This is a genomic window from Xanthomonas sp. WCS2018Noco2-27, from assembly GCF_031843525.1.
Classification (GTDB): Bacteria; Pseudomonadota; Gammaproteobacteria; order Xanthomonadales; family Xanthomonadaceae; genus Xanthomonas.
This window is the reverse complement of sequence record NZ_JAVTIK010000005.1, coordinates 114136-297300: the sequence shown is the minus strand read 5'-3', so window position 1 is coordinate 297300 and position 183165 is coordinate 114136. Positions and strand designations below refer to the sequence as shown.

Here is a 183165-nt window from a genome sequence, read left to right as displayed (position 1 = left end):
GGTCCCGCAAGCGGCGAGGACACCGCACCAGGAAGTTGGTCGGCGGTTTCTTTGAACGCCTGCCTGTTGCTCGGCTTGCGTTAGGAAGCTGATCGGACCCAGCGTCATCCAAACAACGCACATCATGTCCTGCTCGCAACCATGCACACCGACCATCTCGACCGGTCCTTGCCCGCCCACCGTCGCGGACCTTACGCGGCATGGATGCCGCGTAAGAGCCTCCAGGGACGGATTCACGGCGTGTCCCGTGATGTGGGCGGGCAAGGGCCCTGCACCCAAGCCGCAAATCTGCCGCTCTACAACCAATGCATCCGCACCGTTCCATTACCTCTCAAGGTGACCGAGAGCTTGTGCTTCAGCGCCGTTTGGATGGGCACAAGCCGCATTGGTCAAGCGCGCAACGCCTCACCACAACACCCCATCCACCGGCTGCATCGGCTCCGGTGCGGGTTCGCCAATCGCCTGCAGGGCATCGATCTCCACCGTGCGGCACATGGTGTCCAGCGGCAGATCGTGGATGGTGTTGGCGAACGGGTCGACCAGCTCATCGCCGATCTTCAGCACCGCCAAAAACATCAAGCCAGCGACCGTCGATCCTACCGGCGTGGCGTATTGCAACGTTTCCACCAGACCGATCGGCAACAGTACGCAAAACAGACGTGTAAACAGGTTCGGATAGAAGCGGTACTGATACGGCAGCGGCGTATTTTTCAGCCGCTCCATGCCACCTTGCGCGTTGGCGATATCCACCAGAATGCGCTCGACGCTGGCCTGCTGGATGCTGTCGATCCAGCCATCGCGGCGTGCCTGTTCCACGGCGCGGCCGGTCGTGTCGAGCAAGCCATTGGCCACGTTCGTACGCGTGATCACCGCTGCCACTTCGTCGGCATCCAACCGCGACTCCAAGGCCATCGCCACCGGCAACCGCCGCAGCTGGCAGCGCAATGCATTGACATAGGCAATCTGCCGTAGCGCAATCGTGCGCCCCAGCGCTGCGGCTTCCGGCGCAGACAGGATGCTGACGCTCAAGCGCACCAGATTGCGCGATGCATTGATCATCTGGCCCCACAGCACGCGGCCTTCCCACCAGCGCTGATAGGTGGAATTGGCGCGAAAGCCCAGAAATAACGCCAGTGCCGAACCGAAAATGGTCAACGGCAATGCCGGCGCGCGGAACGGCAGCACGTAATAGATGATCGTGATCAACACGTCCCAGACAAACAACACCGCCAGGGTCCGCCAGACCTGACTGAACACATCCGCCACACGCGGTTTCACATCGATGATCAAGGCACACTCCCTCACTAAAAACGCGTATCGCCCTTGCGCGCATCCAGTGCATGGATGCCATCGCTAGCGCACTCAAGCGTGAGAAGTCTGCCGCCACGGCGGTGCAAGTGCGGTGATGGGGCGATAGAAGCAGTGCCTCGCGAGCGCAAAACACTTCTGCGCGATCATTGACTAGCTGCGGCCGATGCCCGGAATACGCATGCAGTGCCTATCCACGTTCGCTTCCTTCGCACCCGATGCATGGCGGCGCCTGCTGATTGGCCGCACTACGTGATTGCCCGCGCTCAGGGCATCCAGGCCAGCAACTGCTCCAGGCGCTGATGCGGGTCGTCCTGCTGCAACAACGACAAGCGTTGCTGCTCGGTCAATGGCAACAACTCGGCCAGCCGCCACCCCACCCACGCGGACTGATCCAGCAACCCCGGACCGACCGAGGCAAATTCGCCACCCACCTGTTCGAGCATGCGCTCGAGCACGGTTGCCAACAGGCTGTGCTCGGGGCGCAATTCGTCGTCGAGGTCCGGCTCGCACCAGCTCACCTCGCCCACCAACAGCCCGTTGTCGCGAATGCGCGAGCGCTGCACATGAAAGCGACGCGTGCCACGCAGGCGCAGCACCAGCACGCCATCGGCGCCGACATCGAAATCCTCGATCCGCACTTCGGTGCCGAACGCCGCCGGCGTTGCCGGTACGCCTACATCATTGCCATCCAGGATCAGACATACGCCGAAGCTGGTGCCATTGCGCCCGCATTCGCGCACCAGATCCAGATAGCGGCGCTCGAATACGCGCAGCCCCATCGCCGCGCCCGGCAACAACACGCTGTGCAGCGGAAACAGCGGCAAAGCGCTGGTGTCGTCAGTGTCTGCGATCGATGCCATCACGACAGCTGCGCCAAAAAGCGACGCGGCGCGCCGTCGAACCCACCATTGGACATGAACACCACATGGTCGCCCGGCTGCGCGATATCGCCCAGCGTCTGCAGCAACGCCTCCACGTCATGCGCCACGTGTGCCTGCCCGCGCACCTGCGCGATGATCGGTGCCGCATCCCATGGCAACTCGGGACGATGCAGGAACACCACCGCGTCGGCATCGTGCAGCGACGGCGCCAGCGCCTGCGCATGCGCGCCCAACCGCATCGAATTGCTGCGCGGCTCCATCGCCACCAGCACACGCGCCGCGCCCACCTTCGCACGCAACCCCTGCAAGGTGGTCGCAATGGCGGTGGGGTGATGCGCGAAGTCGTCGTAGACGGTGATGCCGCGCGCCTGCCCCAATACTTCCAGTCGGCGTTTGACGCTCTGAAAGTGCGCCAGCGCCGGCATCACCGTTGCCGGATCCACGCCCACCGCATGCACAGCCGCCAGTGCAGCCAATCCGTTGAGCACGTTGTGCCGGCCCACCAGCGGCCACTCCACCTGGCCGATCTCCACGCCGCGATGCGCGACCGCAAACACGCTGCCATCGGCGGCAATCAAGCGCGCGCTCCACTCCAGCGCCGCATCGAAACCGAAGCGCTCCACCGGCGTCCAGCAGCCCATCGCCAACACCTCGGCGAGCCGCGCGTCTTCGCCATTGACGATCAGCCGCCCGCGCGCCGGTACGGTGCGGACCAAATGATGAAACTGCCGTTGGATGGCGGCCACGTCAGGGAAAATATCGGCGTGGTCGTATTCGAGGTTATTGAGGATCGCCACCAGCGGCCGGTAGTGCACGAACTTGCTGCGCTTGTCGAAGAAGGCGGTGTCGTATTCGTCGGCTTCCACCACGAACGCACGCCCCTGCCCCAGCCGCGCCGACACGCCGAAATCCTCGGCCACGCCGCCGATCAAAAAGCCCGGCGCGCGCCCGGCCGCCTCCAGCAGATAGCTCAGGATGGTGGTGGTGGTGGTCTTGCCATGGGTGCCGGCGACCGCCAGCGTGTCGCGGCCCGGCAGCACCTGCTCGGCAAGCCATTGGGCGCCGGAGCTATAGCGGCGGCCTGCATCGAGCACCGCTTCCACAGCCGGATTGCCGCGCGACAAGGCATTGCCGATGACCACCTCGGTGGCGTCGGCGGAAATATTGGACGGCGCGTAGCCCTGGGCCAGCGAAATCCCGAGCGTTTCCAGCTGGGTGGACATCGGTGGATAGATGGCCTGGTCGCTGCCTTCTACCTGCCAGCCCAGCTCGCGTGCCAGGGCGGCCACACCGCCCATGAAAGTCCCGGCGATGCCGAGGATGTGGAGTTTGCTCATGGAGCACATTGTCGCCGATCACCGGAGTTGCAGGACATTCCGATCCGCACCCGGCGCCGCTGTCAGGAAACTCCTACCGTACTGTCGGGAATTTCCCGATATGCGAACTGCGTCACATCCCTCACTATGCTGAACGCCAGTCGCAGCACCCTTTGGTTCTACTCCCCAAGAGACCAAATCCCCAGGGAGCTCATGCTGTTGGGGCTCTGAGCAAGCTCATTACTGGCGTTATTCTGCCCCGGTCATCTTGTATGGCCGGGGTTTTTCTTTTCCGGGGTCTTGATCTGCAGACGGCGCGGCCAACAGGCACGCGGTAAACACAGACCGGGCGTTGCGCCCGGTCCGGGTGACTCAGCGGCCGAGCGCCTTGCTGATGCGTTCCAGCACTTCGTCCAGCGACCCCACGCCATCCACACGCGCCAACTTGCCGCGCTGCTCGTAGAAGCCGATCACCGGCGCCGTTGAGTCGGTATAGACCTGCAGACGCTTGCGCACCGATTCCGGGTTGTCGTCCTCACGGCCTTCGGCCTTGGCACGTCCGGCGATGCGCTCGACCAGCAACTCGCTGGCGACGTCCAGCTGCACCACCGCATCCAGTGGCTGACCGATCTTGCTGAGCAGGTTGTCCAGCGCATTGGCCTGCGCCACATTGCGCGGATAACCATCGAGGATGAACCCCTTGGCGACATCGGCCTGACCAAGCCGCGACTCCAGCATGCCGAGCAGGATGTCGTCGGACACCAGATCGCCGCGTGCCATGACTTCCTTAGCCTTCAGGCCGAGCGGCGAGCCGGCGGCAACTTCGGCACGCAGCAGGTCGCCGGTGGAAATGTGCGGGATCTCAAACGAATCTTTGAGACGTGTCGCCTGGGTGCCCTTGCCCGAACCGGGCGGTCCCAACAGAACCAATCGCATCAGTGGACTCCACTTTCGAATAAAAACGCGTTGCGGTTGGCGGCGTTAGACTCAAGCCTTCGCCGGCACTGACCGTATGGTCGTGCAGCTTACCCCATCCGGGGAATGTCCCGGCACTGTCCCCTGCGCCATGTTTCCATGTGAGGAGTCCGTCCCCCTATGTCCACTGGCAACTTGTTGTATGCCCAATCCGGCGGCGTCACCGCCGTCATCAACGCCACCGCTGCCGGCGTTATCACCGAAGCGCGTGCGCGCAAGATCAAGGTATTGGCCGCCCGTAACGGCATCCTGGGCGCGCTGCGCGAGGAGTTGATCGATACCTCCAAGGAATCGGCCTCCGCGATCGCCGCACTGGCGCAGACACCCGGCGGCGCGTTCGGCTCGTGCCGCTACAAGCTCAAGTCGCTCGAACAGGACAGCGCCAAGTACGAACGCCTGCTCGACGTGCTGCGCGCACACGACGTGCGCTGGTTCCTCTACAACGGCGGCAACGATTCGGCCGACACCGCATGGAAGGTCTCGCAGCTGGCCAAGGCCTACGACTACCCGCTGCACTGCATCGGCGTGCCCAAGACCATCGACAACGATCTTGCGGTGACCGATACCTGCCCCGGCTTCGGCTCGGCGGCCAAATACACCGCGGTGTCGGTGCGCGAAGCCGCACTGGATGTCGCCGCGATGGCCGACACCTCCACCAAGGTCTTCATCTACGAAGCGATGGGCCGCCACGCCGGCTGGCTTGCGGCCGCAGCGGGGCTCGCAGGTCAGGGCCCGGACGATGCACCGCAGATCATCCTGCTGCCCGAGCGCGCCTACGATCAGGCCGCGTTCGTGGCCAAGGTGAAACAGGTCGTCGAAAAGGTTGGCTGGTGCGTAGTGGTCGCCAGCGAAGGCATCCAGGACGCACACGGCAACTTCGTCGCCGATGCCGGTGGCGCAGCCGACTCATTCGGCCACGCGCAACTGGGCGGTGTCGCCGCATTCCTGGCCGCACAGGTCAAACAGGAACTGGGCTACAAGGTGCACTGGACCCTGCCGGATTACCTGCAGCGTTCCGCGCGCCACCTCGCCTCCAAGACCGACTGGGAACAGGCCCAGGCCGTCGGCAAGGCCGCCGTGCAATACGCACTCAAGGGCATGAACGCGGTGATTCCGGTGATCGAACGCGTCAGCGACGCCCCCTATCGCTGGAAGATCGTGCCCGCCCCGCTGCACAAGGTGGCCAATCACGAAAAGAAGATGCCGCCCAGCTTCCTGCGCAAGGATGGCTTCGGCATCACCGACCGCGCCCGTCGCTATTTCGCCCCACTGATCAAGGGCGAGGCCCCGCTGGCCTATGGCAACGACGGCCTGCCGAAGTATGTGACGTTGAAGAACGTGGCGGTGGCGAAGAAATTGCCGGTGTGGGAGGGGTAAGGCCGCCAAGGCGACGGCTAGCAGTGTGAGACGTCGCCTTGTCCTGGATCGAGCCCGAGCTATGAACGAGACACATATGTTGTGCGCGCTGTCACAGTTGCGATAGGCTTGAGACGCACGCTGACCGCAACGGCCAGCGCTGCATCCAGGGGAAACAACAGTGCAGGGAACGCCGTCTCATCCATTAATCGTGGGCGTCATTTTTTTGCTCGCATTGCGACTGTTGGGCGATGGCGCGTATGCAGAACAGGCGTCTGAACCTAGACGTGCTTCATGGCATTTGTCAGCGCCACCATCTCCCGTATCTTTCGGCATCCAAACGCCGGTGTCTGACCAAGCAAAATCTTCCGCTTCCGTCATTCCGGAAGGAACATCGGTGATCGTTGAACTCACCGAAGTCCTGTCGTCATCGACGCATCGGCGCGGCGATCGCTTTCGACTGCAGTTGGCCGAACCACTGGTCATTGATGGACAGCAGGTACTCGCTGCGGGAATCGCTGGCGTGGGGGAAGTGGTGCATGCCGCAGTGGCTCGCAGCGGCGGTGCAGCGGGAGAACTGCTACTTGCCGCACGCAGCCTTCAATGCAACGAGCAGACCATCGTATTACGCGGCTTCAAATTGGGCGCCACCGGAAAAGACCGTAGCGCGCCCGCGATTGGCGTTGCCACGCTGGGCGGGCCGCTGGGAATGTTTATCCGTGGCGGAGAGATCGAAATCCCGTCAGGCACGCGTGGCACTGCAAAACTGGCAGTCGCAGTACCGCGCGCAATATGCGCACCTCAAACCTTTCCCTCTACCACTTCTTAGGAGCAACCATGCGTCAACTGTTGAGCATCACCTCACTGGCCCTCTTGCTGACGGCGGCGCAAGCCTCAGCGCTCCCCGTCAACGCAGTGAGTACTGCTACCACCGAGGCCGCCGCTTCGGCCAACGCCGGTTTGATTGGATCCGCTCCAGCAGACAAGGCGCAGATTGTGTTTTTCAGACCATCCAAGTTTGCCGGCGGAGCCGTCGGATTCAAGGTGCGCGAGGGCGAAACCGAATTGGGTAAACTGCGTAGCGGAAAGTATTTCGTGGCGCTGGTGCAACCGGGGACGCATCAATACGCCGTGCATTCCGAAAAGAAAGACATCCTGAACATCGAAGTCGAGGCGGGTGAGACCTACTACGTCCAGGGTGGCATCACCATGGGCATCCTAGCCGGCCGTCCGAATCTCTCACCCTCTGATCAAGCGACATTCGAAGGCATGGCTGCCAAGCTCGAACGCGCGGAATAACGCCAAGGTTCGCAACGGGCTTGCATAGCGCGTTGCGAACACGACTTCACTACTGACAAGCCTTGCCTTCGACCGCCATCTGCGCAGCAAACATCGGCACCTGCGGGATCTTGCCGGCGGCCGCTTGTTGCTTGGCATCTTCCAGGTAGATGCGTGACTGGCCTTGGCCGTCGAGCTGCGGTTTGGCATCGACTGGTTTGCGCCACACGCGCACAACCGCCTGTTGACTCGGGCAGGCAGCACTTGGGATGCGGATCACGTCGTTGAAGATCCAGCCCGACGCAACGCTCGGTGTTGCTTTGGCGTAGTCCACAAAGCGCGCACGTGGCTGACAGGTGGGGCTGCTGCGCACGACCGAGAACGTGTAGGGCTGTGCAGCATTGCCGGTGAACACGCCTTCCAAGCGCGCACAGGCTTCTGGAATCTGTCGCAAGGTGTGTACTGCACCGACGGCTTGCGCAGTGCCAGGCGGGCGTGGCTTCAACTCCGGCGTTGGATCTGCAGCGATTGCGCTACCGGTAAACAGCATGGCGGCCAGCACAGCGGCGTACCTGGACGCGGCATCGTTCGACATAGTTACTCCTGGATCGGCTCGGTCACGTTGGCCGCAGGCTGTCATGTCGCGACTGAACGACGCGCCAAAGCCGCGGTGGTGGCACCCCTGCAAGCTGCGGCGCATACTCGATCGCGATCCGGCCACCTGAACATCGCGACGCGCATTACGGCCCTTGTGGCCGTCGAGTCCGTATTCGTTGTCACTCGTTGCGTGCGTCGCCCTTGGTTCGTCCCGACCGGATGACATCCATTCTCTTGGGAGGGGTCATGCTGGAACACTACGGGTTAGGGCTTGCGCTGGGCTGTGCGGTATTGGCAATTTTGTACGGGATTGTGTCGGCGCGCTGGGTGGTCGCGCAGCCAAGCGGTAACGCGCGCATGCAGGAGATCGCGGCGGCGATCCAGGAAGGTGCACGCGCCTATCTCAATCGGCAGTACCTCACGATTTCGATCGCCGGCGGCGTGCTGTTCGTATTGGTCGGGCTGTTTCTGAGCTGGTACACGGCGATCGGGTTTGCGCTCGGCGCGGTGCTGTCGGGGTTGGCCGGCTATATCGGCATGAACGTCTCGGTACGCGCCAACGTGCGCACTGCCGAAGCCGCACGGCATGGCATCGGCCGTGCGATGGATGTGGCATTCCGGGGCGGCGCCATCACCGGCATGTTGGTGGTGGGACTGGGCTTGCTGGGCGTGGCCGGTTATTACGCCGTGCTGCAGGCCATGGGGTTGCCGCTGGAGCAGAACCTGCATGCCTTGGTCGGCCTGGCGTTTGGCTCATCGTTGATTTCGATCTTCGCGCGTCTGGGTGGCGGTATTTTCACCAAGGGGGCGGACGTGGGGGCGGATCTGGTTGGCAAGGTCGAGGCCGGCATACCCGAAGACGACCCGCGTAATCCTGCGGTGATTGCCGACAACGTCGGCGATAACGTGGGCGACTGCGCGGGCATGGCAGCGGATCTGTTCGAGACCTACGCCGTCACCGTGATCGCCACCATGCTGCTCGGCAGCCTGACCCTGGCTGAAACCGGGCCGCATGCGGTGCTGTATCCGCTAGTGTTGGGCGGTGTCTCGATCATCGCCTCGATCGTGGGCGCGGCCTTCGTCAAGGTCAAAGCAGGCGGCTCGATCATGGGGGCGCTCTACAAAGGCGTGATCGTCTCCGGCGTGCTGGCTGCGCTGGCCTATTGGCCGATCACCCAGACACTGATGCGCGACAACAGCCATGGCGCGACGTCGCTCTATGCCTGCGCATTGATCGGCCTGGTGCTCACCGGCCTGATCGTGTGGATCACCGAGTACTACACCGGCACCCAGTACGCACCGGTACAGCATGTCGCCTCTGCCAGCACCACCGGACACGGCACCAATATCATCGCCGGCCTCGGTATCTCGATGAAGTCCACCGCGCTGCCGGTGATCGCGGTGTGCGCAGCGATCTGGGGTGCGTTTCACTTTGGCGGCCTGTATGGCATTGCGATCGCTGCCACGGCGATGCTGTCGATGGCCGGCATGATCGTGGCGCTGGATGCGTATGGCCCCATCACCGACAACGCCGGTGGCATCGCAGAGATGGCCGAACTGCCACCGGAAGTGCGCGCGATCACCGATCCCTTGGATGCCGTCGGCAACACCACCAAGGCGGTTACCAAAGGCTACGCGATCGGCTCGGCCGCTCTAGCGGCGCTGGTGCTGTTTGCCGACTACACCCACAACCTGCAGGCGGCCAATCCCACGGAGGTCTTCGCCTTCGATCTGTCTGACCATACCGTGATCATCGGTCTATTGATCGGCGGATTGATCCCCTATCTATTCGGCGCAATGGCAATGGAAGCGGTGGGCCGCGCGGCGGGCGCAGTGGTCGAAGAAGTGCGACGTCAGTTCCGCGAGATCCCCGGCATCATGGCCGGCACCGCCAAGCCGCAATACGACCGCGCGGTGGACATGCTGACCCGCTCGGCGATCCGCGAAATGATCGTGCCCTCGCTGTTGCCGGTGGTGGTCCCGATCGTGGTCGGGCTGTTGCTGGGGCCACGGGCACTGGGTGGATTGTTGATCGGCACCATCGTGACCGGGCTGTTCCTGGCCATTTCGATGACCACCGGCGGCGGAGCCTGGGACAACGCCAAGAAGTACATCGAAGACGGCCATTTCGGCGGCAAGGGCAGCGAAGCGCACAAGGCGGCGATCACCGGCGACACCGTCGGCGACCCGTACAAGGACACCGCAGGGCCGGCAATCAATCCGTTGATCAAGATCATCAACATCGTGGCGCTGCTGCTGGTGCCGCTGTTGTAGCACGGCATGCCCGCAGGGATCTCGGACCTGCGGCCATAGGGCCGCAGGTCATTGCGCGGGAAAGCTGGCTATCGCGTCGGACAATACTGACGTCACTGTCTTCGCAGCGAACGTATTGGCGGTCGTTTGGCGTCCCTGCGGCACTGCGAACGTGCGCCGTCATAACGTGGCAGCAACGACACCCGCCTTTGCCATCTCTCAAAGACAGCCAATCTCAAAGACAACCAATCAGGCCATCGTAGATCGGCGGTGCGCCGCCCGGCAGCGGCTCGAACAAGGGGTTGGTCACCGCAAGCACACGGTACATCTCGTCCAGGCGCGTGCCAGCCTTCAGGGGCGCCGTGCAGCGCCAGACCCGGCTGTCGGAGCGGAGATAGCCGCTACGCGGATCGACGCTGATCTCGCTCGCACCGAAGGTCCAGATGCAGCTGCGCACCACGCCGGTGACGCGGTGGACCGAGCAACGAAAGCGCAGCGGCTGGTAGTCGCTGAATTCGCCTCCGCAGAAGGTGTCGCCGCAAATATTGTCGAAATCACGGTCCAAGCGCTGCTCCAGATCGACGAAGGCCTCCCAGCCCTCTCCATTGGCCGGCCAGTCCACCGCGTCCACGTAGGTGGGTAGTGGCGTTGCCGCAGCGGCCAGCTGGGCCGCGAGGGACAGCAGCAGTACGACGAGCAAGCGTGCGAGCCTGAACATGGCGTTTCCCCGAGCAGTGGATGAGCCTGCAGCGTGCCCGGTGCCCAGAGAAGCAGCGATCAGCGAGCCACCCGTGATGAATGCAGGCTATGCCGCATCGAACCCTCAGAAGATTGCCCATTCAGTGTCGCTGCAGCGCAACAGCCGAACGCGTAGAATCGCGCTCCACACACTGCTGACGCTTCGGAGCTACCCGCATGGGCCTTGAACTGGTCACCTCTGGCAAGAATCTGCCGGAAGAAATCAACGTCGTCATCGAAATCCCCAAGGATTCGGAGCCGGTCAAGTACGAAGTGGACAAGGCCAGCGGCGCGATCTTTGTCGACCGCATCCTGTCGACCCCGATGCGTTACCCCTGCAACTACGGCTACGTGCCCAACACCCTGTGCGGCGACGGCGATCCGGCCGACGTGCTGGTGGTCCTGCCGCTGCCGCTGGTCCCGGGGTCGGTGGTGCGCTGCCGTCCGGTCGGCGTGCTGCGCATGAGCGACGAGGCCGGCAGCGACGAAAAGATCCTGGCGGTGCCGATCGAGAAGATCTTCTCCGGCTACGCGCATATCGAAGATATCAACCAGGTGTCCAGCCACTGGATGGAGCGCATCGGTCACTTCTTCGAGCATTACAAGGATCTGGAGAAGGGCAAGTGGGTCAAGCTCGACGGTTGGGGCGGCGCGGCCGAGGCCAAGCGCATCCTGGTCGAATCGGTGGAACGCTATAATTCCGACGCGCCCTGAGCCGTTGGCCGTAACACTGCTCCGCACTTGCGGAGCGACCGGGATCACGCTTTTGCCGTGATCCCGGTGACCGCCGCCGGTAGATTGGGTACATTGCCGAGTTGCGTTTGGCCGGCGTCTACCGTCGGTGACTTCTGGGGAAGTGTCTTGCGTATTCTGTTTGTTGGGGACGAAGCCAGTCTTCCGTCCGACCTGGTCGACTACGTCGCCGATCTCGGCGACCAGTGGCAGGCGCAGCAGGTGGCCGATGGAAATTCGGCGATCGAAGCTGCCGCCTTGTCGCCATTCGATGCCGTCATCGTTGCCCCGGTGTTACCGGACCTGACTGCTGCCACGTTGCTGGGGCAGATCCGCACGCTGCGCCCGGACACCATCCGCATCGCGCTGATCGATGCCCAGGACGGCCAGCGGACGCCGCCGGCCCGCATCATCGGCGTGGCCCATCGTTTCCTTCCGATGCCGCTGGCGCCGGAAGTGCTGCTCGAGGCCGTCACCAGCCTGGAAGAACTGCGCGACCTGCTCAGCAATCCACGTCTGCGCGCGGCGATCGGGCGCATCGAAAAGCTGCCCTCGCCGCCGCATCTGTATCTGAGCCTGATGCATGCGCTGGAAGAAGACGATGGCGCCGATGCGGCCGACATCGCCAAGCTCATCGCCGGCGACCCGGCGATTGCGGCCAAGGTGCTGCAGCTGTGCAATTCGGCGTTCTTTTCCGGCGGACGCAGCATCACCGACCTGCGCACGGCGGTCACCCGCCTGGGCGTGGCGACGCTGCGCGACCTGGTGCTGGCCAGCGAAGTGTTCTCGGTGCAGACGTTGACCCCGGCCGAGCGTAGCGCGATGCAGCGCCGCGCCCTGCTCTCTTCGCGACTGGCGGCGAAAGTGTTGCCACCCACCAGCGCCGAACTCGGCTCCACCGCCGCCTTGCTGGCCGACATCGGCTTGCTGTTGCCGGGCGTGCGCGACGAGCGCGAACCACCACTGGAAGGCGGCGACGAGCGCCTGGGCCATACCGAAGCCGGCGCGTATCTGCTTGGCCTGTGGGGCCTGCCGATGCCGATCATCGAAGCGGTGGCGTTCCATCGCCATCCGCAGCGCTCCAGCCTGCGCAGCTTCTGGGTGACCGGTGCGGTGCACGTCGCCACGGCACTGGCCAGCGGCGAGACGGTGGACGAAGAGTATCTGTCCAAGGTCGGCGTCATTTCCCGACTGCCGACCTGGCGCGAGCAGGCCGAGACGTTGCTGGGGCTTGCCGAGGCGTGAGTGACCGCACCACTTAGTGCGAATAGTGAAACGATGGAGGCGCGAGAGATTCGCGCCTTTTTCTTTGGCGTTGCAGATAGCGCAGAGGGGTGCAGCAGCCCTTTGCAGCGTACAGCTTTCGCATGGTTGCCCTGAACAACGGGATGCGTGTTCCAGATGGCTATGCAGGTTTCTACGCAGCGCTGGCGCACGACACAACGCATGAGCGCTGCGTTCGTCGCATCCCGGCACCAGCAATGACGGACATAAAAAAAGCGGGCCTTTCGGCCCGCTTTTCATTACGACGCTTCGATGATCAGAAGCGCTGGTTGTACTGCACGAACAGGAAGCGGTCGTAATCGAGCATCGGATCGATCGCCGCAGTGCTGCTGTTGGTGATCGAGTAGGTCACCGGCGGCTGCTTGTTCCAGATGTTGCGGGCACCAACGGTCACGCTGCCATCCCACGGAGCCTGCCAAGTGACAGAGACGTCCTGATAGGAGATCGAGCCCTTCTTGTTGGAACCGGTACCACCGCCCCAGCCCGGATTCGGGGTCTGGTAGTTCGGGTTGTTGCACTCGATGCCTGCCGCTGCATCCCAGCAGTAATCGCGGAAGCCGCCGTAGTAACGCAGGTTCCAGTTGGCCGACAACGCGCCCAGCGACCAGTCCAGACCCAAGGTGGCACGCACGCGCGGGAAGTTCCAGTAGCCGGCGGAGTTTGCCCACTCGGCACCGGCTTCTGCCTGCGACTTGTAGGTCGCCAGGTAGTTGGTGTCCAGGTTGACAGCGAACTTGCCGTACGCGGTTTCCGGCATGCGGTAACGCACACCGAAGTTGTAGCCTTCGGTTTCCAGACGGCCCAGGTTGACGTTGCCGCGGCTCAGCGTGGTGACCTGGCCGGTGACCGCGTCGCGACCGTAGTCGGCGCAGTAGCTGGCCAGATTGTTGAGGTAGCAGTTGTTCAACACATCATTGGCCGACAGGGCGGTGATGATGTTGGAGATCGAAATGCGGTACCAGTCCAGCGAGAAGTCCAGGCCCTGCACCCAATGCGGGCTGTAGACCATGCCCACGGTGCGGGTGATGCTGTACTCGGGTTCGAGTTCGGCATTGCCCACGCCCGAGTTGAACGGTGCGTTGCCCTGCACGTCGCGACGCGTGACCGCGTTGCCCGCGGTATCGGTCTGACGGAAGCCAGCCGGCAAGCCTTCGCCAGCGCAACGTGCTGCCACGCCCGCGTTGCCCAGCGAGCCGAAGGTGGCGTCGCACGGATCGGTGAAGGTATCGAACGTCTGCGAGCCGCCACCGAAGGTGTCCGACAGGGTCGGCGCACGGAAACCGGTGCCGTAGGTACCGCGCACCAGCAGGTCGTCGATCGGCTTCCAGGTGAAGCTGAACTTGCTGTTGGTGGTATCGCCGAAGCGGCTGTAGTTGCTGTAACGGGCGGCCACGTCGAACGACAGTTCCTTGGCGCCCGGCAGATCCTTCAGCACCGGAATCAACAACTCCAGGTAGGCTTCGTTGGTCTGGTAGCGACCTTCGGTGGCCTGTGCCGCCAGGTCGGTGGTGTAACCGGCGCTGGACAGCTGATCCGGATAGTCGTAACCGCTGATTTCGCGGTGCTCGACGCCTGCGGCGAAGCCCAGCTCACCGGCCGGCAGATCGAACAGACCACCGGTGACGTTGGCGGTCCACTGCTTGCTCAGGCTCTGCTGCGTGGCCTGACCCAGCGCATTGATGTACTGCAGCGCGTTCGGCGTGGAGGCCGACGGGCCACCCAGGATGTTGAACGGGGTGCACTGGCCCAGCGCATTGCTGGTACCCAGCGCGATCGGAGCCGCTGCGGTACCGCACTGCACCTGACCCTGTGCATTGAGGAACGACGGGCCCAGTGCCTTCTGCAGCGCCAGCAAGTTGATGTTGCCGCGCGAAACCTGCGTCACATCGTACTTGTTGTAGTTGAAGCCAACGTCCCAGTTCCAGCCGTGGCTGCCGACGTCGAACACGCCTTCCAGCGCTGCATCGAAATGCAGGGTCTTGACGTTGCTTTCGGTGGTGCGCGGCAATTCAACCGTACGACGGAACCAGCTGTTGATGTCCTGGCCAACCGGGTTGTAGTAGCTGCTGCCACTGATCGCCACCGGGAACTGCGGCTGCGAAGAAGCCTGCAGCGGGTAGCCGGCGATCTGACGGTTCGAGTCGCGCTCGGAGTACATCGCGGTCGACTTGAAGGTCACGCTGTCGGTCAGGTTGTAGCTGCCGGTCGTGAAGATCGACTTGTTGCGGCTGGACTGCTGCAACATCATCTGGTCGACGGAATTGAAGTAGTCGTCGGTGGTGATGTCGTTGTGGTAGTTGGCGATGTTGCGCGAATCCGCACCCACGCCACGGCCGTCGAACGAACCGGTGTGATTGAGGATGTAGGTCTGGTCGTTGGAGGTGAAGCGACCCCACGGGCCGGTTGCACTCAGACCATCTTCGATGTGGTTCGGGCCGGCCGAGTAACGGGTCAGCGCGCGGTCCTTGGCCCACACCGGGTCTTCGTTGGTGTAGTTGACGCCGAACACCAGCGAGGCGCGGTCGGTGGTGGTGCCGGCGGTGAAGGAGTACTGCTCCTTGGAACCGTCGCCACGGCCGTTCTGGCCGAAGTACGCCGAGGCTTCTGCACCGTCGTAGTTCTGACGCAGGATGATGTTGACCACACCGGCCACAGCGTCGGAGCCGTAGATCGCCGAGGCGCCATCCTTCAGGACTTCGATGCGCTCGATCAGCGAGCTCGGGATGGTGGACATGTCGGTCAGGCCGTTCAGGCTGCTGGTCCAACGCTTGCCGTTCACCAACACCAGGGTACGGTTCTCACCCAGGTTGTAGAGGTTGACGTACTGGCCGCCCTGTTCCGGATCGGAGGTCAGCACAGCAGCCTTGCTGTAAGTCTGCGTACCGGCAATCGACAGGTTCTGGAGGATGTCACCAACGCTCACCAGGCCGGACTTCTGAATGTCCTGCTGGGAGACGGTGAAGACCGGCTGTGCGGTTTCGACGTCGACCGAGCGGATGCGCGAGCCGGTGATTTCGATGCGGTCCAGCGTCGTGGTCGACGGGGCGGACTGCTCTTGTGCGTTGGCGGCAAAAGCCGGCGTCAACGCGATCGCAATACCGGCGGGCAACAGGCCCAGCCGCACTGCGGAGGTGCGAAGGTTCATCAATCTCTCCAGGGTTCGTTAGTGGCGCGTTAAGCGCCCCCGTGCAAATTACGTTTGCGTGAACGCCGTCGCTTTGCGCGTCACGTTCCGTGGCTTTGCCGAATCTGGCGGATTGGTCGTCTGCTCGCGATAACGCGATGCAGAGACGCCAAAACGCGCACGAAATGCGCGTGCGAAGCTGCAGCAATTGTCGAACCCGCTAGCGGCCGCAACCTCACCGATCATCATCGAGGTATCGCGCAGCAAGTCGGAGGCTCGCTCCAACCGCAAACGTGCCGACAGCGCCTGCGGGCTTTCTTCATACAGGCTCTGGAATGTCTTGGACACATACCAACTGGAGAAGTTGGTCAGCTGCGCCAGTTCGCTGATGCGCACGACGCGGTCACTGTTGCCTTCCAGATAGAGCCGGGCCCGCTGCATGCGGCCGAACACTTGACGGCGGCGGCTACGCGAGCGGCCCGGGCAACGCTGCTCCTGCTCAACGAAGTCGCGCTGCATCGCCGCCAGATGCAGCAACAACGGGCGCGCCGATGCGCTGCCGCTCTGCAATGCCGCGTTACGCCACAGCCGCAGCGCAATGCGCAGGTCGCTGCGCGACAACTGACTACGGCCCGGGTACAGCGTGGCGTCGGTCAACTCGGCCAACGACTGCAAGCTGGTGCCATCCAGGCTGACGCCAACGCACAGCGCGCTGCGATCTGCCTGCACGGTGGGATGCGAATCCTTGTCGAAGGCGATCCAGTCGCCGGCGCGCAGCCGGAAACGGCCTTCCTTGGACTCCACCCAGGCGCGACCCCGCAACTGCACCCACAAGGTGAATGTCGAAGCGGCAGTGCGGATGCTGCCAAGACGCGAGACGGCCAGACAGGTGGTCGATGTCGAGTCGCTGGCACCGTCCAGGCAGAGTGCGAGCCCGCGATCGGCAGTGATGACCTGTTGCATGTTGGCAGCCCCTTGTACAAAAGAGGGCGTAGTGTTTTGCCGAATCTGGCGTGAGTCAGGACGTTTCGACGAATCTCTGCCGAAATTGCCACGAAGCCTTTCCGAAGGAGTTACGAGGCTATTTTTCTCAACATCATCAACAGGTTGGAGATGAAGCCGACGGACACCGATGGCTGCTCCGGCAATGCCATGTAGGCGATCGCACTGCCGTCTTCTTCTGCCAGCGCCACATACATCGCACCGCTGCGCTGATCCAGGCTGAAACCGTTGATGGTGGTGAACTTCGCCGCGTCCAGGCACTGCGCGCGACCGCCGCCGAGCGCACTGTCGTGCGTGGCGCAACTGTCATTGGACGACAGGTAATGCACCTGACCCTGAGTTCCCGTTGCCCAGCTGCGATAGCGCCAACGCGATGGTTGCTGCGCGTCCACCGGCTGCACGGTATCGGCAGCCAGGGTTGGCGCAACCTGCCATAGCCCTGCCCCGCTCAGATGCGTCAACAGCACCTGCCCGCTGATGCGATCCAGGCGCAGTTGCGAGACATCCTGCAGCGTGGCCAGCGCGCGCCAGGGGCTGCTGCTGCGGTCATATAGCGTGGCAAAGGTATGACCATCGTCGGCCGCAGCCACGACCAGCAACCGGTTGGGATCGGGAAGATGGATCGCCTGCAATGGCCGCGGTTGCGGTACCGGCAGGCGTACCGTCTTGCCGGTGCTCGGAGTCACTTCAAAGAGCGCAGCGTGTCCATCCGCGTCGCTGCCGCTGACCAGCACTTGCTGCGAATCAGCCGACCAATCGGCAGCCTGTCGCGCATCCGGGCGGATCCCTTCGATCAACCGCACCGAGCCAGGATTGGTGACATCGCCCCACCACAACCCATACGCACCGGAGCGATTGGACGCGAAGATGAGCTGACGCCCGTCGGGCGCAATCATTGGTTGATCGTCGCGCCCATTGGAGGGAAACAGGCGACGCCGGATGTAGCCACCATTCATGGGGTCGTGGATGACCTGATACACCCCGAACTGCGGCTTGCGCTGCACGAAGACCAGATGCCCGTGTGCCACGTCCGGCGCCTGCGCATCGTCCACGCCCAGATCGTGCAGGCTACGAGCGACCAGATCGAGCCGATACAAACGCGCTTCGCTATCTACGCGACGCCCGAAGATCAGCCCACTGCCGTCCGGCAACCAGCTCCAACCACGGATATCGGCATTGTCGTGCGTCAATCGCTCCGCGCTGCCGCCTTGCGCGGGTATCCGCCACAAATCGCCCAGCTGCGGATTGCGCAGAAACACAATCCATTGCCCGTCCGGGGAATAGCGCGGTGCGTAGTCGAAGTCGGTCGGTTGCGCGCTGTACGTCAATCCCTGCCATTGCCCGGTCTCAAGATCCAGACGCCGGATTCGGGGCGCACCTTGCGGGCCGGTCATGCTGCCGAACAACAACGCGCGGCCGTCGGGCGACCAGCTGAAACTGAGCATGTCCGCGCCATCGCAGCGCACCACCTCGCGGGCTGCAGACTCACCTGCCGCAGCAGCGATCATGATCCTGCAACTTCCATCCGGCGCCTGCCGGGAGAACGCGATTTCGCGCCCATCCGGCGACCAGGCAGGCAGTCGATCCGAGATGCCGGGCGCAGGCGCTTCCAGCACGCGCGGATAGGCGTTGTCGGTCGTCTTGACCAGGATCGAGGTCCCCTGCCGATCGCTGGTCAGCGAGGCGTAAGCCACCCTGCTGCCGTCGGGCGAGAGGCTGGGCGTGAGGTCGAATCCGCCGCCTGCGGTGATGACCTGGTACGGCCGCTTGGGGCTGCCCGGAACAGCTGCCGACGTTGCGCCCTCGGTTGCCGGCGCACGCAGCCACAGCGTGCGTGCCGCAAGGCCTAGCACCACCACCAGCGCCAGGCTGGCCACAGCCAGCGTCATCCAGCGGCGTCGGCGCGGCGTCATTGCTGCTGCAGGCAACGGCGCTGCAGCCTGTTTCGGCGTGCGATGACTGGCCTCAGCCGCAGTGCTCACCGCTTCTGTAGCGGACGGCGCGTTCTGCACGGGCTGCTGCACGCCAGGCGACGCCGGCGTGGATGCGGTCTGCGCCTGCATCGCCGACACATCCGCGTACGCCTCCCACGCCACCGGCGCCATCAGGCGGTACCCGGTCTTGGCAATCGTCTCGATGTACTCGGAACGCTGACTGCCGCTGCTGGCAAACGCTTTTCGCAGCTGCGTCACCGCCTGGGTCACGACATCGTTGGTCGGCAGGGTATCCGGCCACACCTCGGCGAGCAGCTGCTCGCGCGTGACCACCTGCCCTGGCTGTCGTGCCAGGGTCAGCAGCACAGCCAACGATTTGGGAGGCAACCGCAACGCCCGCCGCGCGCCCGGTGCGTGCACTTCGCGCGAGGCAACGTCGACCACACACGGCCCGACGCGCAGCCGGCCAGATGACATTGCAGTAGCAGGAGGAACACTCATCGGCAAAGACACGCATCGGCATGCAAGGACTACAAAGACGCATCGCACTGAGTGCGAAACGCCAAATTCAGCAAAGGACCACGACCAACTGTGTCATGCATCCAATTGGTGCAAATTTTACTCTATGCCTCGTTGCTTCCTATGACAGGCGGCGACGTCAGGCTCTCTCTCTCTCGCCGACGAATTCAAATAATTACGATGTTCCCTTCGCGCCTTCTGGCGCGATTTTTTTATCTGCGATTCAGCTAAAACGCCGCAAAGCCTTATCTGTTGTAACCGCTTGCAGCGCGATCGCATCGCGGCACTTGCGCGCAGCGATGCGATCTGGTCAACCAAAGCTGAATTTTTGATAAGCGGGCCGTGCGCTACGGGCAACCCAATGCAGGTCTGCGGACTAGGAGGCGCGATAGACCTGCGCGCCCTGCGCCAGAAACTGCGAGGCCTTCTCTTCCATGCCAGCCGACAAGGCGTGCTCTTCGCCCATGCCATGTTCGGCCGCGTAGTCGCGCACATCTTGGGTGATCTTCATCGAACAGAAGTGCGGCCCGCACATCGAACAGAAATGCGCCAGCTTGTGCGCGTCCTTGGGCAGGGTTTCGTCGTGAAATTCCTTGGCCTTTTCCGGATCCAGCCCGAGATGGAACTGGTCGTCCCAACGGAACTCGAAGCGCGCCTTGCTCAGCGCGTTGTCGCGCACCTGTGCGCCTGGATGTCCCTTGGCCAGATCGGCCGCATGCGCGGCAATCTTGTAAGCCATGATGCCGTCGCGCACGTCCTGCCGGTTGGGCAGGCCCAGATGCTCCTTGGGCGTGACATAGCAGAGCATCGCGGTACCGAACCAGCCGATCATCGCCGCGCCGATCGCGCTGGTGATGTGGTCGTAGCCGGGCGCGATGTCCGTGGTGAGCGGCCCCAAGGTGTAGAACGGCGCCTCGCCGCATTCGCGCAGCTGCTTGTCCATGTTTTCCTTGATCAACTGCATCGGCACATGGCCCGGCCCTTCGATCATGGTCTGCACGTCGTGCTTCCACGCCAGTTTGGTCAACTCGCCCAGCGTTTCCAGCTCACCGAACTGCGCGGCGTCGTTGGCATCGGCGATGCAACCCGGACGTAACCCATCGCCCAGCGAAAACGCCACGTCGTAGGCCTTCATGATCTGGCAGATATCTTCGAAGTGCGTGTAGAGAAAGTTCTCCTTGTGGTGCGCCAGACACCACTTGGCCATGATCGATCCACCACGCGACACGATGCCCGTCACCCGCTTCGCAGTGAGCGGCACATAGCGCAACAGCACACCGGCGTGGATGGTGAAGTAGTCCACGCCCTGCTCGGCCTGCTCGATCAAGGTGTCGCGAAAGATCTCCCAGGTCAGTTCTTCCGCACGACCATCGACTTTTTCCAGCGCCTGATAGATCGGCACCGTGCCGATCGGCACCGGCGAGTTGCGGATGATCCACTCGCGCGTTTCATGAATGTGCTTGCCGGTGGACAGATCCATCACCGTGTCGCCGCCCCAGCGGATCGACCACACCAGTTTCTCCACTTCCTCGGCAATGCCAGACGACACCGCGCTGTTGCCGATATTGGCGTTGATCTTGGTCAGGAAATTGCGACCGATGATCATCGGTTCGCTTTCCGGGTGGTTGATGTTGTTGGGCAGGATCGCGCGGCCGCGGGCGATTTCGTCGCGCACGAATTCCGGCGTGATGCGTTGCTGGATCGACGCACCGAACGCTTCGCCCGGATGTTGCTTGCGCAGCATCGCATCGGTCACCGCCTCCAGGCGCTGGTTCTCGCGGATCGCCACGAACTCCATCTCCGGAGTGACGATGCCACGCCGTGCGTAATGCATCTGGGTGACATTGGCGCCAGCAAGCGCCACCCGCGGCAAGCGCCGTGTGGGGAAGCGCACCGCATCCAGCCGCGCATCGTGTTCGCGGCCGCGCCCGAAGTGCGAACTCAAGGTGTCCAGCGCCACCGTATCGCCACGTTCGGCAATCCAGTCGGCACGCAACGGCGCGAGGCCGGCAGCAAGATCGATCGCCGCCTGCGGATCGGTGTACGGCCCGGAGGTGTCGTAGACGCTGAGCGGCGCATTGTCTTCGCCACCGAACAGCGTCGGCGTGCGCGTCAATGCGATCTCGCGCATCGGCACCTGCAGGTCGGCACGCGAGCCGGAAACGAAGATCTTGCGAGAGCCGGGGATCGGCTGGGTCACAGCCTCGGATAACGATTGGGCTTGTTGTTGCAAAACGGTGGGCGCGGCATTCATGGCGTTCGTCCTGTGTGCTGGAAAACCAGCACCAAGGGCGCTGGCTCTGCGAAGAAGTCGCAGTGCGGACGAAGCGGCGGCGCTCAACACTCAGGTGCCCGTGCAGTCACGGACCCTCGCATCTAACGAAGCTTCCCTACGCCGGTATGAGCCGGATCAGGTTCGAAGGGACTATCTCAACCGCAGCGCACTGCGGTACCCCCACTTCGGCGGCGATTAAACCACATCGCCGATACCGGCAGCATGCGCGGTTGCGTGGATACCGCACTGACGCGCCGCGTAGAAGCTGCCCGATGAACGCAGGAGTGCAGCTGACATGCCCAGACATGTTCACGGCACATCGGCTGGCTAGCGTGGCCGCACAACAACCAGAAAACTGCTCTCTCTCCCTTGCCGCCGCACTCCGGCGGCATTTTTTATCGGCCACTTGCAGCCGCCGGCTACGTTTCGTTATCGTCGTGTGAAACACAGGGATTGGAGACGCGAATGCAATAGATGCAACGGTGTGCGTGGATCGCAGTAATGCTGATCGGGACGGTAGGACCTGGCGCGGCGGCCGAGCCGCTACCGGCGGAAGCATTCGTCGAATCCGGCCCTATCTCCTCGCCCGCGATGTCGCCGGACGGCAAGCATCTGGCGGTCAGCGCCGATCTTGGGGATGGCAGCTACGCGCTGGTGGTGTATCGCATCGCCGACATGCAATCCACCACCATGCTGCGCCTGCCGCGCTGCGAGTTGCCGGTGCGCATTGCCTGGGTCAGCGAGCGGCGGCTGGTGATCGGCAAGGGCCGCAAGCTTGGCTCGCTGGAAGAACCTGTGCCGATGGGCGAGATCATCGCCACCGACCTGGATGGCGGCAATCAGCGCTACGTCTACGGCTACCAGCAAAGCACGCGCAATGCGGGGCTGGAGCGCGGCTTCGGCTACATCGAAGGGCTGCCGAGCCGGCGTAATGGGCACTTCTACATGCGGCGGCTGTCGCTGGATTCGCGCCATTCGATGCTGTACGACGTGGACGCGAGCACCACCACCCACCGGCTGATGGCCGACATCGACGTGCCGCGCCTGAGGTTCGTGCTCGACAACGATGATGTGGCGCAGTACGCCTACGGCACCGATGACGACGACAATTCGCTGCTGTTCCGCCGCAACGGCAACGGCTGGACACCGCTGACGCAGGTCCAGGCCAATTGGCGCCCGATTGCGTTTGCCGAACAGCCCGGTCGTGTCTATGGCTGGTACAGCGTCTCCGGCGGCCCGGCGGCATTGGTGTCCAGCGATCCGGACGGCCAACAGCGCAGCGTACTGGCGTCCGACCCGTTCTACGACGTGGATGATCTGCAATGGAGCCCGGCACCCTATGCACCGTTCGCGGCCCGACTGGGACCGGGCCGGCCCGCGCTGCGCTATGTCGCGCCCGACAGCGCACCGGCGCAGTTGCATCGCAGCCTCAGCGAGACCTTGGCGGGTCAGTACGTGGATTTCGTCAACTTCACCGAAGATGGCAGCGCCGTGCTGCTGAAGGCCTATAGCGACCGCGATGCCGGCGCCTGGTACATCTTCAATCGCCCGACCAATACGCTCAAGCTCGTCATCAAAGCCCGTAGCGCCCTGCCCGCGGCACTGATGAGCGAGCGGCGCATGGTGCGCTTCCAGGCTCGCGACGGGCTGACGCTGGACGGCGTACTGACCGTTCCGGCGACGGCCGGCCAGGGCGCGCCCCTGCCGATGATCCTGCTGCCACATGGCGGCCCGCATGCCGACGGCGACGGTTGGGCGTTCGATACCGATGCGCAATTTCTCGCCAACCGTGGCTACCTGGTGCTGCAGGTCAACTACCGCGGCGGCACCGGCCGCGGCAATGCCTTCGAACGGGCGGGCTACCGCCAGTGGGGAGAAAAGATCCAGGACGATCTGGTGGATGGCGTGCGTTGGGCGATCGACCAGGGCCTGGCCGATCGCTCGCGGATCTGCAGCTACGGGGCCAGTTTTGGCGCGTACGCGGCGATGATGGTGCAGGTGAAGGCACCGGACCTGTTCCGCTGCGCGGTGGGGGTGGCCGGCATCTACGACCTGCAGATGATGTACACCAAAGGCGATATCAATCAGAGCGCGTCCGGCACCAATTACCTGCAACGTGTGATCGGCCGCGACGCAGCCGAGCTTGCCGCGCACTCGCCGGTTTCGCTGGCCGAACGCATCAAGGCACCCGTGCTGTTGGTCCACGGCGAAGAGGACGAGCGTGCACCCTTTGCCCAGGCCAAGAGCCTGAGTGCTGCGCTCACGCGTAGCGGCAACGCGCCCGAATGGATGGCGGTGCCCAAGGAAGGCCACGGGTTTTACAAGGACGCCAACCAGATCGCCTTTTACCGCACCCTAGAAGGCTTCCTGGCCAAACAGTTGGGGAATCCGACAACCGCAGCGGCGGGGGCGGGCGGCACCACGCCGACCACGCCGCAGTAAGGCCAGCTCACGTCACTCCAGCGTATAGCCCACCCGCAGGCCACCCCAATGCTTGCGGCCGACGAAGATCGGGGCAGACAGATCGAACATGATCTGGCCGGTATCGCGGCGGTAGACCTGCAAGCGGTATGGGTCGGTATGCGCGCCGACGCTGCGGCCAACGCGGTCGGAGAACTTGCGCTTGGTGCGGTTGCCGACCAGATCGCGCTTGGGGTCGCCGGTCAGTGGCTGGGTGAAACGGAGATTGTGGGTAGGTACGTAGCCGTCGGGATTGGCGCAGATCGCAAACACGATCCACGGATGCGCATCCAGCAAGGGCTCCTGCAACGGAGGCAGCACGTGATCGCACACCGCGTCGAAGTCGGTGCTGAACTTGGGCGGCTCCACACCGGCAATCGGGGTGTAGGTGCGCGCGAACAACGCCGCTTCGTCAATCTGCCCACGCGCGATGGCCTGCGCCAATGCAGTACCGATCTTGCCCGCCGTGGCGACGGCGAGCTCCTTGACGCGCGCGTGCCTGGGCACCTGCAGCGGATCGGCCGGCAGGCGGAACAGGCCCACGCAGTCGCGCAGAGTTTCGGTGCCGCGTTCCAGCGCTTCGCTGCGTTCGGCCACGTGCGCGGCGTGCTGCAGATTGCTGCGGCCCAGCGCCACCACTCCATCCACGGCACGCTCGATGCCGCGAATTTCGCCGTCCTGCGCCTGGATGCGCCCGGCCACCGTGGTCATCGCGCTACTGGCCTGCCCAAGCACACGGGTGATGCCATCGAGCACCGCCTCGGTGCCGCGCGCGGAGGCCGCGCCCTCGCCCACTGCAGCGCTGGTTTCGGCCAGGATCGCGCGCACATCGCGCGCCGCCGCAGCGGCACGTTCGGCCAGACGGCGAATCTCGGTGGCGACCACCGCAAAGCCGCGCCCGGCAGCGCCGGCATGCGCCGCTTCGATACTGGCGTTGATCGACAGAATATTGGTCTGAAACGCCACCGAGTCGATGACCTCGATGACCTCGCCGGCACGTGCCGCGCGGCGTTCCACTTCGTGCATGGCCTGGCCCAGCGCATGTGCCGCGGCCACGCCTTGCCGCGCGCTTTCATCGGCGCTGGCAGCCAGCGCGATGACCTGGGCCAGTTCGGCGTTGACGTCCTGCAGGCTCGACGACAGCCGCTCCACCGCAGTGCGTGCGCCGTCCAGCGCCTCGGTTTGCGCCTGCGACTGGCGCACCATCTCGTCGTTTTCGGCCACCAACGGCGGCACTTCGGCGGCGATCTGCACCGACAGCGCCACTGCCTGGCGGATCGCTTCGGCCAGATTGCCGAAGCCGGCCTGCAGCCGGCGCCCCATGTCGGTGTCTGCCAGACCGGGCGGGAGCAGCAGTTCCAGTTCGCAGCCAGCCAACGCCTGCGCGGTGCGCTCCAGCACGGTGCGGTCTTCGTGTTCGGCCTGCAGGCGTGCCACCAAGGGCTGCAGCAGCGGGGAGATCGGCACCGGGCGGCTGCCGTCGGCCAGCCGCGTGGCTTCGCGCAACAAAATGGCGGTCTCGACATGCGGCAACGACAGCATCCAGCCGCCGTGCTCGCGGTCGCGGACGTAACGCACGCGCCGGGCCGGGTCGTCGCCCGGCGCAGCCCACACGCCTTCGTCGCCAACCAGATCAGTGGCGCTCAATCCCCACAGCACGGATGCCGGCAGACCATCCAATTCAGTGGCGGTCTTGCCCAGCACGTCGAGGCCGGCGCGGTTGCAGGCCACCACACACGCCTCCGCCGACAGCCGCAGCAAGGCGACCGGCGCGTCGGGAAGCAGGGCCGCACGCGTGTGCGACGGCAGGTCAGGCGATTGCATCGAGCTCATGGGGATTCCTAAACCATCAGTGTCATTAGCGGCGCGCGGCGGGCAGAATTGAGCGGCGTACTCATCCGTGGCGGCTTGCTCAGTAGCCGGCGGCCTGCCCATCCTTGCGGCTTTCCGAGGCGCCGTAATACACGCCGTTGGCCGGGTCGCGCGCGATCGCCTGATAGCCGCCATACGGGCCGTCGGCAAAGATCACCCGGTGGCCTTTGCGCATCAACGCGCGAATGGTGTCGTAGGAGAATCCGGTTTCCAGATTGAGCTCGCCGCCATCGCTCATCGCGGTGGCCTGCCCGGTCGGCTCGGTGGAACCCTCGTGCTGGATGCGCGGCGCATCGCCGGCTTCCTGCAGATTCATATGAAAGTCCACCAGGTTCATCACGATCTGCACGTGCCCCTGCGGCTGCATCGCCCCGCCCATCACGCCAAAGCTCAACCACGGCTTGCCGTCCTTGGTGACGAACGCCGGGATGATGGTCTGGAACGGCCGCTTGCCCGGCGCGTAGCCGTTGGGGTGGTCCTTCTTCAACACGAACATTTCGCCGCGGTCCTGCAGGATGAAGCCCAGCCCCGGTGGCGCCATGCCGCTGCCCATGCCGCGATAGTTGGACTGGATCAACGACACCATCATGCCGTCGGCATCGGCCACGGTCATGTAGATGGTGTCGCCCTCTTCCAGTTGTTTGGGCGTGCCGGGCTGCACTTCCTTCAAGGCCTTGTCCATGGAAATGAGCGACCGGCGCTGGGCGGCGTACTCCTTGGACACCAGCCTGGCCAGTGGTGCCGGCTGGAAGGCAGGGTCGGCATAGAAGCGCGCACGGTCGGCAAAGGCCAGCTTCTTGGCCTCGGTGAACAGGTGCACATGCTCGGCCGAGCCGAACGGGATCTTGGAAAAATCGTAGCCTTCCAGGATGTTGAGCATCTGCAACGCCGCGATGCCCTGACTATTGGGTGGCAGCTCCCACACATCAACGCCGCGGTAGTTGGTGCTGACCGGCTCCACCCATTCGCCCTGATGGCTGGCCATGTCCTCGTAGCTCAGGTAGCCGCCATTGGCCTTGAAGTAGGTGCCGATGGTGTGTGCGATCGGCCCCTTGTAGAACGCATCGCGGCCGCCGTCGGCGATCTGCTGCAAGGTGTTGGCCAGGTTCGGGTTCTTCCACAGCTCGCCCTTGCGCGGGGCGTGCCCGTCGATGGTGAACTGCTCCTTGAAGCCTGGGTATTGCGACAGCCGCGGCACCGAGCGGTCCCAGTAATAGGCAATGGTTTCCGCCACCGGGTGGCCTTCGCGCGCGTAGCGGATCGCCGGCGCCAGGTTCTGCGCCATCGGCTTGCGCCCGAAGCGCTCGTGCAATGCGAACCAGCCATCCACCGCGCCCGGCACCGACACCGGCAGCGGCCCGGTCGGCGGAATGTCTTTCAGCCCGCGCCGCTGGAACTCGGCCAGGGTCAGCGACTTGGGCGAGCGGCCCGAGCCGTTGTAGCCGTAAAGCTTGCTGGTCTTGGGATCCCACACGATGGCGAACAGATCCCCACCCACCCCATTGCCGGTCGGCTCCATCAAGCCCAACGCCGCATTGGCGGCGATCGCCGCGTCCACCGCCGAACCGCCGTTTTTCATCACATCCAACGCGATCTGGGTGGCCAGCGGTTGCGAGGTCGCCGCCATCGCATGCGGGGCGATCACTTCGGAGCGGGTGGCGAAGGCTTGTCCGGTGACACGGTCGGCGGCGCCAAGAGGCGGCGCAAGCAGCGCCAGAGCAGACACCAATAAGACGGGTACGCGACGCATGATCAAGAGCTCCCCCATGACACAACGAATGAAACACCAACCATAACAGCGGCCTCCGTCGCAGCGTTCGATCCCGGTCGCACTGAGGCGATAAAACCGCGCAGTTGGTGATGCAGGTTGGCGTTATTGACACGCCGCCGATCCGGTTTCAGCAGAAACCATGCTGCTGCCATGCGGCTTCGCGCTGAGCGCATGCTGCCAATACAGATGTTTCACCCGCAAGGGTTGACACCTCACCGGCGGCGATGGTTATCTCAGTCCATGCCGCACCGCCCCACCACCTCGAACGCTTTGATGTCCGCGCCTTTCGGCGCGTTGGCAGCGTCGCTTCTCGTGCTCGTACTTATTAGCTCGCCAACCGATGCGGGACGAGACTTCGTGTAGGCAACAGACACACAAGGCTTCGATCAGACCCCGCACCGGCAACGGCGCGGGGTTTCGCGTTTCAGGGACCCCCAAAAGTTTCGAATGACATGAACGACATCACTGACATCGCCGCACTGTCTTCCATCAGCGCCAGTCATTGCGCTGCTGCAAGCGTATGCATGTGTAGCGTTTTCGCTCATCCCCGCTTTGCTCGGCCGACCAGCGTCCGCGCTGCCAGCTGATCTCTTTTCCACTGCCAACCCCGCAAGGATTACTTCATGAGCAACGACACCCAACCGAAAATCGCGATCATCGGCTACGGCAGCCAGGGCCGCGCGCATGCGCTGAACCTGCGCGATTCCGGTTTCGACGTCACCGTCGGCCTGCGTCCCGGTGGCCCGACCGAATCCAAGGCGCAGGCTGATGGCTTCACCGTGGTGGCGCCGTCCGACGCGGTGAAGACCGCCGACCTGGTCGCGATCCTGACCCCGGACATGGTGCAGAAGAAGCTCTACGAAGAGGTCATCGCGCCGAACATGAAACAAGGCGCCTGCCTGCTGTTCGCGCATGGTTTGAACGTGCATTTCGACATGATCAAGCCGCGTGCCGATCTGGACGTGGTGCTGGTCGCGCCCAAGGGCCCGGGCGCGCTGGTGCGTCGCGAGTATGAAATTGGCCGCGGCGTGCCGTGCATCTATGCGGTGTACCAGGACACCAGCGGCAAGGCCGAGCAGTTTGCGCTGACCTATGCCGGCGGCCTGGGCGGCGCACGTGCCAACATCATCAAGACCACTTTCAAGGAAGAGACCGAGACCGATCTGTTCGGCGAGCAGGCCGTGCTGTGCGGCGGTGCCTCGTCGCTGGTACAGGCCGGTTTCGAAGTGCTGGTGGAAGCCGGCTACCAGCCGGAAATCGCGTATTACGAAGTACTGCACGAACTGAAGTTGATCGTGGACCTGTTCTACGAAGGCGGCATCACCCGCATGCTGGAATTCGTGTCCGAAACCGCACAATACGGCGACTATGTCAGCGGCCCGCGCGTGATCGACGCCAGCACCAAGGCGCGCATGAAGGACGTGCTGACCGACATCCAGAACGGCACCTTCACCAAGAACTGGGTGGCCGAATACGAAGCCGGTCTGCCGAACTACACCAAGTTCAAGCAGGCCGATCTGGAGCACCCGATCGAGGAAGTGGGCAAGAAACTGCGCGCAAAGATGGTCTGGCTCAACGGCGAACAGCAAGCCGCTGCCGCACCGGCGAATCAACAAGCGGCATAACGCCGCCGCATCCCCCACCGCTTAACACCGAAGGTTCGCAACGCATGAATACCTCCGCACACAGCACGCCCCGCAATGGCGCGCGCTGGCTGACGCAGGCCCTGGAAGCCGAGGGCGTGGAAACGCTGTTCGGTTATCCGGGCGGCACCATCATGCCGTTCTACGACGCCCTGGTGGATTCCAGGCTCAAGCACATCCTGGTCCGTCACGAACAGGGCGCCGCCCTCGCCGCCAACGGCTACGCTCGTGCCAGCGGCAAGGTGGGCGTGTGCGTGGCGACCTCCGGCCCGGGCGCGTCCAATCTGGTCACCGGCATCGCAGACGCGATGCTCGATTCGGTGCCGATGGTGTGCCTGACCGGCCAGGTCGCGACGCCCTTGCTGGGCACCGATGCGTTCCAGGAACTGGACGTGTTCGGCATGACCATGCCGATCGTCAAGCACAGTTTTCTGGCGCGCAGCGTGGACCAGTTGCCGGAGATCGTGCGCGATGCGTTTCGCATCGCGCGGGAAGGTCGCCCGGGCCCGGTGTTGATCGACTTGCCGAAGGACGTGCAGATCGCCGATGCCTCGCATCTGCCCGAGCATGTGCCCGCCGCAGTGCTGCCGCCACCGGCACCGTCGGACGCGAAACTGGCCGACGCACTGGCAGCCATCGCCATCGCCGAGCGCCCGGTGGTGTACGGCGGTGGCGGGATAGCACTGGCCGATGCGGTGGAAGCATTCCGGCGCTTTGTCGAAGCCACCGGCATCCCGACCGCGCTGACCTTGCGCGGGCTGGGTGCGTTGCCGCACGCGCATCCGGATTACCTGGGGATGCTGGGCATGCATGGCACGCGGGCCGCCAATATGGCGATCCAGGAATGCGATCTGTTGGTGGTGGTCGGTGCCCGTTTCGACGACCGCGCCACCGGCAAGTTGAGTGAGTTCGCACCGTTCGCACGTGTCATCCATCTGGATGCCGATGCGTATGAAATTTCCAAGCTGCGCACTGCCGATATCGCCGTACCTGGCGACGTGGCAACCAGTCTCAAGGCGTTGAGCGCAGCACGCGGCAACTGCCAGGCATGGCGGACGCGCTGCTTTGCCAATCGCGAAAAATTCGGTGCGCGTTACGACGCGCCCGGTACCGATATCTACGCACCGGCGCTGCTGAAGCGCCTGAGCGAAGTGGCCCCGCCCGATACCATCATCGCCTGCGATGTGGGGCAGCATCAGATGTGGGTGGCCCAGCATTGCCGCTTCAACGATCCGCGTAATCACCTCACCAGCGGCGCGCTCGGCACCATGGGCTTCGGCCTGCCAGCGGCGATGGGGGCGCAGTTCGCCTGCCCCGATCGCACCGTGGTGCTGGTCTCCGGCGACGGCAGTTTCATGATGAATGTGCAGGAGCTGGTGACCATTGCGCGCTGCAAGCTGCCGGTGAAGATCGTGCTGCTCGATAACAGCTCGCTGGGCATGGTGCGGCAGTGGCAGGAGTTGTTCTTCGCCGAGCGCTACAGCGAGATCGATCTGTCCGACAACCCGGATTTCGCCGCGCTGGCGCAAGTGTTCGGTATTCCGGCCAAGCGCATCATCGCGCGCGGCGATGTCGATGCAGCGCTGGCGGAGTTGCTGGCGCAGCCGGGCCCCGGCCTGCTGCATGTGGCCATCGACGCACGCGCCAACGTGTGGCCGCTGGTGCCGCCCAATAACGCCAACAGCACCATGCTGGACAGCAATCCCGCACACGCGGTCAAGGAGACGACACATGCGTTACCGGCTTGACCTGGTGCTGAAGCCGGCCGAAGGCGCATTGGTGCGCGTGATCGGCATGACCGAGCGCCGCGGGTTTCGCCCGTGCGCCATCCAGGGCGCCGCCGCGCCCGACGATGCCGGGCGCTGGCATTTGCAGCTGGACGTGGACAGCAGCCGGCCGCCGGAAACACTGCGCCTGCAGCTGGAAAAGGTCTACGACTGCGAGTCGGTGGTGATCACGGCACTGGAAACGGTCGAGGCGGCCGCATGACCACCCAGACCTCGGGCATGCAGACTTCGCGCGACCATCAGACTGCCATCCGGAGGTGTCTTCTTCCGGATGGGCCGCGCGCGTGCCGCAATGCCTGATTCCGGCCGCCCCTCTTCGCAGGAACCAGACGTAAGCGACGTGGCCGTCAGCGTGGCCGACGTGCTGGCCGCACAGGCGCGTTTGCGCAAGTACTTGTCGCCGACGCCGCTGCACTACGCCGAGCGTTTCGGCGTGTGGCTGAAGCTGGAAAACCTGCAGCGCACCGGCTCCTACAAGGTGCGCGGTGCATTGAATGCATTGCTGGCGGGACTGGAGCGCGGCGACGAGCGCCCGGTGATCTGCGCCTCGGCCGGCAACCATGCGCAAGGTGTGGCGTGGTCGGCGTATCGGCTCGGCGTGCAGGCCATCACGGTGATGCCGTACGGCGCACCGCAAACCAAGATCGCCGGTGTCGCGCACTGGGGCGCCACCGTGCGGCAACACGGCAACAGCTATGACGAAGCGTTTGCGTTTGCGCGCGAGCTGGCCGACCAGAACGGCTATCGCTTCCTGTCGGCCTTCGACGACCCGGACGTGATTGCCGGGCAAGGCACGGTCGGCATCGAACTGGCCGCGCACGCACCGGATGTGGTGATCGTGCCGATCGGCGGCGGTGGCCTGGCCTCCGGTGTGGCGCTGGCGTTGAAATCGCAAGGCGTGCGCATTGTCGGCGCGCAGGTCGAGGGCGTCGATTCGATGGCGCGTGCGGTGCGCGGCGACTTCCGTGAAATCACCCCCGTCGCCACGCTGGCCGACGGCGTCAAGGTCAAGATTCCCGGCTTTCTGACTCGCCGCCTGTGCGCGAGCCTGCTCGACGACGTAGTGATCGTGCGTGAGGCCGAACTCCGCGAAACCCTGGTGCGTCTGGCACTGGAAGAACACGTCATCGCCGAAGGCGCTGGCGCCCTGGCATTGGCCGCCGGTCGCCGTGTTGCAGGCAAACGCAAATGTGCGGTGGTCTCTGGCGGTAATATCGACGCAACCGTTTTGGCCGCACTCTTGTCCGAGGTGCGGCCGCGTCCGCCACGCAAACCGCGGCGTCGCAATACCGAGCGACTTCGCAACGAACGCAGCGTCAAGCCTCCACCCCAAACACACGCTCTTTCCCGCCCATCCGCAGTCGCTTCAACGCCTGTCACCGCCATCGCCGTAGAGGAGTCTTCCTGGTGAACACGACCGTATCCAACCAGACCCCGCGTATCCGAATTTTCGACACCACCCTGCGCGACGGCGAGCAATCCCCCGGCTGCAGCATGACGCCCCAGCAAAAGCTGGTCATGGCGCGCGCGCTGGACGAACTCGGCGTCGACATCATCGAAACCGGATTCCCGGCCAGCTCGCACTCCGACCGCGAAGCTATCGCGATGATCGGCCGCGAGCTGCGCCGCCCCACCCTGGCGGTGTTGTCGCGCTGCCTGCAGGCCGATATCGAAACCTCGGCAAAGGCGCTGGAAGCTGCGGCCAACCCGCGCCTGCATGTGTTCCTGTCCACCAGCCCGCTGCACCGCGAGCACAAGCTGCGCATGAGCCGCGAGCAGGTGCTGGAGTCGGTGCACAAGCACGTGACGCTGGCGCGCGGCTACATCGATGACGTGGAGTTTTCTGCCGAAGACGCCACCCGTACCGAAGAAGATTTCCTGGCCGAAGTCACCCGTGTGGCGATTGCGGCCGGGGCCACCACGATCAACTTGCCCGACACAGTGGGCTTCACCACGCCGGAAGAAATCCGCGGCATGTTCGCGCGGCTGATCGCCAGCGTGGAAGGTGCCGACAAGGTGATCTTCAGCGCGCACTGCCACAACGATCTGGGCCTGGCGGTAGCCAATTCGCTGGCGGCCATCGAAGGCGGCGCGCGTCAGGTGGAGTGCACCGTCAACGGCATCGGCGAGCGCGCCGGCAACTGTGCGCTGGAAGAAATCACCATGGCGCTGAAGGTGCGTGGTGCGTTCTACAACATCGATTCGGCGATCAACACACCGCGCATCGTGTCGACCTCGCAGTTATTGCAGCGCCTGGTTGGCATGCCGGTGCAGCGCAACAAGGCCGTGGTCGGCGGCAACGCCTTTGCACATGAATCGGGTATCCACCAGCACGGCATGCTGCGTCACCGCGGCACCTACGAAATCATGCGCCCGGAAGATGTGGGCTGGGAATCGTCGCAGATGGTGCTGGGCCGCCACAGCGGCCGCGCAGCGGTCGAGCAGCGCCTGCGTGCGCTGGGGTATCTGCTGGAAGAGGAAGAGGTCAAGCTGGTCTTCGAACAGTTCAAGGCCTTGTGCGAGAAGCAGCGCGTGGTCACCGATGCCGATCTGCAGGCATTGATGCAGGACGCCACCGTGCAGGAAGGCTACCGTCTGGCCTCGATGACCATCAGCGACGTCGGCAGCCGCGCCAACGCGTTGGTGGAGCTATCGGATCCGGATGGCAATCGGGTGGCGGAAACCGCGCAGGGCAATGGCCCGGTTGATGCCTTGTTCGGTGCATTGGCGTCCGCCACCGGCGTGAAGCTGGAGCTGGACAGCTACCAGGTGCACAGCGTGGGCATCGGCGCGGATGCACGCGGCGAAGCCAGCCTGAGCGTGCGCCACGATGGTGTGGAGTACGAAGGCACCGGCACCAGCAAGGACATCATCGAGGCCAGCGCACTCGCTTGGCTGGATGTAGCCAACCGACTGTTGCGCCAACGCGAGCGCGGCGTGGTTGCTGGCAAGACGGCTGCGGTGGCGTAACGACGCACCGACTGACAGTTTGCAACAGACCTGACGGCCAGCGGAGCGATCTGCTGGCCGTTTTGGTTCTTGGGCTTTGGGTTTTGACTTTTGGCTTTTGGCTTTTGGCTTTTGGCTTTTGGCTTTTGGCTTTTGGTTTCGTATCCAGCCTTGCCCCACTCGCTGTTAACGCTTGATGCGTGGTTGTTCAATCTTGTGCTGGCACCGACAGTCAAGGTGTTTTTGCTCTTCGATCCGCAGCATTGAAATGAAAGCGCGGTGTCGTCTCTGGGGTCGGGACCATGTGGCGGCATGGATGCCGCCACTGAGCCTCCAGGGACGGATTTACGGCGTGTCCCGACACCGGAGACGGCACCGTGCCACCGGCATATCGACACACGAAGTCTGTCAGTTCTGGGCGGAAGCAAAGATTTACTGAGGGACGCTTGCACGCGCGCCGCCGTGAGACACGGCCGCAAGTACGTCCGTGTAGCAACTGTGTTGGTCAGGACCTCAATCCGCGACCTTTGATCGGTTTCCTTCGGGCGTGTCCCGACACCGGATGCGGCGGCGCGCACCGATGGACTCCGCAAAAACGAAAGCGGCCATCGCCCAAACAGGACGATGACCGCCAGTACGTTCGACAAAACGATACATCCAACCAACGCTTTACAGCGCAGCCACCACCGCATCACCCATCGCGACCGTACCGACCTTGGTGGTGCCTTCTGACCAGATGTCGGCGGTGCGCAGGCCCTGGTCGAGCACCTTGCCGACGGCCTTCTCGATTGCATCCGCGGCGGCAGCCTGCGCGAAGGTGTAGCGCAGCATCATTGCCACCGACAGGATGGTCGCGAGCGGATTGGCGATGCCCTGCCCCGCGATATCCGGCGCCGAGCCGTGACACGGCTCGTACATGCCTTTGCTGTTGGCATCCAGCGAGGCCGAAGGCAGCATGCCGATCGAGCCGGTGAGCATCGACGCCTGGTCGGACAGAATGTCGCCGAACATGTTGTCGGTCACGATCACATCGAACTGCTTGGGCGCGCGCACCAATTGCATGGCCGCGTTGTCCACGTACATATGCGATAGCGCGATGTCCGGATAGTCTTTGGCGACTTCTTCCACCACCGCGCGCCACAACTGGCTGGAGGCCAACACGTTGGCCTTGTCGACCGAGCACAGTTTCTTGCCGCGCAAACGCGCCATCTCGAAACCGGCCTTGGCGATGCGACGAATCTCGCTTTCGCTGTAGGGCAAGGTGTCGTAGGCCTGACGCTCGCCATTTTCCAGCGTGCGATTGCCGCGCGGCTGGCCAAAGTAGATGCCGCCGGTGAGCTCGCGCAGGATCAGCAGATCCAGTCCCGCAACGACCTCCGGCTTGAGCGTGGAGGCATCGGCCAACTGCGGATACAACAACGCTGGACGCAGGTTGGCGAACAAACCCAGCTGCGAGCGGATCTTGAGCAAACCACGCTCCGGGCGCAGCGACGGATCGATGCTGTCCCATTGCGGCCCACCCACGGCGCCCAGCAGCACCGCGTCGGCAGCGCGCGCGCGCTCCAGCGTTTCGTCGGCTAGCGGGCTGCCGTACTTGTCGTAGGCCGCACCACCCAGTTCGTCGTACACCAGGCTGAAACCCAGGCCATGTTGTGCGTCGACCCGCGTCAACACCTTGACCGCTTCGGCCATGATCTCCGGGCCGATGCCGTCGCCAGGAAGAATCAAAATCTGCTTGCTCATGCAATCCTCGTGAGTTGGTGCCGTAGCAACCTGAAAATCAACGTGCTGCCCATACCACCAGCACGTCACTGCTGAAGGAGCCATCGGCTGCAATCTGAAAGTAATCGCGTACTTCGTCTACCGCCGCGTCCTGCAACCCGCGAATGGCTGCGCGCAACACCTCGGGCGTGCGCATGCGGTCGACCCAGCTCAGATAGTCCAGCTGTAGCCGTTGGCAATGATGACGCTGCACCTGCAAGCCGGCATCGCCCAGCATCTGCAACCACTGCGCAACACTGTAGTCGCGCACATGACTGGTATCGCGCAACACCTCGATCGCCTGCAGGTGCGTGTCCAGCAATGGCAACCCCGGCGCGACCACATCGATAAAGGCGGCAACGCCGCCGGGACGCAAGACGCGCCGCACTTCGCGCAGTGCCTGCCCCACGTCGCTCCAGTGATGCGCCGAGTAGCGGCTGACCACTGCATCCAGGCTGCCGGTCTCGAACGGCAAGCGCTCGGCAACGCCTTGCACAGTGCGCACTTGCGTCAGCCCACGCTCGGCGGCGGTGGCCGCCACGACGGTGAGCATATCGGTAGACAAATCGTAGGCCACCACCTCGGCCATCAACGGCGCCAGCTGGAAACTCACATGCCCGGCACCGCAGCCAAGGTCGAGCAATCGCCCGTTGCGATGACCCGCCAGGCCAGCGCGGAGCTCGGCGAACTCGGCGCCTTGCGCATGCACGTCGCTCTGCAGATACGCGTGCGCCTGCGGCCCGAACTGCGCAGCGACATGTTCGCCCAGCGCCCCCGTATCGGCGGTGTTGGCAATCGCGTTCACTGCAGTGCGCCGAACAACCACGGTTGGCGCGCGCGATGGCCTTGTTCGAAGCGGCCGATTGCATCGGCGTCCTGCAAGGTCAGGCCGATGTCGTCCAGCCCGTTGAGCAGACAGTGTTTGCGGAATGCATCGACCTCGAAGCTGTACTCCACGCCGTCGGGGCGGCGCACGCGTTGTGCGGCCAGATCCACGGTGAGTTGATAGCCCTCGGTGGAAAAACATTGCTCGAACAAGGCGTCGACTTCTGCTTCGGTCAGCACGATCGGCAGCAGGCCGTTCTTGAAACTGTTGTTGAAGAAGATGTCGGCAAAGCTCGGTGCAATCACCACGCGAAACCCATATTCGTCCAACGCCCAAGGCGCATGCTCGCGCGAGGAACCGCAGCCGAAATTCTTGCGTGTCAGCAACACGCTGGCGCCTTGATAGCGCGGGAAATTGAGCACGAACTCCGGGTTGATCGGCCGCTGGCTGTTATCGCGCCCAGGCTCGCCGATATCCAGATAACGCCACTCGTCGAACAGGTTCGGACCGAAGCCGGTGCGCTTGATCGACTTGAGGAATTGCTTGGGAATGATCTGGTCGGTATCGACATTGGCGCGATCCAGCGGCGCCACCAGTCCGGTGTGTTGCGTGAAAGGAGTCATAGAAAGGCCGGGAATTGGGAGTGGGAAATAGGGAATAGGCAGAGCGGAACGGGGCGTGGCGATTCCCTATTCCCGATTCTCGATTCCCTGCAGCTCACGCACATCGACAAAGTGGCCGCTCACCGCCGCCGCTGCAGCCATTGCCGGGCTGACCAGGTGGGTGCGTCCGCCGGCGCCCTGGCGGCCTTCGAAATTGCGATTGGAGGTGGAGGCGCAATGCTCGCCGCTGCCGAGCTTGTCCGGGTTCATTGCCAGGCACATCGAGCAACCCGGCTCGCGCCATTCGAAACCGGCCTCCAGAAAGATCTTGTCCAGGCCTTCGGACTCGGCTTGGGCCTTGACCAGACCCGAGCCCGGCACCACCAGCGCCTGCTTGATCGTGGACGCCACCTTGCGGCCCTTGGCCACTGCGGCGGCGGCGCGCAGGTCTTCGATGCGCGAGTTGGTGCACGAGCCAATGAACACCCGATCCAGGCGGATGTCGGTGATCGACTGATTGGCCTTCAGGCCCATGTATTTGAGCGCGCGCTCGATCGAGTCGCGCTTGGTCGGGTCCTGTTCGGCTGCCGGGTCAGGTATCTGCTGATCTACCGCCAGCACCATTTCCGGCGAGGTGCCCCAGCTCACTTGCGGCTTGATGTCTTCGGCACGCATCTCCACCACGGTGTCGAAGTGCGCCCCCGGGTCGGAGACCAGCGTCTTCCACAGTGCAACGGCGGCATCCCAGTTCGCATCCTTGGGCGCGAACGGGCGGCCTTTGACGTAGGAGATCGTCTTGTCATCCACCGCCACCATGCCCACGCGCGCACCGGCTTCGATGGACATATTGCAGATGGTCATGCGCCCTTCCATCGACAGCGCTTCAATGGCGCTCCCGGCAAATTCCAGGGCGTGCCCGTTGCCACCGGCCGTGCCGATCTTGCCGATCACCGCCAGCACAATGTCTTTGGCAGTCACGCCGAACGGCAGCGTGCCGTCGACACGCACCTGCATGTTCTTCATCTTCTGGGCGATCAGGCACTGCGTGGCGAGCACGTGCTCGACCTCGGAGGTACCGATGCCGTGCGCCAGCGCGCCGAACGCGCCATGCGTGGAAGTGTGCGAATCGCCGCAGACCACGGTCATGCCCGGCAAGGTGGCGCCCTGCTCGGGGCCGACCACATGCACGATGCCCTGGCGCGCATCGTTCATCTTGAACTCGAGGATGCCGAAGTCGTCGCAGTTCTCGTCCAGGGTCTGTACCTGCAGGCGCGAGACTTCATCGCTGATCGACTCCAGGCCACCCTGCCGCTCGGCGCGCGTGGTCGGCACGTTGTGGTCGGGTGTGGCGATGTTGGCGTCGATGCGCCACGGCTTGCGGCCGGCCAGACGCAGTCCTTCGAAGGCTTGCGGCGAGGTCACTTCATGCAGGATGTGGCGGTCGATATAGATCAGCGACGAACCGTCGTCGCGGCGCGTGACCTCATGCAGGTCCCACAATTTGTCGTACAGGGTCTTGGCAGTCATCGCGGCGATCCGGTGAAGTGGCGGTTGGTGGGTGCACCATTTGGCTGCATTCGATGCTAGGAGCTTGCCTTCGATAACGCAAATTCATATTGTTTATTCAACAAATGAAATTCAGGAATGGTATGGATCTGGCGAGTCTCAGCGCTTTCGTCGCAATTGCTGACAGCGGCAGCTTTTCGGCGGCCGGTGAAGCGCTGCATCTCACCCAGCCTGCGGTAAGTAAACGTATCGCCTTGCTGGAGGGGCAATTGTCGGCTCGGCTGTTCGACCGCCTGGGCCGCCAGGTGGTGCTGACCGAGGCCGGCCAAGCCTTGTTGCCGCGCGCCCAACGCATCCTTGCCGAACTGGAAGACACGCGTCGTGTGCTGGAGCACCTGGGCGCCTCGGTTGGCGGGCGCTTGAGTCTAGCCACCAGCCACCACGTCGGCCTGCATCGGCTTCCTGCATTGCTACGCAACTTCGCCGCGCAACACCCGCAGGCCGCACTGGACATCCAGTTTCTGGATTCTGAACTGGCCTATGCGGCGGTGCTGCGCGGGGAGGTGGAACTGGCGGTGACCACGTTGGCGCCGGACACGCGTGCACCGCTGCGTGCGCAACCGATCTGGCACGACCGCCTGCAATGCGTGGTGGCGCCCGACCACCCGTTGGCCGCATTGCGCAAGGTGACGCTGGACGATGTGGTGGCGCATCCGGCGGTGCTACCCGACCCCGGCACGTTTACCCATCGCATCGTCGCCGGCCTGTTTGCCGAGCGCGGCCTGGTGCCGCACCTGCGCATGACCACCAACTATCTGGAGACGATCAAGATGTTGGTCTCGGTAGGACTGGCGTGGAGCGTCTTGCCCGAACGCATGATCGATCACCAGATCGTGGCGCTACCGCTGGCCGATGTGGCGCTATCGCGCGAGTTGGGATGCGTCACGCACGGCGGACGCACCTTGTCGCGTGCGGCACAGGCGTTTGTTGCGTTGTTGCAGTTGCAGGCGGAGCGGCCTTAGGGCGCCCGAAACAACCTTGAATGGGTTGTTGAACGCTCAATCATTGCGCGGCAATAGCCCGGCCTTTTGGTACCACCGAATGCAAGCACCTTCCAACACAGCTCCGACAATCAAGCCAGGAAGAAACAGTGCGCCATGCCAAAAAATCGTGCCGACGCAGAGCGGAATCACACCGAACCAGCAACACCACTTGTCAGGCAGTGGCAACACTTTGTAACGCTCGCCCTTTTCCGGACTCCGGCGAAAATCCGCCTTGTTGAGCACAGCGAGCAGCCCCAAGATTGCGAAATAAGTAAGCACCATCCATAGCAGCAACATAAGTTCTCTAGCCTTCACGATTCGATACACCACCACGCGCGTGAGACTTACGCACCGGGGTCACAGCGCCTTCTTCAACGCACCACCGTGCCATCGCACTACCGAACGACCAATCGATCGCGCCCCTGCCGCTTGGCCTGATACAGCCGACGGTCTGCCAACGCGAGCAGTTCGCGTCGAGTCGGCGCTTCATCGCTCATCGCCATACCCATGCTGGCGGTGCACCGCACCGTGATGCCTTGCGCATCGACGTCGATTGCCGCAAGACGTTGCCGCATGCGTTCGAACAGCGCGCGCGCCTGCACGGCATCCAGCCCGGTGGCCGCCAGCAGAAACTCTTCGCCGCCATGGCGCGCAGCGAAGCACTGCGCCTGATCCTGATCGCTCAATGCCTCGCCCAGCGCGCTCAATACCGCATCGCCGACGTCATGGCCATACTCGTCGTTGATGTGCTTGAAGTGGTCGATATCCATCAAGGCCAGCGCCAGCGCGGCACCACCGCTACGCGCATCGTCGAACCATTGCTGCAGCACACGCTCGGCTTCGCGCCGGTTGGGCAATGCGGTCAGCACATCGTGGCTGGCGCGGTATTCCAGCTGGCGCATCAAGGCTTCGCGCTCCTGACTGGCCTGTTGCAGCGCGAGATTCTTGTCGCTCAGTTCGCGGGTGCGCTTATCGATCACGGTATTGAGTTGGCGCTGGCTGCGCCGATAGCTGGCCGTGCGCCACAGATAAAATCCGTAGATCAGGCTCGCCAGCGCAAGGATGCCCAATGCGATCACTTCGCCACGGCGCCACCAGGGCGGCGCTAACGCGATGACCAGACTGGATTCCCCCAGCAGCGCGGTCTGACGCCAATCCACCGGCAGCGACATCGCCTGCACGCGGAAGCGAAAACGGCCCGGCGGCAGGTTGGTGTACACCGCCTCGGTTGCGTTGTCGGCATCCACCCAATCCGGGTCGAAGCCGTCCAGGCGATAGCGGTAACGCACCTTGTCCGGGCCACGGAAATTCAGGCCGGCATAAGTGATTGCAATGCGGCGGGTCTCTGCGCCGAGCTGGTGGGGGCCGCTCAACGGTTGCACCATGCCGTCGACCAGCAAGCGCTCGAACACGATCGGCACGCGATGGCCTTGCAAGGTGCCGACGCGCGCCGGATCGATCACGCCCAGCCCGGCCGAGGTGGGAAACAACAACCGCCCGGCCTGTGTCAGCCAGCCAGCGGGGGCGCTGCTGCCGTTGCCTTGATTGCTGGGCATGCCATCGCTGCGGTCCACCACCTCCACACTCAATTGTTCGCGGGTACCGGCATCGATCTGGTCGAAGTCGTTGCGCGCGATGCGGAAGACGCCGTGGTTGCTGGATAACCACAGATAGCCGTGGCCATCGTCGATCACGCGGAACACCTTGTCGCGTGGCAATCCGACGCGATGGTCGTAGACGCGGAAGTGGTCGCCCTGCAGGCGCAGCAAGCCGCGATCGCTGGCGATCCAGAGATCGCCACCGGCATCGCGCAAAAAGTCGAAGGCGTTCTGCCCGGGGAAATCCTGTTCGCCCAGCCACGCTCGCGTGCTGCCGCCCGGCGACAGCCCGGTCATACCGCGATCGGTGCCGATCCAGATGATGCCCTGCGTGTCGCGATACAGCGCCTGCACCGAGCCGTCGGGCACGCCATCGGCGGCGGTGTAGCGGCGCGCCTTGCCATGCCGCCAGCGCACCAACCCGCCGGTGGTGCCGATCCACAGATCGTCGCCATCGGGCAACACCGCGCGCACCGACAACGACGGCAGGCCATCGCCGGCGCCGATGCGCACCAGCACCTTCCCTTGCGCATCCAGCCGCAGCACGCCCTGACTGTAGGTACCCGCCCAAACCCCGCCGTCGCCGGCATCGGCCAGCGACAACACCGACTGCTCCAGCACACGGCCGCCTTCGGCCGGCGACAGCGATATGCGGCTGATCTGATCGTCGCGCCAACGGTCCAGACCCACCGCGCTGCCCACCCACACGGTGCCGTTGCTGGTCTGCAACACGGTGCGCACGTAATCGGAGGCCAGGCCGTCCTCATGGGTCACGCCGTGCGCGGCGCCCTCGGCAATCCGGAACAGGCCATGCGTGCTGCCGACCCAGATCAGGCCTTCGGCATCTTCCAGCAATGCCGGGCTGGCGACGCCGGTGATCGAAATCTGCTCGTCCGGCACAGCCACCCCGCTGTGCACCACCAACGTACCGGTGGGCATGCTCATCCATAGATGCCCACGCCGATCCAGTAGCAGCGCATCGACCCGCTGCCCCTGGCGAAACCGCTGCAGCCCGCCGCCGCGACTCCACCACCACACACCGTCATCGCCGGCGACCAGCAATCCGCCCTGGCGATCGCTGGCAAGCCGGCGCACCGGCACCGCCTGCATGCCATGCATTGTTCCCCAGGCCTCGGCGGCGCCGCCATTGCGGGGCAGACGGTACAGCCCGACCTCCGTGCCCACCCACAGATCGCCAGTGTCGTCGGCCGACAACGCGGTGATGCGTGCGCGTGGCAGGTCGGTCTGACGCCCAACGTCAACCAGGCGCCCATCGGCTTCGAGCCGATACAGCGTCTGCGGCGTGCCCACCCACAGGGCGCCGTCGGCACGACGCAATAGCGCGCTGACCGCCAGATGGCGTGCCGTAGCGTCCCCCAATTGCTGCCAGTGGCCGTCCTGATAGTGATAGACCCCGTCGAACGCGGTGCCGAACAACATGCCGCCGGTGCTGTCGCGCACCACCACGAACACGCCGCCCAATTCGGCGCCCGGCGTGTTCTGGCGGTCGTACACGGTGAAGTCGCGGCCGTTGAAGCGCGCCACGCCTTCCCAGGTGCCCACCCAGATCAGCCCGTCTTCGCCCTGGGCCACGGCGTGCACCAGGTTGTGCGGCAGGCCGTCGTCCATGTTCCAGCGCGTGACGGTGTGATAGGCGGTGTGATCGAGCGCCTGTGCGCCAGCCTGGGACAGTCCCAGAACCCCGCAACACAGCCCAAACCACAGCCACACAAGGGCCGCCCGCAGCACGCGTGTGCTGCGAACGCAGCTTGCATGCGTCTGCGCCCCGACCCCGTCCACGTTCCCCATACCCCTCATCCGTGCCCGCTGACCATGCGTGCCGGTATGTACCGACAGGCCTGAGGCAATCTATCACCGGGGTTTTCGGGCCGCCCTAGGTGGATTCCCCACAGCTGCCGGGCCAACCATGACACCGGGAGGCATTCAACTGAAACAATGAATGCCCATCATCATCTGCATGGCGGTTGGGCATTGCGCCCACAGTGTCGTCGCTTCGCTGCGGCTCGTCCGTTGCCTCGATCGCTCCCAGGCTCGACCAGTTGAAGCACCCGCGCGCTGATGCATTCAGGCCGTCGAGTATAAATATAGAACCCGATGGTCTAGTATTGACCGTATGTCCAGCTCGCCCCCCCTCAAGTCCAAGGCCAAGAGCAACGGCCCTGGGCGTCCCAAGGATCTTGGGAAACGTGCCGCCATCCTGGGTGCTGCCCGCGCCCTGTTCATGGAGCTAGGCTATGCCGGGGTCAGCATGGATGGCATCGCTGCCCAGGCTGGCGTCTCCAAGCTCACCGTCTATAGCCACTTTGGCGACAAGGAGAGCCTGTTTTCCGAGGCGATCCGTGCGCAATGCCAGCAGATGATGCCGGACGACCTGTTCGACCACGCGCCCGAGGGTGCGCTGCGCGACCAGTTGGTCGAAATCGCGCATGCGTTCTTTGCCATGGTCAGCACCGAGTCGGCCATTTCCACCCACCGCATGATGATGGCGCCCGGCACCGGCGATGTGCATGTGCGCGAAATGTTCTGGGAAGCCGGCCCCAAGCGAACCCAACAGGCATTGGCGGATTTCCTGTCGGCGCGTGTGGCCGACGGCCAGCTCGACATCGCCGATCTGGCGCGCGCGGCCTCGCAATTCTTCTGCCTGCTCAAGGGCGAGCTGTATGCCTTGATGATGTGCGGCCTGCACGGCCAGCCCACCCGCGCGCAGGTGGATGAGCACATTCAGTCCAGCGTGGACTTCTTTTTGAGGGCGTATGCGCCCCGTTGATCGCCCCGGGCCTTTGGTGGCGATGACTTCCGGCACTGCGCCAGCGGCCGGCGCGCAGCGATGCTAGATGCGCCAGTTGCCCCGTGCACCGGTAAAATGTTCGCCCCACCGCGTTGGATAACCGCACCATGACGATCGATTTCACCCAGGCCCGCGAAAAGATGGTCGAACAGCAGATCCGGCCGTGGGACGTGCTGGACCTGCGCGTGCTCGACGTGCTGGCGCGCCTGCCGCGCGAAGCCTTCGTGCCGGAGGCCTACAAGACCTTGGCCTATGTCGACGTGGAAATTCCGCTATCGGCCGGTCACAAGATGATGAAGCCGGTAGTCGAAGGCCGGATGTTGCAGGCGCTGGATCTGCAGCCGGGCGAAGACGTGCTGGAAATCGGCACCGGCAGCGGTTTTTCCACCGCCTGCCTGGCCGCACTCGCGCGCGAAGTGGTCAGCCTGGAGATCGATCCGGCACTGGCAGCGGCAGCACGCGCCAATCTGGACAGCACCGGTGTGGGCAGCAATGTGCGCATCGAAACTGCCGACGTGTTCGGGTGGCAGAGCGAGCGTCGTTTCGATGCCATCTGCGTGACCGGCGCGGTCGATACGCTGCCGACGCAGTGGCTGCAGTGGTTGCGCCCGAACGGCCGGTTGTTTGTGGTGCGCGGTCACGCACCGGTGATGGAAGCGGTCCTGGTGCGTGGCGACGTCAACGCCCCGCGCATCGAATCGTTATTCGAAACCGATCTCGCTTATCTCCAGGGCGCCGCACCGACGCCCCGATTCCAATTCTGATTCCCAAGGAAGCTTCCCCGATGATCCGCCGATCCCTCGCCCTGGCCCTGGCCCTGGCCGCCGCCCTGTCACCGATGGCAGCGCATGCCACCGATCTGCTGCAGGTCTATGAAATGGCACGCAACGGCGACCCGCAGCTGGCCGTGGCCGAGTCCACGCGTCTGGTGAATCGGGAGGGGCAGGTGCAGGCGCGTGCGGCGCTGTTGCCGCAGTTGGACGGTAGCGCCGGCTACACCCAGGCACATCGCGAGCTGGAAGGCGTGGATGGTCGCTCCACCACCAAGCAGCGGCAGTACACGGTTCAGGGCAGCCAGACCATCTTCAACTGGGCGCAGTTCGCCAACCTGCGTGCGCAGCGCGAAGTGGCCAAGGCCGCAGACTTCACGTTGGCATCGGCCAACAACGACCTGATCACCCGCACCTCGGCGGCGTATTTTCAGGTGCTGGTCGGTATCGAGTCGCTGGCGGCGGCAGAAACCAACGAAGCGGCGGCCAAGAAGCAGTTCGACTACGCCGACAAGCGCCTGGAAGTAGGCCTGGCGCCAATCACCGACGTGCACGAAGCGCGTGCGCAGTACGACCAGGCGCGTGCCGACAGCATCAACGCACGCAATACGCTGAAGGATTACTACCAGGCGTTGACCGAACTGACCGGCCAACCGGTAGTCGGCCTGCGTGCGCTGCCGGAAGACTTCCGCCCGGAAGTGCCGGCTGCTTACAGCAACGTCGATCAGCTGGTATCGGCCGCCATCGCCGACAACCCGGCGCTGAAGGCGCAGCAGCTGCAGGTCAGTGCAGCCGAGGCGCAGGTCAATGCGGCGCGTGCCGGCCATTACCCCACCTTGAGCCTGGGCGCCAATATCGGTCGCAGCAATAGTTGGGGCGGCCAGGGCACGGTCGATCAGGCCGCAGGTAACTTCACCACCGCGGGCCGCGATATCGATACCGATTCGGTCGGCATCACGCTGTCGATCCCGATCTTCGCCGGCGGTGCGACGCAGTCGGCCGTGCGTCAGGCGCTGTCGCGTCGCGATATCCAGCAGGACACCTACGAGCAGCAGAAGCGCGCGTTGGACCGCAATACGCGCAATGCCTATCAGACCGTGGTCGCCGGCATCAGCGAAGTGGAAGCGCGCCGTTTGGCAGTGGTCTCCGCGCAAGCCGCCTACGATGCCTCGCAGGTGGGTCTGGAAGTCGGCACGCGGACCGTGCTGGACGTGGTGCAGAACCAGCGCACCCTGTTCCAGGCGCAGTTGAACTACGCGCAGTCGCGCTACACCTTCCTGCAGAATCGCCTGCTGCTCGGCCAGGCCATCGGCAAGCTCGACATCACCGACCTGCAGGATGTGAATCGCCTGCTGTCGCAGGATGCCGAAGCCAGGCTGCAGGGCAGCGGCTCGCTGCAGTAAAGCGAGCGGATAGGTCACTAAAAAGGCGGGCGAAGGCCCGCCTTTTTTATGTCCGATGCAAGCGCGTACCTGGCTGCGTGCGATACCTGCGATGACTGCCGCATCAGCGGGTGATCTGCCGCTTGGCTGGAGTGCCCTTGCCGCCCGCCATCGCGGGACACGCCGCAAGTAGGTCCTTGTAGCGGCATTCATGCCGCGTAAGAGCCCGCGACGGTGGGCGGGCAAGGACCAATCAAGATGGTCGATGTGCGTAGCTCTTCTCAAAGCAAACCACACCCTGTCTGGTGCGGTGTCCTCGCCACTTGCGGGACCGTGTGGCGGCATGGATGCCGCCACCGGGCCTCCACGGACGGAGTCACGGCGTGTCCCGCGAGCTGTGAGGACACCGCGCCCTCGACCAATGCGGCTTGAGACTCTCCAGATGACGCCAAAAAGTGGCTAACGAAACGACCGCGCGATCGCCACGTTTGATTGGTCGCGCCAATACCGCTTGATGACGTGACTTGGCATGACTGCAATAGGTTCTCTGCAACGATGCAGCACGCACGCAGTTAGATCTTTCAAGACTCCACACCATCACCAACCACCTGCGGCAAATCAGGCGCGATCTGCACCAGCGTGCGTGCCACTGCGCCCTTGCCATTGGCGACCAATGCCAGGCCAGCGGCGGCCATCACGTCGCGCTGCGCGGAGTCGGACAGCAGACGCGCAAGATCACGATAAACACAGTCGGCGTCCTCGCAGATTGCGACCGCATCAGCTTCGCGCATGCGTCGCGAAATTTCCGAGAAGTTATGCAGATGCGGGCCGGTCACTGCCGGCGTGCCAACCGCTGCCGGTTCGAGCAAGTTGTGCCCGCCGATCGGCTGCAGGCTGCCACCAACGAAAGCGACCTGCGCGCATGCATAAAAACTCATCAGCTCGCCCAAGGTATCGATGACGAAGACCGTATCGTGCGCTTGCGGCCACTGCTGCGCTTTGCGTGTCGCCACGCGCCAGCCGCGCTCGCGCGCCAACGCCTCGACCTTCGGAAACCGCTCGGGATGGCGTGGCGCCCACAGCAGCAGCAGGTCCGGAAACTGCACCAGCAACTGCGCATGAATATCGGCCACCGCCGCCTCTTCGCCCTCATGCGTGCTGGCGGCAATCCACACCGGTCGCGTTGCCGGCACATGGGTACGGAACTGCGCGACCAGCGCCTGTAATTGTTCGGGGGCGGCGATATCGAATTTGAGATTGCCCAGCGCCACCACTTGGTCCGGACGCGCGCCAAGGGTGATGAAGCGCTCCGCATCGTCCTGCGACTGCGCCGCCACGCAGGTCACCGTGCGCAGCGCGCGGCTGATCAAGGGCGCCAGCACGCGGTAACCGCGCAACGAGCGCGCTGACAAGCGGGCGTTGAGGATGTACAGCGGAATCTGGCGGTCGCGGCAACCGAACAACATGTTCGGCCATAGCTCGGTTTCCAGAATCAGCGCCAGCCGCGGGCGAAAATGTTCCAGAAACCGCCCCACGCTGCCGGGCACGTCGTACGGCAGATACACATGGTCGACCGCATCGCCCCACACCGCGCGCACGCGCTCGGAACCGGTGGGCGTGATGGTGGTGATCACCCAGCGAATATCCGGGCGCTGCGCGCGCAAGGCGTTGACCAGCGGCGCGGCTGCATTGACCTCGCCCACCGACACCGCGTGCACCCACACCCGCGGGCGGCCGCAGGCATGCGTGTACGACGCATAGCGCTCGTTCCAGCGGTTGAAGTATTCGCGCACGCGAAAACCGCGCCACACCAGGTGGTACACCGTGACCGGCAACAACAGGTAGAGCAGCGCCGAGTACAGCCCGCGCAACAGCCATTCGATCGGGTCTTTCCGCATGCGTGCAGGATACGGGAGCGCCTGCACGTGCGCATGTGCACGCTGCCCGATGCGCCCGATCCCTTAGAATCGCACCATGTCCGAGTCCGCCAACGTCGCCGTCCGCCCCTCCCTGCGCAACCCCAAGCATTGGCCCATGTACCTGGGCCTTGCGGTGATGGTGCTGGCCGGGCGCCTGCCCTGGACGCTGCAACGCGCGGTGGGCCGTGGCGTGGGCTGGATCGCGATGCGCGTGGCGGGCACGCGTCGACGCGCTGCAGAGGTCAACCTCAAACTGTGCTTTCCCGAGCAGGACGATGCGTGGCGAGCGCGACTACTGCGCGACAGTTTCGATGCGCTGGGCGTGGGCCTGTTCGAATTTGCGCGTGCGTGGTGGGGCAGCATCGACGCCATTCGCCCAGGCGTGCAGATCGAAGGACTGGAGCATCTGCGGCAGCTGCAGGAACAAAAGCGCGGCGTGTTGTTGGTGTCCGGCCACTTCATGACGCTGGAAATGTGCGGGCGGCTACTGTGCGACCACATACCGCTGGCCGGCATGTACCGCAAGCACCGAAACCCGGTGTTCGAATGGGCGGTCAAGCGCGGCCGCTTGCGCTATGCCACGCACATGTTCGCCAACGAGGATCTGCGCGCCACCATCAAGCACCTCAAGCGCGGCGGTTTTCTGTGGTACGCGCCGGACCAGGACATGCGCGGCAAGGACACCGTGTTCGTGCCGTTTTTCGGGCACCCGGCCTCCACCATCACGGCCACCCATCAGCTGGCACGGCTGACCGGTTGCGCGGTGGTGCCGTATTTCCATCGCCGCGAAGGCGGCCGCTACATCCTCAAGATTGCGCCGCCGCTGGCAGGCATTCCGTCGGAGGATGTGATCGCCGATACCACGCAGGTCAATGCGGCGATCGAGGACATGGTGCGCGAGGCGCCGGATCAATACCTGTGGATCCACCGCCGCTTCAAGCGTCAGCCGGGTGGGCGCAGCGCGTTCTATCAGTGAGCTGTCGCCGCAGGTGGCGCGCCGATGATGGCGCGTTGCGCGCAGGTCTCCCCTGCCCGGCACCCGCGATCACGATGCCAGCGGCTCAGCCCAGCGGCGGCTGATCCGCGTCGTCGTTGAGCAACGCGCCGGCATACAACCCGGCCAGCATCAGACTCAAGCCGCCCCAGAAGCTGGAATAGAACGCCAGATGGGTATTGAGCGGGAAGACGGTGGCCACCAACGCGATCATCGCCGGCCGCGCCTGCTCGCGCGCAGCCACGCTGGAATAGCGCCACGCACGCCACGCCTGCGCCGCACCGGCCAGCCATAGCAGCAAGCCGATCACACCGGTTTCGGCCAGAATTTCCAGCACGATCTGATGCGCGTGGAAGGCCGGGCCATCGCCCCAGGCCGGCGCCTGTGCAGGGGCCGGATTGCAGGCTGGATATGCCTGTCGGAACCCGCGCGCGCCCACCCCATTGAGCGGATGCGCGCGGATCATGCACAGCGCTGCGCCCCAGATCTGGCCGCGCCCGGACAAGGCCTGATCCACGCCCTGCTCGCCATTGCCAAATGCCAGGGTGGTGCGCTGGATGCGCTCGCGTGCCTGTGGTGCCACCACCACCACGCCACCAGCCAGCAGCACGCCAGCCACCGCAACTGCCAGCAGGCGCCGGCCACCCAGCAGTTGCCAGCCGGACAGCAGCACGATCACGCCGTAGGTGATCCACGAGGCGCGCGACCCCGCCAACACCAGCACCACGCCGACCGCCGCCGCCGCGCCCGCCCAGGCCCAGACATTGCGCCGCCCCAGTGCCAGCAGCAGGAACGGCGACAGGCTGGCCAGGGTCTGCCCGAACTTGAGATTGCACGGCCCCAGCACGCCGCTGAGGCGGTCGGCCAGCGCCAGCTCCTGCGGCGTGCACAGCCCGTGGCCGCTGATCAGCTGCTTGAGTTGATCCAGCGCGAAGAACAAGGGACTGCTGCCGATGGCGGCCTGCAACAGCGCGTCCAGCGTCCACACCCCGCCGATCACCGCCAGGCCGATGAAGGTGCGGCGTCGCCGCTGCGCATTGGCCACCGCAATCGCGCACAGCCACATGAAAGGCAGATAGCGCAGATCGGTGGCTGATTTGCGCAGCGCGCGACCGACATCCATCGCATCGAACGCGGACAGCATCTGCGGCAGCCAGTACGCAAAGAACAACACACTGGTCAGCGCCCAGGCCGCACCGCTGAGCAGGCGTGTGCCACCGCGAAAACGTGCGTGCAGCAAGCGATACGCCGCGAACAACGCGCCCAGCGACAGCACGGTTTCGGCCAAGCCGGGCGTGGGCCACAGCGCGACAAACAGGAGCACCCATAGCGGCGCCCAGCGCCCGGCATCAGGCGTCAATGCGGGCGCGCTTATTGGAGCGTCAGCGGCGGAGTTCGTCATAGACCTTCAAGGTGGCCGATTGCATGGCCTGCAACGTATAGGGGAGGACCGCCGGCGGTGTGGGCGGGTGCTGCAGAAGCTGCAGTGCCTGAGCGCGCAGCGCATCGGCATTGAAGGCCGGCACCGCGCCGCCGGGCTGCAGCTCGGCAAGCAATTCGCCAACGCCGCCATGCTGCCAGCCCAGGACCGGCCGGCCCACCGACAAAGCCTCGACCACGGTACGGCCGAAGGCTTCGGGCTTGCGCGACAGCTGCAGCACCAGATCGCTGGCGGCATAGGCATCGGCAATGCGCGTGGTGGGCTCGGTGAAGGCGACCGCTTCGGCCACCCCCAACCGCGCTGCTTCGGCTTCCAGCTCGCGCACATACGCCTCGCGCCCGGGTTCGCGCGCACCCGGCAGCCACAGCCAGGCCGGCACGCCGGCAGCGCGCACATCGGCCAGCAGCTGCAGACCATCGGCATGGCCCTTCAAGCGCGTGCCGCGACCCGGCAGCAGCAGCAGCGGTGCGTCGGACGGCAGCCCAGGCAACAGGGTCTGGACCCAGCTGCGCGCGCGCCGATCCGGTCGCAAGCGGCGCGGAAACTGGGCGATGTCGACGCCACGCGGAATCGTGCGCAGATGCGCCGGATCGGTCTGCGGATAGTGCGTGCAGACATAGTCGCGCACGGTTTGCGAGACGCAGATGACGCGTTCGCCATAGGTCATGACCGCGCTGTAGCGGCTGGGCGAATTGAGCCCGTGCACGGTGGTGACGAAGCGCGGGCGCGTGGCTGCGGGCATCCCGCGCAGCGCGTACCAGCCCAACCAGGCCGGCAGCCGCGAACGCGCGTGCACGATGTCGGCACCGAGTTCGGCAAACAGACGACGCAGGCCGACCACGTGGCGCAGGGTCAGCAGCGACTTGCGGCCGATGTCCAGGGTGAGGTGCTCACCGCCGGCTTCCAGCAACTGCGGGACCAGTCGCCCGCCAGCCGATACGACCACGGCGCGATGGCCGGCGCGCACCAGCGCAGCAGTCACTTCCAGGGTGGAGCGTTCCACGCCGCCGGACTGCAGCGCCGGCAGCAATTGCACCACGGTCAGGCGGTGCATGCAGCCAGGATCAGTCGGCGAGTACGAACAGCGAGCCGCAATACGGGCACTTGGCTTCGCCGTTGGGTTCGTCTTCGATCGGCAGATACACGCGCGGATGCGAGTTCCACAGCGCCATCTGCGGCGTCGGGCAGCTCAGCGGCAGGTCTGCCCGCTGCACGGTGTAACGCTTTTCGGCATTGGCGGGCGCGGTGGCGGTCTGGCTCATGGCGGTGCGATCGGTAAACGAAGACAGAGCGCGGATTCTAGCAGCCTGCCTGCATGCGCAGGGCCGCGCAGTTGCGGGCGTTTTGCTTGCGCACGCGATTGGCAGCCGGGAAGACGGGCGTGGCCCACATGAATGAGCGTGAGTTGCCGAGCCAGGGGGGCATCGGGATCGTGGGGTTGGGAGCGCTAACAAATCGCACCGGAGGGCGCCGCCAGGGAACGGATGACCGAATCGTGATGCCCAAACGGTGCCGCGTACCAATGCACCTCGCTGCCGGACGTGCAGCGCGATTGATGGTCGCTCGCGTTGATGCAAGGCAGACCTGCTTGCCAACCACAGAGTCGTTACGCAGGTCTCGCCGTTGTCGGTAGCAACCGGAGCGGTCGAGATGTGCGGTGCCTTGCATGGTGAACGGGTATCGGTGAGCGCTCATCGAGGTGACTGCGCAAACGTCGATATGGAAGAGCGGCATTTGGATGACTCTCTCACCTCCCGCACGCCCAGCGGCGCAGCATCCAGCGCACAGCTCGCTTGCGTGCGCTCGGTGTTTTGTCCACGATCGGCCGGCACCCGAATCTGTGCGGATCGAACAGCACGCATCCCTCTCGCCCGCTGCCGGCATTGCAGCGCAGCGTCCATGCGACGCAACCGGGGCGGCGATGAACGCGCTGCTGCTGGTCCGCCCTCAAGGAGACACCACCACGTGAGTCTGTCGGTCGTTGTGCGGCGTTTGCCGTTGGTTGTTGCGTTGGCACTCGCATCTGCGCACGCAGGTGCGGCAAGCGGGTTTGCCAGTTCCTTCGATCAAGGGCAGCCCATGCCGGTCCAAGCGATGCCTGGCGATGTGCGGATCGCGGTCGGCAGCGGCCCTGCCGCGCCCTACGCGGCCAAGCCCAGCACCGGCTACAGCGGCGCGCATGCGCTGCGTTACGACAGCAGCGGCACGGGAAGGCGCACCTTGTTTGCCACCGACATCGTGATCGATGCGCAGACCACCTTGTCGTGGATGGTGCTGCCGGAGAGCGTCGGCACCGATCATGTCGCCTCGACCTATGTGTCGCTGGATCTGGTTCTCGACGATGGCACGCGGCTGTCCGGCACGTCGGCGCAGGACCAGCATGGCGTGGCGATAGGCGCGCGTGCGCAAGGGCAGTCGAAGACCTTGTACCCGCAGCAGTGGGCACGCAAGGAAGTGCGACTGGGTGAGGTGGCCGGCCTGCGTGGGCGACGCGTGCGGGCGATCGAATTGGAAGTTGCGCCACCTGCAGGCGCGGCCAGTTCCGGCTGGATCGACGACATCGCGCTGGGCGATGTGCCGCTGCCGACGCCAGCACGCCCGTCGGACTGGGTATTGACCACGCGGGGTACGCAGTCCAACGGCACGTTTTCGCGCGGCAACAATTTCCCCGCCACGGCGGTGCCGCATGGATTCAACTTCTGGACGCCGGTGACCGATGCGGGAACGCTGACCTGGCTGTACCGCTGGAACGAGCAGAACGATGCCGACAACCGGCCACGCCTGCAGGCGCTGGCGCTGAGTCATCAACCCAGTCCGTGGATGGGCGACCGGCAGACCTTTCAAGTCATGCCCTCAGTCGGCGCGGGTGTGCCCGAAGCCGATCGCAGCAAGCGTGCGCTGGCGTTTTCGCATGCCAATGAAATAGCGCGCCCGTACCGCTACGCGGTGCAGTTCGACAATGGCCTGCACGCCGAGATCGCACCGACCGACCATGCGGCACTGTTCCGCTTTCGCTTCCCGGATCACGGCGATGCCAATCTGCTGTTCGACAATGTAGATGCGCGCGGCGGACTGCGTCTGGATGCCGCGACGCAGACCCTGTCCGGTTACACCGATGTGCGCAGCGGGCTGTCGACCGGTGCGACACGCATGTATGTGGTTGCGAGCTTCGATCGGCCGTGGACATCTAGCGGCCGCATCGATACCGGGCGACCCACCGGCTGGATCAAGTTCGATGCTGGTAAAGCGCGTCAGGTGCAGATGCGCATCGCCACCTCGTTGATCTCGCTGGAACAGGCCAGACACAACCTGGCGTTGGAAATCGCACCGCAAGCATCCTTCGAGCAGATCGCCGCGCAAGCGCAGGACGCGTGGGACGCATTACTGGGGCGGTTCGATGTGCCCGATGCGACTGCCGACCAGAAAACCACGCTGTATTCCAATCTCTATCGGCTGCATCTGTACCCGAACTCCGCGCATGAAAACGCAGGGAATGCAGACGCACCCGACTGGCGTTACGCAAGCCAGAACAGCTGGTTGGACGACAACATCGACGGCAGCGCGGTGCGCAGTTTTGCACCGATCCGCGATGGCCGGGTCTACGTCAACAATGGGTTGTGGGACACCTTTCGCACCGCGTGGCCGGCCTATGCGCTGTTTGCGCCCGACGCTGCCGGAACCTTTGTGCAAGGCTTTATCGAGCAAGCACGTGCGGGGGGATGGATTGCGCGTTGGTCTTCGCCCGGCTACGCCGACCTGATGGTCGGCACCAGTTCCGATGTGGCGTTTGCCGATGCCTGGCTCAAGGGCGTACAAGGCTTCGACCCGGCCGAGGCGTACACCGCTGCGCTCAAGAACGCCACCGTGGTGGCGCCGGATCGTCACGTAGGCCGCAAAGGCATGGCGCGTTCGACCTTCCGCGGCTACGCCGATACCGATACGCACGAAGGCATGTCGTGGTCGATGGAAGGCGCGCTCAACGACTTCGGCATCGCCAACATGGCCGATGGATTAGCCAGGCAGGCGACCAACGCGAACGTGCGCGAGCGCTATGCGACCGAGGCGATGTATTTCCGCCAGCGTGCGGCCGGGTATTCGGCACTATTCGATCCGGCAATCGGTTTTTTTCAGGGGCGAAACGCGGATGGACGCTGGCGGGTGGATGCGGCGCACTACGACCCGCGCGTCTGGGGCAACGACTACACCGAATCCAGCGGCTGGACGTTCGCGTTCACGGCGCCGCACGATGGCGAAGGGTTGGCCTCGCTCTACGGTGGGCGCGCCGCGTTGGCGGCAAAACTGGATACTTTCTTTGCCACCCCGGAAACCGCCGAGGCAAAATTTGCCGGCTCGTACGGCGACACCATCCACGAAATGACCGAGGCGCGCGACGTGCGCCTGGGCATGTATGCGCACAGCAACCAGACCGCGCACCATATTCCGTGGATGTATCTGTTCGCCGGGCAGCCTTGGAAAACCCAGCAGCTGACGCGCGAGATGCTGTCGCGCCTGTATCTGGGGAGCGAGATCGGCCAGGGCTATGCCGGCGATGAAGACAACGGCGAGATGTCCGCGTGGTATCTGTTCGCAGCGCTGGGGCTGTACCCGTTGCGCATGGGCGCACCGGAGTACGTGATCGGCTCGCCGCTGTTCAAGCATGCAAAGGTGCGCTTGCCCGATGGCGGCACGCTTGTGGTCAATGCGCCGCAGAACTCGCCGCAGAATGTTTACGTGCAATCGCTCACGCTCAACGGCAAGCCGTGGCACAAGACCTGGTTGGCGCATGCGGACATTGCCAAGGGCGCAACGCTGGAGTTCGTGATGGGCCCCACGCCATCACGCTGGGGGAGCGAACCGAAGGATGTGCCGCCATCGTTGACGCCGGCCGGGCAGCGCCCTGCCCCGCTGCACGATCTGCTGGGTGCTACCGCGCGCATTGTGATGAACGATGGCCGCGATATCGCGGCGCTGCATGATGACGATGCAGGCACGGTCAGTGCGCTATCGGCCGTGTCGACGTTGACGCTGAGTGGGCTCGAACCTGGCAAGGCGACGCTATATACCTTGACCAATGGCAGTGCGGCGATTGCTGCAGCTGGCTGGACGTTGGAAGCGCGCAATGCAGATGGTGCGTGGCGGGTGGTCGATCAACGCAGCGACGAGCGTTTTCAGTGGGCGTTACAGACGCGCCCGTTTCGGATTGCGACGCCTGGCGCGTATGCGGAGTATCGGCTGCGGCTGACGATGCCTGCGCGCGCGCAGTTGGCCGAAATCGAGCTATTGGGTGCTGTTCCGGATGCGCGTTGAGAGGGGATGCTTGCTGGCGTGATCGTTTTTGAGTGATGCGGGATTGCTAGCGTTGTTGCTTGCGTCGTTGATCAGCGTTTCAGTGGGTGGCAACGCTGATTCGCTGCTGAGGGTGGATCGTACCCTCACCCCAACCCCTCTCCCGAGGGGAGAGGGGCTTTCAGGCAGTGACTGCACGCTTGGTGTTGCGCTGCTCGATGTCTTGTAGCAACAAGGTTCTCGACAGGTTTCCGTCGTTGCCCTGTCGACCGAGCGCTTGCCACTTCAGATCAACTGTTGCTTGTCAGCTGACTGCTGCCACTTCGGTTCAACTGTTGCTTGTCGGCTGACTGCTGGCACTTCGGATCAACTGCTACTTGTCGGCTGACTGCTGGCACTTCGCTCAGCCATTGCCTCGTCGGCTGATTGCTGGCACGTCGATAGCCGTCGCCTTACGGCCGACTACCAACACTCGATCAACCATTGCCCCGTTGATCGAATGCTTACCAGCACAACCCAGCCGTTACCGCATCAACTCAAGCGTTGCCCTTTTCAGCCGCCGCTTTTTCCGCATCGCGTTGCCTGCGGATTTGCGCATCTACCGCGGCGATCGCGGTCATGTTCATCACCCGGCGCGAGGTGGCGCTGGTGGTGAGGATGTGCACCGGCTTGGAGATGCCCATCAGGATCGGGCCGATCGCCACGCCGTCGGTGAACACGCGCACCAGGTTGTAGGCGATGTTGGCCGCTTCCAGGTTAGGCAGCACGAACAGGTTGGCGCGGCCCTTCAAGGTGCTGTTGGGCATGATCTGCTTGCGCAGCGCTTCGTCCCAGGCGGTGTCGCCCTGCATTTCGCCGTCGATGTTGAGCTCGGGTTTGCGCTTGAGCAGCGCTTCGCGCACCTGGCGCATCTTCAACGCGTCGCGCGAGTCGTGGCTGCCGAAGTTGGAGTGCGACAGCAGCGCGATGTTGGGTTCGATACCGAACAACTTGAGGCGATAGGCGGCCTGCAGGGTGGCTTCGACCACCTGTTCGACAGTGGGGTCTTCCTGCACGTGCGTGTCCAGGAAGAAGAACACGCCCAGCTGGTTGATCACCCCGGTCATCGCCGAGGTGGAACTCACGCGCGGCTCCAGCGGGATCACGCTGCGGGCGTAGCCCAGCTTCTTGTGGAAGCGCCCCACCACGCCGGACAACATCGCATCGGCTTCGCCGCGCGCCACCATCACCGCGGCGATCAGGGTCGGGCGTGAGCGCATCAGCTCCTTGGCAGCAGTGACGGTGACGCCGCGACGCTCGGTGAGCGCGTGGTAGTACTGCCAGTATTCGTTGAAGCGGGGGTCGTCGAGAATATTGGTGATCTCGAAGTCCACGCCGGCGGTCAGGCGCAGGCCCATCCGCTCGATACGCGCTTCGATCACGTCCGGGCGGCCGATCAGGATCGGGAAGGCCAGGCCTTCGTCGACCACGTTCTGCACCGCGCGCAACACCACTTCTTCTTCGCCTTCGGCATACACCACACGCTGCTTGTCGGCACGCGCGCGGTCGTAGACCGGCTTCATCATCAGGCTGGTGCGGTAGACGAACTGGCTGAGCTTGTCGCGATAGGCCTCCATGTCGGCGATCGGGCGCGTGGCCACGCCCGAGTCCATCGCCGCCTGCGCAACCGCCGACGACAGCTCCACCAGCAGACGCGGGTCCAGCGGCCGCGGAATCAGATACTCCGGGCCAAAGCTCGGGGTCTCGCCGCCATAGGCCGCGCCCAGGTCGGAGGCCTCGCGCCGCGCCATCGCCGCAATCGCCTTGACGCAGGCGATCTTCATCTCTTCGTTGATGCCGGTGGCACCCACGTCCAGCGCGCCGCGGAACAGATACGGGAAGCACAGCACGTTGTTGATCTGGTTCGGATAGTCCGAACGGCCGGTGCCGATGATGCAATCCGGACGCACCGCCTTGGCCGCTTCCGGGGTGATCTCCGGGTTGGGATTGGCCAGCGCAAAGATCACCGGCTGGCGTGCCATCGTGGCGACCATTTCCGGCTTGAGGATGCCGGCCGCCGACAGGCCCAGGAAAATATCCGCACCCTCGACGATCTCGGCCAGCGTGCGCTTGTCGGTGTCGCGTGCGTAGCGCTGCTTGTCCGGATCCAGATCGGTGCGGCCGGTGTGGATCACGCCATCGCGGTCCAGCGCCAGGATGTTCTCCGGCTTCAGGCCCAGCGAGACCAGCATGTTGACGCAGGAAATACCGGCCGCGCCCATCCCGGTGGTGGCCAGCTTGACCTCTTCGATCTTCTTGCCGGTGACCACCAGCGCGTTGAGCACCGCGGCGCCGACGATGATCGCAGTGCCGTGCTGATCGTCATGGAACACCGGGATGTTCATGCGCTCGCGCAGCTTGCGCTCGACGATGAAGCACTCCGGCGCCTTGATGTCTTCCAGATTGATGCCGCCGAAGGTCGGCTCCAGGCTGGCGATGATGTCCACCAGCTTGTCCGGGTCGTTCTCGTTGATTTCGATGTCGAACACATCGATGCCGGCGAACTTCTGGAACAGCACGCCCTTGCCTTCCATCACCGGCTTGGACGCCAGCGGGCCGATGTTGCCCAGGCCCAGCACGGCGGTGCCGTTGGTGATGACCGCCACCAGATTGCCGCGCGCGGTGAGCTCGCTGGCCTGGGTGGGTTCTTCGACGATTGCCTCGCAGGCGAAGGCCACGCCCGGCGAATACGCCAGCGACAGATCGCGCTGGGTCAGCATCGGCTTGGTCGCGGTGACCTTGATCTTGCCGGCCGGCTGCTGGCGGTGATAGTCGAGGGCGGCCTGTTTGAAGTCGTCGTTGGACATCGGCTGTGTGAGTCTCGAAGGCGCAGGAGGGCTGAATTCTACCCTCCTGCCTGAACAAGGGCCTGTCGCGCAGCTGTCAGCGCGGCAGGGAGATTGCATGCTGCAGCGCGTCGTACGCTGCGGCCGGTGTTGGCTGGAACCGAAAACGGCCCTGCACCCCGCCGGATACACCGACGGAGAACAGGGCCGTAGGAAGCATCAGCGCGCGCTGATCGGGGCGACGACGCCGGCCGAGGCCACCGGCGCCTGCAACGGCGGCTCGCCGCCATCCAGCACCAGCTTGAGCTGGTCGCGGTCCAGCGCGTTTTCCCAGCGCGACACCACCACCGTGGCCACCGCGTTACCGATGAAGTTGGTCAGCGAGCGGCACTCGCTCATGAAGCGGTCCACGCCCAGGATCAGCGCCATGCCGGCCACCGGCACGTCCGGCACCACCGACAGCGTGGCCGCCAGGGTGATGAAGCCGGCACCGGTCACGCCGGCCGCGCCCTTGGAGCTGAGCATCGCCACCGCCAGCAAGGTGATCTGCTGGCCCAGGGTCAGGTCCACGTTGGTGGCCTGGGCGATGAACAGCGCCGCCAGGGTCATGTAGATATTGGTGCCGTCCAGATTGAACGAATAGCCGGTCGGCACGACCAGGCCCACCACCGACTTCTCGCAGCCGGCCTTTTCCATCTTCTCCATCAGCGACGGCAGCGCCGACTCCGACGAGGAGGTGCCCAGCACCAGCAGCAACTCGGCCTTGAGGTAGCGGATCAGCTTGAGCACGGAGAAGCCGCACAGACGGCAGACGATCCCCAGGATCACCAGCACGAAGAACAGCGAGGTCAGGTAAAACGAGCCCACCAGCCAGGCCAGATTGACCAGCGATTCCACACCGTACTTGCCGATGGTGAAGGCGATCGCACCAAACGCACCGATCGGCGCGGCCTTCATCAGCATGTGCACCAGGCGGAACACCGGGGCGGTCAACGCTTCCAGGAAGCTCAGCACCGGGCGGCCACGTTCGCCCACCAGCGCCAGCGCGATACCGAACAGCACCGCCACGAACAGCACCTGCAGGATGTTGCCATCGACGAACGCGCTGATCAGCGTGGCCGGGATGATGTCCATCAGGAAGCCGACCAGGCTCAGCTCGTGCGATTTCTGCACGTAGGTGTTGACCGCACTCTGGTCCAGCTCGGCCGGGTTGATGTTCATGCCGGCGCCGGGCTGCACCACGTGCGCCACGATCATGCCGACGATCAGCGCCAGCGTGGAGAAGAACAGGAAGTAGGTCATCGACTTGGCGAAGACCCGGCCCACCGTCTTGAGGTGGGTCATGCCGGCGATGCCGGTGACGATGGTCAGAAAGATCACCGGGGCGATGATCATCTTCACCAGCTTGATGAAGGCGTCGCCCAGCGGCTTGAGGCTTTCGGCGAAGGCCGGCTCGAAGTGGCCCAACAGGGCGCCGAGGACGATGGCCACCACCACCTGGAAATACAGCTGGCGGTAGAAGGGCACGGACGCCGGCACCGGGCCGGCAGGCTTGCTGATGTGCATGACACCACTCCGAAGGAACTGGAGGGTGCCTGAGCAGGCACCCGGTGCAGGCATTCTGGGCGCACGTCACAGGCAGGGCCGATAACCCATTGGTACTACGCACTGTCGGCGGGCTGAACGTCGCCTTACACTTCAGCCGCGCCGCCGCCGGCCGTTAATTCCATTTAACGCAGACACCGACGTTTCTGTGCAGTCGCCGCCCGGACCTGCGCGCTTGCTGAAGCTGTTCACCGCGATCGCCATGGCAGGACGCCCGACCCCTTTCATTGCCGAAGACCATTCCCTATGCGCCTCAATCTGCTTGTTCTGGCGTTGGCTATCGCCATCGTCCCCGCCGCTGCCAATGCAGCCACCTCGATCGAAAACTGGCCGACCAAGTACACCTTCGGTGATGGCACCGAGCTGGGTCTGACCGGCAACTACGCCTACGACGACAACAACTTCTCCGGCGACGACCGCCTGGAAGACCGCAACGATTTCCGCCGCAAGGAATTCGGCGCCACCATCAAGAAGAAGGGCGTCTACGACGCCATGGTGTATTTCGACTTCGAAGCCAAGCTGTGGCTGGACGTGTTCTTCCGCGTCGAGACCAAGGCGCTGCTGGGCCAGGATTACGGCCGCGTGCGCCTGGGCTACATGAAGGTGCCGGTGGGTCTGGAAGCGGTGCAGAGCTCGCGCGCGGGCAGCTTCATGGAACTGGGCCTGCCGGTGCAGGCAGTGTTCCAGGGCCGCCGGACCGGCGTGGAATGGACCCTGGAGCGTCCGCAGTACCTGTTGCAGGCCGGCGCGTACGGCGGCAAGGATCTGCAGGGCGACAACCCGGGCACCACCCAGGCCGTGCATGCGGCATGGACCCCGTTCAAGGCCGAAGGCGACGTGCTGCACCTGGGCATCGCCGGCTCGGTCGAAAACCCGCGCGGTTTCAGCGATGGCCGCGGCGTGTCCTTCAGCCCGCGTGTGCGCCTGCGTGCCCGCCCGGAAGCCGGCCTGACCGATGTGCGCCTGATCGACACCGGCACCATTCTCGATGTGGACCACGTGATCCGCACCGGCGTGGAAGCGGTCTGGATCCACGGCCCGTTCTCGCTGCAGAGCGAAGCGCTGCGTGCCGAAGTGGCGCGTAATGCCGGCCAGCCGCACTTCATCGCCCAGGGCCAGTACGTGTACGGCACCTGGTCGCTGACCGGCGAGTCGCGCAGCTATGCCGGCGGCGTGCCGGGCAACATCAAGCCTGCACACGACTACGGCGCGGTCGAACTGACTGCCCGCTACAGCCGCCTGAATCTGGAAGACAACAACGTCCACGGCGGCCGTCAGCACGACACCACCATCGGCGCCAACTGGTACCTCACCAGCCACTTCAAGTTCCAGGCCAACTACAGCTGGGTGGATTCCTCGCGCAATGGCGTGCATGAAACCCCGCACGTGATGGAGCTGCGCGCACAGGTGCAGTTCTAAGCATCGCTGACGCAACCCAGCGCGCGGGCAATCTACTGCCGCGCACTGGTGTGATTCACGCGCTGCTGTCGTCTTAGACGGCAGCCGATGTTCCGATACGGCCGCATCCTGTCACGGGTGCGGCCGTTGTCGTTTTGGCCCGCATGTCTGTCGCGCGATCAGGCGATGGCTGCGCGTGCGGGAGCGGAACGCCATACTTGCCGCATGTATGTCTCGCATCGCCGCCGTCTGCTGCTCACCCTGGTCATCGTGCTGGGCGGAATGGTCGTGGCCATGCTGGCGGCCAGGCACTTTGTCGAACAGAACGCGCTGCGCGAGGAAAGCGCCACCGTGCGCAGGCAGCTGCGCCTGTATGCGCAAGCGCTGCAACAACGCATCGACCGCTATCGCACGCTGCCGCAGATTCTGGCGCTGGACCCGGAGCTGCGCGCGGCGGTCTCCGGCCCGCTGTCGCCCGCACAAGTGCAGCAGCTCAATCGCAAACTCGAACGTGCCAACAATGTCACCCAGTCGTCCACGCTGACGCTGATCGACCGCAGCGGCATTGCGCTGGCGGCCAGCAACTGGCGCGCGGTGCGCAGCAATGTCGGTGTGGATTACGCCTTCCGCCCGTATTACCAGCAGGCGCTGGCCACCGGCAGCGGCAGTTTTTACGGCATCGGCATGACCACCAGCGAGCCAGGCTATTTCCTGTCGCAGGCCATCGTCGATGCTGCCGGCCAGGTGCAGGGCGTGGTGGTGATCAAGATTGCGCTGGCTGCACTGGAGCGCGAATGGCTGCAGACGCCGGACATCGTGCTGGCCTCCGATGCGCATGGCGTGGTGTTTCTGGCCAGCCGCGCCAGCTGGCGCTACCGCATGCTGGCGCCGCTCACCCCGCGCGACCGCACCGAACTGCAGACCACCCGCCAATACGCCAATCAAGGGCTGCTGCCGCTGCGTCGGCGTTTGATCGAGCAGACCGGCAACGGTGGCGTCCTGGCCGAGGTGCGTGACCCGCCACTCGGCGCGCCAGTGCTGTGGCAGACGCTGGAAGTCCCGGACAGCGGCTGGCGCCTGCATCTGCTGCACGACACCCGCGCCAGCGCCGCCGCCGGGCGCGCCGCAGCCATCGCCGCTGCGGGTGCCTGGCTGGCATTGGCCTTGCTGTGGTTGTTCGTGCAACAACGCCGGCGGCTGTCGGCACTGCGTCAGCGCAGCCGGCATGAGCTGGAAACCCTGCTGCAACAACATGCCGAAGAACTGCGCACCGCCCAGGACGGCGTGGTCACCGCCGCGCAGCAGTCCAACGCCGGTCTGAGCCGCAGCCTGGAACATCTGCCGCAAGGCGTGGTGGTGATCGACGAGGCGCTCAATCTGGTGGCGTGGAATTCGCGCTATGTGGAGCTGTTCCGCTTCCCGCCGGAGTTGCTCAAGATCGGCCGCCCGATCGAAGACCTGTTCCGCTTCAATGCCCGCCGTGGGCTGCTGGGGCCGGGGCCGATCGAGGCGGCCATCGAGCGGCGGCTCAATCACCTGCGCAGCGGCAAGCCGCACATGCGCGAAAGCGAGAAAGAAGACGGCACGGTGCTGGAAATCCGCGGCAACCCGCTGCCCGATGGCGGGTTCGTCACCAGCTACGCCGACATCACCAGCTACAAGAACGCCGCCCGCGAATTGCGCTCGCTGGCCGATGCACTGGAACATCGCGTGGCCGAGCGCACCCGCGATCTGGCCGCCGCAAAACGCGAGGCCGAAAGCGCCAACCGCTACAAGACCCGCTTTGTCGCCTCGGCGGTGCATGACCTGCTGCAGCCGCTCAATGCCGCGCGCATGTTCGTGTCGGTGTTGCGCGGGCAGGTGCGCGAGCCCGGCAGTGCGCGCGTGGTCGACAACATCGACGGCGCACTCGCTGCGCAGGACGCCATCCTCAACAGCCTGCTCGACATCTCGCGCCTGGAAGCCGGCAGCCTGAAGACGCAGGTGCGCGACTTCGCACTGGCTCCCTTGCTGGAAACGCTGGCGCGCGAGTTCGGCATCCTGGCCGAAGACCGCGGCCTGGTGCTGGAGTGGGTGCCGACATCGGCGGTGGTGTTGAGCGATGCAACCCTGCTGCGCCGCATCTTGCAGAACTTTCTGTCCAACGCGATCCGCTACACGCCGCGCGGGCGCGTGCTGATCGGCTGCCGTCGGCGCGGTGGCTGGCTGCGCATCGAAGTGCATGACCAGGGACCCGGCATTCCGGATGCCTTGCAGCACGAAATCTTCGAAGAATTCCGCCGTCTGGACGATGGCGTGGCCAACGACCGCGGCGCCGGGCTGGGGCTGGCGATTGTCGAACGTATCGGCCGCCTGCTGGGCCACCGCATCGGCCTGCATTCAACGCTTGGCAGCGGCAGCGTGTTTTCGGTCACCCTGCCGATCGGCGAACGCGCCGCCATCGCCACGCAGTTGCCGCCGCCCACCGCCGAGCACGGCAACGACCCCATCCTGCACGGGTGCCGGGTGTGGTGCGTGGACGACGACCCGCGTGTCTGCGAGGCCACGCGCGCCCTGCTGGAACGCTGGGAATGCCGCGTGGATTTTTCCGGCGGCCCGGACGAAGCGCTGGCCCATGCCAGCGCCGACGAAGCACCGGAATTGCTGCTGCTGGATGTGCGCATGGGCACGCACTACGGCCCGATGCTGCTGCCGCAATTGGTGAGCCGCTGGCAGCGCGAGCCGCGCATCATCCTGGTCACCGCCGAGCCCGACCCGGCCCTGCGCGAACACGCACAGGAATTGGGCTGGGGCTTTCTATCCAAGCCGGTCCGCCCGCCTGCACTGCGCGCGCTGATGACGCAGATGCTGCTGCGGCGTGGGTGATTCGGTGGCGGCTTCGTGCGTCGGTAAAGGCGCCAGCAGCTGACCCATCGCGTTGTAGAAGCCTGCGTGTTGGCACGGAAAGCGCTGCGCGCGCGATCGTGCGGATTCCATAGCGCGCCGGTTCAACCCATGTTCGGTACATCGCCCTCTGATGCAGGCAGCCGCATGCGTGGACATGCGAGAGGCCTGGACATGCGCGATGCCTGCACTGCCCTCGCCTCGCTCCGGCACCGCTGCACTGCTGCCGACGCACGCGCATGCGCGCAGCGCTTGGGACTGACGCGCCGAACGCCGCGGCTCACGCCTGCTAGACTATCGATAATGATTCCCATTTGACTATCGTCTTTTTTTGCGTTGCCCTGCCTCTGCTGCATCGATGCCGAGCGCGTTTTGGAGTGCTTTGCCCCATGAAATCTCCCCTCTCCGGATCGGCCGGTGTGCCGCTCCTTGCGACCCTCTGCCTGCTCGCGTCTGCCAGCGCATCCGCGCAATCGGATGTCACCGATACGCTGGATACGGTGATGGTCGCCGCCTCGCGCTCCAACATGACCGTGGCCGAGTCGCCGCAAACGGTGTTGATCATCGACAAGGCGCAGATCCAGCAGCAGCTGACCATCTCCAGCAACTCGTCCGACGTGCTCGCCAACCTGATTCCGTCGTACACGCCCAGCCGCGGCAAGATGAACGGTAGCGGCGAAACCCTGCGCGGGCGCACACCGTTGATCCTGATCGACGGCGTGCCGCAGTCCAATCCGATCCGTCCCACCGGGCGCGAGGCGCACACCATCGACTACGCGATGGTCGAGCGCATCGAAGTGATCCAGGGCGCCAACGCCATCAACGGGCTGGGCGCCACTGGCGGCACCATCAACATCATCACCCGGCGTCCGCAAGACGGTGAGCTCAATCAGCACGTCGACGTGCAGGCCACCGCACCCACCTCGGAAACGCGTGCAGAAACCGCCAGCGTCGAGACCCGCTACCGCGTGGACGGCCGCACCGACAAGCTCGATTACCTGTTCTCGGCCAGCTACAGCGATCAAGGCCTGTATGTGGATGGACAAGGCCGGCCGATCGGTGCCGACAATACACAGGGCGACCTGATGACCTCCAAGAGCTACGACGTGCTGGCAAAGCTCGGTTACGCGCTCACCGATGCGCAGCGCCTGAGCGTCAGCGTCAACCGCTACCGCATCAAGAACGACAACGACTACATCGGCATCGCCGGCAACCGTGCGCAAGGCCTTCCCACCACCTCGGTGCGCGGTACGCCGCAGGGCACCGAGCCATGGAACGACGTGCTGACCTCCAGCCTGTCCTACACCGATGACGACCTGGCCGGCATGCAGCTGAGCGCGATGGTGTTCAACCAGGAATTCGAAGGGCTGTTCGGCGCGGACAACTCCTCCACGTTTCAGGACCCGCGTATCGCACCGGTCGGTACGCTGTACGACCAATCGCGGTCGGTCGCCTCCAAGTGGGGCAGCAAGGTCAGCCTGACCAAGGACGATCTGTTCGACAGCCGGCTCAAGCTCACCGGCGGCATCGACTTGCTCGCCGACACCGGCAAGCAGGATCTCTACGGCACCGGACGCACCTACGTGCCCGAGTCGGACTACCGCAACCTGTCGCTGTTCGTGCAGGGCGAATACAAGCTGCTGCCCACGCTCACCTTGCACGCCGGCGTGCGCCGCGAAGAAGCCGAGTTGAAGATCGACAGCTACCAGAGCTTGTGGCGCTACAACCGTGTCGATGTCGAAGGCGGCACGCTCGACTTCAACCAAACCCTCTACAACACGGGGCTGGTCTACACACCAGTCGAAGGCGTGAGTTTCTTCACCAGCTATTCCGAAGGCTTCGGCATGCCGGATGTGGGCCGGGTGCTGCGTGCGATCAATACGCCGGGCACGCGTGTAGCCAACCTGAGCACGCTGGAGCCGATCCTGACCAAGAGCGTGGAAGCCGGCACCCGCCTCACGCGTGGCGCGTTCGATGCGGATCTGAGCTACTTCCAGTCCAATTCGGATCTGGGCACGCGCGTAGTGCCGATCAACGGCGCCTTCATGATGAGCCGCGAGAAGACCCGCGTGCAGGGCGTGGACGCCAGCCTGGGCTATCGCCTGGATGCCGCACATCGCCTGCGCCTGTCCTACGCGTACACGCGCGGCCGCTACGACAGCGACAACGATGGCCAACTGGATGCGCGCCTGGACGGGCTCAACGTGGCGCCTAATCGCGTGATCGCTTCATGGTCGGCGCAATGGACGCCGAAGCTGTCGTCGTTCGTGCAGGCCCAGCATGCCTTCAGTCAATCCTTCGACGAAGCGGACAAGCGCTTCAGCGGCTACACGCTGGTGGATGCGACGTTCAACTACGCGCTGCCGCGTGGTGCGCTACGCATGGGTGTGTCCAACCTGTTCGACAAGCAGTACATCACCTACTACTCGCAATCGGCGCTGGTCGAGCCGCTGCGCTATTTCGCCGGCCGCGGCCGCACGCTGACGCTGGGGTATTCGCTGGATTTCTGATGGCATCGCGTAATTGTCAGCAGCTTGCGCACGGTACGCCTGCGCAAGCGTGCTGCTGCGCATGGATGCCGCTATAGAGCCTACACACGTATTCGCAGCGTGTCCTGTGGAGGTGGTCGGGCAAAGCGCTATCGCTGAGAAACCGACGCGTCCAGATCGTTCAATCCGCTCACGGCGATAGCGATAGCGATAGCGATGTTGAGTCGTAGCGTCGTTTAGATGCCGCCAAGTCGGTCGAATGCGCGGTGCCCTCGCCGCTCACGGGACACGCCGCAAGTACGTCCTTGTAGGCTCGGTGGCGGCATCCATGCCATCACACGGTCCCGCAAGCGGCGAGGACACCGCACCAGAGAGTGAGTCGGTTGCTTTGCTTGAAACCAGACGCACCGACCATCTCGACTGGTCCTTGCCCGCCGACCGTCGCGGGACCTTACGCGGCATGGATGCCGCGTAAGAGCCTACAGGGACGTACTTGCGGCGTGTCCCGCGACGGTGGGCGGGCAAGGGCTCTGCAGCAAACTCACAGCGTCGAGAGTGCGGTAATGACACCGCATCAGACAGTTTGCTAACTGTTTTATCGAAAGCTATGCACACCGATCAACTCAACTAGCCATTGCCCGGCTACCGTCGCGGGACCTTACGCGACATGGATCCCGCGTAAGAGCGTACACGGACGTACTTGCGGCGTGTCCCACGACGGTGGGCGGGCAAGGGCCCTGCAGCAAACTCACAGCGTCGAGAGTGCGGCAATGACACCGCACCAGACAGTTTGCTAACTGTTTTATCGAAAGCTATGCACACCGATCAACTCGACTAGCCCCTGCCCGCCCATAGTCGCGGGACCTTACGCAGCATGGATGCCGCAGAAGAGCTCACGTGGACGTACTTGCAGCATGTACCGCGAGGGTGGGCGGGCAAGGGCCCTGCGCAGCGAAGTGGCAGATCTTGGCGTCTTGGTCGCTCACTCTCCAACCCAACAAGGCGCACCGCCTTGTCTCTGATACGCGCACCCACTGCAGGGGCTGTGCGACCGCTGCGTGCGTGATTGTTGGCGCCTTGCACTCGACGTGGCAACGCCTCGCGCACATTGAACCGAGCACTGCAGTGCATGCAAGCGGCTGCGGTTGCGGTTGCGGTTGCGGTTGCGTGACGATGCTGCGTTGACGATTCGGACGATCAGGCAAGGATGCCGGATCACCAGGCTCACGCTGACTCACCGGCCGGCGGCACAGTACATCGCATGACGCACGACACCACTACCGGGAGATACAACGCATGAGTCAGACACTTTCTCTGGACCACTATCGCCTGCTCGGCCGCTCCGGGCTGCGCGTCTCGCCGCTGTCGCTGGGCACCATGACCTTCGGCGAGGAATGGGGCTGGGGCGCGGATGCGGGCGAAGCCAAGCGCATCTTCGATGCCTATGCAGACCGCGGCGGCAACTTCATCGACACCGCGGTCAATTACACCAACGGCGGCTCCGAACGCATCGTCGGCAGCCTGATCAAGCCGCATCGCGAGCGCTTTGTGGTGGCGACCAAATTCACCATGGCGCGCGATGCAGACAACATCAATTCCGGCGGCAATCACCGTCTCAACCTGATCCGCTCGGTGGAGACCAGCCTGCGTCAACTCGACACCGATCGCATCGACCTGTTGTATCTGCACGCATGGGACTTCACCACCTCGCCGGACGAAGTGATGCGCGGGCTGGAGCATCTGGTGCAGTCGGGCAAGGTGCTCTACATCGGCATCTGCAACACGCCGGCCTGGCGCGTGGCGCAATTGCAGACGCTGGCCGATCTGCGTGGCTGGTCGCCCTTGGTCGCGCTGCAGATCGAATACAGCCTGGTCGAACGCACAGTCGAACATGAGTTGCTACCGATGGCGCGCGAGCTGGGCCTGGGTGTATTGCCGTGGTCGCCACTGGGCGGCGGCATCCTGACCGGCAAGTACAGCCGCGCCGATCTGTCCGACGACAACGCGGCGGATGTATCCACTAGCCGCAAAGGCGTGATCGCCTCGACCGGGCATCTCACTGCGCGCTCGCTGGAGATCGCCGATGTGGTTGGGACGGTGGCCGACGAGTTGGGCGCCTCGCGCTCGCAGGTAGCGCTTGCCTGGACCTTGCGCAATCCGGCGGTCGTTTCGCCGGTGATGGGCGCACGCACGTTGCAACAGGCCGAAGACAACTTCGGTGCGCTGGAGATCGTGTTCAGCGACGACCAACTGGCGCAGCTGGATCGGGTCAGCGGCCTGGCGCCGATCTTCCCGGAGCGTTTCATCGGCCGGCCGATGGCGCAGCAGCTGATCTACGGCACGCACGCGCTGCAACTGCGCAGCTGACGCGAAGGAGCACCACATGACCAGACCATCCGCCATCGCGGCAGCACTGTTCATCGCCGCCAGCGCGTTCACTGCCGCCGGGGCAATCGCTCCGGTGCCCACAGCCGCCGCCGAAAGCTGCGCCGGCACATCGCAGCAGATATGCAATACGCAACGCGTCGATGCCGCATTCGCACGCTGGCAGGCAGGCGGCACCGGATTCTTCGAAGAACTGCTGTCGCCGGACGTGGTGTGGACCATCCACGGCTCCGGCCCGAGCGCCGGCACCTTGCGGGGCCGCGACACATTGATCGACACGGCCGTGCGCCCATTGACCCAGCGCCTGGCGTCGCCGCTGCGCCCACTGCAGCGGCAGCTCTGGGCCGATGGCGAACACGTCATCGTGCAATGGCAAGGCGCCGCCGACCTGCCCAACGGCGGTCGCTATCGCAATCATTACGTATGGATCCTGCGCATGCGCGACGGCAAGGCCGTGCAGGTCGATGCGTACCTGGATCTGGCCGCCTACGACGCGGTGCTGCAGCGTGCACCCGCCCAACTGCAACGCAGGACAGACACATGACCAATACACGTATGAGCGCCGCTATTGCCGTTGCACTCGGCGCAGGTGCCGCCGTGCTCTGCAACGCCACACCGCTTGCTGCCACTGCACGCCATGCGGCGGCGACGCCTTCCCCACTCCACACGGAGACGCCCATGCAACAGCATTCCTACGTCGGCATGTGGGTCACCCGCGATGGGCAGATCCGCCAAGCCTTGTTGGCCAACGGCCGGTACGACGAAGCACGCCATGCACGGCAAAGCGCCTACCAGGGCCGTTATGAAGTGACCGGTAACACCATCCACTACTGGGACGACAGCGGATTCACTGCCGACGGCCGCTTTGTCAGCGCAGACGAGCTGCACCACGGCGGCATGGTGTTCTATCGCCAGCGAGTGGACTGACATGCATCATGGACGGCACCTCGCATTTCGAGATCGAGGTGCGCCCGGCCGCGTCGATCTTCAGCCCGCGGCCTGCCCCGCTCAACCAAGAGCGGCCAGCACATTGACTGCGCGGCCAGTGCTCTCTGCGGCAGGCACCACTCGCACACTTCGATGATGAGGACGCCGTCCACACCCAACCGACGACTGTTCGCGACGTTTTTTGCCGCTCCAAGCCCGTCAGCGATGCCACGCCCTCAGCCCTCGCCTTCCGGCTCCAGCGCCTTGACCAGTACCGCGGCCTGCGTACGGCTGTAGCAGTCCAGCTTTTTCAGGATGGCGGTGACGTGCACCTTGACGGTGTTTTCGGCCAGGCCGAGTTCATGGGCGATCTGCTTGTTGAGCAAGCCATCGGCCAGGCTTAGCAGCACGCGGAACTGCTGCGGGGTGAGCTGGGCGAGTTTGGAGGCCAGCTGCGCGTCGGCCTCCGAACGTTCGGCAGTCATGGGCGGAAACCAGGTGCCGCCATCCAGCACGCTGGCCACGGCGGTGCCGATGGATTCGGCCGGCGTGGATTTGGGAATGAAGCCGGCCGCGCCAAACTGCTGCGCACGTCGGATCACCCGCGGGTGATCGTTGGAGGAGATGACCACCACCGGGATATCCGGATGCTCGCCGCGCACATGCAACAGCGCCGAGAAGCCGCGCGCGCCCGGCATGGCCAGATCCAGCAGTACCAACTCGGCCTGCGGGTGCGAGCGCAGCATCGCGCTTAGCGTGGCGGCGCTGGAGGCTTCCACGACCTGCGCCTGCGGCAGGGTCTGCTGCAGCACGTGGATCACGGCGGCACGGAACAGCGGGTGGTCGTCGGCGACGAGAATGGTGAGATCGGCCATCTGCCAAGTCTGGCACATGGGCGCGTCGGTGTGCCGCACCTGCGCCTGGCTGGCTGCCCACGGCTGGTGGCTGGGGCCCACTGACACTACGCGGAGCAGGCGACCAGTGCATCGGCATTGCGCGACCGCCGATGATGCTGGCCGGCAACGACCACACCAGCATGACGCTCTGCATCACCGCGAATGCCATGCCCTACCGCGGCGGCTGCGTACTCGCACGCCACGCTTCCAGGAACTGGCGGCGCTTGAGTTTGTCCAGATACACCAGCAGGCCGGGGCCGAGCGGAATCGGCCGAAACGGCGGTTGCGCCGAGCCGCCACGACCACCGGCGGCCGGCAGGATCGGCATCAGCCGCGCTTCGCGCGAGAGCACCTGCTGCCCGCGTGGCGACAGCAAATAATCGAGAAACCTGCGCGCTTCCGGTGCGTGCGGTGCGGTCTTGGGAATCACCGCAGTGCGCAGCGCCACCAGCGTGTAGTCCTGCGGCTGCACGATGCCCAGCGGCGCGCCGGCATCGATGCGCGCCTGCGCGTAGGAGCCGAGCACGTTGTAGGCCAGCAGCAACTCGCCACGACTGACGCGGTCGAGCAAGGTGCCGGTACGCTCTTCCAGCTTGACCTGATTTGCGCCCAACGCGGCCAGCAGCGCGCCGGCAATGCTGCCCACCTGCCCGTCCTGGGTGGCGAACAGATAGCCCACCCCGCTGCGCGCCACATCGTAGGTGCCCACCTTGCCGCGCAACGGCGCATCCGGCGCACGCAACAAGGCCAACAGCTGGCGTCGCGTGCGCGGGACGCGTGATGGGTCGAGTTTGCGCGTGTTGTAGACAATGGCCACCGGCTCGTAGCTGATGCCGAAGACCTCGTGCCGCCATTGCGCCCAAGCCGGCAGCGCTTCGGTCTGCGCGGAGCGGTGAGCCAGCGCGTGCCCATCGTTCACCAGCTTGGTCTGCAGATCCATGCTGGCGCTGATCAGCATATCCGCCATCGGCGCACCGGCACCCGGATGCAGGTAGCGCGCATAGATGTCCCAGGCAATCACATCTTCGTAGATCACCTCGGTGCCCGGATGCAGGCGCTGGTAGTCCTGAATGACCGCGCCGAACACTTCCAGATCGGTGGACCCCTGAACGCGCAGCTGCGCATGCACCGGCCCCTGCGCGGGAAAGCGCCGCACATCGCCCGGCGCTGCCCACGCCATGCCGTGCACCAGCAGCAATACCATCACCCACAGCCTGCGCATCACGCGGTTCCTCCCGCGAAGTGCAACGAGGCGATCAACCCGCCACCGATGCGATTGGCCAGATCGATGCGCCCGCCATGCGCTTCGACCACGCGCTTGACAATGGCAAGCCCCAGGCCTGCGCCGCCCGCGGGTGCATCCGGACCGCGCACGAAACGCTCGAACACACGCTCGGCTTCGGCGGCCGGAATGCCCGGCCCGTGGTCGGCAATGGTCAGCACATGCTGATTGCCATCGCTGGTCAGCGCCACCTGCAGCGGCGCGCCCGCGCCGTATTTGCAGGCGTTGTCGATCAGATTCTTGAGCGCTTCGCGCAGCAGCAAGGCGTCGCCGCGCAGCAGCGCCGGTTGCGGGTCGATGGCCAATTGCACCCGTGGCGCGCCTTCGCTGCGCGGCAGCGCTTCATGCAATGCCTGGTGCAGCACCTCGGCCAAGTCCACCGTGGCAAAGCGCTGCAGGTTGGAGCGATGGATCACGCTGGCATCGCTGAGCAATTGATTGAGCAGGCGGCTCATGTGGCTGGCGTTGCGCTCGATCGCCGCCAGGCTGCGTTGCATGTCGCGCGGGTCGTCGTCGTCCATGGCCAGCTGCGCCTGCGCACGCAACGCGGCCAAGGGCGTGCGCATCTGGTGCGCGGCCTCGGCCATGAACGCACGCAAGGTCTCGTTGCTGGACGACAGCCGCGCCATGAAGCGATTGAGCGCGGTCACCATCAACTGCATTTCCTGCGGCGCCGGCACGTTGAGCGGCTTCAGATCCGATGGCTCGCGACGCGACAGGTCGCGCTCGATGCGCTGCAACGGCCGCAAGGCGCGGTACACGCCCAGCCACACCAATCCCAACGCCAGCAGCGACAACACGCCGATTGCGACCAAGGCATTGAGCACCACATCGCGCGCCACCGCATCGCGCGCGCGCCGGGTCTGGCCCACCTGCACGCGCACCTCGCCCTGCCCCGAGGCCGAGGCAACGCGATGCATCACCACCGCAAAGCGCACCGGCTCGCCGCTGTACTGCGCATCGAACAACAACGGGCGCTCATCGCTGGGCGCGCGCGCCGGCAACGGCAACGTGTCTTCGCCGGTGATGGTGTGGCCCTGCGCATCGAATACGCGGTAGAACACGCGATCTTCCGGCGCCATGCCCAGCAGATCCAGCGAGGCGTAAGGCAGATCCACCTGCCAGTCGCCACCGACCAGCGCCACGCTATCGATGATGGACAGCGCCGAGGACACCAGCAGGTGATCGTAAGACCGGTTGGCCGCACGCTCGCCGTAATCGCGTGCCGCAAAAAACAGCACCACCGCCCCCAGCAGCGACAGGCTGCCCAGATACAGCAGCAAGGTGCGCCGGATCGACGGCGCCACCGTCAGCGGATCAGCCATCGCTACCCGGCTCCACCGGCGCATGCGGGTCGGCTTCTTCGAGTTTGTAACCGGCACCGCGCACAGTGACGATGTGTAACGGCGCACTAGCCAGTTTGCGGCGCAGACGGCCCACATACAGTTCGATCGCATTGGGCCCGGCATCGTCGTCGAAGCCGAATAGCCCGTTGCCGATTTCGTCCTTGCCGACCACCTGACCCAGCCGCCCGATCAGGATTTCCAGTAGGCGGTATTCGCGGTTGGGCAATTCGATCGGTGCACCGTCGAGCATCACCGTGTGCGCAGCGTTGTCGAATACGAATCCGCCGATCTGCACCACCTCGCTGGCCTGCCCGCGATTGCGGCGCAGCAACACACGGCAGCGCGCTTCGAATTCACGAAAATCGAACGGCTTGCCAAGGTAATCGTCCGCGCCCACGTCCAGCGCCTGCACGCGGTCTTCGATGCCATCGCGCGCGGTGAGCATCAGCACCGGCGTGGTATCGCCACGCTCGCGCATCCCGGCCAGCACGCGCAGCCCATCGAGCTTGGGCAGCCCGATATCCAGCACCACCAGATCGAAGCTCTGATAGCGCAGCACGCTGGCCGCCGCCAACCCGTCGGCCTGCCAATCCACCGCATGCCCGCTACGGCGCATGCGCCGCACGATGGCATCGGCGAGATCGGCATTGTCTTCGACTAGCAGCAGGCGCATTGGGCGGGGAATCGTGAATAGGGAATGGGGAATCGGAACAGCATGTCGTTGCGGCCGGAAGGTAACAGGCTAGGCAGACAAAAGCTCTTCCGCTTTGGCGATTGCGCTGTTGCGATTCCCCATTCCCGATTCCCCATTCCCACGCCCTGACAGGTCCATGACAGCTTTGCGGGACTAGGCTGCAGCCAACGCGCCACGGCAGTCGTCGTGGTGCATCGCTGAACGTGATTCACACATGTACCTGGGAGGGTCTGTGATCAACGACACTTTGCGTCTGCGCGCCTTCACCGCTTGCGCGGCGATCTGCCTGGCACCGGCGGCGCACGCGGCCGATGACGCGGGCCCGGTCACTGCCGAGGTAGGTGGGCGCGTGCACTGGGATTTCACCGTGTTCGACAACGACGAACGCGGCACGCCCGAGCGCAACGACACCCAGTTCCGCCGCGTGTGGCTGGATGTGGCAGGCAAGTTCTATGGCTTCAATTACAAGGCCGAGGCGGAATTTGCTGGCCTGCAGTACGAATCCGGCAGCCGCGGCATCCTGGCCCGCGATGTCTATATCGCCAAGAAGTTTTCTGCCGGCACGCTGACCGTGGGCCAGTTCAAGCAGTACTTTTCGCTGGACGACCGCACCGGCTCCAACTATGGCCCGTTTCTGGAACGCGGCTATGCCTCCACCACGCTGGCGCCGATCTATCGCAAGGCCATTTCCTGGCAGGCCAATCGCCCCGATGCCACTTGGTCCACGGCGCTCTACAGCCTGGAAAGTATCGACAACTCGTCCACCAAGGGCGGTGCGCTGGGGACACGTCTGACCTTTGCGCCGGAGATGGGCGAAGCGCGCCTGCGTCACCTCGGCATTTCACTGGCGCATGAGCGCTATTCGCATCCGGGCAGCGATGGTGCGGCATCCCTGTTGATCCGCCCGCGCCCTGAAAACGATCTCGCCAACAATAGCCGCATCACCTTGGCGCGGTTTGCCGATGGCCGCGATACCGACTTCGACAAGTGGTCGCTGGAATATGCCGAAGTGCTGGGCCCTTGGTCGTGGCAGAGCGAATTCAGCGGCGGCCTGCTCGACGATGGCAGCCAGCATGCCAAGGTGTTGGCAAGCTATGGCCTGGTCAGCTGGTTCGTTACCGGCGAATCGCGCGGATACGATCGCAAGACCGGCCGCTTCAGCCGCATCAAGACGCCCAATCGCCCCAGCGGCGCGTTCGAGCTGGCATTGCGCTACGACTACATGCGCGGCGACCAAAATCTGGATGGCCAGCCCAACTTCATCGATGCCAGCACGCAGTCTTGGACGCTCGGCGGCAACTGGTATTTCAAGCCCAACCTGCGCGTGATGCTCAACGTGATCGACAGCCGCAACCGCGACCGCACGATGAATGCGGTGGTCGATCACACGCTGGCAGTGACCGGCCGGTTTCAGTACGACTTCTGATGCGCTGCTGCGACACGCCAGGTTTTCAAGGTGTTTTGGCGTGCGTCGCAGCGATGCAGCGCGAGCGCCTTACACGCGCAACGGCGTTCACCTTTGCTGTTCTGGCAGTCGCGCAATGACTCGCGCTTCTAGGTTTTCGCATCACCACCGCAGCGCGCCCTGCGCAGCGGTGCGCTCCACCCTCTCCCTGCTGCACGCCCCAAAGGATTTGCCCGCATGCTGACCGCGCTCGGTTTCGGAATGGTGATCACCTTCATGTACCTGATCATGAGCAAGCGGCTGTCGCCGCTGGTGGCTCTGATCACGGTGCCGATCGTGTTCGCACTGCTGGGCGGCTTCGGCACCGGCATCAACGACATGATGCTCGAGGGCATCAAGAAGATCGCGCCCACCGGCGTGATGCTGATGTTCGCCATCCTCTACTTCGGGGTGATGATAGATGCCGGGCTGTTCGATCCACTGGTCGGGCGCATCCTGCGGCTGGTCAAGGGCGACCCGCTGAAGATCGTGATGGGCACCGCGATCCTGGCGATGCTGATCTCGCTCGATGGCGACGGCTCCACCACCTACATGATCACCGTGTCGGCGATGCTGCCGCTGTACCAGCGCCTGGGCATGAATGCGCTCAATCTCACTTGCGTCACCATCTTGGCTAGCGGCGTGATGAATCTCACTCCGTGGGGCGGCCCGACCGCACGCGCCGCTACGGCCCTGCACGTGGATGCGGCCGATGTGTTCGTGCCGCTGGTGCCGGCGATGTTGCTGGCGATTGCCGGCATCATCGCGCTGGCCTGGTATCTGGGCATGCGCGAGCGCCGCCGCCTGGGCGTGGTGCGCTTGCCGGCCGATGGCAGTTGGCTGGACACCAGCATTCCCGAAGACAACGACGCCTTGCCGCGCGTGGAAGACACCGAGGACATGAAGCGTCCCAAGCTGCTGTGGGTCAATCTGATCCTGACCCTGGCGCTGATGGCCGCACTGGTGGTGGGCATCCTGCCGATGCCGGTGCTGTTCATGATCGGCTTCGCGCTGGCACTGATGATCAACTACCCCAATCTGGCCGAGCAACGCCGCCGGCTGGTCAATCACGCCGGCAATGTGTTGTCGGTGGTGTCGCTGATTTTTGCCGCCGGCATCTTCACCGGCATCCTGTCCAACACCGGCATGGTGGAGGCGATGTCGCGCAGTTTTCTGGCAGTGATCCCGGATAGCTGGGGCCCGTATCTGGCGGTGATCACGGCGATCGTCAGCATGCCGTTTACGTTCTTCATGTCCAACGACGCGTTCTACTTCGGCGTGTTGCCGATCCTGTCCGAAGCGGCCGGCCACTACGGCATCACTCCGGTGGAAATGGCCCGCGCCTCGCTCGCCGGCCAACCGGTGCATCTGCTCAGCCCGTTGGTGCCATCGACCTATCTGCTGGTCGGCCTGGCCAAGGTCGACTTTGCCGACCATCAACGCTTCACGCTCAAGTGGGCGGTGCTGATTTCGATGCTGATGCTTGGCGGCGGGTTGTTGTTTGGTCTGTTTCCGTTGGCGCGCTGATCGCGCGCCGGGAATGGGGAGTCGGGAATCGGGAATCGTAAGAGCGGCGCTGTGCCGTCGTGACGGTTCCTGACTTCCACATGGAGAACGCAGGCCGCAACGGCGGCTCCTGCTCTACCGATTCCCCACTCCCGATTCCCCATTCCCCATTCCCAACTCCAAAGGAGTTACACCAATGACGCTTCGTATTGCATACGTCACCAGCGGCATGGGCAGTGTCGGCACCGCGATCTGCCAGAAGCTGGCGCGCAGCGGGCATACCGTGGTTGCCGGTTGCGGGCCCAATTCGCCGCGTAAATCGGCCTGGTTGCGCGAGCAGCGCGAGCAGGGCTTCGACTTTGTCGCCTCCGAAGGTAATGCTGCCGATTGGGATTCCACGGTTGCCGCGTTCGCCAAGGTCAAGGCCGAAGTCGGCGAAATCGATGTACTGGTCAACAACGCCGGCGGTAGCCGCGACACCTTGTTCCGGCAGATGACGCGCGACGACTGGAATGCGGTGATCGCCAGCAACCTGCATTCGCTGTTCAACATCTCCAAGCAGGTGGTGGATGGCATGACGTCGCGTGGTTGGGGACGCATCGTCAACATCGGATCGGTCAGTGCGCACAAGGGTCAGATCGGCCAAATCAACTTCGCCACCGCCAAGGCTGCGATGCATGGCTTCAGCCGTGCGCTGGCGCAGGAAGTCGCCTCGCGCGGGGTCACCGTCAACACCATTTCGCCCGGCTATATCGCCAGTGCATCGATCAGCAGTTTTCCGCCGGACGTGCTCGACCGCCTGGCCACCTCGGTGCCGATGCGTCGGCTGGGCAAGCCGGCTGAAGTCGCCGGCCTGTGCGCGTGGCTGGCTTCCGACGATGCCGCTTATGTGACCGGTGCCGACTACGCGGTCAACGGCGGCCTCTACATGGGCTGACACAAACCGTGGGCCGCAAGCGCTTGTCGGAGTGCACGCCGGCACGCCAGCCGCGATCACGCAACGCGACCAACAAAACGACTCCGCGACCGGCAAACAGGAGCGGTCGATGTTCGGCATCGGCAGGTCTGAGGCGTCACACTCCAGTTGCTGTGCGCCCCACACCTGCTTGGCAGCCGCTCGCTACGGGTTATTGGCGGTTCTTGGCCCCGCACGTGCGGATGCACAATGACGCGCTGCCCAGCCGCAGCACCCTGCCGGCACGCCACACCCAGCCGCGATCACAAAGCTAGGACCCGTGTGCGCGATAGCGTTGCGCCGTTGCGCACAAGCGGCCGCCACTACGCGAACAACCCGCCTCTAGTGCGAACTGATTACACTCTGGCTTTTCCGCAGTGCGCTGCCATGGCCAAACCCTCAGAACGCACCTCGCAGAATGCACGCCCGCAGATGGCCGACATCGCTCGCATGGCGGGCGTGTCCGAGTCCACTGTGTCACGCGCCCTTGCCGGCAGTCCGGTGGTGGCAGAGCGCACCCGCGCCTACATCAAGCAGATTGCCGCCGATGCTGGTTATCAGGTCGACCCGGTCGCACGCAGCTTGCGCGCCAAACGCTCCAACACGGTGAGCGTTGCGGTACCGATGATGCACGCACTGGATCAACCGCTATCCGATCCGTTTCTGATGACCATGCTGGCGTTGCTGGCCGAAGAACTCACCGGGCGCGGGTACAGCATGCTGCTGTCCAAGCTGGACCGGCACCAGGATGGTTGGGTGGAACAGCTTGCGCGCGGCAGCCGCTCCGATGGCGTGATCGTGCTCGGGCAGAGTTCCGAACATGCCGCGCTGGACGAAGCCGCGCGCGATGGCCTGCCGATGGCCGTGTGGGGCAGCCGCATCGATGGGCAGGCCTACATCAGCGTGGGCAGCGACAATTTTCAGGGCGGCGCGCTCGCCACCGAACACCTGATCGCCAGCGGCCGCAAGCGCATCGCGTTTTTGGGCGACGACCAGTTACCCGAAGTGGCGCCGCGTTTTGCCGGTTACCGTCACGCATTGGAGCAGCACGGGCTGGAATTCGACACCCGCCTGCATGCGCGCAGCCATTTCGTCAGCGAGGATGCCTACCGCCTCACCCGCGCCATGCTCAAGAAGACCGACCCGCCGGATGGGCTATTTGCGGCCTCCGATGTGATCGCCGTGGGCGCCATCCGCGCCCTGGTCGAAGCCGGCCATCGCGTGCCGCAGGACATCTCGCTGGTGGGCTTCGACGATATTCCGCTGGCCGCCTACAGCCAGCCACCACTGACCACCGTGCGGCAGGATCTCGGTCTGGCCGCGCGCCTGCTGGTGGACCGGCTGTTGGCGCTGATCGCGGGCGAATCCGTGGAATCGGTGGAAATGGCGGTGAAGCTGGTGGTGCGCGAGTCGGCGTGAGGCTGGGAATCGGGAATCGGGAATCGTAAGAGCGTGCGCGCTGTGCGGCGGCGGCCGCACGCTCATACTCGCTACTGTGCCGGCATAACAACGCAAACGTAGCGGTTACGCCGCTACAGCCTTGGGCTTACGAATGCGCACGCATAGCATTGCTACCGCTGCGGCAAGCATCAACGCACCGGCCAGACGGATCACGTTGCGTGGGTCGCCGTGCAGCAACCGCTCGTAATACAGCGGCAGGGTGACGATCTGGATCAGCATCGGCAGCACGATAAACAGGTTGAACAAGCCCATGTACACGCCGGTGCGCTCGGGCGGAATGCTGTCGGCGAGCATCAGATACGGATTCCCCATCATGCTGGCCCAGGCCAGCCCGATGCCGATCATCGGCAACAACAACAACCAGCGATTTTCGATGCCAGGCAACAGCCACATACCGACGCCGGCCGCCAACAGACAGGCTGCGTGCGTGTATTTGGGGCCGAAGCGGCGCACCACTGGCACCATCGCAAAGGCCGCCAGAAACGCGATGAAATTGTAGAACCCACCGATCTGCCCATTGACCAGACCAGCCTCGCGAAACCCGTGCGAGGTGGCGTCGGTGGTGCCGAACAAGGTGGTCGACAGCGACAGCACGATGTACTGCCAGTAGCAGAAAATCCCGTACCACTGGAACAACATCACCGGCGCCAGCTGGCGCATGGTCGGCGGCATCGCGCGCAGGGCGCTGACGATTTCGCGCACGGTCGCGCCCAGGCCGGCACCGGTCTGACGCATGCGCGCAATCTCGGCCGGCGCAATCACAGGCTCGCGCACGCTGCGCGCGGTGATCAGGATGGACGCGGCGGAAAACCCCGCACCGATCACGAACGCAGCAATGGTGATGTACGGAATATGGTGCGCGTTGGCGGCATCCTGATTCATGCCGAACCACACCAGCAACGGCGGAGTGAGATAGGCCAGCGTCTGTGCCAGGCCGGTGAACGCGCTCTGCGTGAGATACCCAAGTGGCCGCTGCGGTGGCGCGAGCACGTCGCTGACCAACGCACGGTAGGGCTCCATCGCCACGTTGTTGGCAGCATCCAGCACCCACAGCAGGCACACCGCCATCCACAACGCGGTACTGAACGGCATCGCCAGCAGGCACAGGCTGCACACCAGCGCGCCCAGCACCATGTATGGCATGCGGCGGCCCCAGCGCGTCACCGAGCGATCGCTCCAGGCGCCGACGAACGGCTGCAGCACCAACCCGGTGATCGGCCCGGCCAGCCACAGGTACGGCAGGCTGGCGTGGTCGGCGCCCAGGTAGTTGTAGATCGGGCTCATGTTGCTCTGCTGCAACCCGAAGCTGTACTGCACACCGAAGAAACCGGCGTTGAGCGCCAGGATGCGCGCGAAAGAAAGCGGAGGAGCGGTCGACGACATGCAAGGCCCTGGGCATCGGTGCGGCTCCCAGTGGCCGCAGCGCACTGTACCCTGCGGCTTATGCAATCGATTGTAACGCTGCGCCGCAACACGCAGTCTTTAAGGAAATTGAGACTAGCGAATCCAGATCAAATGCTGCAACGCAAGATTGCAATCGATTGTATTCGAGCGTATTACTGCGCTCGCGCTGCAGGCCGCACGGCCATTCCCTGGGAGGGGACGATGCAGGCGTCGGCATACCACCACCTGTGAGAGAGAGAATCGCGATGTCCACCTTGCACACCCTGCGCCTGCATGCCCTGGCCTGCGCGGTCGTTTCCTACCTGTGCGCGCCCGCCGCGCCGGCTCAGGACGCCGCTGCCGCGCCCGCCACTCCGCCGGCTGCCGACAGCGCCGCGGTCAATCTGGATTCGGTGTTCGTCACCGGCACCTCCACCGCCACCACCAAGTTGAAGTCCAGCGTGTCGGTCAGCACCGTCGGCGCCGAGGCGATCGAACAATCGGCGCCGCGCAGCACCGCTGAAATCTTCCGCAACATTCCCGGCATCCGCTCCGAGTCCAGCGGTGGCGAAGGCAACGCCAACATCGCCGTGCGCGGCCTGCCGGTCGCCTCCGGTGGCGCCAAGTTCCTGCAGCTGCAGGAAGACGGTTTACCGATAATGGAGTTCGGCGATATCGCCTTCGGCAACGCCGATATCTTCCTGCGCTCGGATTTCACGATGGATCGCATCGAAGCCATCCGCGGCGGCTCGGCGTCGACGTTCACCAGCAATGCGCCCGGCGGCATCATCAACTTCATCAGCAAGACCGGCGACACCGAAGGCGGCAGCGTCGGCGTCAGTCGCGGTCTGGACTACGACAACACCCGCATCGACTTCAATTACGGCGCGCCGTTCGCCGAGCATTGGCAGTTCAACATCGGTGGTTTCTTCCGCCAGGGCGACGGCGTGCGCGATGCCGGCTACACCACCGACAAGGGCGGCCAACTCAAGGCCAACCTCACCCGTCTGTTCGAGAACGGCTACGTGCGTGTGTACGGCAAATACCTCAACGACCGCGCCGCTGGCTACCTGCCGGTGCCCACCTCGGTGCGTGGCCGCGACGGCTCGCCGGACCTGGGCGGCTTCCCCGGTTTCGATCCTGGCAACGACACCTTGTACAGCCGCAATTTCCGCACCGATGTCGGCCTGGATGGCAATAATCAGCCGCGCCGCACCGACCTGGGCGACGGCATGCACCCGATCTCGCGCACCATCGGCGCCGAAGCCTGGTTCGACCTGGGCAATGGCTGGAACCTGAGCGATAAATTCCGCATCGCCGACAACAGTGGCCGCTTCGTCAGCCCGTTCCCGGCCGAAGTCACCGACGCCGCCTCGCTGGCATCGTCCATCGGTGGCGCCGGCGCGCAGCTGGTGGAGGCCGGTGGCCCGAATGCCGGCCAGGCCTACACCGGCAATGCCATCCGCACGCATCTGTTCAACGTCGCCATCAACGATCTGGGCAACGTCACCAACGACCTCAGCCTCTCGCGCGAGTTCGATGGCGACGGCCGCACGCTGAATCTGCGCATGGGCTATTACAGCTCGCGCCAGACCATCGATATGGATTGGACCTGGAACTCCTACGTGCAGAGCCTGGGTCGCGACTCGCGCCTGCTCAACGTAGTCGACGCGGCAGGCGTGTCGCGCTCGCAGAACGGCCTGTATGCCTACGGCACACCGTTCTGGGGCGATTGCTGCATCACCCGCAGCTACGACGTGCGTTACGACGTCAACGCGCCGTATGTCGCGCTCACCTTCGACAGCGGCAAGTTCAGTATCGACGGCAGCCTGCGTTACGACATGGGCGATGCGCGCGGCAGCTACAGCGGCACTGCGATTGCGCAAAACCTGGACGTCAACGGCGACCGCGTGATCCAGCCGGTGGAACAACGCGTGGCCACGGTGGACACCGCCAACGCACGCCCGGTGGACTACGACTGGAACTACCTGTCGTATTCGTTGGGCAGCAATTACCTGATCAGCGACGATCTAGGTGCATTCGCCCGCATCAGCCGCGGCGCACGCGCTAACGCCGATCGCCTGTTGTTCGGCGTGGTGCGCGACGACGGCTCAGTGTCGTCCGATGAAGGCGTCAACGTGGTGCGCCAAGCCGAAGCCGGCCTGAAGTGGCGTCGCGACGGGCTGAGCCTGTTCGCCACCGCCTTCTCTGCGCGCACCCAGGAACAGAACTTCGAAGTCACCAGCCAGCGCTTCTTCAACCGCAGCTACCAAGCGCACGGCGTGGAGCTGGAAGCCAGCTACCGCTACGAGGGCTTCACCGTCAACGGCGGCCTGACCTGGACCGATGCAGAAATTTCCCGCGACCAGATCACCCCGGAAAATACCGGCAATGTGCCGCGTCGCCAGGCTGATTTCGTTTGGCAGCTCACCCCGAGCTATCGCGGCGACGGCTACCAGTTCGGCGTGAATCTGATCGGCACCACCGACGCCTATACGCAGGATTCCAACCAGCTGAAGATGCCCGGCTATACGCAGGTCAACCTGTTCGGCGACTACCGCGTGACCGATTCGCTCACTGTCGCGCTCAACGTCAACAACCTGTTCAACACCTTTGGTCTGACCGAAGCCGAAGAAGCCACGATTCCGGCCAACGGCATCATCCGCGCGCGCTCGATTGCCGGCCGCACCACCAGCATCAGCCTGCGTTACGACTTCTAAGGACCCCGCGCCGGGCCCAGGCCCGGCGGCTTCCAATGAGCACCTCCCCCATCGATTCCACCGCATCACGCGCGGCCTTTGCCGCGCCGCTGGATGCACGGCGCGCCGAGCCGTTGTTGGCGCGTTTTGACGAACATGCACCGCGTCTGCTGGATGCACTGCAGTCGCTGTATGGGCAACGCCCCGATTACGCAGCGTGGTTGACGCAGTGGTTGGGCGCGCTCGGCAGCAGCGCGCAACACCGCCCGCAGGCATTGCAACAGCTCGACGCCACCCGCAAGCCGGGCTGGTTCGGCGCACAGCACATGCTGGGCTACAGTGCCTACGTGGACCGCTTCGCCGGAACCTTGCAGGGCGTGGCCGAGCGCGTGCCCTACCTGCAGGAACTGGGCGTGCGCTATCTGCATCTGCTGCCGTTTCTGCGCGCACGCGCCGGCGACAACGACGGCGGCTTTGCGGTCAGCGACTACGGCCAGGTGGAGCCGAGCCTGGGCAGCAATGACGACCTGGTTGCGCTCACCACGCGGCTGCGCGCGTCGGGCATCAGCCTGTGTGCGGATTTCGTGCTCAACCACACCGCCGACGATCACGCCTGGGCACAAGCCGCACGCGCGGGCGATGCACGCTATCTCGATTACTACCATCACTTCGCCGACCGCAGTCTGCCCGATCAATACGAAACAACGCTGGCGCAGGTGTTTCCGCATACCGCACCGGGCAACTTCACCTGGGTGGACGACACCGCACAATGGATGTGGTCCACGTTCTATCCCTATCAATGGGATTTGAACTGGAGCAACCCGGCCGTGTTCGGCGACATGGCGCTGGCGATGCTGCAGCTGGCCAACCTCGGGGTAGAGGCTTTCCGTCTGGATTCCACCGCCTATCTGTGGAAGCGCACCGGCACCGACTGCATGAACCAGCCCGAGGCGCATACCTTGCTGGTGGCGCTGCGTGCGGTCGCCGACATCGTTGCGCCGTCGGTGGCGATGAAGGCCGAAGCCATCGTGCCGATGAGTCAACTGCCGCCCTACTTCGGCAGCGGCGCCGATCAAGGCCACGAATGCCACCTGGCCTACCACAGCACGCTGATGGCAGCTGGGTGGTCGGCCCTGGCGCTGCAACGCGGCGACATTCTGCATCAGGTCATTGCACACAGCCCGCCGCTGCCGTCCAACTGCGCATGGCTAAGCTACGTGCGTTGCCACGACGACATCGGCTGGAATGTGTTGCAGCACGAAGCCGCGGGCAATGCCACGCAACCGGCGTTTTCACTGCGCGATGTCGCGCGCTTCTACGCCAATGCGCTACCGGGCAGCTACGCGCGTGGCGAAAGCTTCCAGAGCAGCGGCGATGGCGTACACGGCACCAACGGCATGGCGGCCGCACTCGCCGGCATCCAGGCGGCGCACGATGCGGGTGATGCGGCAGCTTTGGCCATGGCAGTGGACCGGCTGGTGCTGCTCTACGCGGTTGCCCTGGCAATGCCGGGCGTGCCACTGATCTACATGGGCGACGAACTCGCATTGCCCAACGACATCAGCTACCGCATGGATACGCAGCGCAAGCACGAAGGCCGCTGGTTGCATCGCCCGGCAATGGACTGGCAGCGCGCCGCGCAGCGCCACGACAACAGCAGCTTGAGCGGGCAGGTCTATCAGCGGTTGCACGCATTAATCCAGCAACGCACAGCACTACCGGCACTTGCTGCAGATCAACCGTTGGGCAGTGTGGAGCTAGAGAACGCGCAGTTGTTTGCGCTGACACGTGGCGACAGCTTTGTCGCCGTCCACAACTTCAGCGATCAACCGCTCGACGTGGCGCTTGCAGGTAGGTTGAGTGGCCGTTGGCAGGTGTTGGCGGACAAGCACGATGCAGTTGCAGAACCGCTAGGCGATGATCTGCGTCTTGCGCTGCCTGGGTATGCGGTGCGCTGGTTGCAACGTATCGACTAAGCGATGCGGGTGCGGGGTGCTGGTCGATGACCTGCGCTCTGCACTGTCTGCAGTAAGGGCGCTGGTTGGAACATGTTGCTTGAGTGTTGCACTTGCGGTTCTTGGTCGATGACCTGCACCTCGCGCTGCCCGCAGTGCGGGCGCTGGTTGGTACGTTCTTCTTGAGCAACGCACTCGCCGGTCTTGATCCATGACCTGCGCCTCGCGCTGCCTGCAGTACGGGCGCTGGTTGGTACGTTTTGCTTGAGCAAGGCACTTGCTGGTCTTGGTCGATGACCTCCGCCGTGCACTGCCTGCAGTACGGGAGCTGGTTGGTGCGTTTTGTTTGAACGATGCGGACGCGGGGTCCTGGCGATGCGTCAACCGTACCCTCACCCCAACCCCTCTCCCGACGGGAGAGGGGCTAGCGTTACTGCATTGGTACCACGTGTGCTTACGTCATCGCGTGGGCGCGTCTTACGGCCACTGCGCTGGAATGTCTTGAGCCACTGCGCTGGAGTGTCTTGCGCGGGAATGGCTAGGCCTCCCAGTACTCGGCAGCACCCATGCAGATGTGCCGATTCGCTATCACGCATGCAATAGCGTTACTTGCTCAGCCGAGGTTGAGTTTGCGGCAGCGACACGCGTCCGCGAACGCTGCTGCACAAACCACACACACCACTAATACAGCGCCTCGACAACGCTTCGACAGCAAATAGTAGCCAACAAAGCTAGCGCATAGTCGCCAGGCAAACGCGGACGGTACCCGGAATCAACATGCACCACTCATACACGTCGGGTCCTACGCGCGCCGTCCACGCTTGACGACGACTAGTCGCTACGCTTCTTCGCCGCTCTCACTCAACCCTTCAACAGCGTCAGCAAGGTCTCTGCGGTCTTTTCCGACGACGCCGGGTTCTGGCCGGTCACCAGGGTGCCGTCGGCAATCACATGTACTGCCCAATCGGCCTTCTTTTCGTACTTTCCACCGAGTTCGGTCAGCGCGTCTTCCACCAGGAATGGCACGATCTTGGTCAGACCGACGGCCTCTTCTTCACCATTGGTGAAACCGGTGACGCGGCGACCGTTGACCAGCGGCTTGCCATCGCTGCCCTTGACGTGACGCAGTGCGCCCGGCGCGTGGCAGACCAGGCCGTGCGGCTTGTCGGCGGCGGCGAAGGCTTCGATCAGCGCGATCGACTGCTTGTCTTCGGCCAGATCCCACAGCGGGCCGTGGCCGCCCGGATAGAACAGCGCATCGAAATCGTCGGCTTTGACGTCAGCAAGACGATGCGTGGTGGCCAGCACCTTCTGCGCATCACTATCCTGCTTGAAGCGCTTGGTGGCCTCGGTCTGCGCATCGGGCTCGTCGCTCTTCGGGTCCAGCGGCGGCTGGCCGCCCTTTGGCGAGACCACGGTGATGTCGGCACCAGCGTCCTTGAAGACGTAGTACGGCGCGGCGAATTCTTCCAGCCAGAAGCCGGTCTTCTTGCCGGTATCGCCCAGCTGGTCGTGGGACGTGAGCACCATCAAGATTTTCATCGCATTGCCTCGTGTTATGGCCCAGAACGGGCGAGGCGTGCAGTGTGCAGTCCGGTTCGTTGCAACATCGTGTAGAACGCGCGGCATTGCATGCGCAGGTTCACCGACGCGATCAAGATGTGATCGCGCACGCGCATTTCATCGAACGCTGTGTGCCATCTCAGACATTCATTGCCGGCGGTTGCAACTGATCCATGCGGATGCGATTGGCGAACAGCGAAAACGCCAGCATGCCTGCGAGCCCGCTGATCCGGCTCACCCACGGCGGCAGCCAGCGCGGCGCGACCAGCACCCCGCTATCGAACAAGGGTGCAAACCGCGCCACATCGCCCAACGCCATCTTGCCGGCGAACAGATAACGGCATAGCTGCAGTTGGTCGCGCTGCAAGGCGTGCCGGAAGAAGGTGTGCACCGCGACCAGACCGCGCAGGTAGACGGTGTCCTTGGTAAACGCACCACCGCCTTCCGTCGGTACACCGCGGAATACGCGCTGCGCCGAGGAAAAACTTTCGGTTGCGCTCTGCCCGCTCTCGGTGAAGTAGCGGAACACCTCGATGAAGTCGGCGCCCGAGCGCGCCATCGCAATCGCTTCGATGCGCAGGCTGATGCGTTTCATGCGTTCGATATCGATGCTGCCGGTGATCTGCTCCGCAAACGTCGCCAGGCCCTCCTGGGTTGCGGTGGTGCGTGGCGATGAAATGCCCAGGCTGGGCAGATGCACCTGCGCGCGGCCATTGAGCGCGGTGAGCGAATGCACAAGCGCCTCGTGATGAAACAGCTGCGCACGGTCGTAATCACTGAAGGTAGCGCCGGTGCGCAAACGGATCCGGTGCGCGCCGGCCGCGGCCTTGGCGAGCAGATCCGGATCGAGCGTGACGGTGATGACGCGTCCTTCGAAGAAGGCATCCAGATCGTTCTGCAGCTGCATGCGCAAGGCGGTGGCAGACACCGGCACCTGCTCTTCCGGCGCCAGCAACTCGCGATCGAGTTCCTGCGCGATCTGGATGAAATGCCGCGCCGCTTCGCGCGTGGTCGGGCCGTTGCCCGGCATCGGATCGTCGGGCACGCCGAACAACTGCGCCGAATAGTCGCTGACCGCGCTGGTGCCCAGCGATTCCAGCAGACCGGCCGCCAGGCTCCAGCTATGCGTCGAATCGATCAGATACGCGCCGATCGGGTGATGCGGATCGGCGGCTTTCGCAATCGCGGCCAGCTCGCGTCGGGTGTCGCCAAAATCCAGCGCCGGGTAGTCCACCTGCGGCAGCTCCGGCTGCCCGCGCGCCACACTTTGCAGAAACGGCTCCTGCAGCGAGCGCGGCCAGCTCGCCAGGGCGAGCAGGCGCACCCCGCGCACGGCCTTGACCAGGCGCGCATCCAGCGCCGCGTGATGGACGATGTCCGGCGGCCCCTTGCGCGATGGCATCAGCGCCGTCCGGGACGATCGACGCTGGCCGGGCGCCTGCCCGAGCCCTTGCCGCGATTGTTCTGCGCAACACGGGTGGCGAGCTTTTCGGCTGCGCTGGCCACTTCCTCGCGCAGCTTCATGTAGTTGGCCACACGCTCCGGATCCAACGTATCGGCATCGATCGCCGCGCGCACCGCGCAACCGGGCTCGGCAATATGCGCGCAATCGTTGAAGCGGCACTGCGCCGCCAACGCTTCCACATCAGAGAAACCGCCTTCGGCCAGGTCTTCCTCACCGGTTGGCTTGAGCTCGCGCATGCCGGGCGTATCGATCAGGCAGGCGCCGGTTGGCAACGGGATCAACGCACGGTACGTGGTGGTATGCCGGCCACGCGAATCGTTTTCGCGCACCGTATTGGTCTTCATCTTCTGCGTGCCGAGCAAAGTATTGGTCAGCGTCGACTTGCCCGCACCGGACGAGCCCACCAGCACCGCCGTGCGTCCATCGCCCAACCACGGCCGCAGCGCTGCCACGCTCTCTGGATCCTTGGCATTGACCGCACGCAGCGGGATGTTCTGCGCCTCCAGCTCTTCCAGCACCGCCAACGCATCCTCGGCGTACTCGGTCTGATCGGCCTTGGTCAGCACCACCACCGGCTGCGCTCCGCCGCCGCCCACCAGCAGCAGATAGCGTTCGATGCGGCGCGGATTGAAGTCCGCATCCAGCCCGCACACGATGAACACCGTATCGATATTGGCTGCGATCACCTGCTGGTGGTAATGCTCACCAGCCGCCCCGCGCTTGATCGAGGTGCGCCGCGGCAGCAGCGCCACGATGCGTTTGCCCTCCATCAGCACCCAATCGCCCACCGCCGCCCGCTCATGGCTCGGAAAGCGCGGCCGCTGCCACTCCGGCAACGACTCGGCCTTGAGGCTGGCCTCCGGCGTATCGGCCACCACATAGCCGGTACGGTGCTGCTCCACCACCCGCGCCGGCAGTGCCTGCGGATGCGCGGCAAACACCGCCTGCCAGGCAGCCTCCTCAGGAGGACCGGGCCAGGGCCAGCCAATGGATTGGAGGGTGGGGTAGTTGGGGGTTGTGTCGCTCATCGGGGGATTCTAGCTGGCTGGACGCAGGGGCTTGTGCAATCGACCTGCAGCCGGGCTTGAAGCCCCACTTGACATCGTTGCCGATGCAAGCATGTCCGCTTGTCATATTTCCGCTACCATGCCAAGCCTCACGCCTACAACCGGCCCGTCGCATGTCCACTACCCCGCAAAAGCCGCTCGCCATCCGCGAGCGTCTGTCCGAAGTCCGCTACGAGATCCGGGGCGAGCTGGCGCGACGAGCGCGGGAGTTGGAGGCGCAGGGCCGCAAGCTGATCAAGCTCAACATCGGCAACCCGGGTGCATTCGGGTTCCGCGCGCCGGAGCATCTGCAGCGCGCGATTGCCGACGACATGGGTCGCACCGATCCCTATACCCATCAGCAGGGCCTGCCGGAAGCGCGCGAGGCGATCGCCAAGGCGTATTCGCGTCGTCAGCACCCCGATACCCACCCTGACCGTATTTTTGTCGGTAACGGGGTCAGCGAGCTGATCGACCTCTCGCTGCGCGCCCTGCTCAACCCCGGCGACGAAGTGCTGGTGCCCTCGCCCGACTACCCGCTGTGGTCGGCGGCCACCATCCTCAACGATGGCCGTCCGGTGTATTACCGCTGCGCGCCGGAGAACGGCTTCCAGCCGGACCCGGTGGAGATCGAGACGCTGGTGTCCTCACGCACCCGCGCCATCGTGCTGATCAACCCCAACAATCCCAGCGGCGCGAGTTATTCGCGCGAGTTGCTAGAGCGCATCGTGGCGATTGCGACCAAGCACAACCTGCTGCTGATGGTCGACGAAATCTACGATCAGGTGCTGTACGACGGCGCGGCTTTCGTGCCGGTGGCGCCGCTGGCCGGTGCGCACCCGTGCATCACCTTCGGCGGACTGAGCAAGGTGCACCGCGCCTGCGGCTGGCGGGTGGGCTGGGCGCTGCTGTCGGGCGAGCAATCGCGCATCAACGATCTGCGTAATGCGATGGACCTGCTCGGCGCCTTGCGCCTGTGCGCCAACGTGCCGGGGCAGTACGCCATTGATGCCGCGGTCAATGGGCCGGACACCATTTCCGCGTTGTGCGCACCCGGTGGCCGTCTGTACGAAACTCGTCGTGCGGTAATCGAGGCCTGCGCGGCCAGCGAGCATCTGCAGCTGGTGGCACCGGCCGGGGCGCTGTATGCATTTCCGGCGGTGGTCGGTGCGGCCGCACGCAATTTCGACGATCACGAATTCGCGCTGGATCTGATGAACGAAGAAGGCGTGCTGGTCGTACCCGGCTCCAGCTTCAACGTGCCGTACCGCCATCACTTCCGCGTGACCTTGATGCCGGAAGCCAGCGTCATGCGCGATGTGTTCGCGCGCATCGACCGCGCACTGGCACGCCGTGCCGAGGCCGTGACCAAAGTGGTGCCACTCAAGTCGCGCAGCGTCGCTTGATGGCGGCGCTTGGTACGCCGCTGCGCTATCTGGCGCTGGGCGATTCGTACACCATCGGCGAAGGCGTCGAGCCTTCGCAGCGCTGGCCGATGCAGTTGGTCGATGGTCTACGTGCCCACGGTTGGAACGTGGCGCCACCGCAGATCATCGCCACCACTGGCTGGACCACCGACGAATTGCAAGCCGGTATCGACGCGGCCGCACCGCAGGGCACGTTCGATCTGGTCAGCTTGCTGATCGGCGTCAACAACCAGTACCGCGGGCGCTCGCTGGACGAGTACCGCAGCCAGTTCGATACGTTGTTGCAGCGTGCGATCGGGTTTGCCGGCGGTCATGCTGCGCGCTTGGTGGTGCTGTCGATTCCGGATTGGGGGCTGACACCATTCGCGCATGCGCAAGGCGGCGATGCGGGGCTGATCGCGGCGCAGATCGACGCTTTCAACAGCGTGGCAGCAGAGCGTTGCGCAGCGCGCTCAGTGCGGTTTGTCGACATCACTGCCATCAGTCGCGACGGCGGCGATGCTGTCGACATGCTGGTCGACGATGGCCTGCATCCCTCTGGTGCGATGTATGCGCGTTGGGCAGCGATGGCGCTACCTGCAGCGCGCGATGCGCTGGGCGCTGTCGGATCTGTGGACACGCCTGCCTAAAGCGCCACGACGCGCAGCCGCGCATCGCGAAACCGCCAACCGGGCCTACCGCAATCGGGGCGACTGGCTCTAAGCTAGCCGCGCAGCACGCCTGATTGCCAAGGAACGACATTGCACAGCACCGCCACCCAACCGATGAGCCGCGCCCAAGCGCTGGCGATCGCACGCGCTTTTCTGCCCAAGCATCCGCTCGGCAACCGCTACGATTACTACTACACGCAAGCCAAGCTGCGCACCGACCCGTTGTATCCCGGTGTGCTGGCCGAGCTGCGCAGCACCACTGCGCCGGTGCTGGATCTGGGCTGCGGGCTGGGCTTGCTGGCGCACGCATTGCGTGCCGATGGCCAGGCGCTGGCGTATCACGGTGTGGATGTGGATGCCTCCAAGATCCGCCGCGCGCAGCACATTGCGCAACGCTCGCATCTGGGCACTACCAAGTTCGAAGTGGTCGATCTGAGCATCGCGTGGCCGCAGCATCAGGGCAGCGTCACCATTCTGGACGTGCTGCAGTATCTGCAGTCGGACATGCAGGCCAGCCTGTTGCGCAGCGTGGCGCAGATGCTCACACCCGGCGCCAAGCTGGTGATTCGTAGCGCATTGGGCGATGCCAGCGGCCGCGGACGCACCAGCCGCGTGACCGACGTGCTGGCGCATCTGAGCGGCTGGATGCAGCGCATGCCGCGCAGCTACCCCACCCGCGACAGCCTGCAGGCCCACCTGGATGCGGCCGGCCTGCGCGCGACCTTTGCGCCGCTGTACGGCAACACGCCGTTCAACAACTGGTTGATCGTGGCCGAGCCGCGCTGAGCACTGCCGTCTTGGCGACAGCGGTGCAAGCAGATGCGCCGTCTGCATACACCGTCTCCATCGCTGACGTGCGCACGCGACGGACGCAACGTAGTGCCTGGAACTCCCTTGGCTCCGACTTCGTAGCGATTGCCTTCCAGCAGGGCGAGATAGCAGCCACCACGGTCGCGGTTGTTCCGTGGTTTGAAGATGCCGGTGTAGCTGACCTACAACGAATAGCGATCGTGCAGATCGAACATCAGACCAGCGTACGGCGTGGTGCGGCCGCAGCGCTCGGACGAATTTGCCGACACAAGCTGATGGGTGTTTTTCCAGTCGGTGTCGCTGTCAATACGCAGGCGCATCGCCTGCCTGTCTTCACCCGCAGCCGCCCCGTCGAAAACGGCCGCGCAGGCCGTGCCTGGTAAGCCGCACGCGATGCCGCGCATTCGCCCGGGAAGCCGTCGCGTGCAGCCGGTGGAAACGGCCTTGGAGGACGATCGTCGCATGGTGTCGACTGCAGGATGTCGACTGCATGGTCAGCGATGCTGACGTAGCGCCTCCGCTGTGCGGTTGACGCGCGACTGCCGTCTGTCCGCCATCGCTACGCCTGCGCGAACAGCCGTGGCATGATCGCGCCCTCACACGCCGGCCGTCCTACGGCACGGGATGCGGGGACAACAAGGGGATGTCTCGTATCGGTGTGGATCGGACTTTTTGCCCACCATGGGGCGCTCGCGGAAGGGGCCGCAGGCGTAGGTGTGCCGAATGGACATTGGCTGCATTCGAGCGAGGATGGCGAGGATGTTCAGGATCTGGTTGTTCGGTTCGGTTTCCGTTGCCCAGGACGAAGGACGCGCAGTTGCGGTCTCCGGACGTTGCGGCAGTCTGCTGGCCTATCTGGCCATCGGCCAGCATCGGTATTTCAGTCGTAGCGAGCTCATTGCCAGCCTGTGGCCCGAACGCGATGCCGGCGCGACGGCGGGATCGTTCAACACCGCTCTGTGGCGCCTGCGCCGCATCGTCGAATCCCCGCCACTGGATCACGGCGATCTGATCGTGTGCGACCGGCGCGGTGCCATTGGCCTGGATGGCCCGATGGACGTCTGGCTCGATGTCGCCGAATTCAGCAAGGACATCGCGCCAGGCCTGAGCAAGCCACCCGAGCAGATGACCGAGGCGGAAATCGCCGGACTGCAACGCGGCGTCGCGCTGTACCGCTCCGACATCCTGATGGATGTCTCCGACGATTGGGCGCTGCGCGAACGCGAAAAACATCGCCGCAGTTATCTCAACGCGCTCTGGCGCCTGGTTCAGATCGCCACGATCCGGCGCGACTACGGCGAAGGAATCCGGCATGCACAAGCGATTCTGGACAGCGACGCGCTGCGCGAAGATGTGCACCGCGCACTGATGCAATTGTTCGTACTCAACGGACAACGCGCACATGCCTTATGCCAGTTCGAGCGCTGCCGCGAGCTGTTGCGGCGCGAGCTTGCGATCCAACCGATGCGCGAAACGATGACGCTCTATCACCGCATTGCCGACGGTGCCATCGGGACCAGCGTAGAAGAAACGGTGCCTGCACCTGCTGCACGCCCCTTCGCGTTTGCCGACAGCGCCGGCCAGCACGCACAGATGCTGATCGAAAACGCACGTCGTGGCCTGGCCGCGGCAGATGCGCAACTGCAATTGAGCCTGCAGTTCCTGGAACCCTGAGTTCTCCAACACTGGCGCACGCCGCGCTGCCCGATGCCGAGCGCGTGGGTATCTGCGTGTTCGTTGCGGCGCTGCGCTGCTGCAACCAGCCTGGTCCATCGCGCGCAGCTGCCTTGCTGCACCATCGGCGAGCCCGGTGCATGGCGTACGAAGTGCGGCCTGCCGCATAAGGCGAATGCCGCCGTCCCGGCGTGCGACCCGGCCGAGGCGCCGCTGCTGCGCGATGCGCACGGCCGACCCTCTCTGCAACCTGCGCTGCCCGACTGGGATACCGACTGGGGTACCGGCTGGAGCCACAGTGGCGACTAGCTGGTGACGCGCCATCGCTTGCCCATGCTGTCCCTTTTCCAACCCGTACGCGCCCCGGCAACCAGGCGTGTGGACCGACGCTGCCTGCGCGGCACGTCGCGATGCATCACTGCTGCATCACACGGGAAGACGGCGCGGTGATTCACCGGTGATCTGGCGGTGATGCATCGGTGATGCAGGCGGCCTAGCGTGAATCCACCTCACCCGGAGCGCGGGCATGGCACTGCTGGAGGACCGAACCGCCGCCTTCATCGTCCGGGTTTGGGGAGAGCGTGGCGACGGCGACGACACGGTACGGGAGTGGCGCGGCTCGATCGAGCACGTGCAATCCGGCGAACGCACGTTCTTCCGTCATCTCGAGCAGGCCATGAGTTTCATGCAACCCCATCTGGAGAGTATCGGCATCGACACCCAGCAACGCTTCTGGGAACACATCGCGACCGACATCGACAGCGCACCGAATCCCGCTGCAGCTCCGCCCGCTTCTCCCGTCTCCACGCCACCGCCGCACGCCGCTCTTCCACCCCGCAAGCGCCGCTAGGAGTTCCGTATGGCCCGCATCCGCGCCACCCGCGACAGCGTCAACGACCGCTTCAATGTGCTGAGCTTCAGCGTGCGCAGCGACACCCCGCTGTTCGAGATCGGGCTGGCCACCGACCCGGAGTTGCTCAAGCCGGAAAACCGCGACCGCCGCACCTCGCGCACGTTCTTTTCCAGTCTTGTGCAGCCCGGCACCAAGGGGCGCGATGCGATGTATCTGGTACCGCCGAGTGTGGTTGCGCGCTTTGTCGGGCAGCCGCGGCTGTACTTCGGCTTGGCGACCTACAGCGAACGCGACCGCGCGCGGCCAATCGAGGTGCAGATGCCCGATCGCGGCAATATGTACGTCTCGCTGTCCGGGCTGACCGAACGCAGCCTGCGACGTACCGCGCGTAGCGATGGCAACAACGGCTACGGCGGCGACAGCGCGTCGCTGGCATGGGGCGCCGATGCGGTGGCCGGCGCGGCGCCCGCGGCGGCGGTTGCGCCGGCCAGCGATCCGGGCCGCGGCGGCTACAGCGATGGATACTCGGATGAGCTGTGGCAAACCCCTGCCTCCGCAACGCCGCCCGCGCAAACCACGCCGGCCGCCACCGTGTCACCAGAGGCATCACCGCCGGTCGCGTCCCCATCGCCCGATACCGCAGCAGCAACCGCAGCCGCGCAGAGCTGGCGCCCCGCATCGCAGGCGGTGCCGACGATGCGCTCGGCACCAGTTGTGCGCGCGCCGTCTTCGACGCAGACGCCACGTCATGGCTCGGCCCCAGTCAACGCACTGCGCGTGATCGATCAATACGACAGCCCCACAACGTTGGGCGAAGCGCTCCTGGCACAGCTGGCGTTCTTTGCCAGCAGTGCGCGCTGGGTGTTTGGCGTCGTCAATACCACCGTTGCGCCCTACAGCGCAATCTGCCAGGTGCGACGTCTTAATGACAGCGATGAAGGAGAACCGGCGGGTACCGCATTCTTCATCGCGCCGCGTCTGCTATTGACCGCCGCCCATGTAGTAGATGGCAAGCGTGCGCTGATCATCGTGCCCGGCAAACACGATGCAGGAACAACCAGCGAAAGCGAGCCGTTCGGGCGCTTTCAGGTCACTTCGGATGCATGGGTCATCCATCCCGGATACAACGCATCCCAACGCGATTTCGATATGGCGCTGATTCGCGTGCCGGAGGCCAACGCGGTTGCCTACCCGCAGTACTTCGACATTCTGGAAGAACTGACCCAATCGCGCGAAGAACAGATCGTCGTGAGCGGCTATGCAGCGCGTTCGCTCGATAGCAGCACTGCAGGCACCGTGGTCAATGCCGTTATCGACCCGGATCGCCAGCATATGCACGGTGGGCGCATCCGCCAGCTCCCGACAGACGACACGTTTGCCTACGATGTGCAGTCGTTGGGCGGTACCAGCGGCTCGCCGGTGTACTACATCGACACCACCGAGGCACCGCGTGCCCACGTGGTCGGCGTGCATGTGGCCCAACATGACGCGACGACCAATCTGGGTTGCCGCATGACTGACGCAAAGCTGGCCTGGATCCGCCAGCAAGCACTGGACTGGAGCCAGGCGGTCAGCTTCTCGCTGGGCGTACAGGACTCGCAGAACAGCGCCACGCCGCGTCGGTCTGCCTCCGCCATGCAGACCGGGCAGGCAATGTCCCCACCGCATGCGCGACCCGCACCACCACGCAGCACAACCAACGCACGCGCACTGATCATCGGGCCGGACGATGTGGAGCGCGCGCAGCGCTATGCACCGCAGTGGGCCGACCTGTTCAACTGGCGCGCACCGGCCGCGGTGGAACAGGCCGTCAGCGCACGCGGGATGTCGGTTCAACGCATCGCAGATGCACAAGGCGAACTCAGCCTGGACCGTTATGAAGTGCGTTGCGCGCGTCTGCCCGATGGTTGGACCGGTCCTGAGGTTCTTGAACACCTGCGACTGCATCTCAACGATTTTGTCGATACCGCCTACAGCGAATTCATCCCGTACGACAGCGGTGTGGACGACGTTCAATGGGAGTCGTCCACTCCCGTCGGTACCGTCTTCAAAGTCAATATCGGTGGTCCCGACAATGCGTCGGTTGTCGTAAGCCTGGTAGAGCCGACGCGTTGGCGTTTCACCACCGTGCATACCGAATGGTCCGGTGATCATCCAGTAAGCGGTCACCGCGAATTTGGAATCCGCGATGACAACGGCACCACCGTGTTCTACACCCGTGGTGCCGACCGCTGGACCGGTGGACCGGGCGCGTTTATCGGCTTTTTTGCTGCCGACCGGCTCTGGAAGAGCTTCCAGGACAAGCTCGTTAGCTGGCTGATGGCCGGCGATGGCGGCGGCAGCGCCAGCGCGCCTGCTCCCTTCAGCGAACGCTTCCATCCTGAGGTGGTGCGCATCCTCTACCCGACCACTGCGCAGTCGTTGTCCACGCGTTCGCTGAGCGATACGCCCGTCCACGAATACGACGTGCCGTTGATCGCGCAACCGGACAAGCGCGCCTGCTGGGCCGCGGCGATGGCGATGCTGTTGTCGTATCGGCGCCACGCGTCGATCGACCCGGAAACGCTGGCCAACGAGGTCGGTACCACCCTGTCGACGTCCTATAGCTTCGAATTGCTGGACGCTGTCAGACAGCGCTACGGCTTTAACGCCATCGAACAACCTTCCAACACCAGCCTGTACCACACGCCGCAACAGTGGGCGGACTGGTTGAACCGGCATGGCCCGCTATGGGTGGTCATCGTGGGTGCGCCGCATGCGGTGGTGCTCAGCGGTATCTCTGGCGATCTGGCCGATCCGTCGAGCGCAATCGTCAATATTCTCAATCCCTGGGATACGCGGCAGACCTTCGACAACGATCCGGTCGTCTTCAACCCACCCAATCAAGGCTATGCCGACTGGTTGCCGTTCCAGGAATTTGCAAGCGCATTCGGTGAAATGGCTGCCGACGACTATGGCGACTGGCGTGTGCTGTACCTACCGGCAGCGAGCACGCATGCCGCATCGCTTGGCGGTGCGCAGTTGCGCCTGGCCAGGCCGCCAGCGGCGGTGCGTGCGCAGGCATTGGAGACAGCGTCTGCCACCGGCGAACAGCGCGAGCCAGTGACGCCCAGCCGGGTGGCCGGCACCCGCATGAGTGTGGTGCGCGGCAGTGCGGGCGCTTGTCGCTGGACCCTCGACCAGCTGGAAGGCCGCAAGCCTGCCGTGTCCACGCCGATCGATTCCGGCAACGCCGCCATCGATGTCCGTCTTGTGCTCGACGACTGGCCGGCGTTGGAGGGTACAGCGACTCCGCTGCCGATCACGCTGGAGTTTGTCGCCGATCACGGCAGCGTCGGTGAGGTTCGCATCACTGCCGGCACACCGCCCCTGCTAAGCCATGGCGTCGAGGTAACGGCGCGTATCGAGGATGCGGATGCGGTGAGCAGTGTTGCGGCGCTGGCCGTCATCGTGGACTACCGCTTCAGCGGGCTCGCACAGGGCAACCCGCAGGCACGGATCGCCTTGCGTCTGCTCGGCGATGGGCGGCATGAGCGCAGCAACACCTGGGTCGCGCAACCGGCCGACGCCGTGGTCGGGGGCTGAGCGGGTCATGAGCGCTCCAGGCCACCGCAACCTGATCTTTCCGCAGCGCCCCACTGCGGCGGCAGCGCGTGCGCTGGCCGGCCCGACCGCGGCAACGCCGCCGGCTGGCGAAGCAACGGCCACGGTCAAGCCTCAGGCGACCGAGACCATCGCGCGGCGTACCGGTGCGATGGTCAATGAGGTGGATTTTCCGGGCTTTGTCGCGCAACTGGTGCATGGCACGTTCGACGCCATCGTGGATGCCTCGATCCGCCAGATGGAAAGTTATTCCAGCATGGTGGCAGCGGTGTCCAAGACGGTGGATCAGTTCACCGAGGACAACGTCTCGCTCAATCAGGCGCGCGATTGGCTGGCCACGCACTATCCCGGCGATATCGTCTTGCTGCTCCCCGATGGCGGCGCGCGCACCGTGCCGGAGCTGGTGCCACGCACGACTGGCAGCCAACCATTATGGCTGGCCGACTATGGGCTGGCCGACGAGGAACTCACCGCCGAATTGCTCGAACAACGCGTGCTGCCGCAAGTGCGCTTGAAGGTCGGCAGCGAACGTCAGCAACTGCTGGCAACGATGGTGCTGCTGGGCATGAACCGGGTGGTGGTGCGCGATGGCAGCATCAGCAGCAAGGTGATGTTTCGCGCTGCCGCACAAGATGTGGCCAAGGTCGGCTATGCCACCGGCAGCGATCCCGCGCAGGCAGACAATTGGGGCGAGCGCGGCTCCTCCAGTTATGCCGGGCAGACCTCGACCATGGTGTCGACATTGCAGGTCAATGCGCAGAACGAATCGAACGTGCGCGCCGATCTGTTCGGCGAGGTCAAGCTCAATTTCGTCAGCGAGACATTGCCGCTGGAGCGCCTGGCAGATGCCGCCAAGGTGGCGCTGGTGCAACGCAACGCACCCGCCATGCGTGCCGCCGCCGGTAACCTCGCGCCCGCCGCGGCGGCGCCGGCTGCACCATCGCCCGCTGAAGGAGCGGTGTGATGTTGCGCGAACTGTCCGGATTGCTGGAAGAACTGCACGCTGGCCTGGTGGCGATCGAAGACCGCGCCGGCATGCAGTTGACGCATGTGGAAATGCGGCTGCCGCTGGAGCTGCGCCCGATCCTGCGCGACGGTGGTTGCCGCCTGCTGGCCGATGTGCCGCGCAGCTTCGCCATCAATCACTGGAACGCCGCGCCGTCGCTGTTGCATGTGGTCTGGCAGCTGGGAGAACAGTCATGAGCGCGCAACTGCCCCCGTTGCTGCAAACCCTCGGCGTTCCACTGGACCTGTTCATCCAGGCATTGACCGAGCAATTGGACAAGGCGCAGGCCGCGATGACGATCAAGGCACGTGTTGGCAAATTGCCGCTGACCTTTGCGGTGAAAGACGTGACGCTGGATTTGCGCGTGTTCGTGCAGATGCTCGATGACGATGTCTATCTGCGCCCGGCGGGTCCCGGCGAAAGCGAAGCCAGTACCGTGCGGCTGGCGTTGACCACGATTACCAAACCGATGATCGAAGAGAACGCGGCAGATTTCCGCGCCGACGAATCCGAATTCAGTCTCAAGACCGCGCTTGGCGACCAGTTCTCCGATGAGGAACAACGCCAGCTCGAACGGATCGGCGTACGCACCGTTACCCAGCTCAACGAGCTCAAGGAAACCGCGGGCGCCGATGTTATCGCACGGCTGTCGCGGATGCCGGTCAATCGCCTGCAACAGGCGCTGCTACGTGCTGCCGCACCACGTGTGACGCGTGTGCAGGCGAGCGATGGCGATGGCAACAGCGGCACGCGTGTGCACCTGAGCGCACCGGGACTGCGCAGCGGCAGGCTGCCGCTGGTGCGTGCGGCGGGAATCGACATTCCCATCGTCTCGGCCGATGACGGACAGCTGGTGCTGGCACCGTTGGCCAGCCAACTCGGCTGCGATGCGCAGCTGGACTTCGAGGATGGGCGCAGCGCCTGCGTGCCATTGCGCGCAGGCAGTCTTGGTCAATGGAGTGCGCAGACATGACCGCCTCACATCACGCCGCCTTGTTGCCACGCCGCCTGCTGCTGACACTGCGACTAGGCGAAGTGCCCGAGCATCTGCCGGGGCTGCGTGCGGTGCAGGGTTACGGCACACCGATGAGCGACGCGGTGGACCACGGGCCGATCGACAGGCTGTTGCGTCACCACGGCGATGCCTTCCGCGCGGTGCGTCTGCATAGCGCGCGCCTGGGCCGCCAGCAAAGCCGCCGCAGTGGCGCACAACGCTTCGATGCCATCGAACAACTGAGTGGTGTCGCGCGGGTCTTGCGGGTGGAATTACGCGATGGCACCCGGCTGCCCGCGCTGTTGCGGGCGTTGGCCGAGATCCCGGTGGTGGAGCGGGTCGGTGCCGATTATCTGAGCAGCACCCCGCGCACGCTTGCGGGCCCGACAGCGCACGTAGCCGCACACGAGAGCTGGGCGCAACAGGCCATTCGTCTGCCGCAGGCCTTGCAACTGGAACCGGGCGATCCGGCGGTACTGATCGGCCTTGCCGACACCGGCGTGGCGCTGCAGCACCCCGAACTGGCCGGACACTTGCGCGCAGGATTCGACAGCGTGGATCTGGACCCGGCAACGGTCGGCGGGTTGTCGCTGGTCGGCGACTATCGCCGTGCCGGCGAACGTCCGCAGGACGAAGTAGGCCATGGCACCGGCTGTGCCGGCATCCTGGTGGCCAGCGGCCGCCAGATCGCACCCGGTGGCGCAGGCGCATGCGGACTCACCCCGGCACGCGTGCTGGGTGCCGCGCTGGAGGCTGGCGATCGCCGCGTCGGCGTCGGTGCGCTGGACAACATCGATGCCGGCATGAAGCGTCTGATCGATCTGGGCGTGAAAGTCATCAACATGAGCTTCGGCACGCCGGAATCGGCATTGCTGCCGGATGCGCCCGCACCGCACGAAGAGACCGTGCGCTACGCGCTGGCACGTGGCGTGGTGCTGGTGGCCGCCAGCGGCAACTCCGGGCTGCATGAGCGGTTTTATCCTGCTGCACACGACGGCGTGATCGCCGTGGGCGGTATCGATGCGCACCTGGTGCCCGCCAGCTTCAGCACGCGCGGTGCGCACGTTGCCGTGTGCGCGCCGGGACGCGACATCCGCACCTGTGCCCTGGACGGCTACCAGAGCGCGTCGGGTACCAGCTTTGCCGCCCCCTTCGTGGCGGCGGCGTGCGGCTTGCTCGCAGCGCGCGCGCAACGCCGCGCCTGGCCACTGGATGGCGCAACCGCCCGTCAATTGCTGTGCGATAGCGCGCGCCCGTTTGGCGGTGCCGGCGTCGCCGACTGCGGTGCCGGCGTGCTCGATGCGCATGCCGCGCTACGCGCGCTCGATGCCTATCTGGACCTGCAACTGCGCGACGAAGACAGCGCAGCCGATTCCCCCACCGTCCCGGCGTCGTCCACGCCGGTGGCGGCCTGACCTCCCACCCGCTGCCGAGGAACGTTCGATGGCGACCCAGCGCACTACCAAGAAGTCCACCCCTAAGACGGTCGCCCCGGCAGCCAAACCACGCTCCAACGGTCGCAGCAAGGCGGCCGCGGCCAGCAGCACCGCCTCCAGCAAACCTCCTTCACCCAAACCGTCCGATCCCGGAGTGAACACCATGAATCGCATCCTGCTGGTCGATCTCGGCGAGCGCGAAACCAAGAAGCGCCAGGAACTGCGTGCACGCCGCCAGGTGCTGCAGACCATCGACAAGACTGCCGACACCAGCGGCGGGCTCAGTCCGCGGCAACTCGACGAACTGGCGCAGATCAAGGCCAAGCTGTCCAGCGACGTGGTGGTCGATCCGTTCTACCAGCTGGTGACTGCGACCCAGCAACAGAAGGACTGGAGCAAACTTGCCTGTGCGACGGAAAACGTCCACAAATACGGCCTGATCGGCTCGCAACGCACGCCCAAGGAATTACGCGGCCCGCTTGGCTGCGACGAGCGCGAAATCATCGGCATCTGCGGGCTGCTGCAGCTCGATGGTTACACCGACGCCAGCCTGCGCGGATTCGTGCAACGCGTCAGCGCCGCACAGGGCGAGTACCGCGAAAACCGCGCCTTGTTCGACGCCGCCTTCGAGCTGCTGGTGCCGCGTTACCAGGTCACCATCCAGTCGCAGATCGCCTCGGGGCTGATCGATGCGGATATCGTCGGTTGCGAGTGGCCCGACGACAATCCCGAAGACCGACGCGACCGCTACAGCACCGACACCGATTTCCGACCTTCCGCAAAAGACACCGTCTGCGCCTTGAGTTCGCGCAATCTCGCCGCCACCGTGCGTCGGCTTGCCAGCAACGGCATCGGTGCCGACAACGCCTGGCTGGCCAGTCACCTGCAGAACGGGTACGAAATGCAGACCGGCGTGGTGGCCGGCGCGCCCCCGTCGGCGATGGAAATCATCCTGCCCGATCTGGAAGATTCCACCGACGTGGAAATCGTGCGCGAGAATCTCAACGCGGTGCAGGCGATCTACTTCGCCTACATGCTGGAAGAGACGCGGATGCCGCAGGTGGTGGAACGCATCGTCGAATTGTTCCGCAGCGGCATGTTGCCGCTGGGACGCGGCAAAGCCGGCGATTATCTGTTCCGTTACTACAAGACGGCCGCCGAGCGCATCACCGAAGGCGAGCGCCGCGACCTGTACATGCGCTGCTTCGGCGCACCTGGTGGCGACCCGAACGGAAACGAACCCAATCGCGAATTCAACGAGCTGTGGTTGCGCTTCCTGTCGGCGGTGTCTTCGTTCGGACGTCAACTGAGTGTGGACCGCATGCTGCGCACCAACGTACCGGTGGCGGTCTCGCAGGAGCAGGTACGCAAGGCCGCACGCGATCTGGGCGCCAGCCTGTCGCGCAGCGGCTACGGCATCGCCTACTTCGCTGCCACCGAGTTGCAGCAGATGATCCTGGAATACCGCGACCTGCTGAGCGACCCGGAAGTGCGTGGCGCGTTCGGCGCACGCGACATGTGGCAGGTGATCGACCAGGTCAACGCCAATTACCTGGGTGGCCCGCGCAATACCAGCCGCTTCCGTACCCAGGCCCGCGCCGGTGCGGTGATCATTCGCTGGATCGCCAATACGCGACAACGCCTGGAAGGCCGCTATGGCGAAGTCATTTCGATCAGCGCACTCACCAACCCGCAACTGCGCGGCAGCGACCAACCCACCGTCGATCCCACCGATTGGGATCTGCTGCAGGCGTGCGAACAATGGCTTGCGGTGGGCGGCGTACAGGACAACAGCGTCGAGCAGTACGCACAACCAGCCGAATCGCCGGTGATTACCAGCCGTCCGATCGAGATGCCGCAGGCCGCGCGCGATCTGCTCAACCAGGCGGGCATCAGCCTGCCCGGTCTGTAAGGAGCACGCGCATGCGCACTCATGACGATCGCCCGCAGGCGGTCAAACATCTGGTCCGTCAATCGCTGCGTTCGGCGGCCAAGGCGCTGGGCACCCGCGACCCGTTGCCCTACGTCGATGGCTTGATCGACCGCACCTTCTACCTGCCCGACGACGATGTGTCGTACGCACGCAACTCGCTCACACCCGGTGCGGTGCCCTACGAACCCTCGTTTTCAGAATCCGAACCCAACCTGCTGCGCTTCACCATCGAACCGTTGGGCCCGGAGGCCTCGCCGGTGGCACGGCGCGATGAAGCCACCCGCGAAGCACGCAGGTTGATCGCGCCGATCTTCGGCCAGGATGCCTTGCGCTGGTTCGACAGGCGCAGCGAAGCATGGCGCGGCTTCGGCGGCTTGAGCTGGATGAACTACGGCGCCTGGTTCGGTAGCGCGTTCGATCAGGATGGGCTCTACGCCACCAAGATCTACTACGAGCTGCTGCCCAATCAGATCGATGCCTTGGCGCCCGCGTTGTCGCGCTTGACCAAGCTGGCCTGCGACGAGCTGCCCGGACTGGTGCCGATCTTCACCTCGATCGGCTGCAAGCGCGATACCGGTAGTCAGCGGGTGACGTTCTTGCATCGCGGGGCATTGGCGGTGAATGGACTGGGCCCGTTGATGAACCGGCTTGGCATCGGACATCAATTGCCGGGGTTGATGCGCGTGGTTGGTGTCGCCCTGGGTGGGCGGTTCGAACTGCCGGCCGGTGGCGTGCTGATCGGCCTGCGCGATGCGCCCGATGGTGCGGAGTTGAAACTGGAAGTCCTGCTCGCTGCCATTCCGGACCTCCCGGCGCGCTTTCTGGATCTGCTCAAACTCGGCCTGGCCGAGCGCCCCCGGCAACTGGCTGCGCTGGCGCGCTGGCTGGATGCCTTCGGCATGGACGATGCCGAGCAACAAGGGCATTTCTCTGTGCTCAGTATCCGGGTGACGCCGAATTCGCCGGCACGCATCAGCTTGTACGTACGACCGATCGAGTTCGAAATGCGCGAAGCCATCGAAGACGCGCGCGCCCTGCAGTGAGTCGCATCACCTATCGCCTTTCCATCGCCCCCCTGTCGTGCAGGAGTTGCCATGAGTGCCATTTTTCCCGCAGCCGGATCCAGCGCGCGCACGGCCACACCGCCTGGCAACCGCGAAACACACGACGCCGCACGCCTGGCCGTACGTCAGTTGCTGGAACGCAGCGACGCGTTTCATGAGCTGCCTGCCGACAAGCGCGCAGTGTTGGCGAAGGGGCTGGTGCAGATCGGCGCCTATCTCGCCGAACCTGATGGCGTACGCCTGAAACAGCAGAGCGCGCCCGTGCGTGCGATGGCTGGCGAAGATTCCACGCCTCTGAAACAGGAAGACCAACCAGAGTTCGGACAGGCCCTGAAGACCGGCGTACAGCAGGCCGGCGCACTGATGGCAGCGGTCAATTTCCCCACCTTCGTCTCGGGGCTGATCAATGGCGTGTTCCACTCCATCGTCACCTCGTCGATCGAGCAGATGGAGGCGTATGCCAAGTTGGTCGCCGACGTATCCAAAAGCCTGAATCAATTTCGCGACGACAACACCACCCAGAATCAGGGCCGCGATCATCTGGTGGAACAGTTTCCGGACATCTTTCAGCTGCAGATGGGAGACGATGCATTCGGCGATTTCGGTGGCAGCGGCGACACCGGTGCGCCACCGCAACCGCGCGTGGTGATGCGCCAGGATGTCGACGAACGCGCCGCCATCGCACGCGTCAATCAATCGCTGCCGCTGGACAAACCGGTCACCACGCTCAATGACGATCTGGTCGAAGCGGTATTGGTGCCCGCTGCACGTACCCAGATCGCCACCGGCCGCCAGCAGTTGCTGGCCACGCTGGTGATGCTGGGCATCAACCGCATCGTGGTCACCGATGGGCGCATCTCGGCCAAGGTGCTGTACGACTTCCAGGCACGCGACGACAGCCGCTATCGCTACAGTGCCAGCAAGATGGACCACCAGAAGGATATATTCGGCAACGTGCAGAAAACGCGCGGTTACGAGGGCGATTACGACTACAAGAGCGATGGCGGCACCTCTAGCCAGAGTGCTGACGGCTCCAGCGACAAGCGCGATGGCAGCTACTACGCCAAGGGCAGCTACAAGTACAACGAACAGCCCATCATCAAGATGATGAGCACCTCGCAATTGCAAAGCGATTCTTCGCTGCAAGCCAAGGCAAGCCTGGCAGGACAAGTCGAGGTGAACTTCAAGAGCGATTATCTGCCGCTGGAAAAACTGGCCAATCCCGAGTCGATTGCGGCGATCCAGATGAATGCGCAACCGGGCATGGTGAAATCGTTGGCCACCAACCGCCCTGGCAGTAACACCGCTGCTGCGCCCTCCGCTCCACCTGCGGCATGACCTGGGATCACCACTGCCATGCATGCACTTGCCACAGACAGTTTCAGTGCGACCTCCGGTCATCCCGCCTGGCTCGACGACGACACCCTGGCGGCCGTGCGGCCGCAGGTGCGACGCCTGCTGGAATCCTCGCCTGGCTTCCGCCAGTTGCCAGTGGCCGAGCAGCAGGAAATGGCACGCAATATGGTGCGCGTTGCGTCCTACATGTCCAACCCCGACGGACTGGCAAAACAGGAGCTCTCCACCGATGGCGGCATCCTTGCGCGCGACACGCCGCCAAGCGCGCGCGCACTCGCCGACCCCGTTGGCCAGGCCAAAAACAAGGCATCCGACAAGATCGGTACGTTTGCCGGTAGCGACTTCACTGCCGCCTCGGTGGAACAAGGCGGCGACAACTTCAAGAAGTACATCGGCTCGGTCGATTTTCCTGCCTTCGTCGGCGGGTTGATCCAGAACGTGTTCCAGGCCATCGTCGATGCCTCCATCCAGCAGATGAATGCCTACGGCGAATTGCTCAAGTCGGTGGCGCAAACGGTGGATCAATTCGCTACCGACAACATCAGCATGAACAATGCGCGCGACTGGCTGGTGGAACGCTTTCCGGAGGCGCTGACCATCGAGACCGATGGCGATGCCGGCCCGCGCGTGGGCGTGCGCGACGAAGATCAGGCAGGCGCGGTACTGACGCAGATGAAGGACGACATGCAGCTGGCCCAGCCCATCACCGACCTGTCCGACCCGGAGCAGGAAACACGCCTGGTGCAAGGCGCGCGGTTGCAGATGGCACGCAGCCGCCAACAGCTGCTCTCGTCGATGGTGATCCTGGGCATCAACCGCATCGTGGTGACCGATGGCGCGATCAATGCCAAGGTCGTGTTCGACTTCCGTGCCTCCGACTCTGCGCAGCGCACCGCGGGCGCTTCGTTGTACGACACGCAATCCAGCTACAACCGCCGCAAATCCGGCGCCGGCATCAACCTGGGCTGGGGGGCTGCCGGCACCGTCAACACCAATGTGCAGCGGCACATGACCACGGTGCAATCCTCGGTCAACGAAGAGTCGTCCTCGGATCAGGAGATGAAAGCAAAACTGACCGGCGAGGTGCGGGTGAACTTCAAATCCGATTACTTCCCGATGGAAAAACTGGCCTCGCCCGGCATGATCGCCAGCATCCAGGGCAATGCCACACCGTTCAACCCGAATCCGCCGCCGGCCGCTGCTCGTCCTGCCGCCGCACCGGCCGTCTGAGGAATCGCCGCATGCGCCCGCCCTCTGCACCCCGCATCGCTGCAGCCTGGCCGCATCCCTACGCGACCTTGCTGCAGGCGCTGGCCTTGGCACAGGCAAACGTGGCGGTGCACGACGCGGCGCTGGCCCGCACATTGGCCGAACTGGGCGAGATCGACCTGCCGCCCGGCGCACCGAATGCGCAGGATCGCCCGCGCCTGCTGGCAGTTGCACCACTGTATTTTGCCGCTGCGCTGGAACAGGCTGGCGTTTTGCCCGCCGCCGAACAAATCGCCGCGCTGTTTGCCAGCGGCGCGATCACCCAACCGCTCGGGCCTGGCACCCAATCGCTGGCCACGTTCTGGCGCAGCCGCCGCGAACGACTCAGCGCGACCGAGCGCAATGCGATCTTCCAGCGCGTTTTCGAACAACCGCATTTCGATCGTCTGATGCAGGCGTTATGTACTGCGATCGTCGCCGAAGCAGATGGCCGCGACATGCGCGAAGACGTCGCCCTGGCCGCCACCGCGCAGACGATGGGCGAGTTTCTGTCGCAGCGTGCCGATGCGATGGCGGCGATGGCCGCGCGCGAGATCGTGGACAATCTCAACGCTGCGTTGGGCATGCTGCGCGACCGCCAACTGCAACTGGCCTTCGGCGTGCAGTCGCTGTGGATGTTGATCGGCGTGGCCAATCCCGGCACTGCGCACTCACAGGCCTTCGCCGAGCAGGGGCGCAACGGCCAGCAAGTGCTGGCATGGCTGGCCGCACAGGACCTGGCCATGCCGCTCGGTCTGGAGGCCGCACGCGCCGAAGATGGCGCAGTGATGGCCGCTGCGCAGCGCTGGTTGCTGTCGCTTCCGCAGCCGGCGGCCTAGGCCTGGGGGCCCCGTCATGCCTGCCGCCCGCATCCTGCCGCCGACCTCGCTCACCGCATCGCGCATGCCGCCAGGGCATGCGCCGCAGCCCTGGGTTCGCGCCGCCGTGCGCGAGGTGCTCGAACGCGCGCCTCACTACCAGGCACTGACACCGCACGACCGTCAGGCGCTGGCACGCTCCATGGTGACCGTGTCGGCGTTGGCAGCCGATCTGCTTGCCGAAGAACACGCCGCAGATCAACAGATCGCTCGGACCGCGCCTACGGTATTGGCGCGCGCGCAAGAGCAGCAACCCGCATTCGGCGACGCTGCGCAGCGGATTGCCGACACCACGCGCGGCGTGCTCAACGCGGTGTCGTTTCCACGCTTTGTCACCGATCTGATCAACGGCGTGTTTCGCGCGATGCTCGACTCCAACGCCCAGCAAATGCAGCAATACGTCGAACTGCTGGGCGCCGTTTCGGCCTCGGCCAGCGGTTTTGAGCGCACCCAATTCGGTCTTGCGCAGGTTCGCCAGTGGGTGGCAGAGCATTTTCCCGAAGCGATCGAATACGACGCACCGGATCCAGCCGACATGCCCGACCCGGACGAACAGGACCAACAGCGGCTCCGCCTGCGTTCCGGCGCCAGCATGCCGGTGGCCGACGACATCCGCGCAACGTTGGGTCTGGCCGACGACGAATCGGTGGACGCCTCCAACCCGGAGCAGCTGGTTCCACTGGCACGCCGTTACCTGGCCCGCCAGCGCCAGCAGATGCTGGCCACGATGGTGGCGATGGGCATGCAGCGCATCGTGGTAGACAGCGGCCGCATCAATGCCGCGATGCGCTTTCATATCGATACGCGCAGTGCCGCCAATGAAGACCGCGGCAGCCAGTTCAGCATGCAGAACCGCGTCAAGGCCTCGGGGAAATTCGGGATGGGGGCGTGGGGCGCGAGTGCGGAGATCGAGAACAACATCGGCTATGTCTCCACCCAGCGCTCGCAGCGCACCGAAGAAATGAATACCGATCTGGATCTGAGTTCTTCGGTGGAACTGAACTTCCACAGCGATTATCTGCCGCTCAACCAGATGGCCGCGCAAGCCCAGGCGGATCGCATTCGCAGCGCCACCTTGAATCCCTCTGCGGACATCCCCGACCCCAGTGCGGCGCGTACTGCGCGCCTGCAGGCGCAGCTCACCGGCGAGCGCGAACGGCGCAGCGGCATGGATGCCGCGATCGCCGGCAGCACCGCGCCACGCCCGGCAAGCCCCTCGCCGCCCAATGCCACACCCGCGCCTGCGGCGGCACGCCCGCCACCTACCGCACCGACAGCACCGTCTGCGGCCGCCCCACGCAGCCCTGCCGCGGCTGCGCCGAGCGCTGCAGCAGCCAGGGCAGGCGGCAGTCGTGCACCAACTGGAGCAAGCGCAGCTAGCGGCATGCCGGCCGGTCGCCAGTCGCCCACACCAGCGTCCAGCACAACCACGCCTCCCGCAGCGGCGACGCGCCCGGCTCCAGCAGCAGCCGCACCCAGGGCCTGATCCAGCGCCATGCCGATGAAGCTACGCCACGCTTGATCCGGTTCAACGCCATCGCATCAACAGCAGCGCCCCGCAAAAGCGCCGCACCACCGCACCCTTGCGCGAAGGCAGGCCATCGTCACCGCCATCGCTGAATCTGAGGATGTCGCTCAGCTAGGAACTGTGAGAGTCGTTGCAACTGCTCGACGCCCTGGCCATCGGCACGATTCCCACCAGCCCACGCACCCGCATCGCCTCCAGCACGCCACGCAGGATGGTCAGGTTATGGCCGTGCGCGGCGCCTTCGTGCAGCAGCACGATCGCGCCGGGGCGCAGGTCGCGCACGATCCGCGCAACAGTGGCGTCCGGTTCGCAGCGCACGCCGTCGAAGCCGCGCGCGCTCCAGGCCACGCGGGTCAGCCCGTGCGCACGCAGCGGCGAGGCGACGAAGGGGTTGGTCATGCCGACCACCGAGCGGTACAGCCGCGGCGCCTGCCCGGTGATACTGGCCAGGGTGCGCTGCGCCAGGCCGATTTCCTGCGCCATACGGCGCGGCCCCAACGCCCAGAACCAGGCCTGCGGATGGGTATGGCTGTGGTTGCCGATGCCGTGCCCGCGGCGCACGATCTCGCGCACCAGCTCCGGCCGCTGCTCGGCACGCGCACCGACCACAAAGAAGGTGGCCTTGGCATCGTAGGCATCGAGCAATTCGAGAATGGCCGGGGTGTCGTCGGACGGGCCATCGTCGATGGTCAGCCAGACCTGCGGCGCGTGACCGGGCAGCCGCGCCACCACCGGCGCGTACAAGCGTGCGCGCGGCAGGAAGACCGGCACCACGAATACCGCATGCGACAGCAGCAGCGCAGGCAGGCCCCAGGCCCAGCCCAGATGCCACCACAGCACCGCCACCGCCACCTGCGAGAGGGCAAACAAGCCCACCCAGCGGTAGGGGTGGGAGGGGATGCGATACAGCGTTTCCGGCGTGGTCATGCCGCATGATGCCACGCGGCGTAGAATGCCCAGTCTCCACGCTCTCACCGAAGTGCTGCCATGTCCCTCGACCCCGCCCTGCGTTCCCGTATCGATACGCTGCTGCAATCCAGCCGCGTGGTGCTCTTCATGAAAGGCCAGCCCAGCATGCCGCAGTGCGGTTTTTCGGCCAAGGCAATCGGCGTGCTGGACGGACTGGGCATCGACTACGCCCACGTCAACGTGCTGGCCGACCAGGAGATCCGCGAGGGCATCAAGGCGTACGGCGACTGGCCCACCATTCCGCAGTTGTACGTGGATGGCGAGTTGATCGGCGGCAGCGACATCATTTTGCAGATGGCCGACAGCGGCGAGCTGAGCACGATGCTCGGCCTGCAGGCGCCGGATCGCAGCCCGCCGAAGATCACCATCACCCCGGCCGCGGTGGACATGCTCAAGGGCGCGCTGGCCGATGCCCCGGATGCGTCGCTGACGCTGGCCATCGATGCGAATTTCCAGCCGAACTTCCAGCTGGCGCCGACCAACCCGAACGCCATCGCGGCCGAATCCAACGGCCTGCGCGTGCAGTTCGACCTGGCCAGCGCGCGCCGCGCCGACGGCATCACCATCGACTGGGTGGACGACATCCGTGGCCGTGGCCTGGCCATCGACAATCCCAACGCGCCCAAGCCGGTGCAGGAGCTGTCGGTGCGCGATGCCGACGACCGCCTCAAGGCCGGCAGCCTGACCCTGGTGGATGTCCGTCCGGCCGACGAACGTGCCCTGGCGACGGTCAATGCACCGTTCCGCACCCTGGATGCGCACGAGCGCCTGGCGATCGAGCAACTGCCCAAGGACACCCCGCTGGCGTTCCTGTGCCATCGCGGCGGGCGCAGCCTGCAGGCGGCCGAGCATTTCCGCGGGCTGGGCTTCAGCAACGTCTACAACGTCACCGGCGGCATCGACGCCTGGTCGGACGAGGTGGACAACGGCGTGGCGAAATACTGAGCGCGGCCAGGCACGCCACGCACCACTGCATACCGAAACGGGCGCTCCTTGGGGCGTCCGTTTTTTCATGGATCGACACCCACAAGGACCCCGCCGCAATGCAAACCTCTTTGATAACGCTCGCCCTGGCCGCCCTGTTGCCGCTGGCCGCACAGGCCGCCGAACCCACCCGCGCTGTGCTGCTGGTGCAGACCTACGACAGCCAGCCGTCCGAGGATCCGCTGGAATACATTCCGGTGTGGCTGGGCAAGACCGTGGCCAAAGACTCCACCATGCCCAAGTCGCTGCTGAGTCAGCCGCTGCAGGCCTTCGATAACGGTGTCTCCACCGCCAACGTGCGGCTTGCTGCACTGACCGTTGACGACAACAGCATGTGCGGCGGCACCTCGAAACTGCGCTTGAAGGGCAACCCCGCGCTGTCGCACTCGCCGCTGTTGTCGACGGTGGATCTGAATCCGGGCAAGCGTTTCGCCGGCCGCGCCGCCACCGCTGCCGAACAGACCGAGTTGCTGCGCCAGGCCGGCGACACCGCGCAGTTGCGCAAGACCGTCAAGCCGGCGGAATTGTCCAAAGCGCTGGCGGCCTTCACTGCGGACCGTGCGCAGGACACGGCGTCACTGCAGATCGTGACCGATGCACAGCAGCCGCAGCGGCGCGTGGCGGTGCTCACCTCCAACCACCCGACCAAGACCGGCAACCCGGACAACCCGACCGGCGTGCTCGTCGTGCTGGCGATCTTCGAACACGACGGCAACCGCTGGCAGTTCCGCCGCGGCAGCGCGGCCAGCGGCTGCGACGATTGTGAAGATCTGCCGCTGCGCACGCACCTGCTGCAGTTCGGCGATATCGACGGCAATGGCACGCTCGACTTCGTACTGTCGGAGAGCGGCTACGAAAGCTACGGCTTCTATCTGCTGCTCGGCGAAGGCACCGGCTGGCGCTCGGAAGGATTGCCGGGCGGCTGCTGATCGGGTTGCTGCCCCCTGCGCGATGCCGGTTGTGGCATCGCGCATCGGTGCGGACCCAGCATCAACATGCGTGGCGTGGACAGGCCACGCCGGTGCTCAACCGGCAAATCCACCGTCATCGAGAAACTGCTGCTCTTCGGCGGTGGTCTCGCGTCCCAGCACCGTATTGCGATGCGGAAAGCGGCCAAAGCGCTGGATGATCTGCTGATGCTCCGCCGCCCAGCGCGTGGCTTCCGCATCGTCCAGTGCAGCGGTCAGTTGCAGGGCGCGCGCCTGCTCCTGCAGATCCTCTGCGTGCCCGAACGGCAGATAGAAAAACAGCCGCAATTGCGCCGAGACCTGTTGATCGAACCCCTGTTCGAGCGCCTGCTTGGCATAACGCAATGCCAGCCCGTCGGTAGCGTAGGCGTGCGCACTGCCCCGGAACGCATTGCGCGGGAATTGATCCAACAGAATCAACAGCGCCAGTGCGTCTTCGGCACGCACCATCCAGTCCGCGTAGTCGCCGCGGGCGGCGGCAAAATGCTGCTCGCTGAAGTGCTGGCGAAAGTTGGCATCGAACGCATCGTTATGCGTGAACCAGCGCGCGGAGCCGGCCAGTTCCCAGAAGGCCAGCACCACATCGGCCTGTTTGTTGCGCTCTGTTTTGGCAATCATCGACGTTCCCCCTGACGAATACGGCACAGCATGCACGTGCGCATGTGATGAGGCCACCGCTCCCCGACCTCCAGCACTTGGCAAGTACGGCGCTGGCGGCTAGGTTTGCGGCCTACGCTTTCGTTTCACCGGGGAAATCCATGCGTTCCATTCTGTTCGCCGCCCTTGGCGCGGCGCTGCTGTGCGGGCCTGCGTCTGCGGCATCGCGGTTTGTGCAAGACCCCTACCCCAGCACCTACCACGCGCTCGCGTCCGGTCCGGTGCTGATCCAGCACGCCACGGTGCTGACCGGCACCGGGCAGCGGCTGGACGATGCCGACGTGCTGCTGCGCGACGGCAAGGTGGCCGCGGTCGGCCGCGCACTCGAAGCGCCCGCCGACGCGCGCCGCATCGATGGCACCGGCAAGTGGGTCACCCCCGGCATCATCGACGTGCACTCGCATCTGGGCGTGTATCCCAGCCCCGGCGTCAGCGCGCATAGCGATGGCAACGAGATGACCGCACCGGTCACCCCCAACGTGTGGGCCGAGCATTCGATCTGGCCGCAGGACCCGGGCTTCGGCACCGCGCTGGCCGGCGGCATCACCTCGCTGCAGATCCTGCCGGGCTCGGCCAATCTGATCGGCGGGCGCGGCGTCACGCTCAAGAACGTGGCCTCCACCACCTACCAGGGCATGAAGTTTCCCGGTGCGCCGTGGGGCCTGAAGATGGCCTGCGGCGAAAACCCCAAGCGCGTCTACGGCGAAAAGGGCGGCCCCGCCACGCGCATGGGCAATGTGGCCGGCTACCGCGCCGCGTTCATCGATGCGGCCGAGTATCTGCAGAAGAACGCGCCGAAAAAGACTGCCAAGAAGCGTCACTGGTGGAGCAGCGGCGGCGACAACGACAGCAGCGGCGATGCCGGCGGCAAGCGCGACCTCAAACTCGACACGCTGGCCGGCGCCATCAACGGCGACATCCGCGTGCACATCCATTGCTACCGCGCCGATGAAATGGCGACCATGCTCGACCTGTCCAAGGAATTCGGCTTCCACATCGCCGCCTTCCACCACGGCGTGGAGGCCTACAAGCTGGCCGACCGGCTGGCGCAGGAAAACGTCTGCGGCGCGCTGTGGGCCGATTGGTGGGGCTTCAAGATGGAAGCCTTCGACGGCATCCAGGAAAACATCGCCATGGTCGACCGCCCGGCCAATAGCTGCGCCATCGTGCATTCGGATTCGGAAGAAGGCATCCAGCGCTTGAACCAGGAGGCCGCCAAGGTGATCGCCAACGCACGCCGCAGCGGCACCGAGATTGCGCCCGAGCGCGCCATCCGCTGGCTCACCAGCAACGCCGCCAAGGCGCTCGGCATCGAGCAACAGACCGGCGCGCTGGAGCCGGGCAAGATGGGCGATGTGGTGGTGTGGAACGGCAATCCCTTCAGCTCCTATGCGTTGGCCGAACAGGTGTATATCGACGGCGCGCAGGTCTACGACCGGCATAACCGCGCCCTGCAGCCGGTGTCGGACTTCATGCTGGGCCAGGAGGTGGCACGATGAGCCGCGCCTGGTTCGCACGCCCGCGTCTGCGCGCGTTGAGCGCGCTGGTCATGGCCGCGCTGGCACTGCCTGCCGTCGCACAGCAGGTGCTGATCCGCGATGCCACCGTGCACACCGCCACCGCGCAGGGCACGCTGCAACACACCGACGTGCTGGTGCAAAACGGGGTGATCCGCGCGATCGGCAGCAACCTCGCCGCGCCTGCCGATGGCCGCGTGGTGGATGCCAAGGGACGTCCGCTGACGCCGGCCTTGTTCGGCGGCATCACCGAGATCGGTATCGAAGAAGTGTCCGGCGAAGACAGCACCGTGGACAGCGGCCTCAAGCTGGCCGAGCAACCGATGCGCCCCGAGTTCGACGTCACCCTGGCCTACAACCCCGACTCGGTACTGGTGCCGGTGGCGCGCGTGGAAGGCATCGGCTTCACCGCGCTCGGCGCCACCACCAGCGGCACCTTCATCGCCGGCCAGGGCGGCATCGTGCGGCTGGACGGCAGCCCGGACCCGGTCGGCCCGCATGCGTTGTTCATCCGTATTGGCGCGGCAGCATCCGATCTCACCGGCAGCTCGCGTGCGGCGCAATGGATGCTGCTCGATCAGCTGGTGGCCGAAGCGCGCGGCCGCGTGCCGGCGGATTCGCCGCATGCCTTGCTGACCCCGATGGGCCGCAGCGTGCTGGCCAAGTATCTGGCCGGGCAAGGCCGCATCGTGGTGCAGGTGGAACGCGCCGCCGACATCCGTCAGTTGTTGCGCTGGGCGCAGCGCGAAAAGGTGCGCATCGCCATCGCCGGTGGCGCCGAAGCCTGGAAGCTGGCGCCGCAACTGGCGCAGGCCAAGGTGCCGGTGTTGGTGAACGCCTTGGCGGATCTGCCATCGACCTTCGATCAGATCGGCGCCACACTGGAAAACGCCGCGCGTCTGCGCGCCGCCGGTGTCGACGTCAGCTTCTCCCAGAGCGGCGATGCCTCGCACAACGCGCGCAAGCTGCGTCAGCTGGCCGGCAATGCGGTGGCCAATGGCTTGCCGTGGGAATCCGGCCTGGCCGGGCTGACCCGCGTGCCCGCGGAGATCTTCGGCGTGGCCGATCGTATCGGCAGTATCGCAGTGGGCAAGCAGGCCGATCTGGTGCTGTGGGACGGCGACCCGCTGGATGTGGCGCATTACGCCGAGCAGGTGTGGCTGGGCGGGCGCGAGATGCCGATGCGCTCGCGTCAGACCGAACTGCGCGACCGCTACATGCAGCAGGCTGGACCGCTACCGCGTGCGTATCTGAAATAAGACCAGCGAACACACCAACTGAGCGGCCGCCAGGTGCGTGCGGCCGGTGCTCGGAATCGACATGGACGCCTCGTACACTACGATTCTTTTGCTCCGGCCACGCTCAGCTGGGGACTGCTTGCTGCACATTTCATTGCCCCACGTGCGTGCTGCCTGTGTGGATGCGTGTCGTGTATCGCAATGGTTTCGCCAGCGCAGGCCCGCGCATGCATCGGCCCGCGCATCCACCCTCGCCGGCAGCGTGCCGGCACCATTTGCAAGGACTGCCGATGCGCCTGCCGCGCCGCCTGATGCCATCCATCATCGCTGCCTCCCTGGGCTTGATGCCGCTCTCGGGCATGGCGCAATCGGGATGGATCAACGCGCAGGGCGAAGCGGTTGCAGAATCGCCCAGCCGCAAGACCGTGCAGGACATGGGCGCCAGCCTGCTACTGACCCCGGATGCGGACTGGCAACAGAAATGGAACACGCCCAGCGACACCGCTCCGCACTTCAACGAGGTCGACCACGTCGCCACCGGCGACACGCTGTTTGTGCTGATCTTCCTGTCCAACCCGGGGCTGGATGCGCAACGGCGCGCCGATGTGGTGTGCAGCATCCGCGTCATCGACCCTACCGGGCATGCCGAGCAAAACACCGTCGATGCGCCGTGTCTGCAGACGCAGATCGAGGGCGACCCGCGCCATGTTTATCTGGCGCAGGTCAGCCTGGGCGTGCGTGCGGAGGCCAGCGACCCGCCCGGCCGCTGGCAGGTGCAGGTCACCGTCAACGACCGCCAGCGCGGCATCCGCATTCCGCTCGTCAGTTCCTTCACCATGGGCCGTCAGCGGCCGGCCGCAAAAACGCCATGAGCGACCTGTCATTCCGCGCGCGTGCGGGCTACGTGTTGGTGGCCGTGGCGCTATTCCTGATCGAAGTGGCGATCGCTGCGGGATGGATCGGCGGTGCGTGGGTGCGCGGCAGCCTGGGCGATGTACTCGCCGTGGCACTGGTCTACTGCGGCCTGCGTGGCGTGTTTGGCTGCCCGCCCGGATGGGCCTGCCTCCTGGCCGTGGGCATCGGTTGCGCGATCGAAGGCTTGCAGGCCATCCATCTGGCCGACCGGCTCGGCCTGCGCCCAGGCAGTGCGGCCTACATCGCGCTCGGCAACACCGCAACGCTGCACGATGTGCTGATGTATGCCATCGGCGGCGCGATGTCCTTTGGCTGCGATGCGCTGTTGCGACCTCGACGCCGCGCAATGCCTGCAGCGCCCCACATTGATTGATGCTGGTTGATTGATCCCGTTCGCCCTGGACTGCCATGCCTACCCCTCTGGTTTCGACCATCACCCGCTGCGCCGCCCTTGCCACCGTACTTGTGCTGGGTGCATGTGGACGCGATACAACGCCTGCACCGCCCTCGAGTGCCGGGGCGATCGCTGCTGCCGCCACGACGCCTGCCCGCACAGCACTGACGCTGCACTGCGAAGATCTGGACGATGCAGCGCAGGAAACCGCCGCCATTGCCGCAGGCGCCGGCGATCGCGTGCGGCGCGTGGGGGCGCATCGGTTGGAAGTGAAAACCGATGCGGGCACGCAGGTGTTCGACGACAGCCCACCCTACGATGAGCCGCTGGATGGCGCCGAGTACCGCTATTGCGATCGCCGCGATGCCTACGTGTTGCTACATCACCGTGATGGCGACAATTTTGGCGGCGTGTTGATCGACACCCGCAGCGGTAAGCAGCTCCCCGGCGGCACCCAGGTGGTGATTTCGCCGGACCGCAGCCGCTATCTGGCCGTTGTACAAGTCGACGGCATGGACGGCGAGCAGTGGCGCGTCCTGGATTTCAACAAGCGCACGCTGATCTCCACCACCAGCATGCTGCTCAGCCAGGATGCCACCACCGGTATCGCCGAACTGAGCGCGCCGCAGTGGTTCGGCACGCAACTGCAGGCCACGGCGACCTGTCTGAGCGACGACACCCAGCACTGGCAGGTCCGCCTGGCCAACGCGCAAGGTGCATGGGATTGGCAGCCGCGCCGTGCTTGCGATGCCGCCGACCCCTCCCAGTGACATGATGTTTGAAGGCGGCGGCTTGCGCTCGATCCAGCGCGTGGTATTGCGCCAGGCACCGGCCAATCTGCAGCGCGGGATCGAGGCGGTGGGCGGACGCCTGATCCTCACCGCCAACGCGCTGTTGTTCCAGCCGCACGCGCTCAATGTGCAAACGCGTTCGCTCACCGTTCCGCTGAATCAGATCGTGTCGCTGCACCCGCGCTGGACCCGGCTGTTCGGGCTGCTGCCGGTGGCACCGACGTCGCTGGCGGTGCAGGTGGACAACGGCGACGAGCACCGGTTTGTGATCGGCAAACGCGACCAATGGATTGACGCCATCGCCAGCGCACGTGACGCGTTGAGCCAAGCCGAGCAGCCCTGAAACAGCTACGACCAACTGCAGCCATCGCGGTCATGCAGCAACGCGCCGTCTCCAGGTCGCAGTACAAGCGTGACCCGCACTTAGATTCATTGCGGAAGTTTGAACCGGGCGCACGCTCTGCATCTTCGACGGTCGCAGCCAAGGTCCAGCCCGCCTAGCATCGCGCATCGGCATCACGGCCACGTCCTCCCCTCAACTAAACGCGGCTAACACAACGTAGCGAGCAATCGTCAGGTGTGTCTCAGAACCGGAGCGTACGAGTGGTACATGCCGCTCCGAGCACCGGCCGCACCGGCCTGGCGGTTGCACCGTAGCTTTGTTAGCAGCTCTAAGGAACTGAACATGCGCCACTCCATCCTGCGCACGCTGGCATGCGCGCTGTGTCTGTACGGCAGTGTCAGCGCGCCTGCCATGGCCGCCTTCGGATTCACCCGCAGCGGCGACCGCGTGGTGGTGGACACCGGCGCCGAGCTGGTGTTTTCGGTCAACGCCAACAACGGCGACATCGTGTCGATGCGCTACCGCGACAACGAGCTGCAGACCACCGAATCGAAGGGCTCGCATATCGCCTCGGGACTGGGCAGTGCCAACGTGGAGGCACGCGTCGTGGGTGGGGCGATCGTGGTGTCGGCCAAGGCCGGCGATCTGACCCAGTACTACGTCGCACGCAAGGGCCGTAATGCGATCTATATGGCCACCTACGCGCCGACATTGCTGCCGGTGGGCGAGCTGCGCTTCATCGCGCGCTTGAACGTCGCCAAGCTGCCCACCGCGCAGCAGGAGCCCGACTCCAATGTCGGCACCGTGATCGAAGGCGAAGACGTGTTTTTGCTGCCGGACGGACGCACCAGCTCCAAGTTCTATTCGGCGCGCCGCATGATCGACGACCAGCTGCATGGCGTCAGCGGCTCGGGCGTTGCGGTGTTCATGCTGATGGGCAATCGCGAGCGCAGTGCTGGTGGTCCGTTCTTCAAGGACATCGCCACGCAGAAAACCCGCGTAACGCATGAGCTCTACAACTACATGTATTCCGACCATACCCAGACCGAAGCATTTCGCGGCGGCCTGCAGGGTGTGTACGGCCTGTTGTTTACCGATGGCGGCGCACCGAGCAGTGCGCAGCTGAGCACCGACTTTGTCGATGCCACGCTGGGATTGAGCGGCTATCTGGCTGGCAGCGGGCGTGGTGCGGTGGGTGGGCGGGTCAGCGGCGTTCTGTCCGGCCAGCCGGCCGTGATCGGCCTGCGCAACGAGCAGGCGCAATACTGGGCCACTGCAAACGGCAGCGGCGATTACCAGATTGCCGGCGTGCGGCCGGGCCGCTATCGCATGACGCTGTATCAAGGCGAACTGGAAGTGGCGCAACGCGATGTCGAAGTATTCGCCAATGCCACCGCGCAGGCGGCCTTGCAGGCAGTGCCGTTGCCGGGCACGGTGAAGTGGCAGATCGGTGTGCTCGACGGCACGCCGGCCGGATTTCGCCATGCCGAGTTGTTGCCGCGCGCACACCCTTCCGACACGCGCATGCGCTGGACACCGGTCACCTACACCGTCGGGTCGAGCAGCGTGGGAAGCTTTCCGGCCGTGCAGTGGCGCAGCATCAACACGCCCAGCCGCATCGACTTCACCTTGGCCTCCAATGAACTCCGCAGCTATCGCCTACGTATTTTCGTGCCGCTGGCGCAGGTCAGCGCGCGCCCGCAGATCGCCGTCAACGCGCGCTGGAATGGCCCGCTTCCTGCCGCACCCAACCAACCCAAGACGCGCGGCATCACCCGTGGCACCACGCGCGGCAACAACACGCTGTATGAGGTGGATATCCCCGCCTCGGCACTGCAGGCCGGCAGCAACCGCATCGAGATCGGGCTTGCATCGGGATCGCCGGACAACGGCTTCCTCAGCCCCGCGGTGGTGTTCGACAGCATCCAGTTAGTGGCGCTCTAGGAGCGGCCAACAAAACGCAGCGAGCAGTGGTCAGGTGGGTAAGGCATGCCAAGAACCGCAGTGAAGGCTGAGTACATGCCGCACCGAGCACCAGCCGCGCATGCCTGGCGCTGAGTACTGTCGTTTTTAGTTGCTCCAAGACTGGCTAAAAAACGCAGAGAGCAGTCGTCAGGTGGATGTGGACGGCGCGCTCATAGCCGGAGTGCGCGCATGGCACCTGCCGCACCGAACGTCGGCCGCGCCTGCCTGGCGGTGAGCATTGCAGGTTTGTTAGCGGCCCTAAATCGCTTGCGGCCTGGAAGCACCTATATGACCACCACTGCACAAACGCATGTGCAGTGGTGACCATGACTCAAGCTGCTGGTGTCATCTTTTGAGGCGCCGCATCAGCTGGCGCACAAAGATGCGCCACATCGTGCGACGCATGCATCGACTACGTCATCGCGACATCGCATCGATGGAAAGTCGTCGCGTTTACTTGGCCGCAATCGAGCCGGTCAGCGAGACCGTCCCCATCCCGCCGGTCACCTCGAAACCGCCTTCCACCACCTGCAGATACAGCTCGCTGCTGTAGCGACCATCGCCACCGCGTAGCGTCTGCAACCTGGTCAAAAACGCCTTGACGTCCACATTGAGGTTGCCCTTGGCCGGAAGCGCGTTGCTGTTGCCGGCGCTGCCATGTGGGATGAAGGTGTAGACGTAGTAGCCGGCGGCTGAGTTATTGCCTTCCCACAGATCGTAGGTCACGCCGCCAGAGGTGAATGCATTGGACGCGGTCAACGTGCCCAGCGGGTACGAATTGTTGGCGCCCCAGATCATCACTTCCAGCTGCGGATTGCCCTTGCTGGTGTCCTTGCGGAAAAACAGATCGTAGGCAAAGTCGCCGGTCTGCCCACTGCCCTTGGTGGTGAAGGCCAGCGTGCCGCTCAGGCTGCCGACCTTCGAGACCTGATGCGGGAAATAGCTGTCGGTGGCCGGGTTCATCGTGTAATGCCAACCGCGGCAGATGGCCGGATAACCGTACAACTGCCCACTGGGCAAGTTGTAGGAGACCGTCAGGCTGGGCGTGCTGCCAGACCCGAATGTCGCCTTGATGTTGTTGTTGCTGTCGTTGAAATTATTGTTGTAAGCGTATTGCGTGCCGTAAACCTTGGTCTCGCCGGTCGCGGCGCTGGCGCTGGAGGCAACCAGCACCAAGGCCAGCGTGGTGGCGTGCAGCAGTAAGCCGCGACGCAAGGGCAAACGGAAACGTTCGTGCACGTGCATGAGGTGAACTCCGATGATGGATAGGCGGGCCACGCTCGCCCGCTGGCAACACGCCAGCGGGTGGGCGATGACCGTGGATGCATCCGGCGCAACGACGCCTTCGCGCCGCACCGGATGCCCGCGCACTGACGGGGCGCGGACATGGACATCCCTGCAGACCGATCACCGTGGCCTCATCCGATGCGCGACACATGCGTTGCATGCGCCGCACAGACGACCACGTCATTGTTGCGATGCGACTGAACCCAGTAGCAGTGCAGGTAGCAGCGCGCGGGCGGCGGTGCATATCGTCAACGACACACCGCTGCATGGACCGACCGCGTCGCTGACGGTCCATGCGCCGCTCATCAGGGGCTGTTACTTGGCATCCATCGTGGCGCTGACCTTGGCCCAACCATTGCCGCGCACCACTTCAAAGCCGGCCTCGGCCGCATGCAGATACATGCTGTTGTTGTAGCGGCCATCCTTGGAGCGATTGTTCTGCAGCCAGGTCAAGAACGGCTTGGCATCGATGTTGAGATTGCCACTGGTCTTGAGCGTCGGCTGGCCGGCGGTGCCGGTCGGGATGAAGGTGTAGACGTAGTAGCCGGCACCGGAGTTGAAACCCTCCCACAGATCGAACGTGCGCCCGCCTGCAGTGATCACCTTGGTGGCGGTCACCGTGCCGATCGGCCAGGAGTTATGGTCGCCCCAGATCATCACTTCCAGCTGCGGGTTGCCCTTGGCGGTGTCCCAGCGGAAGAAGATGTCGTAGGCAAAATCGCCTGCCAGATTGGTGCCGCCGGCGCTGTAGTTGAACTTGAACGGCAACGAGTTGATCGAGGAAATCTGCTTGGGAAACAGCTTGTCGCTGGTCGGATTCCAGTCGTAGTGCCAGCCGCGCACGATCGCCGGATATCCATACAGGTTGTAGTCGGCGAAGTTGAAGGTGACGGTGAGCTCCGGCGTGCTACCGGTGCCGAAGGTGCCCTGGATGATGTTGTTGGGATCGTTGAAATTATTGACCCACGCATAGTGGTTGCCAAAGATCTTGTACGGCCCGGCCAGTGCCGCCGGTGCCAGCGCCACCAGGCCGATCGCCAGCGCGGCCTTCCACCAGCGCGATGCGCGCCGCCGTGTGGTGGGCGCCTGCGCACCGGTTTGTGTGAGGGTGTTGGATGGGGTGGTGTGCATGTGGACTCTCCATGGTGTTCAGCGCGGCGGCGCCAGTGCGGCGCTCCCGGGACCCGCCCTGCAGCGGTTGCGGCCGACCCTAGCAGCGGCACTGCGGCAGGAGCTATAGCGATTCCGGCAGGACAGCCGTGCCAAGCGCGATAGCGGGCGCTACCTTGCACGCCGAGCGTGCCCTGGTCCTCAGTTCGTACCCAACTTCCTGTCGGTCCAGCATGTACCGCTCAGGTGTGTGGCCTGGCGCCGCACGCAAATGGTGCAGAGCCACATGCCCGTGTCGTCGTGTGGACGCCGGTGGCCGGAGGCTGCGCTGGTCGGACGCTGCCGTCTCGTTGTTCCTGCGTGCGAGGCGCTGTCCCTGCCAATCCACCTGGACCGACCATGCCGTGTCCATCTGCACAGTCACCACACGCCCGACGCGCAGATCACCGCGGGCATCGTAAAGAACCGCCCTTCGATAGACAGGTTTTGGTGCCACTGGCTGCCTCCCGGCATGGCCGGTCCGACCGCTGGACTACGCGCGGCGACCGTTTTGCGATAGCGTTCGCAGTTGGAAACGACGCAACAGCCGGAGGGGGCGACGATGCGCATCGGAATCGTGGTGGACAGTGCGTGCGATTTGCCGCAGGACTTCATCCAACGCAACAACGTGATCGTGCTGCCGATCAGCGTCCGTATCGGCGAGGCCGTGCTGGCCGATCATCGCGATGAAGAAGCCACGCTGAGCTTTTTGCAGGCGCATGTGGCCGAGCGCGGCCACGAGGCAGAAACCACACCGTTTTCGGTCAACCAGATCCGCGATCTGTTTCTGCAGCGTCTGGTCATCGATTACGACCACGTGTTCTGCCTGACCATCTCCAAGCTGCGCAGTCAGATCTACGACAACGCCATGCAGGCCAGCTTCGCGATCCTCAACGACTACAAGCCGATTCGCCAGGCCGCAGGTCACAGCTCGCCCTTCGCGTTGCGCGTGATCGATACCTTGAACCTGTTTGCCGGCCAGGGCATCACCGCGGTGGAAGCGGTGCGCCTGCGCGAGCAAGGCCAGGGTGTTGCAGCGATCCGCACGCGCCTGGAACAGTTGGCCGAGCACACCTACGGCTACATGATTCCGCGCGATCTGTATTACCTGCGCGCGCGTGCACGCACCAAGGGCGATCGCAGCGTGGGGCTGATCGGTGCGGCGCTGGGCAGCGCGCTGGATATCAAGCCGGTGCTGCGCGCGTATCGCGGCGTCACCGAACCGGTTGCCAAGCTCAAGGGCTTCGAGCCGTCGGCCGAGAAGCTGTTCGGCTTCACCGTGCGCAAGCTCCGCGAGGGCCTGATGACACCCACCGTATGCGTGGGCTATGGCGGCGAGCTGGCCGAGCTGCATGCCCTGCCCGGCTATGCCGCGCTGCAGGCAGCCTGCCAGAGCCATGGCGTTGAACTGTTCGAAAGCGTGATGAGCCTGACCGGCATGGTCAACGTGGGCAAGGGCGCGCTGGCGGTGGCCTTCGCCGCCGAACCGCACCGTTTTTCCGCCTGAGGCAAGCGCGTCACGACGCATGGCCTTCGACGGCGTTCTCACCCGCCCTCGGCTAGTGTGCCGCCGTCATTCAACGGAGTGTGTCCATGCCTGTCAGCTACTCGATCAGCCTGCCCGACCCCAAGCTCGCCCGCGGCAGCGCGCCGTCGGTGAGCTTCACCGCCAACGGCGCCGAGGCCTTCGCCGAACAGTTGCAGGCCGCACTGCGCGACCCGGCCTGGTTCGATCGCTGGCGCCAGCTGCAGGCCGACCCGGACGAGGTGGACCCCGCGCTGGGCATCACCGATCCGTCGGCCACCGTCACCGGCAAGCAGGACGATCTGCGCATCGATCTGGTCGCCACCACCAGCATCCCTGGCGATCTGTTCAAGCAGCGCATGCAGGCACTGGCAGGCCATCACTGGGAAATGCGCGACGTACGTTGACGGCGTGTATCAGATAGGCAGACACGCTGCGCAGCAACTGCGCTAGGTACGGTCAGAGGCATCGTGCCGCTTAAAGCCCCTCTCCCACCGGGAGAGGGATTTGGGTGAGGGTACGGCGCGAAGCCACTCACGCAATCACTCTCTGCACCAAGCTGTGGCCCGTACCCTCATCCGCCCCTGCGGGGCACCTTCTCCCGACGGGAGAAGGGAACTACGCACCAAGCCTAAGCAAGTGGCGACCGCAGCACATGCGGCAGGGTGCACATGTATCCACGGCGAGCGCATCCCGGATCACAGTCGCTTGCAACCGCAATAACAGCACACTCAACCACGCAATGCCGCAGCATGATGCGCAATATGCTCGCCAATAAAGCTGGCGATGAAGTAATAGCTATGGTCGTACCCCGGCTGCATCCGCACGGTCACCGGGTATGCCGCCGCCTTGGCAGCGTCTTCGAACAACCCGGTTTTCAGCTGGTTTTCCAGGAATTCGTCCGCCCCGCCCTGATCGATCAACAGCGGCAAACGCTCCTGAGCCTGTGCGATCAACGCGGTGGCGTCATACGCCTTCCAGCTGTCGCGATCGTCGCCCAGATAGTGCCCAAACGCCTTCTCGCCCCACGGCACCTGGCTCGGCGCCACGATCGGCGAAAATGCAGACACGCTGCGATAGCGGCCCGGATTCTTCAACGCGATGGTCAATGCGCCATGGCCGCCCATCGAGTGGCCGCTGATCGCACGCGCACCGGTGGTGGCGAATGTCGCTTCGATCAACGCCGGTAACTCGTTCACCACATAGTCGTACATGCGGTAATGCGCTGCCCACGGCTGCTGCGTGGCATCGACATAGAAACCGGCGCCCTTGCCGATGTCGTAGCCCTCCGCGTCGGCCACATCGTCGCCACGCGGGCTGGTGTCCGGCGCCACGACGATCACGCCGTGTTCGGCCGCGTAGCGCTGCGCGCCGGCCTTGCCGATGAAGTTCTGTTCGGTGCAGGTCAGGCCACTGAGCCAGTACAGCACCGGCAACGGACCCTCGGCGGCCTGCGGCGGCAGATACACCCCTACCGTCATGCTGCAATCCAAGGCCTGCGATTGATGCCGGTACACGTCCTGCCAACCGCCGAAGCAGGCGCGGTGTTCGATACGTTCCATGGAATTCCTTCGAAAGAAGACCGCGCAGCCGGCGTCACCGGCTGCGCGGCGGGTGGGTCAGTGCAGCAGACCCTTCTGACGCGCCACCTGGGCGGACAACGCGTCCATCAACCCCGGCGACAGGCAATCGTACGGCTGCAAGCCCAGCTCGGTCAGCCGCGCGCGCACGCCTTCCATCTGCTCCGGCGGCGTGCCGGTTTCGATGATGGACGACACGAACGCCGCAAAGCCCGGCGGCGACCAGCCCGACTGCTGCGACAGTTCGGTGTGGATGAAATCCAGACCGTAGAACGCGTGATCCTTTTTCTCGATGCGGCCGATCATGTGCACACCGCAGCCGGTGCACGCATGCCGCTGGATCGTTGCACTTTCATCGACGATCTTGAGCTTCTCCGCATGTGCGGTCACCGTGATCTTGTCGCGCGGCGCCACCGCGATCACGGAAAAGGTCGCCCCTTCCGGCTTCCAGCATTTACTGCAGCCGCAAGCGTGGTTGTGCGCGGTCTGCGCCGCCACGTCCACGGTTACCTTGTCGCTGGCGCAATGGCATTGCAGGGTTCCCCCTGCAAAGCCGCCGGCCGCCCCACGCGCTACTCCACTGTCCACCGAAGGATGAATCGACACGGTAGTCATCATGCCCCTCCCGGGTATCGGGTACTGCGTGCGCGGAAGCGGCCGCGCGCCGATCCTGGCCGTACGGTCAGAAATGAATCACGGTGCGGATCGACTTGCCTTCATGCATCAGATGGAAGGCCTCGTTGATCTCTTCCAGCGGCATGGTGTGGGTGATGAACGGGTCCAGATCGATCTCGCCCTTCATCGATTGCTCCACCATACCCGGCAATTGCGTACGTCCCTTGACACCACCGAAGGCCGAGCCGCGCCACACGCGGCCGGTCACCAGCTGGAACGGACGGGTACTGATTTCCTGGCCTGCACCAGCCACGCCGATGATGACGCTCTCGCCCCAGCCCTTGTGGCAGCACTCCAGCGCCGAACGCATCACGTTGACGTTGCCGATGCACTCGAAGCTGAAATCCACGCCACCGTCGGTCAACTCGACGATGACTTCCTGGATCGGCTTGTCGTAGTCCTTCGGGTTGATGCAATCGGTGGCGCCCATGCTGCGCGCCAGGTCGAACTTGCCCGGGTTGGTATCGATGGCCAGGATGCGCCCGGCCTTGGCCTGCACCGCGCCCTGGATCACCGCAAGACCAATGCCGCCCAGCCCGAAGACAGCCACGCTTTCGCCCGGCTTGACCTTGGCGGTGTTGTGCACCGCGCCGATGCCGGTGGTGACGCCGCAGCCAAGCAGGCAGACCTTTTCCAGCGGCGCTTCGGGATTGACCACCGCCAGCGAGATTTCCGGCACCACGGTGTATTCGCTGAAGGTGCTGCAGCCCATGTAGTGGAAGATCGGCTCGCCGTTGTAGGAGAAGCGCGTGGTGCCGTCCGGCATCAAGCCCTTGCCCTGAGTGGCACGCACGGCCTGACACAGGTTGGTCTTGCCGGACAGACAGAATTTGCACTTGCGGCATTCGGCCGTGTACAGCGGGATCACGTGGTCGCCGACCTTGACGCTGGTCACGCCTTCGCCGATCTGCTCGACGATGCCGCCGCCTTCGTGGCCCAGCACCGACGGGAAGATACCTTCCGGGTCATCGCCGGACAGCGTGAAGGCATCGGTATGGCACACGCCGGTGTGGGTGATGCGGACCAGCACTTCGCCGGCCTTCGGCGGTGCGACGTCGATCTCGACGATTTCCAGCGGCTTGCCGGGTCCGAATGCGACTGCTGCACGGGATTTCATTGGGATAGCGCTCCTGACGAGGATGTTCGAGGACGGGCGCGGCATGCGCCGGCCCGGTGGGAGTTCATTTGAGGTAAGACCGGACCAGGCCGAGCAAGTCCTGTACCCGCTCGGCGCGTTGTGCATCGGACGCAGCGGCATGCCCGAAGTCTTCACGGATATGCGCTTCAAGCACCTGCGACATCAGCCCATTCACTGCCCCCCGGATCGCGGCGATCTGCTGTAGCACTGGGGCGCAGTCTGCGCCCGACTGCAACGCACGCTCAAGTGCATCGCACTGCCCACGCAACCGCCGTACCCGCGCCAGTGCGCGTTTCTTTTCCAGCGGCGAATGCGGCATGCCGGCCCTCGACCCAAGATACTGGGGGGCAGTATAGGCATCTGTATGGAAAAAGCGATGCCGAGGGCTGTTGAGCAGTCGATACGCACACTGCACGCAACAGAAAGTGACCGCACTCACATCATTACCGCGCTGCCTTCGCGTCACATCCAGGCGTTGCTGCGCGCATCACCCTGCTGCATTGCCGCACGCGATTGCGCAGCAGCGCATGGCCGATGCCTAACGGTGCGCAGGCTCGCCCCGCTCCAGCTTGAACTGCAGGCAGGCGTCGTGAAAGCGCTGCAGATTCGGCGAAAAAAACTTGTCGCGATGCGCGATCAGAAAGAACCGCCGGGTCAGTCGCGGCAGCCCGCCGCTCAGCGGCTTCAACTTCTTCGTTGCGATCAGCTCATCCACCACCCAGCGCGACAGGCAACTCACACCCAGGCCCTGCACCACCATGTTCTTGATCGCTTCCGAGCTACCGATCTGGCGGGTATCGGACAACGCATGCAGATGCCGCAGCAGCAACTGCTCGACCTCTTCACGCGTGCCCGAGCCCGGCTCGCGCAACAGCCAGTCGGCGTCGCGCAGGTCGGCCAGCGCGACCTTGGGCTGCTTGGCCAACGCATGCCGGCGACCGACCACGACCAGCAGTTCGTCCAGCAACCAGGGCTCCGCACGCAGCTCCGGCAAATGGCTGGGCCCTTCGATCAACCCCATGTCCAACTCGAAGTTGGCCACCTTGCGCGCGATGGCGCTGCTATTGGCACTTTCCATATCCACGCGCAGCGCTGGCGCCTGCTTGCGTAGCGCATGCAGCACCAGCGGCAACACATGATTGCCGATCGTCGTGCTGCAACCGATCTTCAAGCGACCTGTAGCGACAGCGGTGCCCGGTTCGAAGCCCGCTTCGATCTCGTGTGCGCCATCGAGCAGCTTGCGCGCCTGCGGCAGCAGCGCGGTGCCGACATCGTTGAGCACCAGGCGTTTGCCGACGCGATCGAATAACTGCGTGCCCAACGCATGCTCCAGCTCATTGAGCGCTGCGCTGGTGGCCGACTGCGACAACGCCACCACCAGTCCGGCACTGGTAGTGCTGCCATGCTGGGCAATGGCGCAAAAGATCTGAAGTTGCCGCAGCGTCAGACGCACAATCTACCTGCCTTACAAGTATTCAATAACGATATTACCCGTTTTACAGCTATGGACTGACGCTCGACACTGTTGCCACTGCCCTCCCCATTGCGTCACATGCCGCCATGTCTACCGTCACTGCACTACCAGTCACCCAGTGGCTGCGCCCCTTCAAGGCACTGTCCGGCCCGCGTGAGGTCATCCGTCAATTCACCCCGAGCTGGTTCGCCGTCACCATGGGCACCGGCATTTTTGCCCTGGCGCTCGGGCAACTGCCGTGGCCTGTTCCAGGCTTGGCGGCGATCGGCGCGCGCCTGTGGATGTGCAACGTTGCGCTGTTTGTCGTCTTTACGCTGCTGTATGCCGCGCGCTGGGTGCTGTTCTTCGATGAAGCCAGACGGATCTTCGGGCACGCCAGCGCGTCGATGTTCCTGGGCACCATCCCGATGGGCCTGGCGACCATCATCAACGGCCTGTTGCTATACGGCATGCCACGTTGGGGCAGCGCCGTGCTGCCGCTAGCCGAGGCCCTGTGGTGGGCGGATGTGGCGATGGCTGTGGCTTGCGGAGTGGGCGTGCCGTATCTGATGTTCACCCGGCAGCAGCACCGCATCGAGCAGATGACCGCGGTGTGGCTGTTGCCGGTGGTGGCGGCCGAAGTGGCGGCGGCCAGCGGCGGGCTGCTGGCTCCGCACCTTGCCGATGCAGGCAGCCGGTTCGCGGTGCTGATTGCCAGCTATGCGTTGTGGGCGTATTCGGTGCCGGTGGCGATGAGCATCCTGGTCATCCTGCTGCTGCGCATGGCCTTGCATCAGCTACCGCCGGCCAGCATGGCGGCATCGAGCTGGTTGTCGCTTGGCCCGATCGCGACCGGTGCGCTGGGCATGCTGGTGATGGGCGCCGACGCCCCGGCGATCTTCGCTGCACACGGGCTGGCCGAGCTCGGGCAGATCGCGGCGGGCATCGGCGTGATCGGCGGCGTGCTGTTCTGGGGCCTCGGCGCCTGGTGGCTGCTGCTGTCGGTGCTGATCACCGCACGCTATTTCCGTGCCGAGGTGCCGTTCAATCTAGGCTGGTGGGGTTTCACCTTTCCACTTGGCGTCTACGCCGTGGCCACCTTGAAACTTGGCGCGCTAGTGCAGCTGATGTTCTTCAATCTACTCGGCGTCGCCCTGGTGGCCGTGCTTGGTGTGGTCTGGGCAGTCGTCGCGGCCAGGACGCTGGCAGGCGCATATAGCGGCAATCTATTTGTGTCGCCCTGCATTGCGGAGCTGCACAGCGAAACGACCGCGCCGTGAGTGGTGCAATAGGAGTGATTGATCGATTCGTTGCCATTGGATTTCGGTATCGCTGCGCTGTACCTAGCCGGCGACTAATCGGTCGTACATTGCATGCATTCGACGCCGTGACTATGAGTACCAAGCAAGCCTGGCAGCGCGCCGGCGCGATCGAATAGCGGGGTCAACTGCGCAGCGTCAGTAACGCTGCAACCTTTCGATGGCAGCCTCCACTTGAACCCGCGCACGAGGAAGATGCGCATGCCGTTGATGAGCAACGGCATGCAGTGGTAACGACCACAAGCGCTGACAAGCGCGTCAATCCCTCAACGATCGACCACCACCGGCGCGATGCAGACAGCATGTTGCGGCGCATGCTCCGGCAGAGACGCCAGTACCGCGCTGCAGAAGCGCCCTGCAAAGGCGCCATCATTGGCCTGATAGAACGCACGCGCATTGGCCGACAGCGTATCCAGCGCGGCCTGCGGCATGGCGAGCGCGGTCTCCACCGCCTGCGCGATTCCCGCTGCGTCCACGTAGTAATACGACGCAAGGCGTCGCTGGCGCACGTCGCCCACCGGAATCAATACGCCATGCTCTGGCTTGACCAGCTCGTTCATTGGCTCGCCATCGGTGGCCAAGGTCACCGCACCCACGCTCAGCGCTTCCATCAGGTAGTGGCCGAAGCCTTCGGCCTCGGAGGGACAGATGTGGAAGAGGTGTGCGTTCTGCAGCCGACGTAACTCGGCATCGTCGAGATAGCGCACGCGGTGATCGATATTCGGCGCCACCACTGGTTTACCGGCTGTCCGCGGGTTTTGCACCACCGTCAGCAGCGGCCACTCCGGATGCTGCTTCCAGGTCTCCAGCAGCACGCGGGTGCCCTTGGCGGTGCTGCGCCCGGCCAGATGGAAAAACGCACGCTGGCGCGGCACCTGCCCATCGTGGCGATCCGGGCTGGTAAAGCCGATGAAACGCGTGGTGCAGCCCAGGCTCTGGAAAATCCGCTCGGCATGGTGGGTCTTGCACAGCACTGCGTCGAATTTCGGCAGCAACGGCAGCCATTTGGGCAGCAGCCATTCCGGGTTGGGCACCAGCAGGTTGATCTGCCCCAGCGGCAGGCAGCGCGCATACACGCGCTCGGAAAAGATCTGCAACGGCACCCGCCCGAACAGCGCGCGACTGGCCCATAGCCGCACTTCGCGCCCGGTGTCCTGCAACCGCTGGCTGGTGAACCCCAGCTCCTGCACGGGCACGCCGCCGGCGCGCAGGGTCTGCGCCATCAGTACCATGTCGCGGGTCAGGCCCACGCCGTTATCGCGGCTGATCACCCGCATCATCGGAAACGCCTTGTCATGCACGCACCCGCCATCGGGATGGCGCAGTGTCGAAGCGATGGTGTCCTGCGTGATGTCCCGTCCCGTCATGTTGCCTTGCACGTGTGCCAATAGTTGACAAATTTGATGTTTATGATGTGAGTTCCAGCCTTGCACCTGCGAGCACCATGTATCCGGTAGCCACCACCCTGCGCGGGCCGACCTCCGCGCCACCGACGATGATTCCCATGGATATGCAACAACCCCGCGTTCTTGTGGTCGACGACGACCCGGACCTGCGCAAGCTGATCGGCGAGTTCCTCAGCGCGCATGGCTACCAGGTGGACGTTGCCGAAAACGTGGCGGACATGCGCACGCGCATGGCGCAACGCCGCCCGGACCTCATCGTACTCGACGTGATGATGCCGGGAGAAGATGGGCTGAGCGCAGCGCGCGCCCTGGCCAGCGAACGCGGTTCGCCGGCGGTCATCATGCTCAGTGCGCTGGGCAACGACACCGACCGCATCATCGGCCTGGAAGTGGGCGCCGACGACTATCTAGCCAAACCCTGCAACCCGCGCGAACTGCTGGCGCGGGTGCGCGCCTTGCTGCGCCGCAGCCAAGCCAGCAACGAGCAGGCCGACCAGCGCGGAAACGTCTACGAATTCGCCGGCTGGCGCCTGGACGTGGTGCGCCGCGACCTGCGCGACCCCACCGGTATCTTCATCAATCTCTCCGACGGCGAATTCGCGCTGTTGCGCACTTTCGTCGAGCACCCACAGCGCGTGCTCAGCCGTGACCAGTTGCTGGACTATGCGCGCGGCCGCGATACCGACGTCTACGACCGTGCCATCGACAGCCAGATCAGCCGCCTGCGCCGCAAGATCAACGAGCGCGTCCATACCGAACTGATTCGCACCGTACGCAATGAAGGCTACATGCTGCTGCCGGGCGTCTCGCGTCTGTGAGTAAACCGGCACGTCGCGGGCTGTCGATCTTTGCCCGCACGTTCGTCCTGCTGGCGGTGGCCCTGCTCACCGCCCAGGCCATCGGCATCGCCCTGCTGGTGATGCGCACCCCCGTCTACGAGCCGCCGGTGCACCCGCCGGAAGTAGTGGCGCTGCTGTCCACGCGCATGCCCGCCGGCACCCAGACCCTCAAGGTGCACGACAGCGTGCAGGTGCCAACAGCGCCGCCTGGCCAGGTGCGCGACGCCTTCGCGGAAATGCTGCTGGCCCACTGGCTGGATGTCGACGCGCACCGCGTGCGGTTCTATCGCAGTGCCGACGACCGCGAGAGCCCGCAGCTTGCCGCGGACCGACCGCGACGGCAGCACGCGGCCAGTGCCGCGGACAGCAACGGTATCCGACGGATGTCGCCGGAATGGGCGTCCGGCCGCCCAGCTGGCGACCCGCCGTTCGGCAATGGGCTGCGCATGGACCAGGCGCCGGACGATTGGGAAAGCGAACGCCTCACCCCCGGCGTGCCGCTGCTGGATGGCTTCACCGCCGCTCTGCAGCAGCCCGATGGCCGCTGGCGCACGGTGGAGTCGCCGCGACGGCGGCTGTCGGCTGAGTTCAAGACCCATATCGTGCTGCTGTTCCTGGCCGGCCTGCTCGCCAATGTGCCGCTGGCATGGTGGTTCTCGCGCGCACTGTCGGCGCCGATCAAGCGCTTTGCCGAAGCCGCCGACCGGCTGGGCCGCAATCCCCACGCCGCCGCCTTGCAACGCAGCGGCCCGCCGGAGATCGTCCGCGCCGCCGATTCGTTCAATGCGATGCAGGGGCGTCTGAACCGGCTGATCAACGAACGTACCCACATGGTGGCGGCCATCGCGCACGACCTGCGCACGCCGCTGGCGCGGCTGTCGTTTCGACTGGACGGCCTGCAACCGCCACTGCGCGAAAAGGCGCTGGCCGATATCGACGAAATGAAGGCGATGATTTCCGCGGCGCTGGATTTCATCCAGAACGATCGCCATCGCGGCGAACGCGCGCCGCTGGATCTGCGCCTGCTGGTGGAGAGCGTGGTCGACAACGCCACCGATATCGGCGCCGACGCGGTGCTGCTGCCCGGCCCGACCATCACCCTGGACGGCGACCCGCTGGCATTGCGCCGCGCGCTGATGAATCTGCTTGAAAACGCCCTGAAATACGGCAAGTGCGCGCGCCTGCAGCTCACCCGCGATGGTGAGGATGGTGTGCTGTGGATCGACGACGACGGCCCCGGCATCGACCCCACCCAGCGCGAACAACTGTTGCTGCCGTTCGTGCGTGGCGAGTCTTCGCGTAACCGTGGTACCGGCGGCATCGGCCTGGGCTTGTCGGTGGCGCATAGCATCGTGCTGGCGCATGGCGGCGACCTGCGCCTGGACAACCGCGCCCATGGCGGGCTGCGCGTAACGGTGCGCCTGCCGTGCATGCCGGAGCGGCGCTGAGCGCAGACAGGAACCGACGGGGACAAGGGATCAGCGCGCACGACCAGCAGTGGCCTCATCGCGCGCATCACGGGGCAACGCATTCCCCTAGCTACCAGGCTGTCGCGCCGAGCCAGGGTCGGTAACGCGCTCGTCGGTCACCCACGCGGAGAATGCGCGCGACCGTGCGCATCAGGGCCCCAGGGTGGAAGCCGCACACAACCAGGGCTTCACTGCCGACAGCTAACCGCTCACGCACTGACCCACAGCAACACGCGCCGCATCACGGCGCGCAGTCGACCGCACATCACTCAATCAGTACGCAAACTCGCGGAATACACGGTCGATATCGCCGTTCCAGGCGCCGTGATACAGCGCCAGCTTGCGCTCGGCGGCAGTGACGCCGCTTTCGGCAATCTCGGCGATCACGTCGACAAAGCCGGTTTCGTCCTGGCCATCGCCATTCAAGCGCGCGCGTCGGCGCAGGCCTTCGCGGGCGATGTTGACTGCCTCCACCGCCAGGTCGCGCACGGTGCCGTTGCGGAATGGCAGGCCCAGCGCGTGCTTGGGCACGCCGTCGCGCAAGGCGTGGCGTTCGGTCGGGCTGAAATCCTTGACAAGGTCCCAGGCCGCATCGAGCGCGGTCTGGTCGTACAACAGGCCCACCCAGAACGCCGACAACGCGCACAGGCGATTCCACGGGCCGGCATCGGCGCCACGCATTTCCAGATATTTCTTCAGGCGCACTTCCGGAAACGCGGTGGTCATGTGGTCCGACCAGTCGCGCAGCGTCGGCAACGCACCCGGCAATGCCGGCAGCTTGCCTTGCATGAAATCGCGGAAGCTCTGCCCGCTGGCATCGACATAGACGCCGTTGCGATACGAAAAATACATCGGCACATCGAGCAGGTAATCGACATACCGCTCGTAGCTAAAGCCGTCTTCGAACACGAAATCCAGCATGCCGGTGCGATCGGCGTCGGTATCGGTCCAGATGTGCGAGCGATAGCTCAGGTAGCCGTTGGGCTTGCCCTCGGTGAACGGCGAATCGGCAAACAAGGCGGTGGCGATCGGCTGCAACGCCAGCGACACGCGGAACTTCTGCACCATGTCCGCTTCGGTGGCGTAATCCAGATTGACCTGCACCGTGCAGGTGCGCGTCATCATATCCAGGCCGAGCGAGCCGACCTTGGGCATGTAGTTCTTCATGATCTGGTAGCGGCCCTTGGGCATCCACGGCATCTGGTCGCGCCGCCACTTGGGCTGGAAGCCCATGCCCAGGAACCCAAGCTGCAACTCGCCGGCCACCTGGGCCACTTCGTCCAGATGGGTGCCGGTTTCCACGCAGGTGTCGTGCAGGGTTTCCACTGCCGCGCCGGACAGTTCCAGCTGGCCAGCCGGCTCCAGCGTCACCGAGGCGCCGTCGCGCAGCAGCGCGATGGTGTGGCCGTTTTCCTGCACCGGCTCCCAGCCGAAACGGGTCAACCCGGTCAGCAAGGCTTGGATGCCACGCGCGCCTTCGAAGGTGGGCGCGCGCAGGTCATCGAGCTGGAAGCCGAACTTCTCGTGCTCAGTCCCGATCCGCCAGTCCGCACTGGGCTTCTCGCCGGAGGCCAGTACCTGGACCAGTTCCGCGCGTTCGGTAATCGGCGTTTCGGCAACGTGGCTGGGACTCGACAAGGGCAGGCTCGCAAACGTGAAGGGGTGGAACGATGTGGGGATACTTCCCAGCCACCGCAAGGCCCGCACTATACCCGCAGGGCATGCAAGTATTGCCGCCATCGGCCGGGTCTGAGATTTCCATCCATGCGCATGCCGCAGGATGGGCCGCAGTGCGCATCACCGCAGTCCACCGCTCCGCCTGTGTGCCAGCCGGCCGCAACCGGTACACCGGTCGACCCTGGCTGCCGACAGGCCCGTACCGACCACCACACACGAAGACGGCGAGCACTGGCTCGCCGTCTTGCATCGCATCAAAGGGACGCGGCCGTGGCGGCCGCCAGGCATCACTCGGCCGCGGGCGTTTCCACACCCAGGCCCAGCCAGCCGCCGACGATGCCGCGCAGTTCGTCCACACCCTGGCGCGATTCGCCGGAGTAGGTCTGCACGGTCACGCTGTCGCCGAAGCGCGAGGTCACTTCCTTCTTCACCTTCTGCAGGGTCTGCATCTGCTGGCCACGGCCGAGCTTGTCGGCCTTGGTCAGCAACCCGTGCGCGGGCAGGCCGCGTTCGGCGGCGTAGCCGAGCATCTGCAGGTCGTAATCCTTGAGCGGATGGCGGATATCCATCACCACCACCAGGCCGCGCAGCGCCTCGCGGGTGCGGAAATAGCGGTCGATGAAGGCCTGCCAGTGCGCCTGCAGGTCCTGCGGCACCTTGGCGTAGCCGTAACCGGGCAGATCCACCAGATAGCGCTCGGGCTGGATCTGGAAGAACACCAGCTGCTGGGTGCGGCCGGGGGTCTTGGACACGCGGGCGAGCGCGTTCTGGCGGGTCAGCGCATTGAGTGCGCTGGATTTTCCGGCGTTGGAGCGGCCGGCGAAGGCCACCTCGTAACCGCCATCGTCGGGCAATTGCCGGGCGTTATGGGCGGACAGGTGGTAGCGGGCTTGTTCGATAAGGAGCGACATCTCACTAGGATCGCACGTTCGGGCCCGGCGGTTTTGCTGCACTGTTCGTTGACCCTGGCGCAAAGGCGTGTCGATAATCGAAGCATGCCTGCCACTGCCAGCACCCAACGCGCGCGGGCCGGGTCCATACGGAGCTTTAGCTGATGCGCCATGCTCGTGTGCTAGTCCTCACCGCCCTCGCCGTGCCGGTCATTGCCGCCGTGGCGTTTGCGCAATCGGCGGTCACGCCGATCCCCGATCCACCGCCCGTGCGCGTTGCGCCGCTGGAGGTGGATCTGGCCAAGACCACCTGGGGCGATGCCAAGGCCGGGCAGACAAAGGCGGCCGCCTGCGCCGCCTGCCACGGCCCCGACGGCAATCCGGCGGTGGCCATGTACCCGCGCATCGCCGGGCAAACCGAGCGCTACGTTGCGCATCAGGTGGCCCTGATCGCCAGCGGCGAGCGCAATAGCGGGATGTCGGCGGTGATGGTGCCGTTCGTCAAGGACCTCACCGCGCAGGACATGCGCGACCTGGGCGCCTACTTCGCCACCCAGAAGGCGTCCGCCGGGGTCGCCGACGACGCAGTGATCGCCGAGGGCCCGTATCAGGGCATGAAGTTCTACGAGGTCGGCGAAAAGCTCTACCGCGGTGGCGACATCGCGCGCGGCGTGCCGGCCTGCATGGCGTGCCACGGCCCGTCCGGTGGCGGCAATCCGGGCCCGGCGTATCCGCGCCTGGGTGGCCAGCATGCCGACTACGTGGCGCGGCGCCTGAAGGACTACCAGGCCGGCACCACCCAGGAGCGCAATCCGGCGCTGTTCAATATCATGGCGCAGGTGGCACGCCCGCTGAGCGAGCAGGAGATCCAGGCGCTGTCCAGCTATCTGCAAGGTCTGCACGACCGCGCCGACGATGCCGCCGCTGCACAGACGCCTGCCGGGACACCGGCGCGCTCATGAGCTGAGGCGCCCACCTGCTCCACCGTGTCACGACGCCGGTCCCGCGACCGGCGTCGTCGTTTCCCGCCCCCTCTTGAGATCCCCACGGAGCCTGCATGAATCTGCTTTCCCGCCTGTCCCTGCTGTTGTTGATCCTGGTGCCACTGGTGGCCTGCGCCGCAGACAAGACGGCGCCGCCGGTCGAAGGCGAGGACTACACCCTGATCGACGGCGGCCAGCCGTATGCGCCGCTGGCCGGCAAGGTCGAAGTGGTGGAAGTGTTCGGCTACACCTGCCCGCATTGCGCGCACTTCGAGCCGACGCTGGAAGCCTGGGCGGCCAAGCAACCGTCCTATGTGCGCTTCACCCCGGTGCCGGCCGCTTTCGGCGGGTTCTGGGACGCATTTGCGCGCGCGTACTTCGCCGCCGACATCCTCGGCGTGGCCAAGCGCAGCCACCGCGCCATGTTCGACGCCATCCACGAAAAGCAGAGCGTGCCTTCCCAGAACGTGGCACCGGAAGAACTGGCGGCGTTCTACGCCGACTACGGCGTGCCGCAGCAGCGCTTCGTCGAGACCTACAAAAGCCAGGCGGTGGACGCCAAGCTGGATGCCGCGCGCGACTTCGCCAAGCGCAGCAAGCTGCCCGGCACCCCGGCCATCATCGTCAACGGGCGCTACCTGATCGGCGCGCGCAATTACCCGGACATGCTGCGCGTGGCCGACTACCTCATCGCCCGCGAGCACGCCGCAGCTGCCAAGCGCTGAACCGCGTAACCGCCACCGACGGCGGCCCGTGGCATCATGCGCCCCGCGGCCGTCCGGCCCTTTCCTCGCCCCACGCTGGAGATCCAATCCGATGAAGACCCGCTTCGCCCTGACGCTGATGGCGCTGCTGCCGATCCTGGTCGCCTGCAAGGCCCAGGACGGTTCGTCCGACACCGCACCTGCCGCCGCTACGCCGGCTGCCGAGACGGCGCCTGCACCCGCCGCTGCCCCGGCTGCCGATCCGGCCGCCCCGCCTGCGGTTGGCGAAAGCGCCACCACGCCGCCGGCCGCCGCGCCCAGCGCCGCCCCGCGCGCACCGAACGGCCCCGAGCCGGTCGCCGGCACCGACTATGTGGACATCCAGGCAGCCCAGCCGTACCAGCAGGCTGCCGGCAAGATCGAAGTGGCCGAGGTGTTCGGCTATGTCTGCCCGGCCTGCAACGCGTTCCAGCCGCTGATCGGGCCGTGGAAGGCCGGCCTGCCGTCGGACGTGCATTTCGTCTACGTCCCGGCGATGTTCGGTGGCCCGTGGGATGACTATGCGCGCGCGTTCTACGCCGCCGAGACGCTGGGCGTGCAGGAAAAGACCCATGAAGCGCTGTACAAGGCCATCCACGTCGACCAGACCCTCAAGGGCGAGCGCGGCAAGGATTCGGTGCAGGACATCGCCGCGTTCTACGCCAAGTACGGCGTGGACCAGAAGACCTTCATCGACACCATGAGCAGCTTCGGCGTCTCGGCCAAGACCAACCGCGCCAAGCAGTTCGCTACCCGTAGCCAGATCACCGGCACGCCGTCGCTGATCGTCAACGGCAAGTACCTGGTCAAGGGCAAGAGCTTCCCGGACATGCTGCGCATCGCCGATCACCTGATCGCGCGCGAACGCGCCACGCTGGCCAAGTGATCGGGGCGACCGCCGCATCGTGAACGCTTCGGACTCGCGCACCCTGCGGGTGCTGACCGCCAATATCCAGGCCGGCTCCAGCACCCGCCGTTACAGCGACTACGTCACCCGCAGCTGGTCGCACGCGTTACCGCTGGGGGCCAAACGCACCAGCCTGGACAGCATCGCCAAGCTGGCCGGCGACCGCGACATTGTCGGCCTGCAGGAGGCCGATCCAGGCAGCCTGCGCTCGGGCTTCACCAACCAGACCCACTATCTGGCCGAGCGTGCCGGCTTCCACTACTGGAGCCACCAGCCCAACCGCCGCATGGGCGGGGTGGCGTCCAGTGCCAACGGCTTGCTGAGCAAGCTGGAACCGCTGGAAGTCCAGGACCACGCCCTGCCCGGCCGCATCGGCGGACGCGGCATCCTGCTGGCCAAGTTCGGGCAAGGCCGCGATGGGCTGGCGGTGGCGGTGGCGCATCTGTCGCTGGGCGCCAATTCGCGCATGGCCCAGTTGGCCTTCATCGCCGAGCTGCTGTCCGAGCATCCCAACGCGATGCTGATGGGCGACTTCAACTGCGTGGCCGACCGGCCGGAGATGCAGGCGTTGTATCGGCATACGCGATTGCAGCCGCCGAGCTGCGTGGTGCACACCTTCCCAAGCTGGCGCCCGGACCGGGCGATCGACCATATCCTGGTCAGCGACAGTCTGGTGATCGAGCACACCGAAGCGATTCCTGCCGCGTTCTCCGATCATCTGGCAGTGGGCATGGACATCCGCGTCCCGCTGCAGTTGCTGCGCTAGCGCACGCAAAGTGCCGACGGGTTCGCACTGGCGAACTCGACCGACGACACCCCCTAGACACCGCCTGTGCGATAACGCAGGCGGTTTTTCGTTGGGAGCACGTCACGTGATACGCATCCTATGAGTGCGTCGGTATGAGTGCAGTCGAACCGCAGCCGTTGCCGGTGCGCACCTTGCGGCCGGTGTTTTTGTTGGCGGCGACGGTGGTGTGCACATTCGCCTTGCTGGTTGCGCTGTTTCCGCTGGACGCAGGCCGCGTGCTGCTGGATGCGCAGACCTGGGCCTCGCGCAATGTCGGTTGGTACTACCTGCTGGCGATGACGCTGTATCTGGTGTTCGTGCTGGGCACTGCGCTCTCCAGTTACGGCAACATCAAGCTCGGCGCCGATCACGACGAACCGGAATTCAGCTATCTCTCCTGGGCCGGCATGTTGTTCGCGGCCGGTATCAGCATCACGCTGTTCTTCTTCTGCGTGTCCGAACCGCTGACCCATTATCTGCAGCCGCCCCAGGGTGGCACCGGCAGCGGTGAAGCATCCGCACGTCAGGCCATGCAGTTGCTGTTTCTGCATTGGGGCCTGCACGGCTGGGGCGTGTTCGCGCTGGCGGCCATGGCGCTGGCGTATTTCGCCTTTCGCCACAACCTGCCGCTGGCATTGCGCTCGGCGCTGTATCCACTGATCGGCAAGCGCATCAATGGGCCGATCGGCTACACCGTGGATGCGCTGGGCATCGTGGCGACGGTGTTCGGCATCGGTGCGGACATGGGCTTTGGCGTGCTGCATCTCAATGCCGGGCTGAGCACCTTGTTCGATGTGCCGCACACGCATTGGGTGCAGGTCGCACTGATCGTGGCGATGATGGGCGCGGCGATTGTGGTGGCAGTGTCCGGCGTCGAAAAAGGCGTGCGCTGGATGTCGGACATCAACATGCTGCTGGCGATCGCGCTGCTGTTGTTCATGCTGTTTGCCGGCCCAACGCAATACCTGCTCAATGCCTTGATGCAGAACCTGGGCGACTACCTGGGCAGCGTGGTCGGCAAGAGTTTCGACGTCTATGCCTATGGCGGCCGTGCCGACTGGCTGGGCAACTGGACGGTGTTCTACTGGGCGTGGTGGATCGGCTGGGCACCCTTCGTCGGCTTGTTCATCGCGCGCATCTCGCGCGGCCGCACCATTCGCGAATTCGTGCTGGGCGTGTTGCTGATCCCGCTGGGATTCACCCTGGCGTGGTTGTCGATCTTCGGCAATAGCGCGCTGGATCAGTTGCTGCACCATGGCCAGGGCGCATTGGCGCAACAGGCCATCGATGCGCCGCAGACGGTGCTGTACTCGCTGCTGCAAAACTACCCGTGGAGCCGCACCGTAATCACGGTGACGGTGGCGATCAGCTTCGTGTTCTTTGTCACCTCTGCCGACTCCGGCACCGTGGTGCTGTCCACGCTGTCCTCGCACGGCGGCGAGCCGCACGACGACGGCCCGCGCTGGCTGCGCGTGTTCTGGGGCGTGCTCACCGCCGTGGTCACTGCAGGTTTATTGCTGGCCGGTAGCATGGACGCGCTGAAATCGGCGGTGGTATTGGCATCGCTGCCGTTTTCTGCGGTGTTGCTGCTGATGGCGTGGGGCCTGTCGCGCGCGCTGAGCGAAGAATCGCAGCGCAAACGTGCGCAGCTCTACAGCCCCAGCCCGCTCATCGGGCAATCGCGTCATCACGGTGGCTGGCGCCAGCGCCTGGGCCAGGCGATGCACTTCCCGGCGCGCGATGAGGTCTACCGCTTCATGCACGACCAGGTGCGCCCGGCGATCGAAGCGGTGGCCGCACAGTTGCAGGAAGAAGGCTGGAAGGTCAGCAGCCGGGTCGACGACGGCGACATGGAAATCAGTGTCGATCACGGCGAACAACAAGGCTTCCGCTACCAGGTGGTGATGCGCGGATATCTGACTCCGTCGTTTGTGGCGCAGCGTTTCCGCAACCAGCGCTATTACCGCGCCGAAGTCTATCTGTACGAAGGCAGTCAGGACTACGACCTGGTCGGCTACAGCCGCGAACAAATCATCAACGACATCATCGATCAATACGAGCGTCATCTGCAGTTTTTGCACCTCACACGCTGAGTTGCGTCGCTGCGGCGACCGTCCCAAGGAGGTTTGTCATGCCACGTTTCCCCGACCAGCTGCTGTACATCGGCGGCCGATATGTTCCCGCCCGCGGCGGCCACACGTTCGAAGTAATCAACCCCGCCACCGGCGAAGTGCTGGCCAATGTGCACAACGCGGGCGCCGACGATCTGGACGCCGCGGTCGATAGCGCCAAGGCCGGCCAACGCGTGTGGGCGGCACTGACAACAGTGGAGCGCTCGCGCATCCTGCTGCGCGCGGTGGCATTGCTGCGCGAGCGCAACGACGCGCTGGCCGAGCTGGAGACGCTCAATACCGGCAAGCCGCTGAGCGAAACGCGCAGCGTGGACGTCGTCACCGGCGCCGACGTGCTGGAGTATTACGCCGGCGTATCGCAGGCGCTGCAAGGCGTGCAGGTGCCGTTGCGCGAAGGCAGCTTCTTTTACACGCGGCATGAGCCGCTGGGCGTGGTCGGCGCGATCGGTGCGTGGAATTACCCGATCCAGATCGCACTGTGGAAGGCCGCGCCCGCGCTGGCGGCTGGCAATGCAATGATCTTCAAACCCAGCGAGGTGACGCCGCTGACCGCACTCAAGCTGGCCGAAATCTTCACTGAGGCCGGCCTGCCCGATGGCGTGTTCAACGTGCTGCCCGGTGACGGCGCCAGCGTGGGTACCGCACTTACCGAACACCCGCAGATCGAAAAGATCAGCTTCACCGGCGGCACCGCCACTGGGCGCAAGGTAATGGCCAGCGCATCGAGTTCGTCACTGAAAGACGTGACCATGGAGCTGGGTGGCAAATCGCCGTTGATCGTGTGCGCCGATGCCGACCTGGATCTGGCCGCCGACATCGCGATGATGGCCAACTTCTACAGCTCCGGGCAGGTGTGTACCAACGGCACCCGCGTATTCGTGCCGCGTGCGCTGCGTACCGCCTTCGAAGCGCGGCTGCTGGCACGCGTGCAACGCATCCATATCGGCGACCCGCTCGATACGCACACGACGTTTGGCCCGATGGTCAGCGCCGCGCACATGCAGCGCGTGCTGGACTACATCGATCAGGGCAAGGCCGAAGGTGCGCGCCTGCTCTGCGGCGGCGAGCGGCTACGCGACGGCGCGCTGGCGCAGGGCTACTACGTGGCACCGACGATCTTCAGCGATTGCACCGACGTGATGGCGATCGTGCGCGAGGAAATCTTCGGGCCGGTACTGAGCCTGCTCACCTACGACGACGAAGACGAAGCGGTGACCCGTGCCAATGCCACCACGTACGGGTTGGCCGCCGGTGTTGTCACGCCCGATCTGGCGCGTGCGCACCGGCTGATCCATCGTCTGGAAGCGGGCATCTGCTGGATCAATACCTGGGGCGAGTCGCCTGCGCCAATGCCGGTGGGCGGTTACAAGCAGTCCGGCGTAGGGCGCGAAAATGGCTTGGCGACCCTGCAGGCGTATACGCGCACCAAGTCGATACAGGTCGAGCTGGAACGCTACGCATCGGTGTTTTAAGCGGCCTACGCCGCAACGCACGCGATCGATGGATGCGTGCGTTGCGCCCGACACACGCGCTGCGTGCACCGGCACGTTGCCGCGCACAGAACAGCGACTGCGCGGTGCCTTGACTGCCGCTGCATCGCACACGCATCAGGAGACCACCATGCAACGCGAATACGACTACATCATCATCGGCGCCGGCTCGGCAGGCAACGTGCTGGCTGCCCGTTTGACCGAAGACCCCGGCGTGACGGTGCTCTTGCTCGAAGCCGGCGGGCCGGATTACCGGCTGGATTTCCGTACCCAGATGCCGGCCGCACTCGCGTTTCCGCTGCAGGGCCGCCGCTACAACTGGGCCTATGAAACCGAGCCGGAGCCGCACATGGACAACCGGCGCATGGAATGCGGGCGCGGCAAAGGCCTGGGCGGTTCGTCGCTGATCAATGGCATGTGCTACATCCGCGGCAACGCGCTCGACTTCGACCACTGGGCCAAACGCCCGGGCCTGGAAGACTGGAGCTACCGCGACGTGTTGCCCTACTTCCGCAAGGCCGAGACGCGCGACATCGGCGCCAACGATTATCACGGCGGCGAAGGCCCGGTCAGCGTGGCCACGCCGAAGAACGACAACAACGTGCTGTTCCACGCGATGGTCGATGCCGGCGTGCAGGCAGGCTATCCGCGTACCGACGATCTCAATGGCTACCAGCAGGAAGGCTTCGGGCCGATGGATCGCACCGTGACGCCACAGGGCCGTCGTGCGAGCACGGCGCGCGGGTATCTGGACATGGCAAAGCCGCGCGATGGCCTGCACATCGTCACCCACGCCACCACCGATCGCATCCTGTTTGCCGGCAAGCGCGCGATCGGCGTGCACTATCTGGTCGGCAACAGCAGCGAGGGCATCGATGCGCATGCACGCCGCGAAGTGCTCGTCTGTGCCGGCGCCATCGCCTCACCACAGCTATTGCAGCGCTCCGGCGTCGGCGCACCGGATCTGCTGCGCGCACTCGACGTCCAGCTGGTCCACGACCTGCCCGGCGTCGGCCAGAATCTGCAGGATCATCTGGAGGTCTATATCCAGTACGCCTGCACCAAACCGGTGTCGTTGTATCCGGCGCTGCAATGGTGGAACCAGCCCGCGATTGGCGCCGAGTGGCTGTTTGCCGGCACCGGCACCGGCGCCAGCAATCAGTTCGAAGCCGGCGGCTTTATCCGCACGCGCGATGAGTTCGACTGGCCCAACATCCAGTACCACTTCCTGCCGGTGGCGATCAATTACAACGGCAGCAATGCGGTGAAGGAACATGGGTTTCAAGCGCATGTCGGCTCGATGCGCACGCCCAGCCGCGGGCACGTGCACGCCAAGTCGCGCGACCCGCGCCAGCATCCGTCCATCCTCTTCAACTACCAGTCCACCGATCAGGACTGGCAGGAATTTCGCGATGCGATCCGCATCACCCGCGAGATCATCGCGCAGCCCGCGCTGGACCCTTACCGCGGACGCGAGATTAGCCCCAGCGCCGATTGCAAGACCGACGCCGAACTGGACGCGTTCGTGCGCTCACGTGCAGAGACCGCGTATCACCCGTCGTGCTCGTGTGCGATGGGCACCGATGACATGGCCGTGGTGGATGGACAAGGCCGCGTGCATGGCATGGAAGGCCTGCGCGTCATCGATGCCTCGATCATGCCGCGCATCATCACCGGCAACCTCAACGCCACCACGATCATGATCGCCGAGAAGATCGCCGACCGCATGCGGGGACGTGCGCCGTTGGCGCGCAGTACGGCCGATTACTACATCGCTGGCGACGCGCCGGTGCGTCGATAACGATCGGCCACAAGCGAGTGCTGCGGATGCACGGGTGCGTTCTGACGCGTCGCGCATCCGCAGCCCATCGCAAGCATTGCGCCATCGTCGAAACAGGCGCCTTGCCATGACGGGCCAGCCACGCTGCCCCACCGCGCGACAGCCCCAGTCGCGCGGTGCCATCGCCCCACACGCGTGGGATATGCTTCGAGCATGAACTCGGACATCCACCCGGAAGCCGCCATCGCGCCCGGCTATCTGGCCAACCATGCCGCGCGCGTCTTCAATCGCAGTGTCGACGCGCGCCTGCGCGAACACGGGCTGACGCTTGCGCTGATTGCGCCGTTGCTGCTGCTGTCGTGGAAAGGCCCGATGCTGCAGCGGGACCTGGTGCGCCACTCCGCAGTGAAGCAGCCTGCGATGGTGGCGCTGCTGGACAAGCTTGAAGCGATGGCGCTGATTGCGCGCGAAGCGTTGTCCAGCGACAAACGCGCCGCCACCGTTCGGCTGACCGATGCCGGCCAAGACGCCGCTGCCACCGGGCGCACCGCGCTGCTTCACTTCAATGCCGTCGGCGTCTCGGGCTTTTCCAACGAAGAAGCCGCGCTGCTGACCGTTCTGCTTGGCCGACTGATCGACAATCTGGAAACCGCCGCAAGCGAATAGCATCACGCATGATATTTAAGTATCATGCATGATATACATTCGCTGCAGGAGCGGCACCATGTCCCGTCAGATTCTCATCAGTGGCGCAAGCGTCGCCGGGACCACTGCGGCATGGTGGCTCGATGCTTACGGAGTCGAGGTCGACGTCGTCGAACGCGCGCCGGCGTTTCGTGATGGCGGCCAGAACGTCGACGTGCGCGGCAATGCGCGCGAGGTGCTGCGCCGCATGGGACTGGAGGCGCGTGCATTCGAACGTAGCACCAAGGAACTCGGCACCGATTGGGTGGGCGAAGACAATCGCGTCATTGCGCGCTTCAAGGCAGACGAGTCCGACACCGACGGCGGGCCCACTGCCGATCTGGAAATCCGTCGCGGCGACCTCGCGCGCATCCTGTATGACGCCACCCGCGAGCGCGTGCCCTATCGCTTCGGCGACAGCATTTGCGACCTCGCCCAGGACCAGGACGGCGTCGACGTCACCTTCCACAGCGGCCACTCCGCACGCTACGACGCTGTCATCGTCGCCGAAGGCGTTGGTGCGCACACGCGTGAGCTGGTGTTTCCCGGCGAGAACGTGCCGTACTGGATGGACATGACCATTGCGTACTTCAGCATCCCCCGACTCCCGCACGACAGTGCCTATGCCAGGCAATACAACACGGTGGGTGGGCGCGGCGCGACGTTGAAGCCTGCCCTGGACGGCAAGCTGGGCGCCTATCTCGGCCTGCAGAAGCGGCCCGAGGGCGAGAATGCATGGAGCCTGGAGCGGCAACGGCACTACATGCAAGCGCAATTTGCCAACGACGGCTGGGAATTCCCGCGCATTCTCGAGGCGATGAAGGATGTCGACGATTTCTACTTCGAGGTATTGCGACAGGTGCGCATGCCGCGCTGGTCCGCTGGCCGGGTAGTGTTGACCGGCGATGCCGCGTGGTGCCCCACATCGCTGTCGGGCATCGGCACGACGCTGGCGATGGTGGGCAGCTATGTATTGGCGGGGGAACTTGCCCAGGCCAGCGCGCCTACGCAAGCGTTTACGCACTACGAACGGATCATGCGCCCGTTCGTCAAAGAGGGGCAGAACGTTCCCAAGATCGTCCCTCGTCTGCTCTGGCCGCACTCCACTGTCGGGCTGACGCTGTTGCGCGGCGCGATGCGCCTGGCAGGCACCCCGCTTGTCCGACGCGTCATCAACAACAGTTTTGCGCGCGATTCCAACAGCATCGCCTTGCCGGACTATCGGCCGGTATAGCCGCGCTGAAACAGTCGTTGTCGCCGATAGAAGAGAACGACTGCACGACAACGCGCCCGTGCTCCAGTGCGCCGCCGCGATACGCAGGCAACCGGCACCTGCGCATCACCTGCCATAACCATGCGGGGTGCGACGACGACGCCTCCGCATCGCCGCGATCACCCAATCAGCCTGCGTGGTTCTCACTGAAGAACCACGCAGCGTCCGGCCGCCCTAGAACTTCAAATCCACACGCGCATACCAGAAGCGCCCACCGGGAATGTCGTAAGTGGATGCGTCATAGCCGTTGAGTGAGCACGACAGGCAGAGCGGAGGATCTTTGTCGAACACGTTGTTCAAGCCAGCCGTGAGTTGCAGCCCCTTGAGCCAATCGACGCGATACCCCACCTGCGCATCGTGATAGGTGATCGCGTCCAGCCGATTGGTGCCCACGGCAGGATCGGAGCACACCGCAAATTCCACCGCATCGCCGCATTGCTCGGTGAGCTTGGAGATGTGGCGCGCCGTCCACGATGCGGTCCAGTGACCCAGCGACCAATCCAGCACGGCATTGCTGGTCCACTCGGGAATCGCACTGTCGACCACTTCGATACCTGGCCCCTGCGGCTGCCGCTGTCCAGCCGCACCCAGCGCTTCGTAACGGCCTACGAAGGTGTTTTGCCAGGACAACTTGAAGCGGCCAAGCGCGCTTTCCGGCAGCGTCCAGAACAGATCCACATCCCAACCATCGGTTTTGATCGAGCCCAGATTGGTCAGCCGGTTGTTGAAGGCGTTGATGCCGCCGGTGGACGCGCGGCCGATGCCATCGCAGTACAGCGCATCCAGCGTGTCCACGCACAGATCCAGCTGCGTCTGCGCATTGATGGCCTGGATCGCGCCGTCGACATGATGGCGATAGAACGTCACTTCCATGTCCAGCCGGTCGGACCAGCTGGCGTTGCTGGCAAAGCCCGGGCTGAACACAAAGCCGGCGCTGAAGCTGCGCGAGCGCTCCGGGTCCAGCTGCTCATTGCCGCCGGTGGTCACCGAGATCTGCTGGTTGGCCTGCTGGTAACCGCCCGGCACGCCGAGTGCGGCGCAGTTGGCCGCACTGCCGCGCGGGGCGGTGCCGCCCAGGCCGATCGAGCATGGATCGGATAGCTGCAAATCGGCGCGCGCGGCCGAACCGAACAGCTCGCCGATGGTCGGTGCACGGAAGCCTTCGGCGTAGCTGGTCCGCAACACCAACTCGTCGGTGACCTGCCAACGCAGGCCGTACTTGGGCGTGAATTCGCCGCCGAAGGTGGAGTAATCCGAATAGCGCCCGGCGATATTCAGATCGAGTTTGTCGCCCAACGACGAGTTGGCGAAGATTGGAATATTGAGTTCGAGATACGCCTCGTTGACGTCGTAGCTACCGGAGGTCGGCAACGACGGCACGCCGTTGTAGCGGCCGGCCACGGTGAGCGGATCGGGCTGATATGAGCCCTCGTACTTGCGGTATTCGTAGCCGCTGGCAAACGACACCGCGCCACCCGGCAGCTGGAACAATTCGCTGCTGAGGTTGGCGGTGAACAGGCTCAACTCGTTCTGGCTGCGGTCGCGCACCACCGGCTGGATCCAGCGCAGCATGTCCGGCGTGATGCTACCCGCCCCGCTGAAGATATCTAGCGGCACGCAGCCAGCCACCGCCGCGCATGCGGCCGGATCACCCAACGCCAGATTGATGTTGAACAGGTTGTAGCTGCCGTAGTTGGTCTGCTCGGCCTTGTTCTTGCTGTACATGCCGTTGACGTCCCAATACCAGGTGCGCGCGGCGGCTTCGAAGGTGCCCACCAGCCCGGTGCCGAAGTACTGCGTATCCACCTGCTGCTCGTAGCGACGCGGCCCGCCTTCCACCGGACGTCGGCCGATCTGGATCAGGTTGGTGGCCGAGTTCAGATCGAAGCCGAACGGATTGAACGGATTAAAGCCGGAAATCACGATGTTGTCGGCGAGCGGATTGCCGGTGCCGGCATCGGGGCCAAGAAAGATCGGCTCCGGCGCGGCCTGGTTGGTCGACTCGCGCCGATTGCCCAACGCCTTGACGTACCACTGCACGTCGTCATTGAAGTAATAGCGGAATTGCGCAAACACGCCCTTGCGCTCGGACGGTGTCAGCAGCAGGTTCTGTTCGGCGAAGTTGTAGCGGTCTGCGGTGCCGAAGCAATGGTAGTCGTCGCTGCGCGTGCAGCCCGCGCTGCCGTCGTATTGCGGCGTGCCGACGCCGGCATTGGGGGTGAGGTTCTGGCGCGCGCCGGTCGTGGGGTCGACGAACTGAAAGCGCCCATCCGGTGTGGCCGAGCTGCCGAAGGTCAGGCCGGTGCCCGGGATCGGGAAGCGTGCCTGTGCACGGTCGCGCGCATAGATCGGGTCCTGCTTGACGTAGCTGGCGCCTAAAAACAGGCTGAAATCCTCGCCGCTGGTGCCCCAGGCCAGATCCACGCCCTGGTTGGCGCCATCGCCCTTGCCATACTGGCCGTAGTTGAGCGTGACCTGCGCACCGTCGAAGCTGCGCCGGGTGATGATGTTGACCACACCGGCAATCGCATCGGAACCGTATAACGACGAGGCGCCGTCTTCGAGCACTTCGATGCGTTCGACGATCGCCAGCGGAATGGTATTGAGGTCGGTCGACGAGCCCACGCCGGAGGCAGACGACTCGTTGACCCAGCGGATGCCATCGACCAGCACCAGCACGCGCTTGGAGCCGAGGTGGCGCAGATCCACCTGCGCCGAACCCGCGCCCACGCCGCCGCCGTCGGGCGGAAAGCCGAAATTGCCGGACGAATTGAACTTGGCGTTGAGCGCCGAACCGGACGCGGTGAGTTCCTGCAGCACTTCGCCGATCGAAGTCAGGCCGGTGCGTTCGATGTCGGCGCGGTTGAGCGTCTGGATCGGCACCTGGCCTTGCAGCTCGGCAGTCCTGATGCGGGTGCCGGTGACTTGCACGCTATCGAGCGTGCGCGTACCGGGGGCGGCCTCGGGCTGTTGCGCCCAGGCCAGCGTGGGAATCAGACACAACGACAACTGCACGGCCAGGCATGACCGAGACGGGCCAATCAGACGCTTCATCCTTTCTCTCTCCAGAAGGATCTTTAAGTGTCCGCACGCCCCCGTGCCCTGCGGTCCGGCCCAAGTTGTAAACGAAACCTTAACGCACCGCAATCTGGCGGTGCAGCACTGCGATGCGCGTCGCAGTGCATGGTGTGAGCGCAGATGCCGATAGAAACGCGCAAGCGCATGGTCCAGACGACGAACGCACAGCGGCATCGATAGGCCGCATGCTGTCAGGCGCGATGCGTATTCACTCAAGCGCTCAGGCGTGCTTCGGTATAGTCGCGCGATGACTTATTTCCCGCGTCTTGCCACTGTTTTCGTCGGCCTGTTGTGCCTTGGCAGCACTGCGCTGCATGCGCAAAGCCTGGATCCGCAATTGACTGCCATGCGCGATGCAATCGCCGCCGCAGAGCGCGGCCAATCCGATCCCGCCCAGCTCTCTGCATTGAGCCGCCATCCGCTGTACGGCTGGCTGGAGTACGCCACGCTCAAGCGCAACATCGACAACGTCTCCAACGCGCAGGCGCAGGGATTCTTGCAGCGCTACGCGGGCCAGCCAGTGGCCGAGAGTTTCCGTAGCACCTGGTTGCCGGCGATCGCGCGGCACCAGGACTGGACCACGTTGCTGGCCAACTGGAAGACCACCGAGAACGTAGGGCTGCGCTGCGCGCAGCTGACCGCGCGCCAGGCCACCGGCAAGCTGGACGCACAGTGGAGCCGCGATGCGCTCACCCTGTGGCGCAACGGCAAGGCGTTGCCGGATGCGTGCGAGCCGGTGGTGGCGGGGCTGGAGTCGCGCGGCGAACTCACCCCGGCACTGCGCTGGGAGCGGGTGGAAGCCGCTGCCGATGCGCAGCTGCCTGCAGTGATGCGTGCGGCGGCGCGTGGCTTGCCGGCAGCTGATCTGGCACTGGCCACCGATTACGCTGCCTTTCTCGACAAGGTCCACCCGCGTGCACTGGGTTGGCCAAAGACCGAGCGCAGCCGCAACATCGCCGTCGATGGCCTGGCCAAGCTGGCCAAGACCGACCCGGATGCCGCCGAGCAACAGTTGCCGCAGCTCGCCAGCGCGTTGGGTTTCAGCGACGCGCAGCGCGGGCAGGTGCTGTATCAGATTGCGTTGTGGACGGTGGCGTCCTACCTGCCGGATTCGGCGCGCAGGCTCAACGCGGTGCCCGATGCGGCCTACGACGAGCGCCTGCACGAATGGCGCGCGCGCGAGGCAATGTCGCGCGGCGATTGGCCTGCGGCCTTGGCCGCCATCCGCAAGATGCCGGCCAGCCAGCGCGCCGATTCGCGCTGGCAGTATTTCGAAGCGCGCCTCACCGAGAAGACCGGTTCGGCGGCGGCAGCACAGCCGTTGTATCGCGCGGCGGCACAGTCGCCCACCTTCCACGGCTTCCTGGCCGCCGACCGCCTGCAGCAGCCGTATCGGCTATGCCCATGGGAGCCCAAGGACAGCCCGCAGGCCAAGGCCGCGGTGGCGCGCGACCCGGCATTGACCCGTGCAATTGCGTTGTTCCAGATCGATCGCCCCGGCTGGGCGGTGGCGGAGTGGAACGATGCCGCCAGCCGCCTCGACGACACCCAGCGCCGCCTGGCGGTGGAGGTAGCCAGCGACAACGGCTGGTTCGACCGCGCGGTGTTTGCGCTTGGCAAACAACCGGACGAGCAACGGCTGTACGCGCTGCGCTTCCCGTTGCATCACGATGAGAGCATTCGCCGCGAAGCGGCCAAAAACGCCATCGATCCGGCATGGGTCGCTGCAGAGATCCGCGCCGAAAGCATCTTCAATCCACGTGCGCGTTCGCCGGCCAATGCGATGGGCCTGATGCAGGTCTTGCCCGGCACCGGCGCGGCAGTGGCCAAGGGCATCGCCCTGCCCGGCTACGCGGGTGCCGCCAGTCTGTACGAGCCGGACACCAACATCGCCATCGGCACCGCGTACCTGCGCCAGTTGCTCAACACCTGTGGCCTGCCGTATCTCACCATCGCCGCGTACAACGCCGGACCCGGCCCGACCGGCCGCTGGCAATCGCAACGGCCGGGCTTCGAACCGGACTTCTGGATCGAGACCATCAGCTACAAGGAAACCCGCGAGTACGTTGCGCGCGTCCTGGCCTTCAGCGTGATCTACGACTGGCGCCTCAACGGCGACATGCTGCCGCTGAGCGACCGACTGATGGGCAAGCTGGTGGACAAGCGTCAAAAGCCGGTGTGCACGCCGGGCCAGAGCGCGAACAACGCAGCGCAGGACTGAATGCACTTTTGCCGACGCGTGCTGCCGCTTGCTGCGGCGGGCGCGGCTGCGCCGTTGCGTCTGTTCTCGGCCATGGATTAGTTGAAGTGCGATGCGCGGGCCGCATCGCGAATCGGTCTTTGGACGCGTGACGGCAGCGTGCTATCGCGTCTTGGCTTCGCTGACGATCCCTAAGCAGGGCATCCAGACCTCGATCAGCACATCGTGCAAACGCACAACGCCCGCATCGCTGCGGGCGTTGTGTGATGACGAACAGTGCTGCAACCCTTGCAGCGCTGCGTGCCGCAGCAGTTACAGCTTGCCTGCGCCGGCCTTAGCCTTGACGTCCGCAGCCACCTTGTTGGCAGACAGCAGATTGTAGGTGTACGGCGGCTTCCAGCCGATGTTGCTGTTCCAGGAACAGCTCAATGCCTTGCCGTTGAGCAACGACCCCTGGTCGCGGTACACGCTGCCCTTGTAATCGCCGGCGATCTTGTCGCAACTGCTCACACCGCTGATGTCGAAGGCATTGTTCTCGGAGAAGATCTTCGATTCCTTGCCCACGCCATGCGCGTGCGAGAACGGGTAGACCTTATTGCTGGTGCTGCCCACGTGGTAGTTGTTGTACAGATGCACCTGGCCGAAACGTACCCGCGGTGCACGCGCGGAGATGTTCTCGAACAAGGTGTTGTGGATGGTCACCTTGAGCTTGCCGCTGTCGGTGCTGGAGGCGCTGTCGCTGGAGCCGATCAGGCTGTTCTTCTCGTGCGACTTGAAGGCCGAGTACGAAATGGTCACGAAGTTCGCGCCCTTCTTGACGTCCATCGCGCCGTCATGATGCTGCTTGGGACGACCATTGGCAGTGCCGTTCTGATCGTCGGTGCGGCGACCATCGGTAAAGGTCACGTGGTCCACCCACACGTTGGTGGCGCCTTCCACGGTCAAACCGTCGTACTCGGCATTCCAGTTGCCGTTGTCGCCATCGTCGGCATCCCACTTCGGTTCCGGATCCCACGGATTTTCGATGGTGAGGTTGCGCACGATGACGTCGTTGGCCTTGATGTAGAAATAGCCTTCGCGGATTTCTGCGTTGGTGCCGACACCGATCAAGGTGGTCTTGGTCGGCACATCCAGACGCGCACGCGTCTTCATGTCCGAGGTCTTGGTGTAGGCCTTGCCTTCGCTGATGTCGATGACACCCTTGACCTTGATGATGCGCCCATTGCTGCCAGCGCTGGCCTTCAGTGCGGCCTTCAATTGTGCTGCGTTGCTGACGGTATAGATATTCGCTGCCGCCGCCTTGGAACCGCCTTTTGTGCCGCCGTTCTGGGTGGCCCAGCCGGTGGTGGCAACCTCCAGCGCAGGGTCGGCTGCGTAAGCGGTGGTCGACAACAACGCGGCGCTCAATACAACGCCCACAACGGTACGTCCCACAACAGTCGATGCGTTCGACATGGTGATGAAATCTCTTGAATGAGTGATGCATGACACGCCGCTACGCGACGTGTTCCCCGTGCGTTCGCCCAGGCCAACAGGCCAGTCCCCTAGCGAACCCGACCGATGCTAATGCTTATGTACATTATTTAAAAGTACATTTTCATCATGTTGCACCTGCGTTTTTGGAATGACCGCGAGCCACGCGCAGCGCACGTTTTCGTGCACTGCGCGTGGCAACGCTTTGCAGCAGGTGCTGTCGCTTACAGCTTGCCGGCGCCGGCTTTTGCCTTGACGTCCGCAGCCACCTTGTCGGCCGACAGCAGGCTGTAGGTGTATGGCGGAGTCCAACCGATATTGCTGTTCCAGGAGCAGCTCAAGGCCTTGCCATTGAGTAGCGAGCCCTGGTCGCGATACACGCTGCCGCCGTAGTCGGCAGCGATCTTGTCGCAGCTGCTCACACCACTGATGTCGAACACGTTGCGCTCGGAAAAGATCTTCGATTCCTTGCCCACGCCATGCGCGTGCGAGAACGGGTAGACCTTATTGCTGGTACTGCCCACGTGGTAGTTGTTGTACAGATGCACCTGGCCGAAACGCACCCGCGGTGCACGCGCGGCAATGTCCTGGAACAGGGTGTTGTGGATGGTGACCTTGAGCTTGCCGCTGTCCAAGCTTGAATGACTGTCGCTGGAACCGATCAGGCCGTTCTTCTCATGCGACTTGAACGCCGAGTAGGAAACGGTGACGAAGTTGGCACCGCGCTTGATGTCCAACGCGCCGTCGTGATGCTGCTTGGGGCGGCCGTTGCCGGTGCCGTTCTGATCATCGGTGCGGCGACCATCGGTGAAGGTCACGTGGTCCACCCATACGTTGGTAGCGCCTTCCACGGTCAGGCCGTCGTACTCGGCATTCCAGTTACCGGCGCTGCCGTCATCCGGATCCCAGACCGGCTCCGGGTCCCATGGATTTTCGATGGTGAGGTTGCGGATGATGACGTCGTTGGCCTTGACGTACATGTAGCCTTCGCGGATTTCGGCATTGCTGGTGATGCCGATCAGCGTGGTCTTGGTCGGGATATCCAGACGCGCGCGCGCCTTCATGTCCGAGGTCTTGGTGTAAGGCTTGCCTTCGCTGATATCGATGATGCCGCTGATCTTGATGATGCGTCCGTTGCTGCCCACGCTGGCCTTCAGCGCGTTCTTCAACTCGGCAGCATTCTTGACGGTGTAGATGTTGGCAGCGGCAGCTTTCGAGCCGCCCTTGGTACCGCCGTTCTGCGTCGCCCACCCGGTGGTCGCCGCTTCCAGCGCAGGATCGGCGCTTGCAACGCCGGTGAGCAGCAACGACCCGACAAACAGCGACGCGGCGGCCGCCGTCGAAAATTTCGGCTTCATCTTGATGTCTCCCTCGAATGGGTTCGATGCGCCGCGCGGCGGCACATTCCTCGTCTATCGACTGCGGAACGTACTTTTCATCTCTGTAATTTTCAGCTCCGCGACACGGATACTAGGAGCATCGCAATCGCTTGTATCTAAGCAATGCCTCGATGTGCACGCGCAGTCACGCAAACGGTTGCGAGACACCAAAGAGAAGACAAAGCGCTGTAATCAAGACACGCAGAGACAGCGCCAGGGACACTGCAGCGCAGCATTCTGCGTGTCGCATTGCAGTTGGACATGCCTTCAACACACCATGCTGCTGCGATCACATGGGAGTGTTTTTTCGCAACGAAAGCATCCATTGCAACGTGCTGACTGGATAGCGCGTGCAAGACGCACATGCGCTTGATGCGTCGGCACGCACGCAATCCAGCAAGCGGGAACCGACACGAACGTGCGAGGTGCGGTGCACAATCGCCGAGCGCACGTAGAACAGGCATGACGCAGGCGATCAACTGAGCGATACATCTGCATACATGCACTGCGCGATGCGAGCCGTGCGCAAGACATCGTGATCCAAGACAAAGCGTCAATCGATGGCGCTATTGGCGTTGCTGTATGTTCAAGAGCACACGCCACGTGGCGCTGGTTGCGCACACAGTCAACACGTACGCGTGCATCTTGCAGACGTTATCGGCTATCAACAGCAGCCTGTGCGCAAGCAAGCCCATTTTTCTCATGCGCGCATCCATCCACGCACGCACAACGCCATGCGCGCGATCGTTATCTGCAATCGATTCGATGATGGGCAGCCCGCAAAGGCGAGGCTGCCGCAGCGCTCAGGAAAACCCTTCGAAGAACAACTCGATCGCCATCACCAACGCATCTTCGCGTCCGGTATTGGAGGGGTAGTAACGCGGGCGCCGCCCGATCTCGTTGAAGCCTTCGGAGTGATACAGCGCAATCGCCGAAGGATTGGACGGGCGTACTTCCAGAAATGCACGTCGCGCGCCGCGGTCGCAGGCACCCTTGATCAAGGCGCGCAACAACACGCGCCCGTGTCCTTGCGATTGCGCTTCCGGCGCGATGCAGACGTTGAGGACATGCGCCTCGTCGACGGCGATGCTGATGATGCCGTAACCGATGACCTGGCCGCCCTGCTCCATCACCCACCCCGGGTAGCCCGCCTGCAAACAATCGCGAAAGATGCTGCGCGTCCACGGGAACGGATAGGCACGTTGCTCGATTTCCATCACCGCGTCCAGATCGCTTTCGCGCATGGCACGCAGTGGCGCGGGCAGCGGCGCGTTCATTGCGCTCACGCCGGGTCCTGATGGCGACGCAGCGCGCGCAGCTGCGGCCACAGCGCACGCTTGGCGGCCGGATTGCCACGCAAGTCGGCTAGCGGCCAGGAGGCCATCAAGGCTTGCGTCGAAGGGTCGCCCGGGTTGCAACCGGACGCGCGCAGCAACGCCATCTGCAAACGGTCGGGCAGACCAACGCGGCCACGCCGTTGCGGCGCAGCTGCCGAACGTGCAGCTGCCGAATGTGCATCAGACGCACGCGACTCGGCCGGCGCAGTCGGCGCCGAGCGACGCGCCGCCGGTACAGCAGCCGGAGCCGCTTGCGCGACACGCGGTGCACGCACTGGCGCAGACACCGGTGCGTGGTCGACCACCTCAACAGGCGCAGGCAAGGCATCGGCTGTGTCGCGATCCAGATACACGGTGTGCCCCATTGCCTGCAGGCACGACACCTGCAGGTCCGACCACACCGGTTCGTGCGCAGGCTCGCTCATGGACGCCGGCTCATGGAAGCTCGGGGACACGCCGCCAACGCCGCCACAGCCACATCATCGGGCCGGACAACGCATACAGCACGCCGATCACCAGCAGCGACCGCGCAAGGTCGATCACCAACAGCGCGATCACCACCGTGGCAACCGCCAGTGCCAGAAACGGCACGCGGTCGGCACGCGGGCCACGCGCGCCGCCCTTGAAGCTCCAGAAGCGGATCCGGCTGACCATCAACAGCGCCGACACCACCGTGACCGCCAGCGCCACGTAGCGCAGCTGCTCGCCGTCGAAGCCCAGGCTGTCGTCGGCGAACGCCCATACGAAGGACATCATCAGCCCAGCCGCCGCCGGGCTGGCCAGACCAATGAACCAGCGCTTGTCGACCACGCCGACCTGGGTGTTGAAGCGCGCCAGCCGCAGCGCCGCGCAGGCCGCATACAGGAAGGCGGCCGACCAGCCGACCCGTCCCATTACGTTGCTGTCGTACTTCAGCGCCGACAGCGACCAGTGATACATCACCAGTGCCGGGGCCATGCCGAAGCTGACCAGATCGGCCAGCGAGTCGTACTGCACGCCGAATTCGCTGCTGGTATTGGTCAGGCGCGCAACCCGGCCGTCCAACCCGTCCATCACCGCCGCCACGAACACCGCCATTGCCGCCTGGACGAACTGACCATTGGCGGCGGCGATGATGGCGTAGAAACCGGAAAACAACCCGGCGGTGGTGAACAGGTTCGGCAGCAGGTAAATCGTGCGCGAGCGCGGGGGCGGTCTCATTTCATCCATCCGACAAGTGTAGGGCCTGAGGTCCGTCCGGCGGTAGCGCGCCCGTATCCCGCGGCGCGCTCACTTGCCAGCGCGGGCCGTGGATGCTGCAATCGCGGCGGGAATCATCCAGGGGAAGCCACATGCACCTGTCGTCCGGGCTTTGCGCCCTGTTGCTGCTGGTCAGCGCCGCTGCAGGCGCTACCGATCTGTATAAGTGGAAGGACGCCAAGGGCGTGACCCACTACACCGAAACCCCGCCGCCGACCGGCCAGCGCTACGAATCGCGCCGGATCGACGCGCGCAGCGGCACTGCGGCCATCGCCGCGCCAGAGACCGCCACCCCGGAATCGGCCGACTGCCTCACCGCACGCCGCAACCTGGAGCTGCTCAGCGGCAAGGGCGAGGTCACCATGGGCGCCGGCACCGACGGCAAGCCCGGCACGGCGCTGGACCCGGACGCCCGCGCCGCGCAGCGCAATCTGGCCGAAGCCGCCGCCAAGGCCTATTGCAAGCCGGCAGCGACTGGCGGCGGCCCGGCCACCTGAGTTCGAGCTGGACAGCGTGAGCGGCCGTCACCCCGCTGGGCAGTGACAAAACGCACCGCGGCGGTGGCGCAGTGCGTTTCGAAGGCGGCACGACCTCGCTTCCAGGACTGTGGTCGGGCTCACACCGCAGGCCGACGATCCGGCGTTACGACCGCCTGACCAGGCAAGCCGAACGCATCCATCCCCCGCCGCGCGGGTATGCGCCCATGACCGGCAGGGCGCGACACTGGCAAACTATGGGCTTTCCGCCCAAGCGAAGCCCGATGCGTCTTTCCCAGTTCCACCTGCACACCACCAAGGAAACCCCGGCCGACGCCGAGCTGGTCAGCCACCGTCTGATGCTGCGCGCGGGCATGATCCGCAAGCTGGCCTCCGGGCTGTACACCTGGTCGCCGCTGGGCCTGCGCGTGCTGCGCAAGGTCGAGGCGATCGTGCGCGAGGAAATGAACCGCGCCGGCGCCGTGGAGGTGCTGTTCCCCACCATCCAGCCGCGTGAGCTGTGGGACGCCACCGGGCGTTGGGAAAAGTTCGGCGGGCAGTTGCTCAAGATCAGTGACCGCAAACAGCAGGAGTTCTGCTATAGCCCCACCGCCGAAGAAGCCGCAGCCGATTTCGCGCGCCAGGAGATCAACAGCTATAAGCAGTTGCCGCTCAATTTCTATCAGATCCAGACCAAATTCCGCGATGAAATCCGCCCGCGCTTCGGGGTGATGCGCGCGCGCGAATTCCTGATGAAGGACGCGTACTCGTTCCATCTCACCGATGCGGACATGGCGCGCGAATACGACAACATGCGTGCGGCCTACGCCCGCGTCTTCACCCGCCTGGGGCTGGAGTTCCGCGCGGTGCAGGCCGACTCCGGCGCGATCGGCGGCGATGCCTCGCAGGAATTCCACGTCATCGCCGACTCCGGCGAAGACTCGCTGGCGTTCTCCACGGCCTCCGATTACGCCGCCAACGTGGAAACCGCCAGCGCCGCGCTGCCGGGGCCGCGTCCGGAAGCGACCGAGAGCATGCGCCAGGTCGAAACGCCCACCCAGAAGACCTGCGAAGACGTCGCTCAACTGCTGGGCATCGAGTTGCAGCGCACGGTCAAGTCGGTGGCGGTGATGACCACGGCCGGCTTCGTGCTGGTGCTGGTGCGCGGCGACCACGCGATCAACGAGATCAAGCTGGGCAAGGTGGCCGGCCTGGCCGACTACCGTCTGGCCAACGAGGCCGAAATCCGCGACCACCTCGGCTGCGAGCCGGGCTTCCTGGGACCGCTGAAGACCGCCCGCCCGGTGCGCGTGGTGGCCGATCGCGATGTCGCGGCCATGGCCGATTTCGTGGTCGGCGCCAATGTACCTGGCGCCCACCTTGCCGGCGTCAACTGGGGCCGTGACCTGCCCGAGCCGGAGACCGTGGCCGATGTGCGCAACGTCATCGACGGCGAACGCGCTGCCGATGGCGGCGAGCTGCGTCTGGCCCGCGGTATCGAAGTGGGACACGTGTTCCAGCTTGGCAGCCAGTACGCACAGGCGCTGCAGGCCACCGTCATCGACGAAAACGGCAAAGTCGCGGTGATGAAGATGGGCTGTTACGGCATCGGCATTTCGCGCATCGTGGCTGCGGCAATCGAACAGAACCATGACGAGGCCGGTATTGTCTGGCCGGCGCCGATGGCGCCGTGGCAGGTGGTGGTGTGCGTGATCAACCCCAAGCAGGACGCCCAGGTGGTCGCGGCCGCCCAGGCGTTGCTGGACGAATTGATCGCCGCCGGTCTCGATGCCGCACTGGATGACCGTGGCCTGCGTCCGGGCGCCATGTTTGCCGATATGGAACTATTAGGCATTCCGCATCGGGTGGTCGTCTCGGAACGTGGATTGGCAGCCGGCACATTTGAATATCGCGCCCGCACCGCCGAATCGGCAGAAAACCTGGATAAGGCCGGATTATTCTCCCGTCTTGGGTGCTGATCAAACAGGGCAATTCCGCTCCAATCGGATGAACACAAGGCGCCGAATTATTTCGGCGCATTTGTCATGCGGGTTTTCTGACATTATGATGGCGGCCGCTGCCAAGGATCGGCATTCTTTCTCTCTCAATCTTCCGGAGTCGCGATGTCGATCGATCTTTCTGGCCTGTCGGCCAAGCAGTTGGGCGCACTGATCAAAAATGCAAAGAAGCAGCAGACCGTGGTTGCCAAGCGCGCCCCGATCGCCAAGGTCCGCACGCAGCTGACCCGCGCGGCGAAAGCGCAGGGTTATTCCATCGAAGAATTATTTGGTACCGCCGCCAGCGCCGGCCCGGGTCGTCCGGCCGCTGCCAGCAAGCCGGGTCCGCGCGCCGGCCGCAAGCTGGGCAAGGTTGCACCGAAGTACCGCAACCCGTCCAATACCCAGGAAACCTGGACCGGTCGCGGCAAGCAGCCGCGCTGGCTGGCCGAACTGACCGCTGCTGGCAAGAAGGTGGAAGACTTCCTGATCAGCAAGATCGGTGGCGGTGCAAAGAAGGCATCGGCAAAGAAGGCCGCGCCACGTAAAACGGTCACCAAGCGCGCTACCAAGAAGTCCAAGGCCGCTTGATCCAGACCAATAAAAACGCCGGCATTGCCGGCGTTTTTATTGGGTGATTTTCTGGCCGCTCATAAATTCTTGCGCGCTGGAATCAGCAAATTGCCAAACAGCAAACCGGCCATCAATGCCATCACAATATTGGTGACCGCCAACAATGCGGCTTGTCCGACGCTGACATCCTGCTGCTGCACCAGGGTCAAAAACCCCCGCAGGCTGACACTACCGGGAACCAGCATGATGATGCCCGGCAATCGAATCAGCGCACCGGGTTTGTGCACCACCCGCCCAAACAGATTACCGGCGGCGGTCAATGCCATGGCCGAGGCAAATACTCCGGCCGGGCCACCCCAGGCATGCCCGGCATAACGCGCAATGACATAACCGGACATCGCTGCGGCCATGATCCATAAATAATCGCGCCGATTGGCCTTGAACAACACCGCAAACGCATAAGCGGCCACCAGCAACGACGCCCATTCCACCCAACCGGCCTGCGGACGCAAGGCAGCCACCTGTGGGTGCAAGCCCACCAATTGGGTCAGCGTCACCGCGATCACGGCGCCTACCGTGAGCTTGAGCACCGTGGTCACCGCACCGGCCAGACGCGCCGTGCCGGAGACCCAGTGCTGACTGGCCAGCTCGTTGAATGCATTGGTCAGCGACATGCCTGGCAGCAGCACCACCAGCGAGGCAATGATCACCGTATTGAGATTCAACGGCCCGACCAACGATGCCACCAGCGCGGCGACCACGCCAGCCAGCAGGCCGGCCAGCGCTTCGCCGGCTTCCTTGGTGGCGGCGCGCTTGTCGGTGTACTGGGTCAGCAGGCCGATCGACATACCGATCGCGCCAGCGGTGGCGATATCCAGCCAGGGCAACTTCCACAACCCGGCCACGCCGGCCGCGGCCAGACCGAAGGCCAGCACCTGCAAGGTCTTGCCGCGCCGATCGACTTCACGGTCCAGGCGGCGCAGCGCGGTGTGGCCCTGCGCAATGCTCATGCGCCCGTTGGCCACACTGTCGGCCACGTAATCGGCCACGCTGAGCTTGTAGAGATCGTTCTCGCCCGGTGCCAGCCGGATCACGCGGGTGATGTCGCTGGAACCGATCGCCTTGGTCGGGTCGCTGAAGCTCAAGATGATGCCGGTGGGATTGGACCAGGGCTCGCAATCCAGCCCCAGCTTTTGCGATAGCCCGATCACCGCGGCCTCCAGGCGCTGCGCTGTTGTGCCATAGGAATGCAGACGCCCGGCGATTTCCGACACAAAGGCGACGCGCTGGGCGTAGGTGGCACTGGCGGACGGGAGAACGACGGTGGCAGCGGACATGCGTGGCGGGTCGGATCGAAAAAACGCCGTGCGGCGAGGACGTCAGTGTATGCCGCAGCGCGCGTGGCCGGCGCGCCCTCCGTCCATCCGAGGCCGTCGCAGCGAAGGCGCCCCCATCATTCGCTCACACCGGCCCTGTATGCTGGCGCCACGGACAGGCCACCCAATGATCAAACCGCAACCTCCACGCATCGAACAAGACTCGCAGGATCAGGCACAGGTCCGACTCGCCGGCAGTTGGGTCCTGGCGACCGCCCTGCCCCAGGCCGAACTGCTGCAAGCGGTGCCCGACGGGGTGCGTCGCATCGACGCGCGCGGCATCCAGCAACTGGATTCGGCCGGCGTGCTGCAACTGCTGCGCTTTGCCGGCCGCATGGGGCTGAAAGAAGACGCCATCGATTTCCGCGATGAACACCAGGCGCTGGTGTGCACCATCGAAGAACTCAACGACGAACGCCCCAAGCCCAAGCGCGATTACGGCTTTGTCGCCGCACTCGACCGCCTGGGCCGCACCACCCATGGCGTCGGCCAGGGCATTCTGGAACTCAACAGTTTTCTGGGCGAAAACCTGGTCAAGATCATGCGGCTGATCCACGAGCCGCGCCGCTTCCGCCTCACCTCCACCGTGCATCACATGGAGCAGGTCGGGCTGGATGCGGTGCCGCTGGTGGTGCTGCTGTCGTATCTGGTTGGCGCGGTGATCGCGTTTTTGGGCTCGACCATCCTGCGCGACTTCGGCGCGGAAATTTACGTGGTCGAGTTGGTGTCCATCGCCTTCCTGCGCGAATTTGCGGTACTGCTGACCGCGATTGTGTTGGCCGGGCGCACCGCCAGCGCGTTCACGGCGCAGATCGGCGCGATGAAATCGCGCGAAGAGGTCGATGCCATCCGTACGCTGGGGCTGGACCCGATCGACCTGCTGGTGATTCCGCGTCTGCTGGCGCTGATCTTCACCCTGCCGCTGCTGACCTTCATCGCGATGATCGCCGGCCTGGCCGGTGGCGTCACCGTAGGCGCATTCGATCTGGATATCCCGCCGCAGATGTATCTGGCGCGCATGCACGACACCATCCAGTTGCGACACTTCCTGGTCGGCTTGTCGAAGGCGCCGCTGTTTGCGCTGGTGATCGGCCTGATCGGTTGCCTGGAAGGGTTGAAGGTCAGCGGCACCGCGCAGTCGGTGGGCGAACGCACCACCTCGTCGGTGGTGCAGACAATTTCCTTGGTCATCATCCTCGACGCGATTGCGGCGTTGTGGTTCATGAAGATGGGGTGGTGATGGAACCGGGATTCGATCGTCGGGATTTGGGATTCGCGCAAGGCAGCAGCGCTGTTGGCGCCCTGAGATGTGGGAGTGCGGTGCTGTGACCACTATCGAATCCCCAGTCACCAATCCCGGCACAGAGACGGAGGACGACGACCAGCTGGCGATCTCCGTGCGTGGGCTGACCAACCGGTTCGGTAGCCAGGTCGTGCACGAAGAGCTCGATCTGGACGTGCGCCGTGGTGAGATTCTGGGCGTGGTCGGCGGCTCGGGCACCGGTAAATCGGTGCTGATGCGCAGCATCCTGGGCCTGCGCGAGCCGGATGCCGGCAGCATCCAGGTGCTGGGCGCGGATGCGCGCTCCGGGCGTTTTGTCGACCGCCAGCACATCACCCGTAATACCGGGGTGCTGTTCCAGGACGGCGCGCTGTTTTCGTCGATGACCGTTGGCGAAAACGTGCAGGTGCCGCTGAAGGAACACCACGGCGAGTTTCCGGAGCGCTGGTATTTCGAACTGGCGCTGCTGAAGATCAAGCTCGCTGGCTTGCCGGCCGATGCGCTGGACAAGCTGCCCTCGCAATTGTCAGGCGGCATGCGCAAGCGCGCTGGCCTGGCGCGTGCGCTGGCGCTGGACCCGCCGCTGCTGTTTCTGGACGAGCCCACCGCCGGGCTGGACCCGATCGGCGCGGCTGCCTTCGACCGCTTGATCCGAACGCTGCAGCAGGCGCTGGGCCTGACCGTGTTCCTGATCACCCATGACCTGGATACGCTGTACGCCATCTGCGACCGCATCGCGGTGCTGGCCGATCGCAAGGTGATCGCCAACGCGCCGCTGGCCGAGGTCGAGCAGATCGATCACCCCTGGATCCAGGAATATTTCCACGGTCCGCGCGCCCGCGCCGCGCGCGCGGCCAAGACCGACTCCACCGAGACCGCCTGAGCATGGAAACAAAAGCCAATTACGTCCTGATCGGCGCCTTCACCATCGTGGCAGGCCTGGCCTTGCTGCTGTTCGGTCTGTGGGCCGCCAAATACTCCTCCGATCGCACCTGGCAGCAGTACCGCGTGGTGTTCCGCGAGGCGGTCACCGGCCTGTCGGTCGGCAGCCCGGTGCAATACAACGGCATCGCGGTGGGCTCGATCACCGAACTGACGCTGGCCCCGAACGACCCGCGCCAAGTGGTCGCACACGTGCGCGTCAACTCCACCACACCGATCAAGAGCGATACCCGCGCCAAGCTGGCCATTACCAGCCTGACCGGCCCGTCGATCATCCAGCTCTCCGGCGGCACACCCGAGGCGCCGACGCTGACCACCATCGACAAGAGCGATGCGCCGATCATCCAGACCACGCCCTCGGCGCTGCAGAACATCACCGATACCGCCAACCGCATCGTCGAGCGCATGGACGAAATGCTCTCCGACAAGAACGTGGCCAGCATTTCGGCCACGCTGCAGAACCTGGAAAAGATCAGCGGCGGCATCGCCGACCGCGACGAAGGCATGCAGGCGCTGATCGTCAGCGCGCGCGATGCCGCGCGCAATCTGGACACCACCCTGACCACCACCAACGGCACCATCAAGCGGCTGGATCAGAACCTGGTGCAGCAGCTGCCGGGCATCTTGAACAAGCTGGACGCAACGCTGGTCAAGCTGGATTCGGCCGCCGGTAACGCCGACAACATCCTTGGCGAAAACCGCGCGGCCATCAACAGTTTTGCCAACGATGGCCTGGGCCAGCTCGGACCGACACTGACCGAATTGCGCGGCCTGATCCGCGACCTGCGCCGGGTCAGCGACAAACTGGACAACAACCCTGCGCGCTACCTGCTTGGCCGCGACGCACCCAAGGAGTTCGAACCGAAATGACTGCCATGCGCCTGCTGCGTCCCCTGCTGTGCGTCTCGTTGCTGGCGCTGGGCGGCTGCTCGGTCCTGACCGGTGGCGACCAGAAGCCGGCCACGATCTACGCACCCACCGTGCGCGTCACGCCCAATCCCACCTGGCCGCAGGTGACCTGGCAGCTGTCGGTCGCCAAGCCGAGCGCTGCCCGCATCATCGACAGCCCGCGCATCAACGTGCGCCCCACGCCAGGCGAAGTGCAGATCTACCACGGCGCCGGCTGGGCGCAACCGGCCACCGACATGCTGGAAGACAGCGTGGTGCGCGCATTCGAAGACTCCGGCAAGATCGCGGGGGTTGCGCGCATCGGTGCCGGGATCCGCTCGGACTACAAGCTAGCGATCGACGTGCGCCGCTTCGAAGCCGATTACGCCGGCCAGTCGGTGCCCTCGGCCACCATCGAACTCAACGCCAAGCTGCTGCATTCGTCCGATCAACGCGTGGCCGCCTCGCGCACCTTCCTGGTCGCACGCCCGTCCGCCAGCACCGACACCGCTGCAGTGGCCGTCGCCTTCGAGCAGGCGCTGACCCAGGTCACCACCGAGCTGGTCGGCTGGACGCTGACCACCGGGCAACAGGACAGCCAGAACTTGCCGCGTTCGTTGTAAGCGCAAGCGACGGACTTGGAGCTGCTGACAACACCTAGTGAGCAGTCGATAGGTGGGTGCGGACAATGCGTGGAACCGGAGTTTACGAGTGGGACATACCGACTCCTAGCACCGGCCGCGCCCGCCTGTTGGCTGCCGCAAGGCGGCTAATCTGCGGGTTGGCTGCAAGGCCCTTGCCCGCCCACCATCGCGGGACACGCTGCAAGTACGTCCTTGTCCGCGCTTACGCGGCATCCATGCCGCCAAGGGTCCCGCGACGGTGAGCGGGCAAAGACCAGTCACGATGGTCGGTGCGCAAAGTTTCAGCACAACAACCAGCAAACCGCACGACGCGGTGGTTTCGTTCTTCAGCAAAAACACCAGCAAACGATCTGGTGCGGTGTCCTCGCCGCTCGCGGGACCGTGTGGCGGCATGGATGCCGCCACCGAGCCTCCATGGACGGATTCACGGCGTGTCCCGCGAGCGGTGAGGGCACCGCGCACTCGACCAACTCAGCGTCTGACCCGCACTTCTGGCTGCATCCACCACGATAAGGCTGACAAAAAGACCTACGCGCATCGCCAGGCGAGCGCTCGTTACGTTTTGGTAGCCGCTCCTATCGCCGGAACACGCGCACCGCAATCTGCCGAAAGGTCAAATTGATGCGCTCCCCCACCGGGCGCGCAGTGCGCGGCAACGCATGTTTGTAGTGCTGCTGGGTCTCGCCGGCCATCAACAACAGATCGCCGTGGCCGAGTTCCAGCGTCTGCTTCAATGCCGCATCGTCGCGATGCTTGAAGGCGAACCGTCGCGCAGCCCCCAGGCTGAGCGATGCGATCACCGGTTGCGCGCCCAGCTCCGGCTCGTCGTCGCTATGCCAGCCCATCGCATCGGCTCCGCTGCGGTAGCGATTGACCAGCACGCTGTTGAACGGGCAACCGGTTTCATGCTGCAGACGGGCGCGCACGGGCTGCAGCGCCTCCAGCCACGGCTGCGGCGCAAACTGCGTGCCCGAGTAGCGATAACTGGCATCGGCATCACCGATCCAGCTGCTCAGACGCGGCGAATCCACCACCCGCCCGAACATGCGGATGCGATGCACCTCCCACTGCACCTGTTCCAGCAACGCCTGCATCAGCCCATCGGCCTGCGCGGCCTGCAACCAGCCACGACACCAATGGATCTGAGCTCCCGGCAATGCAACGCGCAGTTTCATGCGCAAACGCTAGCATGCGCGCGCCGGAGCACGCCCGCAGACGCGGATGAATCAACGCGATTTGCCGCCATCACATGCAATCCCGGAAAATACGCCCCAGCCATCGAGCCAACGGGAGCGGAGCAATGTCGGAAGCGGGAATCGGCGCGCAAGCGTCAGAGACGGTCGAGCGCGACGTCATGGAATACGACGTCGTCACCGTCGGTGCCGGTCCGGCCGGGCTATCGTTCGCGATCCGGCTCAAGCAGCTCAACCCAGAGTTGAGTGTGTGCGTGATCGAAAAATCCAGCACCATCGGCGCGCATATCCTCTCCGGCGCGGTGATCGAACCCGGCCCGTTGGACGCGTTGCTGCCCGGCTGGCGCGATAACCCGCCGCCGATCTGCGTGGCCGCCACCGACGACGAGTTCTGGTTCCTCGGCAAGGACAGCGCGCGCAAGTTCCCGGTGGTACCGCCGGGCATGCGTAACCACGGCAACTTCATCGTCAGCCTGGGCGCGATGTGCGCCTGGCTCGCTCCGCAGGCCGAAGCGCTGGGCGTGGAAATCTACCCCGGCTTTGCCGCCGCCGAAACGCTGCACGACGACAGCGGCCAGGTGGTGGGCGTGCGCATCGGCGACATGGGCGTGGCCAAGGATGGCTCGCACAAGCCCGGCTACACCGCCGGCATCGATATCCGCGCCAAGGTCACCGTGCTGGCCGAAGGCGCGCGCGGGCATCTGACCAAGCGCCTGCTCAAGCGCTTCGACCTCACCGCAGACAGCGACCCGCAGGGCTATTCCATCGGCATCAAGGAGCTGTGGCAGGTGCCCGAAGGCCGCGTCACGCCCGGCAGGATCGTGCACACCATCGGCTGGCCCGCGGACAACCGCACCTACGGCGGCAGCTTTCTGTATCACCTGGACAACAACCAGATCGCGCTTGGCTACGTCAGCGGGCTGGACTACAGCGACCCGAAGTACCAGCCGTGGGAAGCCTTCCAGCAATGGAAAAACCACACGTTGATCAAGTCGTTGCTGGAAGGCGGCAGCGTCCTGTCGGCCGGCGCGCGCGCCATCGTCACCGGCGGTTGGCAGTCGCTACCCAAAGTCGAAATGCCCGGTGCGCTGCTGATCGGCGACACCGCCGGCTTGCTTAACGTGCCCAAGATCAAGGGCACCCATCAGGCGATTCGCAGCGGCATGCTCGCCGCCGAACACCTGGTGCAATCGCAGCTGGCCCCGCAGGGCTTCGATGCAAAACTGCGCGCCTCGGACGCGATGGCAGAGCTGAAGGAAGTCCGCAATATCAAACCCGGCTTCAAGAAAGGCCTGTGGTTCGGCCTGCTCAATGCCGCCTGGGAAACCGCACTCAAGGGCGCCTCGCCCTGGACCCTGAAGAACAAGGCGGACTGGTCGGCGCTGCACAAGATCGGCGAGTACGAGCAACCCAAGCGCGACTACATCAACCGCGAACTGGCACCGCGCGACCGCCTGCAGGCGGTCTACTTCGCCGCCACCGAACACGACGAAGACCAACCGGTGCATCTGAAGGTCCTGGACACCGATGTCTGCGCCACCCGCTGCGTGGAAGAGTACGACAACCCCTGCACCCGCTTCTGCCCGGCCAACGTCTACGAAATGGTCGCAGACACCGCCAGCCCCAGCGGCAAGCGCCTGCAGATCAACGCCGCCAATTGCGTGCACTGCAAGACCTGCGACATCAAGGACCCCTACGAGATCATCACCTGGGTCACCCCGGAGGGTGGTTCGGGGCCGAATTACCAGAACCTGTAGAAATCAGGGGCCATATCGGCCCCTGATTGTTTATGCGGCTTTGAACTCCACGCCAGTCTTGGCGCGCAACTCTTCCAGCTCCACCCCATCGGCCGCCTCCACCAAGACCAATCCGTCGGCGGTGACATCGAACACGGCCAGGTCGGTGATGATGCGATCGACCACGCCCACGCCGGTCAATGGCAGGTCGCACGCCGGCAGGATCTTGTGGCTGCCATCCTTGGCCACGTGCTCCATCAGCACCACCACGCGCTTGACGCCGGCCACCAGGTCCATCGCGCCGCCCATGCCCTTGACCATCTTGCCGGGCACCATCCAGTTGGCCAGATCGCCGCGGTCGGTGACCTGCATCGCGCCGAGAATCGCCAGATCGATATGGCCGCCGCGGATCATCGCGAACGAGTCATGGCTGCCGAAGTAACTGGCACCGGCACGCGCAGTCACCGTCTGCTTGCCGGCATTGATCAGGTCCGCGTCCACTTCATCTTCGGTGGGGAACGGGCCGATGCCGAGCAGGCCGTTTTCCGATTGCAACCACACGTCCACGCCGTCGGGGATGTGATTGGCCACCAGCGTCGGCAGGCCGATCCCCAAGTTGACGTAGGCGCCGTCGGTCAATTCGCGCGCCGCGCGTGCGGCCATCTGATCTCTGGTCCAGGCCATTACTGCTGTCCTTCGCGCACGGTGCGCTGTTCGATGCGTTTTTCCGGCGCCGTGTTGAGCACCAGTCGGTCGACGTAGATGCCCGGCAGATGCACGTGGTCCGGATCAATGCTGCCAAGCGCCACGATCTCTTCGACCTCGGCAATGCAGATGCGACCGGCCATGGCGCAGGCCGGATTGAAATTGCGCGCGGTCTTGCGAAACACCAGGTTGCCGGCGGTATCGGCGCGCCACGCCTTGACCAGCGCAACATCGGCATGCAGCGCGGTTTCCAGCACGTAGTGCTTGCCGTCGAATTCGCGGGTCTCCTTGCCCTCGGCCACGATGGTGCCGTAGCCGGTGGCGGTGTAGAACGCGGGAATTCCCGCACCACCTGCACGCAATCGCTCGGCCAGGGTGCCTTGCGGATTGAACTCAAGCTCGAGCTCGCCAGCCAGATATTGGCGCTCGAATTCCTTGTTTTCGCCCACGTAGGACGAAATCATCTTGCGGATCTGCCGGGTGGCCAATAGTTGACCAAGCCCGAATCCATCGACGCCGGCGTTATTGGAAATCACCGTCAATCCGCCGACCCCGCTGTCGCGTACGGCAGCGATCAGGGCTTCGGGAATTCCGCACAAACCAAAGCCGCCCACCGCCAGCGTCTGGCCATCGGCCAACACGCCATCCAGCGCCGTCGTTGCATCGGCATAGCGTTTACCGCCTGCCTTACCCTCTTCATTGCTGCGCATCACCGCCCTCACCTCGCTGATGTGAAACGGCCATTCTATCCGCTGACTGTTCCCTGTCCCCGGTCGCAATTCCGCCACACCCAAGACACGGCGCACCCGCTAAACTCGGGTGTCCCCCACTTCAGGAATTGCCCATGACGCTACCCGCCTTCAAGGCCTACGATATTCGCGGCCGCGTGCCGGATGAACTCAACGAGGACTTGGCCCGTCGGATCGGCGTGGCACTGGCGGCGCAGCTGGATCAAGGGCCTGTGGTCCTGGGCCACGATGTGCGTCTGGCCAGCCCGGCCTTGCAGGAAGCGCTGTCGGCAGGCCTGCGCGCCAGCGGCCGCGAGGTGATCGACATCGGCCTGTGCGGCACCGAGGAGGTCTATTTCCAGACCGATTACCTCAAGGCCGCCGGCGGCGTGATGGTCACCGCCAGCCACAATCCGATGGACTACAACGGCATGAAGCTGGTGCGCGAGCAAGCACGGCCGATCAGCTCCGATACCGGCCTGTTCGCGATCCGCGACACAGTCGCTGCCGATACCGCTGCAGCCGGCGAGCCTACCGCAAGCGAGCAGAGCCGCACCGACAAGACCGCCTATCTGGAGCACCTGCTCAGCTACGTCGACCGCAGCACGCTCAAGCCGCTCAAGCTGGTGGTCAATGCAGGCAACGGCGGCGCGGGCCTGATCGTGGATCTGCTTGCACCGCACCTGCCGTTCGAATTCGTGCGCGTGTTCCATGAGCCGGATGGCAACTTCCCCAACGGCATTCCCAACCCGCTGCTGCCGGAAAACCGCGCCGCCACCGCCAAGGCGGTCAAGGAACACGGCGCAGATTTCGGCATCGCGTGGGATGGCGATTTCGACCGCTGCTTCTTCTTCGATCACACCGGCCGCTTCATCGAAGGCTATTACCTGGTCGGTTTGCTGGCGCAGGCCATTTTGGCCAAGCAGCCGGGCGGCAAAGTCGTGCACGACCCGCGCCTGACCTGGAACACGGTCGAGCAGGTCGAAGAAGCCGGCGGCATTCCGGTGCTGTGCAAGAGCGGCCATGCCTTCATCAAGGAAAAAATGCGCAGCGAAAACGCCGTGTATGGCGGCGAGATGAGTGCGCACCATTACTTTCGCGAGTTTGCCTACGCCGATTCCGGAATGATTCCGTGGCTGTTGATCGCCGAGCTGGTGTCGCAGTCCGGTCGTTCACTGGCCGATCTGGTCGAATCACGCATGCAGAAGTTCCCGTGCAGCGGCGAAATCAACTTCAAGGTCGCCGATGCCAAGGCGTCGGTCGCCCGCGTGATGGAGCACTACGCCGACCTGTCGCCCGAACTGGACTACACCGACGGCATCAGTGCGGATTTCGGCCAGTGGCGCTTCAACCTGCGCAGCTCCAACACCGAGCCGCTGCTGCGGCTGAACGTGGAAACGCGCGGCGACGCCGCACTGCTGGAAAGCCGCACGCAAGAGATTTCAGACTTGCTACGCGGTTGATTCATCATCCTCTCCCACCTATAGACGCACTTTGGAGTTTCCCCCGCCCATGAGCGACGTCCTACCCATCATTTTGTCTGGCGGTTCCGGCACGCGCCTGTGGCCGCTGTCGCGCGAATCCTATCCCAAGCAGTTCCTGCCGCTGGTCGGCGACAAGAGCATGCTGCAGGCCACCTGGCTGCGCTCGGCTCCGGTCGCAGGCCATGCGCCAATCGTAGTTGCCAACGAAGAACATCGCTTCATGGCTGCCGAGCAGCTGCAGCAACTCGGCGTAAAGCCGTCCGCGATTCTGCTGGAGCCCAAGGGACGGAATACCGCACCGGCGATCGCGGTCGCGGCCCTGGAAGCCATGCGCGACGGGGCCGACCCGCTGCTGCTGGTCCTTCCGTCCGATCATGTGATTCAGAATGAAGCCGCGTTTCAGGCCGCGGTGACGGCAGCTGCTGCTGCGGCCGAGCAAGGCAAGCTGGTGACCTTCGGCATCAAGCCGACAGCGCCCGAGACCGGCTACGGCTATATCAAGGCCGGTAGCGGTACCGGTGCCACTGCCGTTGAGCGTTTCGTCGAGAAGCCCGACCTGGCCACCGCGCAGGGTTACCTCGCCAGCGGCGAGTACTACTGGAACAGCGGCATGTTCCTGTTCCGTGCCTCGCGTTACCTGGAAGAACTGCGCAAGTTCCACCCGGCCATTGCCGATGCCTGCCAGAAAGCCTGGGAAAACGGTAAGCGCGATGCCGACTTCACCCGCCTGGACAAGGACGCATTCGCGGCCAGCCCGTCGGATTCGATCGACTACGCGGTGATGGAAAAGACCGCCGATGCGGTCGTCGTCCCGCTGGATGCTGGCTGGAACGATGTCGGTTCGTGGTCGTCGCTGCTGGACGTGTCCGAGCAGGACGCCCACGGCAATGCGCATCATGGCGACGTGATCCAGGTGGACTGCCGCAATACCTATGCCTATGGCTCGCGTCTGATCGCCATGGTCGGCCTGGAAGACGTGGTCGTCGTCGAGACGCCGGACGCCGTGCTGGTCGGTCACCGCGATCGTATTCAGGAGGTCAAGGACGTGGTTGGCCGCATCAAGGCCGATGGCCGGTCCGAAGCCACCTGGCACCGCAAGGTCTATCGTCCGTGGGGCGCCTACGATTCGATCGACATGGGCCAGCGTCACCAAGTCAAGCGCATCACCGTCAAACCCGGTGCAGTGCTGAGCTTGCAGATGCACCACCATCGCGCCGAACACTGGATCGTGGTGAGCGGTACCGCCGAAGTCACCCGTGGCGACGAGGTCCTGCTGCTGACCGAAAACCAAAGTACTTACATCCCGCTGGGTGTTACCCACCGCCTGCGCAATCCGGGCAAGCTGCCGCTGGAATTGATCGAAGTGCAGTCCGGCAGTTATCTGGGCGAAGACGACATCGTACGTTTCGAAGATACCTACGGGCGCGCCTGATCGGTCGCCTGCAGGATCTGCTTTAGAAAAACAGCCGGGATTCCCGGCTGTTTTTCTTTGTGAATCTGGTGCGCAGTATTACCGCCACCTGGCCGCTGCAATCAGCGTTTGGCCGCAGCCAACTCGGCAATCACCTGCTGCAAACCGACCTGCCACTGCGGCAACACGATGCCGAAATCGCTCTGCAGCTTGTCGATCGATAACCGCGAGTATGCAGGCCGCTTTGCTGGCGTCGGGTAGTCCGCTGTGGTGATGGGCACGACACGCGGCACGCGCGCCAGCAAACCCGCCGCGACGGCTTCCTCGAAGATGGCCTCGGCAAACCCGTGCCAGCTGGTCTGGCCGGCAGCAGTCAGGTGCCAGGTGCCCGATGTGCCGGGACTGCGTTGACGCAGCAGCTGCGCGGTGACATCGGCAATCAATGCAGCCGGCGTTGGCGTACCGATCTGGTCGGCAACCACGCGCAGCTCATCGCGCTCTGCACCCACGCGCAACATCGTGCGCAGGAAGTTGGCGCCATGCGAGGCGTACACCCAGGCAGTCCGCAGGATCAGATGCTGAGCGCCTGACGCGCGGATCGCCTGCTCACCAGCGAGCTTGGTTTCGCCATACACACCCAGCGGCGAAGTTTGCGACTCTTCGCGATAGGGCGCAGTGCCTTGCCCGTCGAAGACGTAATCGGTGGAGTAATGCACAAATGGCACGTCGTGCACGGCACACCACTGCGCGATGACACCTGGAGACTGCGCATTTGCACGCATGGCGCTGTCGCGGTCTTGCTCGGCACGATCCACCGCGGTGTAGGCGGCGGCATTGACGACAGCTGTCGGATGGAGGCGATCCAGCAAACTGGTCAACGTATCCGGCGCGTCGAAATCCGCGATTTCGCAGGCGCTACCATCAGGCAATTGACCACTGCGTGTCGTCGCGGTCACCGCACCATCGGCTGCAAGTGTGCGCAACAATTCGGTGCCGACCTGCCCATTTGCGCCGAAGACCAAGGTGGTCACGGCGAAAACACCGGCAGGCGCTCGACCGGCATATCGGCCAGGAACGGCGCAACTGCATCCTTGGCGGAGAGCACCGGATCGCTAATCGGCCAGTCGATCCCGATTGCCGCGTCGTCCCACCGCACACCTGCATCGGCTTCCTTGACGTAGACGTCAGTGCACAGATAGCTGAAGACCGCACGCTCCGACAGCACCGCAAAGCCGTGCGCAAAGCCTTCCGGAATCCAGAGTTGCTTCTTGTTTTCTGCGCTCAATACCACTGCCGCCCACTGGCCGAAGGTGGGCGATCCATGACGTACGTCAACAGCCACGTCGTAAACCTCGCCTTCGAGCACGCTAACCAGCTTGCCCTGCGGCCGCGGCCATTGGTAGTGCAAGCCGCGCAACACGCCTTTGGCCGAAGTCGACACGTTGCTTTGCACGAATCGTGTCGGCAAGCCCTGTTGACCAAAGCGTTCTGCGTTCCAGGTTTCGAAAAAGTAGCCGCGTTCATCGCCAAACACTGCCGGCTCGATCACCACGCAGCCAGACAGCTTGGTTTCAATCACTTTCATGGAACAACTCCCCGCAACGCCAGCGCATGCAGGTATTGACCGTACCCATTCTTCGACAACGGCGCTGCTAGGCGCTCCAGCTGCTCGGCATCGATCCAACCCTGCCCGAAGGCGATTTCTTCTGGGCAGCACACCTGCAAGCCCTGTCGCATCTGGATCGTTTCGATGAAATTTGCAGCTTCATGAAGCGACTGATGCGTTCCAGTATCCAGCCAGGCGTAGCCGCGTCCCAATGGCTCCAGGTGCAGGTCGCCCGCATCGAGATAGCAGCGATTGAGATCGGTAATCTCCAGCTCACCGCGTGGCGATGGCTTCAGCGCCGCAGCGTAGTCGCTAGCCTTGCCATCGTAGAAATACAGACCCGTGACCGCGTAGTTGGAGCGGGGTTTTTCCGGCTTTTCGGCAATGTCGATAACCTTGCCCTGCTGATCGAATTCGGCAACGCCGTAGCGCTCCGGGTCATTGACCCAGTAACCGAAGACGGTTGCCCCCTGCTCACGCGCATCGGCGCGGCGCAGGGTCTCGGTCAGCCCATGACCATGAAAAATATTGTCGCCCAATACCAGGCAGCTCGGCTTGCCATCGACGAAATCGCGACCGATCAGATACGCCTGCGCCAGTCCATCAGGACTCGGTTGCACGGCATATTGGATATTGACGCCCCACTGCGAGCCATCGCCCAACAGCGACTGAAACAACGCCTGCTCATGCGGTGTATTGATGATCAGGATATCCCGGATGCCCGCCAGCATCAGAACACTGAGCGGGTAATAGATCATCGGCTTGTCATACACCGGCAGCAACTGCTTGCTGACGCCCTTGGTGATTGGATACAGGCGCGTGCCGGATCCACCCGCCAGAATGATGCCTTTGCGTTGTGTCATGAGAGCTTCCTTGGGAGGTCCGCACATCTTTGCGGACACTGAAGATGGAGTGTTATGCCGTCGCGCCGATGCGTTCCAGGCGATAGCTTCCGTCCAATACACCCTGTACCCACGCCTGATTGGTCAGGTACCACTCGATCGTCTGCGCAATCCCTTGCTCGAAGGTATACGCAGGCTCCCACCCCAGGTCGTTCTTCAACTTGGAGGCATCGATCGCATAGCGACGGTCATGCCCTGGCCGATCAGTGACGTAGGTGATTTGGCTCGCACGCGGCTTGCCGTCTTCGCGCGGACGATGTTGATCCAGCAGCGCGCAGATCGCCTGCACGACCTCAATATTCTGGCGCTCGGAATTGCCGCCCACGTTGTAGGTCTCGCCGAGCTTGCCCTTTGCCAACACGGTGCGGATCGCCTCGCAGTGATCGCTGACGAACAGCCAGTCGCGCACCTGCTTGCCATCGCCGTAGACCGGCAACGGCTCGCCTGCCAGTGCCTTGGCGATGACCAACGGAATGAGTTTTTCGGGGAAGTGGTACGGACCGTAATTGTTCGAGCAATTGGTGGTCAGGACCGGTAGCCCGTAGGTGTGGTGGAACGCACGCACCAGGTGATCCGACGCTGCCTTGGAAGCCGAGTACGGCGAATTAGGCGCGTAGGGCGTGGTTTCGGTGAACTTGCCGGTCTCTCCGAGCGTGCCGTAGACCTCGTCGGTGGACACGTGCAGAAAACGGAACGCGTCACGGCGCGCGTCCGGCAATGCCTTCCAGTAGTCGCGAACGGCCTCGAGCAACGCCAGGGTGCCGACCACATTGGTCTGGATGAAGGCGCCCGGGCCTTCGATCGAGCGGTCCACATGGCTTTCGGCTGCGAAGTTCAGTACGGCGTCGGGCTGGTGTTCTTGCAGCAGTCGGGTGACCAGCGCTCCGTCGCCGATATCGCCCTCGACGAACACGTGGTCAGCGTTACCCTCCAGCGACGCCAACGTGTTCAGATTTCCTGCATAGGTCAGCGCGTCCAGATTGACCACGCGAATTCCGCGGGAGACCGCCTCAAGAACAAAATTGCCGCCGATGAAGCCGGCACCGCCTGTTACTAGCCAAGTCGCCACTGTCTACCCCTCCTGGTCGCGCGCCAAACGCGCTGCGTTCTCAAACCACACAGGATATACGGTCCCGGCATTATCGGACTTAAGCGCGAGCGACTCCCCATGGCCCCACTGACGCACCGCAACATCCATACGCCATCGCATGGTGGATGCTCCCCGGTTAGAATGGGCGCACTCCCGAGCCTGCCGCCGCGGCCGGGCCTTCCCGCAATAGCTGAAGGATCTCGTACACGATGAAAATCCTCGTCGCCTACAAGCGCGTGGTGGACTACAACGTCCGCATTCAGGTCAAGCCGGATGGCTCCGGCGTGGTGACCGACGGCGTCAAGCTTTCGCCCAACCCGTTCGACGAAATCGCCCTGGAAGAAGCATTGCGCCTGCGCGATGCCGGCATCGCCACCGAGGTGGTGGTCGCCACCCTGGCGCCAGCCGATGCTGCCGCACATCTGCGCAACGGCTTGGCGATGGGTGCAAACCGCGCCATCCATGTGGTGACCGATGCTGCCATCCAGCCGCTGACCGCCGCGCGCGCACTGCTGAAGTTGGTCGAAAAAGAGCAGCCCGATCTAGTCATCCTGGGCAAGCAGGCCATCGACGACGACGCCAACCAGACCGGCCAGATGCTGGCCACCTTGTGGGGCCGCCCGCAGGCGACCTTCGCGGGCAAGCTGGTGGTCGCCGATGGCAAGGCCACGGTGACGCGCGAGGTCGATGCTGGCCTGGAAACGCTGGAGGTCGATCTGCCAGCGGTGATCACGACCGATCTGCGCCTGAACGAGCCGCGCTTCATCAAGCTGCCGGACATCATGAAGGCCAAGAGCAAGCCGATGGAAACCCTGGCATTCGCTGACCTGGGCGTAGACGCGCACGACAGTCTCACCACCACCCACTATGCGGCGCCGGCCAAGCGCAGCCGCGGCGTGATGGTCAAGGACGCCGCCGAACTGGTGGCCGCACTCAAGCAGAAGGGGTTGTTGTAATGGCCAAGATTCTTGTCGTCGCCGAACACCTCAACGGCCAGCTCAATGCGGCCACCGCCAAGACCCTGAGCGCCGCCCTGGCGGTATCGGCCGAGTCGATCGACGTGGTCGTACTGGCGGCCGACCCGGCCGCCGTTGCAGCCCAGGCCGCACAGCTGGCCGGTGTCGCCCGCGTGCTGACCGTGGCCAACGCCGCCAACGAACACGCGCTTGCTCAGGTGCTTGGGCCCCAGATCGCGCAGCTGGCCGGTCAGGGTTACACCCATGTCTTCGGTCCCTCCACCACCTTCGGCAAGGACCTGATGCCGGTCGTGGCCGCGCTGCTGGGCGTGAACCAGATCTCCGACCTGATGACCGCCGAAGATGCCCACACCTTCAAGCGCCCGATCTACGCAGGCAACGCCATCATTACGGTGAAGGCTCCGGCCGACCAGATCGTCGTGGCGACCGTACGTAGCGCCTCGTGGCCGGAAGCGGCTAGCGGCGGCAGCGCAGCAGTCGAGTCCGTTAGCATCGAGGTCGCACTGCCGACCCACACTCGCTTCATCGACCTGGCAGCAGGCAATTCCGACCGCCCCGACCTGCAGAGCGCCAAGCGTGTGGTGTCCGGTGGTCGCGGCGTCGGCTCGGCAGAGAACTTCAAGCATATCTACAGCTTGGCCGACAAACTCGGCGCCGCCGTTGGTGCCTCGCGTGCGGCAGTCGATGCCGGCTACGTCCCCAACGAGCTGCAGGTCGGCCAGACCGGCAAGATCATCGCGCCGGAACTGTACGTTGCGATCGGCATCAGCGGCGCCATCCAGCATCTGACCGGCATCAAGGACGCTGGCACCATCGTGGCGATCAACAAGGATCCGGAGTCGCCGATTTTTGAGATTGCGGATATTGGGTTGGTGGGAGATTTGTTTACGCTTCTGCCCGAACTCGAATCTGCACTAAGCTAGCGCTCCATTTTGGACAGCTTGCCGGCTGCCATATTTCAATACTTCAGGATTTCCATGACGACGCCAGTTCCAGTCAACGCTCTTGACCGCCACATTGGCCCAATTGCCGCACAGCTCGAGGAGGTGGCCGTTAAAGCTATCAGGAGCGGTTACTACGTGCTTGGTCCGAATGTGAAGGCCTTTGAGGAGGAATTTGCGCAATGGTGCGGTGCTGACGATTGCATCAGTGTGGCAAACGGTACTGAGGCTCTTGAACTCGGCCTGCGCAGCTTGAACGTTAGTGAAGGCAAGCGTGTTGCAGTGGTCGCTAATGCCGCGATGTACGGCACCACTGCTGTGCTTGCTTGTGCAGCCGAGCCAGTGTTCATAGATATCGACCCTGTCACCTGCACCATGGCGCCAGCCGCGCTTGAAGCTGAGCTCGCCCTAGGCAAGATCGACGTCGTCATCGTTACTCACCTGTACGGCAAGCTAGCCGACATGGCTGCTTTCGCTGCACTTGCGGATCAGTACGGCTTCACGATCTTCGAAGATTGTGCACAGGCGCATGGCGCTAGTGATGCTCAGGGCCGCAAAGCCGGCACCTTCGGCAAGGCGGCTAGCTTTAGTTTTTACCCGACCAAGAATCTCGGCGCCCTGGGCGACGGTGGCGCTGTTACCACCAACGACCCTGCTGTCGCAGAAACACTCCGCAAACTTCGCCAATACGGCTGGGCGGCGAAGTACCGCAATGAACTACAAGGGGGGCGCAACAGCCGTCTCGATGAGATCCAGGCCGCGTTTCTGCGCGTGATGCTGCCGCTGCTTGATGGCTGGAATGCGCGCCGCCGCGACATCGCCAACCGCTACTCGCGTGAAATCAAACACGCGAATATTGTTGTGCCGCCCGTTAGCGGGGTTGATTTCGTTGCCCACCTTTATGTTGTGCATACCAACGATCGTGCGGGATTGCAGAAGCAGCTTGCCGATGCCAGCGTGAACAGCGAAGTGCATTACCCGACGCCCGATTATCGCCAGCCTTTGTTCGCTGCCCGCTTCGACGGCATCGCGCTCAAAGCCACCGACTATTCGTGCTCGCGCGTAGTCACGCTGCCCTGCTTCCCTGAGCTTACGGATGCAGAGGTAACCCGAGTGATCGAGGCTTGTAACTCGTGGTGAAGCCCCGCTACTCGGTCGTGATCCCCGTCTACAAGAACGAAGGATCAATTCCGGCACTACTGAACGCGCTGGATGCATTAGCTAGCGACTTGGACGCACCGCTGGAAGTCATCTTTGTTGTCGACGGAAGTCCGGATGCCAGCTTTGCTCGATTAGAGCAAGGCCTTCACGCGGCGACTTTTCAGGCGCGTTTGGTGCTGTTGTCACGCAATTTCGGTGCGTTCGCAGCCATCCGTTGTGGCCTAGCCGAGTCGAAGGGCGACTACATTGGCGTCATGGCCGCCGACTTGCAGGAGCCGCCATCGCTCATGCGCGAGTTCTTCGCTGCACTTTCGACCAAACCGCTCGATGTCGTTTTCGGCAAGCGTGTCGGACGTGCAGACCCCGGCCTCAGCAAGTTTGCCTCTACAATCTTTTGGGGAGCCTATCGTCGTCTTGTACAGCCCGAAGTCCCGCGCGGCGGGGTGGACGTGTTTGCATTGACGGCGCCATTCCGCGACCGTCTTGTTGCACTTAGTGAAGCTAATAGCAGCTTACTCGGATTATTGTTCTGGCTAGGTGGTCGCCGCGAGTTTATCGACTACTCCCGTATGGAACGCGAACATGGCAAGAGCGCATGGACGTTGAAGAAGAAAGTCACCTATCTCCTCGACAGTGTCTTTGCTTTTTCCGACCTGCCAGTGCGAATCCTGATGGGTGCTGGAGTGCTTGGGCTAGGCGTCGCACTACTTCTGAGTTTAGCGGTACTAATTGCCCGCTTTGCTGGAAGCTATGAAGTGCCTGGTTACACGATGTCCATGCTGGCGATACTCTTCTTTGGGGCCCTCAATACCTTGGGTATCGGCATCGTTGGCAACTACGCGTGGCGCGCTTACGAAAATACAAAGCAGCGCCCCCTCAACATTGTATCTCTGCAACTTGATTTCCCTGGAAAAAAACAATGAATTTCTATGTCCATGACAAAGGACTCTGCGAGTCGACCACAATCGGCGATGGCACCCGAATCTGGGCGTTTGCCCATGTACTGCCTGGTGCTCGCTTAGGCGCCGCCTGCAACATCTGCGACGGGGTCTTCATCGAGAATGACGTTGTTGTCGGCGACAACGTGACTGTCAAATGCGGCGTCCAGCTCTGGGACGGTGTCACTCTCGAAAATAATGTCTTCGTCGGTCCCAACGCAACGTTCACCAACGATCTCCGCCCACGAAGCAAAGTCTATCCCGAGACTTTCCTGCGCACAGTAGTCGAGATGGGCGCATCAATCGGCGCCAACGCCACGATCCTTCCAGGGGTGCGCATAGGACGGAACGCAATGGTCGGCGCGGGTGCAGTCGTCACGCGCTCAGTCCCTCCCAATGCCATTGTGGTCGGCAACCCAGCCAAGATAGTGGGCTACGCCAACGCTGGTACCGTTGCAATTGAGAAACTGCAGCCGCAAGCTACAACGCCGGTTGTCCAGCCATCATGTGTGCGTGGCGTAAAACTTCATACGTTCAACGCGATTGCCGACATGCGTGGCAGCCTGTCCGTGGGAGAGTTCGAAAAGGATATCCCATTCACGCCAAAGCGCTATTTCTTGGTTTACGACGTGCCCACAGCAGAAACCCGCGGTGAGCACGCTCACTTGGCCTGCCATCAGTTCCTTATCGCGATTAAGGGCTCGGTGCACGTAGTTGCCGACGATGGCGAACAGCGCGAGCAATTCGTGCTCGACAAGCCAAACCTCGGTCTATATTTGCCGCCTATGACATGGGGTATACAGTATAAGTATTCCGAGGAC

At 64.4% G+C, this 183165-nt stretch carries 144 protein-coding genes, 3 other RNA genes, 1 pseudogene and 1 riboswitch (1 of these 149 only partly in view); of the genes and pseudogenes, 85 read left to right on the top strand and 63 right to left on the bottom strand.

The features are described 5' to 3' along the window. Positions 1-405: 405 nt before the first annotated feature. The 4 genes from RQH86_RS11685 to RQH86_RS11670 all read right to left on the bottom strand — a co-directional run bounded on the left by RQH86_RS11685 (position 406) and on the right by RQH86_RS11670 (position 4444). Positions 406-1290, bottom strand: a complete 885-nt coding sequence (locus RQH86_RS11685; protein WP_115513808.1) for a bestrophin family ion channel — start codon at positions 1288-1290, stop codon at positions 406-408. 284 nt (positions 1291-1574) lie between these two features. Beyond that, positions 1575-2171 carry an LON peptidase substrate-binding domain-containing protein gene (locus tag RQH86_RS11680; RefSeq protein WP_311238503.1) on the bottom strand — a complete coding sequence of 199 codons (597 nt, stop codon included), beginning with the start codon at positions 2169-2171 and terminating at the stop codon, positions 1575-1577. Beyond that, positions 2171-3538, bottom strand: a complete 1368-nt coding sequence (mpl, locus tag RQH86_RS11675) for a UDP-N-acetylmuramate:L-alanyl-gamma-D-glutamyl-meso-diaminopimelate ligase (protein ID WP_311238504.1) — start codon at positions 3536-3538, stop codon at positions 2171-2173. The genes RQH86_RS11680 and mpl overlap by 1 nt, the downstream gene beginning before the upstream one ends. A 342-nt stretch (positions 3539-3880) precedes the next feature. Next, the gene (locus RQH86_RS11670) at positions 3881-4444 is read right to left on the bottom strand and encodes an adenylate kinase (RefSeq protein WP_055848486.1); all 564 of its coding nucleotides are present in this window, start codon (positions 4442-4444) and stop codon (positions 3881-3883) included. 159 nt (positions 4445-4603) lie between these two features. On the opposite strand from RQH86_RS11670, the gene RQH86_RS11665 reads away from it, so the two are divergent. The 3 genes from RQH86_RS11665 to RQH86_RS11655 all read left to right on the top strand — a co-directional run bounded on the left by RQH86_RS11665 (position 4604) and on the right by RQH86_RS11655 (position 7138). Then, positions 4604-5860 carry a 6-phosphofructokinase gene (locus RQH86_RS11665; protein WP_311238505.1) on the top strand — a complete coding sequence of 419 codons (1257 nt, stop codon included), beginning with the start codon at positions 4604-4606 and terminating at the stop codon, positions 5858-5860. A gap of 376 nt (positions 5861-6236) precedes the next feature. Continuing rightward, complete coding sequence (locus tag RQH86_RS11660; RefSeq protein ID WP_153066577.1) at positions 6237-6668, top strand: hypothetical protein; 432 nt, start codon at positions 6237-6239, stop codon at positions 6666-6668. An 8-nt stretch (positions 6669-6676) separates the two neighbouring features. After that, positions 6677-7138, top strand: coding sequence for a DUF2846 domain-containing protein (locus RQH86_RS11655; RefSeq protein WP_055848475.1), 462 nt, complete (start codon positions 6677-6679; stop codon positions 7136-7138). 49 nt (positions 7139-7187) lie between these two features. On the opposite strand, the gene RQH86_RS11650 is transcribed toward RQH86_RS11655, so the two are convergent. Then, entirely contained in the window at positions 7188-7712 is a 525-nt protein-coding gene (locus tag RQH86_RS11650) for a hypothetical protein (RefSeq protein WP_311238506.1), read from the bottom strand. A 248-nt stretch (positions 7713-7960) separates the two neighbouring features. On the opposite strand from RQH86_RS11650, the gene RQH86_RS11645 reads away from it, so the two are divergent. Next, positions 7961-9988, top strand: a complete 2028-nt coding sequence (locus tag RQH86_RS11645; protein WP_311238507.1) for a sodium-translocating pyrophosphatase — start codon at positions 7961-7963, stop codon at positions 9986-9988. Positions 9989-10202: 214 nt separating this feature from the next. Here the strand turns inward: RQH86_RS11645 and RQH86_RS11640 are convergent, their stop codons facing one another. Next, on the bottom strand, positions 10203-10685 hold the full coding sequence (locus RQH86_RS11640; RefSeq protein WP_311238508.1) for a hypothetical protein: 483 nt from the start codon (positions 10683-10685) through the stop codon (positions 10203-10205). Positions 10686-10882: 197 nt separating this feature from the next. Between RQH86_RS11640 and ppa the strand changes: the two genes are divergently transcribed. Both ppa and RQH86_RS11630 read left to right on the top strand, forming a co-directional pair. Continuing rightward, positions 10883-11419, top strand: a complete 537-nt coding sequence (gene ppa, locus RQH86_RS11635) for an inorganic diphosphatase (RefSeq protein WP_005990841.1) — start codon at positions 10883-10885, stop codon at positions 11417-11419. Positions 11420-11566: 147 nt separating this feature from the next. After that, positions 11567-12682, top strand: coding sequence for an HDOD domain-containing protein (locus RQH86_RS11630; protein ID WP_055848462.1), 1116 nt, complete (start codon positions 11567-11569; stop codon positions 12680-12682). Between the two features lie 295 nt (positions 12683-12977). Here the strand turns inward: RQH86_RS11630 and RQH86_RS11625 are convergent, their stop codons facing one another. The 4 genes from RQH86_RS11625 to thiC form a co-directional block, all read right to left on the bottom strand. Beyond that, positions 12978-15866, bottom strand: coding sequence for a TonB-dependent receptor (locus RQH86_RS11625; protein WP_311238509.1), 2889 nt, complete (start codon positions 15864-15866; stop codon positions 12978-12980). Positions 15867-15914: 48 nt separating this feature from the next. Beyond that, positions 15915-16808, bottom strand: coding sequence for a helix-turn-helix transcriptional regulator (locus RQH86_RS11620; protein WP_115528848.1), 894 nt, complete (start codon positions 16806-16808; stop codon positions 15915-15917). A 110-nt stretch (positions 16809-16918) separates the two neighbouring features. Further along, the gene (locus RQH86_RS11615) at positions 16919-19258 is read right to left on the bottom strand and encodes a winged helix-turn-helix domain-containing protein (RefSeq protein WP_311238510.1); all 2340 of its coding nucleotides are present in this window, start codon (positions 19256-19258) and stop codon (positions 16919-16921) included. A 418-nt stretch (positions 19259-19676) separates the two neighbouring features. Then, entirely contained in the window at positions 19677-21554 is a 1878-nt protein-coding gene (gene thiC, locus RQH86_RS11610; protein WP_311238511.1) for a phosphomethylpyrimidine synthase ThiC, read from the bottom strand. Between the two features lie 115 nt (positions 21555-21669). Further along, positions 21670-21767, bottom strand: a riboswitch (TPP riboswitch). Between the two features lie 309 nt (positions 21768-22076). On the opposite strand from thiC, the gene RQH86_RS11605 reads away from it, so the two are divergent. Next, positions 22077-24017: a prolyl oligopeptidase family serine peptidase gene (locus RQH86_RS11605; protein WP_311238512.1), complete on the top strand. Its 1941-nt coding sequence runs from the start codon at positions 22077-22079 to the stop codon at positions 24015-24017. A 12-nt stretch (positions 24018-24029) separates the two neighbouring features. On the opposite strand, the gene RQH86_RS11600 is transcribed toward RQH86_RS11605, so the two are convergent. Both RQH86_RS11600 and ggt read right to left on the bottom strand, forming a co-directional pair. After that, entirely contained in the window at positions 24030-25868 is a 1839-nt protein-coding gene (locus RQH86_RS11600) for a methyl-accepting chemotaxis protein (RefSeq protein ID WP_311238513.1), read from the bottom strand. 79 nt (positions 25869-25947) lie between these two features. Further along, entirely contained in the window at positions 25948-27657 is a 1710-nt protein-coding gene (gene ggt, locus RQH86_RS11595) for a gamma-glutamyltransferase (RefSeq protein ID WP_311238514.1), read from the bottom strand. Between the two features lie 644 nt (positions 27658-28301). Between ggt and ilvC the strand changes: the two genes are divergently transcribed. The 5 genes from ilvC (at position 28302) to RQH86_RS11570 (ending at position 34078) form a co-directional block, all read left to right on the top strand. Continuing rightward, on the top strand, positions 28302-29303 hold the full coding sequence (gene ilvC / locus RQH86_RS11590; protein WP_115528851.1) for a ketol-acid reductoisomerase: 1002 nt from the start codon (positions 28302-28304) through the stop codon (positions 29301-29303). A 44-nt stretch (positions 29304-29347) separates the two neighbouring features. Then, positions 29348-31069 carry an acetolactate synthase 2 catalytic subunit gene (gene ilvG, locus RQH86_RS11585; RefSeq protein WP_311238515.1) on the top strand — a complete coding sequence of 574 codons (1722 nt, stop codon included), beginning with the start codon at positions 29348-29350 and terminating at the stop codon, positions 31067-31069. Then, complete coding sequence (locus RQH86_RS11580) at positions 31053-31310, top strand: ACT domain-containing protein (protein WP_055848439.1); 258 nt, start codon at positions 31053-31055, stop codon at positions 31308-31310. The genes ilvG and RQH86_RS11580 overlap by 17 nt, the downstream gene beginning before the upstream one ends. A 90-nt stretch (positions 31311-31400) precedes the next feature. Then, on the top strand, positions 31401-32519 hold the full coding sequence (locus tag RQH86_RS11575) for a threonine dehydratase (RefSeq protein ID WP_311238516.1): 1119 nt from the start codon (positions 31401-31403) through the stop codon (positions 32517-32519). After that, complete coding sequence (locus RQH86_RS11570) at positions 32516-34078, top strand: 2-isopropylmalate synthase (RefSeq protein WP_055848434.1); 1563 nt, start codon at positions 32516-32518, stop codon at positions 34076-34078. The genes RQH86_RS11575 and RQH86_RS11570 overlap by 4 nt, the downstream gene beginning before the upstream one ends. A 648-nt stretch (positions 34079-34726) precedes the next feature. Here RQH86_RS11570 and leuB read toward each other — a convergent pair. The 4 genes from leuB to leuC form a co-directional block, all read right to left on the bottom strand. Then, on the bottom strand, positions 34727-35800 hold the full coding sequence (gene leuB / locus RQH86_RS11565) for a 3-isopropylmalate dehydrogenase (protein WP_311238517.1): 1074 nt from the start codon (positions 35798-35800) through the stop codon (positions 34727-34729). Between the two features lie 37 nt (positions 35801-35837). Beyond that, a complete protein-coding gene (locus RQH86_RS11560) occupies positions 35838-36623 on the bottom strand; it encodes a class I SAM-dependent methyltransferase (protein WP_311238518.1) in 786 nt (261 codons plus the stop codon). Then, on the bottom strand, positions 36620-37267 hold the full coding sequence (leuD, locus tag RQH86_RS11555) for a 3-isopropylmalate dehydratase small subunit (RefSeq protein ID WP_055848425.1): 648 nt from the start codon (positions 37265-37267) through the stop codon (positions 36620-36622). Before leuD ends, RQH86_RS11560 begins: the two co-directional genes overlap by 4 nt. Positions 37268-37333: 66 nt before the next feature. Continuing rightward, positions 37334-38773: a 3-isopropylmalate dehydratase large subunit gene (gene leuC, locus RQH86_RS11550; RefSeq protein ID WP_055848422.1), complete on the bottom strand. Its 1440-nt coding sequence runs from the start codon at positions 38771-38773 to the stop codon at positions 37334-37336. A gap of 122 nt (positions 38774-38895) precedes the next feature. On the opposite strand from leuC, the gene RQH86_RS11545 reads away from it, so the two are divergent. Next, positions 38896-39774: a LysR family transcriptional regulator gene (locus RQH86_RS11545; RefSeq protein ID WP_055848419.1), complete on the top strand. Its 879-nt coding sequence runs from the start codon at positions 38896-38898 to the stop codon at positions 39772-39774. Positions 39775-39810: 36 nt separating this feature from the next. Here the strand turns inward: RQH86_RS11545 and RQH86_RS11540 are convergent, their stop codons facing one another. Further along, positions 39811-40092, bottom strand: coding sequence for a hypothetical protein (locus RQH86_RS11540; RefSeq protein WP_311238519.1), 282 nt, complete (start codon positions 40090-40092; stop codon positions 39811-39813). Between the two features lie 98 nt (positions 40093-40190). Continuing rightward, entirely contained in the window at positions 40191-43193 is a 3003-nt protein-coding gene (locus RQH86_RS11535) for a two-component regulator propeller domain-containing protein (RefSeq protein ID WP_311238568.1), read from the bottom strand. A 334-nt stretch (positions 43194-43527) separates the two neighbouring features. Here RQH86_RS11535 and RQH86_RS11530 point away from each other — a divergent pair, with 334 nt between their 5' ends. The 3 genes from RQH86_RS11530 to RQH86_RS11520 all read left to right on the top strand — a co-directional run bounded on the left by RQH86_RS11530 (position 43528) and on the right by RQH86_RS11520 (position 46375). After that, positions 43528-44181 (top strand): TetR/AcrR family transcriptional regulator, encoded by a 654-nt coding sequence (locus RQH86_RS11530; RefSeq protein WP_055848412.1) that lies wholly within the window; start codon positions 43528-43530, stop codon positions 44179-44181. 128 nt (positions 44182-44309) lie between these two features. After that, a complete protein-coding gene (locus RQH86_RS11525; protein WP_055850279.1) occupies positions 44310-44966 on the top strand; it encodes a protein-L-isoaspartate O-methyltransferase in 657 nt (218 codons plus the stop codon). 20 nt (positions 44967-44986) lie between these two features. Next, positions 44987-46375, top strand: coding sequence for a TolC family outer membrane protein (locus RQH86_RS11520; RefSeq protein WP_311238520.1), 1389 nt, complete (start codon positions 44987-44989; stop codon positions 46373-46375). A gap of 560 nt (positions 46376-46935) precedes the next feature. Here the strand turns inward: RQH86_RS11520 and waaA are convergent. After that, a complete protein-coding gene (gene waaA / locus RQH86_RS11515; protein WP_115554551.1) occupies positions 46936-48252 on the bottom strand; it encodes a lipid IV(A) 3-deoxy-D-manno-octulosonic acid transferase in 1317 nt (438 codons plus the stop codon). Between the two features lie 76 nt (positions 48253-48328). Between waaA and RQH86_RS11510 the strand changes: the two genes are divergently transcribed. Then, complete coding sequence (locus tag RQH86_RS11510) at positions 48329-49249, top strand: LpxL/LpxP family Kdo(2)-lipid IV(A) lauroyl/palmitoleoyl acyltransferase (protein ID WP_311238521.1); 921 nt, start codon at positions 48329-48331, stop codon at positions 49247-49249. 85 nt (positions 49250-49334) lie between these two features. On the opposite strand, the gene RQH86_RS11505 is transcribed toward RQH86_RS11510, so the two are convergent. From RQH86_RS11505 to RQH86_RS11495, 3 genes are read right to left on the bottom strand one after another with little or no spacing between them, the layout of a single operon-like run. Beyond that, a complete protein-coding gene (locus tag RQH86_RS11505) occupies positions 49335-50669 on the bottom strand; it encodes an O-antigen ligase family protein (RefSeq protein WP_311238522.1) in 1335 nt (444 codons plus the stop codon). Further along, positions 50650-51762, bottom strand: a complete 1113-nt coding sequence (locus RQH86_RS11500; protein ID WP_311238523.1) for a glycosyltransferase — start codon at positions 51760-51762, stop codon at positions 50650-50652. Before RQH86_RS11500 ends, RQH86_RS11505 begins: the two co-directional genes overlap by 20 nt. Positions 51763-51772: 10 nt before the next feature. Then, positions 51773-51970, bottom strand: a complete 198-nt coding sequence (locus RQH86_RS11495) for a zinc-finger domain-containing protein (protein WP_055848389.1) — start codon at positions 51968-51970, stop codon at positions 51773-51775. 703 nt (positions 51971-52673) lie between these two features. Between RQH86_RS11495 and RQH86_RS11490 the strand changes: the two genes are divergently transcribed. Further along, positions 52674-56015, top strand: a complete 3342-nt coding sequence (locus tag RQH86_RS11490) for a GH92 family glycosyl hydrolase (RefSeq protein WP_311238524.1) — start codon at positions 52674-52676, stop codon at positions 56013-56015. A gap of 515 nt (positions 56016-56530) precedes the next feature. Here the strand turns inward: RQH86_RS11490 and RQH86_RS11485 are convergent. Continuing rightward, positions 56531-58840 (bottom strand): NADP-dependent malic enzyme, encoded by a 2310-nt coding sequence (locus RQH86_RS11485; protein ID WP_055848385.1) that lies wholly within the window; start codon positions 58838-58840, stop codon positions 56531-56533. A 198-nt stretch (positions 58841-59038) separates the two neighbouring features. After that, positions 59039-60385, bottom strand: coding sequence for a dicarboxylate/amino acid:cation symporter (locus tag RQH86_RS11480; protein WP_055848383.1), 1347 nt, complete (start codon positions 60383-60385; stop codon positions 59039-59041). A gap of 285 nt (positions 60386-60670) precedes the next feature. Here RQH86_RS11480 and RQH86_RS11475 point away from each other — a divergent pair, with 285 nt between their 5' ends. The 3 genes from RQH86_RS11475 to RQH86_RS11465 all read left to right on the top strand — a co-directional run bounded on the left by RQH86_RS11475 (position 60671) and on the right by RQH86_RS11465 (position 67215). Then, complete coding sequence (locus RQH86_RS11475; RefSeq protein ID WP_311238525.1) at positions 60671-61843, top strand: OprO/OprP family phosphate-selective porin; 1173 nt, start codon at positions 60671-60673, stop codon at positions 61841-61843. 204 nt (positions 61844-62047) lie between these two features. After that, positions 62048-64687: a PAS-domain containing protein gene (locus tag RQH86_RS11470; protein WP_311238526.1), complete on the top strand. Its 2640-nt coding sequence runs from the start codon at positions 62048-62050 to the stop codon at positions 64685-64687. Positions 64688-65094: 407 nt separating this feature from the next. Beyond that, positions 65095-67215: a TonB-dependent receptor gene (locus tag RQH86_RS11465; protein ID WP_311238527.1), complete on the top strand. Its 2121-nt coding sequence runs from the start codon at positions 65095-65097 to the stop codon at positions 67213-67215. Between the two features lie 215 nt (positions 67216-67430). Here RQH86_RS11465 and RQH86_RS11460 read toward each other — a convergent pair. Then, positions 67431-67660: pseudogene (locus tag RQH86_RS11460) on the bottom strand (hypothetical protein). An 830-nt stretch (positions 67661-68490) separates the two neighbouring features. Here RQH86_RS11460 and RQH86_RS11455 point away from each other — a divergent pair. From RQH86_RS11455 to RQH86_RS11445, 3 genes are read left to right on the top strand one after another with little or no spacing between them, the layout of a single operon-like run. Beyond that, the gene (locus tag RQH86_RS11455) at positions 68491-69561 is read left to right on the top strand and encodes an aldo/keto reductase (protein ID WP_311238528.1); all 1071 of its coding nucleotides are present in this window, start codon (positions 68491-68493) and stop codon (positions 69559-69561) included. Between the two features lie 16 nt (positions 69562-69577). Beyond that, positions 69578-70123, top strand: a complete 546-nt coding sequence (locus tag RQH86_RS11450) for a nuclear transport factor 2 family protein (RefSeq protein ID WP_311238529.1) — start codon at positions 69578-69580, stop codon at positions 70121-70123. 11 nt (positions 70124-70134) lie between these two features. Next, positions 70135-70506, top strand: coding sequence for an Atu4866 domain-containing protein (locus RQH86_RS11445; protein WP_311238569.1), 372 nt, complete (start codon positions 70135-70137; stop codon positions 70504-70506). 236 nt (positions 70507-70742) lie between these two features. Here the strand turns inward: RQH86_RS11445 and RQH86_RS11440 are convergent, their stop codons facing one another. The 4 genes from RQH86_RS11440 to RQH86_RS11425 form a co-directional block, all read right to left on the bottom strand. Next, positions 70743-71381 (bottom strand): response regulator transcription factor, encoded by a 639-nt coding sequence (locus RQH86_RS11440; RefSeq protein ID WP_055850273.1) that lies wholly within the window; start codon positions 71379-71381, stop codon positions 70743-70745. A gap of 193 nt (positions 71382-71574) precedes the next feature. After that, complete coding sequence (locus tag RQH86_RS11435; protein WP_115559154.1) at positions 71575-72624, bottom strand: ABC transporter substrate-binding protein; 1050 nt, start codon at positions 72622-72624, stop codon at positions 71575-71577. Further along, positions 72624-74009: a sensor histidine kinase N-terminal domain-containing protein gene (locus tag RQH86_RS11430; RefSeq protein ID WP_311238530.1), complete on the bottom strand. Its 1386-nt coding sequence runs from the start codon at positions 74007-74009 to the stop codon at positions 72624-72626. Before RQH86_RS11430 ends, RQH86_RS11435 begins: the two co-directional genes overlap by 1 nt. After that, on the bottom strand, positions 74002-74703 hold the full coding sequence (locus RQH86_RS11425; RefSeq protein WP_311238531.1) for a response regulator transcription factor: 702 nt from the start codon (positions 74701-74703) through the stop codon (positions 74002-74004). Before RQH86_RS11425 ends, RQH86_RS11430 begins: the two co-directional genes overlap by 8 nt. 253 nt (positions 74704-74956) lie before the next feature. On the opposite strand from RQH86_RS11425, the gene RQH86_RS11420 reads away from it, so the two are divergent. The 4 genes from RQH86_RS11420 (at position 74957) to RQH86_RS11405 (ending at position 80048) form a co-directional block, all read left to right on the top strand. Further along, entirely contained in the window at positions 74957-76150 is a 1194-nt protein-coding gene (locus RQH86_RS11420) for an OprO/OprP family phosphate-selective porin (RefSeq protein ID WP_115554566.1), read from the top strand. A gap of 216 nt (positions 76151-76366) precedes the next feature. After that, a complete protein-coding gene (locus RQH86_RS11415) occupies positions 76367-77695 on the top strand; it encodes a CitMHS family transporter (RefSeq protein ID WP_055848358.1) in 1329 nt (442 codons plus the stop codon). Between the two features lie 175 nt (positions 77696-77870). After that, complete coding sequence (gene phbB, locus RQH86_RS11410; protein ID WP_055848354.1) at positions 77871-78611, top strand: acetoacetyl-CoA reductase; 741 nt, start codon at positions 77871-77873, stop codon at positions 78609-78611. A 405-nt stretch (positions 78612-79016) separates the two neighbouring features. Beyond that, positions 79017-80048, top strand: coding sequence for a LacI family DNA-binding transcriptional regulator (locus RQH86_RS11405; protein ID WP_115528878.1), 1032 nt, complete (start codon positions 79017-79019; stop codon positions 80046-80048). A 105-nt stretch (positions 80049-80153) separates the two neighbouring features. On the opposite strand, the gene RQH86_RS11400 is transcribed toward RQH86_RS11405, so the two are convergent. Then, positions 80154-81473, bottom strand: a complete 1320-nt coding sequence (locus RQH86_RS11400) for an MFS transporter (RefSeq protein WP_115584540.1) — start codon at positions 81471-81473, stop codon at positions 80154-80156. Positions 81474-81739: 266 nt separating this feature from the next. Between RQH86_RS11400 and RQH86_RS11395 the strand changes: the two genes are divergently transcribed. Beyond that, positions 81740-84193, top strand: coding sequence for a TonB-dependent receptor (locus RQH86_RS11395; protein ID WP_311238532.1), 2454 nt, complete (start codon positions 81740-81742; stop codon positions 84191-84193). A gap of 35 nt (positions 84194-84228) precedes the next feature. After that, the gene (locus RQH86_RS11390; RefSeq protein WP_311238533.1) at positions 84229-86148 is read left to right on the top strand and encodes an amylosucrase; all 1920 of its coding nucleotides are present in this window, start codon (positions 84229-84231) and stop codon (positions 86146-86148) included. Positions 86149-86988: 840 nt separating this feature from the next. Here the strand turns inward: RQH86_RS11390 and RQH86_RS11385 are convergent. The 3 genes from RQH86_RS11385 to rsgA all read right to left on the bottom strand — a co-directional run bounded on the left by RQH86_RS11385 (position 86989) and on the right by rsgA (position 90183). Continuing rightward, positions 86989-87669, bottom strand: coding sequence for a type 1 glutamine amidotransferase domain-containing protein (locus RQH86_RS11385; protein ID WP_311238534.1), 681 nt, complete (start codon positions 87667-87669; stop codon positions 86989-86991). 160 nt (positions 87670-87829) lie between these two features. Further along, positions 87830-89092, bottom strand: coding sequence for a flavohemoglobin expression-modulating QEGLA motif protein (locus tag RQH86_RS11380; RefSeq protein ID WP_055848338.1), 1263 nt, complete (start codon positions 89090-89092; stop codon positions 87830-87832). Then, positions 89092-90183, bottom strand: a complete 1092-nt coding sequence (rsgA, locus tag RQH86_RS11375) for a ribosome small subunit-dependent GTPase A (RefSeq protein ID WP_311238535.1) — start codon at positions 90181-90183, stop codon at positions 89092-89094. Before rsgA ends, RQH86_RS11380 begins: the two co-directional genes overlap by 1 nt. Positions 90184-90335: 152 nt before the next feature. Between rsgA and RQH86_RS11370 the strand changes: the two genes are divergently transcribed. From RQH86_RS11370 to RQH86_RS11360, 3 genes are all read left to right on the top strand, one after another. Continuing rightward, the gene (locus tag RQH86_RS11370; protein ID WP_311238536.1) at positions 90336-91607 is read left to right on the top strand and encodes a pyridoxal phosphate-dependent aminotransferase; all 1272 of its coding nucleotides are present in this window, start codon (positions 90336-90338) and stop codon (positions 91605-91607) included. Further along, a complete protein-coding gene (locus tag RQH86_RS11365; RefSeq protein WP_311238537.1) occupies positions 91607-92257 on the top strand; it encodes an SGNH/GDSL hydrolase family protein in 651 nt (216 codons plus the stop codon). The genes RQH86_RS11370 and RQH86_RS11365 overlap by 1 nt, the downstream gene beginning before the upstream one ends. Before the next feature lie 135 nt (positions 92258-92392). Beyond that, complete coding sequence (locus RQH86_RS11360; RefSeq protein WP_115554574.1) at positions 92393-93064, top strand: methyltransferase; 672 nt, start codon at positions 92393-92395, stop codon at positions 93062-93064. Between the two features lie 206 nt (positions 93065-93270). Here RQH86_RS11360 and RQH86_RS22905 read toward each other — a convergent pair whose 3' ends face one another. Next, entirely contained in the window at positions 93271-93552 is a 282-nt protein-coding gene (locus RQH86_RS22905) for a hypothetical protein (RefSeq protein ID WP_332798101.1), read from the bottom strand. Positions 93553-93847: 295 nt separating this feature from the next. Here RQH86_RS22905 and RQH86_RS11350 point away from each other — a divergent pair, with 295 nt between their 5' ends. The 13 genes from RQH86_RS11350 (at position 93848) to RQH86_RS11290 (ending at position 110619) form a co-directional block, all read left to right on the top strand. Continuing rightward, positions 93848-94762 carry a BTAD domain-containing putative transcriptional regulator gene (locus RQH86_RS11350; RefSeq protein ID WP_311238538.1) on the top strand — a complete coding sequence of 305 codons (915 nt, stop codon included), beginning with the start codon at positions 93848-93850 and terminating at the stop codon, positions 94760-94762. A 526-nt stretch (positions 94763-95288) separates the two neighbouring features. Continuing rightward, positions 95289-95612 (top strand): hypothetical protein, encoded by a 324-nt coding sequence (locus tag RQH86_RS11345; RefSeq protein ID WP_115562855.1) that lies wholly within the window; start codon positions 95289-95291, stop codon positions 95610-95612. A gap of 9 nt (positions 95613-95621) precedes the next feature. Further along, on the top strand, positions 95622-99200 hold the full coding sequence (locus RQH86_RS11340) for a papain-like cysteine protease family protein (RefSeq protein WP_311238539.1): 3579 nt from the start codon (positions 95622-95624) through the stop codon (positions 99198-99200). Between the two features lie 7 nt (positions 99201-99207). Next, positions 99208-100182: a hypothetical protein gene (locus tag RQH86_RS11335; protein ID WP_115528891.1), complete on the top strand. Its 975-nt coding sequence runs from the start codon at positions 99208-99210 to the stop codon at positions 100180-100182. Then, a complete protein-coding gene (locus RQH86_RS11330) occupies positions 100182-100421 on the top strand; it encodes a hypothetical protein (RefSeq protein ID WP_115528892.1) in 240 nt (79 codons plus the stop codon). Before RQH86_RS11335 ends, RQH86_RS11330 begins: the two co-directional genes overlap by 1 nt. Next, complete coding sequence (locus RQH86_RS11325) at positions 100418-101197, top strand: hypothetical protein (RefSeq protein ID WP_115513864.1); 780 nt, start codon at positions 100418-100420, stop codon at positions 101195-101197. Before RQH86_RS11330 ends, RQH86_RS11325 begins: the two co-directional genes overlap by 4 nt. Beyond that, positions 101194-102633, top strand: a complete 1440-nt coding sequence (locus tag RQH86_RS11320) for a S8 family serine peptidase (protein ID WP_311238540.1) — start codon at positions 101194-101196, stop codon at positions 102631-102633. The genes RQH86_RS11325 and RQH86_RS11320 overlap by 4 nt, the downstream gene beginning before the upstream one ends. A 184-nt stretch (positions 102634-102817) precedes the next feature. Next, the gene (locus tag RQH86_RS11315; protein WP_311238541.1) at positions 102818-104566 is read left to right on the top strand and encodes a hypothetical protein; all 1749 of its coding nucleotides are present in this window, start codon (positions 102818-102820) and stop codon (positions 104564-104566) included. A gap of 11 nt (positions 104567-104577) precedes the next feature. After that, on the top strand, positions 104578-105630 hold the full coding sequence (locus tag RQH86_RS11310) for a hypothetical protein (protein WP_055848303.1): 1053 nt from the start codon (positions 104578-104580) through the stop codon (positions 105628-105630). A 51-nt stretch (positions 105631-105681) separates the two neighbouring features. Further along, positions 105682-106989: a hypothetical protein gene (locus tag RQH86_RS11305; RefSeq protein ID WP_311238542.1), complete on the top strand. Its 1308-nt coding sequence runs from the start codon at positions 105682-105684 to the stop codon at positions 106987-106989. A gap of 18 nt (positions 106990-107007) precedes the next feature. After that, a complete protein-coding gene (locus RQH86_RS11300; protein ID WP_311238543.1) occupies positions 107008-108237 on the top strand; it encodes a hypothetical protein in 1230 nt (409 codons plus the stop codon). An 11-nt stretch (positions 108238-108248) separates the two neighbouring features. Continuing rightward, on the top strand, positions 108249-109094 hold the full coding sequence (locus tag RQH86_RS11295; protein ID WP_311238544.1) for a hypothetical protein: 846 nt from the start codon (positions 108249-108251) through the stop codon (positions 109092-109094). A gap of 16 nt (positions 109095-109110) precedes the next feature. Next, the gene (locus RQH86_RS11290) at positions 109111-110619 is read left to right on the top strand and encodes a hypothetical protein (RefSeq protein ID WP_311238545.1); all 1509 of its coding nucleotides are present in this window, start codon (positions 109111-109113) and stop codon (positions 110617-110619) included. Positions 110620-110772: 153 nt separating this feature from the next. Here RQH86_RS11290 and RQH86_RS11285 read toward each other — a convergent pair whose 3' ends face one another. After that, positions 110773-111588 carry a polysaccharide deacetylase family protein gene (locus tag RQH86_RS11285; RefSeq protein ID WP_115528897.1) on the bottom strand — a complete coding sequence of 272 codons (816 nt, stop codon included), beginning with the start codon at positions 111586-111588 and terminating at the stop codon, positions 110773-110775. Positions 111589-111648: 60 nt separating this feature from the next. On the opposite strand from RQH86_RS11285, the gene grxD reads away from it, so the two are divergent. Together grxD and RQH86_RS11275 are read left to right on the top strand one after the other, a co-directional pair. After that, positions 111649-112575, top strand: a complete 927-nt coding sequence (grxD, locus tag RQH86_RS11280) for a Grx4 family monothiol glutaredoxin (protein WP_055848291.1) — start codon at positions 111649-111651, stop codon at positions 112573-112575. 98 nt (positions 112576-112673) lie between these two features. Next, positions 112674-113543 (top strand): hypothetical protein, encoded by an 870-nt coding sequence (locus tag RQH86_RS11275; protein ID WP_311238546.1) that lies wholly within the window; start codon positions 112674-112676, stop codon positions 113541-113543. A 96-nt stretch (positions 113544-113639) separates the two neighbouring features. Here the strand turns inward: RQH86_RS11275 and RQH86_RS11270 are convergent, their stop codons facing one another. Then, positions 113640-114200, bottom strand: coding sequence for a DUF924 family protein (locus RQH86_RS11270; RefSeq protein WP_311238547.1), 561 nt, complete (start codon positions 114198-114200; stop codon positions 113640-113642). A gap of 140 nt (positions 114201-114340) precedes the next feature. On the opposite strand from RQH86_RS11270, the gene RQH86_RS11265 reads away from it, so the two are divergent. The 6 genes from RQH86_RS11265 to RQH86_RS11240 all read left to right on the top strand — a co-directional run bounded on the left by RQH86_RS11265 (position 114341) and on the right by RQH86_RS11240 (position 119437). Beyond that, positions 114341-115738, top strand: a complete 1398-nt coding sequence (locus tag RQH86_RS11265) for an amidohydrolase (RefSeq protein WP_115554586.1) — start codon at positions 114341-114343, stop codon at positions 115736-115738. Then, positions 115735-117015, top strand: coding sequence for an amidohydrolase family protein (locus RQH86_RS11260; RefSeq protein ID WP_311238548.1), 1281 nt, complete (start codon positions 115735-115737; stop codon positions 117013-117015). The genes RQH86_RS11265 and RQH86_RS11260 overlap by 4 nt, the downstream gene beginning before the upstream one ends. A gap of 269 nt (positions 117016-117284) precedes the next feature. Continuing rightward, positions 117285-117866: a hypothetical protein gene (locus tag RQH86_RS11255; RefSeq protein WP_311238549.1), complete on the top strand. Its 582-nt coding sequence runs from the start codon at positions 117285-117287 to the stop codon at positions 117864-117866. Further along, positions 117863-118282, top strand: a complete 420-nt coding sequence (locus tag RQH86_RS11250; RefSeq protein WP_311238550.1) for a DUF2809 domain-containing protein — start codon at positions 117863-117865, stop codon at positions 118280-118282. The genes RQH86_RS11255 and RQH86_RS11250 overlap by 4 nt, the downstream gene beginning before the upstream one ends. 35 nt (positions 118283-118317) lie before the next feature. Beyond that, positions 118318-119073, top strand: coding sequence for a hypothetical protein (locus RQH86_RS11245; protein ID WP_311238551.1), 756 nt, complete (start codon positions 118318-118320; stop codon positions 119071-119073). 22 nt (positions 119074-119095) lie between these two features. Further along, the gene (locus tag RQH86_RS11240; protein ID WP_311238570.1) at positions 119096-119437 is read left to right on the top strand and encodes a hypothetical protein; all 342 of its coding nucleotides are present in this window, start codon (positions 119096-119098) and stop codon (positions 119435-119437) included. 204 nt (positions 119438-119641) lie between these two features. Here the strand turns inward: RQH86_RS11240 and RQH86_RS11235 are convergent. Next, a non-coding RNA gene (locus RQH86_RS11235) (sX9 sRNA) lies at positions 119642-119706 on the bottom strand. Positions 119707-119779: 73 nt separating this feature from the next. Between RQH86_RS11235 and RQH86_RS11230 the strand changes: the two genes are divergently transcribed. Then, the gene (locus tag RQH86_RS11230) at positions 119780-121381 is read left to right on the top strand and encodes a rhamnogalacturonan lyase B N-terminal domain-containing protein (RefSeq protein WP_311238552.1); all 1602 of its coding nucleotides are present in this window, start codon (positions 119780-119782) and stop codon (positions 121379-121381) included. A gap of 143 nt (positions 121382-121524) precedes the next feature. Here the strand turns inward: RQH86_RS11230 and RQH86_RS11225 are convergent. The 3 genes from RQH86_RS11225 to RQH86_RS11215 all read right to left on the bottom strand — a co-directional run bounded on the left by RQH86_RS11225 (position 121525) and on the right by RQH86_RS11215 (position 123820). Continuing rightward, positions 121525-121600, bottom strand: a non-coding RNA gene (locus tag RQH86_RS11225) — sX9 sRNA. Positions 121601-121855: 255 nt separating this feature from the next. Further along, positions 121856-122647: a cellulase gene (locus tag RQH86_RS11220; RefSeq protein ID WP_238151853.1), complete on the bottom strand. Its 792-nt coding sequence runs from the start codon at positions 122645-122647 to the stop codon at positions 121856-121858. 357 nt (positions 122648-123004) lie between these two features. Beyond that, positions 123005-123820: a cellulase gene (locus RQH86_RS11215; RefSeq protein WP_115528905.1), complete on the bottom strand. Its 816-nt coding sequence runs from the start codon at positions 123818-123820 to the stop codon at positions 123005-123007. 580 nt (positions 123821-124400) lie between these two features. Here RQH86_RS11215 and RQH86_RS11210 point away from each other — a divergent pair. Further along, the gene (locus tag RQH86_RS11210; RefSeq protein ID WP_115513876.1) at positions 124401-125345 is read left to right on the top strand and encodes a DegV family protein; all 945 of its coding nucleotides are present in this window, start codon (positions 124401-124403) and stop codon (positions 125343-125345) included. Positions 125346-125431: 86 nt separating this feature from the next. After that, positions 125432-125770, top strand: coding sequence for a hypothetical protein (locus tag RQH86_RS11205; protein ID WP_259156458.1), 339 nt, complete (start codon positions 125432-125434; stop codon positions 125768-125770). Positions 125771-126094: 324 nt separating this feature from the next. Here the strand turns inward: RQH86_RS11205 and fghA are convergent, their stop codons facing one another. The 5 genes from fghA to RQH86_RS11180 all read right to left on the bottom strand — a co-directional run bounded on the left by fghA (position 126095) and on the right by RQH86_RS11180 (position 130209). Further along, the gene (gene fghA, locus RQH86_RS11200) at positions 126095-126925 is read right to left on the bottom strand and encodes an S-formylglutathione hydrolase (protein ID WP_115513878.1); all 831 of its coding nucleotides are present in this window, start codon (positions 126923-126925) and stop codon (positions 126095-126097) included. Between the two features lie 57 nt (positions 126926-126982). Further along, the gene (gene gfa / locus RQH86_RS11195; RefSeq protein WP_055850259.1) at positions 126983-127558 is read right to left on the bottom strand and encodes an S-(hydroxymethyl)glutathione synthase; all 576 of its coding nucleotides are present in this window, start codon (positions 127556-127558) and stop codon (positions 126983-126985) included. A gap of 67 nt (positions 127559-127625) precedes the next feature. Continuing rightward, a complete protein-coding gene (locus RQH86_RS11190) occupies positions 127626-128735 on the bottom strand; it encodes an S-(hydroxymethyl)glutathione dehydrogenase/class III alcohol dehydrogenase (protein ID WP_055848253.1) in 1110 nt (369 codons plus the stop codon). 64 nt (positions 128736-128799) lie between these two features. Beyond that, on the bottom strand, positions 128800-129075 hold the full coding sequence (locus tag RQH86_RS11185; protein WP_046963271.1) for a metal/formaldehyde-sensitive transcriptional repressor: 276 nt from the start codon (positions 129073-129075) through the stop codon (positions 128800-128802). A gap of 219 nt (positions 129076-129294) precedes the next feature. Beyond that, complete coding sequence (locus tag RQH86_RS11180) at positions 129295-130209, bottom strand: LysR family transcriptional regulator (protein WP_311238553.1); 915 nt, start codon at positions 130207-130209, stop codon at positions 129295-129297. Positions 130210-130316: 107 nt separating this feature from the next. Here RQH86_RS11180 and RQH86_RS11175 point away from each other — a divergent pair, with 107 nt between their 5' ends. Continuing rightward, on the top strand, positions 130317-131489 hold the full coding sequence (locus RQH86_RS11175) for a TDT family transporter (protein WP_311238554.1): 1173 nt from the start codon (positions 130317-130319) through the stop codon (positions 131487-131489). Positions 131490-131794: 305 nt separating this feature from the next. On the opposite strand, the gene RQH86_RS11170 is transcribed toward RQH86_RS11175, so the two are convergent. Next, positions 131795-132895 carry a glycosyltransferase gene (locus RQH86_RS11170; protein ID WP_311238555.1) on the bottom strand — a complete coding sequence of 367 codons (1101 nt, stop codon included), beginning with the start codon at positions 132893-132895 and terminating at the stop codon, positions 131795-131797. Between the two features lie 137 nt (positions 132896-133032). Between RQH86_RS11170 and RQH86_RS11165 the strand changes: the two genes are divergently transcribed. Further along, positions 133033-133752, top strand: coding sequence for a response regulator transcription factor (locus RQH86_RS11165; protein WP_115513884.1), 720 nt, complete (start codon positions 133033-133035; stop codon positions 133750-133752). Then, positions 133749-135221, top strand: a complete 1473-nt coding sequence (locus tag RQH86_RS11160) for an ATP-binding protein (RefSeq protein WP_311238556.1) — start codon at positions 133749-133751, stop codon at positions 135219-135221. The genes RQH86_RS11165 and RQH86_RS11160 overlap by 4 nt, the downstream gene beginning before the upstream one ends. Positions 135222-135515: 294 nt before the next feature. Here the strand turns inward: RQH86_RS11160 and RQH86_RS11155 are convergent, their stop codons facing one another. Next, positions 135516-136880, bottom strand: coding sequence for a glutamate--cysteine ligase (locus RQH86_RS11155; protein WP_104615380.1), 1365 nt, complete (start codon positions 136878-136880; stop codon positions 135516-135518). Positions 136881-137206: 326 nt separating this feature from the next. Then, positions 137207-137830 carry a ribosome biogenesis GTP-binding protein YihA/YsxC gene (gene yihA / locus RQH86_RS11150; protein ID WP_055848231.1) on the bottom strand — a complete coding sequence of 208 codons (624 nt, stop codon included), beginning with the start codon at positions 137828-137830 and terminating at the stop codon, positions 137207-137209. Positions 137831-137973: 143 nt separating this feature from the next. Between yihA and RQH86_RS11145 the strand changes: the two genes are divergently transcribed. From RQH86_RS11145 to RQH86_RS11105, 9 genes are all read left to right on the top strand, one after another. Then, entirely contained in the window at positions 137974-138771 is a 798-nt protein-coding gene (locus RQH86_RS11145) for a c-type cytochrome (RefSeq protein WP_055848228.1), read from the top strand. Between the two features lie 95 nt (positions 138772-138866). Continuing rightward, a complete protein-coding gene (locus tag RQH86_RS11140) occupies positions 138867-139517 on the top strand; it encodes a thiol:disulfide interchange protein DsbA/DsbL (RefSeq protein ID WP_311238557.1) in 651 nt (216 codons plus the stop codon). A 91-nt stretch (positions 139518-139608) separates the two neighbouring features. Then, positions 139609-140421: a thiol:disulfide interchange protein DsbA/DsbL gene (locus tag RQH86_RS11135; RefSeq protein ID WP_115554600.1), complete on the top strand. Its 813-nt coding sequence runs from the start codon at positions 139609-139611 to the stop codon at positions 140419-140421. Positions 140422-140470: 49 nt separating this feature from the next. Beyond that, positions 140471-141208 carry an endonuclease/exonuclease/phosphatase family protein gene (locus tag RQH86_RS11130; RefSeq protein ID WP_055848219.1) on the top strand — a complete coding sequence of 246 codons (738 nt, stop codon included), beginning with the start codon at positions 140471-140473 and terminating at the stop codon, positions 141206-141208. A gap of 134 nt (positions 141209-141342) precedes the next feature. After that, positions 141343-143322: a choline BCCT transporter BetT gene (gene betT, locus RQH86_RS11125; RefSeq protein ID WP_055848216.1), complete on the top strand. Its 1980-nt coding sequence runs from the start codon at positions 141343-141345 to the stop codon at positions 143320-143322. 38 nt (positions 143323-143360) lie between these two features. Then, positions 143361-144833: a betaine-aldehyde dehydrogenase gene (gene betB, locus RQH86_RS11120; protein ID WP_311238558.1), complete on the top strand. Its 1473-nt coding sequence runs from the start codon at positions 143361-143363 to the stop codon at positions 144831-144833. 148 nt (positions 144834-144981) lie between these two features. Next, positions 144982-146652 (top strand): choline dehydrogenase, encoded by a 1671-nt coding sequence (gene betA, locus RQH86_RS11115; RefSeq protein ID WP_115514647.1) that lies wholly within the window; start codon positions 144982-144984, stop codon positions 146650-146652. A gap of 192 nt (positions 146653-146844) precedes the next feature. After that, entirely contained in the window at positions 146845-147297 is a 453-nt protein-coding gene (locus RQH86_RS11110; protein WP_311238559.1) for a MarR family winged helix-turn-helix transcriptional regulator, read from the top strand. Between the two features lie 58 nt (positions 147298-147355). Further along, the gene (locus tag RQH86_RS11105; RefSeq protein WP_311238560.1) at positions 147356-148549 is read left to right on the top strand and encodes an FAD-dependent monooxygenase; all 1194 of its coding nucleotides are present in this window, start codon (positions 147356-147358) and stop codon (positions 148547-148549) included. A 213-nt stretch (positions 148550-148762) separates the two neighbouring features. Here RQH86_RS11105 and RQH86_RS11100 read toward each other — a convergent pair whose 3' ends face one another. Continuing rightward, positions 148763-151642, bottom strand: a complete 2880-nt coding sequence (locus RQH86_RS11100) for a TonB-dependent receptor (RefSeq protein ID WP_311238561.1) — start codon at positions 151640-151642, stop codon at positions 148763-148765. Between the two features lie 271 nt (positions 151643-151913). Here RQH86_RS11100 and RQH86_RS11095 point away from each other — a divergent pair, with 271 nt between their 5' ends. Continuing rightward, complete coding sequence (locus RQH86_RS11095; RefSeq protein WP_311238562.1) at positions 151914-153887, top strand: transglycosylase SLT domain-containing protein; 1974 nt, start codon at positions 151914-151916, stop codon at positions 153885-153887. A gap of 291 nt (positions 153888-154178) precedes the next feature. On the opposite strand, the gene RQH86_RS11090 is transcribed toward RQH86_RS11095, so the two are convergent. The 5 genes from RQH86_RS11090 to pssA all read right to left on the bottom strand — a co-directional run bounded on the left by RQH86_RS11090 (position 154179) and on the right by pssA (position 159264). Then, positions 154179-155321, bottom strand: coding sequence for a pectate lyase (locus RQH86_RS11090; protein WP_055848197.1), 1143 nt, complete (start codon positions 155319-155321; stop codon positions 154179-154181). 242 nt (positions 155322-155563) lie between these two features. Next, positions 155564-156697 carry a pectate lyase gene (locus RQH86_RS11085; RefSeq protein WP_055848193.1) on the bottom strand — a complete coding sequence of 378 codons (1134 nt, stop codon included), beginning with the start codon at positions 156695-156697 and terminating at the stop codon, positions 155564-155566. Between the two features lie 824 nt (positions 156698-157521). Next, entirely contained in the window at positions 157522-158004 is a 483-nt protein-coding gene (rimI, locus tag RQH86_RS11080) for a ribosomal protein S18-alanine N-acetyltransferase (protein WP_311238563.1), read from the bottom strand. After that, entirely contained in the window at positions 158001-158480 is a 480-nt protein-coding gene (locus RQH86_RS11075; RefSeq protein ID WP_311238564.1) for an alanine acetyltransferase, read from the bottom strand. The genes rimI and RQH86_RS11075 overlap by 4 nt, the downstream gene beginning before the upstream one ends. A 10-nt stretch (positions 158481-158490) precedes the next feature. Beyond that, on the bottom strand, positions 158491-159264 hold the full coding sequence (pssA, locus tag RQH86_RS11070; RefSeq protein WP_055848184.1) for a CDP-diacylglycerol--serine O-phosphatidyltransferase: 774 nt from the start codon (positions 159262-159264) through the stop codon (positions 158491-158493). Positions 159265-159386: 122 nt separating this feature from the next. Here pssA and RQH86_RS11065 point away from each other — a divergent pair, with 122 nt between their 5' ends. The 3 genes from RQH86_RS11065 (at position 159387) to RQH86_RS11055 (ending at position 162358) form a co-directional block, all read left to right on the top strand. Next, positions 159387-159791: a DUF4124 domain-containing protein gene (locus tag RQH86_RS11065; protein WP_115562885.1), complete on the top strand. Its 405-nt coding sequence runs from the start codon at positions 159387-159389 to the stop codon at positions 159789-159791. A gap of 263 nt (positions 159792-160054) precedes the next feature. Beyond that, on the top strand, positions 160055-161749 hold the full coding sequence (locus tag RQH86_RS11060; RefSeq protein WP_311238565.1) for a proline--tRNA ligase: 1695 nt from the start codon (positions 160055-160057) through the stop codon (positions 161747-161749). 144 nt (positions 161750-161893) lie between these two features. Next, positions 161894-162358 (top strand): H-NS family nucleoid-associated regulatory protein, encoded by a 465-nt coding sequence (locus RQH86_RS11055; protein WP_055848175.1) that lies wholly within the window; start codon positions 161894-161896, stop codon positions 162356-162358. A gap of 59 nt (positions 162359-162417) precedes the next feature. On the opposite strand, the gene RQH86_RS11050 is transcribed toward RQH86_RS11055, so the two are convergent. After that, entirely contained in the window at positions 162418-163677 is a 1260-nt protein-coding gene (locus RQH86_RS11050; protein WP_055848172.1) for a threonine/serine exporter family protein, read from the bottom strand. 166 nt (positions 163678-163843) lie between these two features. Between RQH86_RS11050 and RQH86_RS11045 the strand changes: the two genes are divergently transcribed. The 4 genes from RQH86_RS11045 to RQH86_RS11030 all read left to right on the top strand — a co-directional run bounded on the left by RQH86_RS11045 (position 163844) and on the right by RQH86_RS11030 (position 167451). Then, a complete protein-coding gene (locus RQH86_RS11045) occupies positions 163844-164956 on the top strand; it encodes an ABC transporter permease (RefSeq protein WP_055848169.1) in 1113 nt (370 codons plus the stop codon). An 85-nt stretch (positions 164957-165041) separates the two neighbouring features. After that, positions 165042-165881 (top strand): ABC transporter ATP-binding protein, encoded by an 840-nt coding sequence (locus RQH86_RS11040; protein ID WP_311238566.1) that lies wholly within the window; start codon positions 165042-165044, stop codon positions 165879-165881. Between the two features lie 2 nt (positions 165882-165883). Further along, positions 165884-166810, top strand: a complete 927-nt coding sequence (locus RQH86_RS11035; protein WP_055848166.1) for an MlaD family protein — start codon at positions 165884-165886, stop codon at positions 166808-166810. Continuing rightward, complete coding sequence (locus RQH86_RS11030; RefSeq protein ID WP_311238567.1) at positions 166807-167451, top strand: ABC-type transport auxiliary lipoprotein family protein; 645 nt, start codon at positions 166807-166809, stop codon at positions 167449-167451. Before RQH86_RS11035 ends, RQH86_RS11030 begins: the two co-directional genes overlap by 4 nt. Positions 167452-167473: 22 nt before the next feature. Here the strand turns inward: RQH86_RS11030 and RQH86_RS11025 are convergent. Further along, positions 167474-167548: non-coding RNA, sX9 sRNA (locus tag RQH86_RS11025), on the bottom strand. Positions 167549-168047: 499 nt separating this feature from the next. Beyond that, positions 168048-168647 carry an alpha-ketoglutarate-dependent dioxygenase AlkB gene (locus tag RQH86_RS11020; RefSeq protein WP_311238778.1) on the bottom strand — a complete coding sequence of 200 codons (600 nt, stop codon included), beginning with the start codon at positions 168645-168647 and terminating at the stop codon, positions 168048-168050. Between the two features lie 125 nt (positions 168648-168772). Between RQH86_RS11020 and RQH86_RS11015 the strand changes: the two genes are divergently transcribed. Further along, positions 168773-170422, top strand: a complete 1650-nt coding sequence (locus tag RQH86_RS11015; protein WP_311238779.1) for an electron transfer flavoprotein-ubiquinone oxidoreductase — start codon at positions 168773-168775, stop codon at positions 170420-170422. A 30-nt stretch (positions 170423-170452) separates the two neighbouring features. Here the strand turns inward: RQH86_RS11015 and RQH86_RS11010 are convergent, their stop codons facing one another. Both RQH86_RS11010 and RQH86_RS11005 read right to left on the bottom strand, forming a co-directional pair. Beyond that, the gene (locus RQH86_RS11010) at positions 170453-171085 is read right to left on the bottom strand and encodes a CoA transferase subunit B (protein WP_115528924.1); all 633 of its coding nucleotides are present in this window, start codon (positions 171083-171085) and stop codon (positions 170453-170455) included. Continuing rightward, entirely contained in the window at positions 171085-171816 is a 732-nt protein-coding gene (locus RQH86_RS11005; RefSeq protein ID WP_311238780.1) for a CoA transferase subunit A, read from the bottom strand. The genes RQH86_RS11010 and RQH86_RS11005 overlap by 1 nt, the downstream gene beginning before the upstream one ends. Positions 171817-171950: 134 nt before the next feature. Here RQH86_RS11005 and RQH86_RS11000 point away from each other — a divergent pair, with 134 nt between their 5' ends. Together RQH86_RS11000 and RQH86_RS10995 are read left to right on the top strand one after the other, a co-directional pair. Next, entirely contained in the window at positions 171951-173297 is a 1347-nt protein-coding gene (locus tag RQH86_RS11000) for a phosphomannomutase (protein WP_115554616.1), read from the top strand. Positions 173298-173346: 49 nt separating this feature from the next. Further along, a complete protein-coding gene (locus RQH86_RS10995; RefSeq protein WP_115562895.1) occupies positions 173347-174750 on the top strand; it encodes a mannose-1-phosphate guanylyltransferase/mannose-6-phosphate isomerase in 1404 nt (467 codons plus the stop codon). Positions 174751-174851: 101 nt separating this feature from the next. Here the strand turns inward: RQH86_RS10995 and rfbD are convergent, their stop codons facing one another. From rfbD to rfbB, 4 genes are read right to left on the bottom strand one after another with little or no spacing between them, the layout of a single operon-like run. Next, positions 174852-175760 (bottom strand): dTDP-4-dehydrorhamnose reductase, encoded by a 909-nt coding sequence (gene rfbD, locus RQH86_RS10990; protein ID WP_311238781.1) that lies wholly within the window; start codon positions 175758-175760, stop codon positions 174852-174854. Beyond that, complete coding sequence (rfbC, locus tag RQH86_RS10985; RefSeq protein WP_115528927.1) at positions 175757-176314, bottom strand: dTDP-4-dehydrorhamnose 3,5-epimerase; 558 nt, start codon at positions 176312-176314, stop codon at positions 175757-175759. Before rfbC ends, rfbD begins: the two co-directional genes overlap by 4 nt. Beyond that, complete coding sequence (gene rfbA / locus RQH86_RS10980; RefSeq protein WP_115528928.1) at positions 176311-177198, bottom strand: glucose-1-phosphate thymidylyltransferase RfbA; 888 nt, start codon at positions 177196-177198, stop codon at positions 176311-176313. Before rfbA ends, rfbC begins: the two co-directional genes overlap by 4 nt. 52 nt (positions 177199-177250) lie before the next feature. Beyond that, complete coding sequence (gene rfbB / locus RQH86_RS10975; RefSeq protein ID WP_115528929.1) at positions 177251-178306, bottom strand: dTDP-glucose 4,6-dehydratase; 1056 nt, start codon at positions 178304-178306, stop codon at positions 177251-177253. A gap of 230 nt (positions 178307-178536) precedes the next feature. Here rfbB and RQH86_RS10970 point away from each other — a divergent pair, with 230 nt between their 5' ends. The 5 genes in view from RQH86_RS10970 to RQH86_RS10950 are tightly spaced (at most 54 nt apart) and all read left to right on the top strand, a layout consistent with a single transcriptional unit that may run on beyond the window. Then, positions 178537-179283, top strand: a complete 747-nt coding sequence (locus tag RQH86_RS10970) for an electron transfer flavoprotein subunit beta/FixA family protein (protein ID WP_104615412.1) — start codon at positions 178537-178539, stop codon at positions 179281-179283. Next, complete coding sequence (locus tag RQH86_RS10965) at positions 179283-180227, top strand: electron transfer flavoprotein subunit alpha/FixB family protein (protein WP_311238782.1); 945 nt, start codon at positions 179283-179285, stop codon at positions 180225-180227. The genes RQH86_RS10970 and RQH86_RS10965 overlap by 1 nt, the downstream gene beginning before the upstream one ends. 54 nt (positions 180228-180281) lie before the next feature. Continuing rightward, on the top strand, positions 180282-181385 hold the full coding sequence (locus RQH86_RS10960; RefSeq protein WP_311238783.1) for a DegT/DnrJ/EryC1/StrS family aminotransferase: 1104 nt from the start codon (positions 180282-180284) through the stop codon (positions 181383-181385). Then, positions 181379-182329, top strand: coding sequence for a glycosyltransferase family 2 protein (locus RQH86_RS10955; RefSeq protein WP_115528931.1), 951 nt, complete (start codon positions 181379-181381; stop codon positions 182327-182329). Before RQH86_RS10960 ends, RQH86_RS10955 begins: the two co-directional genes overlap by 7 nt. Continuing rightward, positions 182326-183165, top strand: partial view of a WxcM-like domain-containing protein gene (locus tag RQH86_RS10950; RefSeq protein WP_311238784.1) — the 5' portion only. 99 nt of this gene lie beyond the right edge of the window; the window shows 840 of its 939 coding nt (coding positions 1-840); its start codon is at positions 182326-182328; its stop codon lies beyond the right edge, outside the window. Before RQH86_RS10955 ends, RQH86_RS10950 begins: the two co-directional genes overlap by 4 nt.

Excerpts from the sequence above, each read along its gene's own strand:
- RQH86_RS11680 (WP_311238503.1), bottom strand. The coding sequence starts at position 2,171 with ATGGCATCGATCGCAGACACTGACGACACCAGCGCTTTGCCGCTGTTT.
- mpl (WP_311238504.1), bottom strand. The coding sequence starts at position 3,538 with ATGTGCTCCATGAGCAAACTCCACATCCTCGGCATCGCCGGGACTTTC.
- RQH86_RS11670 (WP_055848486.1), bottom strand. The coding sequence starts at position 4,444 with ATGCGATTGGTTCTGTTGGGACCGCCCGGTTCGGGCAAGGGCACCCAG.
- RQH86_RS11665 (WP_311238505.1), top strand. The coding sequence starts at position 4,604 with ATGTCCACTGGCAACTTGTTGTATGCCCAATCCGGCGGCGTCACCGCC.
- RQH86_RS11655 (WP_055848475.1), top strand. The coding sequence starts at position 6,677 with ATGCGTCAACTGTTGAGCATCACCTCACTGGCCCTCTTGCTGACGGCG.
- RQH86_RS11650 (WP_311238506.1), bottom strand. The coding sequence starts at position 7,712 with ATGTCGAACGATGCCGCGTCCAGGTACGCCGCTGTGCTGGCCGCCATG.
- RQH86_RS11645 (WP_311238507.1), top strand. The coding sequence starts at position 7,961 with ATGCTGGAACACTACGGGTTAGGGCTTGCGCTGGGCTGTGCGGTATTG.
- RQH86_RS11640 (WP_311238508.1), bottom strand. The coding sequence starts at position 10,685 with ATGTTCAGGCTCGCACGCTTGCTCGTCGTACTGCTGCTGTCCCTCGCG.
- ppa (WP_005990841.1), top strand. The coding sequence starts at position 10,883 with ATGGGCCTTGAACTGGTCACCTCTGGCAAGAATCTGCCGGAAGAAATC.
- RQH86_RS11625 (WP_311238509.1), bottom strand. The coding sequence starts at position 15,866 with ATGAACCTTCGCACCTCCGCAGTGCGGCTGGGCCTGTTGCCCGCCGGT.
- RQH86_RS11620 (WP_115528848.1), bottom strand. The coding sequence starts at position 16,808 with ATGCAACAGGTCATCACTGCCGATCGCGGGCTCGCACTCTGCCTGGAC.
- RQH86_RS11615 (WP_311238510.1), bottom strand. The coding sequence starts at position 19,258 with ATGTCATCTGGCCGGCTGCGCGTCGGGCCGTGTGTGGTCGACGTTGCC.
- thiC (WP_311238511.1), bottom strand. The coding sequence starts at position 21,554 with ATGAATGCCGCGCCCACCGTTTTGCAACAACAAGCCCAATCGTTATCC.
- RQH86_RS11605 (WP_311238512.1), top strand. The coding sequence starts at position 22,077 with ATGCTGATCGGGACGGTAGGACCTGGCGCGGCGGCCGAGCCGCTACCG.
- RQH86_RS11600 (WP_311238513.1), bottom strand. The coding sequence starts at position 25,868 with ATGAGCTCGATGCAATCGCCTGACCTGCCGTCGCACACGCGTGCGGCC.
- ggt (WP_311238514.1), bottom strand. The coding sequence starts at position 27,657 with ATGCGTCGCGTACCCGTCTTATTGGTGTCTGCTCTGGCGCTGCTTGCG.
- ilvC (WP_115528851.1), top strand. The coding sequence starts at position 28,302 with ATGAGCAACGACACCCAACCGAAAATCGCGATCATCGGCTACGGCAGC.
- ilvG (WP_311238515.1), top strand. The coding sequence starts at position 29,348 with ATGAATACCTCCGCACACAGCACGCCCCGCAATGGCGCGCGCTGGCTG.
- RQH86_RS11580 (WP_055848439.1), top strand. The coding sequence starts at position 31,053 with ATGCGTTACCGGCTTGACCTGGTGCTGAAGCCGGCCGAAGGCGCATTG.
- RQH86_RS11575 (WP_311238516.1), top strand. The coding sequence starts at position 31,401 with ATGCCTGATTCCGGCCGCCCCTCTTCGCAGGAACCAGACGTAAGCGAC.
- leuB (WP_311238517.1), bottom strand. The coding sequence starts at position 35,800 with ATGAGCAAGCAGATTTTGATTCTTCCTGGCGACGGCATCGGCCCGGAG.
- leuD (WP_055848425.1), bottom strand. The coding sequence starts at position 37,267 with ATGACTCCTTTCACGCAACACACCGGACTGGTGGCGCCGCTGGATCGC.
- leuC (WP_055848422.1), bottom strand. The coding sequence starts at position 38,773 with ATGACTGCCAAGACCCTGTACGACAAATTGTGGGACCTGCATGAGGTC.
- RQH86_RS11545 (WP_055848419.1), top strand. The coding sequence starts at position 38,896 with ATGGATCTGGCGAGTCTCAGCGCTTTCGTCGCAATTGCTGACAGCGGC.
- RQH86_RS11540 (WP_311238519.1), bottom strand. The coding sequence starts at position 40,092 with ATGTTGCTGCTATGGATGGTGCTTACTTATTTCGCAATCTTGGGGCTG.
- RQH86_RS11530 (WP_055848412.1), top strand. The coding sequence starts at position 43,528 with ATGTCCAGCTCGCCCCCCCTCAAGTCCAAGGCCAAGAGCAACGGCCCT.
- RQH86_RS11525 (WP_055850279.1), top strand. The coding sequence starts at position 44,310 with ATGACGATCGATTTCACCCAGGCCCGCGAAAAGATGGTCGAACAGCAG.
- RQH86_RS11520 (WP_311238520.1), top strand. The coding sequence starts at position 44,987 with ATGATCCGCCGATCCCTCGCCCTGGCCCTGGCCCTGGCCGCCGCCCTG.
- waaA (WP_115554551.1), bottom strand. The coding sequence starts at position 48,252 with ATGCGGAAAGACCCGATCGAATGGCTGTTGCGCGGGCTGTACTCGGCG.
- RQH86_RS11510 (WP_311238521.1), top strand. The coding sequence starts at position 48,329 with ATGTCCGAGTCCGCCAACGTCGCCGTCCGCCCCTCCCTGCGCAACCCC.
- RQH86_RS11505 (WP_311238522.1), bottom strand. The coding sequence starts at position 50,669 with ATGACGAACTCCGCCGCTGACGCTCCAATAAGCGCGCCCGCATTGACG.
- RQH86_RS11500 (WP_311238523.1), bottom strand. The coding sequence starts at position 51,762 with ATGCACCGCCTGACCGTGGTGCAATTGCTGCCGGCGCTGCAGTCCGGC.
- RQH86_RS11495 (WP_055848389.1), bottom strand. The coding sequence starts at position 51,970 with ATGAGCCAGACCGCCACCGCGCCCGCCAATGCCGAAAAGCGTTACACC.
- RQH86_RS11485 (WP_055848385.1), bottom strand. The coding sequence starts at position 58,840 with ATGTCCAACGACGACTTCAAACAGGCCGCCCTCGACTATCACCGCCAG.
- RQH86_RS11480 (WP_055848383.1), bottom strand. The coding sequence starts at position 60,385 with ATGCACATCAGCAAGCCTGCCGGCCCGGTGCCGGCGTCCGTGCCCTTC.
- RQH86_RS11475 (WP_311238525.1), top strand. The coding sequence starts at position 60,671 with ATGCGCCTCAATCTGCTTGTTCTGGCGTTGGCTATCGCCATCGTCCCC.
- RQH86_RS11470 (WP_311238526.1), top strand. The coding sequence starts at position 62,048 with ATGTATGTCTCGCATCGCCGCCGTCTGCTGCTCACCCTGGTCATCGTG.
- RQH86_RS11465 (WP_311238527.1), top strand. The coding sequence starts at position 65,095 with ATGAAATCTCCCCTCTCCGGATCGGCCGGTGTGCCGCTCCTTGCGACC.
- RQH86_RS11455 (WP_311238528.1), top strand. The coding sequence starts at position 68,491 with ATGAGTCAGACACTTTCTCTGGACCACTATCGCCTGCTCGGCCGCTCC.
- RQH86_RS11450 (WP_311238529.1), top strand. The coding sequence starts at position 69,578 with ATGACCAGACCATCCGCCATCGCGGCAGCACTGTTCATCGCCGCCAGC.
- RQH86_RS11445 (WP_311238569.1), top strand. The coding sequence starts at position 70,135 with ATGAGCGCCGCTATTGCCGTTGCACTCGGCGCAGGTGCCGCCGTGCTC.
- RQH86_RS11440 (WP_055850273.1), bottom strand. The coding sequence starts at position 71,381 with ATGGCCGATCTCACCATTCTCGTCGCCGACGACCACCCGCTGTTCCGT.
- RQH86_RS11435 (WP_115559154.1), bottom strand. The coding sequence starts at position 72,624 with ATGCGCAGGCTGTGGGTGATGGTATTGCTGCTGGTGCACGGCATGGCG.
- RQH86_RS11430 (WP_311238530.1), bottom strand. The coding sequence starts at position 74,009 with ATGGCTGATCCGCTGACGGTGGCGCCGTCGATCCGGCGCACCTTGCTG.
- RQH86_RS11425 (WP_311238531.1), bottom strand. The coding sequence starts at position 74,703 with ATGCGCCTGCTGCTAGTCGAAGACAATGCCGATCTCGCCGATGCCATC.
- RQH86_RS11415 (WP_055848358.1), top strand. The coding sequence starts at position 76,367 with ATGCTGACCGCGCTCGGTTTCGGAATGGTGATCACCTTCATGTACCTG.
- phbB (WP_055848354.1), top strand. The coding sequence starts at position 77,871 with ATGACGCTTCGTATTGCATACGTCACCAGCGGCATGGGCAGTGTCGGC.
- RQH86_RS11405 (WP_115528878.1), top strand. The coding sequence starts at position 79,017 with ATGGCCAAACCCTCAGAACGCACCTCGCAGAATGCACGCCCGCAGATG.
- RQH86_RS11400 (WP_115584540.1), bottom strand. The coding sequence starts at position 81,473 with ATGTCGTCGACCGCTCCTCCGCTTTCTTTCGCGCGCATCCTGGCGCTC.
- RQH86_RS11395 (WP_311238532.1), top strand. The coding sequence starts at position 81,740 with ATGTCCACCTTGCACACCCTGCGCCTGCATGCCCTGGCCTGCGCGGTC.
- RQH86_RS11390 (WP_311238533.1), top strand. The coding sequence starts at position 84,229 with ATGAGCACCTCCCCCATCGATTCCACCGCATCACGCGCGGCCTTTGCC.
- RQH86_RS11385 (WP_311238534.1), bottom strand. The coding sequence starts at position 87,669 with ATGAAAATCTTGATGGTGCTCACGTCCCACGACCAGCTGGGCGATACC.
- RQH86_RS11380 (WP_055848338.1), bottom strand. The coding sequence starts at position 89,092 with ATGCCATCGCGCAAGGGGCCGCCGGACATCGTCCATCACGCGGCGCTG.
- rsgA (WP_311238535.1), bottom strand. The coding sequence starts at position 90,183 with ATGAGCGACACAACCCCCAACTACCCCACCCTCCAATCCATTGGCTGG.
- RQH86_RS11370 (WP_311238536.1), top strand. The coding sequence starts at position 90,336 with ATGTCCACTACCCCGCAAAAGCCGCTCGCCATCCGCGAGCGTCTGTCC.
- RQH86_RS11365 (WP_311238537.1), top strand. The coding sequence starts at position 91,607 with ATGGCGGCGCTTGGTACGCCGCTGCGCTATCTGGCGCTGGGCGATTCG.
- RQH86_RS11360 (WP_115554574.1), top strand. The coding sequence starts at position 92,393 with ATGAGCCGCGCCCAAGCGCTGGCGATCGCACGCGCTTTTCTGCCCAAG.
- RQH86_RS22905 (WP_332798101.1), bottom strand. The coding sequence starts at position 93,552 with ATGCGACGATCGTCCTCCAAGGCCGTTTCCACCGGCTGCACGCGACGG.
- RQH86_RS11350 (WP_311238538.1), top strand. The coding sequence starts at position 93,848 with ATGTTCAGGATCTGGTTGTTCGGTTCGGTTTCCGTTGCCCAGGACGAA.
- RQH86_RS11345 (WP_115562855.1), top strand. The coding sequence starts at position 95,289 with ATGGCACTGCTGGAGGACCGAACCGCCGCCTTCATCGTCCGGGTTTGG.
- RQH86_RS11340 (WP_311238539.1), top strand. The coding sequence starts at position 95,622 with ATGGCCCGCATCCGCGCCACCCGCGACAGCGTCAACGACCGCTTCAAT.
- RQH86_RS11335 (WP_115528891.1), top strand. The coding sequence starts at position 99,208 with ATGAGCGCTCCAGGCCACCGCAACCTGATCTTTCCGCAGCGCCCCACT.
- RQH86_RS11330 (WP_115528892.1), top strand. The coding sequence starts at position 100,182 with ATGTTGCGCGAACTGTCCGGATTGCTGGAAGAACTGCACGCTGGCCTG.
- RQH86_RS11325 (WP_115513864.1), top strand. The coding sequence starts at position 100,418 with ATGAGCGCGCAACTGCCCCCGTTGCTGCAAACCCTCGGCGTTCCACTG.
- RQH86_RS11320 (WP_311238540.1), top strand. The coding sequence starts at position 101,194 with ATGACCGCCTCACATCACGCCGCCTTGTTGCCACGCCGCCTGCTGCTG.
- RQH86_RS11315 (WP_311238541.1), top strand. The coding sequence starts at position 102,818 with ATGAATCGCATCCTGCTGGTCGATCTCGGCGAGCGCGAAACCAAGAAG.
- RQH86_RS11310 (WP_055848303.1), top strand. The coding sequence starts at position 104,578 with ATGCGCACTCATGACGATCGCCCGCAGGCGGTCAAACATCTGGTCCGT.
- RQH86_RS11305 (WP_311238542.1), top strand. The coding sequence starts at position 105,682 with ATGAGTGCCATTTTTCCCGCAGCCGGATCCAGCGCGCGCACGGCCACA.
- RQH86_RS11300 (WP_311238543.1), top strand. The coding sequence starts at position 107,008 with ATGCATGCACTTGCCACAGACAGTTTCAGTGCGACCTCCGGTCATCCC.
- RQH86_RS11295 (WP_311238544.1), top strand. The coding sequence starts at position 108,249 with ATGCGCCCGCCCTCTGCACCCCGCATCGCTGCAGCCTGGCCGCATCCC.
- RQH86_RS11290 (WP_311238545.1), top strand. The coding sequence starts at position 109,111 with ATGCCTGCCGCCCGCATCCTGCCGCCGACCTCGCTCACCGCATCGCGC.
- RQH86_RS11285 (WP_115528897.1), bottom strand. The coding sequence starts at position 111,588 with ATGACCACGCCGGAAACGCTGTATCGCATCCCCTCCCACCCCTACCGC.
- grxD (WP_055848291.1), top strand. The coding sequence starts at position 111,649 with ATGTCCCTCGACCCCGCCCTGCGTTCCCGTATCGATACGCTGCTGCAA.
- RQH86_RS11275 (WP_311238546.1), top strand. The coding sequence starts at position 112,674 with ATGCAAACCTCTTTGATAACGCTCGCCCTGGCCGCCCTGTTGCCGCTG.
- RQH86_RS11270 (WP_311238547.1), bottom strand. The coding sequence starts at position 114,200 with ATGATTGCCAAAACAGAGCGCAACAAACAGGCCGATGTGGTGCTGGCC.
- RQH86_RS11265 (WP_115554586.1), top strand. The coding sequence starts at position 114,341 with ATGCGTTCCATTCTGTTCGCCGCCCTTGGCGCGGCGCTGCTGTGCGGG.
- RQH86_RS11260 (WP_311238548.1), top strand. The coding sequence starts at position 115,735 with ATGAGCCGCGCCTGGTTCGCACGCCCGCGTCTGCGCGCGTTGAGCGCG.
- RQH86_RS11255 (WP_311238549.1), top strand. The coding sequence starts at position 117,285 with ATGCGCCTGCCGCGCCGCCTGATGCCATCCATCATCGCTGCCTCCCTG.
- RQH86_RS11250 (WP_311238550.1), top strand. The coding sequence starts at position 117,863 with ATGAGCGACCTGTCATTCCGCGCGCGTGCGGGCTACGTGTTGGTGGCC.
- RQH86_RS11245 (WP_311238551.1), top strand. The coding sequence starts at position 118,318 with ATGCCTACCCCTCTGGTTTCGACCATCACCCGCTGCGCCGCCCTTGCC.
- RQH86_RS11230 (WP_311238552.1), top strand. The coding sequence starts at position 119,780 with ATGCGCCACTCCATCCTGCGCACGCTGGCATGCGCGCTGTGTCTGTAC.
- RQH86_RS11220 (WP_238151853.1), bottom strand. The coding sequence starts at position 122,647 with ATGCACGTGCACGAACGTTTCCGTTTGCCCTTGCGTCGCGGCTTACTG.
- RQH86_RS11215 (WP_115528905.1), bottom strand. The coding sequence starts at position 123,820 with ATGCACACCACCCCATCCAACACCCTCACACAAACCGGTGCGCAGGCG.
- RQH86_RS11210 (WP_115513876.1), top strand. The coding sequence starts at position 124,401 with ATGCGCATCGGAATCGTGGTGGACAGTGCGTGCGATTTGCCGCAGGAC.
- RQH86_RS11205 (WP_259156458.1), top strand. The coding sequence starts at position 125,432 with ATGCCTGTCAGCTACTCGATCAGCCTGCCCGACCCCAAGCTCGCCCGC.
- fghA (WP_115513878.1), bottom strand. The coding sequence starts at position 126,925 with ATGGAACGTATCGAACACCGCGCCTGCTTCGGCGGTTGGCAGGACGTG.
- gfa (WP_055850259.1), bottom strand. The coding sequence starts at position 127,558 with ATGACTACCGTGTCGATTCATCCTTCGGTGGACAGTGGAGTAGCGCGT.
- RQH86_RS11190 (WP_055848253.1), bottom strand. The coding sequence starts at position 128,735 with ATGAAATCCCGTGCAGCAGTCGCATTCGGACCCGGCAAGCCGCTGGAA.
- RQH86_RS11185 (WP_046963271.1), bottom strand. The coding sequence starts at position 129,075 with ATGCCGCATTCGCCGCTGGAAAAGAAACGCGCACTGGCGCGGGTACGG.
- RQH86_RS11175 (WP_311238554.1), top strand. The coding sequence starts at position 130,317 with ATGTCTACCGTCACTGCACTACCAGTCACCCAGTGGCTGCGCCCCTTC.
- RQH86_RS11170 (WP_311238555.1), bottom strand. The coding sequence starts at position 132,895 with ATGACGGGACGGGACATCACGCAGGACACCATCGCTTCGACACTGCGC.
- RQH86_RS11165 (WP_115513884.1), top strand. The coding sequence starts at position 133,033 with ATGGATATGCAACAACCCCGCGTTCTTGTGGTCGACGACGACCCGGAC.
- yihA (WP_055848231.1), bottom strand. The coding sequence starts at position 137,830 with ATGTCGCTCCTTATCGAACAAGCCCGCTACCACCTGTCCGCCCATAAC.
- RQH86_RS11145 (WP_055848228.1), top strand. The coding sequence starts at position 137,974 with ATGCGCCATGCTCGTGTGCTAGTCCTCACCGCCCTCGCCGTGCCGGTC.
- RQH86_RS11140 (WP_311238557.1), top strand. The coding sequence starts at position 138,867 with ATGAATCTGCTTTCCCGCCTGTCCCTGCTGTTGTTGATCCTGGTGCCA.
- RQH86_RS11135 (WP_115554600.1), top strand. The coding sequence starts at position 139,609 with ATGAAGACCCGCTTCGCCCTGACGCTGATGGCGCTGCTGCCGATCCTG.
- betT (WP_055848216.1), top strand. The coding sequence starts at position 141,343 with ATGAGTGCAGTCGAACCGCAGCCGTTGCCGGTGCGCACCTTGCGGCCG.
- betB (WP_311238558.1), top strand. The coding sequence starts at position 143,361 with ATGCCACGTTTCCCCGACCAGCTGCTGTACATCGGCGGCCGATATGTT.
- betA (WP_115514647.1), top strand. The coding sequence starts at position 144,982 with ATGCAACGCGAATACGACTACATCATCATCGGCGCCGGCTCGGCAGGC.
- RQH86_RS11110 (WP_311238559.1), top strand. The coding sequence starts at position 146,845 with ATGAACTCGGACATCCACCCGGAAGCCGCCATCGCGCCCGGCTATCTG.
- RQH86_RS11105 (WP_311238560.1), top strand. The coding sequence starts at position 147,356 with ATGTCCCGTCAGATTCTCATCAGTGGCGCAAGCGTCGCCGGGACCACT.
- RQH86_RS11100 (WP_311238561.1), bottom strand. The coding sequence starts at position 151,642 with ATGAAGCGTCTGATTGGCCCGTCTCGGTCATGCCTGGCCGTGCAGTTG.
- RQH86_RS11095 (WP_311238562.1), top strand. The coding sequence starts at position 151,914 with ATGACTTATTTCCCGCGTCTTGCCACTGTTTTCGTCGGCCTGTTGTGC.
- RQH86_RS11090 (WP_055848197.1), bottom strand. The coding sequence starts at position 155,321 with ATGTCGAACGCATCGACTGTTGTGGGACGTACCGTTGTGGGCGTTGTA.
- RQH86_RS11085 (WP_055848193.1), bottom strand. The coding sequence starts at position 156,697 with ATGAAGCCGAAATTTTCGACGGCGGCCGCCGCGTCGCTGTTTGTCGGG.
- RQH86_RS11075 (WP_311238564.1), bottom strand. The coding sequence starts at position 158,480 with ATGAGCGAGCCTGCGCACGAACCGGTGTGGTCGGACCTGCAGGTGTCG.
- pssA (WP_055848184.1), bottom strand. The coding sequence starts at position 159,264 with ATGGATGAAATGAGACCGCCCCCGCGCTCGCGCACGATTTACCTGCTG.
- RQH86_RS11065 (WP_115562885.1), top strand. The coding sequence starts at position 159,387 with ATGCACCTGTCGTCCGGGCTTTGCGCCCTGTTGCTGCTGGTCAGCGCC.
- RQH86_RS11060 (WP_311238565.1), top strand. The coding sequence starts at position 160,055 with ATGCGTCTTTCCCAGTTCCACCTGCACACCACCAAGGAAACCCCGGCC.
- RQH86_RS11055 (WP_055848175.1), top strand. The coding sequence starts at position 161,894 with ATGTCGATCGATCTTTCTGGCCTGTCGGCCAAGCAGTTGGGCGCACTG.
- RQH86_RS11050 (WP_055848172.1), bottom strand. The coding sequence starts at position 163,677 with ATGTCCGCTGCCACCGTCGTTCTCCCGTCCGCCAGTGCCACCTACGCC.
- RQH86_RS11045 (WP_055848169.1), top strand. The coding sequence starts at position 163,844 with ATGATCAAACCGCAACCTCCACGCATCGAACAAGACTCGCAGGATCAG.
- RQH86_RS11035 (WP_055848166.1), top strand. The coding sequence starts at position 165,884 with ATGGAAACAAAAGCCAATTACGTCCTGATCGGCGCCTTCACCATCGTG.
- RQH86_RS11030 (WP_311238567.1), top strand. The coding sequence starts at position 166,807 with ATGACTGCCATGCGCCTGCTGCGTCCCCTGCTGTGCGTCTCGTTGCTG.
- RQH86_RS11020 (WP_311238778.1), bottom strand. The coding sequence starts at position 168,647 with ATGAAACTGCGCGTTGCATTGCCGGGAGCTCAGATCCATTGGTGTCGT.
- RQH86_RS11015 (WP_311238779.1), top strand. The coding sequence starts at position 168,773 with ATGTCGGAAGCGGGAATCGGCGCGCAAGCGTCAGAGACGGTCGAGCGC.
- RQH86_RS11010 (WP_115528924.1), bottom strand. The coding sequence starts at position 171,085 with ATGGCCTGGACCAGAGATCAGATGGCCGCACGCGCGGCGCGCGAATTG.
- RQH86_RS11005 (WP_311238780.1), bottom strand. The coding sequence starts at position 171,816 with ATGCGCAGCAATGAAGAGGGTAAGGCAGGCGGTAAACGCTATGCCGAT.
- RQH86_RS11000 (WP_115554616.1), top strand. The coding sequence starts at position 171,951 with ATGACGCTACCCGCCTTCAAGGCCTACGATATTCGCGGCCGCGTGCCG.
- RQH86_RS10995 (WP_115562895.1), top strand. The coding sequence starts at position 173,347 with ATGAGCGACGTCCTACCCATCATTTTGTCTGGCGGTTCCGGCACGCGC.
- rfbC (WP_115528927.1), bottom strand. The coding sequence starts at position 176,314 with ATGAAAGTGATTGAAACCAAGCTGTCTGGCTGCGTGGTGATCGAGCCG.
- rfbA (WP_115528928.1), bottom strand. The coding sequence starts at position 177,198 with ATGACACAACGCAAAGGCATCATTCTGGCGGGTGGATCCGGCACGCGC.
- RQH86_RS10970 (WP_104615412.1), top strand. The coding sequence starts at position 178,537 with ATGAAAATCCTCGTCGCCTACAAGCGCGTGGTGGACTACAACGTCCGC.
- RQH86_RS10965 (WP_311238782.1), top strand. The coding sequence starts at position 179,283 with ATGGCCAAGATTCTTGTCGTCGCCGAACACCTCAACGGCCAGCTCAAT.
- RQH86_RS10960 (WP_311238783.1), top strand. The coding sequence starts at position 180,282 with ATGACGACGCCAGTTCCAGTCAACGCTCTTGACCGCCACATTGGCCCA.